195 protein-coding genes, 2 tRNA genes, 2 other RNA genes and 3 pseudogenes (2 of these 202 only partly in view) are annotated in these 227,339 nt (G+C 66.1%); 88 read left to right on the plus strand and 114 right to left on the minus strand.

Annotated features, from left to right (window positions below):
• The 3 genes from ABQY74_RS07160 to ABQY74_RS07170 all read left to right on the plus strand — a co-directional run.
• A protein-coding gene (locus tag ABQY74_RS07160) for a hypothetical protein (protein ID WP_024937993.1) crosses the window boundary here: on the plus strand, window positions 1–581 show its 3' portion. It extends 28 nt beyond the left edge of the window; only the last 581 of its 609 coding nucleotides appear in the window; the start codon falls outside the window, past its left edge; it ends in the stop codon at window positions 579–581.
• A 62-nt stretch (window positions 582–643) separates the two neighbouring features.
• Window positions 644–826 (plus strand): oxidoreductase-like domain-containing protein, encoded by a 183-nt coding sequence (locus ABQY74_RS07165; protein ID WP_065049694.1) that lies wholly within the window; start codon window positions 644–646, stop codon window positions 824–826.
• A gap of 69 nt (window positions 827–895) precedes the next feature.
• Window positions 896–2,269 (plus strand): virulence factor, encoded by a 1,374-nt coding sequence (locus ABQY74_RS07170; RefSeq protein WP_026064579.1) that lies wholly within the window; start codon window positions 896–898, stop codon window positions 2,267–2,269.
• 1,019 nt (window positions 2,270–3,288) lie between these two features.
• On the opposite strand, the gene mprF is transcribed toward ABQY74_RS07170, so the two are convergent.
• Window positions 3,289–5,853, minus strand: coding sequence for a bifunctional lysylphosphatidylglycerol flippase/synthetase MprF (gene mprF / locus ABQY74_RS07175; RefSeq protein ID WP_102583649.1), 2,565 nt, complete (start codon window positions 5,851–5,853; stop codon window positions 3,289–3,291).
• A 261-nt stretch (window positions 5,854–6,114) separates the two neighbouring features.
• Between mprF and ABQY74_RS07180 the strand changes: the two are divergent.
• Together ABQY74_RS07180 and ABQY74_RS07185 are read left to right on the plus strand one after the other, a co-directional pair.
• A pseudogene (locus tag ABQY74_RS07180) lies at window positions 6,115–6,820 on the plus strand (DUF998 domain-containing protein).
• Window positions 6,821–6,831: 11 nt separating this feature from the next.
• Window positions 6,832–7,179, plus strand: a complete 348-nt coding sequence (locus ABQY74_RS07185; protein ID WP_102254524.1) for a RidA family protein — start codon at window positions 6,832–6,834, stop codon at window positions 7,177–7,179.
• 228 nt (window positions 7,180–7,407) lie between these two features.
• Here the strand turns inward: ABQY74_RS07185 and ABQY74_RS07190 are convergent, their stop codons facing one another.
• The 18 genes from ABQY74_RS07190 to ABQY74_RS07275 form a co-directional block, all read right to left on the minus strand.
• Entirely contained in the window at window positions 7,408–8,478 is a 1,071-nt protein-coding gene (locus ABQY74_RS07190; protein WP_104591251.1) for a cyclopropane-fatty-acyl-phospholipid synthase family protein, read from the minus strand.
• A 17-nt stretch (window positions 8,479–8,495) separates the two neighbouring features.
• Entirely contained in the window at window positions 8,496–9,278 is a 783-nt protein-coding gene (locus ABQY74_RS07195; protein ID WP_024940522.1) for a DUF1295 domain-containing protein, read from the minus strand.
• Window positions 9,275–9,820, minus strand: coding sequence for a DUF2878 domain-containing protein (locus tag ABQY74_RS07200; protein WP_102596380.1), 546 nt, complete (start codon window positions 9,818–9,820; stop codon window positions 9,275–9,277). Before ABQY74_RS07200 ends, ABQY74_RS07195 begins: the two co-directional genes overlap by 4 nt.
• On the minus strand, window positions 9,817–11,112 hold the full coding sequence (locus ABQY74_RS07205; RefSeq protein WP_349793868.1) for a cyclopropane-fatty-acyl-phospholipid synthase family protein: 1,296 nt from the start codon (window positions 11,110–11,112) through the stop codon (window positions 9,817–9,819). The genes ABQY74_RS07200 and ABQY74_RS07205 overlap by 4 nt, the downstream gene beginning before the upstream one ends.
• On the minus strand, window positions 11,109–12,014 hold the full coding sequence (locus ABQY74_RS07210) for a DUF1365 domain-containing protein (RefSeq protein WP_164741797.1): 906 nt from the start codon (window positions 12,012–12,014) through the stop codon (window positions 11,109–11,111). Before ABQY74_RS07210 ends, ABQY74_RS07205 begins: the two co-directional genes overlap by 4 nt.
• Entirely contained in the window at window positions 12,014–13,264 is a 1,251-nt protein-coding gene (locus tag ABQY74_RS07215) for an NAD(P)/FAD-dependent oxidoreductase (protein ID WP_102583655.1), read from the minus strand. Before ABQY74_RS07215 ends, ABQY74_RS07210 begins: the two co-directional genes overlap by 1 nt.
• Window positions 13,261–14,259 carry a fatty acid desaturase gene (locus ABQY74_RS07220; RefSeq protein WP_104594853.1) on the minus strand — a complete coding sequence of 333 codons (999 nt, stop codon included), beginning with the start codon at window positions 14,257–14,259 and terminating at the stop codon, window positions 13,261–13,263. Before ABQY74_RS07220 ends, ABQY74_RS07215 begins: the two co-directional genes overlap by 4 nt.
• A 226-nt stretch (window positions 14,260–14,485) precedes the next feature.
• Complete coding sequence (locus ABQY74_RS07225) at window positions 14,486–15,328, minus strand: anti-sigma factor domain-containing protein (protein ID WP_349793865.1); 843 nt, start codon at window positions 15,326–15,328, stop codon at window positions 14,486–14,488.
• Window positions 15,325–15,888, minus strand: coding sequence for a sigma-70 family RNA polymerase sigma factor (locus ABQY74_RS07230; protein WP_024940529.1), 564 nt, complete (start codon window positions 15,886–15,888; stop codon window positions 15,325–15,327). The genes ABQY74_RS07225 and ABQY74_RS07230 overlap by 4 nt, the downstream gene beginning before the upstream one ends.
• 58 nt (window positions 15,889–15,946) lie before the next feature.
• Window positions 15,947–16,315: a DUF4345 family protein gene (locus ABQY74_RS07235; RefSeq protein WP_024940530.1), complete on the minus strand. Its 369-nt coding sequence runs from the start codon at window positions 16,313–16,315 to the stop codon at window positions 15,947–15,949.
• 85 nt (window positions 16,316–16,400) lie between these two features.
• Entirely contained in the window at window positions 16,401–17,189 is a 789-nt protein-coding gene (locus tag ABQY74_RS07240; protein ID WP_126967698.1) for a hypothetical protein, read from the minus strand.
• 195 nt (window positions 17,190–17,384) lie between these two features.
• Window positions 17,385–17,816, minus strand: coding sequence for an Rnf electron transport complex subunit RnfB (gene rnfB / locus ABQY74_RS07245; RefSeq protein ID WP_104573818.1), 432 nt, complete (start codon window positions 17,814–17,816; stop codon window positions 17,385–17,387).
• A 1-nt stretch (window position 17,817) separates the two neighbouring features.
• Window positions 17,818–18,408, minus strand: coding sequence for an HAD family hydrolase (locus tag ABQY74_RS07250; protein ID WP_039528307.1), 591 nt, complete (start codon window positions 18,406–18,408; stop codon window positions 17,818–17,820).
• Window positions 18,409–18,593: 185 nt separating this feature from the next.
• Window positions 18,594–20,684: a methionine--tRNA ligase gene (gene metG, locus ABQY74_RS07255; RefSeq protein ID WP_349793861.1), complete on the minus strand. Its 2,091-nt coding sequence runs from the start codon at window positions 20,682–20,684 to the stop codon at window positions 18,594–18,596.
• Between the two features lie 240 nt (window positions 20,685–20,924).
• Entirely contained in the window at window positions 20,925–21,374 is a 450-nt protein-coding gene (locus ABQY74_RS07260; protein ID WP_016904108.1) for a DUF2147 domain-containing protein, read from the minus strand.
• 88 nt (window positions 21,375–21,462) lie between these two features.
• Entirely contained in the window at window positions 21,463–22,026 is a 564-nt protein-coding gene (locus ABQY74_RS07265; RefSeq protein WP_081400690.1) for a hypothetical protein, read from the minus strand.
• Window positions 22,016–22,561: a hypothetical protein gene (locus ABQY74_RS07270; RefSeq protein ID WP_349793859.1), complete on the minus strand. Its 546-nt coding sequence runs from the start codon at window positions 22,559–22,561 to the stop codon at window positions 22,016–22,018. Before ABQY74_RS07270 ends, ABQY74_RS07265 begins: the two co-directional genes overlap by 11 nt.
• A gap of 206 nt (window positions 22,562–22,767) precedes the next feature.
• A complete protein-coding gene (locus tag ABQY74_RS07275; RefSeq protein WP_039522658.1) occupies window positions 22,768–23,157 on the minus strand; it encodes a VOC family protein in 390 nt (129 codons plus the stop codon).
• A 629-nt stretch (window positions 23,158–23,786) separates the two neighbouring features.
• Here ABQY74_RS07275 and ABQY74_RS07280 point away from each other — a divergent pair.
• The 5 genes and pseudogenes from ABQY74_RS07280 to mmuM all read left to right on the plus strand — a co-directional run bounded on the left by ABQY74_RS07280 (window position 23,787) and on the right by mmuM (window position 27,856).
• Window positions 23,787–24,467, plus strand: coding sequence for a hypothetical protein (locus ABQY74_RS07280; RefSeq protein WP_039520254.1), 681 nt, complete (start codon window positions 23,787–23,789; stop codon window positions 24,465–24,467).
• Window positions 24,468–24,523: 56 nt separating this feature from the next.
• Window positions 24,524–24,949: a hypothetical protein gene (locus ABQY74_RS07285; RefSeq protein WP_039520257.1), complete on the plus strand. Its 426-nt coding sequence runs from the start codon at window positions 24,524–24,526 to the stop codon at window positions 24,947–24,949.
• Between the two features lie 17 nt (window positions 24,950–24,966).
• Window positions 24,967–25,212, plus strand: a pseudogene (uvrD, locus tag ABQY74_RS07290) (DNA helicase II); the annotation flags it as partial.
• Between the two features lie 287 nt (window positions 25,213–25,499).
• A complete protein-coding gene (gene mmuP, locus ABQY74_RS07295) occupies window positions 25,500–26,897 on the plus strand; it encodes an S-methylmethionine permease (protein WP_349793857.1) in 1,398 nt (465 codons plus the stop codon).
• Complete coding sequence (gene mmuM, locus ABQY74_RS07300; RefSeq protein WP_349793855.1) at window positions 26,894–27,856, plus strand: homocysteine S-methyltransferase; 963 nt, start codon at window positions 26,894–26,896, stop codon at window positions 27,854–27,856. The genes mmuP and mmuM overlap by 4 nt, the downstream gene beginning before the upstream one ends.
• A gap of 6 nt (window positions 27,857–27,862) precedes the next feature.
• Here the strand turns inward: mmuM and ABQY74_RS07305 are convergent, their stop codons facing one another.
• Window positions 27,863–29,803: a DUF885 family protein gene (locus ABQY74_RS07305; RefSeq protein ID WP_039528291.1), complete on the minus strand. Its 1,941-nt coding sequence runs from the start codon at window positions 29,801–29,803 to the stop codon at window positions 27,863–27,865.
• A gap of 226 nt (window positions 29,804–30,029) precedes the next feature.
• Here ABQY74_RS07305 and ABQY74_RS07310 point away from each other — a divergent pair, with 226 nt between their 5' ends.
• Window positions 30,030–30,827, plus strand: coding sequence for a helix-turn-helix domain-containing protein (locus ABQY74_RS07310; protein WP_372470057.1), 798 nt, complete (start codon window positions 30,030–30,032; stop codon window positions 30,825–30,827).
• On the opposite strand, the gene ABQY74_RS07315 is transcribed toward ABQY74_RS07310, so the two are convergent.
• From ABQY74_RS07315 to ABQY74_RS07325, 3 genes are all read right to left on the minus strand, one after another.
• Window positions 30,791–31,393, minus strand: coding sequence for a LysE family translocator (locus ABQY74_RS07315; protein ID WP_164496974.1), 603 nt, complete (start codon window positions 31,391–31,393; stop codon window positions 30,791–30,793). The two genes, ABQY74_RS07310 and ABQY74_RS07315, sit on opposite strands and share 37 nt — an antisense overlap.
• Window positions 31,394–31,614: 221 nt before the next feature.
• A complete protein-coding gene (locus tag ABQY74_RS07320) occupies window positions 31,615–32,391 on the minus strand; it encodes a queuosine precursor transporter (protein WP_047125687.1) in 777 nt (258 codons plus the stop codon).
• A 4-nt stretch (window positions 32,392–32,395) separates the two neighbouring features.
• On the minus strand, window positions 32,396–33,070 hold the full coding sequence (locus ABQY74_RS07325) for a DUF502 domain-containing protein (protein ID WP_024940643.1): 675 nt from the start codon (window positions 33,068–33,070) through the stop codon (window positions 32,396–32,398).
• A 154-nt stretch (window positions 33,071–33,224) separates the two neighbouring features.
• Between ABQY74_RS07325 and ABQY74_RS07330 the strand changes: the two are divergent.
• Window positions 33,225–34,582: pseudogene (locus ABQY74_RS07330) on the plus strand (hypothetical protein).
• A gap of 128 nt (window positions 34,583–34,710) precedes the next feature.
• Here the strand turns inward: ABQY74_RS07330 and ABQY74_RS07335 are convergent.
• On the minus strand, window positions 34,711–36,270 hold the full coding sequence (locus ABQY74_RS07335) for an alginate export family protein (RefSeq protein ID WP_104574056.1): 1,560 nt from the start codon (window positions 36,268–36,270) through the stop codon (window positions 34,711–34,713).
• Window positions 36,271–36,638: 368 nt separating this feature from the next.
• Here ABQY74_RS07335 and ABQY74_RS07340 point away from each other — a divergent pair, with 368 nt between their 5' ends.
• Window positions 36,639–37,001 (plus strand): PadR family transcriptional regulator, encoded by a 363-nt coding sequence (locus tag ABQY74_RS07340; RefSeq protein WP_016904272.1) that lies wholly within the window; start codon window positions 36,639–36,641, stop codon window positions 36,999–37,001.
• Window positions 36,998–37,909 (plus strand): sensor domain-containing protein, encoded by a 912-nt coding sequence (locus tag ABQY74_RS07345; protein ID WP_104624517.1) that lies wholly within the window; start codon window positions 36,998–37,000, stop codon window positions 37,907–37,909. Before ABQY74_RS07340 ends, ABQY74_RS07345 begins: the two co-directional genes overlap by 4 nt.
• A gap of 955 nt (window positions 37,910–38,864) precedes the next feature.
• Here ABQY74_RS07345 and ABQY74_RS07350 read toward each other — a convergent pair.
• Complete coding sequence (locus tag ABQY74_RS07350; RefSeq protein WP_016904270.1) at window positions 38,865–40,172, minus strand: polyhydroxyalkanoate depolymerase; 1,308 nt, start codon at window positions 40,170–40,172, stop codon at window positions 38,865–38,867.
• Between the two features lie 475 nt (window positions 40,173–40,647).
• Window positions 40,648–41,250 (minus strand): class I SAM-dependent methyltransferase, encoded by a 603-nt coding sequence (locus ABQY74_RS07355; protein WP_167704363.1) that lies wholly within the window; start codon window positions 41,248–41,250, stop codon window positions 40,648–40,650.
• A 74-nt stretch (window positions 41,251–41,324) separates the two neighbouring features.
• On the opposite strand from ABQY74_RS07355, the gene ABQY74_RS07360 reads away from it, so the two are divergent.
• Complete coding sequence (locus tag ABQY74_RS07360; RefSeq protein WP_016902407.1) at window positions 41,325–41,771, plus strand: CopD family protein; 447 nt, start codon at window positions 41,325–41,327, stop codon at window positions 41,769–41,771.
• Window positions 41,772–42,046: 275 nt separating this feature from the next.
• On the opposite strand, the gene ABQY74_RS07365 is transcribed toward ABQY74_RS07360, so the two are convergent.
• The 8 genes from ABQY74_RS07365 to lpxD all read right to left on the minus strand — a co-directional run bounded on the left by ABQY74_RS07365 (window position 42,047) and on the right by lpxD (window position 52,207).
• On the minus strand, window positions 42,047–42,802 hold the full coding sequence (locus tag ABQY74_RS07365; RefSeq protein ID WP_102584416.1) for a tetratricopeptide repeat protein: 756 nt from the start codon (window positions 42,800–42,802) through the stop codon (window positions 42,047–42,049).
• A gap of 88 nt (window positions 42,803–42,890) precedes the next feature.
• Complete coding sequence (locus tag ABQY74_RS07370) at window positions 42,891–43,850, minus strand: acetyl-CoA carboxylase carboxyltransferase subunit alpha (RefSeq protein ID WP_016902405.1); 960 nt, start codon at window positions 43,848–43,850, stop codon at window positions 42,891–42,893.
• Window positions 43,851–44,006: 156 nt separating this feature from the next.
• The gene (gene dnaE / locus ABQY74_RS07375) at window positions 44,007–47,594 is read right to left on the minus strand and encodes a DNA polymerase III subunit alpha (protein ID WP_349793827.1); all 3,588 of its coding nucleotides are present in this window, start codon (window positions 47,592–47,594) and stop codon (window positions 44,007–44,009) included.
• A gap of 288 nt (window positions 47,595–47,882) precedes the next feature.
• Window positions 47,883–48,608 carry a ribonuclease HII gene (locus ABQY74_RS07380; RefSeq protein WP_039528273.1) on the minus strand — a complete coding sequence of 242 codons (726 nt, stop codon included), beginning with the start codon at window positions 48,606–48,608 and terminating at the stop codon, window positions 47,883–47,885.
• Window positions 48,605–49,924, minus strand: a complete 1,320-nt coding sequence (gene lpxB, locus ABQY74_RS07385; RefSeq protein ID WP_349793825.1) for a lipid-A-disaccharide synthase — start codon at window positions 49,922–49,924, stop codon at window positions 48,605–48,607. Before lpxB ends, ABQY74_RS07380 begins: the two co-directional genes overlap by 4 nt.
• Window positions 49,921–50,712 (minus strand): acyl-ACP--UDP-N-acetylglucosamine O-acyltransferase, encoded by a 792-nt coding sequence (gene lpxA / locus ABQY74_RS07390; protein ID WP_024940381.1) that lies wholly within the window; start codon window positions 50,710–50,712, stop codon window positions 49,921–49,923. The genes lpxB and lpxA overlap by 4 nt, the downstream gene beginning before the upstream one ends.
• Window positions 50,713–50,735: 23 nt before the next feature.
• Entirely contained in the window at window positions 50,736–51,197 is a 462-nt protein-coding gene (gene fabZ, locus ABQY74_RS07395) for a 3-hydroxyacyl-ACP dehydratase FabZ (protein ID WP_016902400.1), read from the minus strand.
• Window positions 51,194–52,207 (minus strand): UDP-3-O-(3-hydroxymyristoyl)glucosamine N-acyltransferase, encoded by a 1,014-nt coding sequence (gene lpxD, locus ABQY74_RS07400; protein WP_349793823.1) that lies wholly within the window; start codon window positions 52,205–52,207, stop codon window positions 51,194–51,196. The genes fabZ and lpxD overlap by 4 nt, the downstream gene beginning before the upstream one ends.
• Before the next feature lie 128 nt (window positions 52,208–52,335).
• Here lpxD and ABQY74_RS07405 point away from each other — a divergent pair, with 128 nt between their 5' ends.
• Window positions 52,336–52,530 (plus strand): hypothetical protein, encoded by a 195-nt coding sequence (locus ABQY74_RS07405; protein ID WP_047125678.1) that lies wholly within the window; start codon window positions 52,336–52,338, stop codon window positions 52,528–52,530.
• 72 nt (window positions 52,531–52,602) lie between these two features.
• On the opposite strand, the gene bamA is transcribed toward ABQY74_RS07405, so the two are convergent.
• The 16 genes from bamA to ABQY74_RS07485 all read right to left on the minus strand — a co-directional run bounded on the left by bamA (window position 52,603) and on the right by ABQY74_RS07485 (window position 70,721).
• Window positions 52,603–54,969, minus strand: coding sequence for an outer membrane protein assembly factor BamA (bamA, locus tag ABQY74_RS07410; RefSeq protein WP_161961410.1), 2,367 nt, complete (start codon window positions 54,967–54,969; stop codon window positions 52,603–52,605).
• Between the two features lie 83 nt (window positions 54,970–55,052).
• Window positions 55,053–56,399, minus strand: a complete 1,347-nt coding sequence (rseP, locus tag ABQY74_RS07415; RefSeq protein ID WP_349793820.1) for an RIP metalloprotease RseP — start codon at window positions 56,397–56,399, stop codon at window positions 55,053–55,055.
• A 26-nt stretch (window positions 56,400–56,425) separates the two neighbouring features.
• Window positions 56,426–57,616, minus strand: coding sequence for a 1-deoxy-D-xylulose-5-phosphate reductoisomerase (locus ABQY74_RS07420; protein ID WP_349793818.1), 1,191 nt, complete (start codon window positions 57,614–57,616; stop codon window positions 56,426–56,428).
• Window positions 57,617–57,618: 2 nt separating this feature from the next.
• Window positions 57,619–58,446: a phosphatidate cytidylyltransferase gene (locus tag ABQY74_RS07425; protein ID WP_016902394.1), complete on the minus strand. Its 828-nt coding sequence runs from the start codon at window positions 58,444–58,446 to the stop codon at window positions 57,619–57,621.
• Window positions 58,443–59,204 carry a polyprenyl diphosphate synthase gene (uppS, locus tag ABQY74_RS07430; protein ID WP_039528262.1) on the minus strand — a complete coding sequence of 254 codons (762 nt, stop codon included), beginning with the start codon at window positions 59,202–59,204 and terminating at the stop codon, window positions 58,443–58,445. Before uppS ends, ABQY74_RS07425 begins: the two co-directional genes overlap by 4 nt.
• A 17-nt stretch (window positions 59,205–59,221) precedes the next feature.
• Window positions 59,222–59,779, minus strand: a complete 558-nt coding sequence (gene frr / locus ABQY74_RS07435) for a ribosome recycling factor (protein WP_016902392.1) — start codon at window positions 59,777–59,779, stop codon at window positions 59,222–59,224.
• A gap of 197 nt (window positions 59,780–59,976) precedes the next feature.
• Window positions 59,977–60,699, minus strand: coding sequence for a UMP kinase (gene pyrH, locus ABQY74_RS07440; RefSeq protein WP_039520304.1), 723 nt, complete (start codon window positions 60,697–60,699; stop codon window positions 59,977–59,979).
• Window positions 60,700–60,805: 106 nt separating this feature from the next.
• Window positions 60,806–62,329 (minus strand): GGDEF domain-containing protein, encoded by a 1,524-nt coding sequence (locus tag ABQY74_RS07445; protein WP_349793815.1) that lies wholly within the window; start codon window positions 62,327–62,329, stop codon window positions 60,806–60,808.
• A gap of 282 nt (window positions 62,330–62,611) precedes the next feature.
• Complete coding sequence (tsf, locus tag ABQY74_RS07450; protein WP_016902389.1) at window positions 62,612–63,490, minus strand: translation elongation factor Ts; 879 nt, start codon at window positions 63,488–63,490, stop codon at window positions 62,612–62,614.
• Between the two features lie 169 nt (window positions 63,491–63,659).
• A complete protein-coding gene (rpsB, locus tag ABQY74_RS07455) occupies window positions 63,660–64,481 on the minus strand; it encodes a 30S ribosomal protein S2 (protein WP_026064294.1) in 822 nt (273 codons plus the stop codon).
• Window positions 64,482–64,900: 419 nt separating this feature from the next.
• On the minus strand, window positions 64,901–65,608 hold the full coding sequence (locus ABQY74_RS07460) for a fimbria/pilus periplasmic chaperone (protein WP_349793813.1): 708 nt from the start codon (window positions 65,606–65,608) through the stop codon (window positions 64,901–64,903).
• Between the two features lie 2 nt (window positions 65,609–65,610).
• Complete coding sequence (locus ABQY74_RS07465) at window positions 65,611–65,943, minus strand: hypothetical protein (protein WP_349793811.1); 333 nt, start codon at window positions 65,941–65,943, stop codon at window positions 65,611–65,613.
• Between the two features lie 48 nt (window positions 65,944–65,991).
• Complete coding sequence (locus ABQY74_RS07470) at window positions 65,992–67,026, minus strand: spore coat U domain-containing protein (RefSeq protein WP_349793809.1); 1,035 nt, start codon at window positions 67,024–67,026, stop codon at window positions 65,992–65,994.
• Entirely contained in the window at window positions 67,023–69,374 is a 2,352-nt protein-coding gene (locus tag ABQY74_RS07475; RefSeq protein WP_349793807.1) for a fimbria/pilus outer membrane usher protein, read from the minus strand. Before ABQY74_RS07475 ends, ABQY74_RS07470 begins: the two co-directional genes overlap by 4 nt.
• A gap of 16 nt (window positions 69,375–69,390) precedes the next feature.
• Window positions 69,391–70,161, minus strand: a complete 771-nt coding sequence (locus ABQY74_RS07480) for a molecular chaperone (protein ID WP_349793805.1) — start codon at window positions 70,159–70,161, stop codon at window positions 69,391–69,393.
• An 8-nt stretch (window positions 70,162–70,169) separates the two neighbouring features.
• Window positions 70,170–70,721, minus strand: a complete 552-nt coding sequence (locus ABQY74_RS07485; protein ID WP_102254495.1) for a spore coat U domain-containing protein — start codon at window positions 70,719–70,721, stop codon at window positions 70,170–70,172.
• Between the two features lie 291 nt (window positions 70,722–71,012).
• On the opposite strand from ABQY74_RS07485, the gene map reads away from it, so the two are divergent.
• The 6 genes from map (at window position 71,013) to dapE (ending at window position 77,647) form a co-directional block, all read left to right on the plus strand.
• Entirely contained in the window at window positions 71,013–71,789 is a 777-nt protein-coding gene (map, locus tag ABQY74_RS07490; protein WP_349793803.1) for a type I methionyl aminopeptidase, read from the plus strand.
• The gene (locus ABQY74_RS07495; protein ID WP_065050105.1) at window positions 71,786–74,395 is read left to right on the plus strand and encodes a [protein-PII] uridylyltransferase; all 2,610 of its coding nucleotides are present in this window, start codon (window positions 71,786–71,788) and stop codon (window positions 74,393–74,395) included. Before map ends, ABQY74_RS07495 begins: the two co-directional genes overlap by 4 nt.
• Window positions 74,396–74,416: 21 nt before the next feature.
• Window positions 74,417–75,580 (plus strand): 2,3,4,5-tetrahydropyridine-2,6-dicarboxylate N-succinyltransferase, encoded by a 1,164-nt coding sequence (dapD, locus tag ABQY74_RS07500; RefSeq protein ID WP_349793801.1) that lies wholly within the window; start codon window positions 74,417–74,419, stop codon window positions 75,578–75,580.
• Window positions 75,577–76,050: a hypothetical protein gene (locus ABQY74_RS07505; RefSeq protein WP_104645071.1), complete on the plus strand. Its 474-nt coding sequence runs from the start codon at window positions 75,577–75,579 to the stop codon at window positions 76,048–76,050. Before dapD ends, ABQY74_RS07505 begins: the two co-directional genes overlap by 4 nt.
• Window positions 76,047–76,403 carry an arsenate reductase gene (locus tag ABQY74_RS07510; protein ID WP_024938895.1) on the plus strand — a complete coding sequence of 119 codons (357 nt, stop codon included), beginning with the start codon at window positions 76,047–76,049 and terminating at the stop codon, window positions 76,401–76,403. Before ABQY74_RS07505 ends, ABQY74_RS07510 begins: the two co-directional genes overlap by 4 nt.
• Before the next feature lie 113 nt (window positions 76,404–76,516).
• On the plus strand, window positions 76,517–77,647 hold the full coding sequence (gene dapE / locus ABQY74_RS07515) for a succinyl-diaminopimelate desuccinylase (protein ID WP_349793798.1): 1,131 nt from the start codon (window positions 76,517–76,519) through the stop codon (window positions 77,645–77,647).
• 213 nt (window positions 77,648–77,860) lie between these two features.
• On the opposite strand, the gene ABQY74_RS07520 is transcribed toward dapE, so the two are convergent.
• Complete coding sequence (locus ABQY74_RS07520) at window positions 77,861–78,733, minus strand: tetratricopeptide repeat protein (RefSeq protein ID WP_104588994.1); 873 nt, start codon at window positions 78,731–78,733, stop codon at window positions 77,861–77,863.
• Window positions 78,734–79,094: 361 nt separating this feature from the next.
• On the opposite strand from ABQY74_RS07520, the gene asnB (ABQY74_RS07525) reads away from it, so the two are divergent.
• Window positions 79,095–80,789, plus strand: coding sequence for an asparagine synthase B (asnB, locus tag ABQY74_RS07525; RefSeq protein ID WP_104570568.1), 1,695 nt, complete (start codon window positions 79,095–79,097; stop codon window positions 80,787–80,789).
• Between the two features lie 68 nt (window positions 80,790–80,857).
• Here asnB (ABQY74_RS07525) and hpaM read toward each other — a convergent pair whose 3' ends face one another.
• The 3 genes from hpaM to ABQY74_RS07540 all read right to left on the minus strand — a co-directional run bounded on the left by hpaM (window position 80,858) and on the right by ABQY74_RS07540 (window position 86,919).
• Window positions 80,858–81,907: a type III secretion-associated outer membrane-bound protein HpaM gene (gene hpaM, locus ABQY74_RS07530; RefSeq protein ID WP_104626352.1), complete on the minus strand. Its 1,050-nt coding sequence runs from the start codon at window positions 81,905–81,907 to the stop codon at window positions 80,858–80,860.
• Between the two features lie 241 nt (window positions 81,908–82,148).
• Entirely contained in the window at window positions 82,149–84,293 is a 2,145-nt protein-coding gene (locus ABQY74_RS07535) for a TonB-dependent receptor (RefSeq protein ID WP_349793795.1), read from the minus strand.
• A gap of 223 nt (window positions 84,294–84,516) precedes the next feature.
• Window positions 84,517–86,919, minus strand: a complete 2,403-nt coding sequence (locus tag ABQY74_RS07540; protein WP_349793793.1) for a penicillin acylase family protein — start codon at window positions 86,917–86,919, stop codon at window positions 84,517–84,519.
• A gap of 146 nt (window positions 86,920–87,065) precedes the next feature.
• Here ABQY74_RS07540 and bfr point away from each other — a divergent pair, with 146 nt between their 5' ends.
• Window positions 87,066–87,551, plus strand: a complete 486-nt coding sequence (gene bfr, locus ABQY74_RS07545) for a bacterioferritin (RefSeq protein WP_039511630.1) — start codon at window positions 87,066–87,068, stop codon at window positions 87,549–87,551.
• Window positions 87,552–87,826: 275 nt separating this feature from the next.
• On the opposite strand, the gene ABQY74_RS07550 is transcribed toward bfr, so the two are convergent.
• The 3 genes from ABQY74_RS07550 to ABQY74_RS07560 all read right to left on the minus strand — a co-directional run bounded on the left by ABQY74_RS07550 (window position 87,827) and on the right by ABQY74_RS07560 (window position 91,988).
• Complete coding sequence (locus ABQY74_RS07550; protein WP_349793792.1) at window positions 87,827–88,483, minus strand: thiopurine S-methyltransferase; 657 nt, start codon at window positions 88,481–88,483, stop codon at window positions 87,827–87,829.
• Between the two features lie 349 nt (window positions 88,484–88,832).
• A complete protein-coding gene (gene parC, locus ABQY74_RS07555; RefSeq protein ID WP_065050095.1) occupies window positions 88,833–91,076 on the minus strand; it encodes a DNA topoisomerase IV subunit A in 2,244 nt (747 codons plus the stop codon).
• Between the two features lie 60 nt (window positions 91,077–91,136).
• Window positions 91,137–91,988, minus strand: a complete 852-nt coding sequence (locus ABQY74_RS07560; protein ID WP_039520365.1) for a helix-turn-helix domain-containing protein — start codon at window positions 91,986–91,988, stop codon at window positions 91,137–91,139.
• A 123-nt stretch (window positions 91,989–92,111) separates the two neighbouring features.
• Between ABQY74_RS07560 and ABQY74_RS07565 the strand changes: the two genes are divergently transcribed.
• From ABQY74_RS07565 to ABQY74_RS07585, 5 genes are all read left to right on the plus strand, one after another.
• Window positions 92,112–92,552: a MarR family winged helix-turn-helix transcriptional regulator gene (locus ABQY74_RS07565; RefSeq protein WP_016904051.1), complete on the plus strand. Its 441-nt coding sequence runs from the start codon at window positions 92,112–92,114 to the stop codon at window positions 92,550–92,552.
• A 23-nt stretch (window positions 92,553–92,575) separates the two neighbouring features.
• On the plus strand, window positions 92,576–94,063 hold the full coding sequence (locus tag ABQY74_RS07570; protein WP_349793843.1) for an AdeC/AdeK/OprM family multidrug efflux complex outer membrane factor: 1,488 nt from the start codon (window positions 92,576–92,578) through the stop codon (window positions 94,061–94,063).
• Between the two features lie 10 nt (window positions 94,064–94,073).
• The gene (locus tag ABQY74_RS07575; protein WP_024938906.1) at window positions 94,074–95,267 is read left to right on the plus strand and encodes an efflux RND transporter periplasmic adaptor subunit; all 1,194 of its coding nucleotides are present in this window, start codon (window positions 94,074–94,076) and stop codon (window positions 95,265–95,267) included.
• 6 nt (window positions 95,268–95,273) lie between these two features.
• A complete protein-coding gene (locus ABQY74_RS07580) occupies window positions 95,274–96,854 on the plus strand; it encodes a DHA2 family efflux MFS transporter permease subunit (RefSeq protein ID WP_024938907.1) in 1,581 nt (526 codons plus the stop codon).
• Between the two features lie 308 nt (window positions 96,855–97,162).
• A complete protein-coding gene (locus ABQY74_RS07585) occupies window positions 97,163–97,312 on the plus strand; it encodes a hypothetical protein (RefSeq protein ID WP_349793791.1) in 150 nt (49 codons plus the stop codon).
• Between the two features lie 21 nt (window positions 97,313–97,333).
• On the opposite strand, the gene ABQY74_RS07590 is transcribed toward ABQY74_RS07585, so the two are convergent.
• From ABQY74_RS07590 to ABQY74_RS07605, 4 genes are all read right to left on the minus strand, one after another.
• The gene (locus ABQY74_RS07590; protein WP_372470059.1) at window positions 97,334–98,281 is read right to left on the minus strand and encodes a DUF2884 family protein; all 948 of its coding nucleotides are present in this window, start codon (window positions 98,279–98,281) and stop codon (window positions 97,334–97,336) included.
• 125 nt (window positions 98,282–98,406) lie between these two features.
• Window positions 98,407–98,493 (minus strand) — tRNA-Leu (locus ABQY74_RS07595).
• Window positions 98,494–98,635: 142 nt separating this feature from the next.
• Window positions 98,636–100,873 carry a glycoside hydrolase family 3 C-terminal domain-containing protein gene (locus ABQY74_RS07600; RefSeq protein WP_349793790.1) on the minus strand — a complete coding sequence of 746 codons (2,238 nt, stop codon included), beginning with the start codon at window positions 100,871–100,873 and terminating at the stop codon, window positions 98,636–98,638.
• Window positions 100,874–100,996: 123 nt separating this feature from the next.
• Entirely contained in the window at window positions 100,997–102,766 is a 1,770-nt protein-coding gene (locus ABQY74_RS07605) for a M14 family metallopeptidase (RefSeq protein ID WP_349793789.1), read from the minus strand.
• A 292-nt stretch (window positions 102,767–103,058) separates the two neighbouring features.
• On the opposite strand from ABQY74_RS07605, the gene ABQY74_RS07610 reads away from it, so the two are divergent.
• Both ABQY74_RS07610 and ABQY74_RS07615 read left to right on the plus strand, forming a co-directional pair.
• A complete protein-coding gene (locus tag ABQY74_RS07610; RefSeq protein ID WP_349793788.1) occupies window positions 103,059–104,624 on the plus strand; it encodes an oligopeptide:H+ symporter in 1,566 nt (521 codons plus the stop codon).
• A gap of 7 nt (window positions 104,625–104,631) precedes the next feature.
• Window positions 104,632–105,240 carry a rhomboid family intramembrane serine protease gene (locus ABQY74_RS07615; RefSeq protein ID WP_039520379.1) on the plus strand — a complete coding sequence of 203 codons (609 nt, stop codon included), beginning with the start codon at window positions 104,632–104,634 and terminating at the stop codon, window positions 105,238–105,240.
• Between the two features lie 141 nt (window positions 105,241–105,381).
• Here ABQY74_RS07615 and ABQY74_RS07620 read toward each other — a convergent pair whose 3' ends face one another.
• A complete protein-coding gene (locus ABQY74_RS07620) occupies window positions 105,382–105,582 on the minus strand; it encodes a hypothetical protein (RefSeq protein WP_102253992.1) in 201 nt (66 codons plus the stop codon).
• Window positions 105,583–105,798: 216 nt separating this feature from the next.
• Here ABQY74_RS07620 and ABQY74_RS07625 point away from each other — a divergent pair, with 216 nt between their 5' ends.
• The 3 genes from ABQY74_RS07625 to ABQY74_RS07635 all read left to right on the plus strand — a co-directional run bounded on the left by ABQY74_RS07625 (window position 105,799) and on the right by ABQY74_RS07635 (window position 107,544).
• A complete protein-coding gene (locus ABQY74_RS07625) occupies window positions 105,799–106,083 on the plus strand; it encodes a GNAT family N-acetyltransferase (protein ID WP_104574191.1) in 285 nt (94 codons plus the stop codon).
• 48 nt (window positions 106,084–106,131) lie between these two features.
• Window positions 106,132–106,977, plus strand: a complete 846-nt coding sequence (locus ABQY74_RS07630; RefSeq protein WP_104573246.1) for a DUF3298 and DUF4163 domain-containing protein — start codon at window positions 106,132–106,134, stop codon at window positions 106,975–106,977.
• Window positions 106,978–107,043: 66 nt separating this feature from the next.
• Window positions 107,044–107,544, plus strand: coding sequence for a MarR family winged helix-turn-helix transcriptional regulator (locus tag ABQY74_RS07635; protein ID WP_039520389.1), 501 nt, complete (start codon window positions 107,044–107,046; stop codon window positions 107,542–107,544).
• Window positions 107,545–107,641: 97 nt separating this feature from the next.
• Here the strand turns inward: ABQY74_RS07635 and ABQY74_RS07640 are convergent, their stop codons facing one another.
• Complete coding sequence (locus tag ABQY74_RS07640) at window positions 107,642–109,840, minus strand: M3 family metallopeptidase (RefSeq protein WP_172837930.1); 2,199 nt, start codon at window positions 109,838–109,840, stop codon at window positions 107,642–107,644.
• Window positions 109,841–110,280: 440 nt separating this feature from the next.
• Here ABQY74_RS07640 and ABQY74_RS07645 point away from each other — a divergent pair, with 440 nt between their 5' ends.
• The gene (locus ABQY74_RS07645; protein ID WP_102253988.1) at window positions 110,281–110,766 is read left to right on the plus strand and encodes a glutathione peroxidase; all 486 of its coding nucleotides are present in this window, start codon (window positions 110,281–110,283) and stop codon (window positions 110,764–110,766) included.
• Between the two features lie 160 nt (window positions 110,767–110,926).
• On the opposite strand, the gene ABQY74_RS07650 is transcribed toward ABQY74_RS07645, so the two are convergent.
• Window positions 110,927–111,706 carry a ferredoxin--NADP reductase gene (locus ABQY74_RS07650; RefSeq protein ID WP_024938919.1) on the minus strand — a complete coding sequence of 260 codons (780 nt, stop codon included), beginning with the start codon at window positions 111,704–111,706 and terminating at the stop codon, window positions 110,927–110,929.
• A 199-nt stretch (window positions 111,707–111,905) separates the two neighbouring features.
• Entirely contained in the window at window positions 111,906–113,786 is a 1,881-nt protein-coding gene (locus ABQY74_RS07655; protein WP_349793785.1) for an ABC transporter ATP-binding protein, read from the minus strand.
• Window positions 113,787–114,039: 253 nt separating this feature from the next.
• Here ABQY74_RS07655 and ABQY74_RS07660 point away from each other — a divergent pair, with 253 nt between their 5' ends.
• The 4 genes from ABQY74_RS07660 (at window position 114,040) to ABQY74_RS07675 (ending at window position 117,651) form a co-directional block, all read left to right on the plus strand.
• Window positions 114,040–115,557 (plus strand): fumarate hydratase, encoded by a 1,518-nt coding sequence (locus ABQY74_RS07660; protein WP_039528185.1) that lies wholly within the window; start codon window positions 114,040–114,042, stop codon window positions 115,555–115,557.
• 167 nt (window positions 115,558–115,724) lie between these two features.
• Window positions 115,725–116,177 (plus strand): hypothetical protein, encoded by a 453-nt coding sequence (locus ABQY74_RS07665; RefSeq protein WP_372470060.1) that lies wholly within the window; start codon window positions 115,725–115,727, stop codon window positions 116,175–116,177.
• A gap of 13 nt (window positions 116,178–116,190) precedes the next feature.
• Entirely contained in the window at window positions 116,191–116,826 is a 636-nt protein-coding gene (locus tag ABQY74_RS07670) for a glutathione S-transferase family protein (RefSeq protein WP_349793781.1), read from the plus strand.
• Window positions 116,827–117,012: 186 nt separating this feature from the next.
• On the plus strand, window positions 117,013–117,651 hold the full coding sequence (locus tag ABQY74_RS07675) for a carbonic anhydrase (protein ID WP_024938923.1): 639 nt from the start codon (window positions 117,013–117,015) through the stop codon (window positions 117,649–117,651).
• Between the two features lie 326 nt (window positions 117,652–117,977).
• Here ABQY74_RS07675 and ABQY74_RS07680 read toward each other — a convergent pair whose 3' ends face one another.
• Window positions 117,978–119,111 (minus strand): phospholipase A, encoded by a 1,134-nt coding sequence (locus tag ABQY74_RS07680; protein WP_016902704.1) that lies wholly within the window; start codon window positions 119,109–119,111, stop codon window positions 117,978–117,980.
• A 206-nt stretch (window positions 119,112–119,317) separates the two neighbouring features.
• The gene (locus ABQY74_RS07685; RefSeq protein ID WP_016902705.1) at window positions 119,318–119,803 is read right to left on the minus strand and encodes a DUF456 domain-containing protein; all 486 of its coding nucleotides are present in this window, start codon (window positions 119,801–119,803) and stop codon (window positions 119,318–119,320) included.
• A 227-nt stretch (window positions 119,804–120,030) separates the two neighbouring features.
• Between ABQY74_RS07685 and ABQY74_RS07690 the strand changes: the two genes are divergently transcribed.
• A complete protein-coding gene (locus tag ABQY74_RS07690; RefSeq protein WP_003483561.1) occupies window positions 120,031–120,246 on the plus strand; it encodes a cold-shock protein in 216 nt (71 codons plus the stop codon).
• Window positions 120,247–120,468: 222 nt separating this feature from the next.
• Here the strand turns inward: ABQY74_RS07690 and ABQY74_RS07695 are convergent, their stop codons facing one another.
• Window positions 120,469–120,951 (minus strand): glycine zipper 2TM domain-containing protein, encoded by a 483-nt coding sequence (locus ABQY74_RS07695; protein WP_016902706.1) that lies wholly within the window; start codon window positions 120,949–120,951, stop codon window positions 120,469–120,471.
• A 167-nt stretch (window positions 120,952–121,118) separates the two neighbouring features.
• Window positions 121,119–121,547: a hypothetical protein gene (locus ABQY74_RS07700; RefSeq protein WP_349793780.1), complete on the minus strand. Its 429-nt coding sequence runs from the start codon at window positions 121,545–121,547 to the stop codon at window positions 121,119–121,121.
• Between the two features lie 74 nt (window positions 121,548–121,621).
• Between ABQY74_RS07700 and ABQY74_RS07705 the strand changes: the two genes are divergently transcribed.
• A complete protein-coding gene (locus ABQY74_RS07705) occupies window positions 121,622–122,452 on the plus strand; it encodes a tRNA threonylcarbamoyladenosine dehydratase (RefSeq protein WP_349793778.1) in 831 nt (276 codons plus the stop codon).
• Window positions 122,453–122,491: 39 nt separating this feature from the next.
• Here ABQY74_RS07705 and ABQY74_RS07710 read toward each other — a convergent pair whose 3' ends face one another.
• Both ABQY74_RS07710 and ABQY74_RS07715 read right to left on the minus strand, forming a co-directional pair.
• Window positions 122,492–123,259: a TatD family hydrolase gene (locus tag ABQY74_RS07710; RefSeq protein ID WP_104600788.1), complete on the minus strand. Its 768-nt coding sequence runs from the start codon at window positions 123,257–123,259 to the stop codon at window positions 122,492–122,494.
• Window positions 123,259–123,474: a DUF6116 family protein gene (locus tag ABQY74_RS07715; protein WP_104600787.1), complete on the minus strand. Its 216-nt coding sequence runs from the start codon at window positions 123,472–123,474 to the stop codon at window positions 123,259–123,261. The genes ABQY74_RS07710 and ABQY74_RS07715 overlap by 1 nt, the downstream gene beginning before the upstream one ends.
• 145 nt (window positions 123,475–123,619) lie before the next feature.
• On the opposite strand from ABQY74_RS07715, the gene ABQY74_RS07720 reads away from it, so the two are divergent.
• Window positions 123,620–124,411 (plus strand): glycine zipper 2TM domain-containing protein, encoded by a 792-nt coding sequence (locus ABQY74_RS07720; protein ID WP_006451921.1) that lies wholly within the window; start codon window positions 123,620–123,622, stop codon window positions 124,409–124,411.
• On the opposite strand, the gene ABQY74_RS07725 is transcribed toward ABQY74_RS07720, so the two are convergent.
• The gene (locus ABQY74_RS07725; protein WP_372470111.1) at window positions 124,405–124,584 is read right to left on the minus strand and encodes a hypothetical protein; all 180 of its coding nucleotides are present in this window, start codon (window positions 124,582–124,584) and stop codon (window positions 124,405–124,407) included. The genes ABQY74_RS07720 and ABQY74_RS07725 overlap by 7 nt on opposite strands.
• Here ABQY74_RS07725 and ABQY74_RS07730 point away from each other — a divergent pair.
• The 8 genes from ABQY74_RS07730 to ABQY74_RS07765 all read left to right on the plus strand — a co-directional run bounded on the left by ABQY74_RS07730 (window position 124,571) and on the right by ABQY74_RS07765 (window position 135,939).
• On the plus strand, window positions 124,571–125,746 hold the full coding sequence (locus ABQY74_RS07730) for an acyl-CoA dehydrogenase family protein (protein ID WP_349793775.1): 1,176 nt from the start codon (window positions 124,571–124,573) through the stop codon (window positions 125,744–125,746). The genes ABQY74_RS07725 and ABQY74_RS07730 overlap by 14 nt on opposite strands.
• 67 nt (window positions 125,747–125,813) lie before the next feature.
• Window positions 125,814–128,375 carry a DUF3857 domain-containing protein gene (locus ABQY74_RS07735; protein WP_349793839.1) on the plus strand — a complete coding sequence of 854 codons (2,562 nt, stop codon included), beginning with the start codon at window positions 125,814–125,816 and terminating at the stop codon, window positions 128,373–128,375.
• A gap of 124 nt (window positions 128,376–128,499) precedes the next feature.
• Window positions 128,500–129,144, plus strand: coding sequence for a glutathione S-transferase family protein (locus ABQY74_RS07740; RefSeq protein WP_349793773.1), 645 nt, complete (start codon window positions 128,500–128,502; stop codon window positions 129,142–129,144).
• A 31-nt stretch (window positions 129,145–129,175) separates the two neighbouring features.
• Window positions 129,176–131,116 (plus strand): asparagine synthase (glutamine-hydrolyzing), encoded by a 1,941-nt coding sequence (gene asnB, locus ABQY74_RS07745; RefSeq protein ID WP_349793771.1) that lies wholly within the window; start codon window positions 129,176–129,178, stop codon window positions 131,114–131,116.
• A 76-nt stretch (window positions 131,117–131,192) separates the two neighbouring features.
• Complete coding sequence (locus ABQY74_RS07750) at window positions 131,193–131,747, plus strand: NADPH-dependent FMN reductase (protein ID WP_349793769.1); 555 nt, start codon at window positions 131,193–131,195, stop codon at window positions 131,745–131,747.
• Between the two features lie 222 nt (window positions 131,748–131,969).
• Window positions 131,970–133,400, plus strand: a complete 1,431-nt coding sequence (locus ABQY74_RS07755) for a replicative DNA helicase (protein WP_016902717.1) — start codon at window positions 131,970–131,972, stop codon at window positions 133,398–133,400.
• Between the two features lie 102 nt (window positions 133,401–133,502).
• A complete protein-coding gene (locus tag ABQY74_RS07760) occupies window positions 133,503–134,921 on the plus strand; it encodes a deoxyribodipyrimidine photo-lyase (RefSeq protein ID WP_349793767.1) in 1,419 nt (472 codons plus the stop codon).
• A 292-nt stretch (window positions 134,922–135,213) separates the two neighbouring features.
• Window positions 135,214–135,939: an OmpA family protein gene (locus ABQY74_RS07765; RefSeq protein WP_016902719.1), complete on the plus strand. Its 726-nt coding sequence runs from the start codon at window positions 135,214–135,216 to the stop codon at window positions 135,937–135,939.
• A gap of 885 nt (window positions 135,940–136,824) precedes the next feature.
• Here ABQY74_RS07765 and ABQY74_RS07770 read toward each other — a convergent pair.
• Window positions 136,825–137,859, minus strand: coding sequence for a LysR family transcriptional regulator (locus ABQY74_RS07770; protein ID WP_016850355.1), 1,035 nt, complete (start codon window positions 137,857–137,859; stop codon window positions 136,825–136,827).
• Between the two features lie 129 nt (window positions 137,860–137,988).
• Between ABQY74_RS07770 and ABQY74_RS07775 the strand changes: the two genes are divergently transcribed.
• From ABQY74_RS07775 to ABQY74_RS07800, 6 genes are all read left to right on the plus strand, one after another.
• Entirely contained in the window at window positions 137,989–138,216 is a 228-nt protein-coding gene (locus ABQY74_RS07775; protein WP_080639618.1) for a hypothetical protein, read from the plus strand.
• Complete coding sequence (locus ABQY74_RS07780; RefSeq protein WP_046342206.1) at window positions 138,213–138,986, plus strand: SDR family NAD(P)-dependent oxidoreductase; 774 nt, start codon at window positions 138,213–138,215, stop codon at window positions 138,984–138,986. Before ABQY74_RS07775 ends, ABQY74_RS07780 begins: the two co-directional genes overlap by 4 nt.
• On the plus strand, window positions 138,983–140,173 hold the full coding sequence (locus ABQY74_RS07785) for an efflux RND transporter periplasmic adaptor subunit (protein WP_024938934.1): 1,191 nt from the start codon (window positions 138,983–138,985) through the stop codon (window positions 140,171–140,173). The genes ABQY74_RS07780 and ABQY74_RS07785 overlap by 4 nt, the downstream gene beginning before the upstream one ends.
• A gap of 105 nt (window positions 140,174–140,278) precedes the next feature.
• Window positions 140,279–143,449, plus strand: a complete 3,171-nt coding sequence (locus tag ABQY74_RS07790; protein ID WP_039520435.1) for an efflux RND transporter permease subunit — start codon at window positions 140,279–140,281, stop codon at window positions 143,447–143,449.
• A 43-nt stretch (window positions 143,450–143,492) separates the two neighbouring features.
• Complete coding sequence (locus ABQY74_RS07795; protein ID WP_039520437.1) at window positions 143,493–144,224, plus strand: SDR family oxidoreductase; 732 nt, start codon at window positions 143,493–143,495, stop codon at window positions 144,222–144,224.
• Window positions 144,218–145,642, plus strand: coding sequence for an efflux transporter outer membrane subunit (locus ABQY74_RS07800; protein WP_349793765.1), 1,425 nt, complete (start codon window positions 144,218–144,220; stop codon window positions 145,640–145,642). Before ABQY74_RS07795 ends, ABQY74_RS07800 begins: the two co-directional genes overlap by 7 nt.
• A 136-nt stretch (window positions 145,643–145,778) precedes the next feature.
• Here ABQY74_RS07800 and ABQY74_RS07805 read toward each other — a convergent pair whose 3' ends face one another.
• Entirely contained in the window at window positions 145,779–146,753 is a 975-nt protein-coding gene (locus ABQY74_RS07805) for a diguanylate cyclase (RefSeq protein ID WP_039528142.1), read from the minus strand.
• A 94-nt stretch (window positions 146,754–146,847) separates the two neighbouring features.
• Here ABQY74_RS07805 and ABQY74_RS07810 point away from each other — a divergent pair, with 94 nt between their 5' ends.
• On the plus strand, window positions 146,848–147,153 hold the full coding sequence (locus tag ABQY74_RS07810) for a hypothetical protein (RefSeq protein ID WP_039528140.1): 306 nt from the start codon (window positions 146,848–146,850) through the stop codon (window positions 147,151–147,153).
• A gap of 95 nt (window positions 147,154–147,248) precedes the next feature.
• Here the strand turns inward: ABQY74_RS07810 and ABQY74_RS07815 are convergent, their stop codons facing one another.
• Window positions 147,249–148,946, minus strand: coding sequence for a GGDEF domain-containing protein (locus ABQY74_RS07815; protein ID WP_039528138.1), 1,698 nt, complete (start codon window positions 148,944–148,946; stop codon window positions 147,249–147,251).
• Between the two features lie 154 nt (window positions 148,947–149,100).
• Here ABQY74_RS07815 and ABQY74_RS07820 point away from each other — a divergent pair, with 154 nt between their 5' ends.
• Together ABQY74_RS07820 and ABQY74_RS07825 are read left to right on the plus strand one after the other, a co-directional pair.
• Window positions 149,101–149,349 carry a hypothetical protein gene (locus ABQY74_RS07820; RefSeq protein WP_024939309.1) on the plus strand — a complete coding sequence of 83 codons (249 nt, stop codon included), beginning with the start codon at window positions 149,101–149,103 and terminating at the stop codon, window positions 149,347–149,349.
• Between the two features lie 51 nt (window positions 149,350–149,400).
• Complete coding sequence (locus ABQY74_RS07825; protein WP_349793761.1) at window positions 149,401–149,637, plus strand: hypothetical protein; 237 nt, start codon at window positions 149,401–149,403, stop codon at window positions 149,635–149,637.
• Between the two features lie 188 nt (window positions 149,638–149,825).
• On the opposite strand, the gene ssrA is transcribed toward ABQY74_RS07825, so the two are convergent.
• Window positions 149,826–150,222: a transfer-messenger RNA gene (gene ssrA, locus ABQY74_RS07830) on the minus strand.
• Between the two features lie 133 nt (window positions 150,223–150,355).
• On the opposite strand from ssrA, the gene ABQY74_RS07835 reads away from it, so the two are divergent.
• Window positions 150,356–152,812, plus strand: coding sequence for a S8 family serine peptidase (locus ABQY74_RS07835; RefSeq protein WP_349793759.1), 2,457 nt, complete (start codon window positions 150,356–150,358; stop codon window positions 152,810–152,812).
• A 139-nt stretch (window positions 152,813–152,951) separates the two neighbouring features.
• Here ABQY74_RS07835 and smpB read toward each other — a convergent pair whose 3' ends face one another.
• Window positions 152,952–153,455, minus strand: a complete 504-nt coding sequence (gene smpB / locus ABQY74_RS07840; RefSeq protein ID WP_039520446.1) for an SsrA-binding protein SmpB — start codon at window positions 153,453–153,455, stop codon at window positions 152,952–152,954.
• Between the two features lie 60 nt (window positions 153,456–153,515).
• On the opposite strand from smpB, the gene ABQY74_RS07845 reads away from it, so the two are divergent.
• On the plus strand, window positions 153,516–153,947 hold the full coding sequence (locus ABQY74_RS07845; RefSeq protein WP_016901567.1) for a type II toxin-antitoxin system RatA family toxin: 432 nt from the start codon (window positions 153,516–153,518) through the stop codon (window positions 153,945–153,947).
• Window positions 153,948–153,949: 2 nt separating this feature from the next.
• On the plus strand, window positions 153,950–154,225 hold the full coding sequence (locus ABQY74_RS07850) for an RnfH family protein (RefSeq protein WP_016901566.1): 276 nt from the start codon (window positions 153,950–153,952) through the stop codon (window positions 154,223–154,225).
• A 275-nt stretch (window positions 154,226–154,500) separates the two neighbouring features.
• On the opposite strand, the gene ABQY74_RS07855 is transcribed toward ABQY74_RS07850, so the two are convergent.
• A complete protein-coding gene (locus ABQY74_RS07855) occupies window positions 154,501–154,896 on the minus strand; it encodes an outer membrane protein assembly factor BamE (protein ID WP_039528130.1) in 396 nt (131 codons plus the stop codon).
• A 104-nt stretch (window positions 154,897–155,000) separates the two neighbouring features.
• On the opposite strand from ABQY74_RS07855, the gene fur reads away from it, so the two are divergent.
• Window positions 155,001–155,411 (plus strand): ferric iron uptake transcriptional regulator, encoded by a 411-nt coding sequence (gene fur, locus ABQY74_RS07860; protein WP_016901564.1) that lies wholly within the window; start codon window positions 155,001–155,003, stop codon window positions 155,409–155,411.
• Between the two features lie 111 nt (window positions 155,412–155,522).
• Here the strand turns inward: fur and recN are convergent, their stop codons facing one another.
• Complete coding sequence (gene recN, locus ABQY74_RS07865; protein ID WP_127158379.1) at window positions 155,523–157,187, minus strand: DNA repair protein RecN; 1,665 nt, start codon at window positions 157,185–157,187, stop codon at window positions 155,523–155,525.
• A gap of 116 nt (window positions 157,188–157,303) precedes the next feature.
• On the opposite strand from recN, the gene hrcA reads away from it, so the two are divergent.
• The 6 genes from hrcA to ABQY74_RS07895 all read left to right on the plus strand — a co-directional run bounded on the left by hrcA (window position 157,304) and on the right by ABQY74_RS07895 (window position 164,685).
• On the plus strand, window positions 157,304–158,356 hold the full coding sequence (hrcA, locus tag ABQY74_RS07870; protein ID WP_016901562.1) for a heat-inducible transcriptional repressor HrcA: 1,053 nt from the start codon (window positions 157,304–157,306) through the stop codon (window positions 158,354–158,356).
• Window positions 158,357–158,455: 99 nt separating this feature from the next.
• A complete protein-coding gene (grpE, locus tag ABQY74_RS07875; protein WP_010366360.1) occupies window positions 158,456–158,974 on the plus strand; it encodes a nucleotide exchange factor GrpE in 519 nt (172 codons plus the stop codon).
• A 142-nt stretch (window positions 158,975–159,116) separates the two neighbouring features.
• Window positions 159,117–161,045: a molecular chaperone DnaK gene (gene dnaK, locus ABQY74_RS07880; RefSeq protein WP_039511674.1), complete on the plus strand. Its 1,929-nt coding sequence runs from the start codon at window positions 159,117–159,119 to the stop codon at window positions 161,043–161,045.
• Window positions 161,046–161,188: 143 nt separating this feature from the next.
• A complete protein-coding gene (dnaJ, locus tag ABQY74_RS07885; protein ID WP_039511676.1) occupies window positions 161,189–162,319 on the plus strand; it encodes a molecular chaperone DnaJ in 1,131 nt (376 codons plus the stop codon).
• 333 nt (window positions 162,320–162,652) lie between these two features.
• Window positions 162,653–163,561, plus strand: coding sequence for a pyridoxal kinase (gene pdxY, locus ABQY74_RS07890; RefSeq protein WP_102253970.1), 909 nt, complete (start codon window positions 162,653–162,655; stop codon window positions 163,559–163,561).
• Window positions 163,558–164,685 carry a prephenate dehydrogenase gene (locus tag ABQY74_RS07895; RefSeq protein ID WP_104600720.1) on the plus strand — a complete coding sequence of 376 codons (1,128 nt, stop codon included), beginning with the start codon at window positions 163,558–163,560 and terminating at the stop codon, window positions 164,683–164,685. The genes pdxY and ABQY74_RS07895 overlap by 4 nt, the downstream gene beginning before the upstream one ends.
• A gap of 271 nt (window positions 164,686–164,956) precedes the next feature.
• Here the strand turns inward: ABQY74_RS07895 and ABQY74_RS07900 are convergent, their stop codons facing one another.
• The 16 genes from ABQY74_RS07900 to ABQY74_RS07975 all read right to left on the minus strand — a co-directional run bounded on the left by ABQY74_RS07900 (window position 164,957) and on the right by ABQY74_RS07975 (window position 185,998).
• Window positions 164,957–165,169 (minus strand): hypothetical protein, encoded by a 213-nt coding sequence (locus tag ABQY74_RS07900; RefSeq protein WP_349793756.1) that lies wholly within the window; start codon window positions 165,167–165,169, stop codon window positions 164,957–164,959.
• Window positions 165,170–165,321: 152 nt separating this feature from the next.
• Window positions 165,322–166,725 (minus strand): TolC family protein, encoded by a 1,404-nt coding sequence (locus tag ABQY74_RS07905; RefSeq protein ID WP_126968371.1) that lies wholly within the window; start codon window positions 166,723–166,725, stop codon window positions 165,322–165,324.
• Window positions 166,722–167,807, minus strand: coding sequence for an HlyD family secretion protein (locus ABQY74_RS07910; protein WP_127158384.1), 1,086 nt, complete (start codon window positions 167,805–167,807; stop codon window positions 166,722–166,724). The genes ABQY74_RS07905 and ABQY74_RS07910 overlap by 4 nt, the downstream gene beginning before the upstream one ends.
• Window positions 167,791–169,479, minus strand: a complete 1,689-nt coding sequence (locus ABQY74_RS07915; RefSeq protein WP_349793753.1) for an ABC transporter ATP-binding protein — start codon at window positions 169,477–169,479, stop codon at window positions 167,791–167,793. The genes ABQY74_RS07910 and ABQY74_RS07915 overlap by 17 nt, the downstream gene beginning before the upstream one ends.
• A gap of 88 nt (window positions 169,480–169,567) precedes the next feature.
• Window positions 169,568–170,467: a hydrogen peroxide-inducible genes activator gene (locus ABQY74_RS07920; RefSeq protein ID WP_349793751.1), complete on the minus strand. Its 900-nt coding sequence runs from the start codon at window positions 170,465–170,467 to the stop codon at window positions 169,568–169,570.
• Between the two features lie 100 nt (window positions 170,468–170,567).
• Complete coding sequence (locus ABQY74_RS07925) at window positions 170,568–172,337, minus strand: ABC transporter transmembrane domain-containing protein (protein ID WP_039520466.1); 1,770 nt, start codon at window positions 172,335–172,337, stop codon at window positions 170,568–170,570.
• Window positions 172,334–172,936 (minus strand): YigZ family protein, encoded by a 603-nt coding sequence (locus tag ABQY74_RS07930; RefSeq protein WP_039528102.1) that lies wholly within the window; start codon window positions 172,934–172,936, stop codon window positions 172,334–172,336. The genes ABQY74_RS07925 and ABQY74_RS07930 overlap by 4 nt, the downstream gene beginning before the upstream one ends.
• 379 nt (window positions 172,937–173,315) lie before the next feature.
• The gene (locus ABQY74_RS07935; RefSeq protein ID WP_016901548.1) at window positions 173,316–173,909 is read right to left on the minus strand and encodes a TIGR00730 family Rossman fold protein; all 594 of its coding nucleotides are present in this window, start codon (window positions 173,907–173,909) and stop codon (window positions 173,316–173,318) included.
• A gap of 218 nt (window positions 173,910–174,127) precedes the next feature.
• Entirely contained in the window at window positions 174,128–175,564 is a 1,437-nt protein-coding gene (gene lpdA, locus ABQY74_RS07940) for a dihydrolipoyl dehydrogenase (RefSeq protein WP_039528099.1), read from the minus strand.
• 150 nt (window positions 175,565–175,714) lie between these two features.
• A complete protein-coding gene (gene sucB / locus ABQY74_RS07945) occupies window positions 175,715–176,929 on the minus strand; it encodes a dihydrolipoyllysine-residue succinyltransferase (RefSeq protein ID WP_039520473.1) in 1,215 nt (404 codons plus the stop codon).
• Window positions 176,930–176,971: 42 nt separating this feature from the next.
• Window positions 176,972–179,875, minus strand: a complete 2,904-nt coding sequence (locus ABQY74_RS07950; protein WP_349793748.1) for a 2-oxoglutarate dehydrogenase E1 component — start codon at window positions 179,873–179,875, stop codon at window positions 176,972–176,974.
• Window positions 179,876–179,980: 105 nt separating this feature from the next.
• A complete protein-coding gene (locus ABQY74_RS07955) occupies window positions 179,981–180,910 on the minus strand; it encodes a GNAT family N-acetyltransferase (RefSeq protein ID WP_349793746.1) in 930 nt (309 codons plus the stop codon).
• Window positions 180,907–182,397 (minus strand): cupin domain-containing protein, encoded by a 1,491-nt coding sequence (locus ABQY74_RS07960; protein ID WP_349793837.1) that lies wholly within the window; start codon window positions 182,395–182,397, stop codon window positions 180,907–180,909. The genes ABQY74_RS07955 and ABQY74_RS07960 overlap by 4 nt, the downstream gene beginning before the upstream one ends.
• A 192-nt stretch (window positions 182,398–182,589) precedes the next feature.
• Entirely contained in the window at window positions 182,590–183,213 is a 624-nt protein-coding gene (locus ABQY74_RS07965; RefSeq protein ID WP_104600711.1) for a DUF3060 domain-containing protein, read from the minus strand.
• A gap of 58 nt (window positions 183,214–183,271) precedes the next feature.
• The gene (purB, locus tag ABQY74_RS07970) at window positions 183,272–184,639 is read right to left on the minus strand and encodes an adenylosuccinate lyase (protein WP_104574106.1); all 1,368 of its coding nucleotides are present in this window, start codon (window positions 184,637–184,639) and stop codon (window positions 183,272–183,274) included.
• Between the two features lie 36 nt (window positions 184,640–184,675).
• Entirely contained in the window at window positions 184,676–185,998 is a 1,323-nt protein-coding gene (locus ABQY74_RS07975; protein ID WP_349793743.1) for a hemolysin family protein, read from the minus strand.
• 289 nt (window positions 185,999–186,287) lie between these two features.
• Here ABQY74_RS07975 and ABQY74_RS07980 point away from each other — a divergent pair, with 289 nt between their 5' ends.
• Entirely contained in the window at window positions 186,288–187,694 is a 1,407-nt protein-coding gene (locus tag ABQY74_RS07980) for an aspartate ammonia-lyase (RefSeq protein ID WP_054591693.1), read from the plus strand.
• A 120-nt stretch (window positions 187,695–187,814) separates the two neighbouring features.
• On the opposite strand, the gene ABQY74_RS07985 is transcribed toward ABQY74_RS07980, so the two are convergent.
• From ABQY74_RS07985 to ABQY74_RS08015, 7 genes are all read right to left on the minus strand, one after another.
• A complete protein-coding gene (locus ABQY74_RS07985) occupies window positions 187,815–188,237 on the minus strand; it encodes a hypothetical protein (RefSeq protein ID WP_039520491.1) in 423 nt (140 codons plus the stop codon).
• A gap of 206 nt (window positions 188,238–188,443) precedes the next feature.
• Window positions 188,444–188,974, minus strand: a complete 531-nt coding sequence (locus tag ABQY74_RS07990; RefSeq protein ID WP_102253959.1) for a DUF2884 family protein — start codon at window positions 188,972–188,974, stop codon at window positions 188,444–188,446.
• A 34-nt stretch (window positions 188,975–189,008) separates the two neighbouring features.
• Complete coding sequence (locus ABQY74_RS07995) at window positions 189,009–189,833, minus strand: GIN domain-containing protein (RefSeq protein WP_349793740.1); 825 nt, start codon at window positions 189,831–189,833, stop codon at window positions 189,009–189,011.
• A 10-nt stretch (window positions 189,834–189,843) separates the two neighbouring features.
• Window positions 189,844–190,830 carry an ABC transporter permease gene (locus ABQY74_RS08000; protein ID WP_039520498.1) on the minus strand — a complete coding sequence of 329 codons (987 nt, stop codon included), beginning with the start codon at window positions 190,828–190,830 and terminating at the stop codon, window positions 189,844–189,846.
• Window positions 190,827–191,702 (minus strand): ABC transporter ATP-binding protein, encoded by an 876-nt coding sequence (locus ABQY74_RS08005; RefSeq protein WP_046342254.1) that lies wholly within the window; start codon window positions 191,700–191,702, stop codon window positions 190,827–190,829. Before ABQY74_RS08005 ends, ABQY74_RS08000 begins: the two co-directional genes overlap by 4 nt.
• Window positions 191,699–192,061, minus strand: coding sequence for a GntR family transcriptional regulator (locus ABQY74_RS08010; protein ID WP_003483692.1), 363 nt, complete (start codon window positions 192,059–192,061; stop codon window positions 191,699–191,701). The genes ABQY74_RS08005 and ABQY74_RS08010 overlap by 4 nt, the downstream gene beginning before the upstream one ends.
• A gap of 2 nt (window positions 192,062–192,063) precedes the next feature.
• On the minus strand, window positions 192,064–192,312 hold the full coding sequence (locus ABQY74_RS08015) for a hypothetical protein (protein ID WP_166772365.1): 249 nt from the start codon (window positions 192,310–192,312) through the stop codon (window positions 192,064–192,066).
• 134 nt (window positions 192,313–192,446) lie between these two features.
• Between ABQY74_RS08015 and ABQY74_RS08020 the strand changes: the two genes are divergently transcribed.
• From ABQY74_RS08020 to ABQY74_RS08070, 11 genes are all read left to right on the plus strand, one after another.
• On the plus strand, window positions 192,447–193,004 hold the full coding sequence (locus ABQY74_RS08020) for a glutathione peroxidase (protein ID WP_349793738.1): 558 nt from the start codon (window positions 192,447–192,449) through the stop codon (window positions 193,002–193,004).
• Between the two features lie 90 nt (window positions 193,005–193,094).
• Window positions 193,095–194,066: an FKBP-type peptidyl-prolyl cis-trans isomerase gene (locus ABQY74_RS08025; RefSeq protein ID WP_349793736.1), complete on the plus strand. Its 972-nt coding sequence runs from the start codon at window positions 193,095–193,097 to the stop codon at window positions 194,064–194,066.
• 24 nt (window positions 194,067–194,090) lie between these two features.
• Window positions 194,091–195,440, plus strand: coding sequence for a UDP-glucose/GDP-mannose dehydrogenase family protein (locus tag ABQY74_RS08030; protein WP_024939343.1), 1,350 nt, complete (start codon window positions 194,091–194,093; stop codon window positions 195,438–195,440).
• Window positions 195,433–195,669 (plus strand): SlyX family protein, encoded by a 237-nt coding sequence (locus ABQY74_RS08035; protein WP_024939344.1) that lies wholly within the window; start codon window positions 195,433–195,435, stop codon window positions 195,667–195,669. Before ABQY74_RS08030 ends, ABQY74_RS08035 begins: the two co-directional genes overlap by 8 nt.
• Before the next feature lie 18 nt (window positions 195,670–195,687).
• Entirely contained in the window at window positions 195,688–196,425 is a 738-nt protein-coding gene (locus ABQY74_RS08040) for a DUF2058 family protein (RefSeq protein WP_349793734.1), read from the plus strand.
• A gap of 226 nt (window positions 196,426–196,651) precedes the next feature.
• The gene (locus ABQY74_RS08045; protein WP_349793732.1) at window positions 196,652–198,748 is read left to right on the plus strand and encodes an acyltransferase family protein; all 2,097 of its coding nucleotides are present in this window, start codon (window positions 196,652–196,654) and stop codon (window positions 198,746–198,748) included.
• Window positions 198,749–198,881: 133 nt separating this feature from the next.
• Complete coding sequence (locus tag ABQY74_RS08050) at window positions 198,882–199,727, plus strand: transporter (RefSeq protein WP_349793730.1); 846 nt, start codon at window positions 198,882–198,884, stop codon at window positions 199,725–199,727.
• 108 nt (window positions 199,728–199,835) lie between these two features.
• Entirely contained in the window at window positions 199,836–201,008 is a 1,173-nt protein-coding gene (locus ABQY74_RS08055) for a LacI family DNA-binding transcriptional regulator (RefSeq protein WP_349793834.1), read from the plus strand.
• Window positions 201,009–201,021: 13 nt separating this feature from the next.
• The gene (gene fucP, locus ABQY74_RS08060) at window positions 201,022–202,332 is read left to right on the plus strand and encodes an L-fucose:H+ symporter permease (RefSeq protein WP_039511711.1); all 1,311 of its coding nucleotides are present in this window, start codon (window positions 201,022–201,024) and stop codon (window positions 202,330–202,332) included.
• The gene (locus tag ABQY74_RS08065; protein ID WP_047125615.1) at window positions 202,329–203,315 is read left to right on the plus strand and encodes a carbohydrate kinase; all 987 of its coding nucleotides are present in this window, start codon (window positions 202,329–202,331) and stop codon (window positions 203,313–203,315) included. Before fucP ends, ABQY74_RS08065 begins: the two co-directional genes overlap by 4 nt.
• Window positions 203,312–204,517 (plus strand): AGE family epimerase/isomerase, encoded by a 1,206-nt coding sequence (locus ABQY74_RS08070; RefSeq protein ID WP_349793728.1) that lies wholly within the window; start codon window positions 203,312–203,314, stop codon window positions 204,515–204,517. The genes ABQY74_RS08065 and ABQY74_RS08070 overlap by 4 nt, the downstream gene beginning before the upstream one ends.
• Window positions 204,518–204,661: 144 nt before the next feature.
• On the opposite strand, the gene metH is transcribed toward ABQY74_RS08070, so the two are convergent.
• The 3 genes from metH to ABQY74_RS08085 all read right to left on the minus strand — a co-directional run bounded on the left by metH (window position 204,662) and on the right by ABQY74_RS08085 (window position 209,701).
• On the minus strand, window positions 204,662–207,415 hold the full coding sequence (metH, locus tag ABQY74_RS08075; protein WP_349793726.1) for a methionine synthase: 2,754 nt from the start codon (window positions 207,413–207,415) through the stop codon (window positions 204,662–204,664).
• Between the two features lie 154 nt (window positions 207,416–207,569).
• Window positions 207,570–208,709 carry a homocysteine S-methyltransferase family protein gene (locus tag ABQY74_RS08080; protein WP_349793724.1) on the minus strand — a complete coding sequence of 380 codons (1,140 nt, stop codon included), beginning with the start codon at window positions 208,707–208,709 and terminating at the stop codon, window positions 207,570–207,572.
• The gene (locus tag ABQY74_RS08085; protein WP_024940812.1) at window positions 208,706–209,701 is read right to left on the minus strand and encodes a metalloregulator ArsR/SmtB family transcription factor; all 996 of its coding nucleotides are present in this window, start codon (window positions 209,699–209,701) and stop codon (window positions 208,706–208,708) included. Before ABQY74_RS08085 ends, ABQY74_RS08080 begins: the two co-directional genes overlap by 4 nt.
• A gap of 152 nt (window positions 209,702–209,853) precedes the next feature.
• On the opposite strand from ABQY74_RS08085, the gene ABQY74_RS08090 reads away from it, so the two are divergent.
• A complete protein-coding gene (locus tag ABQY74_RS08090) occupies window positions 209,854–210,972 on the plus strand; it encodes an acyl-CoA dehydrogenase family protein (protein WP_225874194.1) in 1,119 nt (372 codons plus the stop codon).
• Between the two features lie 329 nt (window positions 210,973–211,301).
• Window positions 211,302–212,825, plus strand: a complete 1,524-nt coding sequence (locus tag ABQY74_RS08095; protein ID WP_349793721.1) for a platelet-activating factor acetylhydrolase IB subunit — start codon at window positions 211,302–211,304, stop codon at window positions 212,823–212,825.
• A 230-nt stretch (window positions 212,826–213,055) separates the two neighbouring features.
• On the opposite strand, the gene ABQY74_RS08100 is transcribed toward ABQY74_RS08095, so the two are convergent.
• Window positions 213,056–213,142, minus strand: a tRNA-Leu gene (locus ABQY74_RS08100).
• Between the two features lie 121 nt (window positions 213,143–213,263).
• On the opposite strand from ABQY74_RS08100, the gene rnr reads away from it, so the two are divergent.
• The 5 genes from rnr to ABQY74_RS08125 all read left to right on the plus strand — a co-directional run bounded on the left by rnr (window position 213,264) and on the right by ABQY74_RS08125 (window position 220,852).
• Window positions 213,264–215,810 carry a ribonuclease R gene (gene rnr, locus ABQY74_RS08105; RefSeq protein ID WP_349793719.1) on the plus strand — a complete coding sequence of 849 codons (2,547 nt, stop codon included), beginning with the start codon at window positions 213,264–213,266 and terminating at the stop codon, window positions 215,808–215,810.
• A 137-nt stretch (window positions 215,811–215,947) separates the two neighbouring features.
• On the plus strand, window positions 215,948–216,421 hold the full coding sequence (locus tag ABQY74_RS08110) for a GFA family protein (protein ID WP_349793717.1): 474 nt from the start codon (window positions 215,948–215,950) through the stop codon (window positions 216,419–216,421).
• Between the two features lie 249 nt (window positions 216,422–216,670).
• Window positions 216,671–217,423 (plus strand): 23S rRNA (guanosine(2251)-2'-O)-methyltransferase RlmB, encoded by a 753-nt coding sequence (rlmB, locus tag ABQY74_RS08115; RefSeq protein ID WP_047128510.1) that lies wholly within the window; start codon window positions 216,671–216,673, stop codon window positions 217,421–217,423.
• Between the two features lie 61 nt (window positions 217,424–217,484).
• A non-coding RNA gene (locus ABQY74_RS08120) (sX9 sRNA) lies at window positions 217,485–217,559 on the plus strand.
• Between the two features lie 260 nt (window positions 217,560–217,819).
• Window positions 217,820–220,852, plus strand: a complete 3,033-nt coding sequence (locus ABQY74_RS08125; RefSeq protein ID WP_349793714.1) for a diguanylate cyclase domain-containing protein — start codon at window positions 217,820–217,822, stop codon at window positions 220,850–220,852.
• A gap of 199 nt (window positions 220,853–221,051) precedes the next feature.
• Here ABQY74_RS08125 and rnt read toward each other — a convergent pair whose 3' ends face one another.
• The 8 genes from rnt to pstS (ABQY74_RS08165) all read right to left on the minus strand — a co-directional run.
• Window positions 221,052–221,699, minus strand: coding sequence for a ribonuclease T (rnt, locus tag ABQY74_RS08130; RefSeq protein ID WP_102252196.1), 648 nt, complete (start codon window positions 221,697–221,699; stop codon window positions 221,052–221,054).
• A 137-nt stretch (window positions 221,700–221,836) separates the two neighbouring features.
• Window positions 221,837–222,235, minus strand: coding sequence for an RcnB family protein (locus ABQY74_RS08135; protein WP_184231036.1), 399 nt, complete (start codon window positions 222,233–222,235; stop codon window positions 221,837–221,839).
• 123 nt (window positions 222,236–222,358) lie between these two features.
• On the minus strand, window positions 222,359–223,069 hold the full coding sequence (gene phoU / locus ABQY74_RS08140) for a phosphate signaling complex protein PhoU (RefSeq protein WP_005994733.1): 711 nt from the start codon (window positions 223,067–223,069) through the stop codon (window positions 222,359–222,361).
• A 128-nt stretch (window positions 223,070–223,197) separates the two neighbouring features.
• Entirely contained in the window at window positions 223,198–224,028 is an 831-nt protein-coding gene (pstB, locus tag ABQY74_RS08145) for a phosphate ABC transporter ATP-binding protein PstB (RefSeq protein ID WP_016902480.1), read from the minus strand.
• 22 nt (window positions 224,029–224,050) lie between these two features.
• Window positions 224,051–224,914, minus strand: coding sequence for a phosphate ABC transporter permease PstA (gene pstA / locus ABQY74_RS08150; RefSeq protein WP_039520545.1), 864 nt, complete (start codon window positions 224,912–224,914; stop codon window positions 224,051–224,053).
• On the minus strand, window positions 224,914–225,888 hold the full coding sequence (pstC, locus tag ABQY74_RS08155) for a phosphate ABC transporter permease subunit PstC (RefSeq protein WP_006450306.1): 975 nt from the start codon (window positions 225,886–225,888) through the stop codon (window positions 224,914–224,916). The genes pstA and pstC overlap by 1 nt, the downstream gene beginning before the upstream one ends.
• 112 nt (window positions 225,889–226,000) lie before the next feature.
• On the minus strand, window positions 226,001–227,092 hold the full coding sequence (pstS, locus tag ABQY74_RS08160; RefSeq protein ID WP_016902478.1) for a phosphate ABC transporter substrate-binding protein PstS: 1,092 nt from the start codon (window positions 227,090–227,092) through the stop codon (window positions 226,001–226,003).
• Window positions 227,093–227,279: 187 nt separating this feature from the next.
• A protein-coding gene (pstS, locus tag ABQY74_RS08165; protein WP_181109706.1) for a phosphate ABC transporter substrate-binding protein PstS crosses the window boundary here: on the minus strand, window positions 227,280–227,339 show its final stretch. Its footprint extends 960 nt past the window's final position; only the last 60 of its 1,020 coding nucleotides appear in the window; its start codon lies off the right edge, out of view; the stop codon is at window positions 227,280–227,282.

Genomic DNA, 227,339 nt, shown 5'->3' on the forward strand with positions numbered 1-227,339 from the left:
TGCAGCCCGAGCACCTGGCCGCGCTCGAACAGGCCTATGCCACGCCACCGCGTGCCTATCACCACTTCGGCCATGTGCGTGCGCTGCTGCAGCACTACGCCGAGGTCGCCGCAGGGCCGGGTTGGCAGCAGCCTGTCGAGGTCTGGCTGGCGGTGCTGTTTCACGATGCGGTGTATCAGCCCGGACGCAGCGACAACGAGGCGGAATCCGCCAACTGGGCGGTGGACTGCATCCCGCGCTGGTGGCCGCAGGCATCGGTGGATCTGCAGCGCGTGCAGCGCCTGATTCTGCTCACCGCACGCCACGGACAACTGCAGCCGGCGGACGTGGACGCCGAAGCGGCGTTGTTCCTGGACTGCGACATGGCGATTCTGGCCGCACCGGCAGCGGTGTTCGATGCGTATGACGAGGGCATTGCCGCCGAGTACCGTGGGCATGTTCCCAGCCTGTTGTTCCGGCTCAACCGCAGGCGCTTTCTGGCCGGCCTGCTCGAGCGTCCGCGCATCTTCCTGAGCGACTACTTCCATGCGCGCTGCGACGCTGCGGCGCGGGCCAATCTGCGCCGGCGACTGGGGCGCTGACCTGGCACGCTGCGCGCCGTGGTTCATCCAGGCGCAGCCATGGCGCACGCTACAATGCGCGCATGCACGACCGCGCAGCTTCCGATCACGATCCACGCCCGCAGCCGCCCGAGCCGCCTGCGCCCAACGAGTGCTGCGAAAGCGGTTGCCCGCTGTGCGTGCACGATCTGTACGCGGACGACCTGGCGCGCTACCGGCAGGCCTTGGCCGCCTGGGAAGCGCGTCAGCGAGCACATGCGCGATAAGCGAAGCGCTGCGCTTCGCGTGGCCGCCTGGAACGATTATCTTTGAACCACTTTTCCCGATGGTGCGACATGCGACGACTTGAGATGTGGAGCGCGCTCTGCGGCGCGGCGGTGTTGACGCTATCGGGCATGGCGGCTGCGCAGACCACGCAGCCAGTGAGCCACGGCCGCTTCGAGCAGGTGCCGGTGCTGATGCCCAAGGGCGAGCCGCAGCGCGTGGTGATCTGGCTGACCGGCACCGGCAACAACGTCAAGCGCCAGACCCAGGCGGAAAGCCTGCGCGCCGATGGCGCGATGGTGGCGATGGTCGATACCGCGCATCTGTATGCGGTGCTGCGCAAGGCCGGCGGTACCTGCGCGTTCTCGGTCGGCGATGTGGAAAATTTCTCGCGCTACGTGCAGGCCTTTTACCACATCCCCACCTACCGCCTGCCGCTGCTGGTCGGCGACGGCGAGGGGGCTGCGCTGGCCTATGCGATCGCGGCGCAAGCCAAGCCGCATGTGCTGGCCGGCGTGCTGACCGACGGGCTCTGCCCGGCGACGGTGTCCGACCAGGCGATCTGCCAGCCGGGCGTGCGCCCGGGCAGCAACACGCTGCTGCCGGTGCCATTGCAGATTCCCTGGGTGCTTGCCGGCAGCCAGGACAAGCGTTGCCCGGCCGCGGCCGAAGACGGCTTCCTCAAGCAGGTACCGCAGGCGCGCACGTTCACGCGTTCGGCGCAGGGCGACATCCTGCCGGGCCTGCGCGCGGCGGCGCGTTCGCTGGGCGAGCAGAAGGGCGTGGCGCTGCCGCCGCCACCGGGCGGGCTGGAAGATCTGCCGGTGGTGGAACTGCCGGCCAAGCCCGATGGCGACAGCGACGACGACACCTTCGTGATCTTCGTCTCCGGCGACGGCGGCTGGGCGGGTCTGGACGAAGAGGTGGCCGATGCGTTGGCCGCGCAAGGCATCCCGGTGGTCGGCTTGGATTCGCTGCGTTACTTCTGGACCGAGCGCACACCGCAGGGCTTTGCCACCGATCTGGATCGCATCGCGCGTTTCTATGCGCAGCGCTGGCAACGTCAGCGGGTGGTGCTGATCGGCTTCTCGCAGGGCGCGGACGTGTTGCCTGCCGCAATCAACAAGTTGCCGGCGCAGACCAAGCAGAACCTGCGCATGACCGCGCTGTTGTCGGTGGGCAAGCTGGCCGATTACGAATTCCATGTCAGCAACTGGCTGGGCTCGGACGACGAAGGCCTGCCGATCGCGCCGGAAGTGCAGCGGCTGCCCGCCGGCACCACCGTGTGCATCTACGGCCAGGACGACCAGGACGCGCTCTGCCCAAGCCTGTCGGCACAGGCCGCCAAGCGGGTCGCGCTGCCGGGTGATCACCACTTCAAGGGCGATTACGCGACCCTGGCCAAGGTGATCATGGAGCAGCTGCACGCGCTGTCGAAGCCGTAAGCGAGCGCGGCATGTCTGACCTGGTTCGGCCCAACTCCAGGCCGAACCAGGTCAAGAACCTGGTTGTCACCGTTCGGTTTGGCCCCCTGCAGTCCGGCAGGCCCTCTGCTTTTCTTTCAGCAACCGACAACAACCGGTGGTGCTTGCGCGGGTGCCGGCGTGGGACCTTGAGCGGCATGGATGCCGCGCCAGAGCCTACATGGACGTACTTGCGGCGTGTCCCACGCCGGTACGCGTGCAAGCGCCCTCGGCAGACCGAAGCATTCGCGCGTAAACGAAAGATGTTCTGCACAGATTGATCGGTGTGCGGAGTCGGTCGGCGGCGCGGCGCCGCATCCAGTGTCGGGACACGCCGTGAATCCATCCCTGGAGGCTCGGTGGCGACATCCATGTCGCCACACGGTCCCGCCCCCGGACGCGACGCCACGCTCCCAGCGTTGCCACTGCTGATCGGCAAGCAATGCTTCAAGCACGTGCTGATGCCTGCGGACTTCGTGGCCGATGTAATCGGTAAGCCATTTACCTGCTGTCATGTCGCCAAAAAAAGTGGTGACGTTCCGAAGGATCTGCAGCGCCAACAGGCCCTCCGCATTTCTTTCCGCAACCGAGACCAACCGGTGGTGCTTGCGCGGGTGCCGGCGTGGGACCTTGAGCGGCATGGATGCCGCGCCAGAGCCTACATGGACGTACTTGCGGCGTGTCCCACACCGGTACGCGTGCAAGCGCCCGCAGTAGACCGAAGCATTCGCGTGGAACCCCCAATGCCGTGCGCAAGAGTGATCGGTGTACGGGGTCGGTCGGCGGCGCGGCGCCGCATCCAGTGTCGGGACACGCCGTAAATCCATCCGTGGAGGCTCGGTGGCGACATCCATGTCACCACACGGTCCCGCCACCGGACGCGGCACCACGCTCCCGATATTGCTACCGCTGATCGGCAAGCAATGCATTCAAGCACGCGTGCGAGCGCACTCAGCAGCCTGAAGCACTCGCGCGCGTAAAACCGCAGGTATCGAGCGGCCTTACTCCTGCCGGCCCGGATCCGCCGAGATCAATCGGGTGACATCCAGTAGTGCCGCCGGCAGATGCATGCCACCGGGCGCGACCAGATAGCGCGGGCGCCAGGTCGGGGCGAACTTCGACTTGAAGCGGCGCAGGCCGCTGAAGCCATAGAAGCGCTCGCCATGACGTGCGACCAGGCTGGCGAAGCGATTCCAGCGGCCGGCCAGGCGATGCTCGGCCAGGCCCGACAACGGCGCCATGCCCAGCGAGAAGCGCGTATAGCCGTTGGCTTGCCCCCACAGGAACAGCTCGATGAACAGGAAATCCATCGTGCCCTTAGGTGCCTGCGCGCTGTGCCGCATCAGGTCCACCGACAGCTCGCCGCCGGCCGGCGCCCACCACACATTGGCGAAGGCCACGATTTCGCCCTCCGCCTCGGCCACTGCCACCGGGAAGCGGCGCAGGTAGTCCGCATCGAAGCTGCCCAGCGAGAAGCCTTTTTCTTCGCCGGACTTTTCTTCCAGCCATTGCTCGGACACTTCGGATAGACGCGGCAATACCGCGTCCACCTGTTCGGGCTGCAGCATGCGGAAGGTCAGGCCGCCGCGCTTGCCGCGGTTCCAGGCCTGGCGCAGATCGGCGCGGTCGCGGCCCTCGAGGGTGAAGCCTTCCAACGGCACGATCGCCTCTTCGCCCAGTTTGACCAGCGTCAGGCCCATGTCTAGGTAGGTCTGCCAGTATTTTTCGCCGACCTGGTAGAACACCGGGCGCAGGCCCATATGGTCGGCCTCCTCGCGGAAGCGCCAGATCAGTGCGCGCGCGACCTCCGGCGGGCCGACCGGGTCGCCCATCGAGATCAGCGAGCCGCCGTAACGCTGCATCATCACGAACCCGCGGCGCTGCTCGTCGAGCAGGAACGCCTTGTCGCCGGTCAGCGCCAGGCAGGCCTGGGTGTCGGTGCTGATGGCCAGGATCGGCGCCAGCGTCTGCAGGGTCTGCGCATCGGCGGACGGCATCGGGCGGCGGCCGCCACGCAGCAGGCGCGCCATGCCGAACACGATCACGCCCACGCACAGGATCAGCGCCGCGCGCAGCGCACGTGGCGCGTTGGCCGAGGTGGCGAACTCCCACCACAGGTCGTTGCTGTATTCGACGTGGCTGTAGACGAAGAACAGCAGCCAGAACGTGGCCACCAGCACCAGGCCGAGGTTGCTCAGCCAGCGCCACGACCAGGCTTCGTCCAGCAGCGCGCCCTGGCGGTAGAACTCGCGGCGTGCTGCCCACAGCGCCACTGCAGCCAGTGCCGCCGACAACGACACCGAGATATGGCTGCCGCGCAACAGCGACAGCGGCGGCAGCAGGATGCACACGCCCAGCGCCAGCACCCAGGCCGCATGGCTGCGGCGTTGCAGGCCCTGGCCGATCAGCAGCAGCACCATGCCGCCCAGGCTGACCAGCAGATGCGAGGTTTCGATCAGCGGCAGCGGCGCCACTTCCTGGCGCGCGCGCGGGGTGGGCAAGGTGCCGTCGATGACCAGCGCCGCACCCACCGCAAACACCGCCAACGCCAGGATCTGCGGCAACCACGGGCGCAAGGCCTTCCATACCGTGCGTGCAGTGCTGGCGCTGGCGCGCACCGGTGCGCCCAGGCCGGAGGCTGCCGCCATCGCCACCGAGATCAGCAGCGGCACGATGTAGTAGGTGACCCGGTAGGCCAGCGCGGCGGCCAGCACCGCGGCGGGGGTGACATGCGGCAGCAGCTTGAGCAGGCTCCACTCGAACACGCCCAGGCCGGCCGGCACCGTGGAGATCAGCCCGGCGACTACCGCCACCAGCCAGATGCCGATAAACCCGAAGTAGCCGGTGCCCGGGTCAGGCGGCAGCAGCACGTAGAACGCGGCGGCCGCCAGGCCCAGCTCGACCACGCTCAGCGCGGTCACGCCCAGTACCGTGGTGCGGTCGGGCAGCCAGAAGCGATGACTGCGGATCCCGAATTCGCGGCCCTGTCTGCCGACCAGCCCCAGCATCGCGACGTAGCCGACCAGCAAGGCGATGCCGGCGATGCGGATGCCCTCGGCGGTGATCGGCAATGCACGCGCAGCCGCTTCCGGTTCCAGCAGCAGCGCCAGGCCAAGCAACACCCAGGCGCCGAAGACGAAGCCCAGCGTGCTCATCAGCACCACCTGGCCGATCTCGGCCAGGGTCAGCCCGACGCTGCCATAGCCGCGCAGGCGGACCGCGCCGCCGGTGAGGGCGGCAAACCCCAGCGTCTGCCCCACCGCATGCGCCATGAAGGCGGTGATGCCCACGCGCGCCGGATGCAGCCGCTTGCCGGTGCGCTTGAGCCCGACCCAGTCAAAACCCACCAGGCAGGCGTAGCTGCTCAAGCCCAGCAACAGGGTGAGCGCGATCTGGCCGGCACCCAGTGCACGGAAGGCCTGGCGGATCTGCCGATAGCCATGGTCGGTGAATTGCCCCGACAGCGCGTGCAGCGCCATTGCCAGGATTGCCAGGCTGATGATCACCGGCAAGGCGCGGCGCCACCCGCTGGCTGGCGCTTGGGAAGACACGGAGGTATCCGTCATGAGGGAAACGGGATCTGCTGAAGGGGAGGAAGGGCACATGCACGGTGCGTGCCGTGCGTGCGGTTGCTCTGCATGGAACGGTCGGTGTCAAGGTACATGCAGGGTGATCGCGTGGATGCCGAATGAGGTGAACACAGGGTTCGGTCGCGCCGACAGGTATCGGCTCAGGACGGCCGCGCGCATCATAGGGCATCGCCGCGCCCGCGTGCCGCAGGAGACCGATATGGACACGATGACTGTTGCAACACAGACAGGCTGCTGATGGAAGATCAACACAACAGCGGCACTGCGATGCCACCCGGGTCGGCCCGCCCGCCACGCTGGGCCGGGCAGGCCGGCGCAGTCGCCGCCTGCACGGGCCTGGCCTTCATCGCCTTGATCCTGCTGCTGCAATGGTTGCGCGGTGATCTGGACTGGATCGACGCACAGCTGAGCGCGTATCTGCACGGCGCCTATGGCCTGCTGTTGCGCACGGCCTATTGCGTGCTGGCTGCCGCGATGGCGTGGATGGCGCTGGGCCTGCGTGCGGCACTTGCACCCCGCGCGCAGCCGCACCGTGGTGGGGCTGTTCTGGGTGGCGGCGGTGGGCCTGTGCATGGTGTCGATCGGCGATAGCTGGATGCCGGAGCTGGCGCCCGACGCGGCCATGCCGGTGCACCTGCTTTCGGCCGACATGACGTTTCTGTGCGTGATTGCGGCGGTGTTGCTGCAGTCCTGGTACTTCCGCCGCGATCGGGCGTGGCAACGCCACTTCGCCGCCGCGTTCGGCCTGGGGCTGTGCGCATTTGCGGTATTGCTGTTCCACGTCACGGTCACCAGCGCGCCGCTGGGCATCAGCCAGAAGAGCGCCATCGTGTTGATCGTGGCCTGGATGGTGCGGGTGGGGGCGTGGTTGGCGCAGCACGTGCACGCCGGGGCTGCACGTTTGCCGCATTCGCGGGACAATGCCCGGGTCAATCAACCGTAGGAAGTCTGAAAATGCTGCAGCGATTCGATGCGGGTCCGCGGATGTCGGAAATGACCGTCCATGGCGGCGTGTGCTACCTGGCCGGCCAGATTGCCGAAGACACCAGCGAAGACATCACCGGGCAGACCCGCCAGGTGCTGGGTGAAATCGACAAGTTGCTCGCGCAGGCGGCCAGCGACAAGACCAAGATCCTGCGTGCGGAAATCTTCCTGGCCGACATCGCCGATTTCGACGGCATGAACAAGGCCTGGGACGAATGGGTGCCGCACGGCTTCACCCCGGCGCGCGCCACGGTCGAAGCCAGACTGGCGCGGCCGGAATGGAAGGTGGAAATCGTGATCACCGCTGCGGCGAGCTGATCGCAGCGCGGCGCGCGGCTCGATCGCGCGCCGACGCCGTGTCATCTGCGCGCATGCGCTCGGACATGCAGCGCAGCGTTAGTGGACGACAGCGGCGAAGAACCGCTCACACATTTGCTTGGCAGGATCGTCAGCGCGTTTGCCGGCGCACCCCATGAGTGGAACGCCGACATGTCGCGATTCACTCACGTGGGCCGCCTCGTCGTTTCGATGCGCGCGCGTGCCTAATCAGCGTTTGACGAAGCGGTAATGCGCCACGCCCCATTCGCGGCCCTGGTCGTAACCGAACAGCTCGGCGCAGGCCAGCCAGAACATCCGCCAGCGCTGCCACCAGCGCTGCGCATCGTCGCCGTAGGTCTGCCGCAGTAGCGGCATGATCTGCTCGCGGTGGCGGTCCTGGTTGTCCAGCCAGGCGTTGGCGGTTTTTTCGTAATGCTCGCCCGACAGCACCCAGCGCTGTTCGATGATGACGTCCTGCTGGAAATGCAGCAGGGTGTCGGCCGCCGGCATCAGCCCGCCGGTGAAGAAATGCCGTCCCATCCAGTTGTCTTCGCCGGCCACTTCGAACGGGTAGGCCAGGTCGCGGTGGCAGAAGATATGCACGAACAGCTTGCCGCCTGGCGCCAGCCAGCTGCCGACGCGGGCCAGCAGCTCGCGGTAGTTGCGCATGTGCTCGAACATCTCCACCGACACAACGCGGTCGAAGTTGCCCGGCGGCAGCGCCAGCGCGTTGACGTCGGCGGTGATGACCTGCACGTTGCTCAACCCGCGCACCCGGCATTGCTCCAGGATGTGCGCGCGCTGCGGGCGCGAGTTGGACACCGCGGTGATGGTGGCACCGGGATAGCGCTCGGCCATCCACAAGGTCAGCGAGCCCCAACCGCAGCCCAGCTCCAGGATGCGTTGGCCATCGGCCAGTTCGGCGCGCTCGCCGTACAGCGCCAGCATGCGTTCTTCGGCCGCATCCAGATCCGGCGTGGTGGCGTCCCAGTAGCAACTGCTGTACTTGAGCCGGCGGCCCAGGCACAGGGTGAAGAACTGCGGCGGCAATTCGTAGTGCTGGCGATTGGCGGCATCGGTTTCGATCGCGATGGCGCTGGCACGCAGGCTGTCGATGAAGGCGCGTTGGCGTTCGCCGCTGGCGTCGGCACCGCCGGTGCGCTCATCGCGCAGACGTTGCGCACACAGCCGGCGGATGCCGTAACGCAGTGCGGCGTCGGGCAGCACGCCGGATTCGGCCAGCCGGGTGGCGAAGGATTCTTCGGGCAGCGAGGAGGGCGGGATGGTGACAGTGGACATACGACTCTCCAGGCGACTCAGGACGAAGGGGGAAGTGGGAAAAACGCGCTGGTGCTGCGCTGGTATTGCGCGTAGTCCTCACCACGCGAGCGCAGCGCCTGCTGCTCGGTGTAGGGAATGCCGGTGAAGCGATACAGGAATACGAACATCACCACCGGCCCCAGCGCAGCCAGGGCAAGCGGCCACGGCCCGGCACCGACGGCCAGTGCCAGATAGGCGAACCAGTGCACGAACTCGAAGAAGTAATTGGGATGGCGCGAATACCGCCACAAGCCGCTGCGGCAGGTGACGCCGCGATTGGCCGGGTTGGCCTTGTGCGCAGACAGCTGGCGGTCGGCCAGGGCTTCGCCACCGACCGCGATCAACCACACCGCAATCGCCAGCGTGCTCCATACGCTCCAGGCCGGAGTCGGGTTGCTGGCAGCGGCCAGAAACGGCACACAAAACAGCACCACGACCACCGCCTGCGCCAGGAAGAAGCCCAGGAATTTGCGTTGGTCGCCGTTCCAGTGCTCGCGCAGGGCGCGATAACGGCCATCTTCGTGCGGGTCGCCGAATACGCGCACGCCCAGATGCAACGCCAGGCGCGCGCCCCAGACACCGCCGAGCACGCCGACCAGCACGCGCGGCAGCAGCGCGCCATCGGACATCCACGCGCAATACGGCGCCGCCACCGCCAGGCACGCGGCCCACAGCACGTCGACCGGGCCGGCATTGCCGCTGCGGCGTTGCCACAGCCAGCCGATCACCATCACCACGCTCGCAAACACGCCCACATGCAGCAGCGGCCAGGCATTCATTGCAGTTCTCCCCTCAGGTGTTCAGGCGATGGTCGCGCGAGGCGGCGTGCATACAGCGACAACAGACCGCAGGCCACGCCCCAGCCGATGCCGACCGCGACCGCCGCATGCAGCTGCGGCGGCTGGAATTGCACTGCCTGCCAGCTGCGCTGCGCCAACCAGTACGAAAACGGCCCGAAGATCGCGCCCAGCAGCACCGCCAGCCACGGCCGCTGCATCACCGACGCCAGCGAATGATTGAGCGTGAGCGCAAAGCCCAGCCACAACGCCAGGATCCAGGCCGGCGCCAGCAGGGTGCCCGGCCAAGGTGCGGCATAACGCACCCAGCCTGCGGCGGCCAGCGTGGTGTCCAGCAGCAAGCCCAGCGACAGCGCGGCGACCAGCAATTGCAGATCGCCCGGCGCACGCCGCGACGGCCACAGCTGATACAGCGCGAACAGCGCCAGTACCAGCAGGGTGGGCCAGATGCGCGCCTGCGCGGCTGCGCTGACGGCCACCAGCCACAGCACCTGCAGGCCCAGATAGTTGCCGAGCTGCTTCATGCGTCAACGGGAAGGCCGGGCACGAACTGCGGCGGGCGTGCGCCCGGCTTGCTCAGCCATAGATGCACATCGCCGATCGAGCGCTCCAGGAAACCGGCTTCGCAATAGGCCAGATAGAACTCCCACATGCGGATGAAGCGCTCGTCATAGCCGAGCGCGCGCACCTGTGGCAGCTGCGCCATGAAGCGCTGCCGCCAGGCGCGCAGCGTCAACGCGTAGCTCGGCCCGATGTCTTCCAGGTTGAACAGGCGCAGGTCGCTGGCGCGTGCGATCGCGCCGGTCATCGCCGCCACCGACGGAATGAAGCTGCCGGGGAAGATGTGCCGCTTGATGAAGTCCACCGAGCGCAACGCCTGCGCATAGCGATGGTCTTCGATGGTGATGGCCTGGATCAGCGCCTCGCCATCGTCGGCCAGCAGGCTGCCGACCTTGGCGAAATAGGTGTCCAGATACTGATGGCCGATCGCCTCGATCATCTCGATCGACACCACCCGGTCGTAGCGCCCCTCCAGATCGCGATAGTCGCGCAACAATACGCTGACCCGGTCGCTCAGGCCGGCCGCGGCGATGCGCTGGGTCGCCAGTTCAAACTGCTCGCGCGAGATGGTGGTGGTGGTGACGCGGCAGCCATGCTCGCGTGCGGCGTGCAGCGCAAAGCCGCCCCAGCCGGTGCCGATTTCCACCACGTGGTGTTGCGGGCCGAGCCGCAGTTTCTGGCAGATGCGCTCGAGCTTGCGCGTGGCTGCGCGCTCCAGCGCGGCCTCGCCTTGGGCTTCTTCGCCCTCGACGAAGATCGCCGAGGAGTACATCAGGTTCTCGTCGAGGAACAGGCGGAACAACGGGTTGCCCAGATCGTAGTGCGCGGCGATGTTGCGCCGGCTGCCGCTGCGGGTATTGCGTGCGAATGCATGCAGGCTGCGCATTGCCCAGCCGCCCAGCCGCGCGGTACCGGTCTCCATCGCATCCAGGCGCTCGCGATTGCGCAGCAGCAGGCGCATCAACGCGACCAGATCGTCGCATTGCCATTGCCCGTCCATGTACGACTCGCCGGCACCGACGCTGCCGTTGAGCGCGGCCTGGCGATAGAAGCCGGGGTCGATGACGCGCAACTGCATCTGCAGCGCATCCGCACCACTGGCGTTGCCGAGGGTGGTGACGCCGTCGGCTTCGTGCAGCTGCAACTGTCCATCGCGCAGCTCGCCGAGCGTGGCCAGCAGGCGCTTGCGCAACAGGCGGTCCGTCCAGGAAGCCGCGCGCGGCGCAGCGGTGTCGGGCAGGGACGTGGCGTTCATCGGTGTTCTCGCACAGGCGGATGAGGGTGATCGTGGACGGGGTTGCCGCGCAACCACAGGCGCAGGGCCTGCCAGTGGATGGCCAGCACCACCTGCACGGTCATCAAGGGGTAGGCCAGCAGCGTGCGCGCCAGGGTGCGTGCGTTGAGCGGCTGGCGCTGCAGGACCAGGGTGGCATCGAAGCGGCGCGCGCCGCGCTCGCTGCCTGCGCCACCGGCGTCAGAATGAGCGGCCGGCGTATCGCCGCCGGGCGCATCCAGCACCTGCATATGCACGCGCAATTGCGCATCCGGCACGCTGAAACGCCAGTCGTACTGATGCTGCATGCCCATGAACGGCGAGACATGGAAGCGCTTGTCGAAGCGCCAGGCATGCACGTCGCGATGCGTGCGCGCCTGCGCGACCGGCAGCACGTAGGTATGGCGCTGCTGCCAGGGCGTATTGGTGATTTCCGCAACGATCCAGCGCAGGCCGCCGTGGCGATCGAAGCAGTAGTAGAAGCTGACCGGATTGAACACGTGGCCGAAGTAGCGCAGATGCGTGAGCAGGCGGATCGCGCCATCGGGGCGCTCGCCGGTCTGGGCCTGCACGCAATCGCGCACGGCCTGGTCCAGCGGAACGTTCGGATCGCCGAGATAATCGCTGCGCCGGAACTGCGCCAGATTGGCGCGCCCCACCGACCACAGCCAACGCCGCGCAAACACCGCATCGAGCTCGGACAGATCCAGGTACATCAGGAACAGCCGGTAGCGGAACGCCAGCGCTCTGGGCGCAAACCGACGGTGCCGCACCCAGCCGGTGTAGATCGCGCTGCGCAGTGTGCCCGCCACGTTGCCGGCACCGCTGTCCTCGCCCGGAGGCAGCGGTACCGCATCGGGGCTGGCTTCGCGCAGCAGCTGCATCACCAGTCCACTCCCAGGCCACGGGCCACTTCCACGCCGCTGCGCAGGCCGTCTTCGTGAAAGCCGAAGCCCCATGCCGCGCCGGCAAACCAGGTGTGCTGCAGGCCCTGGATCTCGGCCTTGCGCGTCTGCGCGGCGAGCGCCGCGGCGTTCTGTACCGGGTGGCGGTAGCGCATGCGCCGCAGCACCTTGTCCGGGGCGATGTCGTGGTCGCGATTGAGGCTGACGATGAACGGCTGCGGCGCATCGATCGACTGCAGGGCGTTCATCCAATAACTCACTGTGCACGGCGCCTGCGGGTCGGCCGGCACATGCGCATTCCACGCTGCCCAGGCGCGGCGGTCGCGCGGCAGCACGCTGGCGTCGGTGTGCAGGACGGTGTCGTTGTCCTGGTAGGTGATGCCGCCCAGGATTTGCTGTTCGGCCGCTGTGGCGTCGCTGAGCAAGGCCAGGGCATCGTCGGCATGGCAAGCCAGCACCACGTTGTCGAAGTGTTCTTCGCCACACGGGGAGCTGAGCACCACGCCGTTGGGCGCGCGCCGGATCGCATGCACCGGCGTGGACAGGCGCTCGAGCACCTGCCAGCGCCGACGCAGCGCACGCACGTAGCTGTTGGAGCCGCCGCGCACCACCTGCCATTGCGGACGCCCGCTGAGCTGCAGCATGTGGTGATTGGCCATGAAGCCGATCAGCTGGCCCATCGGGAATTCGAGGATGCGTTGCGAGGGCGATGACCACAACGCCGAAGCCATCGGCACCAGATGCTGGTCGCGAAACGCGTCCGAATACCCATGCCGCTGCAGATACGCGCCCAGCGTGCTGAAGCGCTCCTCGCTGTGCAGCACCGCCGGTGCCTGCCGGTAGAAGCGGCGCAGGTCGGCCAGCATGCCCCAGAAGCGCGGGCTGAGCAGGTTGCTGCGCTGGCAGAACAGTCCGCCCAGGCTGCCGGCGTTGTATTCGAGCCCGCTGCGCGCATCGTGCACCGAAAAGCTCATCGTGGTCGGCTGCGCGGCCACGTCCAGCTCGGCGAACATGCGCGTGAGCAGCGGATAGTGCTGCGGGTTGAACACGATGAAACCGCTGTCCACCGCATAGCGCTGGCCGTCCAGCTGGATGTCGTGCGTATGCGTATGCCCGCCCAGATAATCGGCGGCCTCGAACAAGGTGACCTCGTAGCGGCGCGATAGCAGCCACGCTGCGCCTAGGCCGGCGATCCCGCTGCCGACCACGGCAATCCTGCCCTCGCTCATCGGCTCACCCGCTCGGCACGTTGGGTGAGCGATTTCGGCATCGGCTTGAGGTCCCACACCAGGCCCACCCACGACATCGCGGTGAGCCCGTACCAGGTGACGTCGTACTCCCACCAGCGCAGGCCCTGGCGCGCGGAGCCGGGAAAGAAGTGGTGGTTGTTGTGCCAGCCCTCGCCGAAGGTGAGCAGTGCCAGCAGCCAGTTGTTGCGGCTGTCGTCGCGGGTGTCGAAGCGCCGGCTGCCGAAGCGGTGCGCCAGCGAATTGATGGTGAAGGTGGCATGGAACAAGGCCACGGTGGAGATCACAAAGCCCCACACCAGCAGCTGCGCACCGTTGGTCTTCAACGCGGGCGCGGCAACCGCCAGCCAGTCGCCGAGCAGGTACAGCCCGGTCGCCAGCAGCACCGGCATCACGATGTCGAAGCGGTCCAGGAAGCGCAGCTCGGCAAAGCGACGCAGGTCGGGGATGACCTCCCAATCGGTGCGGAAGTTGCGCGGGGTCAGGAACCAGCCGGTGTGGCTCCACCAGAAGCCGTGCTGCGCCGGCGAATGCGGATCGCGGCCGGTGTCGGTATGGCGGTGATGGTTGCGATGATGCGCGGCCCACCACAGCGGCCCGCGTTGCACGCAGGTGGCGCCGATGGCCGCAAACCCGAACTGCAGCACGCGCGAGGTCTTGAACGCACGGTGCGAGAAATAGCGGTGATAGAACCCGGTCAGCGCGAACATGCGCAGTGCGTACAAGGCCACCGCCATGCCGACTGCGAACCAGGACGCACCGACCCAGAACACCGCCAGGCAGGCCAGGTGCAGCGCGATGAAGGGCAGGGCGCGCAGCCAGTCGATGCGGTCTGCGCGTGCCTCGTCCAGCGGCTCGTCGGTTTGCGAATCCACCCAACGACGCAGGCTGCCGGTGCGTGCCGCGAGCCACCCGAGACGGCGGGTGTCGGCAGGCTGCGGCGGCGCGGCATGTGGGTCAAAGCCAGTACTCGGCACGCGTGGTTCTCCGTGTGTAGTCATGACCCTTTACGGACGCCGCCGGCAAACAGATGCACCAGCCCGTTTGATCGTCGCATGCGTGCGCACAGTTGGCGTGCCGGTGCGAACGAATCGCGCAATTGCGCACACATTCAACGGCGCAAGCCAGGGTATAGGCGGATGAGGCTGTTGCTTGGAAGCCGCCGCCTGCGACGTGGTCGCAGGCGGCGTCAGGCGCGCCGGATCAGGGCGCCATTGCCAGTGTGCTGATGCCGCCCTTGGCCACCACGGTCCCGGTGGCAATGCCGCCCGGTGCGCCGCCTGGCGGCTCCAACGTGACGGCCAGGATGGCCTCGTTGCTGAGCATGGGCATCAGCTGATCGGGAATCTGCGCGCGGCGTGCCCGCTGGTCGTCGAAGGTACCCATCGAATGCGCCTTGCCGTCCGGGGTGATCAGCCACAGCTCGGGCACCTTGTCGGCGGTGGCGGTGCGGTCCAGCGGCGTCACCGTGATGGTGTGCTTGTCGGCATCCATCAAGGCGACATAGCCGGGGCGGCCGTCTTCGGTGGCCAGCGTGGAAGTCATCGCGATGCCGGTCGCCGGCGCGGTGGTGGTTGCAGGCGGTGTCACCGGTGTCTGTACCACCGGGCCGGTGCCCGGCGGCGGCTGCACCGCTGCCGGCGGCGTGCGCAGGTTCAACAGCGCCAGCACGCACACCGCGGCAGTGGCCAGGCCAGCGGCGCTTGCCCAGCGCCAGAACCGCACACTGTTCCACACCGCTGGCTTTGGCGTGCCTGTCGGCGGCGTTGCCGATGGCGCGGAGGCCACCGCATGCAACGGCGTATCGAAGCCCAGCGTCTGGCGGATGCGTGCCCAGACCTGGCCGGGCGGCGTCACCGCGGCGATCTCGTCCAGCAACGGCGCCAGATGTTCCTGCCACTGCGTCACCGCCTGGGCGAACTGGCCGTCGGTGGCGACGCGTTGTTCGGCAGCCAGGCGCTGGTCGGCGCTGAGCAGGCCCAGCACATATTCGCCGGCCAGCACGTCGCGCGGCGGTTCCTGGTCGATGGGAAAGGGCGTACTCATCGTTCCAGACATGCCTTGAGTTTAGCCAGGCCGCGGCGGATCCAGCTCTTGACCGTGCCGATCGGTGTGTCGGTGCGCGCGGCAAGTTCTTCGTAGGTAATGCCGTCGAAGAACGCGGTGCGGATCAATTCGCTGCGCGGCGGCTCCAGCTCGGCCAGGCAATGGTCGATGCGGCGACGCGTGCTGGCGCGCTCGGTGCGCTCCAGCGGCGAGGCATCGCCGGCGCGCAGTTCGCCGGCATCGTCCAGCGCCACGTTGCGGCGTTGCGGTGCATTGGCGCGCAGATGGTCGATGGCCTTGTTGCGCGCGATCATCGCCAGCCAAGTGAGCCCGCGTGCACGGGCGGGATCGAACTGCCCGGCCTTGTGCCAGATGAGCGTGAACACGTCCTGCAGCACCTCTTCGGCTTCGGCACGTTGCGGGATCATGCGCAGGCAGACCCCGAACAGTTTCGGCGAGGTCTGCCGGTACAGCGCTTCGAAGGCATGCCGGTCGCCGCCCGCGGTTGCGGTCAGCAGTCGTCCGGTTTCATCGTCGTCGTGGCCAGGGATGGCACTCATGCGGTCGGGCGTTTTTTGAGGTGGGGGCGATGCTACCGGACTGTGCTGACGCTGTCCTTCACTTGCGCTGAAACCACAGCAGCACTGCCGCGAGCAGCAGCAGGATCTCGACGCCCGCCAATGCCACCGTGGGTGCGGAGACCGGCCACAGGCGCGCCAGCGAGACGCTGCGGAACAGCACGATCGGCACGTAGAACGCGAGTGCGACCAGCAGGCCGGTGCGCGGTTGATCGATCCAGGCGAAATAGCCGAACAGGAACGCCATGCCCAGCTGCAGGCCGCCATAGATGACCAGGTATTCCGATTGGCCGGCCGGCGAGAGCTGGGTGTAACCCACGGCATTGGCGGTCTTGGCCGGTGAGAGCGTGCACCAGATCGCCAGGACGACGTAGAGCACTGCGTTGATCCAGAGGTAGGCCTTGGCCATGGCGATGGTCCTGTATGGGGAAGAAGTGACCGGGCCGTTGTACGCAACCGCGTGTGGTCGAACGTGAAGATGGCAGGTGTCTGGTTCACGGGGCGCTGCAGCTCTTGGCCAGCGGCTGCTCGCGTGCCTGACGCAGTTCGTCGGCGCCGACAGCACGCGCAGCGGTGTCCGGAAAAACGATGCGTACGTGCGGATAGCGGCCACGCTCATCGCGCAGGTTGCCCACGCCACGGAACTGCAGCAGGCGCTTGTCGGCGATGGCATAACGCACTTCGAGCGAGGGCACCGCCGCGCCGTACCAGGCATCCAGGCTCAAGCGAAACCGCCGCTCGCCGCCGGTATCGCCGATACGCTCGACACGGAACGCCAGCTGGCGTTGCAGGCTGGGCAGCACGAAGTCCACGCGTTGCGGCGCGCTGGCGAGCGCGTCCCAGTTGTTGCGCAGGTAGGCATCGAAGCCGGCATCGATCACGCGCGGGCCGTCGTCGGCTGGCAGTGGCGTGCGCTGCTCGGCCTTGCCGGGCTCCTGCTGGAACATCTCGCGCACGCCGTTGCGTTGCCGCACGCCCTGGCGATAGCCATCGCGGCCGTCGATCAGGCTGAAGTCGGGCGAACTGCCGCCGCCATCGACCTGCTTGCGCGCGAACGGGCGCCCATCCGGGCAGCGATACAGCACCACGCGCCCGCCATCGTCGAGCAGCCAGTGCGACTCGCGATAGCGCAGCGCGCCGCTGTCGCCATCGAAGGCATCGCCATCCACGCGGGTGACCGCAGCCGCACTCAGCGGCAGGCCGCCCAGCACCAGCAGCAACAACGGCGGAATCGGCCGGCAGACGGTGGCGAGCGCGGCAAGGGCGGCGGCGAGTGGGCGCATCGGCGGATTCCTCGATGGGAGTGCCTACCAATACGAGCGCATCCGCAGCACGGATGCGCCGGATGCGTCAGGACGTTCCCGACAAACAGGGCGTCGTTGGCGGCCGGTGCCGTTGGTCAGGGATGGCGTCGCGGTGCGATACGCGCAACGCAGGCAGGCGTTGCGTTTGACGCGGCATGCCGCCTCGCTAGCCGCTCAGCTGCCTGGGCGCAGCGCGATGCAGTCCACCGGGCAGGCCGGCAGGCACAGCTCGCAGCCGGTGCACAGCGCGGCGATCACCGTATGCATGTGCTTGGCGCCGCCGACGATGGCGTCCACCGGGCAGGCCTGGATGCATTTGGTGCAGCCGATGCAGTCGGCCTCCACGATCCAGGCCACCTGCGGCGGCGTGTGGCTGCCACGGCTGCGGTCGTACGGGCGTGCAGGACGCTGCAGCACGTGCGCCAATGCGCGCGCCCCGGCGTCGCCGCCGGGCGGGCAGTGATCGACATCGGCCTGGCCGTTGGCCATGGCTTGCGCATACGGGCGGCAGCCGTCATAGCCGCACTGGCCGCATTGGGTCTGCGGCAACAGGCGGTCGAGGCGTTCGACCAGATCGGGCGATGAGGCGGGCGTTGCGATATGCATGTCAGTGCAGCAGATTGCCGCGATACCAGCGCTGCTGTGCCAGCGCCAGCATCGGCTTGTCCTCGCGGCTGTCGCCGTAGGCGTGGACGCATTCGTAGTGCGACAGGTCGTAGCGCAGGCGGATCTGTGCGGCCTTGTGCGGGCCGCAATCGCCGTCTGCATAGCGCCCGCTCAGCACGCCTGCGTGATGTTCCAGCTTGTTGCAGATCAACGACAGGTCATGCTGGGCGCACCACGGCTGCAGATACAGGTCCAGCGATGCCGACACCAGCACGACCTCATGCCCCTGTGCTTGATGCCAGTCGATGCGTCGCATCATCTCGGCGCGCAACATTCCGGGCAATGCGTTGCGTGCATGGTCAGCCCCATGGGCGGCCATCTCATCCAGCGAGCGACCACTGAAGACCAGGCGCGTGACGCGCGCACGCAAGGCGTGTGCGGAGACCAGCCCGACGCGATAGCCGAACACCCACGGACCGGCCTGCCACTTCGCCGTCGCCAGCTGCGCAGGCGTCGCTACCTTGCGCAGGAAGCGCGCATAGCTATCGCAGGTGGTGATGGTGTGGTCGAAGTCGAACAGGGCCAGGTGCATGGGGGCGGGGATTGGGGAGTCGGGAATGGGGATTGGTTGGAGGCGTAGTGTCTGTTCCTCCTCCCACCGGGAGAAGGTGCCCCGCAGGGGGTGGATGAGGGGTCGGGCCAGGCACGCGTGTCAGGTCTCCCTCAACAATCAGCTCCGGCTTTTACAAATCCCGATTCCCGATTCCCGATTCCGCTTCACCGCACCGGCATCCCCGGCTGCGCACCACCATCGGCGTCCAGCAGTGCCAGCGCGCCGCCGTCGAAGCCGGCCGACAGGATCATGCCTTCGCTGATGCCGAAGCGCATCTTGCGCGGGGCCAGGTTGGCGATGAACACCACGCTGCGGCCGACCAGCGCTTCCGGTTCGCCATAGCTGGCGCGGATGCCCGAGAAGATCTGGCGCTTGCCCAGTTCGCCGGCATCCAGTTCGAAGCGCAGCAGCTTGTCCGAGCCTTCCACGAATTCGCACACCAGCACCTTGCCGATGCGCAGGTCGAGCTTGGCGAAATCGTCGATGCCAATAAGACCTGTATTCGAGACGGAGGCAGGGGGATTGGCCGGCGTAGCCGCTTTTGCATCGGTTTTGGCCACTTTTGCAGCGCTGACGGTGGCCGTAGCGGGTGCCGCAGGTGCGGCCATGGTGTCTTTTGAAGCGTCGGTCATGGCGTCGATCAGTTTGGGGTCGATACGGGTGAACAGGGCGGTGTAGGGCTGGATCACGTGGGCGGTCAGCGGGCGGGCGACGTCTTCCCAGCTGGTCATCGGTGCCGACAGGAAGGCTTCGGCCTCGGCACAGGTGCGCGGCAGGATCGGCTTGAGCGCGGCCACCAGGATCCGGAACAGGTTCAGGCCCTGCGTGCATACCGATTGCAGTTGCGCATCGGCGCCGTCCTGCTTGGCGATCACCCACGGCTTGGTGTCGTCGATGTACTTGTTGGCCTCGTCGGCCAGCGCCATGGTCTGGCGGATCGCGCTGGCCGCATCGTTGCGCTCGTAGGCCTCGCGGATCGGCGCCAGCGCGGCGACGAAGCGGTCGTATTGCGCCGGGTCGGGCAGGGCGTCGGACAGCTTGCCGTCGAAGCGCTTGCCGATGAAGCCGGCGCAGCGGCTGGCCAGGTTGACGAACTTGCCGACCAGATCCGCATTCACCCGCGCGATGAAATCGCCCAGGTTGAGGTCCAGGTCGTCCACGCCGCCGGAGGATTTGGCCGCGAAGTAGTAGCGCAGCGCCTCCGGTTCCAGGCCCACGTCCAGGAAGGTCCGCGCCATCACGAAGGTGCCGCGTGACTTGGACATCTTGGCGCCGTCCACGGTGAGATAGCCGTTGACGTGCAGCCGGGTCGGCGCGCGATGGCCGGTGCCGTGCAGCACCGCCGGCCAGAACAGGCCGTGGAAATTGACGATGTCCTTGCCGATGAAGTGATGCAGCTCGGTCTGCGTGCCGGCCACCAGATGCGCATCGAAGTCTTCGCCCATCTGCGCGCACAGCGTCTTGAAGCTGCACAGGTAGCCGATCGGCGCGTCCAGCCACACGTAGAAATACTTGCCCGGCTGGCCGGGAATCTGGAAGCCGAAATACGGCGCATCGCGCGAGATGTCCCAGGCGCGCAGGCCGCCTTCGGTGTCCAGCCATTCCTTGAGCTTGGCCTTGACCCCGGGCAGCGCCACATCGCCGGCCAGCCACTCGCGCAAAAATCCGTCGAAATGGCCCACTTCGAAGAAGAAATGCTCCGAGTCGCGCAGTTCGGGCGTGGCGCCGGAGATCACCGATTTGGGCTCCTTCAGCTCGGTCGGCGCGTAGGTAGCGCCGCAGACCTCGCAGTTGTCGCCGTACTGGTCGGCGCTGCCGCAGTTGGGGCAGATGCCCTTGATGTAGCGATCCGGCAGGAACATGCCCTTGGCCGGGTCGTAGAACTGCGCCACCGAGCGCCGGCTGATGTGACCGGCGGCCTCCAGCCTGGTGTAGAACGCCTCGGTGAGCTCGCGATTGACCGGCGAATTGGTCGAATCGTAATGATCGAAGGTCACCCCGAACGCGGCGAAATCGCGCTCATGGCTGGCCTGAATGTTGGCGATGAAGGCTTCCGGGGTGACCCCGGCCTTTTCGGCGGCGAGCATGATCGGCGTGCCGTGGGTGTCGTCGGCGCAGACGAACCAGGTCTTGTCGCCGCGCAGCCGGCGCGCGCGCACCCAGATGTCGGCCTGGATGTAGCCGACCAGATGGCCAAGATGCAGCGGCCCGTTGGCGTAGGGCAGGGCGGTGGTGACGAGTGCGGTGCGGGTCATGGCAGGCGTAATGCGGGGGACAGCCGATTATCGCATTAGTCGAGAGCAGGGATTGGGGCTGGGAATCGGGAATCGGGATTGGGAATCGGTCAAAGCAGGGTCATGCGGCCATGTTGTCGAGGCGCGCAGGTGTTTGGCCGCGCATGTAGCGTCAGGATGGAAGCGCACAAAAAAGGCGCCCTCACGGGCGCCTGCTCTTACCGATTCCCCAATCCCGATTCCCGATTCCCGATTCCCGGCCTATTCGCGAATCCAGGTCTGGGTCCGGCCCAACGCCTCGATGCCCACATAGCCGCGCATCTGCAGCTTCTTGCCGCCATCGGTCAGGGTGACCTTGGCCTTGTAGGTCTTGCCCTTGGCCGGGTCGAGCACCGAGCCGCCGCTCCACACCGCGGTGCCGTCCGGCTTGAGGCCCCACAGGATGGTCATGCCCTTGATCGGCTTGCCCTTGAGCGCGCCATCGCACTTGTCGCAGGTCGGGTTGGGCCCGTGGTTGGACTGCAGGATGTCGACCACCTTGCCGCTCAGCGTGCCGTTGCCGAGCTGTTCGATCTGCACCACCGACTTGGGCTTGCCGGTCTCGTCGTCGATGGTCTTCCAGCGGCCCACCGGCGAATCGGCGGCCTGGGCCAGCAGCGAGGCGGCGGCCAGCGGCAGGGCCAGCATCAGGGTCTTGAAGGTCTTGCGCATGTGTCCCCTCCCAGGGATTGCTATGGCCGCCGTCGACGGCCTGACCAGAATGTATACCGTGGAGTATGGTGGGGGAAGGACAGGGCGTTCAGTTTGAGGAAGGACAACGGGATGCTGCTGCCGTCTGCTCCGCCATGAGGCGCGTTCGCCCTTGCTGGGTGACGATGCGAGAAATTTCCACCTCACATTCCGGCCCACGCGACAGAATGGTCGCCACATAGTCCTGACCCGTTTCCGGGACAAAGCTGCGACTCACGGTGCATAGCGGCGTGTTCAACACGCAGCGGTTGTCCGTGCAGCCCCCTGCCGACAGCGACAGGGTGATCGGTTCGCCTGACCTGACATGTGTTTCAGTGACGTATCGTCCTCCGCTGACGGCAACGGGGGGAATGCCGATTTTTTGCCCCGCGCCCGTGCCGAACGGACCTGGCCGCGAGCTTGGTGCAATGCCGGCATCCCGGTTCGTTCCGCCGACGCAGGTGCGGTTTGGATAAAGCATGGGTGCGGGTCGCTCGGTGACCAGGCGAATACGTGCACGCAGCCCATCGCTTGGCTCATCGAACGTCGACAAGGAAAGCGCTGCGCTGCGTGTTGCCCCACAGCCGGCCAGGAGCACCATCATTGCTGCCAAAAGGACACGTTCAGTTCTCATGGCACTCTCCTGACATCGGAACAAATTCCAGATCCGCCGGGGCAGCGCCGGTCTTCGCATCGGTGACGATCAGCCGACAGCGGTCGTTCTCGTAGAGCTGGCTGGCGATGTAGTGCTCCCCAGTCATCGGCGTGAATGACACAAGATTGGTACAGTTGTCGGTGGTCAGGCTTCGACGGCGTGAGTCGAGCGTTTGCACCATTCGTGCGCGCAAAAAGAGCTGCTTGTCGGGGACAACCGAATACTCCTCCCGAGGCTGATTGTTACTCAATTTGCCAAGGACGCCCTTGACCGGAGCAGTCAGCGCGCCCAGAAATCCGCCACGTCCGCCCTTTGCACAACTGGCATCTTCGAAGACATCGAAGTACTGGACTGGCTCGATAGGGATCAGGCTGGGCTTGGTGGGCTTGGCAAGCGTCAAGGTGGCGAGGGGCTCACCAGGTTTCGGCGCGACATACCGCTTTGGGAAAAGAAAGCCGCAGCCGGCAAGAATGATCGCTACAGCGACAACGATGCGCAGGATGAAGTGATACATGCGTGCAATTTCCGGCATGGCGTTTGTTGGCCCGTGCCGCATCCATGCCTGCGACGACGCTGCGGCGACATGACGCCGCTCTGTCGATAGCGGCTGGGCTACTCAGCGCTTGAGTCGCACGATCGACACCGCGCGAGGCGAAGGTTTGCCCTCTCTTGACGGGCAAGACTCTCTACCGCAGCGGCGGTGACAGCCAGGCATACGCGCTAGGCAATCTCGTACAACTCCAGTGGCAGCTCATCCGGGTCGGCGAAGAAGGTGAAGCGGCGGCCGGTGTACTCGTCGATGCGGATGTCTTCGGTGGCCACGCCGTGCGCAGTGAGATGCGCCACGGCCGCGTCCAGATCCTCGACGCGGAAGGCAAGATGGCGCAGGCCGCGTGCTTCCGGGCGGCTGGGGCGCAGCGGTGCGGCGGGAAACGAGAACAGCTCGATCTGGCCGCCATCGGGCAGTGCCAGGTCCAGCTTCCAGGAATCGCGCGCCTGCCGGTAATGCTCATCGAGCACCCGCAGGCCCAGGATGTCGCAGTAGAAGCGTTTGGACACCGCGTAGTCGCCAGCGATGATCGCCACATGGTGGATGCCGGCGAGCTTCATGCCGCGCTCCAACGCATTGACGTCGACCAGCCGGGCAGTGCCGGCACGCTCGGCGGCGCCTCGCATGCAGATGGCGCGCGCGTGCCCGCGATGCCGGACGCAGCAGCGTCATCGCACACAGGGTGCTGTGGCATTGGCAGATTTGTGGGCACGCCCCCAGCAAGCAGGCAGTGCGCGGATGTTTGCGCAGATGAAAGGTAATGGTGCGGCATGTCAGAGGACCAGCAGAAACCAATCGGCAGCATAACCGCCCGATAGTTAGCCGCGGGCCCTGGCATACGGCTGTGCTCGTCTGCGCACGCGTTGCAGGATGGCTGATCGACATCGTGCGGCAGCGATGTAATGCGCGTGACGCAGCGCTCCGCGCGTGCACATCGAGGACCACAGCACGGCTGATCCGCCGACGCCCCTGCACGGACATGTAGCGCCGCATGCGCGATTCCTGGCCGGGAATGCGGAAGCGCATCGTGGTGCTCTCCGCCGACATCCTCCGCGTGGCAGGCCGATCTCAGGGGTTTGCCGATGGGCTGCACTGTCGACGCAACCGATGCTGGACACCGATGTCGTACCGGTGCGCGTTTGCATGACGCCGCCGGGGCATCGTCCTTCCATGCCAACCGAGTCTGCCCATGTCCATTCTTGCGTTCCAGCCGCAGCATCTCAAATCCATCCCCCAGGGCGTGCATGTGATCCGGCACACGGCCGGCACGCTGCCTGATCGCGACGCGATCGTCGCAGCTTTGCCGCGCACCGAGCAGGGCACGCCGCAGTTGCATTACGACACGCTGTGGATCGGCGGCGGCCACGGCAATGTCGACAACCAAGGCGCACCGATCCAGTTAAACGACTGCACAGGTGTCGAAGAGGTCACGAGTTTCATCGAGGATCTGGTCACCATCGGCATCCGCACGCCGGCGCTGATCGTCGATAGCTGCTTTTCGCTGGCCTGGCTGCCGCAATTTGCTCCCCTGCTCACCGAGGACGGCATGTTTGCCGGCTGGTCGTGCATCTGCGGCGTCAATCGCCTCGAACTGCTGACATCGCACCGGTTGCCGGCGCTGGTGGAGCAGATCGAGATCAATATGCACACGGCGACGTCCAGCCAGGTGGTCTACATCGCACGTGACCGGTTGCTGATCCGCTATGCGCAGTTGACCGAGAGCGTGGGGGTTAAGGCCGGCGATCTCACCGATGCCCAGGCAACCCTCGTCCGCGTCGGCAAGGCGACCTGGCAGGACAGGCCGCTGATCGCCACCGACCAGCGCATCGAGGACCGCGCCGGGTTCATCGAACGCCTGCACCAGCTCTGACCGGCCCGGCGCCGTCGTCCATCCGCGCATCCACCCAACAAAAGAGGACTGTCTCCATGACCACCTACACCAACAACGGCACCGGCACGTTCAGCAGTGCCACCACCAAGATCCGCAAGCATGTGCTCGACGACTACCTGGCGGCGAAGATCGCCAACCATGTCGGCATCCGCCGCAGCGAGGTCAACGACGCTACCGTGATCCAAGTCCCCGCCAACTACGCCAACAGCGAAGGCGTGATTGCGGACATGGAAGAGGTCAAAGGCCTGCGCGTGGACCTGCAGCGCGCCCAGACCCACGACGGTAACACCTACGCGACCTGGCAGGTGCAGTGGGGCACCGGCAGCGGCGGCAGAACCGGCGGTGCCTATGCCGGCGTGTTGATGCGGGTGGCGACCGACTTTACGTTCGCCGAGTTTCGCAACGCGATGAGCGAGAGCTTCGGCTATACACCGGGCGCCTATTGCCGGCTCGATCCCTGACCGGCACGGCGAACGTCCTGCCCTCGCGCTTCCTGCGCGAGATCTCGCGCGAACTGCTGCACGACGTGCGGCCGAAGGTGCAGGTCTCGCGCAGCGCCTCGCTGGGCGCGCCGCGCAGCCTGCGGCACGGCATGATCGAGGCGCCGGCGATCACGCTCGGCGCCAACGTGCAGCATCCCAAGTTCGGCGGCGTGGTCATCGACGATGAAGACAGCGGCGCGCATGCCCGCGTGCAGGTGCAGTTCGACCCGGCACGGTCAAAGGCGCGTCGCACAGAGAAGGCAGGCGTGTGCCCGCGATGCAGAGCGCAGCAAGGTCATCGCATGCACCGTGATGTGGCATTGGCAGGTTTGTGGGCAAACCGGCCGCGCGCAGATGTTTGCGCAGCTGGATGGCGATGATGCGGCATGCCGAGGGCCTGCGGAAACCAATCGGAAGCATCGCCGCCCGTCAGTCAACGAAAGCTCATGGCTCACGGCTCGCCCGCACACGGCTGTGCCCGTCTGCCTGCGCGTGGCAGGATGCAGCTTCCCCCCGATCAGATGCACCCATGCCCGAATCGTCGCCGACCGCCGCACCGCAATTCCAGCGCAGCATGCAGGTGCGCCACCTGGTGATGTTGTCGCTGGGTGGCGTGATCGGCACCGGCCTGTTCTTCAATACTGGCTACATCATCGCCAGCACCGGCGCGCTCGGCACGGTGATCGCCTATCTGATCGGCGCGCTGGTGGTGTATCTGGTGATGCAGTGCCTGGGCGAGCTGGCGGTGGCGATGCCGCAGACCGGCGCCTTCCATGTGTACGCCGCGCGTTATCTCGGCCCGGCCACCGGGTACGTGGTGGCGTGGTTGTACTGGCTGACCTGGACGGTGGCGCTGGGCTCGAGCCTGACTGCGGCGGCGTTCTGCATGCAGTACTGGTTCCCGCACACGCCGGCATGGCCGTGGTGCCTGCTGTTCTGCGCGCTGATTTTCGGCCTGAACACGGTGTCGGCGCGCTGGTTTGCCGAAGGCGAGTTCTGGTTCTCGCTGATCAAGGTGATCACGATCGTGCTGTTCATCGTGCTTGGCGGCGCGGCGGTGATCGGCGTGCTGCCGTTGGCCGATGGGTCGCCGGCACCCGGATTGCGCCACCTGCGCGCCGACGGCTGGTTTGCGCAAGGCACGCTGCCGATCCTGATGACGATGGTGGCAGTGAACTTCGCCTTTTCCGGCACCGAGTTGATCGGCGTGGCCGCTGGCGAAACCGCACAGCCGGCGCGTGCGATTCCGCTGGCGATCCGTACCACGCTGGTGCGGCTGGTGGTGTTGTTCGTCGGCACCGTGCTGGTGCTGGCCGCGTTGCTGCCGGCCGGGCAGGCAGCGGTGGACACCAGCCCGTTCGTGCGCGCGTTCGAGTTGCTGGGCATCCCGTATGCGGCCGATGTGTTGAATGCGGTGATCCTGACCGCGATCCTGTCGGCGGCCAATTCCGGCCTGTATGCGGCCGCGCGTATGCTGTGGTCGCTGGCCAACGAAGGCACGCTGCCGGCGCGGCTGGCAGGCCTGACCCGTCGCGGCATCCCGTTGCCGGCCTTGATACTGAGCATGCTGGGCGGCCTGTTGGCGCTGCTCACCGGCGTCTATGCGGCCGATACCGTGTTCGTGGCGATTTCGGCGGTGTCCGGCTTTGCGGTGGTGGTGGTGTGGTTGAGCATCTGCGCCTCGCACTACCGTTTCCGTCGCCAATTGCTGCGCGATGGCATCGCACCGGAGAGCCTGGCCTATCGCGCGCCGTGGTATCCGTGGACGCCGCTGCTGGGCTTTGCACTCTGTCTGCTGGCCTGCATCGGCCTGGCATTCGATCCGCAGCAGCGCATTGCGCTGTGGTGCGGCATCCCGTTTGTGGCGCTGTGCTACGGCGCCTACGCACTCACCCAATGGCTTGCGAGCAGGAGGCAACCCGCATGACGATTCTTCCACGCCAGCCGCGCGCCGATGCGCCTTTCAGCCAGGCGCTGCAGCAGGACGGCTACGTGCTGCTCGACGGCGCGCTCGCCACTGAACTGGAGCAGCGCGGCTGCGATCTCAACGATGCGCTGTGGTCGGCGCGCGTGCTGATGGAGCAGCCGGAGCTGATCTATCAGGTGCATCGCGACTATTTCGCTGCCGGCGCGCAGTGCGCCATCACCGCCAGCTACCAGGCCACGCCGCTGGGCTTTGCCGCGCGCGGTCTGGATCTGGCGCAATCGCAGGCGTTGATCGCACGCAGCGTGGCCCTGGCCGCGCAGGCGCGTGTCGATCATCTGCAGGCGCAACCGCAGGACGCGCCGTTATGGGTGGCCGGGTCGGTCGGGCCGTATGGCGCCTACCTGGCAGATGGCTCGGAGTACCGCGGCGACTACGACCTGCCGCTGGCGCAACTGATGGACTTCCATCGCCCGCGCATCGCCGCGTTGGCCGAGGCGGGGGTGGATGTGCTGGCCTGCGAGACGCTGCCGTCGGCCAACGAGATCGTCGCGCTGCGCCTGCTGCTGGAGGAGTTCCCGCAGCTGCATGCGTGGTTCTCGTTCACCTTGCGCGATGCGGCACATTTGAGCGATGGCACCGCGCTGGCGCAGGTCATCCCCGCGCTGGATGCGTGCGCGCAGGTGATCGCGGTGGGCATCAACTGCATTGCGCTGGAGCAGGTCACCGCCGCGTTGCAGACATTGTCCGCGCTGACGGCGCTGCCGCTGGTGGTGTACCCCAATTCCGGCGAGCACTACGATGCCGGCGCAAAACAGTGGCATGCCGGCAGCACGACCGCATGCACCCTGGCCGACCAGCATGCGCAGTGGCTGGCGGCCGGTGCGCGGCTGATCGGCGGGTGCTGCCGCACCACACCGCGCGACATCGCCGCGCTGGCGCGTGCGCGGGTGGCGGGCTGAGCTGCCTCAGCCCTTCTGCGTGGCGATCCAGCGCTGGATCTTGTCCTGCAGGATATCCAGCGGCACCGAGCCGTCCTTGAGCACTTCGGTGTGGAAGGCGCGCACATCGAAGCGCGGGCCCAGTTCGCGTTGCGCCTGCTCACGCAACTGCGCGATCTTCATCTCGCCGACCTTGTAGGCCAACGCCTGGCCGGGGATGGCCATGTAGCGGTCCACCTCGGCCTCGGCATCGGTCCGGGTCATGGCCGAGTTGTTGAGCATGTAGTCGATCGCCTGGGTACGGGTCCAGCCCTTGCTGTGCAGGCCGGTGTCGGTGACCAGGCGAATTGCGCGCCACAACGCATTCTGCAGATAGCCGTAGTAGTTGTACGGGTCCTGATACAGGCCCAGTTCGCGGCCCAGCGATTCGGCATACAGCCCCCAGCCCTCGATATAGGCGGTCTCGCCGCCCAGGCGGCGGAACTTGGGCAGGTCGGTCAGCTGCTGCTGCAGCCCGAGCTGGAAATGGTGGCCGGGGATGGCCTCGTGCAGATACAGGCTCTCGGTCTCCCAGGTCCGGCGCGTGTCCAGGTCGGAGGTGTTGACGTAGAACACGCCCGGTGTGCTGCCGTCGCCGCTGGGACGCATGTACGAGCCGCTGGCGGCCGACTGCGCACGCTGCGGTTCCACCACGCGCACTTCCAGCGCCGGCATGCCCTGCACATTGAACAGGCGCGGCACCGCGGCCTGCACGCGTCCCTGCAGGCCGCGGTAATAGCCCAGCAGTTCGGTCTCGCTGCGGAACGCAAAGCGCCTGTCGGTCTGCATGAACTTGTAGAACTTGGGCAGGTTGCCGCGGAACCTGACCTGCTTGGCCAGCGTGGCGATCTCTGCCTGCAGGCGCGCGACCTCGTCCAGCCCGACCTGATGGATCTGCTCCGGGGTCAGCTCGGAGGTGGTGCTCTGGCGCACGTCGTAGGCGTACCAGGCCGCGCCATTGGGTAGCGCGGTCAGGCCGTCGGTGTCGCGGCAGGCCGGCAGGTACTCGGTGGCGATGAAGCCGCGCAGTGCCCGGTACGCCGGCATTATCCGCACTTCGATCAGCCGCTTGTACTCGGCGGTGATGCGCTGCTTGTCGGCCTCGGGCATGTCTGCCGGCAGGTTGCGCACCGGGCCCCAGAACAGGCTGTCTTCGGCATTGCGCGCGATGATCGCATCCAGCTGCGGCAACACCTTCTGCATCAATACCTTCGGCTGCACCACGCCGGCCTGCATGCCGGCGCGCATGTTGGTGATGGCCTGGTCGAACAGGTCCGGGATGCCCACCGCGCGCCGCGACCAGTTGTCGTAGTCCTTGACCGTCTTGAACGGCTGCGCGCCGGTGCCCGAGCCCAGCACCACCGCGATGCTGGCGATGTTGTAGAACTGGTTGATCGGCAGCATCCAGCTGGGGAACTGCTCGGCCGCCAGTGCGCTGCGCGCATCGCGCACGAAGATCTGGTAGCTCAGCAGGTCCTGCCCGCTCAGCCCGTCCGGCCCCAGCGCCTCGGCCTTGCCCAGCCACAGCACGGTGAAGTCGTGCGACTGCTGCCGGAACGCCGGCGACAGGAAGTTGGGCAACTGGTCGTTGTAGCGGGTCTCGCCCTGGAAGGTGGCCTGCAGCGGGTTGAGCTTGAGCGAGGCATCCCAGTACTGGTCGTAGAGCAAATTGAGCTGCTGCGCCTTGGTCAGCACCACCGGTGCGGCCACGGCACGCGGCCTGGGCTTGGCGGCTTTGCCACCCTTGGCGGCCTTGGTGGTCTTGGCCGCCGGCTTGGCGGTCTTCTTGCCCTTGCTCGCCTTGGCGCGGGTTTGCGTGGTCTGTGCCTTGCCGGTTTTCTTCTTGGCCGCGTCGGCGGGCGCTGCCACTGACAGGCTCAGCACGGCGGCCAGGGCCAGGGACAGCAGGCGGGAAAAGCTGAGGGGCATTACCGGCTCCGGGAACAAGCGAGCGGGGAGCTTGCCCGATCCGCGCCGTTCCGGCCACCCATGCGGCACACGGGGCGCGCCTGGAATTCATGAAGCCCGCTGCGCGCGCCTGCAGCACGCAGGCATGTTGCAGTGCGATAGGCTTGCGCATATGCCAAGGGATGAATCGACATGCGGGACGCAGCTGCCCGTGCAGGGTGGGCAGGGCTTCTGGCGCGATCCGGCATTGCCCTTCGTCGAACTGCGCCAGGTGATCAACAGCCGCAGCCTGTGTTACGCCGCGCACACGCATGAGCAATGGTCGGTGGGTGCGATCGATCGCGGGCTGGCGCGCTATCGCAATGGACGCATGCAAGCGCAGGTGGGCGCGCGGTCGCTGACCCTGATCAACCCTGGCGATGTGCATGCCTGCAATCCGGATCAGCAGCAGGACTGGTCGTTCCGCATGCTGTATCTGGACGTGGCGTGGCTGCGCGAACAACAACGCGCACTCGGCCTGGCCGCCAATGCGGATGTGCACATGCTGGCAGCGCCGCTGTGCCAGACCCCGGCAGCCTATACCGCCTTCGAGCGCATGCATGCCGTGTTGGCCGATGGCAGCGCCGATGCGCTGGCACGCGAAAGTGCGTTGATCGCGTTCGTGGCGCGGCTGCATCTGCATGTGGAGCCGATCAGTCGTGCGCTCGCGGTCGATACCGGGCCGATGCAGCGGGTGGCCGAGTATCTGCAGACCCATCATGCACGTGCGGTCTCGCTGCGCGAGCTGTGCACGCTGGCCGGGATGCCGGCGCCGCGCTTGATTCGCGGCTTCCGTCAGGCGCACGGGCTGACCCCGCATGCGTATCTGCTGGATTGCCGTTTCCAGCGTGCGCGCGAGGCCTTGCGGCGCGGCGGTGACATTGCCGAGGTCGCCTATGCGCATGGCTACGCCGACCAGGCGCATCTGCAGCGCAGCTTCAAACGTGCCTGGGCGGTGACGCCAGGGCGTTACCGCAATGCCGTGCCCCATTCGGTCAGCAGATAGACCGCACTCAGCACCAGCAGCGCGGCCAGCACCCGGTTCAACCGCCGCAGCTGCCTTGGCACCTGCACGTGCCGCCGCAGCACGGCGCCGGCCAGCAACCAGCACCCCAGCGAGGGATAGCAGATCAGCGCATACAACGCCGCAAAGCCCGCCAGCTGCGTGGTGCCTGCGGTCGCATACAGGGCAACGCCGGAGGTCGCCGCCAGCCAGGCCTTGGGGTTGAGCCACTGCATCGCCGCACCGGTCCAGAACGAGGCCGCCGGGCGCGCCCCGGTGGTCTGGATGACGCCATCGTCGCGCAGCAGGCGCCAGGCCATGTAGAGCAGAAACGCCACCCCGGCCAGATGCAATGCACGGCCGAGCAGCGGCCAGCGCAGCAGCACTTGCTGCAGTCCCATGCCCACCAGCAACAGCAGCGCGACGAAGCCGACGGTGGCGCCGATCACATGGCCGTGCCCGGCACGCGCGCCGGCGCTGGCGCCGGTGCTCAGCGCGACCAGGTTGACCGGCCCGGGCGAAATCGAGCACACCAGCGCGAAGCTGGCCATTGCGACAAGATGGTCCATGGCGCGGAATCCATAGCGGGGCGCAACAGCATGGCCAGCGAGCGCGGCGACGGATTGAACAAAATTTCGATGGGCGGTCGCTGCGGGCGTTGCGTGATCGGCAAACGCAGCCAGCGGTCGTCAGGCAGGCGACACGCATGACCGACGAGGCCGAGTGGAAGCCACCGCCACGGGCGCCGGCCCTCGCCTGGCAGCGCTGCGGCCGGCAGGTTTTTGCGTTGTCAGCCGGCGGCGGCTTCTTCGCGCAGTTGCTCGGCGCGTTCGGCGCCCAGGTATGCGCCGATGGCGCGGCGCGCCAGATACAGCAGCGGGATCAGTGCGATCGCAAAGCCCATCTTGTAGACGTAGTTGAGCGTGCTCACCGCCAGGAACTGGTCGATGGACCAATGCTGCGGGCCGAGCACGAAGGCGATGTAGATCACCACGAAGCTGTCCACCAACTGCGACACCGCCGTGGAGCCGGTGGCGCGCAGCCACACGTGCTTTTCTCCGGTGGCGCGGCGGATGCGATGGAACACCGACACATCGATCAACTGGCCGAACAGGAAGGCCACCAGCGACCCGCCGATCGTCCACAGCCCCTGGCCGAACACCGCTGCAAAGGCGGCCTGGTAGTCGGGCACGCCCTGGCTCTGCGCCGCCGTGACCCACCAACCCGCCGGCGCCAGTGCGATGGCGGCGAACGCGAACACGAAGCCGTAGCCAATCAGCGCCACCGCCACCCACGAGATGAAACGCACCCCGCGACTGCCGAAGAACTCGTTGATGGTGTCGGTCATGATGAACACCACCGGCCACAACAAGGTGCCGGCGGTGAAGCTGAGCGAGCCGGTCTGGCCGAACAGGTTCCAGTTCAACGGCGCGATGCCGAGGGTGTCTTCCAGCGCGAAGATCTTGACCCCGATGAACTCGGCCAATGCCGCGTTGACGCAGAAGAACGCGGCCAGGGCAATGAACAGGCGGACCGCACGATCGTCGAGGGTACGCACCTGTGTCATGGCTTTAGCGATCCGCCGTACGGGTAAAGGGAACCGATTCGGGCGCCACTGCGCCACCGGAGATGATGAAGCTCATCGCCTGGTCCACGCTCCAGTCGGTGGGCGTGAGCAGCTCCACCGGCACGATCTCCAGATAGCCGGAGGTCGGGTTGGGCGTGGTTGGCACGTACACCGCCGCCAGCTCGCGGCCGGTGCCCTGTTCCTTGATCACCCGCGTGACCAGGCCCACCGACTTCATGTCCCGGTGCGGGAAGTCGATCAGCACCACGCGCTGGGTGCTGCCGGGCTGGGTCTGCAGGATGTCGAGCAACTTGCGCGCGCTGTCGTACACCACGCTGGCCAGCGGGATGCGCCGCATGATCGCCTCGAACCAGCGCAGCAGGCGCTGGCCGATCACCCGCCGGCTGAGGATGCCGACAAACAGGATCGCGCCCACGGTGGCGATCAGCGCGATGGTGTTCTGCACCCACAGTGCCTTGATCCAGCCCAGATAGTCGGGGAACGAGGCAGCGATGCGTTCGGACAACGGCACCACCCACGGGCTGCTGATGCCCGACAACAGCGAGAACACGAACTTCACCACCACCCAGGTCAACCAGACCGGCAGCAGGGTGAGCAAACCGGTCAGAAAGACGCGTTGCAGGGAAGGGCGGGTGGGCGGAGTGGGGGATTCGGACATACGCGCATTGTAGGCATTCGGCCGCGTCCGGTGCAGGCGCGCAGCGCGCCTTGTTCGCCGGGGAGACGGCGAGTGCGCATCGGCGTATGCCACTCGCGGCTCTGTCCGGGCCGCTCTAAGATGGCGCAGCTCATCCACGGACGGTTGCCCCCGCATGCTCGCCAAATTCCTCAAGTCGGCCCTGCTGGGGCTATGCATCCTGATCGCCCTGCTGGTGGCCCTGTACGCGATCTCCGCGCGCTGGCCGATTCCTGACGCGCAGCGCCAGGCGTTGGCGCAGATCGATCAACCACCAGCCGCACCGCCGGCAGGCTCGAATCTATTTGCTGCACTCTGGTTGCTGCCGTATGTCGTCCCGGCTACCGAACAGGACGTCGTGATGGAACGCGATCTGCAGCAGTTTGCGAACGCCAGGACTGCGGCCGTTTTGTCAGCGACGCAGCGCGCTATCCGCGCACGCCGCCGTGGCCAGCCGCTGCACCGCCCAAGTGCAACTGGTCCACCCCAGACTGCCTGGACAAGGTGCGCGCTCAGCCCCAAGCCTATGCCGAGGCGCTGATGTCCCAGGCACCGCTGCTGCAGCGCGCCGCCACACTGTCATCGCGTGACTACTACCGCAATCTGTTTCCGACCCGTGCCGACACACCGCTGCCGGAGTTGCAGGGGTTGAGTGTGCCGATGACCCAGCACGCGCTGGACTTCGTCCAGGGCCGCCAGCAGGCTGCGTTGTCTGGTGTGTGTGCGGACGCACAGGTGGCGCGCGTGCTGTTGCGCGGTCAGGACACACTGATCGCGACGATGATCGGGGCAGCCATGTTGCGCGGTAACGCCGAGCTGTTCACCGGCATGCTGAGCGAACTGCCGTCCACCCAGCCATTACCTGCGCATTGCCAAGCGGCATTTGCGCCGTTGACGATGGATGAGACCAACCTGTGTGGGGGGCTACGTGGCGAAGCACGCTTGGTCAGCGCCAATTACCGCGCGGTCGTCGAAGCCGGCGGCGAGCAGCGGCGCTGGTACGACAGGTTGGTGCCGCCGCTGCTGGACGTTGAACGAACCCGTGCACTGACCGCGCCGTATTACACCTGGGCCTGCCACACCGACGTGCGCACGCAGCTGGAGCAGGACCGCAAGGTGCCGACCAGTGCCATGCCTGCCGCGCCAACAGTGACCTTCGCCTGTATTGCTAACGCAATCGGCTGCCTGTTCGCCGACGTGGAGCATATGGATAGCGCGCAGTATCAATGGCAGTTGCAGGATCTGGCCGCGACAACGCGGCTGACCTCGGCAGTGCTGTGGCTACGTGCGCATCCTGCCGAGCAACAGACGCTGGCGCAGCGCCTGGATCAACTGCCCGCCACGCTGATCCGACCAGGGCGCGACATCAACGCAGGCGAAGATGGAAAGACGCTAGAACTGACGCGTTACGCGCGCAGCGATCACGCCAACCTGCAGATGCCATTGGCGGCAAGCAAGGTGGCACAGGCAGCAGCGATGCAGGGCAAGCCGTGACACTTGCGGCTGCAGAAGGCGACACCAGTGCAGGCAAGCACGCATCGCTGATTGCATAACGGACAACGCCACCCAGGAACGGATCCCGGACGGCGTTGTCAGTCGCTACATCAGTGTGATGCCCCTGCTTAGAACCGGAAATTCAACCAGCCCATCACGAAGGTCGAATCGCCGTAACCGGCCTTTTCGAGCGCAGGCCCGGCCATCAGGTGTTCGGCGCGGAAGGTCACCGACCAGTTCGGGTCGATGTTCCAGGTGGCGTTGATGCGCGGCATGGTGCCGATACGGCGCTCGCCGGTGCTCTGCGTGCGGGCGTAGGCGCGTGCCTGGTTGTTGTAGATCGCATCGCTGGTGGTCTGCCGCCACAGCGTTTCCCATTCCAGGTTCACGGTGATCTTGGAGGTGGGCGAGAAGGTGAACGTGGGCGCAGCGGTGACCAGGTTGACCGGGCCGAAGAACGTGGCCCAGCTGAAGTAGATCGTATTGCCATAGAGGAAGTTGTTGTTGCGCAGCGTGCCGGTGCCGGAGGTGCCACCGCCGCCGGAAGCGATTTCGCTATGGAAGCCCAGCCGCGGTTTCCAGCCCGATTCGCTCAGCGTCCAGGCATTGGAGGTGCTGGCCATGTAGGCACGCAGATCGCGCCCGCCGTAGCTGCCGCGCTGCACGGTCACGAACGAGTCGGTGCGCAGCTTGCCCACATTGCCCCACAGGCGCAGGCCGTAATAATTGCGGTTTTCTTCGGCGGTCTGCCGGCCCCAGACCTGATTGTCGTTGCGGAACTGGTAGAAGAACGGCTCCAGGTACATCGGCTTGGCGGTCGGCATGCGATAGCCGCCGACCACGCCGCGGAAATGCCGCGAGCGGTCGATGCGATCGTCGCCCAGGCCCTCGGTGCCATCGAGGTTGAAGTTGAAATCGAACAGGTCCACACGGGTCTTTTCGCCGATCGCCCAGGCGCGCACACCGTTGAAGGTCACGAAGATATCGGTGTTGTCGCGCAATGCCATCAGCGTGGTGGGACCATCGACAAACACCTGACGACCGACTCGCAGGCCGAGGTCGGCATCTTTGACGCGTCCTTTCACATCGAAGAACACCTGCTGCAGGATCGCGTTGTTTTCCTGCGTGCCGGTCTTGGTACCTTCGTTGCGTCCATCCAGGCTGCCGTGCGCCAGTTCCGTATACAGACGGAAATGCTCGCCGACATGGAAGTCGGCGCCGAAGAACGCGCGGAACAGATACTGCTGCTGCGAATGGCTGCCGGGAATCAGACCGGGATTGGTGATGGTGTTGCTGCGCACACGTAATTCATTGCTGAGCGAGACATACACATCGCCCGATTCATTGAACGGGATGTACTTGAGCGGATCGAACGGACTCTTGCGCTTGGACGGATCCTTCAGATACGACCAGTCTTCGGCCCAACGCACCTGCCACATGTTGCCGCCCTGCTTGGCGCCCCAACCCTGCGCTTCCAGCGGATAACCCTTCGCGGCAGCGGGCGCTGCCGGAGCGGCGGGCGCAGCCTTTGCAGGCTCCGGCTGGGTCTGCTCGGCGTTGACCGGCGCGGTCTGCGCCTGCGCAAACCCCAGTCCCGGCAGTGACAACCCGATCGCCAAGCACAGGCGCCGGGTGGCACCAAAGGAAGTTTCAGCCATGGCCGGCTGTGCCAAGCGTGCTAGTCGCATCGTGTCGCCCTATCGAAAAAGTGAGTCGTCTGAGCGAGTGGTATCGGCTCAGTGGGCACTGACTGTAGTGGAGCGCTGCCGCAAAGGGAGTAACCCAATGGTTCTAAGCACATGAGCGCGTTGATGAAGCCGGGAATGGGGAATCGGGAATGGGGAGTCGGTAGAGCACGCTTCGTCGGCAGCGCACGACTCTCAAAAAAGTGATTCGGTACACCGGCAATAAAGCCACCGGAGAACACATAAGCGTCTCCGCGACGGGACGTGTTTTTCCCATTCCCCACTCCCGATTCTCAATTCTCATGACTACCGGCACATCCACTATACCCAACTTCGCAATAGCATTGCCTTCGACCTAGCGGAGATGGCCGATGAGCGAACCCGATGCCTACCTGCGGAAATTTCAGAAAGAGCTGAGTGCGGGCACGGTATCGCTTGCGTTATTAGCGGTGCTGGCGCAGGCCGAGGAGCCGCTGTACGGCTATCTGATCGCCAAGCGCATGGAGCGGCTGGACGGCGTGCTGAGCGGCAAGCAGAGCGCGTTGTATCCGGTGCTGCGCAATCTGGAGGGGGCCGGGTTGCTGCAGAGCCATGTCGAGCCGTCCGCGTCCGGTCCGCCGCGGCGCTATTACCGCATCACCCAAACCGGGCGTGATTGCCTGCGCGACTGGACCGCCGCCTGGCGCGCCACCCGCGATTCCGTTGACTCAGTGCTGGAGGGGACCCACTCATGACGACCATTACGCAGGCACGCCCGTTGCCGACCACCATTCCCGATTACCTGGCGCAACTGCGCCAGGCCCTGGCCGGCGCGGACCCGGCGATGATCCAGGACGCGCTCTACGACGCCGAAGAGTATCTGCGCGCCGAACTGGCCGAGCAGGCCGGCAAAAGCGAAGCGGAAGTAATCGCCGGCGTGGCAGGCAGCTACGGTGCACCGGATGAAGTGGCCGAGATCTATCGCGAAACCGAAGTGACGGTGACACGTGCACTGCGCCCGCCGCTGCCGCGCAGACGCAGTACGTGGTTCGGCAGATTCTTCGGCGTGGCTGCCGATCCACGCAGCTACGGCGCGCTGTTCTACATGCTGCTGTCGTTGGTCACCGGCGTGTTCTATTTCACCTGGGTGATTACCGGTGCGAGCCTGTCGGCCGGGTTGATGATCCTGATCATCGGTGTGCCATTGCTGGTGCTGTTCTTCGGATCGGTGCGGGTGCTGTCGTTGGTGGAAGGCCGCGTGGTGGAGACGCTGCTGGGCGTGCGCATGCCGCGTCGTCCCGCCCATCCGGGGCCGCAAGGTGGCTGGCTGCAACGCATCGGCGCGATGTTCACCGATGCGCGCACCTGGAGCACGATGCTGTACTTCCTGCTGATGCTGCCGCTGGGCATCGTCTACTTCAGCGTGTTCACCACCTTGTTGTCGTTGGCGCTGGGCCTGGCCGCTTCACCGCTGGTCCTGCTGTTCGACAACACGGCGGTGCTGACCTGGGATGGCGTGGATGTCACCAGCCCGTGGCTGACGCTGCCGTTGTTCGTCGTAGGCGTGCTGCTGCTGTTCGTCACGCTGCACCTGGCACGCGCCTTCGGCAAGCTGCACGGCATGTTCGCCAAGCACTTGCTGGTCAAGAGCGGTGAAGGCTGAGTGCAGCGTGTGGTTGCGGGTTGTATGGCACGCGGCTGCGATCGTCTTGCTGCCGCGTGGTCTGCAGTGCAAGCCCTGACAGACGCGACGATATGAAGTTCGTTTGTCGCGTGGGTGATTGGGCAGTGCGGATGGAGCAGTTGCAGGGCGGCCGCTCTGTGGCTTGGCTGCAGGGCCCTTGCCCGCCCACCATCGCAGGACACGCCGCAAGTACGTCCATGTAGGCTCTTACGCGGCATCCATGCCGCGTAAGATCCCGCGACGGTGAGCGGGCAAGGACCAGTCGAGATGGTCGGTGTGCATGGTTTTAAACAAAGCAACCAACCAACTCTCTGGTGCGGCGAGGGCACCGCGCGCTCGACGACCCGAGCGTTTGACTGCACTCAACCGACGTTGCTGCGCGAAGGCCAGGTGTTAGCTGCGTAGCGTTTGATCTGCGGCTTGGCAGCAGGGCCCTTGCCCGCCCACCATCGCAGGACACGCCGCAAGTACGTCCATGTAGGCTCTTACGCGGCATCCATGCCGCGTAAGGTCCCGCGACGGTGGACGGGCAAGGACCAATCGAGATGGTCGGTGTGCATGGTTACAAGCAGGGCATGACGCGGCGTCTGGATTACGGCGCATCCGATCAGTTGCCAACGTCAGGTTTGGCTGAAGGGCCCTTGCCCGCCCACCATCGCAGGACACGCCGCAAGTACGTCCGTGTAGGCTCTTACGCGGCATCCATGCCGCGTAAGGTCCCGCGACGGTGGGCGGGCAAGGACCATCGAAGATGGTCGGTGTGCGTGGTTGCAAGCAGTTTCAACAAAGCGACCGGCAAGCTGTCTGGTGCGGGTGCCGCACACGTTGCCACGCAGTGCGCTGTGTCTACTGGAACCAAAAATCTACGCATAAAAAAACGCCCCTTGATCGGTCTCGATCAAGGGGCGTTTTTGTCGGCCGATTTGTCGGCCGATCAGGCGCGTTTGCCGCGCTTGCGGATCGGGGTGACGGTGGCGGGGTCGCGGCTGCCGACCGGGTCGGCATCGTAGCGAGCGATGAATTCGCGCACCTGCGGGTACACCACTTCGCGCCAGCGACGGCCGCTGAAGATGCCGTAGTGACCGGCACCTTCCACTACCAGATGACGACGATGCGCCGCATCGATCCCGGTGCACAGATCGTGCACCGCTTCGGTCTGGCCAAGACCGGCGATATCGTCCAGTTCGCCTTCGATGCTGAGCAGTGCGGTATTGCGGATCGCCGACGGTTTGACCAGCTGACCATCCACTTTCCACTTGCCCTGCGGCAGCAGGAAGTCCTGGAACACCACGCGAATGGTGTCCAGGTAATACTCGGCCGGCATGTCGAGCACGGCGTTGTATTCGTCGTAGAACTGCCGGTGCGCCTGCGCGTCCTGCAGGTCGCCCTTGACCAGATCGGTGTAGAAATCCCAATGCGACATCACGTGCCGGTTGGGGTTCATCGACAGGAAGCCGGCATGCTGCAGGAAGCCCGGATACACCTGCCTGCCGTGGCCCGGATACGGGAACGGCACGGTGTGGATCAGGTTGTTCTGGAACCACTCGATGCCATTTTCGGTGGCCAGGTTGTTGACCTGGGTCGGGCTGCGGCGCGCATCGATCGGCCCGCCCATCATCACCAGCGAGCGCGGCGTGGGCTCATCGTTGGTGGCCATCAACGACACCGCCGCAAGCACCGGCACGGTGGGCTGACACACGCTCACCACATGCAGGCGCTCGGCGCCGATGTGACGGATGAACTCCTGGATGTAGCTGATGTAGTCCTCGAGCCGGAAAGCGCCGGCTTCCAGCGGCACCATGCGCGCGTCGACCCAATCGGTGACATAGACCTTGTGGTTGCGCAGCAGGGTGCGCACGGTATCGCGCAGCAGGGTGGCGTGGTGGCCGGACAAGGGCGCCACCACCAACACCGCCGGCTGCTGCTTCATCGTGCCGATCAGCTCGACATGGTCGCTGAAACGCTTGAAGCGCAGCAGACGGCAGAACGGCTTGCTCAGCACTTCGCGTTCAATGATGGGCAACGAATGGCCGTCGACCTCGACATCGTCGAGCGCCCAGGCCGGCTTTTCGTATTCCTTGCCCAGGCGATGGAACAGCTCATTGCCGGCCGCCATGCGTTCGGCGCCCGGGAGCGAGGCCCACAGACTGTCGGGGTCGGAGAACATCTTGGCGTTCGCCTGGGCCTGGTGCACCCAAGGGGCTAGCAGATTGCGGGTCAGCTCGTGCAGTTGATAAAGCATTCCACCCATCCGTGCGGCTCTTTGCTGCCGCGCAGCATACCCCCTTTGGCGCATTTGCACCTTAATGGGGCTGCGGACGGTAGAGGCTGTCACACGACTTATGGCAGGCGTTAGCGCGTTGATTGGCCGCGATTTGGTTGCCGCGATTGGTAATTCTTCGGATGGCTGCGCGAACCGAAAGCGCTCGTTCGTTGCAGAACCCTACGGCTGCTGGACGAGTCCTCTTTCCTGCAGGGCAGGGATGAGTGAGGTGCGGGGCAAAGCCCAGTGCACTCAGCCTCCACTAGTACTCAATCTCCACCAGGCTTCGCACCTACCCTCATCCGCCCCTGCGGGGCACCTTCTCCCGGCGGGAGAAGGGAGTGACGGTCCTCTGCCTGCGGGGAGATGAGTGGAATAAAGCCCCTCTCCTGCGGGGGGTGAGAGGACGCGGCGAAGCCACTCGCCATGCGTGCCTCAACCGGCAACGTCCTGCTCAGCCGCGCTCCAGCGCAGCCGCCTCATCGGCCAACTGCGGCGACAACCAGCAGTGCGAGCCGAGTGCAGCAAACCCCACGCTGGCGAAGCGGCGCCGATACCAGCGCGCCGGCCGCGCCTGAAAACCATCGTGGTCGCCTTCGAAGGCGTCCTCTTCGGCGAAGGTCTCCAGAAACGCCACGCCCGCGCACATCTCGGCCAACCCCGGCAGGCCCTGGTTGAACTCGCGCGTGGGTACGTAATGCAGCACGTCCGAGCAGATCAGCAGATCCACCGGCGCGCACGGGCGCAGCCAGGCGAAATCGCCGAAGCGGGCAGGGTGGATCTGCCGGCTGCGTCCGTAACGCTGCACCGCATAGGCGCTGCTGTCGAAGCCCAGGTAACTCAGCTTGGGGCGCAACGCCAGCAATGGCGCGCGCCAGGCCGCCTCGCCGCAGCCGATATCCAGCACGCTGCGGATCGGGCGCTCCAGGTAGTACTCGGCCTGGCTCACCGCCAGTGCGACCTTGCGTCGCAGGCGCGCAGGGTCGGCCAGCCCGGCATCCCGGTACCAGCGGCGGAAATAGTGGGCGTCGTACTGCTTGTCGTCGGGTTCGGACATGGACGTCAGGTGCTTTCGCGTCAGCGGATAGGTGAAAATGCGGGCCATCCTACGCCAGCCAGCGAAGCCAGCACATGACCCTGTACCTGTGGATCAAGACCTTCCATCTGTTGTTCGTCACTGCGTGGATGGCGGCGGTGTTCTACCTGCCACGCATCCTGGTCAATATCGCCGAAGCCGGTGCCGAGCCTGCGGTACGTACGCGCCTGGTGCTGATGGGGCGCCGTCTCTACAAATTCGGCCACAGCATGCTGGGGCTGGCGCTGCTGCTGGGCGCGGTGCTGTGGCAGGGCTATCGGGTGATTCCGGATTTTCCGACGATGGTGGCCGGTGGCTGGCTGCACGCAAAACTGTTTGCGGTGGCCTTGATCCTGGCGCATTACATCGTGGCCGGACGCTGGTTGAAGGGCGTGGATCAGGGCCGCAGCCTGCCCAGCGGCCGCGCATTGCGGTTGTTCAATGAAGTGCCGGTGGTGTTGCTGGTCGGGGTGATCTGGCTGGTGCTGGCCAAGCCGTTCTGACACAACGCCCGGGCTCGCCGGATGCATCGGTCGTCGCTGGCGTGTTCGCGCAGCACGGCGGTGATGTGGCGCGGATGGTCGAGGGATTCCGCCAAGGCGCCATTGCGGAACGGCTGCATCGACGATTGCAGCAGGTGATCGATCCGGGCCTTGAGGCTTGCCGCTATCCCAGGCTTTCTGGGCATCGCGGCACTCTTCGTTGCGTACCAGTCTTCTGAGAACACGGTGCTCTCACCATCCGTGTTTCGCAGCTCGAGTATCGCGTCAGGCGGCGATCACGCCTGGGCGCCGAGCTCGCTCAGTCCCTTGCGCGCCAGGTCGATCCAGGCGCGTTGCTCGCGCTGGTAATGCTTGGGCGAGGCGGCTGCGTGGCGCAGCACTTGCTCGAAGACGGCCCTGGCGTCTTGCGGGCGCGCGGCGCGCAACAACAGCTGCGCATAACGCACGCGCGCTTCTTCGCCCGGATAGCCTTGCGCAAGCGTTTCGTACTCGTGCAGCGCCTCGTCGATGCTGCCGCTGTCTTCGACTGCGCGCGCATACAGCAGGTGCCCGTCGTGCGAGCGGAAGTTCGGATTGGCCGCGATCAACGCGTCCAGCGTCTTGCGTGTGTCTGCGGCCTGGCCCAGCCCGTACTGGGCCTTGGCCAGGCCCAGCATCAGGTCCGGATCGTCCCGGTAGATGCCGCGCAGCGCGCCCTGATACAGCTCGGCGGCACGCGCGTAGTCGCCCTGTTCCAGCAGTGTCTGCGCGAGGCGGCGGCGATTCTCGGGGGTGTCGGCCACATCCAGCTGGCGCGATGCATCGCGTTGTTCGCGTTGCGGATCGATGCGCTGACGCACCTTGCGCAGGCCACGGCGCGCCGTCGGGTCGTTGCGCAGGTCCGGGATCACCGCCACGCATACGTAGACCAGGACCGCCAGCAACGAAAACGCCAGCAGGATGAAGATCCAGTACAGCGGGCGGCCGCTGCGCACCACGTGTACGCAGCAGGCGGCCTGCAATACCAGCGACAGCAGAAGTAGCGGGCTCATATCCGAACAGGTCCTTCCATGGTGGCCAATCGTCTTGCCGGCTGGCGATGCTGCGCGCAGCACCATCGCCCCGGCTTGTTGCCGCCGATCAGTTGCCTTCGTAGGCGCCGTAGCTGCGCAGGCGCTCGTAACGACGCTGCAGCAGGCCCTCGACCGGCAGCTTTTCCAGCGCTTCCAGCTCGTTGAGCAGCACCGCCTTGAGGCGCTTGCCCATCTGCTCGGGATTGCGATGCGCGCCGCCGGTGGGTTCGCGGATCACCTTGTCGACCAGGCCCAGGCCTTTCAGGCGCTTGGCGGTCAAGCCGAGCTGCTCGGCTGCGTCCTTGGCCTTGGCCGCGTCCTTCCACAGGATCGAGGCGCAGCCTTCGGGCGAAATCACCGAATAGGTGCCGTATTCCAGCATCAAGGTGCGGTCGCCCACGCCGATCGCCAGCGCGCCGCCGGAGCCGCCTTCGCCGATCACGGTGCAGATCACCGGGATCTTCAGCTCGGCCATCTCCAGCAGGTTGCGCGCGATCGCTTCGGACTGGCCGCGCTCTTCGGCGCCGATGCCCGGGTAGGCGCCCGGGGTGTCGATAAAGGTCAGCAGCGGCAGGCGGAAGCGCTCGGCCAGCTTCATCAGCCGCAGCGCCTTGCGGTAGCCCTCCGGGCGCGGCATGCCGAAATTGCGGGCAACCTTGCTCTTGGTGTCACGGCCCTTCTGGTGGCCGATGATCACCACCGCGCGGCCATCGATGCGGCCCAGGCCACCGACGATCGCCTTGTCGTCGGCATAGGCGCGGTCGCCGGCCAGTTCCTGGAATTCGTCGCAGATGGTGTTGATGTAGTCCAGCGTGTACGGGCGCTGCGGGTGGCGCGCCAGCTGCGAGACCTGCCAAGCCGACAGGTCGCGGAAGATTTGTGCGGTACGCACGCGCAGCTTGTCGCGCAGCGCTCGCACCTCGGTGTCCACGTTGACTGCAGGACCGGTGCTGGCCTTGCGCAGTTCCTGGATCTTTGCTTCCAGATCGGCGATGGGTTGCTCGAAGTCGAGGTAGTTAGGATTCATGCAGTGGTGTCGTCAACGTAAGGCGGGGAGTGTAGCCGAATGCGTCCGATGAACCCGTACGGTGGGGTTAGGAGAATCGGGAATCGGGAATGGGGAATCAAAGCAGGGCGGATGGCGGCCTCGCTTTTGCGATTCCCCATTCCCGATTCCCCATTCTCAAGCCCACGGAGGGCTGTACTTGATCTTCAAGGTCCGCACCGCGGGGTCGGCGCGCAGGCTGTCCATCAGCTGCTGGTCGATCCGCACCGAGTGGCTGCCGTTGAGGTCGAGCATGCCGGCCACGCCGCCGGTCGGGGCGCGTAGCAGCAGGTCCAGGCGCAGGGGGGTCTTGCCGGGGCGGTGCTTGGCCAGCAGCGCGTCGATGCGCTTCCAGGCCTGTTTCTCGCGCAGGTCCAGGCGCAGCGACAGGCGCTGTGCGTGGTCGGCGCAGATCTGCTCGTAGTCCCAGCATTGGCGGATGCGCAGGCTGTAGCCGCCGTTGAATTCGTCCTCGCGCAGGCCGCCCTTGACGATCAGGATGCGGTCGCGGGTGAGCAGATGCCCGAACTCGGCCATCGCATCGGAGAACGCGCTGCATTCGACCCGGCCACGGCCGTCTTCGAGCTGCACGAACACCTGGCTGTCGCCTTTGCGCCGCACTCCGATCACCTGGCCGGCCAGGATCGCGCTGACTTCCGGGCGCCAGGCGCGTTTTTCGCCATCGCCGCCACCGCCGCCGCCACGTTGTTGCGAGGCGAGGATCTTCTCCAGCGCGCCCAGGTCGCAGCCGACCAGCTCGCGCACTTCCTCGCGGTGCGGGTCGAACGGGTGACCGCTGAGATAGAAGCCCAGCGTTTCGCGCTCGCCGGTGAGCAACTGGCCCAGCGGCCATTCCTTGCTTTCCGGCAGGTCCAGACGCAGCGCCGGCGCGCTCGGGTCCGGCCCGCCGAACAGCGAGTTCTGGCCCGAGGCGCGCTCGCGCGCCAGCTGCTCGGTGGCCTTGACCACTTCCGGCAGCTGCAGCATCAGCGAGGCGCGGTTCTTGCCCAGCCCGTCCATCGCGCCGGCGTTGATCATCGCTTCCAGCGTGCGGCGGTTGAGCTTGGCGGTGCCCACGCGCGTGCAGAAATCCAGCAAGGTGGTGTAGGGGCCGCCGCGCTGGCGTTCTTCGACGATCGCCTCGCAGGCGCCCTGGCCGACGCCCTTGATCGCGCCCAGGCCGTACTGGATGGTGTCCGGGCTGGCGGCCTCGAACATGTAGGCCGACTCGTTGACGCGCGGCGGCTTGACGGTCAGGCCAAGATTACGCACCTCGTCGAGAAAGCCCACCACCTTGTCGGTGTTGTCCATGTCCGAGGACAGCGTCGCGGCCATGAATTCGGCCGGGTAATGCCGTTTCAGCCAGGCGGTCTGGTAGCTGACCAGCGCGTAGGCGGCAGCGTGCGACTTGTTGAAGCCGTAGCCGGCGAACTTCTCCATCAGGTCGAAGATTTCGTCGGCCTTGGCCGCGCTCACTCCGCCCTTGGCCGCGCCTTCGCGGAAGATCTCGCGGTGCTTGGCCATTTCGGCCGGCACCTTCTTGCCCATCGCACGACGCAACAGGTCGGCGCCGCCCAGCGAATAATCGCCGACGATCTGCGCCATCTGCATCACCTGCTCCTGGTACACCATGATGCCGTAGGTGTCCTTGAGGATGACTTCGGTACGCGGATCCGGATAGATGATCTCCTGCTGGCCGTGCTTACGCGCGTTGAAGTCCGGGATCAGGTCCATCGGGCCGGGGCGGTACAGCGACACCAGCGCGATCAGGTCTTCGAAACGGTCCGGGCGCGCGTCCTTGAGCAGGCGGCGCATGCCAGAGGATTCGAACTGGAACACCGCGCCGGTATTGCCCGAGGCGAACACGCCCTTGTAGGTGGGGGCATCGTCGAGCGGAATGGCACTGATGTCGACCGGGTCGATGCCGGCGCGTGCGTGGCGCACGTTGATCGCCTTGACCGCCCAGTCGATGATGGTCAGCGTGCGCAGGCCGAGGAAGTCGAACTTGACCAGGCCGACCGCTTCGACGTCGTCCTTGTCGAACTGGGTGACCTGGTTCTTGCCGCGTCCATCCTGGTCGTGTTCGGCGAACAGCGGGCAGAATTCGGAGAGCGGCTCGGGTGCGATCACCACGCCGCCGGCGTGCTTGCCGGCGTTGCGGGTGAGGTCCTCGAGCTGACGGGCCAGATCCATCAGGTCGCGCACGTCGTCCTCGACCTGATAGCGCTGGATCAGGTCCGGCGAGGCCATCTCCGAGTCCTTGCCTTCGCCCATCGCATCCTTGAGCGTGATGCCCAGGATGTTGGGGATCAGCTTGGCGACGCTGTCGACCAGGCCGTAGCTGAAGCCGAGCACGCGCCCGGCGTCGCGCACCACCGCCTTGGCCGCCATGGTGCCGTAGGTGATGATCTGGCTGACCCGTTCGCGGCCGTACTTGCGCGCCACGTAGTCGATCACCTCGTCGCGGCGGTCCATGCAGAAGTCGATGTCGAAGTCGGGCATCGACACGCGTTCCGGGTTGAGGAAGCGCTCGAACAGCAGGTTGTACGGCAGCGGATCCAGATCGGTGATCTGCAGCGCCCACGCCACCAGCGAGCCGGCACCGGAACCGCGGCCCGGGCCGATCGGAATGCCCTGGTTCTTGCCCCACTGGATGAAGTCGGCCACGATCAGGAAGTAGCCGGGGAAGCCCATCTTGATGATGGTGTCCAGCTCGAATTCCAGCCGGTCGACATAGTCCTGGCGGGTCTTGCCGGGCGCGATCGGGTTCTTTTCCAGGCGCGCGGCCAGGCCATCGCGCGACTGGCTGCGGATCCAGCTGTCCAGCGTCTCGTCTTCCGGCACCGGGTAGGCGGGCAGGAAGTAGGTACCCAGGCGCATCTCGATGTTGCAGCGCTGCGCCAGCGCCAGCGTGTTGTCGATCGCGTCGGGCACATCGGCGAACAGCGCGGCCATTTCGTCGCCGGACTTCAGGTACTGCTGGTCGCTGTACTCGCGCGGACGTTTGGGATCGTCGAGCACGCGGCCGGAGGAAATGCACACCCGCGCCTCGTGCGCATTGAAGTCGCTGGCGTACAGGAAGCGCACATCGTTGCTGGCCACCACCGGCAGGCCGCGCACGCCGGCCGCATGCAGCGCGAACTGGTTGAAGCGTTCTTCGCCCTCGCGCCCGGTGCGGGTCAGTTCCAGATGCAGACCATCGCCGAACACGCGCTGCCAGTCGGCCAGCTGCTGCTCGGCCAGGTCGGCGCGGCCTTCGCCGAACAGGCGCCCGGCCAGGCTGTCGCGCCCGGCCAGGGCGAACAGGTTGGCGTGGCCGCTCTGCAGCCACTCCGGGTGGATCGCCACGCCGCCTTCGGGGCGGTGGCCTTCCATCCAGGCGCGGGTCAGCAGGCGCGACAGGCTCAGGTAGCCTTCGCGGTCACGGCACAGCAGGGTCATGCGCCAGGGCGTCATGTCCGGGGTGGCGATCATCACGTCGGCGCCGGCGATCGGCTTGATGCCCACGCCTTCGGCGGCCTTGTAGAACTTGACCAGCGCGAACAGGTTGTTGAGGTCGGTGACTGCCAGCGCGGGCATGTCGAGTTCGACCGCGCGGCTCAGCAGGTTGGCCTGCTTGGCCTTTTTCGGGTCAGCCTGATCCGGTTTCTCGGGCACACGGATGGTGGAATCCGCCAGCGAGAACTCGGTGTGGACGTGCAGATGGACGAAGCGGGAAGTGGACATGCGAGACCGGAATAATGCGTGGTCAGGGTAGCGAGCGTGGTCGGGTCGAACAAGGCTTGACAGCGCCGGCGCAGGGCCGCGGCCAGCTGCCACGGGGGCTGGGCGGTGCGGCCGATTCAGGCTTCGGCTAGCTGCGCGCAGCGCGACGGTGGCGATTGCGCGGATCGGCAGGCGTGCGGGGCTGTGGGTGCGGGACGCGATGCTCCAGGCCATGGCCGCAGCGGCGGCATGCGCGCCAAGCGAAGGAGGACGCCATTACCGTTTCAGGTTCGCCTGGAGGGCGGTCGGTCAGTCGGCCAGCAGCAGGTCGTCGGCCGGGGCCGCGCAGGGCACGTCCCACGGCGACTGCGTCGCCTCGATGCCCAACGCACGCCGCACCGGGGCGAAGCTGCGGCGGTGCTGCGGGCACGGTCCGTGGCTGCGCAGCGCGGCCAGATGCACCGGCGTGGCGTAGCCCTTGTGCTGGTCGAAGCGGTATTCCGGGTGCTGGGCGTGCAGCTCGTGCATCAGGCGGTCGCGGGTGACCTTGGCCACGATCGAGGCGGCCATGATGGCGCGATCGAGCGCATCGCCGCCGATCAAGGCCTCGGCCGGGCAGGGCAGGCCCTTGGGCACCCGGTTGCCGTCGATGCGCGCAAACCCGGCCACATGCGCCACGCCCTCCACCGCACGCCGCATGCCCAGCATGGTCGCCTGGTAGATGTTGATGCGGTCGATCTCCTCGCTGTCGATCAGCACCACCGACCACGCCAGCGCCCGCTCGACGATGCGCGCATACAACTGCTCGCGCCGCTGCGCGCTCAGCTGCTTGGAATCGTCCAGCCCGTTGATGCGCGGCTTGCTCGGGTCGAACACCACCGCCGCCACCGCCACCGGCCCGGCAAGCGGGCCGCGGCCCGCTTCGTCGACACCGGCAATCAAACGCGAATCGGGAATCGGGACTGGGGAATCGTGAAAAAGCGCGTCCTGCGCCGTCGGAACGAGAACGGCACCGTGGGAAGTTAAGCGCTTCACGACCCGGCTCCTGCCGATTCCCGATTCCCGATTCCCGATTCCGGCTGCATCAGCAGCCCAGCCACCGCATCGGCCGCGCGTGCCGATGCGTCGCGGCGCAGTTCGGCGTGCAGGGCGAGATAGCGCGGTTGCAGGGCGGCGACCTTTTCCGGGTGCTTGAACCAGTCCAGCAGGGCCACGCACAGCCGTTCCGGGGTGCAGTCGTCCTGCATCAGCTCGGGGGCGAGGTCGTCGTTGGCCAGGATGTTGGGCAGCGCGTAGCGGTTGACCTTGAGCAGGCCCAGCGTCCTGACGATGCGGTAGGTGAGCGGGGCGACCTTGTAGCCGACCACCATCGGGCGCTTGACCAGCATCGCCTCCAGCGTGGCGGTGCCCGACGCCAGCAGCACCACGTCGGCGGCCAGCATCGCGGTGCGCGCCTGGCCATCGAGCAGGTGCGAGCGCAGCACCGGCAGCGACGACCGCGACAATTGTTCGGCCAGCAGCTGCTTGCAGCCGGGGTTGGCCGCGGGAACCAGCACGTGCAGGTTGGGCAGGTGCTCGGACACCAGCCAGGCCGCCTGGAAGAAGGTATCGCCGAGCTTGCTGATTTCGCCATGGCGGCTGCCGGGCAACACCGCCAGCACGGTGCTGGACGCGGACAGGCCCAACTTGGCGCGCGCGGCTGCGCGATCGGCCTGGTAGGCGATGTCGTCGGCCATCGGGTGGCCGACAAAGCGCGCATCGATGCCGTGCCTGGCATAGATCGGCGGCTCCATCGGAAACAGGCACAGCACCAAGTCGGCGCTGGCGCCGATCTTTTCCGCACGCTTCTCGCGCCAGGCCCAGACCGACGGGCTGACGTAATGCACGGTACGCACGCCGCGCTGCTTGAGCCAGCGCTCGACCGACAGATTGAAATCCGGTGCGTCGATGCCGATGAACACGTCCGGCTTCCACGCCAGCACCCGTTCGCGGAAGGCGCGGCGTAGCTTCAACAGCCGCGGCAGATGCTGCAGCACTTCGGTCAGCCCCATCACCGCCAGCTCGCTGGCATCGAACCAAGTCTGGCAGCCGGCACCGCGCATCGCATCGCCACCGATGCCGACGAATTCGGCGCCCGGATAGCGGCGACGCAGCTGGTCGATCAGACCCGCACCCAGGATGTCGCCGGAAGCTTCGCCGGCGATCAGCGCGATGCGTGGGGCGCGCGTTTGCGCGCTGGGAATCGGGAGTGGGGAATGGGGAATCGGAAGTGCTGGCGATGGGCCGGCGGCAGGCGTGTCAGCGTGCGCGCCTGCATCGATTCCCGATTCCCGATTCCCGATTCCCGTCATCGCAACAACGGCCTTTCCGCCGCCTCGATGAACTCGAGCAGCCCGCGCACGTCTTCGCTGCTCTTGGCCTGTTCGGCCAGCTGCAGTTTGGCTTCGGCCAGCGGCAGGCCGGCGACGTACAGCGTGCGGTAGGCGCGCTTGATCGCGGTGATGCGCTCTGCATCGAAGCCGCGCCGCTTGAGCCCTTCGCTGTTGATGCCGCGCGGGCGGCCCAGCGATTCGCTGCCGACCATGGTGAACGGCGGCACGTCGCCGTTGGTCAGCGCGCCCATGCCCAGGAAGGCGTGCGCGCCGATCCGGCAGAACTGATGCGCGCCGGCAAAGCCGCTGATGATCACGTAGTCGCCCACGGTGACATGGCCGGCCAGCGTGGTGTTGTTGGAGAACACGCAGTGGTTGCCGACATGGCAGTCGTGCGCCACGTGGGTGTAGGCCAGCATCCAGTTGTCGTCGCCGACCACGGTGATGCCGCCACCGCCGCCGGTGCCGCGATTGATGGTGACGAATTCGCGGATCACGTTGCCGTCGCCGATCACCAGTTCGGTGCGCTCGCCGGCGTACTTCTTGTCCTGCGGTTCGCCGCCGATCGCGGCGTGGCCGATGAAACGGTTGTTGCGGCCGATCCGGGTCGGGCCGTGGATCGAGCAATGCGGCCCCACCTCGGTGCCCGCATCGATCTGCACATCGGCGCCGATCAGCGAAAACGCGCCCACGCGCACATCGCTGGCCAGTTGCGCCGACGGATCGATGACGGCGGTGGGATGAATCAAGGGTGCTTGATCACGCATCGTGTCTCACCTCCAAAAACGGGTTATTCCTTGGCGCCGGCGCACATGACTTCGGCACTGGCCACGACTTCGCCGTTGACCTTGGCCTCGCCGTAATAGCATCCCATGTTGCGGATCAGGCGTTTCATCTGCACTTCCAGCATCAGCACGTCGCCCGGCACCACCTGCTTGTTGAAGCGGGCATTGTCGACCTTGACCATGTAGAACAGCTTGGACAGCGCGTCGCGCCCCAGGCCGAGCTGGGTCATCACGCCACCGGCCTGCGCCAGTGCCTCGATGATCAGCACGCCGGGCATCACCGGGCGGGTGGGGAAATGGCCCTGAAAAAATGGCTCGTTGATGCTGACGTTCTTCTGCCCGACGATGCGCTTGGCATCCAGGTCCAGCTCGATGACCCTGTCGATCAGCAGGAACGGATAGCGGTGCGGGATCAGCGTCTGGATCTGGTTGACGTCGATCGGCAGCTCGTAAGTGGGGTGACTCATTCTTTCTCCTTGCCCACAGCCAGGATGCGCCTTGCCAGCACATCGAGTTGTTTGAAGCGCGCGGCATTCTTGCGCCACGTGCGATTGTCGGTGAGAGGGGTGCCGGACGAATACTCGCCCGGCTCATGGATGGAATTGCGCACCACCGACTTGCCGGTGATCACCACCTTGTCGCAGATCTCCAGATGCCCGACCACGCCGACATGCCCGCCGAGCAGGCAGTAACGGCCGATCTTGGCGCTGCCGGCGATCCCGGTGCAGCCGGCGATGGCGCTATGTGCGCCGATGTGGCAGTTGTGCGCGATCTGCACCAGGTTATCCACGCGCACGTCCTCTTCCAGCACGGTGTCTTCCAGTGCGCCGCGGTCGATGCAGGTGTTGGCGCCGATCTCGCAGTCGTCGCCGATCACCACGCCGCCCAGTTGCGGGACCTTGATCCAGTGGCCGGCATCCATCGCCAGGCCGAAGCCGTCGGCACCGATTACCGCACCGGGATGGATGCGCACGCGCTTGCCCAGGCGTACCCGGGTGACCAGGGTGACGCGGGCGAGCAGCTCGCTGCCCTCATCGACCACGCAGTCCTCGCCGATGATGCTGCCGGTGCCGATCACGCAGCCATCGCCCACGCGGCTGCGCGCACCGAGACTGACGAACGGGCCGACGTGGGCGTTCGGCGAAACCTGTGCGCTGGGGTCGATCACCGCGGAAGGGTGGATCCCCGGTTCGCGCACCGGCGCCACATCGAACAAGGCCGCGATCTTGGCGAACGCTGTATAGGGATCCTTGGCCACCAGCGCGGTGCCGCGTGCATCCGCCGCATCGTCGGCGCGCAGGACCACCACGGCCGCCTGGCTCTGGCCCAGCTGTGGCCGGTAGCGCGGATTGGACAGGAAGCTCAATTGCCCGGCGCCAGCATGCGCCAGGGTGGCGACGCCACTGACTTCGACGGCGCCATCGCCGACGACGGTCAACCCAAATTGTTCGGCAATCGCACTGGCGGTCAATCGCATCAGGGTGAACCTCTTGTAAATGTGGGAGCGCCGCTTTAACGGGGAAAAAACACCATTAAACAGTTCCCAACAAAGCCTGCGTATCTAGGGTCCTGTCGCAATCAAGCGGCGAATCCAGGAGCAAGCATATGAAAACCGTTCTTTCCATCCTTGGTGGTCTGGTCATGATGGGCGCGGTCGCGAGTGCATCGGCCCAGACCTTCGATATCGAGCAGGGCAAGGCCACTGGTCAGCAGCAACTGCAGTGTCTCAGCCTGCCTGCCGGCGAAATCGCCAGCTGCCTGTCCAACACCGTTTCCACCTGGTTCGACAGCTGGTTCTGACCGGCCGACATCCCACCGGCGACACACGGGCGGCCCGCACACGCGGGCCGCCTTTTTTGTTGGCTTTGGCTGTTAGAACTGGCCGCCGAAGGTGAACTGCAGACGTTCGATCTCGTCGTTGTCTTCCTTCTTCAGCGGGAACGCGTAGCTGATCGAGATGGGGCCGACCGGTGCGCGCCACAACAGTGCCACGCCGGTGGACGCACGCAGCTCGTTGGCCTTGAAGTTGTCCACGCCGTCGTAGACGTTACCGAAGTCGAAGAACGCCGATACGCGTGCCGACGGGCTGTCGAACAGCTTGGGGAAATACATTTCCACCGAACCGACGGTCTTGAACGAACCACCCAGCGGCTGGCCGCGCGAATAGTTCACCGTCCGTTCCGAACGCGGACCCAGCGTGTTGTCTTCGAAGCCGCGCACCGAGTTGGTACCGCCAGCGTAGAAGTTCTCGTAGAACGGCAGGCCGGTGGCGGTGACCGTGCGCGTCGACCCGTCCGGGTTGGTCAGCACGCGCGAGCTGTCGTTGCCGTAGCTGTCGCCATAACCCAGCTCGAAGCGCGTGTTCAACACGATTGCCGGGATGATCGGCCAGTAGTTGGAGATCTGGTAGTTGAGCTTGTAGTACTCGACCGTGGAGCCGGGCAGGGTGGTCTCCAGGCCGACGCGCTGGTACATGCCGCGGGTCGGCATGAAGAAGTCGTTGCGGGTGTCGCGTGCCCAGCCCAGCTCGGTGCGCCAGGCATGGAAGGTGCGTGTACCGACCGCATCGATGTAGTCGATGATCGCCTGTGGGGTCTGGCCCTGGAACGTATTGATCTGGTTGCTGTCGATGCCGACCATCGCCGAGACGGTGTCGTTCTCGGTGATCGGCACGCCGAACACCACCTGTGCCGAGCCATTCTTGCTGTTGTACTGCGCGGTGTTGAAGTCCGAGTAGTCCAGCGAGCGCCACGACAGGTTGTAGCCCAGCGACACGCCGTCGTCGGTAAAGAACGGGTTGGTGTAGGAGAACGCGTAGCGCTGCTGGTAGCTGCTGCGCGAGGCTTCCACCGCCACCCGGTTGCCGCCGCCCAGGAAGTTGTTCTGCGACAACTGCACCGAGGTGGTCACACCGAAGCTCTGCGAGTAGCCGAGGCCGAACACGAAGCTGCCGGAGGTGGTTTCCTTGACGTTGTAGACCACGTCGACCTGGTCGTTGCTGCCCGGCACGGCCGGCGTTTCCACGTCCACGCTCTCGAAGTAGCCCAGGCGCTGCAGACGGATCTTGGAACGGTCGATCGCCGCCTGCGAGTACCAGGTGTTTTCGAACTGGCGCATTTCGCGGCGCAACACCTCATCGGAGGTGCGGCTATTGCCCTTGTACAGGATGCGACGCACGGTCACGCGCGGGCCCGGCACCACCTGCAGGTTCACCGCAACGGTGCGGTCCTCGCGGTTCGGGGTCGGCAGCGGATTGACCTTGGCGAACGCGTAACCGACGTTGCTCAGCGTGTTGGTGATCGCATCGGAGGTGTACTCCAGCAGCGCACGCGAGAAGATGTCGCCGGCCTTGGGGATGACCAGGCGCTCGATGTCGGCCTGCGGCAGCACGGTGTCGCCGGTGACCTTGATCTCGGAAATCTTGTACTGCTCGCCCTCGGTGACGCCGGCGCTGACGAACATGTCGCGCTTGTCGGGGCTGATCGACACCTGGGTGGAGTCGATGCTGAAGTCCACGTAGCCGCGGTCCAGGTACCAGGAGTTGAGCTTCTCCAGGTCGCCGGACATCTTTTCCTTGGAGTACTGGTCGTCGCGGCGGTACCACGAGGCCCAGTTGTGCTCCTTGGATTCCCAGTTCTCCAGGATGTCCTCGTTGGCGAACTTCTCGGTGCCGATCAGGTTGACGTGGCGGATCTTGGCCGCCTTGCCTTCCTTGATCGCGATCGCCACATCCACGCGGTTACGGTCCAGCGGGCTCACCGTCGGGGTGATCTCGACGTTGTACTTGCCGCGGTTGTTGTACTGGCGGGTCAGTTCCTGGGTCACGCGGTCCAGGCTCAGGCGATCGAAGGTGCCGCCTTCGGTCAGGCCGATGTCGCCCAGGCCCTTGAGCAGTTCCTCGGACTTGATGTCCTTGTTGCCGGTCACGGTGAGCTTGTTGATCGCCGGACGTTCCTTCACGGTGATCACCAGGATGTTGCCCTGGCGATCCAGCTGCACGTCCTCGAAGAAGCCGGTGCGGTACAGCGCACGGATCGAGTCGGCGACCTTGGCATCGTCCACGGTGTCGCCGCGGTTCACCGGCAGATAGGTGAACACGGTGCCGGAGGCGATGCGCTGCAGGCCGTCGACGCGGATGTCGCTGGCAACGAACGGCTCTGCGGCCAGGGCAACGACTGGCAGGCTGAGGCCGGCGGCAAGAGCGAGGGCAAGCAGGCGGCGAGTGGGAAGACGCGTCATGTCACATCCGGTTGGAGTCGATTTCGGGTGTTGCTGGATGCCGACGTATGACGACGACAACAGGCGGAAAGAGTGGAGCAGCTTCATCGTGGAACCAGGCCGAGGATGTCGTTGTAGAACGCCAGTCCCATCAGCCCGGCCAGGACCGCCAGGCCGACGTATTGCCCGGCAATCATGGCCCGTTCGCTGATCGGGCTGCCCTTGACCAACTCGATAAGGTAATACAGCAGATGCCCACCGTCCAAGATCGGGATCGGCATCAGGTTGATGATCGCCAGGCTGAGCGACAGCAATCCGAGGAAATACAGGAACCAGTCGAGCCCGCGTTCGGCCGAGGCGTTGGCCGCGCGCGCGATCGTGACCGGCCCGGAGATGTTCTTGACCGAGGCCTGGCCGGTCAGCATGCGCTTCATCATGCCCAGCGAATCGGCGGTCATCCGGCCGGTTTCACGGATCGCCGCCGGCACCGCGGCGAACACGCCGTACTGCTGGCGGCTGTCGTAGGCCGGCGCCTGCGCTGCCGCAAACCCCACGCCCAGCAGCCACTGTCCCTGCGGCGACCGGCGCGGGGCGATTTCCAGCGCCAGCCGGTCTTCGCCGCGCGCGACCTCGATCATGCCGGTACCGCCCTGCGCGCCCAGTGCCTGCAGCTGGGCGGGAATCTCGTCGGCCGAGCGGATCGGTTGGCCGTCGATGGCCACGATGCGGTCGCCCGGCTGCAGCAGCCCCTGCGCCGCGGAGCCGGCGACCACCTGGCCCACCACTGGCGGCTGCAGCATGAACTGCCAGCCGATGCCGGCCAGCGAGGCCACGCGGCGCTCGTCAAAGCCGGCCGGCAGCTGCGACAGCCGCAGCGTGTGCTCGCGGTTGCCGGCGCCGTCGGTGGCGGTCAGCACGCGGATATCGCGCTTGTCCATGGCTGCGGTGGTGAGCTGCATGCTGGCATCGCTCCAGCTGCTGACATCGCGCCCATCGATGCGCACGATGCGCTCGCCCGGGCTCAGGCCGGCTTCGGCGGCCAGGCCATCGGCACGGCCGACGGTGGCCGAGTAATCCTGTTTGCCGACCACGAACATCGCCCACAGCATCGCCATGCACAGCAGCAGGTTGGCGATCGGGCCGGCAGCCACGATGGCGATGCGCTGCCACACCGTCTTGCGGTTGAAGGCCTGGTCCTGCTCGGCCGGATGCACGTCGCCTTCGCGCTCGTCGAGCATCCTGACGTAGCCACCGAGCGGGATGGCCGCCACCGCGAACTCGGTGCCGTGACGGTCGCGGCGCATCCACAACGGTTTGCCGAAGCCCACCGAAAACCGCAGCACCTTGACGCCGCAGCGGCGCGCGACCCAGAAGTGGCCGAATTCGTGGAAGGTCACCAACACGCCCAGGCTGACGATCATCCACCAGACCGAACCGATGAAATCACCCATGGATGCAACTCGTCTGCGTAAATCGATCAGGCATGAAGGCTGTGATGGGCGAGGGCGCGTTCGGTGATCTGCCGCGCTTGCGCATCGGCAGAAAGCAGGGTGTCGAGGGAGTCGGCATTGTGCCGTGGGAGCGTTGTCAGTGTGTGTTCGACCAACGCGGGAATAGCTAGGAAACCCACCTGGCCCTGAAGAAACGCTGAAACAGCCACTTCATTGGCCGCGTTCAGGATCGCCGGCGCGGTTCCGCCGGCCTCCAGCGCCTCCCAGGCCAGGCGCAGGCACGGGAATGCGGCGGTGTCCGGCGCCTCGAAATCCAGCCGCCCCTGGGTCAGCAGGTCCAGCCCGGCAACCCCCGACTCGACCCGTTCCGGCCATGCCAGGCCGACCGCCAGCGTGGTGCGCATGTCCGGCAGGCCAAGCTGGGCCAGGGTGGAACCGTCGACGAATTCCACCAGCGAGTGCACCAGGCTCTGCGGATGCACCAGCACATCGATCTGCGCACCGGGCAGGCCGAACAGGTGATGGGCTTCGATCACTTCCAGGCCCTTGTTCATCAGCGTCGCCGAATCCACCGAGATCTTCGGCCCCATCGACCATTTGGGATGGGCGACCGCCTGCGCGGGCGTGACGGCGCCCAGCGCGGCGCGGTCCCAGCCGCGGAACGGCCCGCCGGACGCGGTCAGGATCACCCGGCGCACACCGCGACTGGCGTCGCAGGAACGCAGGCACTGGAAGATGGCGCTGTGTTCGCTGTCGATCGGGATGATCTCGGCGCCGGCCGCCGCTGCGGTGCGGGTCAGCAGCTCGCCGGCCAGCACCAGCGATTCCTTGTTGGCCAGCAGCAGGCGCTTGCCGGCGCGGGCCGCGGCCAGCGTGGAGGGCAGGCCGGCCGCTCCCACGATCGCCGCGACCACGGTGTCGCAGGCATCGCTGGCGGCCAGCGCGTCCAGGGCGTCGGAACCGGCATGCGCCTGGGTGGCCAATCCGGCCGCGCGCAAACCGTCGCGCAGCGCCGGATACAGGGATGGGTCGGCGATCACCGCATGCGCAGGGCGATGGGTGACGCAGAGCGCCAGCAGCTCGTCGACCTTGTTGCCGGCCGACAGCACGCTGGCGCGCAGCCGCTGCGGATGACGGGCGATCACATCCAGTGCCGACGCACCGATCGAGCCGGTGGCGCCGAACACGGCGACCTGACGGAGAGGGGAGCCAGCCATGCCTAGAATCCGAGAATTTCCTTGCCGAGTGCGAACACCGGCAGGGCGGCGAGCACGCCGTCGATACGATCCAGCACGCCGCCATGGCCCGGAATCACTGCGCCCGAGTCCTTGGCGCCGGCATGGCGCTTGAGCAGGCTCTCGAACAGATCGCCCAGCACCGAGGCCAGCACTGCCACCGCCGAGACCAGCACCAACTGCGGCACATGCGCCAGGGTCAGCCCGGCCAGCCAGCCGAATGCGCAGGCGACCACGATGCCGGCGACCATGCCGCCGAGCAGGCCTTCGATGGTCTTGTTGGGGCTGACCCGCGGCGCTAGCTTGTGCTTGCCGAATGCGCGGCCGGCGAAATAGGCGCCCGAATCGGCCGCCCACACCATGGTCAGCGCGGTCAGCAGCCACAGGTTGCCCTTGTCCGGGTTGGCATGCAGCAGCACCAGCGCGGCCCAGGCCGGCAGGACCGCCAACGTGCCGGCGGCGAGCTTGAGCGCCCGCGCCTGGCCGTTGCCGTGATCGGCACCGAAGGTGAAAAAACGCAGCCAAAGCAATGCCAGTAGCCACCAGACCACACCCACCAGGGCGGCGATCTGGAACAGCACCATGGAGCCGGCCGAGGCCCACACCATTAGCACCATCAGCAGCAGATTGAGCATCAGCAGCACGGTGCGCGGCAGGCTGTCGTCGATGCCGGAGAGCTTGAGCCACTCCCACAGGCCGGTCAGGAACAGGATCGCCGCCAGCGCCGCCAGCCATTGCGTGGGCAGCAGCACGATCGCGCAGATGGCGAGCGGCGCCATGATCAGCGCGGCAATCACGCGGGTCTTGGTCATGCGGAGGAACTCTCCGTCGCCTTGTCGGCGATCTGGGCGCTGGTCAGGCCGAAGCGACGTTCGCGCCCGGCATAGTCATCCAGTGCCTGCTGCAGCACGCCGGCATCGAACTCCGGCCACAGGGTTTCGGTGAACCACAGTTCGGTATAAGCCAGCTGCCACAGCAGAAAATTGCTGATGCGGGTGTCGCCACCAGTGCGGATGAACAGGTCCGGCGCCGGCAGATCGGCCAGCGCGACGCGGCTGGCCAGCAGCGCTTCGTCGATCTGCTGCGGTTGCAGGCGGCCGGCGGCCACTTCTTCGGCCAATGCCCGCGCGGCCAGCGCAATGTCCTGGCGGCCGCCATAGCTGGCGGCGATGCTCAGCACCAGTCGCGCATTGGCGGCGGTCGTGCGTTCGGCGGCGGCCATGCGCTCGCGCAGCGGCGCCGCGAAACGGCTGCGATCGCCGATGAAGCGCACCTGCACGCCGCGCCGCTGCAGTTCGTCGACCTCGCGATCGAGCGCATGCAGGAACAGCTTCATCAGCGCATCGACTTCCTCCTGCGGGCGGCCCCAGTTTTCACTGGAAAACGCGAACAGGGTGAGCGCCGAAACGCCTTTTTCCAGGCAGAAATCGATGGTGCGATTGACCGCGCGCGCGCCGGCGCGATGACCGATCATGCGCGGACGCCGCCGACGCTGCGCCCAACGCCCGTTGCCATCCATGATGATGGCAATGTGGCGCGGCACGGCGGCAGCGGAAGGTGCTGGATGCATGGCAGGCGATGCCACGATCAGACCGTCATCAGTTCCTGTTCCTTGGCCTTGACGACCTCATCCACATCCTTGATGGCCTTGTCGGTGAGCTTCTGGATGTCGTCTTCGGCGCTACGCGCCTCGTCTTCGGTGACCGCCTTGTCCTTGAGCAGATCCTTGACCTGCTGGTTGGCATCGCGACGGATGTTGCGGATGGCCACCTTGCTGTCTTCGCCCTCGCCATGCACGGCCTTGCTGAGCTCCTTGCGGCGCTCCTCGGTCAACGGCGGCAGGTTCAGACGGATCACGGTGCCGACCACGGTCGGGGTCAGGCCCAGATCCGATGCGTAGATCGCCTTTTCCACGTCCTTGATCATGCCCTTGTCGAACAGGCTGATGACCAGCGAGCGGCCTTCGGAGACGCTGATGCTGGCGACCTGGTTGAGGGGGGTGTCGGTGCCGTAGGCCTTGACCTTGATGCCGTCCAGCAGCGCCGGAGAGGCGCGGCCGGTGCGCACGGTGGTCAGGGAATGGCGCAGAGCATCGATGCTCTTGGTCATGCGCGTCTGCGCGTCTTGTTTGATCTGGTTGAGCATCGCCGGAATCCGTGTGGAGCTGAATCCGGAGATTATAGCCGGGACTGGGGTTTCACGACTCGCGGGTCGTCAGGACCCGCGCAGCCGGTTCACTTGCCGGCGCCGCTTCCGCTGGAGCCGCTCCACCGGCAAGCATCAACGCAGGCGTCAGCACTGCGCTTTCACGAATCCCCAATCCCGATTCCCGATTCCCGGCCTCAGCTCCGACCCTGCACCAACGTGCCGATCTGCTCGCCATGCAGGATGCGCAGCAGCACGCCGGGCTCGCTCATGCCGAAGATACGCAGCGGCAGGTCGCTGTCGCGCGCCAGCGCGAAGGCGGCGGTGTCCATCACTTCCAGGCCCTGCAGGATGACCTGGTCGTAGGTCAGGCTGTCGTAACGCACTGCATCGGGGTGCTTCTTCGGGTCCTTGTCGTACACGCCGTCGACCTTGGTTGCCTTGAGCAGCAGGTCGGCACCGATCTCGATCGCGCGCAGCGCCGCGCCCGAGTCGGTGGTGAAGAACGGGTTGCCGGTGCCGGCGGCGAAGATCGCGATGCGGCCCTTTTCCAGATGGCGGATCGCGCGGCGGCGTATGAAGTCTTCGCAGACATCGTTGATCTTGATGGCGCTCATCACGCGCACCTTGGCGCCGAGCTTTTCCAGCGCGTCCTGCATCGCCAGCGCGTTGATCACGGTGGCCAGCATGCCCATGTGGTCGCCGGTGACGCGGTCCATGCCGCTGGCGGCCAGGCCGGCGCCGCGGAAGATGTTGCCGCCGCCGATCACCAGCGCGACCTGCGCACCGGCCTGCTGGGCTTCGATCACTTCATGGGCGAGGCGGTTGATGACCTTGGGATCGATGCCGTAATCCCCGTCTCCCATCAGCGCCTCCCCGGAAAGTTTGAGAAGAATGCGGCGATAGGGAAGTTCAGACATGGGGGAGACCTCGGTGTGGGGGATCGGCAAACGCCGGCAAGTCTAGCGGAAGCCTGTCACCGGGCGTGGTAAAAATTCGGTAGTTGGCGATGCCGTGACGCGTTGCTCAGTGCGCGCGCGGGGGCTGCGGCGTCGGCATGTCGGTCGCATCGTAGGCGGTGACGCGGTTGCGGCCGCGATGTTTGGAGCGATACAGCGTGCTGTCGGCGGCCTGCAGCAGATGCTCGATGCTCTCGAATTGCCGGTCGCCACCGCCGTGGGTGGCCAGTCCCGCCGAGAAGGTGATGTGCAACGGGCCGCCCTGCAGTTGCGCCATCGGCGTGCGTGCGGTCTCGGCCAGGATGCGCTCGACCACCATCAACGCCGCGTCGGCCGCGGTATTGGGCAATAGCACCAGGAATTCCTCGCCGCCATAGCGGGCCACCAGGTCGCTGGTGCGCACCATGCGCTGCAGCGTCTGCGCGAAGTTGCGCAGCACCTCGTCGCCGATCAGATGGCCATGCGCATCGTTGACGCGCTTGAAGTCGTCCAGGTCGATGAAGGCGATCGACAGCGGCCAGTTCTGGCGCGATGCCAGCTCGAACTCGTGCGCGAGCGCGGTGCCGAGCTGGTGGCGATTGAATACGCCGGTCAATGCATCGCGACTGGCCTGTTCGGCCAGATGGCGCATGCGGCTTTCCGATTCGTCGGCATGCCGGCGCGCTTCAGCGACATCCTGCAATTCGCGCAGGCTGCGCAGCATTGCCAGCTCGCGCGCCTGCTCGAAGATCATCTGGATGTGCTCGGGTTGCGGCACGCGGATGTCGAACAGGGCCTCCAGTTCCGGCAGCGATTCGGCGATGCGTTCGATCACCTTTTCGAAGCGTTCGGCATCCAGTTCCAGCACGTCCTGCGCCTGGCGCTGCGCGTGTTCGGTGGCGGCCGCGGCACTGGCCGACAGCCAGATGTCTGCCAGGCGTCCGGACAGCGCGACGCAGGCCATGAACGGCTCCAGGCTGGCGGGCTCTTCCTCGCTCTGCGCGATGGCGTTCTGCAGGTACGGCGGCAACTGCCATTGATGCGCGAGCCAGGCGCCGACTTCGGCATGGTTAGCGCCCAGGTGCTCGCGTTCGGCATCGAGCAGGGCGGCGTTGTCGGGCGCCTGCTCCAGCAGCGGCGCATATAGCTCGGGCGCGCCCTGCAGCAGGGCGAGCTTGCCGATGTCCTGCAACAGGCCGGCCAGCATGAGTTCTTCGGGTTTGCGGATGCCGTAGGCCTGGCCGAGGATGCGGCTGGCCAGCGCACACAGGCCGGCGCGGCGCCAGATGCGCTCATGCAGCGGATGCGCGGTGAAGGTGCTGCGCACGCCGTGCACCATCGAAAACCCCAGCGCCAGGCTCAGGGTGGCGTTGAGGCCGAGCATGGTCAGCGCCTGGCCGAGGTTGTCGATGCGGCGGCGGCTGGCGTACAGCGGCGAATTGGCAACCCGCAGCATGCGCGCGCTCAGGGCCATGTCCATGCCGATGAGGTTGGCCGTGGTGGTCATGTCCACATCGGGGTCCTGCGCCAGCTCGATGACGCGCAGCGCAACACCCGGAGGCGAGGGCAGGTTGCGGCAGTAGTGCAGGGCGGCCTGTAGATCTGGTTGCATGGGTCATCGCCGACGGTGGGCGCAAGCATACCGCTGCGCTCGTTAATGGGGCACGCCAAGCTCTGCCGTCGCCGCGCTGCAGCGCGTGCGTGATGGACGCGGAAAGCCTGGTCGGCATCCAGTTGTAGCGGCAACCACAACGACATCTGTAGAGTTGAGGCCGGTTGCGTGCCCGGCGGATGCGTTCGCTTCAGCTTCGCGCGTCGATGGACCTGCGCGACAGCGGCGGGCCCAAAAAAAAAGCCGCGGCAGGCCGCGGCTTTCTCTACACAGTGGCGAGGATCAGGCCAGACCGGCCTGCTTCATCACTTCGGCGGCGTAGTCTTCCACCACCTTCTCGATGCCCTCGCCAACGGCCAGGCGCTGGAAGCCGACCACCTCGGCACCGGCAGCCTTGACGGCCTGCTCGACGGTCTGGTCGGTGTTCAGCACGTACGGCTGGCCGTACAGCGTGACTTCGTTGACGATCTTGCTGATCTTGCCGCTGATGATCTTTTCCAGGATCTCGGCCGGCTTGGCCTTGTCCTTCTCGGACATCTTGGCCAGTTCGATTTCCTTTTCCTTGGCGACGAACTCGGCCGGAACATCGGAGGCCTTGACGTGCGGCGGGTTCATCGCGGCGATGTGCATGGCGATGCCGCGTGCCAGCTCGATGTCGCCACCCTTCAGCTCGACCAGCACGCCGATGCGGCCGCCGTGCACGTAGGCTGCAACGTTGTTGGCGCTGTCGATGCGGACCAGGCGACGCACCTGCAGGTTCTCGCCGACCTTGGCGATGACCGCGGCGCGACGCTCCTCGATGGTCTCGCCGCTGTCGAGCTTGACGCTCTTGAGCGCTTCGGCATCGGCTGCATCCGAGTTCAGCGCGGCGGTGGCCACGGTCTCGGTGAAGGCCAGGAAGTTCTCGTCCTTGGCGACGAAGTCGGTCTCGGAGTTGACTTCGACCAGCACGGCCTTGCCGCCGGCCTGCGCGGTGGCGATGCGGCCTTCGGCAGCAACGCGGTCAGCCTTCTTGTCGGCCTTGGCCAGACCCGACTTGCGCAGCCATTCGGCAGCGGCGTCGATGTCGCCTGCGTTTTCGACGAGTGCCTTCTTGCACTCCATCATGCCGGCGCCGGTGCGCTCGCGCAGTTCCTTGACCAGGGAAGCAGTGATTTCCATGGAATTACCTCATATGGACGAATGCGTGCGGCGGAGTGTTCCGCCAGTAGGAGACGGCGCAGCCAGGCCGGCCGCCCCCGTAGAAATGTTCAGTGGCCTCGGCGACGGGCCGCGCTGGACCCGTCGGGGCTGCGGCCGCACAGCATGGTGCGGCCGCATTGCAGGCCGATTACTCGGCAGCCGGAGCGGCAGCGTCGGCCGGTGCGTCAGCCTTCTTGTCGCCCTTCTTGGCCGGAGCGCGACGGCCCTTGCCTTCGTCGGCGGATTCGGCCGAGAACTCTTCTTCGCGGACCGAAGCGGAGTTCGGCGCAGCAGCCTTGCCTTCCAGCACGGCGTCGGCAGCGGCGCGTGCATACAGCTGCACGGCACGGATGGCGTCGTCGTTGCCCGGGATGGCGTAATCCACCAGGGCCGGGTCGTAGTTGGTGTCGACCACCGCGATCACCGGAATGCCGAGCTTCTTGGCTTCCTTGATGGCGATGTCTTCATGGCCGATGTCGATCACGAAGATCGCGTCGGGCAGACGGTTCATTTCCTTGATACCGCCCAGCGAGGCGTCCAGCTTCTCGCGCTCGCGACGCAGGCCCAGCACTTCGTGCTTGACCAGCTTGTCGAAGGTGCCGTCGGTCTCGGCCGACTCCAGTTCCTTCAGGCGGGCAACCGACTGCTTGACGGTACGGAAGTTGGTCAGCGTGCCGCCCAGCCAGCGCTGGGTCATGAACGGCATGCCGCAACGCTCGGCTTCTTCCTTGATGGACTCGCGCGCGCTGCGCTTGGTGCCCAGGAATAGCACGGTGCCGCGCTTCTGCGCGATCGAGGAGAGGAAGTTCATCGCGTCATTGAAGAGCGGAACGGTCTTCTCGAGGTTGATGATGTGGATCTTGCCGCGCGCGCCGAAGATGTACGGCGCCATCTTGGGGTTCCAGTAGCGGGTCTGGTGACCGAAATGGACGCCGGCTTCCAGCATCTGACGCATGGTGACTTGGGGCATTGAAGTAACTCCTGGTAGCGGAATCTACGTGCGCGGACTGGACTTTGAAGAGTCCGCACATGGATGTGCGGGCCCTTGCGAAAGGATGCGCACAAACGATTCCGGGGTTGGGCTTCCCTGTCGCCTCCGTGACGAACCCCTTGCGGGGCACCCCGGCACGGATGGTGGCAGCAGGTGTGAATTCGTCGATGACGTCCGACGTGAACGACGCAATGCGCAAGAGACGCAAAACAGCCGGCGGAGTATAGCCGGCTGAGCGGGGGCGCGCAATTGGCGAATCGGGAATCGGGAATCGGGAATCGGGAATCGGGAATCGGGAATCGGGAATCGGGCAAGCTTAGCTCCGTGAGCGTCCACAAGCCCACGAAGGATCAGCTACCGCGATGCGCTGTACCGAATCCCCATTCCCGATTCCCTACTCACGGCTCCAACGCTAACGTCGTCTCGATATCGCTATTGATACGTGCCACGAAGCGGCCACTGCCGGCGGGCAGGTTGGCCGGCAGTGTCCATTGCCTGGTCTGGCCGGGCAGCACATAGCCGGCCAGATCATCGCGGATGCTGCGGCGGGTGCCGCCGGCATCGATGTAGGCCAGGTCGGCCAGCCTGGCATGACTGAGCCCGGCGTTGTGGACCTTCAGTGCGCGGCCGCTGCCCTGGCCGGACAGGCTGGCCTGCAGCGCTGGGTGCGGGTCGCCGGGCTGGCTGGGCAGGGCGAACACCGGCGTGGAATAGCGCAGCAATTCGGTGTCGTTACCGGCGGCATGCTGGGTCACCACCAACCGGTAGCTGTCTTCGGTCTGCACCGGGCTGGGGCCCAGGCGGATCACCCGCAGCAGTTGCCGGCCTTGCGGAGCAATTTCGAAATGCGCCGGGCTGACGGTGGCGGCGGTGGCCGGTTCGAGCAGCTCGCGGTCGCCGTCCTGGCGCCAGCGGTAGAGCTTGGCTTCGGCGCGCCACGGCAGTGCCGCCTGGTTGTAGAGCCAGACGGTGGCCTGGTCGCTGTCGGCGGGAATGCGTGCAGTGGTTGGGGCGATGGCGATCTCGGCGGCAACGGCGCTGCCGCCGATGACCAGGCCGGCCAGCGCCAACGCCAGCAGGCCGCAACAGGAGCGAGACGCGGCCATGGTCAGAACGCGATCGTGGTGATGGGCGCGCTGCCGGCAGGCGCTGGCCCGGCAAGTGCGCTGGCGTCCTGCCCGGTGCTGGTGACGGCGGGGGTATCGGCGCCGCTGGCTGGCGGCGCGATCGCCATCGGCGTGCCTCGGGAACAGCTGGCACGTGGCGGCGCAGTGCGCAGCTCGCAGCCGCTGAGCAGGCGCAGGCCGATGTGCAAAGTGAAGTTTTCCGGGCCGCGAGCGGTGGCCGCATTCGCCGCGGTAGAGCTCGCGGTGCAGACGAGGGCGACCAGCGTCAGGCGCTTCAACAGAGTGACCAGCGTCATGAAGGCAATCGTTTGCATTGGAGACGTAACAAATAGCGACGCCCCCGATGTGAACTTTATTAACTGTCAGTAAGTGATGGAGACGGTCACCGTGTCGTTATAGGCGCCCGCAATGGGCTGTTGCGGTGCCGGCGCGCGGCCATACACGGTCACCGTCTGCGCGACTCCGTTGCCGGTACCGCTGAGTGTATCGACACCGATGCTGGTGCCCCAGCGGTTGCCGCGGCCGGCGTCCCGGTACAGCTCATAGGCGATGTAGTTGGTACTGCTGGCATGGCGCATGCGCCGGACGCTGCCGGTGGCATTGATGCCATCGCCCAGCCCGATGTTCCAGGCGGTGCGGTTGGTGCACGACAGGCTGATGGTGGAGGTGCGGTCGATGGCGGTATCGATGGTGCCGGCGATGCTGCCGAAATCCAGGTCGGTGGTGACGTAGGTATTGCAGCGTGCCGGCACGTTGGCCGAGGCAGTGAACGGGAATGCGTTGCTGGCGGTCTTGGCGCCGCTGCCGCCGGCCGTGCAACTGCTCGGCGCTGGTGGCACACCGATGACACTCTCGTTGTAGGAGTAGCGCAGCACGGTGTCGGCACCGCCGAAATTGCTGGTGTGGTTGCCGACCGACAGGATCTGGTTGGCCGGAATCCGCCCGTACACGGTGACGGTGGTCGTCTGCGAGCCGCCGGTGACCACCGGAACGCCGTAGGACAACGTCAGCAGGCGCGGCGAGGGCGTTGTCGACCCGGTGGCGCCCCAGACCTGGGTCCGCGTGGCCTCGCTGTAGATCTGGAAGTCCAGGCTGTCGCTGGTGGGGTTGAGCATGCGGCGCGGCGCGTACAGCCCGTTGCTGGCGCTGCCCGGCCCGAGGTCCAGGCACAGGCTCACCTGGGCATAGCCGAGCACGCTGAGCGCGGCGGTCGCGCAGGAGACGTTGAGCGTTGCCACCGCATCGGTGGTGCCGTTGGCCGCCACGTTGCCGAACGCCAGCGGGGTGCCGAGGGTGACGCTGCAGGTGGTGTCCGCACGCGCGTCCTGGCCGGGTGCAAGCCACAACGTGGCGATCGCCAACGCAACGACCAGGCGCCACAGTGCGGGCAGGCTCATGGGGTTTTCTGCTCCAGGACGCAGGGCAGCGGGCCGACCCGCGGAATGCCGCCGGGGTTGGCCGGGTAGGTGAAGCGCGCGCTGCAGCGGCCATCAGGCAGCTCGACCAGGATGCGGTTGTCGATCTGCAGGTTGTCCAGATAGGTCTCGCCGTCGTAGCCGACCACCACGCGTTCGGCGTTGCCTTCGCGTTGCACCACGCTGCCGACCGGCAACGGCACGCCCTGGGCGTCATGCAGCACGATCATGGCCGCGCGCACCCGGGTGATGCCGAAGCGCACCGCCACCCCGGACTGCTGGCGCGGTGTCACCGCGGTATCGACGCGGTCCACGCGCAGGTCCGCCGGCAGGTTCAATGTGTCGATGGACAGCTGGTTGCGCTGCCACGACTGCAGCGGGGTGACCAGCAGCATCCCGCGCGCATCGGTGACGCCGATCAGGCGATTCTCCAGCCGTACCGGAATGCCGGGCTGGCCGTCGGTGGAGACCACCGCGAAGGCATCCTGGATATCGCGCGCGGCGAAGCCGCGGCCGTTCATCCACACCAGGCTGCCGCTGGCGCTGGCATAGCCGAAGTTGGCGCCATCCTGGTTGGCGACGCCGAGGTTGTAGCGGCCGACGCGGTTCAACCACCCCAGCTCGGCCAGGCCGCCGTTGGCATCGTCGCCGGCACGCCCCTGCAGGCGCCAACCGATCCCGCCCAGGTCGCCGTCGCCGGGCAGCGGCTGGCTGACATCGGCCACGAATCCGGTGCGGTTGCCGTTGCGCTGCATCGAGGCGCTGGCCTGGCGCAACTCGCCGAATGTGGTCGACAGCGACAGGTACAGGCTGCGGTCGCTGCGCACGTCCAGGTTCTGGTTGCCGGACAGATTGGCCGCCCAGTTGCGCCCGAAACTGCGCGACCAGAACAGGCTCGCATACCGCGAGGTGTCGCCTTGCGGGTAGCTCAGCCGCACATAGCTGGTGCCCAGCGAGCCGATCGGATTGACGTTGACGCCGAACACCGCGCGGTCGCTGATGCGCGCCGGCAACGCGCCCTGCAGCGCGCCCAGGTCGCGATAGTCGCCGTGGGTGCGCTGGGTGCCGACAGTGAAGTTGAAGCGGCGGTTGTTCCAGGCATACCCCAGCACGTACTGCCCGCCGCGCAGCGCATCCATCCGGCTATGTGCATAGGCGGCGTTGACCACGCCGCCTGCGCCGAGCAGCCATACGCCGCCGGCACCGGCATTGACCACGCCGCCGCCGGCCTCGGTATGCGCTTCGATGGTGAAGTCATCGCGCAGGCCCTTGCGCAGGGTGGCGCTGGCGACCGTGCGCGACTCGTAGGAAAACGAGCGCACGCCGTAGTCCTGGCGCAGATGGCCGATGCCGGCCGACCACTCGGAAATGCCGCGCGCCAGCAGTTGCGGCGTGCCATAGAAGGCGAAGTCCAGCCGGCGCACCTGGCCGAACGCATCGGTCACGACGATCTGCGCCTGCCCGGTGCCGCTGATGCCGGGTTGCGCGGCCAGCTGGAACGGGCCGGCCGGCACCTGGCCGCTGTACTGGCGCAGCCCGTCGACGTAGAGCTCCACCGTCGACGGCACCACCGCCTCGCCCAGGAAGCTTGGCGTGGGAGTGAGCACGCGGTACGGCTGCAAGGCGTAATTGCGGCCGATCTGTATCCCGCCCAGGCGGATCGAGCGGCTCCAGTCGACAAAGCCGCTGTAGAAGTCGCCGACCGTCAGGCTGGTGGCGCTGTCGGGGAAATCCATCTGCCAGGCGCTGTCCAGGCGCACCGCTTCGCTGCGCCAGCGCTGGTCCTGCGGGCGGTCGTAGGCCAGGAACACCGCGGTGGTGTCGACCATGCCGCGGCCGATGCCGAAACCGCGCACTTCGGTCGCCAGCGACACGCTGCTGGCCCCGGCATTGCGGGTGGCATAGAGATCGTAATTGAGCAGCATGCCCGGCGAGGCGGTGGCGCTGGGCGGTGCGACCTGTTCGGCCTTGAGTACCGTGGTGGAGAGCGACAGCTGCGCCAGCGGTACTTGCAACGCAAGCCGTTGCAGTGCGGCGTCGTAGCGCACCTCCACGTCGGGCAGGCGATCCAGGTCGACCAGCTCGCTGGCGGCGCGGTCGGCCAGGAGGAAGCCCAGCTTGCGCAGCGTGTCGACCGAGCCGCGCAGATGGCCGTCCACCAGTTCGAACGGTGCCAGGCCGCGGTCGGCCTGGTTGAGGCTGACATCCAGGTACAGCGTCTGCGGCAGGGCCGCCACGTTCTGCGGCGCCTGATCGGGCAACGGCGCCATGTCGGCCAGATCGCCGGAGGCGGCATGTGCCAGGCAGGTGGCGGTCGCAAGCAGCGTCATCGCCAGCCGGCCCGCATCACGGCGCTGCTGGCGCGGCCAACAAGGTGCGTTCGTCCGCCTCACCATTGATCCTTGCGATGATGGTGCCGCGGCCGAACTGGGCCAGCGGTGCACCCAGCGACCAGCGCATGGTCTGGCCGGGCAGGACATAACCCACCAGCCCGTTCAATGCCGTCCTGGTCGTGCCATCGACCCGATGCTGCAGGTCGGCGACCTGGGCGTGCCCATTGCCGGTGTTGCTGATCTGGATCTGCGCATTGCCGTCGCTGCCGGCAATCACCTGCGTGCTCAAGGTCGGCGTGGATTCGGTCTTGCCCGGCGGCAGCAGGAAGATCGGCACCGAGTAGCGCAACACGAACTGCATGCCCTTGCGATCCGCATCGGCGTTGGGCAGTTCGTCGACGATGATGCGATAGCAGACTTCCTCGCTGGTCGGCGCGGGCCCGGCGCGAATCACCCGAATCAGCTGGCGCTCGCCGGCGGCCAGCGTGCGCATCGGCGGGCTGATCAGCAGTTCCTGGGTCGGGTCGAGCTGATCCTTGCCGTCACGCTGGGTCCAGCGATAGGCGCGGGTCTGCACCTGCACCGGCGCGCTGCCGCTGTTGCTCAGCCAGAGCCCGTCGGCGGACTGCTGTGCGCTCAGCGTCAGCGAGGTCGGCGCCAGCTGCAGGCTGGCCGCATGGGCCGGCTTTAGCGGCACTGCGCTGCCAAGCGCCAGCGTCAGGCTCAATCCGGCCGTGACCAGCCAGGCCGGCATCCGGTATGACAGGCGATGGTGCAATGGCATGCGCGCGCTCAGTAGACGATCGTGGCGGTGATGGTGTCTTGGTAGGTACCGGTCGCGGGATTGTTGGCCGACGGGTTGGTCACGCGGCCGTAGACCGGGTAGACCTGGTTGATGCCGGTGGCGGTGCGGCTCAGCGTATTGGTGCCGGTGGTGCTGCCCCATACCGTGCTGCGGCCCAGATCCTGGTACAGCTGGTAGGCGATGAAGTTGTTGGTGGTGACCAGCGCATCGGTGTTCTTCATGCGGCGGGTGGTGACGTCGTTGGCGGTGCCGGCATTGCTGCCCGCGCTCAAGGCGATGTTGTACGGGGTCAGCGCGGTGCACTGCGCGGTCACGCTGCCGTTGGCGTCGGCATTGGCGGTGGAGGTGGACAACACCGAGCCGAAGTCGACGTCCGTCGCGGAGGCGGCGGTGATGGTGCAAGCCTTGGTGACGGCGATCTTGACGTTGAATGTGGTGGTATCTGCTGCAGTGGCAACGCCAATGGTCGAGAGCAGGCCGAGGGACAGCAGGACAGGGCGGACAGTACGCATGGACATTTCCTTGACCGGTCTGGTCATTGGTGACGCGACGACTCGTCGCCCTGCCTCCAATGCATCAGCTGTGCCAAAGATTACCCTGAATGATTTGGCTATCTCGCTGTTTATCCTCAGAGTTTTCGCGAAATTGCGATGTCTTTCGGATGACCCCGTTCATGGACTTTTTGACACGCGCGGTAGTGCGTCACACATGAATACGCGGTGCCGCCAGTTTCCTGCTGCCCCGTCCGTTTTGACGGCGGATGGCCTCCAGCAGAAAAAACGCCCGCGCAGGCCGTTCAGATTCAGCCCGAATCGGCGATAATCGCTGTCATGAGCGTCAATCTGAAAACCAAAGAAGAAATCGAACTGATGCGCGTCGCCGGCCGTCTGGCCGCCGAGGTGCTCGATGTCGTGGCGCCGTATGTGCAGGCGGGCGTGACCACGGCCGAGCTGGACCGCATCTGCCACGACCACATCGTCAACGTGCAGGGCACCATTCCTGCCAACGTCGGCTACCGCGGCTTTCCCAAGAGCGTGTGCACCTCGGTCAATAACGTGATCTGTCACGGCATCCCGAGCGCGGCCAAAGTCCTGAAGGAAGGCGACATCGTCAATATCGATGTCACCGTCATCAAGGACGGCTGGCATGGCGATACCAGCCGCATGTATTACGTCGGCACGCCGTCGGTGATGGCCAAGCGGCTGGTGGAAACCACCTACGAGGCGATGTGGCGCGGCATCCGCGCGGTCAAGCCGGGCGCAACGCTGGGCGATGTCGGCCACGCGATCCAGAAGTTTGCCGAAGCCGAGCGCTTCAGCGTGGTGCGCGACTACTGCGGCCACGGCATCGGCAAGGTCTATCACGACGAGCCGCAGGTGATGCATTACGGCCGTCCCGGCGAAGGCCTGGTGCTCAAGCCCGGCATGACCTTCACCATCGAGCCGATGATCAACGAAGGCACCTACCACCATAAGACGCTGCCCGATGGCTGGACCGTGGTGACCAAGGACCGCAAGTTGTCCGCGCAGTGGGAACACATGGTCGCGGTGACCGAAGACGGCGTGGATGTGCTGACGCTGTCGCCAAACGCGCCCGCCCCGGTATGACGGCCACGCCGGCGGATCGACCCGACCCGGGTGTCGCCGGCGATGCCGAGTGGGCCGCGCAGGCCCGTCCGCTGCTGGTGCATGCGGACATGCGGCTGTGCAAGCGCTTCGACCAGGGCGAGCCGATCGAACGCCTGGTGGCCTTGCGCGCCCGCGCGGTCGATCAATTGATGCGCAATGCGTGGACGCGCTGCATCCCGGCCGATGCCGGGCTGTCGTTGCATGCCGTCGGCGGTTATGGGCGCGGTGAACTGTTCCCGCGCTCGGATGTGGATGTGCTAGTGCTGGGCGAGACCGGCGTGCAGCAACAGCACGAACAGGCCCTGGCACGGCTGTTCGCCCTGCTGTGGGATGTGGGCCTGCCGATCAGCCACGCGGTGCGCTCGCCGGCGCAGTGCACCGCTGCGGCCGCCGATCAGACGGTGCTGACCGCCTTGATCGAGTCGCGCCCGCTGGTGGCCGGCAGCCAGGCGCGTGCCGCGCTGGCGGCAGCGATTTCGCCGCAACAGGTGTGGCCGGCGCGCGAATTCTTTCAGGCCAAGCGCGAAGAGCTGCTGGCGCGACACCAGCGCTTCGGCGATACCGCCGACAATCTGGAGCCGGACATCAAGGACGGCCCTGGTGGTCTGCGTGATCTGCAGACGCTTGGCTGGATGGCGCTACGCGCATTCGGTGTCAAGGATCTGGAGGCGCTGGTCGGGCTCGGCCATGTCGGCTTCGACGAGGCCGTAGCGCTGCGGCGCGAACGCGAGGAACTGGCGCGCTTGCGCTTCGGCCTGCATCTGGTCGCCAAACGGCCGGAAGAGCGGCTGGGGTTCGATTACCAGAAGACGCTTGCCGAGCGGCTGGGCTTTGCCGACGACCCGGAAAGCCTGGGCGTGGAAAAGATGATGCAGCGCTTCTACCGCAGCGCTGCGTTGATTCGCCGTATCAGCGACCGCTTGTTGCAGCGCTTCGAAGAACAGTTCGACGGCGAGGCGGTGCCGGAGCCGCTCGGCGAGGGTTTCAGTCTGCGCCGCGGCTATCTGGCCGCAGATGCAGAGGACTGGCCGGCCGGCGATGTGCTGCAGGTCTTTGCGCTGTTTGCGCAGTGGGCGGCGCATCGCGAGGTACGCGGGCTGCATTCGCTGACGGCGCGCGCGCTGGCCGAGGTGCTGCGCGAGTTGCCGGCCTACGACGTGGCCGATGCGACCGCGCGCGACCGCTTCATGGCGCTGCTGCGCGGCCCGCGGGCGGTGGAGTCGCTCAACCGCATGGCGCGTCTGGGCGTGCTGGGCCAGTGGATTCCGGCATTCGCCAGCGTGTCCGGGCGCATGCAGTTCGATCTGTTTCATGTCTACACGGTGGACCAGCACACCTTGATGGTGCTGCGGAACATCTCGCTGTTTGCCGCCGGTCGCGCCGACGAGCGTTTTTCGATCACCCATGAAGTCTGGCCGCGCCTGCGCAAGCCGGAATTGCTGTTGCTGGCCGGCCTGTTTCACGACATCGCCAAGGGCCGCGGCGGCGATCATTCCGAGCTGGGCGCGGTGGATGCGCGCGCGTTCTGCCAGGCGCACCGGCTCAGCGAAGGCGATACCGCGCTGGTGGCCTGGCTGGTCGAACAGCATCTGCGCATGTCGGTCACCGCGCAGAAGCAGGACATCTCCGACCCGGAGGTGATCCACCGTTTCGCCACCCTGGTCGGCACGCGCGAGCGCCTGGATTACCTGTATCTGCTGACCTGCGCCGACATTGCCGGCACCAGTCCCAAGCTGTGGAACGCCTGGAAGGACCGGCTGCTGGCCGACCTGTATTTTGCCGCGCGGCGCGCACTGCGCGAGGGCCTGGAGCATCCGCCGCCGCGCGAAGAGCGCCTGCGCGAAGCGCGCGAGTCCGCTCGCGCGCTGATGCAGGCGCAAGGCCACGACGATGCCACCATCGACCGCCAGTTCGCCGGCATGCCGGATGAAAACTTCCTGCGCTTCCGTCCCGAGCAACTGGCCTGGCAGGCGGTGTCGCTGATCGAGGTGCAGATTGGCCAGACCATGGTCAAGGCGCGGCGCGCGGTGCCGGACAACGATGCGCTGGAAGTGTTCGTGTATTCGCCCGATCGCGATGGTTTGTTCTCCGCGATCGTCGCCACGCTGGATCGCAAGGGGTATGGCATCCATCGTGCCCGCGTGCTGGATGCGCCGCACGATGCGATCTTCGACGTGTTCGAGGTGCTGCCGCAGGACAGTTCCGCCGATGGCGACCCGCAGCGCCTGGCCGCGGCCTTGCGCCAGGTGCTGGCCGGCGACCTGCACAAGGTGCGGCCCTCGCGGCGTGCGGTGCCGCGCCAGCTGCGCCACTTCCGCTTTGCGCCGCGCGTGGAATTCAGCGAGAGCGCCGGTGGCCGCCGCACCCGCATCAGTCTGGTTGCGCCCGATCGCCCCGGCTTGCTGGCCGATGTGGCCAATGTGCTGCGCCTGCAACACCTGCGTGTGCACGATGCGCGCATCGCCACCTTCGGCGAGCGCGCCGAAGACCAGTTCCAGATCACCGACGAGCACGACCGCCCGTTGCCCGAATCCGCCCGGCAGGCGCTGCGCGACGCGCTGTGCGCCTGCCTCGATCCCACCTAGTAGTCCGTTCGGAGACCCCCCATGGCCACCAGCAAGAAGACCGCGCGCAAGCAGGGCGCGACCCCCACCGACGCAGCGCCCAAGCGCGCGCCGAGCAAGAGCGGCAAGGCGCCCCAGGCGCCGGCCGTCGACAAGCGCAAGGCCACGGCTGCTGCCAAGCCGGTGGCCGCCAGTAAGAGCGTTACCAAGCAGGTGACCAGGAAAAGCGCGACCAAGTCGGCGACCAGTGCGGCCCCGCGCGTGGCCAAGCAGCCGACCAGCGTGGTGTCCGCGCCGGCCGCCAAGAAGGCTGCAGCCGCGAAGAAACTGCCGCTCGCCGAAAAGGCCGTCGGCGGCGCTGCAACGCCGGTGGGTACTGACGAACTCAAGTTCGGCATCGAAAGCGCATTCGAGCGCCGCGCCAGCCTGACCGTCGACGAGATCGACGGCTCCACCCGCGCCATCGTCACCCGCGTCATCGACGGCCTGGAAAGCGGCGAGTTCCGCGTCGCCGAGCCGGACGGGCAGGGCGGCTGGACCGTCAACGAGTGGTTGAAGAAGGCCGTGCTGCTGTATTTCCGCGTCAACGAGATGGCCGTGATCGACGCGCAGCCGGCACCGTTCTGGGACAAGGTGGAGTCGCGTTTTGCCGGCTTCGGCGAAGCCGAGTTCCGCAAGGCCGGCGTGCGTGTGGTGCCGGGTGCGGTCGCGCGGCGCGGCAGCTACTTCGGCAAGGACGTGGTGCTGATGCCGAGCTTCACCAATATCGGCGCGTATGTGGGCGAAGGCACCATGGTCGATACCTGGGCCACGGTGGGGTCGTGTGCGCAGATCGGCGCGCATTGCCATCTGTCCGGCGGCGCCGGCATCGGCGGCGTGCTCGAACCGCTGCAGGCCAGCCCGACCATCATCGAGGATCATTGCTTCATCGGTGCGCGTTCGGAAGTGGTCGAAGGCGTGGTCATCGGGCACCACAGCGTGATCGGCATGGGCGTGTTCATCAGCCAGAGCACACGCATCTACAACCGCGCCACTGGCGAGATTTCCTACGGTTACGTGCCGCCTTATAGCGTGGTGGTGTCCGGCCAGCTGCCGTCGAAAGATGGCTCGCACTCGCTGTATTGCGCGGTGATCGTCAAGCAGGTGGATGCCAAGACGCGCAGCAAGACCAGCGTCAACGAATTGCTGCGCGGCCTGGCCGATTGAATACCGCGCAGCCTGCGCGCGGCACCATGCTGTCGCGGCCGCTCAGTGGCTGGGTCCGTTGGGGCATCCCGGCCATGTGGTTGGGATGGGTAGCGCTCTACGTGGGCGGCTCGCTGCTGCGCGACGGCCTGCCGCAGCAGCTGGAGGTCCTGCGTTGGCTGGCGCCTGCACTGGTGGTGCTGATGACCCTGCGTCTGGCATGGTCATCCGCCCGCTGGGCACAGGTCCGCGATGCGGGCGATGCACTGGAGATCGTGCAACAAGGACGGTCGCAGCGTGTGGACCTGGCCGAGTTGCGCTCGGTCGATGCGGCATGGCTGATTCCGCCGCGGCGGATGGCGCTGAAATTCCACGGCACACGCGCCGATGTGGTGTTCCTGCCCGCACACGGGCAGGAACACGATCAACTGGTAACCACCTTGTTGGCGCGTGCAAGCGCGCGCCGCAGAGTCGAAAAGGCGACGACATGACCACGCTCTATGGATTGAAGAACTGCGACACTTGCAAGAAGGCGACCAAGTGGCTGGACCGCTTCGGCGTGGCCTACAGCTTCGTCGACTACCGCGAGCACACGCCCGCGCCGGAGACGTTGCTGGATTGGGCCGGCCAGGCCGGCGGATTCGAGGCCTTGATCAACAAGTCCTCGACTACCTGGCGCCAGCTGCCCGACAACAAGAAGACGCCGGGTTCGGACGCGGAATGGAAGCTGCTGCTGCGCGAATACCCGCAATTGATCCGCCGCCCGGTGGTGGTGAGCGACGATGGCGCGCTCAGCCAGGGCTTCTCCGACAACGGGTTCAAGGCACGCTTCAACATCGCCTGATGGTGCCACCGCGCACCATCGGTTCGCACAGGCCTGTGCGTGGCGGGTGCGGGGAAGGCAGGCGATCTGCCGATGCCGGCAGCCCAGGTGCATCTTTTATCGGAAGGACGAGCATGACCAGCGACGTACTGCAACTGACCTGCGAGCTGATCGCACGCGCCTCGGTGACACCGGACGATGCCGGCTGCCAGGCGCTGCTTGCGCAGCGCCTGGAGGCTGCCGGATTCGCTTGCGAGCATCTGCGCCTGGGCCAGGTCGACAATTTGTGGGCCACGCATGGCAGCGGTGCGCCGGTGCTGGTGCTGCTTGGCCACACCGATGTGGTGCCACCGGGGCCGCGCGAGGCCTGGACCAGCGATCCGTTCGATCCACAGATCCGCGATGGTGTGCTGTACGGACGCGGCACGGCCGACATGAAGGGCAGCGTGGCCGCCTTCGCGATCGCTGCCGAACAGTTCGTCGCCGCCCATCCGCAGCATGCCGGCACGCTGGCGCTGTTGCTGACCTCCGATGAAGAAGGCGATGCCATCGACGGCGTGCGGCGCGTGGCCGAGCTGTTCCGCGCGCGCGGGCAGGCGATCGACTGGTGCATCACCGGCGAGCCGTCGTCCACCGAACGGCTGGGCGACCTGCTGCGCGTGGGCCGTCGCGGCAGTCTATCCGGCACGCTGACGGTGAAAGGCGTGCAGGGGCATGTGGCGTATCCGCACAAGGCGCGCAATCCGATCCATCTGGCCGCGCCTGCACTGGCCGAGCTGGTGGCGCGGCAGTGGGACGAGGGTTTCGAGAGTTTTCCACCGACCAGCCTGCAGGTGTCGAACATCCATGCCGGCACCGGCGCCAATAACGTGATTCCGGGCGAGCTGCAGGTGGCCTTCAATCTGCGCTACACCCCGCTGTGGGATGCGCCGCGGCTGGAAGCGGAAATCAGCGCATTGCTGGATCGCCACGCACTGGAGTATTCGCTGCGCTGGCATCGCAGCGGCGAGCCGTTCTACACCCCGGAAGGCCGCCTGCGCAGCGTCGCACGCGAGGTGCTGGGCCAGTTCGCCGGCGCACCGCCGGAAGAAAGTACTGGCGGCGGCACCTCCGATGCGCGCTTCATCGCGCCGCTGGGCGCGCAATGCATTGAGGTCGGCCCGGTCAACGCCAGCATCCACCAGGTCGACGAGCATGTGCGCGTGGCCGATCTGGAAGCGCTGCCGGCGTTGTACCGCACGCTGATCGAACGCCTGCTGGTCTGAGTTGCCAGGATATGCCCATGCCACGCGCTGGTTTGCACACTACGCAGCCAGCGCACGGCATGGGTTCACCTGCGGCACGCCGATGCTGCTGCGCGACGCGGGCATCGCCAAGCTGCACTAGATCTTCTGGATTGCAGCAGCATCTCGCTTGCATTGCATTGCATTGCATTGCATTGCGCTGCCAGGTGGCATGGACGCACAAGGCTCGGGGGGCTAGTCGAACGTCCAGAACGGCGGTTTGATCGCCTCGCGCCAATGCGATTCGTCCGCGATATAGAACGTCTGTGCGGACGCCTTGGCAAACCAGGTTGCCGCCGTCTCCACGTCGCGCGTCACGCCGCTGCTGCCGCGTCCGAGCAGCAGACCGGAGAAATACTGACCATACACATTGCCCTGGTCCGCCGCGCGCCGGTACCAGCGCAGCGCCTCCGTACCGTCTCTGTCCACGCCACCCATTCCTTTTTCATGGAGCGCGCCAAGATCGACCTGCGCCTCGGCATCGCCGTTGCGGGCGCGGCGCTGGATGTCGCGTACCAGCGGGTGCAATGCACCTCCGCTTGGCGCGATGGCGGCGGGAAGCCCCGACGATCCTGATGCGGAGCGCTCATAGATCGTCGCACGCAGATCCCAGCGCAACGCCGCAGCCGCCTCCCCACGGTCGCGGTGAAACTTGGCGAGCTCGGCGATGGCATACGGGTTTCCATGCATGGCCGCTGCCAGGTACCAGTGCTCGCCCTTGCGCGGCGACGCACGTAATGCGACGCGCTGGTCGATGTACGGGCTGTCGGGATGGAAGAGCGTCCCGCTTGCCCAGATCCGTCCCAGCGCCAGTTCGGCGCGGGTGTTGCGGAACGTCCACGGGGCGATCGCAGCGGCACGTTCGTACCAGTGGATGGCGCGTGGGTCGTTGCGTGCCTCCAGGCGTTCGGCCGCATTCCACGCGCTATCGAAACTGCCATCGGCCGCGTGTTGTTCCAGCTGTTGCAGATAGACTGGATCGGTGCGCGGAGGGGCGCTGCTGCAGGCCTGCAGCAACACTGCAAGCAACAGGGCCAGGGGCGGCATGCGTCCGATGCGTGGGGTCATTCCATTACTGCCGATTGTTGGGGGCGGTCATTATCCTCGCAATACGCCGGTGCGACCGCGGCGTGGTCTGCGATGCTGGGCTTGGTTGCCATCGCAACAGTTGCGCCGCCGTCGAAAGCGGGATACGGTCGAGGCATGTCATCGCTCCTGCCCAACCTCGTCAATAACGCCAACCGCAACAATCTGCGCGCGAACAATCGTGCGCGGCCGATGCGGGTCTGCGACTAGGCGAAGTAAAACCAAACGCCCAGGAATCAGAAAACCCGCATCGGCCGATGCGGGTTTTTTTATGGGTGTCATTCTCGTGCAGCACGCTCTTTCATCGGCCGCCAACCCTCGCAGTTTCATCAGGAGTGTTTCCATGTGTTCCATCTTCGGTATTTTCGGCCTGCAACCCGGTGACGATCTGCAGGCATTGCGCCGGCAGGCGCTGGAATGTTCGCAGCGGCAACGTCACCGTGGCCCGGACTGGAGCGGCGTGTATGTCGACGCCGGTGCGATCCTGGTGCACGAGCGGCTGGCCATCGTCGACCCGGCCGGCGGCTCGCAGCCCTTGTTGTCAGAAGATGGCGCGCTTGCGCTCGCGGTGAATGGCGAGATCTACAACCATCGCGAGCTCAAGCAGGAGCTGGTGCAGCCATACGCCTTCCAGACCGGCTCCGATTGCGAGGTGATCAACGCGCTGTACCGCGAGGATGCGCCGGCCTCCTACCTCAACCGCCTCAACGGCATCTTCGCGTTCGCGCTATGGGACAAGGCGGCCGGGCGGGTGCTCATCGCGCGCGACCCGATCGGCGTGGTGCCGCTATACTGGGGCCATGATCGCGAAGGCCGGCTGCGCGTGGCGTCGGAACTGAAGTCGCTGGTGGACGATTGCGCCGATGCGGCGCAGTTCCCGCCCGGCCACTGGTACGACAGCGCCACCGGCGCACTGAGTCGCTATTACGAGCGCTCCTGGCGCGAATACGCCGAGGTGGAAGGCGTGCAGGTGCAGTTGCAGGAATTGCGTGAGGCCTTCGAGCGTGCGGTGCACCGTCAGTTGATGACCGATGTGCCGTACGGCGTGCTGCTGTCCGGCGGACTGGATTCGTCGCTGGTCGCCGCGGTGGCCGCACGCTATGCACGTCATCGCATCGAGGAGAACGACACCACCGAAGCCTGGTGGCCACGCCTGCATTCGTTCGCGATCGGCTTGAAAGGCTCGCCGGACCTGGCCGCGGCCGAAGTCGCCGCCGCCGCGCTGGGCACCGTGCATCACGGCTTCGAGTACAGCTTCGAGGAGGGCCTGGATGCGCTGCCCGAGGTCATCCGCCACATCGAGACCTATGACGTCACCACCATCCGCGCCTCCACGCCGATGTTCCTGCTGGCACGACGCATCAAGGCGATGGGCGTGAAGATGGTGCTGTCGGGCGAAGGCAGCGACGAAATCTTCGGTGGCTACCTGTATTTCCACAAGGCACCCAACGCACGCGAATTCCACGAGGAACTGGTACGCAAACTGGATGCACTCAACAACTACGATTGCCTGCGCGCCAACAAGTCGATGATGGCCTGGGGCGTGGAGCCACGCGTGCCGTTCCTGGATCGCGAGTTCCTGGATGTGGCCATGCGCATGGACGCCAGTTTCAAGATGATCGACAAGACCAGCAGCGGCGCCACGCGGATGGAAAAGGGCGTGTTGCGCGAAGCGTTTGCCGGCTATCTGCCCGAGTCGATCCTGTGGCGGCAGAAAGAGCAGTTCAGCGATGGCGTGGGCTATGGCTGGATCGATGGGCTCAAGGCGCACGCCGCCGCGCATGTCAGCGACCGCGAACTGGCCGCCGCCTCCAAGCGCTTTCCGGTCAATCCGCCGCAGACCAAGGAAGCCTATTTCTATCGCACGCTGTTCGAGCAGTTCTTCCCCAGCCAGGCGGCTGCGGAGACGGTGCCGGGCGGCAAGTCGATCGCGTGTTCGTCGCCGACCGCGATCGCCTGGGATGCCAGTTTCGCCGCGATGGCCGACCCATCCGGCCGTGCGATTGCCGGCGTGCACGAACAGGCCTTGGCGTCGTAACGCTGCTGCATCGGAGTTGAAACTCCAGCGGCCGGCATGCGCTCACGCGCTGCCGGCCGCTGCTGCGATCACTCGTGGCGCACGCAGTATCCGTAGCGTTGCGGCTCGATATCCACGCCGGCCACGTCGGCCTGGTTGTTGCGCCACAGGTTCGGCTTGAAGTCGGCCGCCGTGCAGTTGGCGGCGCGGTCCACACCGATGGTGTAGGTGAACGGTGTATTGGAGAAGCGGTTGTTCTCGAACACGTTGTCCTGGCTCATGCTGTTGTCCCAGCACAGGATTTCCGGCGTGCGATAGCGGATGGCGCAGGCCAGGAACACGCCGGCGACCTTGTTGCCGTCGAACTGATTGTTGCTGAAGCGGTTGCGGCGCGCGTCGGACAGATAGATGCCCTGGCTGCCGTTGCGCTCGAAGCGGTTGTTGCGGATCTCGCTGTCTTCCAGATGCTCGGTGGTCAGGCCTGCAGCCACGTTGTCATGGATGTAGTTGTTGACCATAGTGACCTTGGCGGTGCGGTTGAACGACACGCCATCCCAGATCGCGCCGGACACATCGTTGTTTTCGATGGTGATCTCGCGGGTGTCGTACTCGCTCAGCAGGCAGGCGCTGCGGCACTTGTTGACCTGCAGGCCGGCCAGCCGGATGCCCTGACCGGAACGCACCACCACCGCGCTATTACTCAGGTACGGACGCTCGGGCATGAACTCCTTGTCGCCGGTGCTGGCGACGATCTGCATGTCTTCGATGCTGACATTGCGGATCACGCCGGTCGGCTGCTGGTTTTCGTAGTCGCCGACCACCAGCGCCGGTTGCTGTACGCCATCGGCCATGCGCAGCACCGTGGTCGGGCCCTTGCCGCGCAAGACGAGATTGCCGCGGTGGATCGAGACAAGGCCGTTGAGCGGAAATTCGCCTTTTTCCAAGCACAACACCGCGGGCGTATCACTTTGCGGAAGCTTGTCGATGGCTTTCTGCAGATCCTGCCCGGGGCGCACCTTGGCAGTACAGGCGGCGACCGGCGCATCTGGTGGGCCGGATTTGGCGGGCGGCGCTGCCGAGCAGGCAGTGGCAACGAGCAGGGGCAACAGGGCGGAAACGGAGCGGGCAAGCTGAGGCATGCGGATTCCGGTCAGTGGGGGGAGGAGGGCGATCGTGCGCAAACACGTTGCAGATCGCGACGGCCTCTAGTGTGTCCCACCGGACGTTAAAGTCTGGCTGATTCCGGCCTGCCTGATTCGGCGCAGGTTCATTGCACGGCCGTAGTCGAGACCGCAACTGTGCGTGCGGCGACCGCTATGGTCGACGAACGTCACAGTTGCAGCATCGCTCAAGGCCTGGGCAGGCGCCCGTTCGCCACGCTTAGAAACTGTAGGCCAGCTGCGCGTAGACACGGCGCGGTTCGCCAGGAAAGTGACCGGTGCGTTCGGTGAATCCGCTGGCGGCATAGACCTTGTCGAACAGGTTCTTGACGTTGACCTGCAGTTTCCAGGCATCCCACTGCGTCTGCCAGCTGATGTCGAAGATGGCGTATGGCTTGACGCGCTGGCCTTCCAGGCTGACCCGCTCGCCCACGTAGTCGGCACCGAAGGCAATTGCCGAGTTCCAGGCCGGCAGGTCGTAGCGCGTCCACAGACCGAAGGTGTTGCGCGGTGCATTGGCGAAGCGGTCGCCGGACGCATTGGTGATGCCGTTGGTGCCCGCATCGAGCACGCGTGCATCGTTGTAGGCGTACGTCAGATTGAGCACCCAGCGTTCGGTGAGGTCGGCCAGCAGATCCACTTCCAGGCCTTCGCTGCGCACCAGGCCGAGCGCGGAGAGCTGATTGACGCCATCGACGATACTGCCGTTGGCCTGCACGATATTGCTGCGTTCGATGCGATACAGCGCGGTGTTGAGCGTCAGCCCGCCATCGTTGAGCGCGGTCTTCAGGCCCACTTCCCACTGCGTGCTGCGCTCGGGATCGAACGGCCCGCCGACGCTGCTGTCCTGATTGGCCGCATCCTGCGGCAGGAAGCCGCTGGCATAACTTGCGTACGCGTTGATGCCATCGCGCAGCACGAAGGTGCTGCCCACACGCCAGCTGAGATCGTTGCCGGTGACGCGCGAGCCGTCCAGACGGTTGTCGTCCTTAAAGCCGTCCCAACGCAGTCCGGCCATCGCAAACCAGCGCGGCGTCAGCGTAAGTTCGTCCTGCAGATACGCCCCATAGCGCTGGCTGCGGGTGCTGGTGGCGCGCCAGGGCAGGCTGTCCAGGCCGTAGTCGTAGAAGCCGCTACGGCCATACACCGGGTTGAACAGGTCGATGCCCGGCACCGGCCCACGCACGCGGCCGCTGTCTGCGGTGTTGGCGGTCTGCGCGCGGAAATCCGCATCCAGCCGATAGTAGTCCGCGCCCATCAGCAGCTTGTGCTCGATCGCGCCGATGCGGGTGCGAAACACCGCATTGACGTTGCTGGAGATCGCATCGTTGTCGCGGAACTGGTTGCGCAGCTGCCGCGTCATCCATTCGGCGGTGCCGTCGCCATCGCGGTCGATCAGACCCATCGGCTCGTGATAGATCTGATGCTCGTCGTTCTTGAACCAGCGCATCGCCATGTCCACATCCCATGCATCGGACGGCGCAAAACGGTACTGCGCGAACGCCACCTTGGCGCGCATGTCGAGGAAATCGGTGGGCTCGTTGTGGTTCCAGCGACGGTCGGTGAGGAAGTTGCCGTCGTCATCCACCGGCACGCCGCGCAGGCGATTGCCGCCCAGGTTCTGGGTGATGTCGGTGTACTGCAGCGTGAGCTCGCCGGTCTGGCCGATATCGAACGCCACCGACGCATCGCCGATCTGGCTCTGGCTATCGGTGTTGCGGCGAAAGCCATCCTCGCCATCGGCATAGGCGCCGATGCGGTAGCGAATGCGCCCGTCCGCGCGTGCCGGCCCCGTGGCCTCGAACGAGGCCGCCCCGAAGGATTGATTACCCACCTGCAGCTCCACCCGACGCGCGGCCTGATGGCCGGGCTTGCGGGTGACGTAATTGATGACGCCACCGGGTTCGCCGCCGCCGTACAACGCACCGGCCGGGCCCTTGAGCACTTCCACGCGTTCGATATTGAACAGCTGCGGCACCGAGAAGCCGGCATACGGATCGCCACGCAATCCGTCGTAGAGCACGTTCTCCTGGCGGAAGCCGCGCAGGGTGACGCCGGCGTAGCTGAAGAAACTGATGCCGCTGATGCTGCGATACAGATCGGTGATCTGGCGCGCGGCCTGGTCGTCGATCAGTTCGCGTGGCAGCACCTGCACCGACTGCGGCACCAGCGACAACGGCGTATCGGTGCGTGTGGCCACCGCGGCATCGTCGGATTTGTACAGCGTCTGCGCACGGCCGACGACGTCGACGCCATCGAGGTCGGTGACGGCTGCCGAGGTGCTGGTGTGTTGTTGGGCGAAGGCGCGGGGCGAGGGTAACGCCAAGACAGTGGCGAGCGCGGTGACAAGGAGCGTGGGGCGCATTGGTCACTAATGGGAATGGTTATCAAATGCATCTTAGCATGTTGTGCTCGCTTGATTGGGCAGGTCGGTGGGTGGGCGTGGCTGCGGATACTTGGGTATCCAGATGTGCCAGGTGCAAGGTGCGGGGTGCGATCGGCAGAACGCAGACACCGATTTTGCGTTCGTCCAGACCCGTATCGACTGTCGAAACCTGTGTCGACAGACGAGACAGTAATGACCACGCCTACTTCGGCTGCAGTTGCAACGTATAGCGGGTCGCGGTCGGCAGGAACGGGGTCGGCCGGCCGTGCACCCAGTCGTCGTGGCCTGCGCCCCAGAACGGCGACAACGGGTGTCCGCTCTGGCCGCCTGGCATGTGCACGATGCCGTCCTGTTCGTGGCCGGGCGACACCACCATGCGTTCGGAGGCGCCGAAGGCCGGGCCTTGCACGCGCGGCATGTCGCGATCGCCTGGCAGTTGGTCGGGTGGCATGCACAGCCAGCGCTTGGCGAGCGCAGGTAATGCCCGCGCGATCGGGTGGCAGATGGTGGCGGTGTTGCGTTCGCCCCAGGTGCGTTCGCTCAAGGCGCCGTCCTGCGCAGCGAGATCCGTCTGCGCATTGCGTGCAGCCTCGGCAAGCAGCTGATCCCAGCTCGCATAGGCGGGCGGCAGCAGATGCGCCGGGCGCTGCTGCAGCAACGGCCAGACGATGCCTTCCAGCTGCGCGCGACGCGGCGGCAGGAAGTCCTTGCCAAGCGCGGCTTTTGCCGGCGCCAGCAGGCCGGCTTCCACTGCGTCGATGGTCATGCCGCGAAAGCCGCGCACGATGCGGTAGCTGGTCGAGCGGGTGGATGCGTGCCCGTCCCACTGCCGGGTGGCGGCTTCGATCTGCTGCAAGGCCGGGTCCTTGCTGTGCTCGACCACGCTGCGCAACAACTGCCACCACCGCGTGAGCAGCACGGCGCGATCGTCGAGCTGGATGGCGAGCAGGTCCAGCTCGTTGAAACGTTGCCTGGCGAACAAGTCGTCGCGGATCTGCTGCGCACGCGCACCCAGGTCGTAGCCGGCATTGCCGAGCGTGGCCAACTGCTGCGCATCGACGACGCGGCTGTTGGCGGTCCAGAGCCGGTGCGACGGAGGATCGATCAGGGCGGGGGCAGCGTCGCTGCGCACCGGCCAGGGCAGGCAGCCGCCCGGCGCAGGCGCCGCCGTTGCCGTTGCCGCAGGCGAAGCCGCGTCCGCACCCTGCGCCGAGCTTGCCAGTTCGGCGATGCCGCTCGGGCCACAGCCGGCATTGCGTACCGGGCGCGCACCGATCAACCGCCAGGCGATGCGCCCGCTGCGATCGGCCAGCAACAGGTTCTGTGCCGGAATGCCCGAGCGATCCGCCACCGCGAAGGCGGTTTGCACATCGGCCGCCGTACTCATCTGCGCAAAGTCCAGCCGGATCGCGCCGGGCAGCTGCGCGGCCCAGCGTAGTGCGAGCAGGCTGCCATCGGCGTTGTCGTGCAGGACCGGTCCCCAGGCGCTCTCGCGCACCGCAAAGCGCACCGGCGCGGCGCCGGCCACGCGAATGGTTTCGACATGGGTGGTGAGCGCTTGTGGATGACCCGGCGTGGCCGGCGCAATCCGCGCAAAGTCGGCGGTGTCGATGTAGCTGTTGGTAAAGGCCCAGGCCACATGCCCGTTGCTGCCGACCACCACCGCCGGCAAGCCGGGCAGGGTGAAACCGGTGACGTCCACCTTGCCGTCGGGCGCACTGGTGTCCGGGTAACGCAGGCGTGCGCGGAACCAGATATTGGGCGCGCGCAGGCCCAGGTGCATGTCGTCGGCGACGATGGCGCGGCCGTCGCTGGTGAGGCTGCCGTCCACGGCGAAGTTGTTGCTGCCCGGCGTCGGCGGCTCGGCGCCTGCGGTGGCGGCTGGATGCGGCAGGCGGCGCAGATCCAGGGCGGCGGCGTCGGGCAGCACGGCATCGCCTTGCGCGGGGCCGAACAGCGGCGCATCCCAGCTGGAGCCTTGATGGTCGAGCAATGCCGCCAGCGCCGCCGGCACCACCGCACGGATGCGGGCGGCTGCCAGTTCGGTCTGGTTGTCGTTGTCCTGCAGGTCGGCATACATCGCCATGCCGGTGAGGATGGAGTCGTCCAGCGTCCACGCGCGCGGTGTCTGCCGCAGCAACAGGTACGGCCACGGGCGCACGCGCAGTGCGGCCAGCCCGGCATTGACGCCCTCGGTATAGGCCTGCAGCGCGGCGCGCTGGCTGCCGGCGGCGACATCCAGGCTGGCATGCACGCGGGCGCGCAGCCGGTGCACGCGATTGCGTTTGTCCAGGTCCAGCGCTGCGGCGCCGAACAGCTCGGACAACTCGCCGGCCGGTGCGCGGCGCATCAGGTCCATCTCGAAGTAGCGCTCCTGCGCGTGCACATAGCCGAGTGCGCGCATGGCATCGACCTGGCTGGCCGCATCGATGGTGACCACACCACGCTGGTCGCGTTGCACGCTGACCGGTGCCGCCAGGCCTTGCAGTGCGCTGTTGCCATCCAACTGCGGCAGGCTGCCACGCATCAGCAGATACGCGGCCAACAGGGCCGCCACGACCAACACCACGATTGCCAGCAGCAGCCGGCCCAGCCATTTACGCATTGTCGAGTCCTTGAGTTCGGTCACAGTGTGGCGGCCGGTCATGACCGTGGCGGGTCTGGCCGCAAGCGCAACTGAAAGTGATTCCGATTAGATCATTGCGCCGCGGCTTAGGGCACCATGCGCGCATTGCGTCGCTGGAGCACATCATGAAAGGCCATCCCGAAGTCGTCGACTACCTCAAACAGCTGCTGCGCGGCGAACTGGCCGCACGCGACCAGTATTTCCTGCACTCGCGCCGTTACGAGGACCAGGGCCTGATGGCGCTGTACGAGCGCATCAATCACGAAATGGAAGAGGAGACCGAGCACGCCGATGCGCTGCTGCGGCGCATCCTGTTCCTGGAAGGCGACCCGGACATGCGGCCGGCCGAGTTTGCGCCAGGCAAGACCGTGGTGGAGATGCTCGAGCGCGATCTGGTGGTGGAATACGAAGTGCGTGCCAATCTCGCCGCCGGCATGAAGCTGTGCGAAGAACACGGCGACTACGTCAGCCGCGACATCCTGCTCAAGCAGCTGCAGGACACCGAAGAAGACCACGCCTGGTGGCTGGAGCAGCAGTTGGGCCTGATCAAGCGGATCGGCCTGGAGCTGTACCAGACCTCGAAGATCGACAAGGGCCACGTCGCCGGCTGAGCCCGGTGACTGGGCGCTGCGCAGCCGCCGAACAGGCGCAGCGCAGTTTTGCAATTGGCAGATGCCGCGCGGGGCATCGCCTTGCTGCGTGGTCTGCGTCAACTGCCGGCGGTTTGCGGCGGTGTTGCTCGGCGCCTTGCGCTGTTGTGCGAACCAGCGCGTGGCGCAACGCCGCGCGGTGCTGATCGGCGCGCGCTGCGCTGCTTGCGCAACGCCTGCGTCGCCCGACTGGGGCGTCGGCAGCGATCGTCGATGACAAAGTTCGCCCGTGACCGTCAGTTGCGTTGCAGACGATAGACGCCGCTCGACAGGGCAGTGACGCCATCGGCACGGAAGCGCGGCTCCTGATCGAGGATGTCGCGGCGTTCCAGTTGCTGCACCTGCCATTGCGTGTCGAACAGTGCGTGGACCGCGTCAGCTCCCACCGAAAACGGTGGCCCGGCCTTTTCGGCCTGCGGATATTCCAGGGTGATCAACAGCCCGCGGCATCCCGCAGGCAGGCGCGCGTACGTGGTGTACAGATACTGCTGGCGCAAGCCGGCCGGCAGGGCGATCAATGCGGCGCGGTCGTAGACGGCGCTGCAATCGGCCAGCACGCTTGGCTCCAGTGCAAACGCGTCGCCGCAGATGATTTCGATCGGGCCGGCGATAAAGTGCTCGCCCGCGCGGCTGCTGTGGCGCTGCGGTTGCAGGCCGGCATCAGCGAAGAATTGCGTCACCGCCAGCGGCGATATCTCCACGCCCAGCACCCGATGGCCTTGTGCGGCCAACCAGTGCAGGTCCAGCGTCTTGCCGCATAACGGCACCAGCACGCGGGCAGCCTTCGGCAGCTGCAACGCCGGCCAGTGCTTTTGCAGCAACGGCATCACCTGGTCCTGATGGAAGCCGGTCTGACCGTTCTGCCAACGCTGCAGCCAGAAATCTGTGTCCATGATGTTGTCTTGTTGGTTTGCGTTGACGAGTGCCGTGATGCAGCCAATGGCACTCACACTGCAGATCGAAAGGAACCGCTCAGACCACACCGCACCGCCGCGCGATGCACTGCGCACAACCCGTACACCGAGCTCACAACCAACCACGCACACCGACCATCTCGACCGGTCCTTGCCCGCTCACCGTCGCGGGACCTTACGCGGCATGGATGCCGCGTAAGAGCCTACACGGACGTACTTGCGGCGTGTCCCGCGATGGTGGGCGGGCAAGGGCCCTGCAGCAAATCGGCAGAATCGAGGCAGCGACAGTCTCGAACGCGCCGCTGCGCGCCACGTCGGTGAACAGCCGTTATTGCACTTCCAGCCCGTCCACCTTTTGCCACCCTCGCGGCAACAATGCCCCGCGACTCGCACGCGCACCCACATAGGTATCCAGATCCTTGAACGATAGGCTCATGGTGCGTGCACCGCTGCGCACCAGCAGCGTGTTGCCCGGTGCCACCGCCACCACCGCGACCACGCGCTCGGTACCGAGCTTGGCCTTGGGGATGTCGATGATCTTGTTGCCTTTGCCCTTGTCCAGCTCGGGCACGTCGCTGGCGGTCACCGCCAGCAGATTGCCGGCACTGGTGACAGCGACGATGCGGTCGCTCTGCGGATTGGTCACCTGCGCAGGCGTCAGCACATGCGCGCCGGTGGTCAAGTTGAGCATCGCCTTGCCCGCCTTGTTGCGGCCGGTGAGGTTTTCGAAGCGGGTGACGAAGCCGTAGCCGTGCGAGGACGCCAGCACGAAGCGGGTGGCGTTGTCGGCGCTGGCCATGACCTGGAACGCCGCGCCCGAGGCCGGCGAGAAACGGCCGGTCAGCGGTTCGCCATTGCCACGTGCCGAGGGCAGGGTGTGCACCGCGGTCGAATAGGCGCGGCCTTCCGAATCCAGGAACGCCACCTGATGCGTGCTGCGGCTGCGCACCGCTGCCAGCAGGCTGTCGCCTTCGCGGTAGGACATGCCGGCCGGGTCGACCTCGTGGCCCTTGGCCGCGCGTACCCAGCCCTTTTCCGACAGCACCACGGTCATCGGTTCGCTGGTGACCATCTCGGTTTCGTCGATCGCCTGCGCGGCGCCACGCTGCACCAGCGGCGAGCGACGCGCGTCGCCGAACTTCTTGGCGTCGGCGGTCAGCTCGTCCTTAATCAGCTTCTTCAGCTTGGTCTTGCTTTCCAGGATCGCCATCAACTGCGCGCGTTCCTTGGCCAGCGCTTCCTGCTCGCCGCGGATCTTCATTTCTTCCAGGCGTGCCAGCTGGCGCAGCTTGGTTTCCAGGATGTATTCGGCCTGTTCTTCGCTGAGCGCGAAGCGCGCGATCAGCACCGGCTTGGGTTCGTCCTCGCTGCGGACGATGCGGATCACTTCGTCCAGGTTGAGGAAGGCGATCAACAACCCTTCCAACAGGTGCAGGCGGCGCTCGACCTTCTGCAGGCGATGGTTGAGGCGGCGGGTGACGGTGTCGCTGCGGAAGCTCAGCCACTCGCTCAGCAAATGCCTGAGGTTCTTGACCTGCGGGCGGCCATCCAGGCCGATCACGTTGAGATTGACGCGGTAGCTGCGCTCAAGGTCGGTGGTGACGAACAGGTGGCCCATCAGCTGCTCGGCATCGACACGGTTGGAGCGCGGCACCAGCACCACCCGCACCGGGCTGGTGTGGTCGGACTCGTCACGGATGTCTTCCAGCCATGGCAGCTTCTTGGCGCGCATCTGCTGGGCGATCTGCTCGATCACCTTGGACGGCGAGACCTGGTACGGCAACGCATCGATGACGATGTTGGCGTGTTCTTTCTTGTAGGTGGCGCGCGCACGCACGCTGCCGTGGCCGGTCTCGTAGATTGCGCGCAGATCGGCCGCCGGGGTAATGATCTCGGCGGTGGTCGGATAGTCCGGGCCAAGCACGTGTTCGCACAGCTCGGCGACCGTGGCATCGGGGTTGTCGAGCAGGCGCAGCAGCGCGCTGACGATCTCGTTGAGGTTGTGCGGCGGCACGTCGGTGGCCATGCCCACTGCGATGCCGGTGGTGCCGTTGAGCAGCAGGTGCGGCAGGCGCGCCGGCAGCCAGGTCGGCTCTTCCAGAGTGCCGTCGAAGTTGGGCGCCCAATCAGTGGTGCCCTGGCCGATTTCGCCCAGCAGCACCTCGGCGATTGGGGTCAGCTTGGATTCGGTGTAACGCATCGCCGCGAACGACTTGGGGTCGTCGGTGGAGCCGAAGTTGCCCTGGCCTTCGATAAGCGGGTAGCGATACGAGAACGGCTGCGCCATCAGCACCAGTGCTTCGTAGCAGGCGCTGTCGCCGTGCGGGTGGTACTTACCGATCACGTCGCCCACGGTGCGCGCGGATTTCTTCGGCTTGGCAGCGGCATTCAGGCCCAGCTCGCTCATCGCGAAGATGATGCGCCGCTGCACCGGCTTCAGGCCGTCACCCAGGAACGGCAGGGCGCGGTCGAGCACCACGTACATCGAATAGTCGAGATAGGCGCGTTCGGCGTACTCGCGCAGCGGCAGCTGCTCGAAGCCATGGAAGGTGGGGCGGGTCAGATCGGTCATGTAAAGCCAGGTCCTACGAAAGAGGAGCCCGCGCCGTGGCGCGAGCTCGAAGAGCGCCGATTATCCGGATGCGGCGGGGGATGCCAAGCCGCGCGCATGCGTGCCGGCCAGATAACGCGTGGGGGGAGCGCCGAAATGGCGGTGGAACACACTGACGAAGGCGCTGGGGCTGCTGTATCCGAGCTGGTCGGCGACCTGGGCGACCGGGCTGCCCTGGCTGAGCCGCCGCAGTGCCTCTGCCAGCCGGGCCTGTTGCCGCCACTGCGCGAAACTCAGCCCGGTCTCGCTGCGGAAATGCCGGCTCAGGCTGCGCGCCGACAGCCCGCCCCAGTCGGCCCAGGCGTCCAGCGGGCGCGGGTCGGCTGGGGTATCGAGCAACTGCCGGGCGATGCGCAGCAACCGCCGGTCGGCTGGCATCGGCAGGTGCAGGTGGTCGATCTGCACCTGGTGCAGTTCGTCCAGCAGCACCGCGGCCAGGCGTTGCCGGGCAGGGTCGAGCGGCTGGCCCAGCGGCCAGTCGGCCGCGCGCATGATCACCTCGCGGGCGAGCCCGGTCAGGCGGATCACCCCGCCTTGCGCGGGCAACGCGGCGCAGGCGTCCGGCCGGACCACCACGCCCCAGCCGCGCAGCGGGCCCGCGAGTTCCACGGTGTGCTGCTGGCCGGGCGGCATCCAGCCGGCGCAGCCCGGCGGTAGCGACAGGGTTCCCTGCTCGGTGTGCACCGTCAGCACGCCGTGCTCGACATACATCAGCTGCCCGCGGACATGCGCATGCCGAACCGTCTCCGGCGCCCATACCGCGCGCAGATCGGCCAGGAACGCGATCACCTCCGGTCCGTCGGCCCACTCGAAGCTGGCGCGCACGCCGGGTGGCAGGGCATCGCGCGTGGTTGGCGGATTTTCGACAGTCATTGGCGCAATTGTATTACCAGGCCAGCGGTGCAGGCGCGTAAGGTGGCGATCCTTGCTGGCGGTTTAATCCCGTTAGAAATATTTGCGTTGACAAATATATTTTTCGGAAGAAAATAGCCCGCCATGAATGACCTCTCCACCGCCTCGCCGTCGTTCGGCCTGCTGTTGCGCCAGGTGCGCGATGCGCTGATGCGTCAGCTCGATGCAGAAATGAAAGGCGAGCTGCCGGACTTCGGCTTCAGCCACTACGTCGGCCTGAAGATCCTGGCGGTGCGCTCGCCCTGCACGGCCAACGAGCTGGCGCTGGCGCTGGACCAGACCCCGAGCGCGGTCACCCGCCTGCTCGACAAGCTCGAAGCGCTCGGTGCGGTGCGACGCGAGCCACATGCGCAGGACCGGCGCGCGCTGCAGATCGTCATGACCGAACAGGGCGTGGCGCTGTGGGAGCGCCTGAAGCTGCGCGGCGAGCGCGCCATCGAGCATGGCTTGCGCGATCTGGCCCCGCCCGAGCGCGAGCAACTCACCTCTCTTCTCATCCGTGTCCGCGATGCACTCAACTCATGAACGCTGCTAGTTCCCCGATCCAGATACTGCGCCTGCGGTCCACGCAGCTTGCGCGGCCGCTCGTCCTCACTGCGCTGACGCTGGCGCTGGCCGCCTGCGCCAGCAGCCGCGGGCTTGCCCCGCAGGGCACCATGCTGGAACCGGGCGCACTGCATGCCGAGCGCACCCTCGCGCAGGCCAACCTGAGCCCGGCCGCCTGGCCGGCCAGCGATTGGTGGCGCGCCCTGGGCGATGCGCAATTGAACGCGCTGATCGCCGAAGGCCTGCAGCACAGTCCCAGCCTGGCGGCGGCCGATGCGCGCCTGCGTCAGGCGCAGGCACGCATCGGTAGCGCGCAGGCCGATCGCGGCCCCAGCCTGTCGGCGTCCGGTGGCTATGCGGGCGTGCAGTTGCCCGAATCGATGGTGGGCGATGAGCGCGGCGGCAAGTTCGGCGGCAACGGCCAACTGGTGCTGGACTTCCGCTATGGCGTGGACCTGTGGGGCGGCAAGCGCGCCACCTGGGAAGCGGCGGTGGACCAGGCGCATGCGGCCGAGGTGGACGCACAGGCGGCACGCCTGAACCTGTCGGCGGCGATCGCCGAAGCCTATGCGCAGCTCGACTACGCATGGCGCCTGCACGACGTGGCCAACGATGAGTTGACCCGCGTGCAGAAGACCCTGGAGCTCACCCGGCAGCGCCGCGGCGCCGGCATCGACAGCGATCTGCAGGTGCGCCAGGCACAGGCTCGCGTACCGTCGGCGCAGCAGCAGCTGCAGTCCGCGCAGCAGCAGATCGACGAGGCGCGCAACGCCCTGGCCGCGCTGTCCGGGCAGGGCCCGGCTCGCGGGCTGGAGATCGCGCGCCCGACGCTGGGGGCGGCCATCGCCACGCAGCTGCCGAGCAACCTGCCCGCCGACCTGCTGGGCCGCCGCCCCGATGTGGTCGCCGCGCGCTGGCGCGTGGAGGCCGCCGATCAGGATATCGCCGCCGCCAAGACCCGTTTCTACCCCAGTTTCAACATCACTGCGCTGGGCGGTGTGGTGAATCGCGATGTCGGCCAGTTGCTGGAAAGCGCCTCGGTGTTCGGGGTGGTTGCGCCGGCGCTGAGCCTGCCGATTTTCGATGGCGGCAAGCTGCGCGCCAATCTGGCCGGCAGCGATGCGCAATACGATCTGGCGGTGGCCGATTACAACCAGAAGGTGATCGACGCCCTGCGCGAGGTGGCCGACCAGGTCAACGCCGTGCGTTCGCTGGAGCAGCGTGCGCGCGCGCAGGACGACGCCGTGCAGACCGTGACCGCCGCCTTCGCGCTTGCGCAGCAACGCTACCGCGCCGGCATCGGCAGCTACCTGGAAGTGCTCAGCGTGCAGGAGCAGCTGCTGCTCGCACGCCAGCGCATGGCCAGCCTGCAATCGCAACAACTGTTGGCCTCGGTGAGGTTGCAGCGTGCCCTGGGCGGCGGATTCACGCCGGAACCTGCGCGCGACACCGCACACGCCGCGACCACTTCCGCACAACCGAATTCCTGAGACAGCGACGATGAGCCAGACGACTCCAACTTCTTCCCAACCTGCGCCGGCCGCGCCCAGCAAGCGCCGTGCGGCGCTGCGCATCGTGGCCATTGTGGTGATCCTGGCGATCATCGGTCTTGTGGTGTGGTACTTCCTGGTCGGCCGCTGGCACGAGGACACCGACGACGCCTACGTGCAGGGCAACCAGGTGCAGATCACCCCGATGGTCGGCGGCACCGTGGTCAGCATCGGCGCCGAAGACGGCATGCGCGTGGAGCGCGGCCAGTTGCTGGTGCAGCTGGACCCGGCCGACACCGCAGTCGCATTGCAGCAGGCCGAGGCCAATCTGGCCAAGACCGTGCGCCAGGTGCGTGGTTTGTACCGCAGCGTGGAAGGCGCACAGGCCGAACTGTCCTCGCGCGAGGTGAGCCTGCGCAGCGCACGTGCCGACTTCGCACGCCGCAAGGATCTGGCCGCCAGCGGCGCGATCTCCAACGAAGAACTGGCGCATGCCCGCGAGGAACTGGCCGCTGCCGAAGCGGCGGTGAGCGGTTCGCGCGAGAGCTTTGAACGCAACCGCGCGCTGGTGGACGACAGTGCGGTGGCCAACCAGCCGGACGTGCAGACTGCCGCCGCGCAGCTGCGTCAGGCCTATCTCAACCATGCGCGCACCGGTGTCATCGCGCCGGTGTCCGGCTACGTGGCGCGTCGCTCGGCGCAGCTGGGCCAGCGTGTGCAGCCCGGCAGCGTGCTGATGGCGGTGGTGCCGCTGGAGCAGGTGTGGGTGGAAGCCAACTTCAAGGAAACCCAGCTCAAGCACATGCGCCTGGGCCAGGAAGTGGAGCTGCATTCGGATCTGTACGGCGGCGGCGTGGACTACACCGGCCGCATCGAAAGCCTGGGCCTGGGCACCGGCAGCGCGTTCTCGCTGTTGCCGGCGCAAAACGCCAGCGGTAACTGGATCAAGATCGTGCAGCGCGTGCCGGTGCGCATTGCGGTGGATGCCAAACAACTGGCCGGCAATCCGCTGCGCATCGGTTTGTCGATGAAGGTCGACGTCAACCTGCATGACCAGCAGGGCAGCGTGCTGCCGACCAAGTTCGCCAATGGCGCGGTGTTCTCCACCGACGTGTATGCGCAGCAGTTGCAGGCCGCCGACGCGGACATCCAACGCATCATCCAGGACAACCTGCCTGCGCAGGCTGCGTCCAAGGCGGGCTAAGCCAGCATGTCTTCGCAAGCTCCCACCGCGCCAGGCGGTCCCTCGGCACCTGCGCCCGCTGCCGGCTTTCGCCCGGCGAGCGTGGCGCTGTGCACCGTGGGCCTGGCGATGGCCTCGTTCATGCAGGTGCTGGACACCACCATCGCCAACGTTTCGTTGCCGACCATCGCCGGCAATCTCGGCGCCAGTTCGCAGCAGGCCACCTGGGTCATCACCTCGTTCGCGGTCAGCACCGCGATCGCCCTGCCGCTGACCGGCTGGCTGAGCCGCCGCTTCGGCGAGACCAAGTTGTTCGTGTGGTCGACGCTGGCCTTTACCGTGGCCTCGTTGCTGTGCGGCCTGGCCCAGAGCATGGGCATGCTGGTGGTGTCGCGCGCGCTGCAGGGGTTTGTTGCCGGGCCGATGTACCCGATCACCCAGAGCCTGCTGGTGTCGATCTACCCGCGCGAAAAACGCGGGCAGGCGCTCGCCTTGCTGGCGATGATCACCGTGGTGGCGCCGATTGCCGGGCCGATCCTGGGCGGCTGGATCACCGACAACTACAGCTGGGAATGGATCTTCCTGATCAACGTACCGCTGGGCATCATCGCCAGCAGCATTGTCGGCTCGCAGTTGCGCCATCGCCCCGAGCAGCTGGAAAAGCCGCGCATGGACTACATCGGCCTGATCCTGCTGGTGGTCGGCGTCGGTGCGCTGCAGCTGGTGCTGGACCTGGGCAACGACGAGGACTGGTTCTCTTCCGACAAGATCGTGGTGCTGGCCTGCGTCGCTGCCGTGGCGCTGGTGGTGTTTGTGATCTGGGAACTCACCGACAAGGATCCCATCGTCGATCTCAAGCTGTTCCGGCATCGCAACTTCCGCGCCGGCACGCTGGCGATGGTGGTGGCCTATGCGGCGTTTTTCAGCGTGAGTCTGCTGATCCCGCAATGGCTGCAACGCGACATGGGCTACACCGCGATCTGGGCCGGCCTTGCCACCGCGCCGATCGGCATCCTGCCGGTGCTGATGACGCCATTCGTGGGCAAGTACGCACTGCGTTTCGACCTGCGCATGCTCGCCACCGTCGCCTTCATCTTCCTGTCGTTCACCAGCTTCCTGCGCTCCAACTTCAACCTGCAGGTGGACTTCAGCCATGTGGCCACCGTGCAATTGGTGATGGGCGTGGGTGTGGCCTTGTTCTTCATGCCGGTGCTGCAGATTCTGCTCTCGGACCTGGACGGTCGCGAGATCGCCGCAGGTTCCGGCCTGGCCACCTTCCTGCGCACCCTGGGCGGCAGCTTCGCCGCATCGCTGACCACCTATCTGTGGGCACGCCGCACCCAGGTGCACCACGCGCACATCACCGAACACATCTCGGTCTACACCCCGGGCATGCAGGAGCAGGTCACCGCGATGGGGCAGGGCGACCTGCAACGCGGCGCGGCCTCGCTCAACAACATGATCAATCACCAGGCCTCGCAGATGGGCTTCAACGACATCTTCTACCTGCTCGGCTGGACGTTTCTGGCGATCATCTTCTTCCTGTGGCTGGCCAAACCGCCGTTCGGTGCGGGTGCCGGCGGTGCAGCGGCGGCGGGTGGGCATTAGGCGCGGGTGACAAGGTGCTTGGCCGCTCTAACATCGGCTAAGACCACGACCTCGCGTTGGTCCAGTGCAGAGCGCGTGATCTGCGACTTGGCTGCAGGGCCCTTGCCCGCCCACCCTCGCAGGACACGCCGCAACTACGTCCGTGTAGGCGCTTATGCGGCATCCATGCCGCGTAAGGTCCCGCGGCGGTGGGCGGGCAAGGACCAGTCGGGATGGTCGGTGTGCGTAGTGCTTTTTGAAGCAACCAACGAACCGTTTGGAGCGGTGAGGGCGCTGCGGCTTCGACCGGCGCAGATGCGGCGATTCGTGTGTTCGCGCTCAATGTGTTGCTGTTTCCGGCGTCCCGCAATGCGCTGGACAGCCTTGCCGAGGCGTATGAAGCAAGCGGAGATCTCGCCCGTTCGAGCACCATCCGGCAGAGCATCAAGGACATGCCCGCCCCGCCCGGGAAACAATGATTCGACCGAGGGCGTGAGGCCTCAGCTGTTTGTTGCTGGTTGCAGCCCGACTGCGCGGTTCGGTGGTGCGTCGCCGTTGTCGGGCTTCGGTTCGGCCTGTTCGGTGTCTTGGCGCGGCGTGTCGTCCTGCAGGGGTGCGAGCAGTTGCAGCCGCTTGCCCTGGTAGCGGAACTCGAGGGCGCCCTCTAACTGACGCAGTGCCTGCACCTGGGTACACAGCGCGTTGGCGCTGGCCTCGATGGTGGACGCCTGGGCATCCAGCCTTGCATCCAGTTGGCCCTCCATCTGTTGGGCGCGTTTGTCGATTCCGTCCGAACGCCCGGTGACGATCTGCCAGAGCATGTGGCGCGCGATGCTGCCCTTGAATTGCTCGGCTTCGTGTTCGACGTAATTTGCGAAGTTGCCGTCGAAGGCCTTCTGCTCCCAACGCCCCTTGCCCAGGGTGCCGTCGACATACGCGCGTGCGCGTTTACGCAGCCGTTTGATCTTGCGGGCGTTGAGCGCACTGCCTGTCATGACCTCGATGACACCACCGAGCGCGTCGTAACTCAGGTCGATCACCTGATAGGCAATGCCGGCAACCTGCGGCATCAATGCGCGGGTGCGCTGTTCCATCTCCCAGAGGCGTCGTGCATCGGCCGTGCTGGTCTGCTGCAGCTTGTGGTCGATGCTCAGTTCGCCGCCGTGGAAGAAAATTTCGCGTGGCCAATCGCTGTCGCGGTAAAGCCAGATGCCGCCGCTGTCGGCGAGCACGTTGAACGGTGTGCCCAGACCGCATTGCTGCGAAGACACCTGCGCGCGATGGCGCGGAGCATCGTGTTTGTCGGTGTGTTGTGCCCGTGCATGCGGACTGACAACGGCCGGCAGCAGGGCAAGCCAGAGGAGGATGCGCATGGAGCGTGCTGCCGTCGTGGAGGCGTTGCGCATGGTCGCTACAGCGGCAACAGCTGGTCGCGTGTCGAAAGTCATTGGCGCCGCACCCTTGCGACGCTGCCGATCTGCAGACATCACCGATGCCGACCATCGTGCAATCGCATGGCCCAGACGCAAAAAACCCCGCCTGAGCGGGGTTTTTTACGATCTACCGTGAGTCGTGGTGCCCAGGAGAGGACTCGAACCTCCACGAAGTTGCCCCCGCTAGCACCTGAAGCTAGTGCGTCTACCAATTCCGCCACCTGGGCGACTCAGGACGCGAATTGTGCAAGTTGCGCGCGACGCTGTCAACGCATCCGGCACAAATTTTTCGTGGTGGCCGGTGTCTGCTGGCGAAAGGAGAAGACGGCGTGGCGGACATGCGCACTGCATGCCCGCCACCACACCGGATTACGGCAGCTGCGCCGCCTGCAAGCTGACCTCTGCACTCTGCACCGGTTCGCCTGCCGAGCGTGCCAGCTGCACGCGATAGGTGCCGGCGGCAATCGTCCAGTGACGCGCCTTGGCATCGAAGTCGGCCAGCGTCTTGGGTTCGGCGATCACCTGCACGGCGCGCTTTTCGCCCGGCTTGAGCGTGAGCTTCTGCCAGCCGATCAGGCGCAGCGGGGTGGCGTGGCCGTCGGGCAGGGTGACGTAGAGCTGCGGCACGGCGGCGCCTTCGCGCTGGCCGATGTTTTCCACCTCGAAGTTCGCCGTGAGCTGGCTGCCATTGGCTTCCACGCGCAGCCCGCCCATGCGGAACTGCGTGTACGACAGGCCATGGCCGAATGGATAACGCGGGGTCAGCTTGCGCGCGGCGAACCACTTGTAGCCGACGTTGGCGCCTTCGATGGCGTAGTCGATGCTGTCTTCGCCCGGCTTGGCCGGCTTGAAGCCCAGGCCCGGGATCGAGGGACGCGGCAGCTGCGATTCGTCCACCGGCCAGGTCACCGGCAGATGGCCGGAAGGGTTCACCGCACCGGTCAGCAGGTTGGCGATCGCCTCACCGCCGCCGATGCCCGGATACCACGCCTGCAGCACCGCCGGCACGCGCTCGGCCCAGGGCATGCGCACCGGGCCGTTGGTTTCCAGCACCACGGTGGTCTTGGGGTTGGCCTTGGCCACCGCTTCGATCAAGGCGTCCTGGTTATCGGGCAATTGCATGTCCGGCAGGTCCACCGATTCGGCCGACCATTGGGTGGCGAACACGATCGCCACATCGGCGGCCTTGGCCGCGCGTGCCGCGGCAGCGCGGTCCTTGCCGTCGACATAATCGATCTGCACGTTCGGCAACGCGGCGCGCAATGCCTGCAGCGGCGAGGACGGATGGATGATCACCGGGCCGGGCCAGGTGGTCGGATTGAGGCCGGGTACGGCGTTGCCACCGTTGATGGTGTAGTCCACACGCGAGGAACCGCCGCCGGACATCACGCCCTTGTCGGCATACCCACCGATCACCGCGATGCGGCGCACATCCTTGGATAGCGGCAAGGTGGCCTGCTCGTTACGCAGCAGCACGCTGCCTTCTTCGGCAACATGCTGCGCGGACAGCTGCCCGGCCTTGCCGTCGATCGGCTGGCGCTTAGTGGGATGGTCGAACGCGCCATGCGCGAACAGGCTGCGCAGCACGCGCTTGACCATGTCGTCAAAGCGCGCGCGCGGCACCACGCCGGCCGACACCGCCATGCGCAACGGTGCGTCGAAGAACACCGCCGCATCGAACACTTCGCCGGCCGATTGCTGATCGAGTCCGGCCAGGGCCGCCTTGGAGCCGCTGTGCACGCCGCCCCAGTCGGACATCACGTAGCCGGGGTATTTCCATTCCTGCTTGAGTACCTGGTTGAGCAGGTAATCGTGCTCGCAGCCATAGATGCCGTTGATCTTGTTGTAGGAGCACATCACCGAGGCCGGGTCGCCGATCTTCAAGGCGATCTCGAACGCCAGCAGGTCCGATTCATGCATCGCCTGCTCGCCGATCTCGGCGCTGTGGAAATTGCGTCGCGTCTCCATGTCGTTGAGCGCGTAGTGCTTCATCGTCGACAGCACATGCTCGCTCTGCACGCCGCGGATCGACTCGCCGACCATGGTGCCGGCCAGCAGCGGGTCTTCGCCGGCATATTCGAAATTGCGTCCGTTGCGCGGGTCGCGCTGCAGGTTGACGCTGCCGGCCAGCAGCACATTGAAGCCCTGCTGCCAGGATTCGCGGCCCATGGTCTTGCCGCCGGCATAGGCCAGCTGCGGATTCCAGCTCGACGCGGCCGACGGGCCGGACGGCATCGCGGTGGCGAAGTCGCCCTTGCGGATGCCGCCGGGATTGGTCACGCCCACGCCGGCATCGGCCAGTTGCTGCGCCGGGATGCCCAGCCGTGGGACGCCGGGGACATAGCCGGCCGAGCCCAGCGCGCCCTCGGGCTTGGGAATCTTGTCGGTGCCCAGGCCGAAGTAGCTGCGCAGCATCTGGAATTTTTCATCCTCGCTCATCTGCGCGAGCAGACGGTCGGCGCGCTGGTCCGCGGTCAGCGCGGTGTCCATCCACGGCTGCGCTGCAGCGGCGGTCTGTGCGCCGAGCGGGGCGGCAAACGCGGTGCTGACGCCAAGGGCGATGGCCAGCGCGAGACGGCGTGGCCTGGAGTGTGTAAACGGTTTCATATCGAGATGTGGCACGGGTGGTCCTTGTGGTGCGGTTGCAATCAGGGGAGGGCACCGCGGTGCCCAGGTTCGAAAGGCGCGCGTACGCGCCGAATCAGATGCTTGCCGGAAGCGGGCGCCGGCTCAGAACTGCGTCTGTGCCGTGCGCAACACCGGATACAGGCGGTAGCGCTCGTCCCAGGAGGAGTGCAGGCGCGCGAAGAATTCCAGGCGTGCCTTCGGGTCGGCCGCGAAGGCCGCATCGTTGGCCAGGCGCTGTTCGAATTGCGCCTTCACTGCCGGGTCGCGCTCGAGCAGGTCGCGGGCCACCTCTTCGGCGACGTAGTCCTCCATGTATTCCTTGCGCTCGAATGCGGTGTTGAACAGGCCCCATTGCAGCAGTGAATCCGGCGCCTGCGGTTCCAGCATCGCCATCACCAGGCGCGACCTGGCCTGGGCGATCGGCACGAACAAGGAGCCGGCCGGCACGGTGCGGGTTTCATCGCGCCATTGCCCGGTGATCTCCAGGTTCTGGTGTCCTTCGTTGGAGCGCGCGGCAAAGGTTGCCTTGTCGGCACGGAAGCCCTGCACCGGATGCGCGGCAGTGGTGGCGATGGTGTCGAAGGCGATGCCGTGCAGGCGCAGTTTCTCCGCCACCAGCGCCGCTTGCGCGGCAGGCACCAGGTAGCCGCCGCGTGGCGCATCGACCACCACGTCCGGCTTGATCTGATCGCGTAACGGCACCTTCCAGAGTTGCGGCCTGGTCTCGTCGTAGCGCGTCATCAACGCGCCGGAAATCGGTGAGGGCGTACGCGTGTAGGCGTAACCACGGAAGGCCACGGTGCGTGCGGCCGGGCCGGCAGCGAAGCTCAACGGCTCCATCTCGCCGGCCAGTCTGGTGGCGCGCTGATCGGCCGCCAGCGCATCGGCGCGCCAGCTGGCGCCGTTGCGCGCGGTCTGCTGCAGCACCGACACGATGGCGTTGCGGGTGACGCGTACGCGCACCGGGTAGGTCTTCCACGAATGCGTTTCCACCAGCATGCCGAAGCGGTTGCGCAGCAGGAAATAGCCATGCGAAAACCGCGGCGGCGACACGTCGTCGGCAAAGCCCGAGGTCGGGTCGTCCTCGTGCACGAACGAGGGGTAATACGGCAGCGGCAGCGAGCCCTGTCTGGACAGGTCGGCAATCACCGCATCGCGCCAGCGCGTGCCGTCGCGTTGCAGCGTGGCATCGCCGGCGTGCACGGGTTCCACCTGCACCGACACGTCGTGCTCGAACTTGGCGCCATCGGTGACGTGCAGGTCCACATACATCAGCGGATCCCACTGCTGCACCAGCCGCAGCATCGCCTGCATTTCCGGCGCGTCGGCCTTGAGGTAGTCGCGATTGAGATTGAGGTTCTGCGCGGTGGTGCGCCAGCCCATTTGCTCGGGGCCGCGCTGATTGGGTCGGTTCCAGGCGCCGAAGCGCTCATGGCCGTCGACGTTGAACACCGGCACGAACACCCAGACCAGTTTGTCGAGCACGCCTTTGCCGGTTTTGCCGTCCAACAATTCGCGCAGGGCTAGAAAGCCCGCGTCCTTGCCGTCGATCTCGCCGGCATGGATGCCGCCTTGCACCAGCACCACCGGCAACTTGCGCTGCGCAGCGCTGTCGGCATCCAGTGCGCCGCTGGTGGAGATGATCAGCGCCTTCATCGGCCGGCCTTCCGGGGTGGTGCCGAACTCGATGCAGCGCACCGCCTGCGGGTAGCGCTGCGCAAAGGCATCGCAGAGCGCGATGACTTCATCGTAGCGTCCGGTTTGCGCAAACCCGCTGCGCTCGGCCTGGGTGGTCAGCGGTTCGGCGGCCAGTGCGGCAAGGGTGGTGGTCAGCAGCAACAGGCTCAGGGCCAGGCGGGTGAAGCGGGGCATCCAGCGGTCCAGTGTTCCAGGAAAACGTTTGCAATGTAGCCGAGCCGGCGCAGCAGGCCAATCTGCACTGCGTCATGACTTGCGTGTGATCGGCGTGGTTGCGGCGTACCGGCAGCATTTTTCGGCACGCCTGGGCCGGACGTTGTGTCAGCTGCACCGCTACGGCGGCAACGAGCGCAGCGGCGTCAATGCATGCAGCGGCGCATCCAAGGCCTTATCCCATAGTCGCGATGGCGGCCAACCGGCGGCCGCCGGTACGATAGCGCGTGTTTTCTGCTCGACCGGACTGCCCTTGACCACTTCCACCTTGCCGGGCCCCACTGCCGATGCGCGGCTGCCGCGCCAGATACCCTTCATCATCGGCAACGAAGCCTGCGAGCGTTTCAGCTTCTACGGGATGCGCAACATCCTGGTGCAGTTCCTGATCACCTCGCTGCTGTTGCAGGAGGTCAGCGGACCCGGCCGCGAGGCCGAGGCCAAGCACATCCTGCACAGCTTCATGATCGGGGTGTTTTTCTTCCCGCTGCTCGGCGGTTGGCTGGCCGATCGCTTCTTCGGCAAATACAACACCATCCTGTGGTTCAGCCTGGTGTATTGCGCCGGGCATGCCTGCCTGGCCCTGTTCGAAGGCAGCCGCAGCGGCTTCTTCCTCGGGCTGGGTCTGATCGCGCTGGGTGCGGGCGGCATCAAGCCGCTGGTGGCCTCGTTCATGGGCGACCAGTTCGACCAGTCCAACAAGCACCTGGCCAAGGTGGTGTTCGACGGCTTCTACTGGATCATCAACTTCGGCTCGTTGTTCGCCTCGTTGTTGATCCCGCTGGCGCTGAAGAACCTGGGCCCGGCGTGGGCGTTTGGCATTCCCGGCATCCTGATGTTCGTGGCCACGCTGGTGTTCTGGCTGGGCCGCAGGCGCTATGTGCGGGTGCCGTTGCCGCCGAAGGACCCGCACGGCTTCGGTGCGGTGGTGCGCACCGCATTGCTGACACAGGCGCCGGGGCAGGGCCGTCCTGGACTGATGCTGGCAGTGGTGTCGGTGCTGCTGGCGCTGGCCTGCTTCGCGTTGGTCGACCAGCTCGGCATCGTCATCTGCCTGTGCATGGCGCTGGTGCTGTTGCTGGCCGGCATCGGCGGCGGCACCTGGTGGCAGCTGGAGCGTGCGCGCGGCATCCATCCCGATACCGCGGTCGAAGGCGTGCGCGCGCTGCTGCGGGTGCTGGTGATCTTTGCGCTGGTGACGCCGTTCTTTTCGCTGTTCGACCAGAAGGCCTCGACCTGGGTCCTGCAGGGGCGCGAGATGACGATGCCGGCCTGGTTCACCGCCTCGCAGATGCAGGCGCTCAATCCGCTGCTGGTGATGCTGCTGATCCCGTTCAACAATCTGGTGCTGTATCCGCTGCTGCGACGTGGCGGCTGGGAGCCGACAGCGCTGCGCCGCATGACCTGCGGCATCGCCTTCGGCGGCCTTGCCTGGATTGCGGTCGGTGCCATCCAGATCAGCATGGACGGCGGCGAGCCGATGCATATCGCCTGGCAGATCCTGCCCTATGCGCTGCTGACCTTCGGCGAGGTGCTGGTGTCGGCCACCGGGATCGAGTTCGCCTACAGCCAGGCACCGCCGTCGATGAAGGGCGTGGTGATGAGCTTCTGGTATCTGACCACCACGGTGGGCAATCTATGGGTGCTGCTGTCGAACGTGGCGGTGCGCAACGCCACGGTGACCTCCCACATCGCCGATACTGGGCTCAGCGAAGCGGCATTTCTGATGTTCTTCTTCGCGGCCTTCGCGTTCCTGGCGGCACTGGCCTTCGGCCTGTACGCGCGCGGGTATCGCATGGTCGACAATTACCGTTCTGCCTGAGGTCCGCATGATTACCCTGATCCTGATCGCCATCACCGGCATCGTCTCGTGGATGGCGTTCAACAACCGCAAGCTGGCTGACCGCCTGATCCTGTGGCCGCCGGCGCTGGACAAGCACAAGCAGTACGACCGCCTGGTCACCTACGGTTTCATCCATGCCGATCTGGGCCACCTGGTCTTCAACATGATCACGCTGTTCTTCTTCGGCCGGGTGATCGAAAACGTGATGACCCAGCTGACCGGCAGCGTGCTGACCTATCCGCTGTTCTATCTGGCGGCGCTGGTGGTCTCGATCCTGCCCAGCTATCTGAAGAACCAGAAGAACCCGAACTATCTCAGCCTGGGCGCCTCCGGCGCGGTGTCGGCGGTGTTGTTCGCCTTCATCCTGCTGCAGCCGTGGACCATCATCCTGGTGCTGTTCATTCCGGCGCCGGCGATCATCTACGCGGTGTTCTATGTCGGCTACAGCCTGTGGATGGACCGCCGCGGCGGCGATCGCATCAACCACAGCGCGCACCTGGCCGGTGCCGCGTTCGGCGTGATGTTCATGCTGATCATGGAGCCGCGCGTGCTGCAGGTATTCCTGGAGCAGCTATCCAATCCGCGTTTCGGCTGATCGGTTGGCAAACCGACCGCTGGCCGCCGGTGGGCACGCGCGGTTAGGTCGAAGTTGTCGGGATGAGCGGGTCGCCTTGGGCGACCGGACCAGGACCCTCGCGAGTGCGCGAGTGGTCCTGGGCAGTGATGCGACGCCGGCTCAGGCCGCGTCGCGTTTCTGGTCGCCAGCGACGCTGCCGGCGGGCACCGACCCGTAGGCCTGCTGCAGGCGCTGGTACACCGTGTCGTTGAGCTGCGCGAAGTCGGGGTTGTGGGTGTCGCCCTTGATGGCGAACTGGAACAGGCCTTCCAGCAGCGAGCTATCGCTGTCTGCGCTGTGTCCTGCCGAATCGTTGTGCATGCGGTGACTCCTCGTAGGTAAGGCGAAGGCGTCGGCGGGTCGCACCGGCCCGGGTGCAACGGGCGCCTTCGGCTGAGCTATCGGCGCGGCGCGAGCGAACTTAAGTGCCGGTTCGGCAGGCTGCGCGGGCGGTCACAGCATCGATTCATTTTCACGCAGGCGCGGCGCCGCGCTGGTCACACTGCTCGCCATCGTCACTGCCTCGTGCAGACCACCATGGAGGCAGCGACAGTGCAGGCAGACCACGATTCCACGCAGCAGCTCTTCAGCGTAGACACCGATGGACAACATGCCGAGCTGGCATACCGTCTGGAAGGCGAGCGCATGACCATCACGCATACGCATGTGCCCGACGCGATCGGTGGACGCGGCATTGCCGCAGTGCTGGTCGAGGCTGCCTTGGCGCATGCGCGCCAGCAGGGCTACAAGGTCGTGCCTGCCTGCAGCTATGCCGAGGCGTATGTCCGGCGGCACCAACAGTTTCAGGATCTGCTGGCCTGATCGCCGGCAGCGTGTCTTTGCAGATGTATCGATGGGGAGCAGGTGGGAATGGGGCGGTTGTCAGGAGTGAACGCAGTCCGGGGCTTGCTGATGCTGGCCGTGTTGGCAGGATGTACGCAGCGCGAGCCGACAACGGCCGAATCGGCACAGCCGGCAGCTGACGCAACCGCTGCCGCGGCACCGCCGGCCGAGCCCGTGCTGGTGCAAAGCGGCCCGCTGGAGGATGTGATCGAGCAAGCACCCGCCTACATGGTGGGTATCAGCTATCCGCGTGGGCTGGACGCGTTTCCCGAGCTGAGCGCACTGATCCGCAGCTATGCGCAGGCAGCACGCGCCGAACTCATGGAGGCGGTGTCCGGGCTCGGCAACGACAAGCCGGCCGCACCTTACGAGTTGTCGCTGGCGTTCGAGACCGTATTGCAGACCCCGGACCTGATCGTCGTGTCCGCTGACGGCAGCCGCTATACCGGTGGTGCGCATGGCGAGCCGTTGGTGGCGCGCTTTGTCTGGCTGGTCAAGGAGCGCAGGCAATTGACCGCGCAGGCCTTGATTCCGGACCCGGCAGGCTGGGAAAAGATCGGGCGCGAGGTGGCCGTGCAATTGCACAACGCCGCCACCCAGCGCGTGGAAGCCGATCGCGTGCCGGTCGCAGAACAGGCCGAGCAGGTGGCCTCGGCCGATCGCATGATTGCCGAAGGCACTGCCGCGCAGGTCGACAACTTTGCTCAGTTCGTGCCGGTGCTCAATCCGGCCGGGCAGATCACCGCGCTTCGGTTCGTGTTTCCGCCGTATCAGGTGGGGCCGTATTCGGATGGCACGCAAACGGCCGAGGTCGCTGCCTCGACATTGTTGGCGTCGGTCGCGCCGGAATATGTACATCTCTTCGCACGCTGAGGTGTCACCCCGCAGATGATGTGATTGAATGGCTTGGCCATTCAGTAATGTAATCAAACGGGTGATATGAGTAGTTTCGATCCAACCGCAAGTCGCGTGGACCACACCTGTGTGCGCTATCCGGCGTTTCCGCGTGAACCAGCCGTCCTGGTGCGGCTGATCAAGCATCTCTACAAGCGACTGCATACGCAGGGTTGTGTGCGGCTGAAGCCATACGGCATCAGCCCGCCGGAATACGAGATTCTGATGATGCTCTACGGCACCCCGGAGCAGGCGATCACGCCTACCGAGGTGGCCGAGGCCGCCAGCGAAAAGCCGGCCAACATCACCCGGCTCACCGACCAATTGTGCGAGAAGGGTTTGATCGCGCGTGGCAGCAGCCCGGACGATCGGCGCAAGATCATGCTGACCTTGCAGCCGGCAGGCCTGGCGTTGATCAACAGCCTGCTTCCCGACGCCTGCACGCTGCTCAATGCAGAGACCTCCAGCATCAGCGATGCCGAGCAGGTGCGGCTGGAAAAGCTGTTGAGGAAATTGCTCGACGGCGTGGATTCGGTCGAGCTCTGAGCACGGCGGCTGCGGCTCGCGCAGCCCGCTTCATCGCGACCATCAAAAACGCCGCCCGGATCGCTCCGGGCGGCGTCTTGGTTTCAACGCAGTGCGATTACGGCTTGGACTGCGGCGCTTCCGGCGTGGCGCCATCGCCACCTTGCGCACTCAGGCCGCGCTTCTCGAGCAGGGGCTCGATCTGCGGCGCATGGCCGGCAAAGTTCTGGAACAGTTCCATCGCATCGACGCTGCCGCCGCGCGAGAGCAGGGTCTGACGGAAGCGATCGCCGTTGGCGCGGCTCAGCCCGCCGTGCTGCTTGAACCATTGCTGGGTGTTGGCGTCGAGCACTTCCGACCAGATGTAGGCGTAATAGCCGGCCGCGTAACCGCCCATGATGTGGCTGAAGTACGGGGTCTTGTAGCGCGGCGGCACCGGCGCGTAGGCGATGCCGTCCTGCTGCAGGGCCTTGGCTTCGAACGCCATCACGCCAGCGGCGTCGGGCACCTGGCTGGCGCTGATCTGGTGCCAGTTCTGATCGAGCATGGCCGCGCCCAGATACTCGGTGGTGGCAAAGCCCTGGTTGAACTTGGAGGCGGCAATCACCTTGTCCAGCAGCGCCTGCGGCATCGGCGTGCCGTTCTGGTAATGCTTGGCGTAGTTCTTCAGGATCGACGGCTCGTCGGCCCACATCTCGTTGACCTGCGAGGGGAACTCGACGAAGTCGCGCGGCACGCTGGTGCCGGAGAAATACGGGTATTTGACGTCCGAGAACATGCCGTGCAGCGCATGCCCGAACTCATGGAACATGGTGGTCACCTCGTCCCAGGTCAGCAGCGTCGGCTGGCCGGCCGGCGGCTTGGGGATGTTGAGGTGATTGGCGACCACCGGCTTGAAACCGGTCAGCGCCGACTGCGACACGTAGGAGTTCATCCAGGCGCCGCCGCGCTTGGATTCGCGTGCATACATGTCGGCGATGAAGATCGCCAGCTGCTTGCCGTCGGCGTCGAACACGTCATAGACGGTGATGTCGTCGCGGTAGGTCGGCAGATCGGTGCGCTGCTTGAAGGTCAGGCCGTATTCCTGATTGGCCGCATAGAACACGCCGTTTTCCAGCACGTTCTTCAGCTCGAAGTACGGCTTGAGCTGGGATTCGTCGAAGTTGTACTTGGCCTGGCGCACCTTCTCGCTGTAGTAGGCCCAATCCCATGCTTCGAGCTTGAAGGTCGGCTTGCGCGCGGCCTTCTGTTCCTTGTCGATCATCGCCTGCAGATCGGCCGCTTCGCGCTTGGCATTGGCCACTGCCGCTGGTGCCAGCTTGCCCAGCATCGCGTTGACCGCTTCCGGCGTCTTGGCGGTCTGGTTTTCCAGCGAATAGGCAGCGTAGGTCGGGAAGCCGAGCAGCTTGGCCTTGTCGGCGCGCAGCTTCATGATGCGCGCCACCAGTGCGGTGTTGTCGTACTGGCCGCCGTGGCTGCCACGCGACACCGAGGCGTCGTAGATCTTCTTGCGCAGTTCGCGATTCTTCAGCTGGGTCAGCGGCGGCTGGCCGGTGGTGTTGAGCAGCGCGATCACGTACTTGCCGTCGAGCTTGCGCGCCTTGGCGGCTTCGGCGGCAGCGGCAATCTGCTCTTCGGACAGGCCATCGAGCTGTTTGACGTCATCGACGACAACGGCGGCGGCATTCACTTCGGCCAGCACGTTCTGGCTGAAGGTGGTGCCCAGGTTGGCCAGCTCGGCATTCATCGCCTTGAGCGTGGTCTTGTCGGCATCGGAGAGCTTGGCGCCGTCGCGTACGAAATCGCTGTAGTACTTCTCGACCAGGCGCACGCCCTGGGCGTCCAGGCCCAGCTTGCTGCGCTGGTCGTACAGGGTCTGGATACGCGCGAACAGCTTGCCATTGAGCGAGATCGCATCGCGGTGCGCGGCGAACTTCGCCGAATAGTCGGCCTGCAGTTTCTTGCGCGCATCGTTGGTGTCGGCACCGACCAGGTTGAAGAACACCGTGGTGGCGCGATCCAGCGTGGCGCCGCTTTTTTCCAGCGCGATGAGGGTGTTGTCGAAGCTCGGCTTGGCCTTCTGGTTGGCGATCTTTTCCACTTCCTTCAACTGCTCGGTCATGCCGGCGTCGAAGGCGGGTGCGAAATCGCTGTCCTTGATCTTGTCGAACTGCGGGTAGTGCAGCGGCAGCGTGCTGTCGGCAAAGAAGGGGTTGGCTTGGGTGGCGGCCTGCGTGGTGGCGGGTGCGGCGATGCTGTAGGACGGCATGGCAAGTCCTAGGGAAGCGGCCAGGGCAAAGGCGAGACGGGTGGTCAAGAGGGTGGCTCCAAAGTGCGAACCGCCGAGGCTACCCCAGCCGGGCCGGACAGGCGTGTGACAAAAGGCATGGCTGCAAGGTCATTGCGATGCCATCAGGCGGGCACGAGCGGTGCTGGTCTTGTGGGCACATGACCGATGACACCACGGGCGCGCAGCCGCCGGACCGGCGCTGCCGGCATGCGGTGCGGCGTGTTCCACTCGGCTGCATTCCGGCTGCTCGGCGGGCAGCGAGGTCTCGATCGGTCCGCCTGACGGATGCTGGCCGGTAGCGCGCCGTGTCAGCGGCCGGCAACGGCGAGGACCAGCGGGAAGGGCCAGATGGCTGCGGCGACGCATGCGTTGAAAAACGCCTCTTCCGGCTGACACGCTCGGCGACAGCGATGCGACGCTGCCGGCTGCTGGGTTACGCTGCCCGTCTCGCACACTTCAGGGCAGCCATGAGCGACATCTCCACGTTCGAATTCACCGACCTGGAAGGCCGGCCCCGCTCGCTGCGCGATTACGCCGGCAAGGTGGTGCTGGTGGTCAATGTCGCTTCGAAATGCGGCTTTACTCCGCAGTACGCAGGCCTGCAGGCGCTGTGGCAGCGCTATCGCGAGCGCGGGCTGGTGGTGATCGGGTTTCCCTGCGATCAGTTCGGTCATCAGGAGCCGGGCGATGCCGCACAGATCCGCCAGTTCTGCTCGCTCGATTACGCGGTGGATTTTCCGCTGGCCGAGAAGGTCGAGGTCAATGGCAGCGGCGCGCATCCGCTGTGGCAATGGCTCAAACGCGAACAGCGCGGCGTGCTGGGATCGGAAGCGATCAAGTGGAACTTCACCAAGTTCCTGATCGGCCGCGATGGCACGGTGCTGGAGCGGTACGCTCCGACCACCAAGCCGGAAGCGCTGGCAGCAGATATCGAGCGCGCGCTGGGCGCGTGATCGCGCAAGGCGCGTCGCTCAAACCGTAGGAGCGCACCTGGGCGCGATGAGGCATTCCCGGGAACGCCTCATCGCGCCCGGGTGCGCTCCTACGACAGTGCATGCCGGCGTCGCGGTCTGCGTAAACGCTGCATCGCGCGGGCGTTTCACGCGCGCCGCATCACTTCTCGACGAAGGCGCGCTCGAACACGTAATGCCCCGGCGTGCCGATGCGTGGCGAGGTCTGGAAGCCACGTGCATCCAGTAGGCTGCGCAGGTCGGCCAGCATTTGCGGGCTGCCGCAGATCATGAAGCGGTCGTTGGCCGGGTCCAGCGGCGGCAACCCGAGCGTCTGCTGCATGCGGCCATCGGCCATCAGCTCGGTCAGGCGGCCCTGGTTGGCGAACGCCTCACGCGTCACCGCCGGGTAGTACAGCAACTTCTCGCGCAGGATGTCGCCGAGAAATTCGTGCTGCGGCAGCTCGCGCTCGAAGTAGTCGCGATAGGCCAGATCCTGCACGAAGCGCACGCCCTGGGTCAGGATCACCTTGTCGAAACGCTCGTAGGTTTCCGGGTCCTTGATCACCGACAACCACGGCGCCAGACCGGTACCGGTGCCCAGCAGGTACAGGTTGCGGCCCGGGTGCAGGTCGCTGATCAGCAGCGTCCCGGTGGGTTTCTTGCCGACCAGCACCTTGTCGCCCGGCTGGATGTGCTGCAGCCGCGAGGTCAGCGGGCCGTCCGGCACCTTGATGCTGAAGAACTCCAGATGTTCTTCCCAATTGGCGCTGGCGATCGAGTACGCACGCAGCAGCGGGCGCGTCTCGGTCTCCAGACCGATCATCACGAACTGCCCGTTCTCGAAGCGGAAACCGGCATCGCGGGTGGTGGTGAAGCTGAAGTAGGCATCGGTCCAGTGACGGACCTCAAGCACCGTTTCGGCGCCGAAAGCGGAAGACATACCGGTAAGTGTCGTGGGAAGAGTACCTGCCAATTCTACCTCAAGCCGGCCAAATGAGAGAGGCTCTCATTTGGGTGCCGGGATTGGGGAGTCGGGATTGGGGATTGGTAAGAGCTGCCGGCTCATCCGCGAGCCCGATGCGTCCAGGACCCAGGATCTGCTCTTGCGAATCCCCAATCCCGACTCCCGAATCCCGGCCTCACCGATACCCCGCCGCCTGCAACTCGAACAGCTCCGCATAGCGCCCGCCCTGGGCCATCAGTTCGGCATGGGTGCCGTTGGCCTCGATGCGGCCCGCGGCCAGCACCAGGATGCGGTCGGCCATGCGCACGCTGGAGAAGCGGTGCGAGATCAGCACCGCGGTGCGGTTGTCCGACAGCTCCTTGAAGCGCTGGAACACCTCGAACTCGCTGCGCGCATCCAGGGCGGCGGTGGGTTCGTCCAGGATCATCAGCTGCGCATCGCGCATGTAGGCGCGGGCGATGGCGATCTTCTGCCACTGCCCGCCGGACAGGTCCACGCTGTTCTTGAAGCGGCGTCCGACCAGCTGGTCGTAGCCATCGGGCAGGCCATCGATCAGCTCGCCGGCCATCGCACGCTGCGCAGCGGCGCGGATGCGCGGCGCATCGTCCATCGCATCGACCTGGCCGACACCGATGTTCTCGCCCACGCTCAGGTGATAGCGCACGAAGTCCTGAAAGATCACGCCCAGGTTGGCGCGCACATCGTCCAGGTCGTAGTCGCGCAGGTCGCGGCCATCGAGCAGGATGCGGCCTTCGTCCGGGTCGTACAGCCGCGCCAGCAGCTTGACCAGGGTGGTCTTGCCGGCGCCGTTTTCGCCGACCAGCGCCAGCACTTCACCGGCACGCAGTTCGAAATCCAGATGCCGCACCGTCCACTGTTCGGCATCCGGGTAGCGGAAGCCCACGTCCTCGAACACGAAGCCCTGGCGGATCGGTCGTGGCACCGGCAGCGCGTTCGGGCGCGAGCGGATCTCCGGCACGATGTTGAAGAACGAATACAGATCGTCCAGATATAAGGCCTGGCCGGCGACCTGCGAGAACCCGATCAGCAGGCCTTCCAGCAACTGGCGCAGGCGCAGGAAACTGCCGGCCAGGAAGGTCAGATCGCCGATGCTGAAATCGCCGCGCACGGTGCGCCAGGCGATGTAGCCATAGGCCATGTAGTAGCCCAAGGTGCCAAGCGCAGCCAGCAATGCGCCCCACAACGCACGCTTGCGCGCCAGCGCGCGGTTGGCATGGAAGAACTTGTCGGCCAGACGGCGATAGCGTGCGATCAGGAAGCGGTGCAGGTTGAGGATCTTGACTTCCTTGGCGGTCTCGACGCTCGCGCCGACCTGGCGCAGGTAGTCGAGCTGGCGCCGCTCCGGCGTCCACTGGAAGTTGAGCGAATAGCCCAGCGCATTGAAATGCGCCTCGCCGATGAAGGCCGGGATCAGCGCGATCGCCAGCAGCAGGATCAACCACGGCGCGTACACCATCAGGCCCACTGCCAGGCTGACCACGGTGATGGCGTCCTGCACCTGGCCGAACAGCTGGCTCATCAGGTTCATGCGGTTCATGGTCTGGCGCCGCGCGCGATCCAGCTTGTCCTGCCGGTCGGGGTCTTCGAAGTCCTCCAGATCCAGCTGCGCGGCATGCTCCATCAGGCGCACGCTGGCGGCGTTGTTGAACAGCTCCGACAACAAGGCATCGGCGTAGCCGACCAGCCGGCCGAGCAGGTCCGAGCCGATCGCCAGGGCCAGTTCCAGCGCCAGCAATTCCAGCAGCCGGTTCAGCCGGCCGCTGCCCAGCGCCTGCGCCAGCGAGTCGAAGGCCGGCGGTTGACCGACCAGGTGGATGGCCTCGTCGATGATCAGTTTGCCGATATACAACGAGGCCACCGGCATCAACGCGCGCAGTACGCGCAAGCCGATGCTGCTGGCGCTCAGCCAGCGGCTGGTCTGCCAGATCTGGCGCAGGAAGGGCGGCAGGTTGCGCAGCGCATCCAGGCGCTCGCGCAGGGTGGGGCCGGTACGGGGAGCGGCAGGCGCAGAGGCGCCGGAACGGGAGGCTGACATCGGCTTAGTGTGCAGCGCCACGCGTCGGCGCGGGGTGTTGGAGGTGCGCCGCGCCCACGGCGGCATTGGCGCGCCGCTGCCGACTGCACGCGTGCAAGGCAACGCGGTCGCTTGCCTGCAGCGTGCCCATACGCGGGTCAGCCCCGCGCACGATCGGTGGCCCGATCAATCGTCTCGATTGACGCAACGCCCGGACACGCCGGGAGTTTCGACTAAAATGGCTGGATTGCCCCCGCCAGCCGTAGAGCCAGCCGTGACCTCGATCAAGCAGGAAGACCTCATCCAGTCCGTCGCCGACGCGTTGCAGTACATCAGCTACTACCACCCGGTCGACTACATCAGGAACCTGTCCGCTGCCTACGAGCGCGAAGAGTCGCCGGCGGCCAAGGACGCCATCGCGCAGATCCTGATCAACTCGCGCATGTGCGCCGAAGGCCATCGCCCGATCTGCCAGGATACCGGCATCGTTACCGTGTTCCTCGAGATCGGCATGCAGGTGCGCTGGGACGACGCCACCATGGGCGTGGAAGACATGGTCAACGAAGGCGTGCGCCGCGCCTACAACCACCCCGACAACAAGCTGCGCGCCAGCGTGCTGGCCGACCCGGCCGGCAAGCGCACCAACACCCGCGACAACACCCCGGCGGTGGTCAACACCAAGATCGTGCCTGGCCACCATGTCGAAGTGATCGTCGCGGCCAAGGGCGGCGGTTCGGAAGCCAAGAGCAAGTTCGCCATGCTCAACCCGTCCGACTCCATCGTCGACTGGGTGCTCAAGACCGTGCCGACCATGGGCGCCGGCTGGTGCCCGCCGGGCATGCTCGGCATCGGCATCGGCGGCACTGCCGAAAAGGCCATGCTGCTGGCCAAGGAAGCGCTGATGGAGCCGATCGACATCGTCGACCTGCAGGCGCGCGGCGCGTCCAATCGCGCCGAAGAACTGCGCCTGGAACTCTACGAAAAGGTCAACGCGCTCGGCATCGGCGCGCAGGGCCTGGGCGGCCTGACCACGGTGCTGGACATCAAGGTCAAGGATTACCCGACCCATGCGGCCAACCTGCCGGTGGCGCTGATTCCCAACTGCGCGGCCACCCGCCATGCGCACTTCACCCTGGACGGCAGCGGCCCGGTGATGCTGGACCCGCCGTCGCTGGAAGACTGGCCTAAGCTCACCTACAACCCGACCAACGCGCGCCGGGTCAATCTGGACACCATCACCCGTGAGGAAGTGGCCAGCTTCAAGCCGGGCGAGGTGGTGCTGCTCAACGGCAAGCTGCTGACCGGCCGCGACGCGGCGCACAAGCGCATGATCGACATGCTCAACAAGGGCGAAACCTTGCCGGTCGACTTCACCAACCGCTTCATCTACTACGTCGGCCCGGTCGACCCGGTGCGCGATGAGGTGGTCGGCCCGGCCGGCCCGACCACCGCCACGCGCATGGACAAGTTCACCCGCCAGATGCTGGAGCAGACCGGCCTGCTGGGCATGGTCGGCAAGTCCGAGCGTGGCGATGCGGCGATCGAGGCGATCCGCGACAACAAGGCTGTGTATCTGATGGCGGTCGGCGGCTCGGCCTATCTGGTGTCCAAGGCGATCAAGGCCGCACGCGTGCTCGCATTCGAAGACCTGGGCATGGAAGCGATCTACGAATTCGAGGTCAAGGACATGCCGGTCACTGTGGCGGTGGATTCCACCGGTGAATCGGTGCACAAGACCGGCCCGCGGCAATGGCAATCACGCATCGGCAAGATTCCGGTCGTGGTGGAATAAGTAACCCTGGAACGGCGACGCACTTGCACTGCGTCGCCGTTTTCAGTTTTGGCGCTGCGCTGCCTGCTGTTCGCGCGCTGCCTATATGCTGGAAAAAACGCCTGCATGCGTGTCTCACGTAGGGTGGCGGGACGGCCCAACAGGAACGGGCTATGCTCGGGGCATACATGCCGGCACCCCTCAGGAGAACAGGAATGCTCCGTCTCGTCTGCCTCGCCTTCCTGGTGTGCGCCAGCCTGCCTCTGGTAGCGCAACAAAAGACCCAGCCCACCGTGCTGTTTCCGTCCGGCAACTATGCGCCGCAACCCACCGCGCCAGTACCGTTTGCCGAGAAAAAGCCGCTCAAGCCCAGCGACACCGCCACGCGCTTCAACGGCCCCTCGGCGATGGAGCGCTGCATCGCGCAATGCAACCGCCGCGCCGCGCAGTGCGCCGCCGACCGGCCCAGCGAAAGCAGCTGCCGCATGGCGGTTGCACCACGCGGAAAGAGCTGCGATGCAACCCAGAATCCGGCGCAGCGGGCCAATTGCATGGCCCAGGTGTTCGATTGCACGCAGCAGAGCGATGTCAATCGCTGTGAACCCCGCAAGCTCGCCTGCTTGCGTTCCTGTACCAACTGACGAAGGAGTTTGCATGACCACCACGCTGTACCACGCCCCCAGCACTGCCGCACTGGTCGTGCATTGGCTGTTGATCGAACTGGAGGTGCCGCACGTACTGCATCCGCTGGATTTCGAACGCGCCGAGCAGAAATCGCCGCAGTATCTGGCGCTCAATCCGGCCGGCGTGGTGCCGACGCTGGTGCTCGACGGACACGTGCTGACCGAGGCGGCCGCGATCGTGCTGCATCTGGCCGACCTGCATCCGCAGGCCGGGCTGGCACCACCGCTCGGCACCCCCGAGCGGGCGGCGTACTACCAGTGGATGTTCTTCTGCGCCAACACCTTGCAGCCGGCGTACCGGGCCTGGTTCTATCCGGACGAGCCGGCCGGTGCCGCGCACGCCGAAGCCGCGCAATCCCAGGCGCGCGCCAGACTGGAGGCGGCCTGGGCCCGGGTCGATACGCACCTGCAGGCCAACGGCCCGTATCTGCTCGGGCAGACCCTGTCGGCGGCCGATTTCATGCTGACCATGATGATGCGTTGGTCGCGCAACATGCCCCGTCCCAGCGATAGCTGGCCGGCCTTGCAGGCGCATGCGCAGCGAATGAAAGCCCGCCCGGCATTTCAGGAAACCTATCGCCGTGAGGGTCTGACGGACTGGACCTGAACCGAAGGGCGCGGGCCGCGAAATCGTGTCGACACAAGCTCCAGTCGCGCCGTGGTGCCGCGCCTGGCGCAGTGTACGATCGCCAGACAACCAGAGAGCAGGGGCTCGTCCATGTCGCATTCCGCATCCCGTCGAAAACTGCTGCAATGTGCCTGTTGTGCGCCGATCGCGGCCGCCGCCGCGTCACTGCCGTTCGCCGTCGGTGCGGCGCCGTCGAAGAAGACCGATCTCAATGCCGAGCAGGCATTGCAGGTGCTGCGTGACGGCAATGCCGCCTTCGTGGAAAACCGTCCCAAGAAGGTCATTTCCGACAGCAAGCGCCGTCTGGAACTGGCGCTGGGGCAGACCCCGTTCGTGATTCTGGTGTCGTGCTCGGATTCGCGCGTGCCGCCGGAACTGCTGTTTGGCCGTGGCCTAGGCGAGATGTTCATCGTCCGCAATGCCGGCAACACCGTCGACACCACGGCACTGGGCTCGATCGAATACGCGGTCAGCCAGCTTGGCGTGCCGCTGGTGGTGGTGATGGGCCACGAGAGCTGTGGCGCGGTCGCCGCGGCGGTGTCGGTGGTGGAGAAGAACGCATTCTTCCCGGGTGCGATCGGCGCGATGATCGAGCCGATCGTCCCGGCCGTGCTGACCGCCAAGAGCAAGGGCGGCGACGACCTGCTGGCGGCCTCGGTCAAGGCCAACGTCAAGCGCACCGTCGACCGCCTGCGTGGCGCGTCCGAGCCGGCGCTGCTCGAACCGCTGCGCGCAGGCAATGTTCGCGTGGTCGGTGCGTACTACACCTTGAAAGATGGCAAGGTTGATTTCTTCGACGTCTGATCGCTGCCAAAGCCGTTTCATGAAGACAGCGCAGGATGATCTCCTGCGCTGTCTTTTTTGTATGTGCGGAGGGTGTGGAGCAGCCTAGCTGTCAGCGCTGTGGAACTTGGAGGGGCTATCAAACTGCTGCGCTCATCGCCAGGCAGGCGTGGGCCGTGTCCGGAACCTGCATGCCACGCATGCACTACGATTCCTGCGCGCCCAGCTGACGACTGCTTGCTACGTTTTGCCGCTCCAAGTTGCAAGTCCACAAGTAAAAAGCCGGCATGCGCGCATGCCGGCTTTCAATATTTTTCGACCTTGCTCAACGCAGCAGTGCGATGTGCTTAGAACCACTCCAGCAACGACACGCCCAGGCCGATGTAGGTGGCCTTGTGGTTGTAGTCGATCAGGCTTTCGCCGTAGCCGTCGAACACCTGCACGTGACCACGCAGCAGGTTGGTGATCGGGAAGCCGTAATCCAGCTGCACCGAGCCATGCGAGCGGTCGCCGCCGCGCAGCGAATGCCGCGCAATCAACGCCACTTCATGCCCGTCCTTGTTGTAGACCAGGGTGGCGTCGCCACGGCCCATGTAATCCTCGATATCGGGATTGTTGTCGTCGGCGCGGTCTTCCTTGATGCGGAACCACGGGCGCAGCGTCAATGCCCAGTTCTCGCGGTCCAGCCCGATGTTGAGAATGACCCGGTTCCAGGAGCGCGACAGCGGATCTTCGCGGCCGTTGGACATGTGGTTGATGCTGATGCCGCTCATGCGGCCCTTCCAGCCGAACAGGCTGTAGTTGTTGCGGAACACCAGCATCGCTTCCGGCTCGTAATTGGTTTCGCGGAACGGGCGCGAGGCATCGGTGTTGTAGGCCTGCCAGCGCGAACTCTGGGTGTAGCCCATCCAGATGTCGCCGTTGTCGCCGAACAGATCCTCGACCACCTTGGTCTTGAAGCTGAGCTGGAACTTCAGTTCGGTGCTGTCCAGTTGCTGCGGGGTGGACACCGAGTTGGCCGGGTTCGGCGACTGCGGGGTGCGGTTGGAGTCGCTGGTCCAAAACGCCGGCAGCAGGTAGACCGGCTTGTAGCCGCGCAACTGGAAGGTGCCCAGCTTGGAGTCCTTGGCCAGCTCCCAGCGGCGGTCCAGCAACGAACCGCGGCCGGCGTTGGCGACCGCCTCGGCCTTGGGCTGATCCTGGCCATCGGCGCGGAAGAAGTCGCCGACGCGGCTGATGGCACGTTCGTCCTGCGGCTTGGACTCTTTCTGCTTGGCGATCTGCGCGGCGGCATCGGCCTCGGCGGTCAGCTGCGGGGTATAGCCCAGCGCCTGGTCGTAGCAGGCAAGCCGTGCCGCATCCGAGGTGACGGAAGTGCAGGCCTGCGGCGAGGCGGGGGTAGGGGCGATTTCCTGTGCGTGCGCCAGCGGCGCGGCGGCCAGGGCAATCAGCATCAAGGGACGGGTGCGGTGCTTGGACATGGTCAGTCTGGCCGAATGAAGGCGCCAGGCAGGCGCGTCAGATGCGAAGCTTAACGGTCGCGCCTGCATACGCGGTGTGTACACGGTGGCATAACATCCGGGCGACGCCTGCAATCGATAGCTGGCCGCGATCGCGTGGGTGCCTGCGTCGTCAGTGTCCGGGCGATCAGCCGACCCAATCAGCGTCTGTGAACGCTGGAAATCCGCTAGAAAAACCAGGCAATGGCGAACACGCCCAGCATGCACAGGCCCAGTGCCAGCTTGGTGGCGGTGCCGAACACGATGCCCAGCCAGGTGCCAAAGCCGACCTTGGTGGCCTGGTCGGATTTGCGGGTCTGCCAGTATTCGCCGAGCCACGCGCCGGCGAACGGGCCGACGAACAAGCCGATCGGCATGAAGAAGATGCCGACGACCGAGCCGATCACCGAGCCCCACAGTGCCGCCTTGCTGGCACCGACCCGCTGGGCGCCGTACACGGTGGCAAGGAAGTCGATCGCAAACGACAACGCCGTCATCAGGCCCAGGATCACCAGCGCTACCCAACCGACGTGGGCAAAGCCATCTGCCCAGGCGGCCACCAGCAGTCCCGCGAACACCAATGGCAGGCCTGGCAGCGCCGGCAGGACCACCCCGGCAAGGCCGATCAGGACCAGTACGCCAGCCAGGATGTAGTAGACGACGGTGGTATCCATGATGTTTAAAAATGTCCTATTTCAGGCTTGACAAAATTGCGCAAGGGTTGCTTGAAAATTCGTTTGGCGCGGGTTAAGTTGCCAGCGCTGCTGTTTGCAACGGTCACCGTGAATCGTGGCCTGATGCGGTAGATCGTTCGATCCGCTACATCCTTGTACCTCGCTTCCTCCTTGCAATCACAGCCACCACCGTCAGTCCATCACAGTGTCGTAGGGAGTCAGTCGAGATGTCCAATATCGAACGCGAAAATGGTGTCGTGAAGTGGTTCAACGATGCCAAGGGTTTTGGCTTCATCAGTCGCGAAAACGGCGAGGACGTCTTCGTCCATTTCCGTGCGATCCAGATCCAGGGCTTCAAGAGCCTCAAGGAAGGCCAGAAGGTCAGCTTCACCGTCGTGCAGGGACAGAAGGGCCTGCAGGCCGATGCAGTGCAGGTGGTCTGAGCGCGGCGCAACACGGCAGGCCATCGTGCAGACAGCAGAAAGGCCCGTCGCCGGGCCTTTCTGTCATTCGCCAACACTGGCGAATCGAACGTAGCGAGCAGTCGTCAGGCGGGCACGAAGAAATCGAAGTACACGTGGGATGCATGCCAATTCCGGGGACCAACTGCGCCGGCTTGACGGTGGGCGCAGTGACTTACTGGCCGCTACTGGTAAGCGCGCCGGTCAGCGCAGCACGACCTTGCCGTTGACCACCCGCACATAGGCATTTTCGCGCACGCCAGCCAGGTCGCGCTGGTTCACCACGATCACGCGGCCGTCGTCCATGCGCACCTGCACATCGAAGCTGTCGCTGGTGACGTTGTTCTGGATCGCATTGCCCGCCAGCGCGCCGGCGGCGGCACCGGCCACGGCCGAGACGTTCTTGTTGCCCTTGCTGCCACCGGTCTCCTTGGAGATCTGGCGACCGGCCACCGCGCCGACGATGCCGCCGAGCACCGCACCGGTGCCGGTGGGAGCGCTGCGGGTCGGGCCGACTTCATCGATGCGGGTCACGATGCCGCAATCCACGCAGCGTGCCTGCGGCTGCGAGTAGCCCTGATCGTAGCCGCGGTCGCCGCGGTAGCTGCCGTACTGGGGCTGGGAGGTGGCGCAGCCAACCAGCGTTGCGGTTGCAGCCAGGCCAATGACGAGCAGTCGGGTCTTCATGAGGTCTCTCCGGGGTGGTTCGAAAAAGCGGTCAGGGCCGCGGCGACGTCATCCTGTGTTGGTCAGGGTGAACGGTCTGCCAACTGGATCACTCCAGGCTTAACGAAACCCGAGCGTCCTGTTCACCGCCGCTGCCGTGCGCATTGATGCGGCAGTGCGATGCCGGTTCAGCGGAAGTCGCGATGACAGGCCTCGCAGGCGTCATTGATCTGTGGCCTGACTGCGGCAAGCGCGGCGCAATCGGCTGGATGTGTGCGCCGTGCCTGGTCCAGGACAGTGCGCAGGGCGCTGGCATGCTCGCCGAAGCGGCGGTCCTCGCCGATGTCCGGAAAGGCCGGCTCCAGTTCGCCGGCAAGCAGGCGCAGCGATTGCAGTCGCGCTCGCTGGCGTGTGGAGTTGCAGCCACCATCGGTATCGGCTTGCAGGGCGCGCACTTGGTAAGCCATCACCTGCATCAGGCTGTCCGGCACCGGGTTGCGTCTGGCCTGCAGCACGCGCGCCACCATCACCGTGCACACCAGCCCGATCAGGATGCCCAGCACCAGCAGGAAGGCATAGCGGGACGCACGCGATTGTTCGGTGGGTGGGGCGGGCATGGACGGAACTCCGGTGGGCGCGGACATCAGTATGTCGATGGGCGCGCGCTGATCAGCGCGCGTAAAATAGGCCGATGAAAGCACAATGGCGTGAACGCTTTGCCGGTATCGACCGGCTGTACGGAGTCGGCACGGTGGAGCGGCTGGCCGCCTGCCGCGTGGCAGTGGTGGGGATGGGCGGCGTGGGCTCGTGGGTGGTCGAGGCGCTGGCGCGTACCGGCGTCGGCCACATCCGCCTGATCGATGCCGACGACCTGTGCGTGTCCAACACCAACCGGCAGCTGCCGGCGCTGGCAGGGCAGTACGGACGCAACAAGGCGCGCGCGATGGCCGAGCGCTGCGTGGCGATCAACCCGGAAATCGAGGCCGATGCGGTGGAGTCGTTCCTCACCGCCGGCAATATCGAACAGCTGCTCGGCGATACGTTCGACCTGGTGATCGATGCCTGCGACAGCTTCCGGGTGAAGGTGGAAACCATCGCCTGGTGCCGTCGACGCAAGCTGCCCTTGCTGACGGTGGGCGCAGCTGGCGGGCGCACCGATCCCACCCTGGTGCGGGTACGCGATGTCTCGCGCACCGAACACGACGCGATGCTGGCGCTGATCCGCAAGAAGCTGCGCAGCGAATTCAACTTCCCCAAGAATCCGCAGCGCTATTTCGGCGTGCCGGCGGTGTACTCGCTGGAGAACGTCAAATACCCGCAGGCCGATGGCAGCGTCTGCGGCATCCGTCCGCAGCTGGATGCCGACGCCACACTCAAACTGGATTGCGGAGCCGGGCTGGGCGCAGCCACGCATATCACCGGCACCTTTGCGTTTGTCGCGGTGGGCAAGGCGCTGGAGATGTTGCTCAAGCCGAAGGTGGCTGCTGCCAAGCCTGTTGCCGAGGCTGCCTCGGCGGGGTGAGTGCCCTGTTGCCGCCTCATGCGGCAACGGGCAGTGCGATCAGCCCGGCAACCCGAACAACCGCCGTGCGTTGGCGGTGGTCTGCGCGGTGATGTGCTCGGCCGCCTCGCCGCGTAGCTGTGCGATGCAGTCCAGCACCGTGCGCAGGTAGGCCGGCTCGTTGCGTTGGCCGCGGATGCTGGCGTCGGGCTGATCCGGCGCATCGGTTTCCAGCAGCAGCCAGTCCAGCGGCATCGTTGCAGCCAGGCCGCGCAGGCGATTGGCACGCGGGTAGGTCACCGGGCCGCCCAGGCCGATCATGAAATCCAGCTTCCACAATTGCTGCGCCTGTTCGGGGCTGCCGGCAAAGCTGTGCACTACACCGCGTAGGCCGCCCACGGCCTTGATGCGGGCGATAACCTCTTCGGTGGCGCGCCGCGCATGCACGATCAGCGGCAGCTCGAAGCGCTTGGCCAGCTGCAGTTGCCCGTCGAAATAATCGCGCTGCATCTGCGCGTCCAGCCCGTCCAGATAGAAGTCCAGCCCGCACTCGCCAATGGCGCAGGGCCGCTCGCGCTCGATCCACTCGGCCAGCAGCTGCAGGTGTTCGGGGCGGTGCTGATCGAGAAAGATCGGGTGCAGCCCGTAGGCGGGGTGCAACCCGGGGGCCTGGGTGCAGACGGAGCGCAGCGCCGGCCAGCTGGCGGCGGTGATCGCCGGGATCACCTGCTGCACGACACCGGCCGCCTGCGCGCGCGCGATCACCGCGGCGCGGTCGTGGTCGAACTCGCCGGCATCCAGATGGCAGTGGCTATCGACCAGCTGCATCAATCGTGGCGCACCGGCGCGGGCAGCGGTGCCTTGCGGGTCTTCCAGTTGGCCAGCAGCAGCGTGGTCAGGCCGAACAGCAGCTCGTCCAGGAACGGGATCGGGTCCGGGAGCACCAAGTCGACCAGAAACAGCGCCGCCGCCAGCTTGAACAAGGTGGGGTAGCGCAGCTTGCTGGCCCACTCCAGGGCGCGCGAGGTGACGGGATTGCGCATGCGGATGCTCCGGCTGTTAGAAGTGCATGAAATAACCGCTAGCTGAACTTAACTGCGGCGTTCATGAGCGAGGGCGTTTTTGTTCAGGGTTCGCGTGCTGGAATCACGCCGTCAACAACGCGGCGTGTCCGCACGGAGCTGGATCATGAAGAGCAATACGACAACTATACTGGTCGCTGCTGGTGCGTTGCTGGTTGGAGGCGTGGCCACGGCCGCCTTCATGAACAATCGCCCGTCGTCCGGCGATTTCGTCGCCAACGGCGAGCCGGCACCGCGTGGTCTGGAATACGCCGACGTGGTCAAGGTTGCACCGATCACCGAGCGCGAGCCGCAGTATGCGCAGGTCGTCAACAGCGCGGCTATCCGCGAAACCACCACCAGCTCCTCGCCGCGCGAAGTCTGCCGCGATGTGGTGGTGCAGGAACGTCTGCCCGAGCGCGATGGCAATGTCGGCGGCACCGTCGCCGGTGCGGTGATCGGCGGTCTGCTCGGCAACCAGGTCGGCGGCGGCAACGGCCGCAAGCTGGCCACGGTGGCCGGTGCGGTCGGTGGCGGTATGGTCGGTAACCGTGTAGACCGCAATCATGTCGGCGGCCGCGTGGTGGATCGCACCGAGCGCCAGTGCCATACCGAAAATGCCAATTCGCAGTCCTCGCGCGTGGTCGGTTACGACGTGACCTACCGCAATGCCGACGGCACCACCGGCACCATGCGCATGGACAGCAAGCCGGGCGAGCGCATCTCGCTGGGCGATGCCGACAACGTGGTGGCCTACGACGTGACCTACCGCTACGACGGTTTCGAGAAGACCGTGCGCATGAACGACAAGCCGGCCAGCGATCGCCTGCCGGTGGTCGACGGTCAGCTGGTGACCCAGACCGCTTCGACCGCCGGTGACAGGGGCGTTCGTGTGGATGCGGGCAGCACGCGTCAGTAAACCGCTGGCAGCGATCCGCCCAGGATCGCTGGTTGGCAAGAAAGGAGCCGGCATTGCCGGCTCTTTTCGTTTTCAGGCGCTGGTGACAACGTCCGTGCGCTGAACAGGTCGCCGCCATGTTCGGCCGGCAACTGGCTGATAATCGCCACTTCTCCTGCCGTGGAAGCCGACATGCCGGTGCGCCCCGATGATCTATTCGATGTACGTGCGCTGCTGACCGACGAAGAGCGGGCAGTGCAGAATGCGGTGGCGCGCTTCACCGATACGCGGGTGCTGCCGGCGATTGGCGATGCCTTCGACGCAGCGCGCTTTCCGCGCGAATGGGTACCGGAACTGGCCGAGCTCGGCTTGCTGGGTGCCAGCCTGCCGGTCCGCGACGGCGGCGCGGGCCTCGGCGCGGTGGCGTACGGATTGATCTGCCAGGAACTGGAGCGCGGCGACAGCGGCCTGCGCAGCTTCGTCAGCGTGCAGTCCTCGCTGTGCATGTACCCGATCCATGCCTACGGCAGCGACGAGCAGCGCCAGCGCTGGTTACCGGAGATGGCCGCCGGCCGCCTGATCGGCTGTTTCGGGCTGAGCGAAGCGCAGGGCGGCTCGGATCCGGCCGCGATGACCACGCGTGCGGTGCGGCAGGGCGACGGCTGGCGCTTGAACGGGGCCAAGATGTGGATCACCAACGGCAGCATTGCCGGCCTGGCGATCATCTGGGCGCATACCGATGACGGCGTGTGCGGCTTTATGGTGGAGACCGGCAGCGCCGGCTTCAGTGCGCAGGACATCGCGCACAAGATGAGCCTGCGCGCGTCGGTGACCTCGGGCTTGTTCCTGGACAACGTCTACGTGCCGGAGCAGATGCGCCTGCCGAACGCGGCCGGTCTGAAGGCGCCGCTGGGGTGCCTCAATCAGGCGCGCTATGGCATCGCCTGGGGCGCGATCGGTGCGGCGGTGGCCTGTCTGCGCGAGGCGCTGGCCTACAGCGGGCAGCGCATCCTGTTCGGCCGGCCGCTGGCGGCCACGCAGAGCGCGCAGATCAAGCTGGCCGACATGGCGCGGCGGATTTCCACCGCGCAGCTGCTGGCGCTGCAGCTCGGGCGGCTGAAGCAGGCCGGCCAGCTGCGGCCGGAACAGATCTCGCTGGCAAAGTGGAATAATTGCCGCATGGCCCTGGATGTGGCGCGCGAGTGCCGCGATCTGCTGGGCGCGGCCGGCATCACCACCGAGCATGTGGCGATCCGGCATGCGCTGAACCTGGAATCGGTGATCACCTACGAGGGTACCGAGACCGTGCATCAGTTGGTGGTCGGGCGTGCGCTGACGGGACTCAATGCGTTTTGACGAGGAGTGGGTGTTGATCGACAGGGATGGGAGGCGACGCCTGCGTGGCGTGTTCTGGATGAGCTGCATGCTGGCGGTGGTTACGAGCGTGATCGCACCGGCACGGGCCAGCGAAGCGCCGCGCATGGCGCCGCCACCGGCCTGGGTCATCGCCGATGCGGTGCCCGACAAGGCGCCCGGTGCCAGCGGGTTGCGCTATGAACTGGTGTCCGATCAGGTCGATCTGACCGGCGCGGCGCCGGAGGCGTATCGCCGCCTCAGTTACACCGTGCAGCGTGCGAAAAGTCTGGACGAAGCCGGGCAGATCTCCATCGATTACCAGCCGCAGTACCAGCAGCTGGCGCTCAACAGCCTGGAGGTCTGGCGCGACGGCAGGCGCATCGACATGCGCAAGCAGGCGCACTACGCCCGGTTGCGCCGCGAAAGCGGACTGGAAGACGGTTTGATCGATGGCGCGCTGACGCTGTCGATCACCTTGCCGGACCTGCGCGTGGGCGACCGGGTCGATTACGGCGTGACCATCACCGGCAGCAATCCGGTGTTCGGCAAGGGCTATTACGACGTATTCGATGCGCGCTACGGCGTAGCGCTGGGCGAGCGCCGGGTGCGGGTGCGGCATCCGGCCGGCATGGGATTGCAGTGGCGGGTGACTGCGCCCGGTTTCAGCCGCAACGTCAGCCGCACCGGCGATGTGGCGACACTGGACATCGCCGCACGCGACCTGCCCGCCGTGCAGGAAGAAAAGGACACCCCGGAGGATGTCGATCCGTATGGCCGGATCGAAGTCTCCACTGCCGGCAACTGGGCGGCAGTGGCGGTATGGGCAGCGCAGTTGTATCCGCACGCGTTCAAGGACGCGCGCGTTGCCGACGGGATGGTGCAGAACCTGCAGCTGCGCCGCGACGACCCGCAGGGCGCACTGCTGCGTGCAGTGGCCTTCGTGCAGGGCGAGATCCGTTACGTCGGCCTGGACATGGGCGAGAACTCGCACGCGCCGCATACGCCGGAAGTGACGCTGCGCAATCGCTACGGCGACTGCAAGGACAAGGCGACGCTGTTGATCGCGCTGCTGCAGCTGGCCGGCATCCGCGCCGAGCCGGTGCTGGTCAGCAGCGACAAGGGCCACGGGCTGGATCTGCGCTTGCCCAGTCCGTATGCGTTCGACCACGTGGTGGTGCGCGCGCACCTGCCGCAGGGCGAGGTATGGGTGGATGCCACACGCGACCGCGAAGAGGGCCCGCTGGCGCAACGCCGGCCGTTGCCGTTCGTGCGCGGCCTGCCGGTCGTGGCCGGGCAGCGCGATCTGGTGGCGGTGCCATCGCCGATGCCGACGCTGCCGCAGGTCGAGGTGGACGAGGAGATCGTGATCTCGCTGCGCAAGCCGCAGCGCGTGGCGACCTTCACCGTGGACACGACGTATCGCCAGGGACGTGGCGAGCGCGTGGCGACCAGCTTCGACGACAACGGTGCGCAGGCAGTCGGCGAGCACTACCTTGAATTCATGCAGCAGTACTACACCGCGCTGACGCAGGTCGGCGTGCCGACCATCGACGCGACCGATGTGTTGAACGTGCGCACGCACGAGGCCTACCGCCTGGAGTGGCCGACCGACGAGGGCGACGAGCTGGGCTTCCCGCTGTTCCAGCTCGGCGAATGGATGGACGCCCTGCCCACTGCGGCGCGCAAGAGCCCGCTGGCGCTGGGCGGCCCGCGGCTGGCGCGGCAGACGGTGCGGGTGCGGGTAGACCCGGCGGTGCGGGTGGAAGCCGATACGCAGGTGGTCGCCAACCCGTGGTTCCGGTTCTCGCGCACGGTCTCCACGCACGAAGGGCGCATCGTCATTGTCGGTGAGTGGCAGCGGCTGTCCGACCGCATTCCCGCCAGCAGCGTGAAGCGGGCAGCCGCCGACATGGAGCGTGCCCGCGACCTGCTGTACTTCAATCACGACCTCAAGCCGCACCCGCGCAGACAGCCGCTGGAGATGCACGTCTTTGTCTATCCGCTGGCCGCGCTGCTGGCGCTGATCGTGCTGGTGCTGGCATGCCTGGCCTGGTGGCGCGGCGGTGGCTTGGGCGGGATGCTGTTCGATCCGCACACCGTTGCGCAGCGCCTGCACATGCAGGCCGGCGCGCACTGGAGCGCGTGGTGCGTGTTCGGCCTGATCCTGGTGCTCTCGAGCTGGATGTGGGTGTCTCCGCAGCCGTTGTGGGTGCACGCCATCGCCGTGGCGATCATGCTGGCCATCGCGCTGGTGGGCTGCGTGTTGCTGCAGTGGATGCTGCGCTGGATGGGCGGCACTGCGGAGTTTGCGGTGTTGCTGCCGGCGCTGCTGGGCAGTGCCTTGCCATGGCTGGTCTGCCTGCTGGCGACGCTGGTCGCGCTCGGTGGCGATATCGTCCTGTTCCGGACCGCTGTGCACGATCCGGCCCGGCTGGCGCAGGTGGCCATGGCGGTGCTGATGCTGCTGCTGGGCGGGCTGTGGTGGTCGATCGCTGCGGTCCAGGCGGTTGCCGGTGCGACCGGCTGCGCACGCGCGCGGGCCTTTGGTGCGCTGGCATTGACGTTGTCGGTGCTGGGCATGCTGGTCGCCGTGCTGGGTGTGCCGGTGGCGTTGGTGGTGATGCGCTGAGCCGCGCTGCCGGCAGCGCACGCAACCGCGGCCACGCCTTGCAGCAGAATCGGTGCAGGGCTTTGCAAAGGCCCCCGGGGCTGTGACACTGCCAGCCCCTCGTTGCTGCCGCGGAGCCAGCTTGATGTCGACCGTGCGTCCCCCGTTGACCGTCCATGGCATGTCCAGTTCCGGCAACTGCTACAAGGTGCGCCTGCTGCTGGAGCAATTGGGCAGCCGCTATCACTGGGTCGAGGTCGACAGCGCCGCCGGTGAAACCCGCACGCCCGCGTATCTGGCCAAGAATCCCAACGGCAAGGTGCCGATGGTGGAGCGCGACGACGGCCGCGTGCTGACCGAATCCAACGCGATCCTGTTCTGGCTGGCCGAAGGCACCCCGTATCTGCCCACCGACGCCTGGCAGCGCGCGCAGGCCCTGAGCTGGATGTTCTTCGAGCAATACAGCCATGAGCCGTATGTCGCGGTGGCGCGGTTCATCAGCCTGTGGACGCCGCGCGATGCCGCGCGCCGCGCCGAACTGCCGCAGCTGCGCGCCCGCGGCGAGCAGGCGCTGGCCGTGATGGAGCAGCATCTGCAGCAGCAGCGCTGGTTTACCGGCAGCGACTACGGCATCGCCGATATCGCGCTGTTTGCCTACACCCATTGCGCCGAGGACGGCGGCTTCGATCTGGAGCGCTGGCCGGCGATCGGTGCCTGGCTGCAGCGCGTGCAAGCAGTACCCGGTTTTATTGCAATGCCTGCGCCTGCGCCCGGCACGGTGACGGCATGAGCGGCATGTGCTGCCGGCGGGAGCACTGACGATGTGCGGATTGGCTGGACTGCTGCTGGCCTCGCCACGCATGCATGGCGAACAACTTGATGCGCTGGTGCTGCCGATGGGCGCGGCCTTGCGCCATCGCGGCCCCGACGATGCCGGCACCTGGTGCGATGCGCAGGCCGGCGTGGCGCTGGCGCATCAACGCTTGAGCATCCTGGATCTGTCGCCGCTGGGCCATCAGCCGATGCGCTCGGCCGATGGCCGTTATGTGCTGGCCTACAACGGCGAGATCTACAACTTCGCGCAGCTGCGCGCGGCGCTGTCCGCACTCGGGCACCGCTTCCGCGGTCATTCCGATACCGAAGTACTGCTGGCGGCGGTGGTGGAGTGGGGGCTGGACGACACCCTGACCCGCTGCAACGGCATGTTCGCGCTGGCGTTGTGGGACGAGCGCGACAACTGCCTGTATCTGGCCCGCGACCGCGTCGGCAAGAAGCCGCTGTACTACGGCTGGGCCGGCGACACCCTGGTGTTCGGCTCCGAACTCAAGGCGCTGTGGCAGCACCCGGACTTCGATAACGGGGTCGATCGCAATGCGCTGACCTTGCTGCTGCGGCTGGGCTACATCCCGGCGCCGGCCTGCATCCACGAGCGCACCTTCAAGTTGATGCCCGGGCGGGTGCTGCGACTGGATGCGCAGATGGTGGCGGCCGGCGCGGCGGCGCATCGGCCGGACCAGGCGCAGCAGCCGTTCTGGAACGCGCGCGAGGCGATGCAGCGCGCGCTGGCGGCGCCGTTCACCGGCAGCGATGCACAGGCCGAGGAGCAACTCGATGCAGTGCTGCGCGATGCGGTGGCGCTGCGCATGGTGGCCGACGTGCCGGTGGGCGTGTTCCTGTCCGGCGGCACCGATTCGTCGATCGTCACCGCGATGATGCAGGCGCAGAGCACCCAGCCGGTGCATACCTTCAGCATCGGCTTCGAAGGTTCGCATCACGACGAAGCGCCGCTGGCGCGCGAAGTGGCCACGCACCTGCACACCGACCACACCGAGCTGTATGTCAGCGGCGCCGACGCGCTGGCGGTGGTGCCGACCCTGCCGGACATGTTCGACGAGCCCTTCGCCGATGCCTCGCAGGTGCCGACCGCGCTGGTCGCACGGCTGGCGCGTGGCGGGGTGACGGTGGCGCTGTCCGGCGATGGCGGCGACGAGTTGTTCTTCGGCTACGGCCGGTACCAGCGTGCGCTGCGTAACTGGCGCATGCATGGGCTGGTGCCGGGGCCGCTGCGGCGGTTGATGGCGCTGGCGGCACGCCGCAACGGCGAGTCCTCGCGCACCGGCGGCCTGGCCGCGCTGGTGGCCGAGGCCGGCGCACGCGGCATCGGCGACATCTACCGCAACCGCATCTCGCGCTGGCGCGATCCGGCCGCGGTGGTGCTGGGCGCGACCGAGCCCGACAGTTTCTACAGCCTGGCCGACCCGCTGCACGGCTCCGGCACGCCGGCCGACGCGATGATGCTGGCCGACTTTGCCGCCTATCTGCCCGACGATCTGCTATGCAAGGTGGACCGCACCACCATGGCGGTGGGGCTGGAAGCGCGCGCGCCGCTGCTGGACTGGCGGGTGGCCGAGTTCGCCTGGTCGCTGCCGCTGTCGCTGAAGTACCGCGACGGGGTCAGCAAATACCTGCTCAAGCGCGTGCTGTGCCGCTATCTGCCCGACCCGATGGTCTACCGCGGCAAGCGCGGCTTCGGCGCGCCGGTCAGTGCCTGGCTGCGTGGCGACCTGCACGGCTGGGCCGACGATCTGCTGGCGCACGCCACGCTGGAGCGCGACGGCGTGTTCGCCGCCGACACCGTGGCCGGGCTGTGGCGGGACTTCAACGGCGGCGAGCGCAAATGGCATACGCACCTGTGGACGGTGCTGATGTTCCAGGCCTGGCAGGTGCATTGGCGCGCCCAACGCGCCGCGATCGGCCGCTGAGGCAGGCGCGCTTCACCGGGTATGAGCGCCAGGCTGACTAGAGTCGGGCGCTGATTCCCCCAATGGAGCGTTCCCCATGAGCAAGATCACCATCGCCGTGCTGGTCGGCAGCCTGCGTGCCGCGTCCTACAACCGCCAACTGGCGCGCGCGCTGGAGCATCTGGCCGGCGACAAGGCCGTGTTCGAGTATGTGGAGATCGGCGACATCCCGCTGTACAACCAGGACCACGATGGCGATTACCCGGCAGAGGGCAGGCGGCTGAAGCAACAGATCCGCTCGGCTGACGCGGTGCTGTTCGTCACCCCGGAGTACAACCGCTCGATTCCCGGCGTGCTCAAGAACGCCCTCGATACCGGCTCGCGCCCCTACGGCGACAGCGCGTTTGCGGGCAAGCCGGCCGCCGTGGTCGGCATCTCGGTCGGGGCGATCGGCACCGCCACCGCGCAGCAGCACCTGCGCAATGTGCTGTCGTATCTGGACATGCGGGTGCTCGGCCAACCGGAAGTCTTCCTGCAGTACAAGGACGGCCTGTTCGGTGCCGACGACCAGGTCGCCAATGCCGACAGCCGCAAGTTCCTGCAGGGCTTTGTCGACGCCTTCCTGGGCATGGTCGAACAGTCCAAGCGTTGAGTTGACCACAGCGGCGTTGGGCCTGGAGACAGTTGCCAACCGGCACCGCTAATGCGGTGCAAACCCAGGCGCAGCAAGCGTCTCGGCGGTTGCGACAGCCGGCGCGTAGAACGGTGATGCACCGGCTGTCCACCAGTTATCCACAGAGTTGTGCATGGTCGTCGGCGCCGCCGATGACTATGCTTCCTGCCCTCGTCTCCCTCGTGTCAGGTCTGTTTGTCCATGGCTGCTCGTCCTGGTTTCCGTTCCAAGCGCAATCGCGATCGCGACGATGACGATTACGATCGTCCCGAGCCGCGGCTTGACCAGTTGCGGGTACCGCCGCATTCGGTCGAGGCCGAGCAGGCCGTGCTCGGCGGGTTGATGCTGGCGCCAGATGCGTTCGATCGGGTCAACGACCAACTGACCGACAACGATTTCTACCGCCGCGATCACCGGCTGATCTACCGCGCGATTCGCGAACTGAACGAAAAGGACCGTCCCTTCGATGCGGTGACCCTGGGTGAGTGGTTCGAGTCGCAGGGCAAGCTGGAGCAGGTCGGCGATGGCGCGTACCTGATCGAGCTGGCCAGCACCACGCCCTCGGCGGCCAACATCGCCGCATACGCGGAGATCGTGCGCGACAAGGCGGTATTGCGACAGCTGATCGAGGTCGGCACCACCATCGTCAACGACGGCTTCCAGCCCGAGGGCCGCGAAAGCGTGGAGTTGCTGTCGTCGGCGGAAAAGGCGGTGTTCAAGATCGCCGAGGCCGGCGCGCGCGGGCGTACCGACTTCGTGGCGATGCCGGGCGCGTTGAAGGACGCCTTCGAGGAATTGCGCAGCCGTTTCGAAAACGGCGGCAACATCACCGGCCTGCCGACCGGCTACAACGATTTCGACGCGATGACCTCCGGCCTGCAGCCGACCGACCTGATCATCCTGGCCGCGCGTCCGGCGATGGGCAAGACCACATTTGCGCTGAATATCGCCGAATACGCCGCGATCAAATCCAAGAAGGGCGTGGCGGTATTCTCGATGGAAATGTCGGCATCGCAGCTGGCGATGCGCCTGATCTCGTCCAATGGTCGCATCAATGCGCAACGCCTGCGTACCGGCGCGCTGGAAGACGAGGACTGGGCGCGTGTGACCGGCGCGATCAAGATGCTGAAGGAAACCAAGATCTTCATCGACGACACGCCGGGCGTGTCGCCGGAAGTGCTGCGCTCCAAGTGCCGCCGACTCAAGCGCGAACACGACCTGGGCCTGATCGTCATTGACTACCTGCAGCTGATGTCGGTGCCGGGCAACAGCGAAAACCGCGCGACCGAAATCTCGGAAATCTCGCGTTCGCTCAAGGGCCTGGCCAAGGAGCTCAACGTGCCGGTGATCGCGTTGTCGCAGCTCAACCGCTCGCTGGAAACACGTACCGACAAGCGCCCGGTGATGGCCGACTTGCGCGAATCCGGCGCGATCGAGCAGGACGCGGACATGATCGTGTTCATTTATCGCGACGATTATTACAACAAGGAAAATTCGCCGGACAAGGGCCTGGCCGAGATCATCATCGGCAAGCACCGCGGTGGGCCGACCGGGTCGTGCAAGCTCAAGTTCTTCGGCGAATACACCCGGTTCGACAATCTGGCCCACGATTCGGTGGGCAGTTTCGAATAAACCTCCTGCGTGATGCCGGGCGGCAATCCGTCGCTACGGCATCGCGCCATCCTTGCATCTGCTGGCTTATGCTGCGCGCCTCATCGCCGCTGCCGAGCTTGTATGTCCTACGCCATCGTCTGGTTCCGTCGCGATCTGCGCCTGCAGGACAACCCGGCCTTGCAGGCTGCGCTGGATGCGGGGCACCAGCCGATTCCGCTGTATATCGATGCGCCGCACGAAGAGGGCGAGTGGACGCCGGGCGCCGCCTCGCGGAGCTGGCGGCATCGCTCGCTCGCGGCGCTGGATGCGGCCCTGCGCGCGCTCGGCAGTGGTCTGGTGCTGCGCGCCGGTGACAGTGCGCAGGTGCTGGATGAGCTGATCGCGCAGACCAAGGCGGTGGCGGTGTATTGGAACCGCAAGTACGAGCCGGCCACGCAGCCGCGCGATGCGCAGATCAAGCGCAGCCTGCGCGAGCGCGGGATCGAGGTGCAGAGCTGCAACTCTGCACTGATGTTCGAACCGTGGCAGTTGACGACGCAGCAGGGCGGCCCCTACAAGGTGTTCACCCCGTTCTGGCGCAACGCGCTCACGCAACTGCAATTGCCGGCTGCGGTGCCGGCACCGCGCAGCCTGCCACCGCTGCCTGCGCAATTGAAGAGCGCTGCGCTGGACACGCTGGGGCTGCTGCCGGCGCTGGACTGGGACGGAGGCTTCTGGGAGCACTGGCAGCCCGGCGAGGCCGGCGCGCACGAGATGCTGGAGATCTTCATCGACGGCGCGCTGTCCGGGTATCGCGAAAACCGCGACCGGCCCGACCGGGTCGGTACCTCGCAGTTATCACCGCATCTGCACTTCGGCGAGATTGCGCCGTGGCGGATCGCCAGTACGCTGGAAGCCAATCGCAACGCACGCAACGGTGCCGAGATCGACGGCTATATCCGCCAACTGGGCTGGCGCGATTTTGCGTATCACCTGCTGCACCATTTTCCCGACACCACCAACCAGAATCTCAACCCGCGTTTTGAAGGCTTTGACTGGGCCAAGGTAGACCCGGTCGCATTGCAGGCCTGGCAGCGGGGCCGCACCGGCATTCCGATCGTCGATGCCGGCATGCGCCAGCTCTGGCACACCGGCTGGATGCACAACCGCGTGCGCATGATCGTGGCGAGCATGTTGTGCAAGCATCTGCGCGTGCACTGGATTGAAGGCGCGCGCTGGTTCTGGGACACCCTGGTGGATGCGGACCTGGCCAACAACACCCTGGGCTGGCAGTGGGTGGCCGGTACCGGCGCCGATGCGGCGCCGTATTTCCGTGTGTTCAATCCGGTCACCCAGGCGGAGAAGTTCGATCCGCAGGCCGCCTACATCACGCGCTGGGTACCTGAGCTCGGCAAGCTTGCGGTGAAGGAGCGCTTCGCACCGTGGCTGCATCCGTTGTCGCTGGCGCGTCTGGCACCGGAGTATCCGCGCACGCCGATCATCGGCCTGGCCGAAGGCCGCGATGCGGCGCTGGCGGCGTATGCGAAGACGCGCGGCTAAGCGCGCGCGGCAAGGTGAGCGACATCCTGATTGCGTGGTCACCCGATGCTCGCGTCTGCGTGTTTTCTTCTGCAAGGCTGCAGCGTTGCATGCGTGCGCGGCGACGCTTGTTTCGCACATCAGCGAATGCGTTACGCGTAGGCATGCCGCTGCCCAAGCAGAAAACGTTTTCCTGAATGCAGCACTAGCCGCGTGCGATTGGAGGTCGGTTTCATCATGCGCCAGTCGCGGTGGCCTGTTTATCCTCGCCGACACGATTGAGTGCCGGATGGTCCGGCCACAGGAGAACACCATGTCCCCAGCAGCCACCAAGAGCCTTGCCGTTGCCCTGGCCAGCGCCATTGCGTTGTCCGCCTGCGCCACCGGCGGCTCGTATGTGCAGCGCGACCAGTACGGCGAGCAGACCCAACAGCAGAACCGCACTGGCCGCAATGCGCTGATCGGCACCGCGATTGGCGTGGCCGCTGGTCTGCTGACCGGCGACAGCGCCACCGAGCGCCGTCAGCATGCGATGGTCGGCGCCGGCATCGGCGCGCTCAGCGGCGCGGCGGTTGGCCAGTACCAGGATCGCCAGGAGCGCGCACTGCGTGAGCGCACCGCCAACACCGGCATCGAAGTGCAGCGCCAGGGCGACAACATCACCTTGAACCTACCCGACGGCATCACCTTCGACTTCGGCAAGTCTGCGTTGAAGCCGCAGTTCTACAGCGCGCTCAATGGCGTGGCGTCAACACTGCGCGAGTACAACCAGACCATGGTGGAAGTGGTCGGTCATACCGACAGCGTCGGCAGCGACGCGGTCAACCAGCGTCTGTCCGAAGAACGCGCCGGCGCGGTCGCGCAGTATCTGACCGCACAAGGCGTGCAGCGCGAGCGCATGGAAACCATGGGCGCCGGCAAGCGTTACCCGATCGCCGACAACAGCACCGATGCCGGCCGCGCACAGAACCGCCGCGTCGAAATCCGCCTGATCCCGCTGCGCTCGGAGGGGGCCGGGAACAACACGGGCATGCGTTGAGTCTGCCGCACTGAATCGTGGCGAGTCGACTGACAAGCCGCGATGAGTAACCAAGACGGGCCGCGAAAGCGGCCTGTTTTTTTTGCGCTGCGATTTCTGATCAAGCGCGCGTCGGGGTGCAAAGCTGCCGATCTGCGGGTTTTCTGCAGGGCCCTTGCCCGCCCACCCTCGCGGGACACGCCGCAAGTACGTCCCTGTAGGCTCTTACGCGGCATCCATGCCGCGTAAAGTCCCGCGACGGTGGGCGGGCAAGGACCATCGAAGATGGTCGGCGTGCATGTTTGCAAGCAGAGCATGCCGTACGTTGTTCGGAGCACTAAGTGTTCGATCAACCTCTCACCATTTTCCCGTTGCAAGCCGAGCAACAAACGGGCTTTCAACACGCAAGCTACAAACGTCGCATCTGCTATCGCAGGCCGAGTAACAATTTTTAAAAAAAGCAGCCGACCAACTTTCTGGTGCGGTGTCCTTGCCGGTTGCGGGACCCTCGGCGGCATGGATGCCGCCGAGGAGCCTCCACGGACGGATTCACGGCGTGTCCCGCAAGCGGTGAGGGCACCGCGCACTCGACCGACTGGTCTTTTGACTTGCAGCTATACGTTATCGCTAGGCATTGACCAACGCAGCTTCGGATCTCCAGCCCACGCTAAAGCTCGCGCGCTCGGTCGCTTCAAGATTGCATCGGTCGACAGCGGTCATGGTGATTCGCCGCGACAAGCAGTGCCGGCGCAGGGTGGCACAGACACTCCTGCAGCGATTCGGGATTCGGGATTTGTAGCAGCCGGGACGTTTTCGCTTGTACGTGCAACGTCTCCCCATCGCCCTTCGGGCACCTTGTCCCGAGGGGGACGAGGGTGCCCCGTTAGGCGACTATTCGAGTGCGGACTAGGCCGTGACGTTTTCCAGGATGCGCTTGCCTTCTGCACGCAGTTCCGCCTCTGCGCCGACCTCGATCTTTGCATCGTTGTCGGCCTTTTGCGCGGCCAGACGCGCAGGGCACTGCGCCATCATGTAGTCCGCATCGAAGTTCATCCGCGTCACCAGGAAGTCCACAAAAGCGCGCACTTTCGGCGAGACCAGGCGGCCGCCGGCGAACACCGCGTTGAAGTCCACCTCCGGCCCGGTCCAACCCGCGAGCACCCGGCGCACCAGACCCGATTGCACGAACGGCTTGGCCATCACATCGCCGGTCAACAGCAAGCCCTCGCCGCATAACACCGCGCCATTGAGCGCAGCCGGATCGTTGGCCACCATCAACGGATTGACCGGGAAATCGCGCACATCGCTGCCGTCGCTGAGCGACCAAAAAAAGCGGTTGTTGTGCACGTTGCGGTTCTTGCGCAGCGCCAGCGTGCGATGGAACTGCAGCTCGTCCGGATGCAGCGGCTCGCCATAGCGCTCGATGTAGGACGGGCTGGCGAAGACCTGCGTGCGCAGGCTGCCGAGCTTGCGCGCGACCAGATTGGAGTCGGGCAGCGCGCCGACACGCAATGCCAGATCAGCTTCGCCGCCGATCAAGTCCAGCTTCTCGTTGCCCAGATGCATGTCCAGCTGGATCTCCGGGTATTGCGCATGGAATTCGCCCAACAACGGTGCGATCCAGGTGATGCCCAGCGAGTAGGGCACGGTGAAGCGCAGCCAGCCGCGCGGACCGGACTGCAACTGCCCGACGGCGCTCTCGGCCTCTTCCAGTTCGCGTGCGATGCGCTGGCAATGTTCGTGATAGACCGAGCCGGCTTCGGTGAGGCCGATGCGGCGCGTGGTCCGGTGCAGCAGGCGGGCACCCAACCGGGTTTCCAGTTCCTGCACCTTGCGGCTGACGGTGGTCTTGGGCAGGCCGAGCGCGTTGGCGGCGGCGATGAAGCTGCCTTGTTCGACCACCTTGACGAAGATCAGGGTGTCGTTGAGATCGTGAGTCATGGGACTGCCTTCCAGGGGTCAGGAGGGATTAGACCGCTTACGGGACGATTATTCCCCTAAATCCGGACTAATCAAGTGCTGGTTTGGGGCCTAACTTATGCGGCATCCCCTCCATGCAGGAGCACGGCCATGTGGTTGTGCAATGTTTTCGGCTTGTCGTCGACCTCGCGTAGCGCCATCGAAGGTGCCTTCGATCCAGTGGTTTCCACGGCGAGAAGCCCGCGTGCCGGCGTTTCGCGCGCTTTTTCGACCTCGCCCCGGCGTCAGGCCGGCGGCGCGCCGACACAGCGGACTGGACTGTCGGCGCGTCTGGCGCAGCGCGGAATTGTCCCGATGTCGGGAGTGAAAGTCCCATGACCGGGATGGTCCAATCCGAGACGGCCGTCATCGGCGGCGCGGGCAATGTCGGCGCCGGTATCGTCGCCGCCTTGCTCGATGCCCGGATGCCGGTGCTGGTGATTGGACGCGACGCCGCCAAGCTCGACGCGCTGCGCGCGCAGCATGGCAATACACCGCTGCTGGAAACCTTGCAGGGCTCGGTCGCCGACGACGCTTCGGCGCAGGCGCTGGCCGGCGAACTGGCCCAGCGCCCGCGTCCGCTGGCGGCGGTGATCGCCAGCGTGGGCAGCCCGCTCAAAGCCGGCCGCCTGCTGGATCGCCCGGTCACTGCGCTGCGTCGCCGCATCGAGCGCGATGTGCTGCCGCACCTGGCAGCCGCGCGGCATCTGCTGCCGCTGCTGGCCGAGGCCGAGGGCGGCGGCCGCTACCTGTTGCTGGGCAGCCCCTGCGCGCTGCGTGCCTGGGCCGCGCACGGCGATACCTCGATTGCCGCTGCCGCCACCCGCATGCTCGCCCAGGTCCTGCACGAGGAAGCCAAGCCGCTGGGCGTCCGCGTGCACCTGCTGTCGGTCGAGCAGCCGGTGTGTACGCCGGGCCGTGCCAAGGACGCGTGTCCGGAATGGATCCGCGCCGTGGATGTCGGCCGTGCCGCAGTTTCACTGATCGCCGGGCCTGGCCAGCCCGGGCAAGCCATCGTGACCGTCAGCCGTCGCCTGCACGCCGCTCCTTCGGCCGACCGGCTCGCCGGTCTGCATTTTCCCATCCCCACCCGAGAGATTTCCCCATGACCCCGAACGCCACCCCGTTCCGTTTTCCCTTGCGTACTGTATTGACGGGCGCCGTACTCGCGGTTGTGCTGGCCGGTTGCGGCAGCAAGGCTGCCGAGACCGGCGCGCCGCCGCCGCCCAGCGTCAGCGTCGCCCCGGTGTTGCTGAAGGAGATCAGCCAGTGGGACGAATTCAGCGGCCGCATCGAGCCGGTGGAAAGCGTCGAGCTGCGCCCGCGCGTGTCCGGCTACATCGACAAGGTCAACTACGTCGAAGGCGCCGAAGTGAAGAAGGGCGATGTGCTCTTCAGCATTGACGACCGCAGCTACCGTGCTGAATTTGCGCGCGCTAACGCGGCGCTGGTGCGTGCACGCACGCAATCCACGCTGGCCCGCAGCGAAGCGGCACGTGCGCGCAAATTGTCCGACCAGCAGGCCATTTCGACCGAGACCTGGGAGCAGCGCCGCGCTGCCGCCGATCAGGCCGATGCCGATCTGCTGGCCGCACAGGCCGCGCTGGATACCGCCAAGCTCAACCTGGACTGGACCCGCGTGCGTGCGCCGATCGATGGCCGCGCCGGGCGTGCGATGGTCACCGCCGGCAATCTGGTCACCGCCAGCGACAGCGCCAGCGTGCTGACCACGCTGGTGTCGCTGGACAAGGTGTTCGTGTACTTCGATGCCGACGAAGGCACCTTCCTGCGCTATTCGCAGATGGCGCGCAACGGCGAGCGTCCGGATGCGCGCGGCGGCGAGTTGCCGGTGCGCATCGGCCTGGTCGGCGAGCAGGGCTTCCCGCATACCGGGCGCGTTGATTTCCTGGATAACCAGGTGACCCGCAGCACCGGCACCATCCGCGTGCGTGCGGTGCTGGACAACGCGCAGCGCCAGTTCACGCCGGGCCTGTATGCACACGTGCAGTTGCTGGGCAGCGGCCAGTTCAAGGCCATGCTGGTCGACGAAAAGGCCGTGCTGACCGATCAGGACCGCAAGTACGTGTACGTGGTCGACAAGGACGGCAAGGCGCAACGGCGCGACATCGAGCTGGGCCGCAATGCCGACGGCCTGCGCATCGTGCGCAAGGGACTGGCCGCCGGCGACCGCGTGGTGGTCGATGGCGTGCAAAAGATCTTCATGCCTGGCATGCCGGTCGATGCCAAGACCGTGGCCATGGCCACGGCACCGGACAAGCGCACCGCCTCGAACTGATTCATCGCTGCATCGCGCCCGTGACCACCGGCCTTGAAACAAGGCCGGTTCGGGGCCGCTGTGCCGCGCCGCCACCCGGCGGCAACCTCTTTCAGGACCACCCCAATGGACTTTTCCCGTTTTTTCATCGACCGGCCGATCTTTGCCGCGGTGCTGTCGATCATCATCTTCGCTGCCGGCCTGATCGCCATGCCGCTGCTGCCCATCAGCGAGTACCCGGAAGTGGTGCCGCCGAGCGTGCAGGTGCGTGCGGTGTATCCGGGCGCCAATCCCAAGGTCATCGCCGAGACCGTCGCCACGCCGCTTGAGGAAGCCATCAACGGCGTGGAAGACATGATGTACATGAAGTCGGTCGCCGGCTCCGACGGCGTGCTGGTGGTCACCGTGACCTTCAAGCCGGGCACCGATCCGGACCAGGCGCAGGTGCAGGTGCAGAACCGTGTCAGTCAGGCGCAGGCGCGTCTGCCCGAGGACGTGCGGCGCCAGGGCGTGACCACGCAGAAGCAGTCGCCGACGCTGACCATGGTCGTGCATCTGACCTCGCCCAAGGGCAAGTACGACTCGCTGTACCTGAGCAATTACGCCACCTTGAAGGTCAAGGACGAACTGTCGCGCCTGCCGGGCGTGGGCCAGATCCAGATCTTCGGTGCCGGCGATTACGCCATGCGCATCTGGCTGGATCCGGACAAGGTCGCCGCGCGCGGGCTGACCGCCAGCGACGTGGTCGCGGCCATTCGCGAGCAGAACGTGCAGGTCTCCGCCGGCCAGCTCGGTGCCGAGCCGATGCCCAACAAGAGCGACTTCCTGCTGTCGATCAATGCGCAGGGCCGCCTGACCACCGAAGAAGAATTCGGCAACATCGTGATCCGCAGCGGCAACAGCGGCGAGATCGTGCGGCTGTCGGATGTGGCGCGTCTGGAACTGGGCGCTGGCAACTACACCTTGCGCTCGCAGCTGGACAACAAGAACGCGGTGGGCATGGGCGTGTTCCAGTCGCCGGGTGCCAACGCGATCGAATTGTCCGATGCGGTGCGCGCCAAGATGGCCGAGCTGGAAAAGCAGTTCCCGCAGGACATGGCGTGGTCGGCTGCGTACGACCCGACCGTGTTCGTGCGCGACTCGATCAGCGCGGTGGTGCACACGCTGCTGGAAGCGGTGCTGCTGGTGGTGCTGGTGGTGATCCTGTTCCTGCAGACCTGGCGCGCCTCGATCATTCCGTTGCTGGCGGTGCCGGTGTCGGTGGTCGGTACGTTCGCCGCGCTCTACCTGCTGGGTTTTTCGATCAACACGCTGAGCCTGTTCGGCCTGGTACTGGCGATCGGCATCGTGGTCGACGATGCGATCGTGGTGGTGGAAAACGTCGAGCGCAACATCGAAGAAGGGCTGGCCCCGTTGGCTGCTGCGCATCAGGCGATGCGCGAAGTGTCCGGGCCGATCATCGCCATCGCGCTGGTGCTGTGCGCGGTGTTCGTGCCGATGGCGTTCCTGTCGGGCGTGACCGGCCAGTTCTACAAGCAGTTCGCGGTGACCATCGCCATTTCCACGGTGATTTCGGCGATCAATTCGCTGACCTTGTCGCCGGCACTGGCCGCCATGCTGCTCAAGCCGCATGACGCACCGAAGGATGGCCCGTCGCGGTTGATCGACCGCTTGTTCGGCTGGTTGTTCCGCCCGTTCAATCGCTTCTTCAACAGCAGTTCGCACAAGTACCAGGGCGCGGTCTCGCGCACCCTGGGCAAGCGTGGCGCGGTGTTCGCGGTGTATGTGCTGCTGCTGGTGGTCACCGGCTTCATGTTCAAGGTGGTGCCGGGCGGCTTCATTCCTACCCAGGACAAGCTGTACCTGATTGCCGGTACAAAGCTGCCGGAAGGCGCCTCGCTGGAACGCACCAATGAGGTGATCCGTCAGATCACCCAGATCGCGCTGCAGACCGAGGGCGTTGACCACGCGATTGCGTTCCCGGGCCTGAATCCGCTGCAGTTCACCAACACGCCCAATACCGGCACGGTGTTCCTGACGCTCAAGCCGTTCAGCCAGCGCAGCCGCACTGCGGCGCAGATCAATGCGGAGATCAACGCCCGCATCAGCCAGATCCAGCAGGGCTTTGCGTTTGCGTTCATGCCGCCGCCGATCCTGGGCCTGGGGCAGGGCTCGGGCTACTCGCTGTACATCCAGGACCGCGCCGGCCTGGGCTATGGCCAGTTGCAGAGTGCGGTCAATGCGATGTCCGGTGCGATCTCGCAGACGCCGGGCATGCAGTTCCCGATCGGCACGTATCAGGCCAATGTGCCGCAGCTCGATGCCAAGGTCGACCGCGACAAGGCCAAGGCACAGGGCGTGCCGCTGACCAACCTGTTTGACACCTTGCAGACCTATCTGGGTTCGTCCTACATCAACGACTTCAATCGCTTCGGTCGCACCTATCAGGTGATCGCCCAGGCCGATGGACAGTTCCGCGACAGCGTCGAAGACATCGCCAACCTGCGCACCCGCAACGATCGCGGGCAGATGGTGCCGATCGGCAGCATGGTCACGCTGGGCCAGACCTACGGCCCGGATCCGGTGATCCGCTACAACGGCTACCCGGCCGCCGACCTGATCGGCGAAGCGGACCCGCGCGTGCTCTCCTCCACCCAGGCGATGCAGACGCTGGCCGGCATGGCGCCGAAGGTGTTGCCCAACGGCATGAACATCGAGTGGACCGACCTGAGCTATCAGCAGTCTACGCAGGGCAACTCGGCGTTGATCGTGTTCCCGATGGCGGTGTTGCTGGCGTTCCTGGTGCTGGCCGCGTTGTACGAGAGCTGGACGCTGCCGCTGGCGGTGATCCTGATCGTGCCGATGACCTTGCTGTCGGCCTTGTTCGGTGTGTGGCTCACCGGCGGCGACAACAATGTGTTCGTGCAGGTGGGGTTGGTGGTGCTGATGGGCCTGGCGTGCAAGAACGCGATCCTGATCGTGGAGTTCGCCCGCGAACTCGAAATGCACGGCAAGGGCATCGTCGACGCCGCGCTGGAAGCCTGCCGCCTGCGTCTGCGCCCGATCGTGATGACCTCCATCGCCTTCATCGCCGGCACCGTGCCGCTGGTGTTCGGGCATGGCGCCGGCGCCGAAGTGCGCTCGGTCACCGGCATCACCGTGTTCGCCGGCATGCTCGGTGTGACCTTGTTCGGCCTGTTCCTGACCCCGGTGTTCTACGTGGCGCTGCGCAAGTGGGTGACGCGTCGCGAAGCCGCTGCACCGGCCACTGTTGCGCACGATCACGTCAAGGCGTGAGTGCGTCGTCCCCAATCCCCATTCGCAGTACAAGGACATTGAAATGAGCAACCACAAGATCGCATTGGTCACCGGCGCCACCCGCGGCATCGGCCTGGAAACCGTTCGGCAACTGGCCCAGGCCGGCGTGCATACGCTGCTGGCCGGGCGCAAGCGCGACGATGCCGTCGCCGCCGCACTCAAGCTGCAGGCCGAAGGCCTGCCGGTGGAGGCCATCCAGCTCGATGTCAACGACGACATCAGCATCGCCGCGGCGGTCGGCACGGTGGAGCAGCGCCATGGCCACCTGGACATCCTGATCAACAACGCCGGCATCATGATCGAGGACATGCAGCGCACGCCGTCGCAGCAGAGCCTGGAGGTGTGGAAGCGCACCTTCGACACCAACCTGTTTGCGGTCGTCAGCGTCACCAAGGCGTTCCTTCCGCTGCTGCGTCGCTCGCTGGCCGGGCGCATCGTCAATGTGTCCAGCATGCTCGGCTCGCTGACCCTGCACACCCAGCCGGGCTCGCCGATCTACGACTTCAAGATTCCCGCCTACGACGCCTCCAAGAGCGCGGTCAACAGCTGGACGGTGCACCTGGCCCATGAGTTGCGCGACACCGCCATCAAGGTCAACACCGTGCATCCGGGCTACGTCAAAACCGACATGAACGGTGGTGGCGGCGAGATCGAGGTGGAGCAGGGCGCGTACAGCAGCGTGCAGATGGCATTGCTCGACGCGCACGGCGCCACCGGCAGCTTTACGCATCTGGGAGAAGTGTTGCCATGGTAAGAAACTTCCTGAGCGTGGCACTGGCCGCGCTGGTGCTCAGCGGCTGCGCGGTGGGGCCGGATTACCGGCCCGACCCGCCGGCCGCGGTGACCTTGCAGGGCGCGCAGGATGCGGCTTTTAGCAGCGAATCGCCGGTCGGTAACTGGTGGTCGCAGTTCGACGACCCGGTGCTGGAACAACTGGTGCGCGATGCCTTGTTCGCCAACCACGATCTGCGCATCGCCGTGTCGCGCGTCAAGCAGGCACGCGCGGTGTTCGTCGAGCGTCGTCTCGACCAGGCCCCGCACATCACCGCGCAGGGCAGCTTCGATCGACGCGAACAACAGCAGGTGGTTGCCGGCAACCAGCGCTTCCTCACCGAGCAGACCACCCTGGGCCTGGATGCGGCCTGGGAGCTGGATCTGTTCGGCCGCCAGCGGCGCGCCTCGGAAGCGGCGCGTGCGGATCTGGAAGCCGAGCAGGCCGGCCTGCTCGACGTGCAGGTCACCGTCGCTGCCGAAGTGGCGCGCAATTACTTCGAGTTGCGCGGCACGCAAAAGCAGCTGGAGGTGTCCAAGCGCACGTTGACCAACCTGCACGACACCCAGCGGCTGACGCAGACGCGTTGGGACCTGGGCGCCGGCAGCGAACTGGATGTGCAGAGCAGCCTGGCACGCTTGAAGGCAATCGAGGCGGACATTCCGTTGCTGGAAACCGCCGAAGCGCAGTACCGCCATCGTCTGGCGGTGCTGCTCGGCCAGCCGCCCAATGACCTGGACGCCACCCTGGTAGCGCGCACCACGCCCGCGTTCGCACGTGCGTTGCCGCTGGGCGATACCGCCGGATTGCTGCGTCAGCGCCCGGACGTGCGCAGCGCCGAACGTCGACTGGCAGCGGCCACCGCGCAGGTCGGCGTGGCCACCGCGGATCTGTTCCCGCGCATCAGCGTCAGCGGCTTTGTCGGCTTCCTGTCCGGCGACGCGGCCAGGCTGACCGAGGGCAGCGGCAAGGCCTGGTCGATCACCCCGTCGATCAGCTGGGCGGCATTCGACTTCGGCACCGTGCGTGCACGCCTGCGTGCCAGCAAGGCGCAGGCCGACGGTGCCTTGGCGCAATACCAGCAGACCGTGTTGCTGGCGCTGGAAGACACCGAGAACGCCTTGATCGGCTACGGCCGCCAGCAGGCGCGCCTGGCGATCGTGGTGGAGCAGGCCAATGCGGCGCGGCGTGCCGAACAACTGGCGCAGATCCGCTACCGCGAGGGCTCGGAAGACTTCCTGACCCTGCTGGACGCGCAACGCACCCAACTGGCCGCCGACGATGCGCTGGCGCAGGCCGAAGCCGCGGTGAATGTCGGCGTGGTCGGTGTGTACAAGGCGCTGGGCGGCTGGAAGCAGGGCGAAGCGCCTGCGGCACCGGTGGCCGTGCTCAGTCGGTGAGGCAGGGCTGCAGGGCGGCCGTCAGGTCGTCCTGCAGATACCCGGCTGCGCCAACGCGTCGTCCGCCAATACGGCGCATGGATCTCGGGCACCGGACTGCGTGCCTGCTGACCGCTGATCACACGACGAGCTGCGCTCAGTCGGCAACCCGCACGCTGTCGCGGCCACCGTTCTTGGCCAGATACAGCGCCGCATCGGCACGCGAAAACCAGTCCTGCCAATGCGTTTCGCCATCGTGGCGCGCCGCGCCCAGCGACACGGTGATCCGCCCACCCGGGCCACGCAGCCCGTTGCGGATCACCTTGCGCAGGCGTTCGGTGGCCGCTTCCAGTTCCTGCAGGGAGCCAGCACGCAACAGCACCACAAATTCCTCGCCGCCGAAGCGGAACACCTGATGCGGCTCGCGTACTTCAAAGCGCAGGATGGTGGCCAGATCCGACAGCGCCGCATCGCCTGCGGCATGCCCGTACAGATCATTGACCTCCTTGAAATGGTCCAGATCCAGGATGATCAGGCTGTTGAGCCGTTCATGCGGCTGGCGCCGGTCGATCTGATGGGTGAGCGCACGTTCGAGCATGCGTCGGTTGGGCAGGCCGGTCAGCGCATCCAGCGAGGCCAGCTCTTCCAGATGCACGCGGTCATCCTGCATGCGCAGCGAAAACGCGTACCCCACCGCCAGCGTCACCAGCGTCACCACGACCGTCGACACACCCTGGCCGGGGCTGACGATCAGGCCCGGCAACAGCAACAGCGCCGCCAGCAACGGCAAGCTCAGCAGCACGGCGCGTCGCGGGCCGCACAGGAAGTAATTGGTGGCCAGCACCGGAAACAACCAGGGCAGGGCGCCATCGCCGCCGCTCCAGCAGGCGACCAGACAGCCGCCGACATTGATGGATGCCAGCCACACGCCGCCGGCGCCGGTGCGTTCGGCATCGCGCATCTTCCAGCCACGCCATATCGCAAGCACACCGAGCGATGCGGTGATCAGGCAGGCGATCGCCTGACCGGTGATGGCCAGGTACACCGCATAGAGGCAAAGCAACAGCGCGGTGATCGGCCCCAGCATCTTGACGATGCCGAGGCGGAAATCCCGCCGCAGGTGGAGGATCACAGGGAAGGTTCTATAGGAGTCGGCATCATTATCGGCGGAGCCTTACGAAAGTTGAGCGTGCACGCGCCGCGGCAACGGGTAGGAAAATGAAGCGTTGCCGCGCCGGGCTTCGCACATCCTTGACGGCCATGCCGCAACCGTAGCGTCTTTGCCGTTGGAGTCTGCCATGCCCACACGCGAAGAACTCGACACGCGCCTGGATGCGCTGCAGGACGAACTGCCGCAGCTATCGGCCGATGAAGATGCGGATTTCGACTATCTCGATTTTCAGGCGCGTGCCCAGGCTCTATTGAGCAGTGCCGCAGCCGAGGACGCGGCCTATGTGCGGACGCGCGTCGACGGCATGCTGGCAGGCGCTGGCCTGATTCCAACCGATGCGGATGGGCGCAGTTGCGCTTGAATCCTGGTCTGCGCGGGCACTAAAACGCTTGTATTGCAGGGCATGGCACGAAGGTATGCCTGCAGGCGCAGGTTCAATGCCGATAACGGCATGCCTTAGCCTGCAGCCGGGGTGCCCGCACTCACCACCTGATTGCGTCCGGCCTGCTTGGCGCGGTACAGCGCCTCGTCCGCGCGCCGCAGCAACTGCGCCATATTGCCTGCATGTTCGGGAAAGCTGGCCGCACCGAACGAGGCGCTGACCTTCGGCAACGAGACGCCATCGGCCATGACCTGCAGCGACTCGATGCCGGCACGCAGCTTCTCTGCCATCCTGCAGGCGGTCGCCAGATCGACTTCCGGCAGGATGATCGTCAGCTCCTCGCCGCCGTAGCGGCAGCAGATGTCTTCGCCGCGCGTCTGTGCCAGCAGGAAGTCGCCGATTGCCGCCAATACGCGGTCGCCGCCGCTGTGGCCGTGCAGATCGTTGAACTGCTTGAAGTGGTCCACGTCCAGCATCAGCACCGACAAGGGTTGTACCCGCCGCGTGCAGCGCGCCAGTTCGTGATTGAGCGCTTCTTCGAGATAGCGGCGGTTGTACAGACCGGTCAACGGATCGCGAATGGATTGCTGGCGCAGCGTTTCGCGCAGGCGCAGGTTGTGCAACGCCAGCGACAGTTGCTCGGCCGCAGCCTCGGCCACGGTCAGCGAGGCCAGATCGCGCGGATCCTCGCTGCGCAGCGCCAGCATCCCCAGCTGCGTGCCCTGTGCCGATAACGGGATGCAGGCGGTGCTGGCATGCGCCGGAAGATTGGCGCCGATGTGTTGGCAGAGCATGCCCTGGCTGGCGTCTTCCACCACATGCGTGCGATCGCGGCGCAGGGCCCAGCAGGTGTCCGGCGCAATGCTGGCGTTGTCGTCGTCGGCCATCGTGCCCCAGGCCACCACCTGCTCGGCACGATCGCGCGAGGCGCGCAACAGATAGACCGCGCCGGCTGCGCCGGGGATCAGCGGAGCGATCGTGCGTGCGGTGATTTCCAGTGCTTCCTCGGCATTGCGGCAGTTCTGCAGCAGCCCCGAATAGCGCGCCAGCGCCTCCAGCCCGGCCGACGTGCGTTCGAGCGTGGCGAACGATTCGATCAGGCGTTCGCTGGTCGTGCTGGCGGCGTCTTCGGCGAGCACGCGCCGTTCCAGTTCGCGCGACAGCAACCGGTAGGCCAGCAACATCACCAGCAAGCCGCTGAAGATCCCGACCACCGTCACCCACAGCACCCACTGCGCGCTGCGCGCATTGGTGTCGTTGCGCTTTACCAGTTGCTGGCGCTCCAGTTCCGTCATGGTCTGCACCTGGCGGCGCAGCGAAGACGAGGTCTGGAACACACCACGTGCGATCGACGCACGCGCGCCATCCAGGCCTTGCTTGCGATAGCTGTGCAACAGGTCGTTGATCTGTACCAGGCGCATGTCCACCAGGCGTCCAAGCGCCACGACGTTGCGCCGCTGCACCGGGTTGTCCTGCACCAGGGCATCCAGCCGCACGATGCGCTCGGGCAGCCGCCCGATCGCATCGGCGTACACCCCGAGAAACGCCTCGTTGTCGGTCAGGACATAGCCGCGCACCGACGACTCCGCCGACAGCATCCCGGCCTGGATCTCGTCGATGCTGGCGATCACTTCCTGCGTATGCGTCACCCAGCCGGCGTCGGACAGCGAACGCTGCGTAGTGAAATAACCGCCCACGCCGATCAGGACGAAGATCATCCCGCCGAGCAACAAGGCGCCGGCGGCGTGGCGTTTTGCTTTTTTGGTCAACACCGTGTTCCCCGACACCGATTGTCTGGTAGAGGCTGATGCAAGCCGCGTGCCTGTGCTCCACTTCGCTTGCCAGTCAGCTGCGGGAAGGGGTTGAGGTCGCTCCGGCGCCGGCACGGCGGTATCCTTCGCGTTCGTCACCGAGCCGGGCAACAGATTGGTCATTTTTCTAGGTAGCTATCAATTGACCTGCCGCGCTGCCCAGGGCGATGGCCCTAGCCGCGGCTGGGTTGCCGACTGGCAGATCGCCCAAATTGGTGCCGCAAGCGCCGGCGACCTGGCAGGCAGCGCCCTCTCCGCCACGTTTCCCGATCACCGCAGCGCCATGGCCGCCGCCCGCGTCGCCGGCATGGTGACGCTGGAAGCCATGCATGCCGAAGCGCAACGGCAGCTCGAATCCGCCTGAGGCGCATGCGCGTCTGGTCGCATCGACCAAGCCTGCGCTCCTCAGTGCCAGATGAGCTGGCATACCGTTTGCTTCCGTTCCGGAAGAACGCTGGGGAGCGTCTTCGACGGAGGCGACATGCAAGAGCCCAATAAAAGTGCCCTGGTCCTGCTGCAGCAGGAAGCCACCGAACTGCTCGCGCTCTTCGATCAACTGCGTGGCGATGCCGTGCCGGCGCATGACGCGGACAACGTCGTCGCAACCACACCCGCCGAACGCACCGAACAGACCGTCCACGTCACTAATTGACTCAGCAGGTAAGCCTGCAGTCGGCTGCGATGCACGGGCTGTTGGGCAACACGCGATGCGGCATTTTTGTCAGCGCCATGTCGCTGCCGATCATGCGTCACCGCGGCAGGGTATCGCCCATGAAAAAGGCCGGGATCCCTCTGCATCGAGGAGTCCCGGCCTTAGTCGGTCGTCTTAGGACCGTTGTTTGGTGGAGGTGGGCGGAATCGAACCGCCGTCCGGAAGCACTCCATCCCCAGCACTACATGCTTAGCCCTCCGTTAGATCTCATTCCCAGGCAGCACGGTTGGCAAAGCGCACCTGGAAACCAGCCTGCTTTATCTAACCGGTAGCTGACAGGCAGCCACTACCGATGGTTCCGTGATAATGACCCTACACCTACGAGCACGGGCACAAGTAGGTTCGGGGGTTCGCCTTAGGCGGCTGTAGAACTACAACTAAAGCCAATTAAGCGGCGATAGCGAAGTCCGAACCGTAGTTGTCATCGTTGGCAACTAAAAGTTTGCTGCTGGATTAACGAGGAAAGCTGCCCCCTCGGCATGCGCCAAGCGACTTCGCGACCCCCGTCGAAACCAGTGCACCCCCGGGGAAAGCATCAAAACGCTGACCTGATCAGTGTAGGGATCGGAGCGCCCTGTCACAAGTGGTGAGACGTGCAGCGCTTACAGTGGCTTCAGTCCTATCGGACGGAAAAGTCTGGTAATCAAGGAGCGAAGCGATGGCGACAGGTAAGCCCCCAGGTCCGCGGCAGGCACGCAGCACGCCCCGCAAACGCGCACCGAGCGTCGGCGCCTCCAAGCCTCGACGCGCAGCCAGGGCCGCGCAGCAGCAGGCGCAGGACACCGGGCTGACGCGCGTGCAGGGCAAGGCGCGTACCGTGATCTACATCCATGGCATCGGCAACAAGCCGCCGGCCGAGGTGTTGCGCTGCCAGTGGGACAAGGCCCTGTTCGGGCGGCCGATGGGTGAGCGCACGCGCCTGGCGTACTGGGTCAATCGCGAGCGCTATCCGGTTGCCGAACCCGGTAATTGCGACGCACGCGATGTCGGCCCGGCGCTCAATCAGAGCGTGCAGCGCGCCTTGAGCACGCTTGGGCTGGTGCCAGGCGAGCAGGATCTGCATCTGCTCGCCGATGCCTTGGCGCAGAGCGAGCAAGAGCGTGTCGATCTGCACCGTTTGCTGGACGAACTGGATGCCGCGCCCGCAATGCCGGCGGCGGGCCAGGTGCAGGCCAAAGGTCCGATCGATGCGATCAACCGCGTGCTGCTGCGGCTGATCTCCGCCGCGCTGCTGCAGGACGTGCACGATTTGTTCTTCGTGCACGAGCGTGCGGCGTTGATGCGCGAGAGCCTGACGCAGCGGTTGCGTTCGGGTGGCGGGCCGTTTGTGGTGGTGTCGCACAGCCAGGGCTCGATGATCGCCTTTGACGTGTTGCGTCAGCTCCAGGCGGCCGAGTGCGAGGTCAGCCTGTTCCTGACCCTGGGCTCGCCCTTGGGCCTGCCGCAGGTGCGCAGCATGTTCAAGCGCTGGACCGGCACACGCAAGCTGCCGTTTCCCGCGTGTGTACGGCGCTGGATCAACGTGGCCGATACGCGCGACCCGATCGCGCTGGATCCGGATCTCGGCGACGACATCGCCAACGCCAAGGGGCGTTTCGAAAACCTCGCGGGCGCGCGCCTGAATCAGGACTGGCAGCACAACGCGCATTCGGGCTCGGGTTATCTGTCGATTCCGCAGGTGCGCGCGGCGGTGCGCGAAGCGGTGGGCGTCGGCTTCGACCAACCGGTCTCCAATGCGGTGCTGATCAAGGATCTCAGCGAGCAGCTGGAAGCGCATGGCGCCGAGTACCGGCACGAAGTGCTGATCGAGCTGGATCGACGGTTGCTGGGCGACGACCCGGCCGCCACGCGTGCGCTGCTGTTGGCGCAATTGCGCCAGACCGCTGCAGCGACCACCGGCTTGAGCGGCGATGCGCTGGACGAGGCGATCGAGCTGGAAGATGGCTTGCAACGGTTTGTGTCGGCGCGGCTGACGCGGTTCGAGATCGAATCGCTGCAGGACCGCTACCGCACGCTGGGATTCCGTCGCGTGTGGCGCGATGCCGGCAAGCGCGCGTTGATCAACGTGTCCGGCAACGTCCTGCATGCCGATGCGGCGCGCACCGCATATCGCGCACGCGGGCAACAGATCGGCTGGGCGGTGCTGGACACCGGTATCGCAGCCAGTCACCCACATTTCTTCGCAAGGGGAGAGCGCGACACGGTGGTGGCGCAATGGGATTGCACGCGGCGGGGTGCAGCCAGGCGATTGACGCGCGCCGACGGCGATGCCTTCGCTCGGCTGGATCGGCACGGGCACGGCACGCATATCGCCGGGATCATCGCCGGCCATAGCCGCGCGGTGATTCCCGACGCGCAGGGCAACCCGGGCAAACCGCTGGAGTTCGCCGGCATGGCGCCGGACACCCAGCTGTACGGGTTCAAGGTGCTGGATGATGCTGGCAACGGCCGTGATTCGTGGATGATCAAGGCGGTGCAGCAGGTGGCAGCGATCAACGAGCGCGCCGGCGAGCTGGTCATCCACGGCGTCAATCTGAGCCTGGGCGGTTACTTCGATCCGGAGAGCTACGGCTGCGGTTTTACGCCGCTGTGCAACGAGTTGCGGCGGCTATGGCGGCAAGGCGTGCTGGTAGTGGTGGCCGCCGGCAACGAAGGTCTGGCCTGGTTGATGCGCAACGACGGCGATGCATATCCGGCCAACATGGATTTGTCGATCAGCGACCCGGGCAATCTGGAAGACGCCATCGTGGTCGGCTCGGTGCACAAGAGCAGCCCGCACAATTACGGCGTGTCGTATTTTTCGTCGCGCGGCCCGACCGCCGATGGGCGCGGCAAGCCGGATGTCGTGGCGCCGGGCGAAAAGATCCTCTCGGCCTATTACGATTTCGACCCAAAAGATCCGGCCAGCCTGATGGTGGAGATGAGCGGCACCAGCATGGCCGCACCGCACGTCTCCGGCGTGCTGGCCGGCTTCCTCTCTGCCCGCCGCGAGTTCATCGGCTTTCCGGATCGAGTCAAGCAGCTGATGCTGGACACCAGCACCGACCTGCAACGCGATCGCTATGTACAGGGCAGGGGAGTGCCGAATTTGATGCGGATGCTTGGGAAGACGTGATGAATCGGGAGTGGGGAATCGGGAATCGTAAAAGCAGGATGCTTCTTGCGGATCCCGAAATACCCTCGTCGTGAACTAACTTGAGGTCAACGCAGCGAGCCTACCCAGCTCTTGCGATTCCCCACTCCCGATTCCCGATTCACGCATCCCGGTTATGCCGCCGCATCACACGCTGCTTGTCGCGTTGCCAGTCACGGTCCTTGGCGGCGTCGCGCTTGTCGTGGTTCTGCTTGCCCTTGGCCAGCGCGATTTCCAGCTTGACCTTGTTGTTGCTCCAGTACAGCGCGGTGGGCACCAGGGTGTAGCCGTCGCGTTCGACGCTGCTCAGCACCTTGTCGATTTCCCGGCGGTGCAGCAGCAGCTTGCGATCGCGGCGTTCCACCGGCACCGTGTGGCTGGAGGCCTGGATCAGCGGGGTGATCTGCGCGCCGATCAGGAAGATCTCGCCGGAGCGCACATAGGCGTAGCCATCGATGATGTTGGCGCGGCCGGCGCGGATCGCCTTGACCTCCCAGCCCTGCAGGGCCAGGCCGGCTTCGTAGCGCTCTTCCAGGTGGTATTCGTAGCGCGCACGCTTGTTCAGCGCGATGGTTTTCGTGGCCGTCGCGCCGTTTGCTTTATCCTTGGCTGGTTTCTTGCTCATGCCGCCATTGTCGCCGATTCGGCGTCATCAAACGATCTTCTGTCTTTCACAAGTTAGCGAATGCCTACCATCCGTCGCAGCGCCCTGGTCGAACACAGCGCCACCCGCATGTTCGATCTGGTCAATGATGTTGCCGCCTATCCGCGCCGTTTCGGCTGGTGTGATGCTGCGCAGGTGCTTGAACAGGACCAGGCGCATATCGTGGCGCGGCTGGATCTGGGGTTGGGGTCGTTCCGCACCTGGTTCACCACCGAAAACGTGCTCGAACGCCCGCAGCGCATCGTCATGCATCTGCGCGACGGGCCGTTCAAGCGCCTGGAAGGCCTGTGGGAGTTTCAGTCGCTAGGCGAGAACGCCTGCAAGGTCAGCCTGACCCTGGAAGTGGAAACCAGCTCGCGGCTGTTGGGTCCGGCGCTGGCGCTGGGTTTTCAAGGCCTGGCCGACCGCATGGTCAACGATTTCGTGCGGGTCGCCGACCGCGGCGACGTCTGAGCATGCGGGTCGACGTCGTGCTGGCCTGGCCGGACCGCTGCAGTTCGGTGTCGCTGGAGCTGGCAGAGGGCGCTACCGTGGCCGAGGCGATTGCCGCCTCCGGTCTGGCACCGGATCGACCACCTGCCGCGCAGGCGATCCATGGGCTGATTGCACGCGCGGATCAGGTGCTGCGTGACGGCGACCGGGTCGAATTGCTCAGGCCGCTGCTGCTGGATCCGAAGGAGGCACGGCGTCGCCGTGCCGGACCGAGCAAAAAGGCTGGCCCCAACGGATAGCTGTTGGCCGGCACTACGATGCATGTGCGCCGTGCGCAACAGCGAGCTCTTCCGTTGAGTGATTTGGACAAGCGAACGCAGCCGGTTGCTTGAACAGGCGCATGTCGCCCCGAGACGGCTGACGGAAAGCCACAGCTGTCGATATCTAAATCAGCGCTGCAGTTCCTGACCGAACACGTCTCTGCGACCAGACAAATAAAAACGCATCCGTTCAAACGGATGCGTTTTCTGGTGCGGCGGCACTCAGGCGATCGCGCAGTGCGCGACCAAGCGCATCAACGGCCGCGCTGCTTTTTCTTGTCGCGGGCCAGATTGCGACCGAACTGCTTGGGTGCCGACTTGGCCAGCTGCTCGTCCTGCGACGGGAAATAATCGCCTTCCCAGCGAACGACCTGCTCGTTCTCGAAGAACACGGTGAAGTTCTTGATCTCGGTGCGCGCCAGACGGTCCACACGCTGGGTGGAGGTGTAGTCCCAGCGCTGCGAATGGAATGGATCGGGGATCGAGGGAGTACCCAGCAACGCGCTGACCTGCTGCTTGCTCTGGCCTACCTGCAGTTGCTCCACGGCATTCTGTTTGATCAGATTGCCCTGGTAGATCGGCTGCTTGTAGATGATGCCGCAGCCAGCGGTGGAGAGAGCAACGGCGGCGACCAGCAGGAGATTACGCATCGGGGATTAAGTGCTGAGGAAATCACGCCGATGATACACTCCCGCCGGTCGCCGCGACCCGTTTGATGGCAGCTGGCGCTAAATCGCCAATGAACGGAGAACATATGGAAACCCACGACCTGCGCAAAGTCGGGCTCAAGGTGACCCATCCGCGGATGCGGATCCTGGAGTTGCTCGAGCAGAAGAGCAACCAGCACCACCTCAGCGCAGAAGACATCTATCGGCAACTGCTCGATCATGGCGACGAAATCGGTCTGGCCACGGTGTACCGGGTGCTGACCCAGTTCGAGGCCGCCGGCCTGGTGCTGAAGCACAATTTCGAAGGCGGCCAGGCGGTCTATGAGCTGGATCGCGGCGGCCATCACGACCATATGGTGGACGTGGACACCGGCCACGTGATCGAGTTCGAAAGCGAAGAGATCGAGGCCTTGCAGCGCCAGATCGCCGCCCAGCATGGCTATGAGCTGGAAGAGCACTCGCTGGTGCTGTACGTGCGCAAGAAGCGTCCGCGCTGACGGCAAGCCGGTGGTAGTGCGGCAACGACAAGGCGGCTTCGGCCGCCTTGTGCGTTTGCCGCCATCGGCTGCCTGGTCACCCCCGATGGCGGCCGGCATGCGCCCGGCGGCTCAGGCGCTCTGCAACAACTTGCGTGCCGCCGCGCGGGCTTCCTTGCTGACTTCCACCCCGCCCAGCATGCGTGCCAGTTCTTCCTGGCGCGCCTGCGGGCCGAGCAGTTCGACCGCGCTCTGGGTCATGCCGTCCACCGGCGCCTTGCTGACCCGATAGTGCGCGTGGCCCTTGGCGGCCACCTGCGGCAAGTGGGTCACGCACAGCACCTGGCGCTCTTCGCCCAGGGCGCGCAGCTTCTGTCCGACGATGTCGGCCACCGCGCCGCCGATGCCGGAATCCACTTCGTCGAAGACCATGGTCGGCACGCTGTCCAGCCCGAGCGCGGCGACCTCGATCGCCAGCGAAATCCGCGACAGTTCGCCGCCGGAGGCGACCTTGCGCAATGCGCGCGGCGGCTGCCCGGCGTTGGCGGCGACCAGGAACTCCACCCGTTCGGCGCCGTTGGGGTCCGGGCGCAGGGTGTCCTGGGGCTGCAGCTGGATCAGGAACTGCCCGCCGCCCATGCCCAGCTCGCCGATCAGCGTGGTGGTGGCGGCCGACAAGGCCTCGGCAGCGGTGGTGCGGCTGGCGCTGAGGCTGCTGGCCGCACCGCGCCAGACGCCGATCGCCGTCTCGATATGCTTGTCCAGCTGCTGCAGGCGCTCGTCGGCGCCGCGCAGGCTCTCCACTTCCAGGCTCATGCGGTCGCGCTGGGCGGCCAGCTCGTCCGGGGTGACACGGTGCTTGCGGGCCAGATCGTGCAGGCGGCCGAGCCGGCGCTCCATCGCTTCGAACTGGGCCGGGTCTGCCTCCAGGTCGTCGCGCACGCGGTCGAGCAGGGCCAGCGCCTCCTCGATCTGGATGACGGCGCTGTCCAGCAGTGCATCGACCTCGCCCAGGCGTGGCTCGTGCTCGGCCACGCGCGCCAGGTCGTGGCGGCTGTCCTGCAGCAGGCCCAGCGCGGAGGCGCCGTCGTCGCCATTGAGCTGCAGGGCCACGCTGTCGCAGGCGCCGATCAATGCGGTGGCGTGCGCCTGGCGGCGGTGATTGACGTCCAGCGCGGCGATCGCGGCCGGGTCCAGGTCCTCGCGTTCCAGTTCGCTGAGCTGGTGTTCCAGAAAGCCGATGCGGTCGGAGACATCGCCCTGCGCGGACAGCGCATCGCGCTCGTCCAGCAGGGCCTGCCAGCGCTGGCTGGCCTGGCGCACCTGCTCGCGCTGCGCACCGTTGCGGGCGTAGGCATCGAGCAGGGCGAGCTGGCTGTGGCGGGCCATCAGGGCCTGGTGTTCGTGCTGGCCGTGAATCTCCACCAGCCGCGAGGCCAGCTCCGCCAGTTGCGAAGAGGTCACCGGGCGGCCGTTGATCCAGGCACGCGAGCCGCCATCGGCACGGATGATCCGGCGCAGCTGGCATTGCGCATCGTCGTCGAGTTCGTTGTCCGACAGCCAGGTCAGGCCCGGGTGCTGGGCCGGCAGCTGGAATTCGGCCGACAGTTCGGCGCGGTCGGCACCGTGGCGGACTACGCCGCTGTCGGCGCGCAGCCCGGACAGGAAGCCAAGCGCGTCCACCATCAGCGACTTGCCGGCGCCGGTTTCGCCGGAAACCACGGTCATGCCCGGCCCGAATTCCAGTTCGGTGGCGCGGACGACGGCGAAATCCTTGATGGAGAGGTGTCTGAGCATGGGGTCGAGTGTGAACGCTTTGGGGAAGCTTAGGGTGGGAGCGGCGGGCAGGGAATAAGACGCTTGCCAACCGCAGGGCCAGACATTATCTATGCCCAGTCTCACCGGATGATCCCATGCGCGCGTCACAGTCCCCAACGCTCGATCCCCGCGCACGCCAACTGCTGCGGACGCTGATTGCCCGCTATATCCGCGATGGCGAGCCGGTGGGCTCCAAGACGCTGGCCCAGCACGCCGGGCTGGACGTCAGCCCGGCCACCATCCGCAACATCCTGGCCGATCTGGAGGATGTGGGCCTGCTCAGCTCTCCGCATACCTCGGCCGGGCGGGTGCCCACCGCGCACGGTTACCGGGTGTTCGTCGACAGCCTGGTGCAGATGCAGCCGCCCGGCGAGGAAGAAGTGCGCCGCCTGCGCGCGGAGCTTGCCAGCGGTAACGGCACCCAGTCGCTGCTGGGCAGCGCCTCGCAGATGCTGTCGGCGATGAGCCATTTCGTCGGCGTGGTCAGCGCGCCGCGGCGCGAGCAGTTCGCGTTCCGGCATATCGACTTCGTGGCGCTGGACGCGCGCCGGGTGCTGGCGATCCTGGTGTTTGCCGACAACGAGGTGCAGAACCGGGTGATCGAGCCGCGCCGGGCCTATGAGCCGGCCGAGCTGGAGCGGGTGGCCAATTACCTCAATGCGCAATTTGCCGGGCGCGCGCTGTCAGACATCCGCGCCTCGCTGCTGCGCGAGCTGCGCATGGCCAAGAACGAGATGGAGCAGCTGCTGGCGCACAGCGTGGATCTGGCCAGCGAGGCGCTGGTGCCGGCCGACGCCGACGACATGGTGATGGCCGGGCAGACCCGCCTGATGGGCGTGCAGGACCTGTCCGACCTGGACCGGCTGCGCGAGCTGTTCGAGGCCTTCGCCAGCAAGCGCGAGATCCTGCAGCTGCTTGAACGCACCATCCAGGCGCCGGGCGTGCGCATCTTCATCGGCGAAGAGACCGGCATGGTGTCGCTGGACGATGTCTCGCTGGTCACCGCGCCGTATGCCGCCAATGGCCAGGTGCTGGGCGTGCTGGGCGTGATCGGGCCCAAACGCATGGCCTACGACCGGGTGATTCCGCTGGTGCAGACCGCCGCCCAGGTGCTGGGCGCGGCCATGGAACCGCCCGGCACGCGATAAGCGGCAGCGATCGATACGATCGTTTTGCTTGAAACGCGCGCGCGCGCCCACATACGGGGTGACGTTGGGGCGGGCGTTCCGCTTGCCCGGGAACTGCACATGAACCAAGACCACCCCGAATTCGACTCCGAAGACCTGTCCCAGAACCCACCCGAGACCGATCCGCTCAAGGCCGAGATCGAGTCGCTGCGCAGCGAGATCGCGCTGGTCAAGGCCGATGCCCTGCGCGAGCGGGCCGATCTGGAAAACCAGCGCAAGCGCATCGCCCGCGACGTCGAGAACGCACGCAAGTTCGCCAACGAGAAGCTGCTGGGCGAGCTGCTGCCGGTGTTCGACAGCCTGGATGCCGGCCTGACTGCGGCCGGCACCGAGCCCAGCCCGCTGCGCGATGGCCTGGACATGACCTACAAGCAGTTGCTCAAGGTGGCGGCCGACAACGGCCTGACCCTGCTCGACCCGGTCGGCCAGCCGTTCAACCCGGACCAGCACCAGGCGATCAGCCAGGGCGAGGCCGAGGGTATCGCCCCGGGCCACGTGGTGCAGGTGTTCCAGAAAGGCTATCTGCTCAACGAGCGTCTGCTGCGCCCGGCCCTGGTGGTCGTGGCCAAGCACGACTGAACCGCAGCGCCCGGCTGAACTGCCGGGCGCATGCGCGAAACGCAGATTCGTGCAGGTGGCTTGAACACCTGCGCACCACCCCCACATCTCAGCCAGACCCGGCGTCGCCGGACACAGCTACAGAATCATCAGGAGCGTATCCATGGGCAAGATCATTGGTATTGACCTCGGCACCACGAACTCGTGCGTGTCGATCATGGACGGCGGCAAGGCCCGCGTCATCGAAAATTCCGAGGGCGACCGCACCACGCCTTCGATCGTCGCCTACACCAAGGATGGCGAAGTGCTGGTCGGTGCCTCGGCCAAGCGCCAGGCGGTGACCAACCCGAAGAACACCTTCTACGCGGTGAAGCGCCTGATCGGCCGCAAGTTCACCGACGCCGAAGTGCAGAAGGACATCTCGCACGTGCCGTACGGCATTCTTGCCCACGACAACGGCGATGCCTGGGTGCAGACCAGCGATGGCAAGCGTATGGCACCGCAGGAAATCTCTGCGCGCGTGCTGGAAAAGATGAAGAAGACCGCCGAGGACTTCCTGGGCGAGAAGGTCACCGAGGCCGTGATCACGGTGCCGGCCTACTTCAACGACAGCCAGCGTCAGGCCACCAAGGACGCCGGCCGCATCGCCGGTCTGGACGTCAAGCGCATCATCAACGAGCCGACCGCGGCCGCCCTGGCCTATGGCCTGGACAAGAACGGCGGTGACCGCAAGATCGCCGTGTACGACCTGGGCGGCGGTACCTTCGACGTGTCGATCATCGAAATCGCCGAAGTCGATGGCGAGAAGCAGTTCGAAGTGCTGGCCACTAACGGCGATACCTTCCTGGGCGGCGAAGACTTCGACAACCGCGTCATCGAGTACCTGGTCGACGAATTCAACAAGGATCAGGGCATCGATCTGCGCAAGGATCCGTTGGCACTGCAGCGCCTGAAGGACGCCGCAGAGCGCGCCAAGATCGAGCTGTCGACCAGCCAGCAGACCGAAGTGAACCTGCCGTACGTCACCGCCGATGCCTCGGGGCCGAAGCACCTCAACATCAAGCTGACCCGTGCCAAGCTCGAAGCGCTGGTGGAAGACCTGGTCAAGAAGTCGATCGAGCCGTGCCGCACCGCGTTGAACGATGCCGGCCTGCGCGCCAGCGACATCAACGAAGTGATCCTGGTCGGCGGTCAGACCCGCATGCCGAAGGTGCAGCAGGCGGTTGCCGATTTCTTCGGCAAGGAACCGCGCAAGGACGTCAACCCGGACGAAGCCGTGGCCGTGGGCGCTGCGATCCAGGGCGGCGTGCTGGCCGGCGACGTCAAGGACGTGCTGCTGCTGGACGTGACCCCGCTGTCGCTGGGTATCGAAACCATGGGCGGCGTGTTCACCAAGATCATCGAAAAGAACACCACCATCCCGACCAAGGCCTCGCAGACCTTCTCCACTGCCGAGGACAACCAGTCGGCCGTGACCGTGCACGTGCTGCAGGGTGAGCGCGAGCAGGCCCGCTTCAACAAGTCGCTGGCCAAGTTCGACCTGTCCGGCATCGAGCCGGCGCCGCGCGGCATGCCGCAGGTGGAGGTGTCCTTCGACATCGACGCCAACGGCATCCTGCACGTGTCGGCCAAGGACAAGAAGACCAACAAGGAACAGAAGGTCGAGATCAAGGCCGGTTCGGGTCTGTCGGACGAAGAGATCCAGCGCATGGTCGCCGACGCGGAAGCCAACCGCGAGGAAGACAAGAAGTTCCAGGAACTGGTGCAGGCCCGCAACCAGGCCGATGGCCTGATCCACGCCACCCGTACCGCGATCACCGAGCATGGCAGCAAGGTCGGTGGCGATGTGATCGGCAAGGTGGAAGCGGCGCTGTCGGATCTGGAAACCGCCATGAAGAGCGACGACAAGGCGCAGATCGAGGCCCGCAGCAAGACCCTGGAAGAAGCCGGCCAGTCGCTGTACGCAGCCGCCGCCGCGGCAGAGCAGGGCGGCAACGCCGACGCGGCCAGCGGCAACGCGCAGGCCTCCAAGGCCGCCGACGACGTGGTGGACGCCGAGTTCACCGAGGTCAAGGACGACAAGAAGGCGTGAGTGGGGAATAGGGAATCGAGAATGGGAGGAGCGGTGCTGCGGCATCGCTCCTTCCCGTTGTCTAAACCCTTCCACTTCGATTGCGATTTACTGAGGATGTGCGCTTTGAACGATTCCCGTCTCCCGATTCCCGATTCCCTGCCATGAGCAAACGCGATTACTACGAAGTGCTGGGCGTTGCCCGTGGCGCCAGCGACGAGGAGCTGAAGAAGGCGTATCGGCGCTGTGCGATGAAGCACCACCCGGACCGCAATCCAGGCGACGCTGCTGCCGAGGCGATGTTCAAGGAGTGCAAGGAAGCCTATGAAGTGTTGTCGGACGGCAACAAGCGCCGCGCCTACGATGCGCATGGCCACGCTGCGTTCGAGCACGGCATGGGCGGTGGTGGCGGTGGGCCGGGTGGCCCGGACATGGGAGATATCTTTGGCGATATCTTCGGCAATATTTTCGGCGGTGGCGCCGCCGGTCCGCGCGCTGCGCGACGTGGCGCCGACGTCGGTTACGTGTTGGAACTGGATCTGGAAGAAGCCGTCGCCGGCATCGAGCGCCGCATCGAGATCCCGACCCTGATCGAGTGCGAGCCCTGCCACGGCAGCGGTTCGGAAGACGGCAAGGTGGAAGTGTGCGGGACCTGCCACGGACGCGGCCAAGTGCGCATCCAGCGCGGCATCTTTGCCATGCAGCAGAGCTGCCCGCATTGCGACGGACGCGGCACGCTGATCCAGAATCCGTGCAAGACCTGCCACGGCGCCGGTCGCGTGGAAGAAGACAAGGTGCTGTCGATCAAGGTGCCTGCCGGTGTGGATACCGGCGACCGCATCCGTCTGGCAGGCGAGGGCGAGGCCGGTCCGGCCGGCACGCCGCCGGGCGATCTGTATGTGGAAGTGCGCGTGCGCGAGCATGCGATCTTCCAGCGCGACGGCGACGACCTGCATTGCGAGGTGCCGATCCGCATCTCGCAGGCCGCGCTCGGCGATACCGTGCGCGTGGCGACCCTGGGCGGTGAGGCGGAGATCCGTATTCCGGCCGAAACCCAGACCGGCAAGCTGTTCCGGTTGCGCGGCAAAGGCGTGCGCTCGGTGCGTAGCCGCACCGAAGGCGATCTGTATTGCCGCGTGGTGGTCGAAACGCCGGTGAACCTGACCGCCGACCAGCGCGAGTTGCTGCAGCAGTTCGAAGCCACGTTCACCGGTGAGGATGCACGCAAGCATTCGCCCAAGTCGGCCACGTTCATCGATGGCGTCAAGGGCTTCTGGGATCGGATGACGTCCTGAGGCCGGGAGTCGGGAATCGGGATTGGGGAATCGTAAGGGCGGTGTGGCCCGGCCTGCCGGGGTAGTGCGCCAGTGTGGCGATTCGGGATTCGTGGGTTTGGATGCCCGCTCCGAATGTTTGCAGAGTTGCACGGCTGAGTGAGGTTCTCCCTATCAATGCCGGCCCCAGGGGCCGGCATTTACGTTTGTGCGGCGGGAGCCCACAGAGGTAAGGGCGATAGCGACTGCTGCCGGCGCATAGACCAGCCTGGCGGCGCAGTGTGCAGCGGCGAGCAGACGACGGTCGCATCGATCGACGCTGGGCGCGCGGTGGCGCTGGCGTAAAATGCGGCGATGAACAATGCCCCCGACAGTCACCTCGTCCACGGTCGCCGCCAGCGCCCGGATGGTCCTTCGCCGATCGATGTGATCTCGGTGCAATCGCAACTGGTCTATGGCCATGCCGGCAACAGCGCGGCGGTGCCGCCGTTGCGTGCGCTGGGCCTGCGGGTGGCGGAAGTGCCCACCACGCTGCTGAGCAACGCGCCGTTCTACGCCACCTTGCGCGGCCGCATCCTGCCGGCCGACTGGTTGGCCGACCTGTTGCTGGGTGCCACCGAGCGCGGCCTGCCGCAGCGTGCGCGCATGCTGGTCTCCGGCTACTTCGGCAGCTTGGCCAATGGCGAGGCATTCGCCGACTGGCTCGAGCAGACCCTGCCGCAGGCGCCACAGCTGCGGTATTGCCTGGACCCGGTGATCGGCGACACGCACACCGGCCCGTATGTCGAGCCTGGACTGGAGCGCGTCTTCGCCGAGCGGCTGTTGCCGCATGCCTGGCTGGTGACGCCGAATGCGTTCGAACTCGGGCGCCTGACCGGTTTGCCGAGTCTGCAGCAGGACGATGCCATCGTTGCCGCGCGCGCATTGCTGGCGCGCGGCCCGCAATGGGTGCTTGCGCACAGCGTGGCCGGTGCGACCGGCGAACTGGTGACGTTGGCGGTGAGCAACTCGGCAGTGTATCGCTGGGCCACGCCGCATCTGCCGGTGGATGTGGCCGGCACCGGCGATGTGCTGATGGCCTTGCTAATCGGTTTGCTGCTGCGCGAGGTGCCGTTCGAGCTGGCGGTGGGGCATGCGCTCAGCGGCGTGCACAGCGCGCTGGAAGCGACCCTGGCTGCAGGCTTCGAAGAGTTCGATGTGCTGGCCGCCGCACCGGCCGCACTCGCGACCGCACCGCGCTTTGCCGTCGAGCGATTAGCATGATGGCGCAGCCGGTGGTCGGCATCGTTGGCATCGCCGGCGCCTACGGACGCTGGCTGGCGCAGTTCCTGCGCACGCGCATGCGGCTGGAGGTGATCGGCTTCGATCCGGCCGGTGACGGCGACATCGACGAAGCCACATTGGCGCAGCGAGCGGATGTGTTGATTTTCTCTGCACCGATCCGCCACACCGCCGGCTTGATCGAGCGCTATGTGGATCTTGCCGGCCCGCGTGCCGCGTCGCAGTTGTGGATGGATGTCACCTCGATCAAGCAGGCACCGGTGGCCGCGATGCTGGCCTCGCCGGCCGAGGTCGTCGGCCTGCATCCAATGACCGCACCGCCCAAATCGCCCACCTTGAAAGGGCGGGTGATGGTGGTCTGCCAGGCACGTCTGCAGCACTGGTCCACGTGGGTACAGGCGCTGTGCACCGCGTTGCAGGCCGAGTGCGTGTACGCCACGCCCGAGCACCACGACCGCGTGATGGCGCTGGTGCAGGCAATGGTGCACGCCACCCATCTGGCGCAGGCCGGCACCTTGCGCGACTACGCGCCGCTGCTCGGCGAGCTGCGCGCGCTGATGCCGTATCGCTCGGCCTCGTTCGAGCTGGATACCGCGGTGATCGCACGCATCCTCTCGCTCAATCCGGCGATCTACGAAGACATCCAGTTCGGCAATCCCTATGTCGGCGAGATGCTCGATCGACTGTTGCTGCAATTGCAGGAATTGCGTGCCCTGGTCGCGCAAGGTGACGATGCGGCGCGCGCGCAGTTTCGCGCCCGGTTCCTAGACGACAACGCGCAGGCGCTGCAGGGCGAATCGCTCGCGGCCGGCAACTACACTTATGAGCGCGTGGGCTACCTGCTGGCCGACCTCACCGAACCGCTGACTCTGAGCGTGTATCTGCCGGAAGACCAGCCCGGGTCGTTGCGTGCCTTGCTGCATGTGTTTGAGCAGCACGGGGTGAACCTGTCGTCGATCCACTCCTCGCGCACGCCGGTGGGCGAGCTGCATTTCCGCATCGGGTTCGAGCCGGGTAGCGATCGCGCCGCGCTGGCGCAGGCGGCCAGCGAAATCGACCGCAGCGGCATCGGACGGGTGCTGGAGCGTTCCGACCGCAACGGGTAGCAGCAGTGCGGGGCGACCGTGGGCTTGCCCGCTGTCGATGGCCGCAGCAGGGTGCAGATATCAGGCACCGATCATGTGCTGGCCGCATGACACTGCATGCGATGGCCCCAAGCGCGAGGGTGATTGTCGCTCGGCGCAATGCCAAACAACGCGCACCGGTTTCATCCACACAGGGTGTGGATGAAACCTGCACAAGCATGTGGATAACTGTGTGCAGCCATTGCACTGCAACGGCTGCGGACGGGTTGGTCAAAAAATGACCAGTGCTATTTCAGGGCGTCGACAGGCGCAGCTCGCCACCATCGGTGATGAAGCGCTGGCCCTGCCGTTTCAGGCGGCGCCCATCGGGCAGTTCGTAGCGTGGCGCCGTATGCGCTTGCGTGCGGCCTTGCTGCTCGTTGCGGGATTCGAGCTCGTCGCGGAATTCGATGATGACGTAGGACTCGCCATCTGCACCGATTGCGGGAAATTGCCGGAAAGACATACGCACCTCCGAAAGATTTCAGGGTCGCAGTGCGAGCCGCCAGGGACCGCACGCCCGGCGCCGGGCCGGTGCAGGCGAGCATGCGCAGGCAGGTGTTACCCGGGCGTCATTGCGCACTGCGGCACCGTTTGGCGAGCCGGCCAGCAGCCTGCTCAACGGCTCAGCTGCAATGCGTCCCGGTCGGCCGTTGCCGCTGCCAGCTCGGCACGCGCCGAGGCAATCCGCGCCTGCGCATCGATCAGGCGCACGCGGGCGTCGTTGGCGGTCTCCTCGCGCTGATTGACCAGGAAGAAATCGCCCGACCCCAGTTCGAAGCGGCGGCGCTCGGCCACGGCCAGGCGGTCGGCCAGGCTGCGTTCTTCGTCGGCGATCTTGGCCAGCCGCTCGGCAGCGGTGAGCGAGATGACGATCGACTCGACCTCCACGGTGATCTGGTCGCGCAGGTAGCGGCTGCGCTGATCCAGCGCCTCGATCTCGGCGCGTGCTTCGGCGACCTTGCCCTTGGCGGTGCGGTTTTCCAGCGGCACGCTGAAGCGGAAGCCGATGATCGCATCGGTCGGCGAGCGGTTCGGGCCGCCCACACCGGGCGCCCCAAGGTCCTTGCTGACCTCGAAGCTGACATCCAGGCGTGGTTTGAGATCGTTCTGCGCCAGCATCAGCCGCGCGGTGGCCTGGTCGATCCGGGTCAGCACCGCACGGTAATCGGGGCGCTCCACCGGTGCGGTGATCCTGCTGGCACCGGCCAGACCTTCCAGCGCCGACGTATCGGCCGGCAGGCGTTCGGTGGAGACGATCAACGGCATGCCGGCATCGTCGCGCAGGTACAGCGACAAGGCATTGGCGGCGTTGGCGAAGTCCTGCTCCGAACGCACCACCAGGGCACGCCGGCGGACCAGGTTCTGGTCGTTCTCGGTCAGCAGGATGGTGGGCCGCGCGCCCAGCGTCACCTGCCGCGAAATTGCATTGCGGCGCTGCTCGGCCAGCTGCAGCAGCTCGTTGTACGCGCGCAGCTTCAGGCCGGCCGCAACCCAGCTCTGGTAGGCATCCACCGCGCGGCGTTGCACGCCGATGGCGACCATTTGCGCTTCGTACTGGGCGACATCGATATCGCCACCGGCAACGCTGCGGCGGGTGCGGCGCTCGTCGACCACCCGGTCGCGCAGCAGCGCATACAGCGCGCCGACTTTCACTTCGCCGCCGCGGTCGGTGTAGGACTTGTCTTCGTAGACCGGGAACGCACCGCGCGAGGAACGATAACCGCCGTAGTAATAGCCGCCGTTGTCGTCGAAGGGACGCTTGACGGTGCTTTCGATCGTGCTGCCGTCGTAGTAGCCGGCCTCGCGCGAACGGCCGTCGAGATCGAACACGGTATCGAACGCACCATCGGCCGAGATGCCCTTGCCCTCGGCCTGGCGGACCTTGGCCAGCGCTTCGACGATCTGCGGGGAAGAGCGGGCAGAGGAGCGCAGCACTTCATCCAGCGTCAGCGGGGTGGTCTGGGCGGCGACCACGCCCGGTGCGAGCGCGATCAGCAGGACGACAAGACGGCGGATCATTTCTTGCCGGTCTCGTCGTCTTCGGCCTTGGGCGTCGCCTTGGCCTTGCCCTCATCCTGCGTCGTCGTCGCTGCCGGACGGCGGCCGAACTCCAACGGGAAATTGTTGAGCTGGCGCCACAGTTCGTAGCCCACCTTTACCGTTTCGCCCTGCACCCAGCCGCGCACCTTGCCGCCCTGGCGGGCGAATTCCTGCGCCGGCCAGGCCGGCTTGCCCGGCTGCGGTTCGACCAGGATGCGGAACAGGCCATCGGGCGCGGCATTGGGGTCGATGGCGCGCACGCGGCCATCGAACATGCCGTGCGCCACCGACGGCCAGCCGCTGAACTGGATCGCCGGCCAGCCTTCGAACTCCAGCCGCACCGGGCGGCCGGGGCGGATCAGCGGCACGTCGCGGCCGTCGATAAACAGCTCGACCGCGCGCTCCACCCGCTCCGGTGCGATCACCGCCAGCACCGTGCCGGGCGAGACCATCGCGCTGCCGCTGGCGGCGTTGAGCTGCTGCACGCGGCCATCGCGCGGTGCGCGCACCAGCTGCGCCGACTGGCGGTTCAACTGGATGTCGATGCGGGTCAGCTTGGCGCGCGATTCGGCCAGCTTGGCATCGGCCTCGGCGACCTTGATCTGGGTTAGTTCGAAGTCGCGGCGGCCGGCCAGCCCCTCGGCGAGCAATTGCCTGCTGCGCGCCACATCGATGCTGGCAACCGCGCGCGATTGCTGGATCGCGGTGATTTCCGCCTGCACCTGCGCCCGTTCACTGGCCAGGCGGGCGAGCAGATCCGGGTCCAGGTCGCCGACACGCGCGATCGGATCGCCGCGCGAGACATGCTGGCCGTCGTGTACATACCAGCGCTCGACCCGGCCGGGCACGAAGGCGGTGACCTGCTGCTGACGGTCGCCCGGATCCAGCGCCACCACCTGGCCCTTGCCGCTGGCGGTCTGCACCCACGGCGCCAGCGCCAGGATCGCACTGGCAATGACAATGCCGATCAGCAGCATCCAGGCCAGCGCCTTGGCGATGCTCGGTGGGCGCATCGCCGCCAGGGTGGGGAAGTGCGCGTTGCGATCAGTAGCGTGCTGCATCGTTTGCCTTCTGCGTGGAGGCGATCAGTTCGGCGCGGGTGGCAAAGCGCTGCTGTCGCTCGGGCTGCAGGTGGAACCAGCCATCCAGGGTGATGTCTTCCGGCCGGCCGGTGCACAGCAGCACGGTTGTGCCGGCCGCCTTCAGGCGCCGCAGCACGCCGGCCAGGCGGTCGGCGGGAATCAGGTCGTACAGCTGCGACAGCATCAGCACGCGCGGGCGCACCAGCAGCGCATTGGCCAGCTTCAAGGCCATCACTTCACCGATCCACAGCGGGTAGCCGGAGGCGGCCAGCCGCGTGTCCAGGCCCTGCGGCAGCGCGGCGATGCGGGTGCGCAAGCCCACTGCATCGATCGCCTCCAGCATCGCCTCGGAGTTCACATCGGCCGACGCCAGCGCCAGATATTCGCGGATGGTGACTTCGACAATGGTCGGCCGGTCGAGCACCGTCACTTCCGAGCGCAGCAGATACATGTCGAAGGTGGCCATGTCCGCACCGCCCACCATCACCAGCCCGCGATCGGGGACCACGTGGCGCTTGAGGATCATCGCCAGCAGCCGCTCCGCGCCGCCATCGGCGATCGTCACCAGCTGCTCGCCGGCAGCCAGCGAAAAATCGAAACGCGCGCCGTCGATCACCACCCCGTCCAGGCGCACCGCGCTGTTGCCGGGCGTCTTGCCGGGTGCCACGACCGCGCGTTCCTGCGGGATGGCGAACAGCAGCGACAGTTCCTCGGAGCTGGCCACCAGGTCGTAGAACGCGTCCAGGTACGCACCGAGTTGCGAGATGCCGTAGAACACAGCACTGAGGATCAGCTCGGCCGCCACCAGCTGGCCGATCGACAACTCGCCCCGCAGGATCAGGTTGCCGCCCAGCGCCAGCAGCGCCGCGCTGGCGATCGCGTAGACCAGCAGGAACGCCACCGTCTGGGTGAAGCTGTAACGGAAGTGGCGCCGATGCCGGTCGACATAGGCGGCGGTGACGGACTCGGAGCGGTCCATCGCGAAGTTGAGGTGACGGCTGGATTTATAGAAGCCGTTGGAGCCGCCGACACTTTCCAGCCAGCGCGCGGCCTCGTGCTTGGCATGGCTCAGGTCGACCGCGGTGCGGATCGACCCGCGCGACCAGATCATCCAGATGCCGAAGATGACCAGCAGCAGCAAGGCGTTGAAGCCCAGGAAGAACGGGTGGTAGAAGCTGGTGAGTATCAGCCCGACCGCCGATTGCAGCACGATGGTGAAGGCGCCGATGGCCAGGCTCGGCACCGCCTTCTGCACCACCACCAGATCGAAGTAGCGGTTGAACATGTCGCCGCGGTTCTGATCGGCGAAGAACGGATTCTGCGCATGCACCGCACGCACGGTGATTTCCGACACCACGCGTGCGAACAGCCGGCGCTCGAACATCGCCATGACCCACACCCGCATCGCGCTCAGGCCGGCCACCAGCAGCAACAGGCCCAGCAGCAGGCTCGACAGGGTCCACAGCGGCGCCGGCAGTGCGGTATTGGCCACGCTGTTGATCAGCAACTGCACCGAGATCGGCGTGGCCAGCGACAGCAGGCTGATCGCGACTCCGTACACCATGGCCAGGCGCACATAGGGCATGTCCGGCCCGACGATTTCCGCCAGCCAGGCTCCCGCTTCCCGCCATCCGATCTGCTTGCCCGCCATTCGATTTCCGTTGATGAGTTCAATGAAGCATTGACGAGTTGCAGCTGGCGAACAAGGCCGCAGCACTTATTCGACGCATAGGATTTTCCTATGCGGCCACCGCACGCAGAAGATCGGCGATCAGGCCGAAGGCCGGCGCGCGTCCTGCGCCCTGCCGCCACAACAGCCCGATCTCCCTATAGTAGCGTCCGCCTTTGATCGGCCGGACCACGACATCGTCGCCCTCGCGGATTTCCTGGCGCACATACAGGTTTGGCAGCAGTGCAAGACCCATGCCCATCCCGGCCATCTGGCGGATCGCATCCAGGCTGGTGCCTTCGTAATCGCGCAGCACATTGGCACCGACGTCCATGGCGATCGCCGCCACCTGCTCGGCCAAGCGGTACTCGGGCATCAAGGTGAGCAGGTTGGCGCCGCGCAGATCGGCCGGCGTGATGCAGGTCTTGGCACGCAAGGGGTGATCGGCGGCCATGGTCACGTGCAGGGGTTCGCGGAACAGCCGCTCGCTGTGCAGGCCGCGCCCGGCCACCGGCAATTGCGCCAGGATCAGGTCGTGCACGCCGCTGGCCAGGCCGCTGGCGAGCGCGGTCGGCAGGCCTTCGCGCACGTGCACGCGCAGCGCCGGGTGTTCGCGGTGCAGGCGCGCGACCAAGCTCGGCATGAGATAGGCGCCCAGCGTGGGCGATACGCCCAGCCGGATGGTGCCGATCAAGGTATCGGCCGAGGTGGCGCGGACGTCTTCCAGATCGGCGACGTCCAGCAGGATGCTGCGCGCGCGTTCGAGCAGGTCGCGCCCCAACGGCGTCAGGATGGCCGGCACGCCGCGTTCGAACAGCGCGGCGCCGACGATGGTTTCCAGCGCACGGATCTGTTGCGACAGCGAGGGTTGCGACACGCCCATCTGCTCTGCGGCGCGGGTGAAGCTGCCGGTGTCGGCGAGCGCGACGAAATAACTGAGCTGGCGAATGGTGGTTCTGGGGCGGGGCATGCGTGACGTCGTCAGGTGGGGCGCGTGGGGGCGCAGGATCGGCCCGGGCCGCTGCCGCGGACACGCCGGTATGACAGCACACGCCGGTGTCACCCAGGCGTCATTGATCGATGAACTGCAGCCGCGCCAGCTCCGCGTACAGGCCGCCTTCGGCGATCAACTGCGCGTGCGTGCCCTGCGCGACGATGCGGCCGGCATCCATCACCACGATGCGGTCGGCCTTGAGCACGGTGGCCAGGCGATGGGCGATGACCAGCGTGGTGCGGCCTTCCATCAGCCGGTCCAGCGCCTGCTGCACGGCGCGTTCGCTCTGCGCATCCAGCGCGCTGGTGGCCTCGTCCAGCAGCAGGATCGGCGCGTCCTTGAGCAAGGCGCGCGCGATCGCCACCCGTTGCTGCTGGCCGCCGGACAGGCGCGTGCCGCGTTCGCCGAGTTCGCTGGCGTAGCCCTGCGGCAGGGCGCGGATGAAACTGTCGGCCTCGGCGGCCGCGGCGGCGGCTTGCACCTCCGCATCGCTGGCGTCCAGGCGCCCATAGCGGATGTTGTCGGCGGCGCTGGCGGCAAACAGCGTGGGCTGCTGCGGCACCAGGGCGATGCGTTCGCGCAGCAGTACCGGGTCGGTATCGCGCAGGTCCACCTCGTCGATACGCAGCCTGCCGCTGACCGGGTCGTGGAAGCGCAGCAACATCGCCAGCACCGTGCTCTTGCCGGCGCCGGAGGGTCCGACCAGCGCCACGGTTTCGCCCGGATGGACATGCAGGTCGAAGCCATCCAGCGCCGGCGCATCGGGGCGCTGCGGATAATGGAACACCACCTGATCGAAATGGATCGCGCCGCGCAGTGGCTGCGGCAAGGGCTGCGGCGTGGCCGGGGCGACGATTGCCGGCTGCTCGTCGAGCAATTCGCCGACCCGGCCCATGCCGCCGGCCGCGCGCTGCAACTCGTTCCAGACCTCGGCCAAGGCACCGACCGAGCCGCCGCCGATCAGCGCGTACAACACGAACTGTCCCAGCGTGCCGGGGGTCATGCGTCCGGCGATCACATCGTGCGCGCCCAGCCACAGCACACCGACGATGGCGCCGAAGATCAGCATGATCGCCACCGCCGTCACGGTGGCCTGGGTGCGGATACGCAGCCGTGCGGTATCGATCGCGGCGAACAGGGCCTGGCTGAACCGCTGGCTCTCGTAGCGCTCGCGCGCATGCGCCTGCACGGTGCGCACCGCGCCCAGCGTTTCGGCCGCCAGCGTGTTGGCATCGGCGACGCGGTCCTGGCTGGCGCGCGAGATCTTCTGCAGGCGGCGTGCACCCAGCACGATCGGCAGCACCGCCAGCGGAATGCCGATCAAGGTGAAGCCGGCCAGCCGCGGGCTGGTCACGAACAACATCACCATGCTGCCGATCACCGTCACCGAGCTGCGCAACGCCACCGACATGGTGGTGCCGATCACCCCGCGCAGCAGCTCGCTGTCGGCCGACAAGCGCGACACCAGCTCGCCACTGCGGCTGCGATCATGGAAGCCGGCGTCCAGCCCGATTAGATGCGCATACAGGCGGCCGCGCAGGTCGGCCACCACTTTTTCGCCCAGCAACGCGACGAAATAAAACCGCGCGGCCGTTGCCACCGCCAGCACCACCGCCACCGCGAACAGCAGCGCGAAGGCGTGGTTGATCTGCGAGCCGCCGGAGAAACCATGGTCGATCATCTGCTTGACCGCCGCCGGCAGGCTCAACGTGGCGGCCGAGGAAATGGCCAGTGCGATCAGCCAGGCGGCGAACAGGCCACGCTGGCGCTGCACGAACGGCCACAAGGTGCGCAGGCTGCCAAGCTTCCGCAACGGGTTGGGCCTGGCGGCGGCTGGCTGGTTCATGCGGCTTCCGGTGATGAGAGATGGACACGGTTGCGAGTGGCGTCGCACAAGCGCGTTTTCAAGCCGGCCAGCTGATCGGCAGGCAGTTGCACGCGCAGTGCCGCGCCCTGCGCGTCGAAGCGTTCGTCCAGCTTGTCGGCGTGGAAGGCGCTCAGGGCAGCATGCACCAGGCCCAGGTCGTCGAACCGGCATTGCAGGTCGAGCAGCGACAACGCAACCAATGGCTGTCGCGCTGCCAGTCGCAGGCATTCGGCCGCGGCGCCGCCGTAGGCACGCACCAGCCCACCGGCACCGAGCTTGATGCCGCCATACCAACGTGTGACTACCACCACCACGCGGTCGTAGCCTTGCCCATCGATGGCCGCAAGAATCGGCCGCCCGGCGGTGCCGCTGGGCTCGCCATCGTCGCTGGAACGGTAGTCCTGCCCGTATCGATAGGCCCAGCAATTGTGGGTGGCATCGGCAACGGACACGCGCTGCACGATCTCCAGCGCCTGCGCGGGAGAGTCCAGTGCCGCAGCATTGGCCAGAAAGCGACTGTGCTTGATGTCCAGGCTGTGGTGCGCGTCAGCGGCGAGGGTATCGAGCATCGTCGCCATTCTATGCGAGCCGGTCGTGCCGGACGCCGCAGCCATCGTGACTGCCGTTGCAAGCTTGCAGATCGGCAGGGGTTGGGCAGCGCGTTGCGTCTGGACGGATGTGCAATGAGCGCGCGAGCTCCCGGGCAGTTGCGTCAGGGCGCTGTCGTTGCTCTGTCGACCTAGCGAACAACGTGACGCACGATTCGGGCCGTGGCAGGCGCCGCTGGGTGCGGCATCGCGCAGGAGCGATGGCCGCATACGTGAGAGATTGCCACGGTGCGTCGCTGCACTTTCACGCAGCTGACGTATGACTACAGCGCCGCTGCGTGCCTACTGAGGCGCGTGCCTGGCGCCGGGCCGGGCCTGCGATGGGGCAGGGAGCGTGCGTCGCCCCGCATCACACCAGGGTGGAGCGGCGCTTCTCGTCGATCCACTTGGAAGCCTGTGCCGGCGTGTAATGCTGCATCCACTCAAGCATCTGTTCGATATCGGCGCCGTACCACAGGTCGCTGCGCTGGTCCGGATGCAGGAAGCGCTCTTCCACCATGCGATCGATCATGCCGATCAGCGGTGCGTAAAACCCTTCGATATCCAGGAACGCGCAAGGCTTGTTGCCGATGCCGAGCTGGCGCCAGGTCAGCATCTCAAAGATCTCTTCCATGGTGCCGAAGCCGCCGGGCAGGGCGACGAAGGCATCGGACAGCTCGAACATGCGCATCTTGCGCTCATGCATCGAACCGACGATTTCCAGCGTGGTCAGCCCACGGTGCGCCACTTCCCAATCGGCCAGCTGCTGCGGAATCACCCCGGTGACCTCGCCACCAGCCGCCAGCACCGCATTGGCCACGGTGCCCATCAGCCCGACGTTGCCGCCGCCATACACCAGCCGCAGGCCCTGCTCGGCGATGCGCTGGCCCAGCGCAGTGGCACGCTCGGCATAGGCGGGTTTGTTGCCGGCATTGGAACCGCAGTAGACGCAGATGCTTTTCATGGGATTCGGGAGTTGGGATTGGGGATTGGTAAAAGCGAGGCAGCACTGCGCTGATTGCAGGTGATGCCATCGGCAGGGGGCGCGCTGATCTGTTCGAGTTCTTGCCTGGCTTGAAAAACATAACGCCGGGTTTTCACCCGGCGCCATGTCATTGCCGGAGAGGGCCGGGACGGGGAGCCGCACTTGCGAATCCCCAATCCCGAATCCACCAATCCCGGTCAGTTAGCCTTATGAATCGCGCGTTTGCTCACCGCCATCGCGGCGTCGTGGATCGCTTCGGACAGCGTCGGGTGGGCGTGGCAGATGCGCGCCAGGTCGTCGGCCGAGCCGTTGAACTCCATCGTCAGCACACCTTCGTGCACCAGCTCGGACACGCCCACGCCAACCAGGTGCATGCCCAGCACGCGGTCGGTTTCGGCATCGGCGATGACCTTGACGAAGCCGGCCGGCTCGCCCATGGCCACGGCACGGCCGATCGCCGCGAACGGGAAGCTGCCGGCCTTGTAGGCGACGCCTTCGGCCTTCAACTGCTGCTCGGTCTTGCCGACCCAGGCAATCTCCGGCTCGGTGTAGATAACCCACGGAATGGTGTCGAAGTTGACGTGGCCAGGCAGGCCGGCGATCAGCTCGGCAACCGCGATGCCTTCCTCGAAGCCCTTGTGCGCCAGCATCGGGCCACGCACGCAGTCACCGATCGCCCACACGCCATCGACGCCGGTGTGACAATGGCCGTCCACCTCGATCTGGCCGCGCTCGTTGAGCTTGACGCCGGTGCCCTCGGCCAGCAGGTTCTTGGTCGCGGCCTTGCGGCCCACGGCCACCAACAACTTGTCCACGGTCAGGGTCTGCTCGCCGGCGGCGTCGGTGTAGCTGACCACCACCTGCTTGGCATCGCCGCTGCCGGTGATCTCGGTCTTGCTGACCTTGGCGCCGAGCTTGATGTCCAGGCCCTGCTTCTTGAATTCCTTCAGCGCGGTCTTGGCCACTTCGGCATCGGCCAGCGCCAGGAAATCCGGCAGCGCTTCGAGGATGGTGACCTCGGCGCCCAGGCGCTTCCACACGCTGCCCAGCTCCAGGCCGATCACGCCGGCGCCGATCACTGCCAGACGCTTGGGAACGGCAGTGAAATCCAGGCCGCCGACGTTGTCGACGATGGTGTCGCCTTCGAACTTGGCAAACGGCAGCTCGATCGACTCGGAACCCGGCGCCAGGATCACGTTGGTGCCCTTGAGCTCGATCTCGCCGCCTTCGTGCTGGGCGACCTTGACGATGTTGCCCGGCAGCAGCTGGCCGAAGCCGTAGTACGGGGTGATCTTGTTCGCCTTGAACAGCATCGCGATGCCGCCGGTGAACTGCTTCACGATCTTGTCCTTGCGGCCGATCATGGTGGGCACGTCCATCTTGGCGTCGTTGAAGCTGATGCCGTGGTCGCCGAACAGGTGGCCCATGTTCCAGAACTGGCGCGAGGAATCCAGCAGCGCCTTGGACGGAATGCAGCCCACGCGCAGGCAGGTACCGCCCAGCGCCGGCTTGCCATCCTTACCGATAGCCGCGTCGATGCAGGCGACCTTCATGCCCAGCTGGGCCGCGCGAATCGCAGCGTGATAACCGGCCGGACCGGCACCGATGACGACGACGTCGAATTGTTCGCTCATTTCATTTGCTCACGGGAATGGGGAATAGGGAATGGAGAATCGCAAGAGCGCATGCGTGCGGCTGTTGCGTCCCATCCAGGTCCAGGCGGGAATGGAGCGGTCGATGGGCGCTTGTCCCATTCCCGAATCTCCATTCCCGATTCCCGGCTCTTACAGACCGAACAACATCCGGCCCGGGTTTTCCAGCTGATTCTTGATGTCGACCAGGAACTGCACCGAGTCCTTGCCGTCGATGATGCGGTGGTCGTAGGACAGCGCCAGATACATCATCGGAGCGATCACGACCTGGCCGTTCTCGGCGATCGGGCGTTCCTTGATCGCGTGCATGCCCAGGATGGCGCTCTGCGGCGGGTTGATGATCGGGGTCGACAGCAGCGAGCCGAAGGTGCCGCCGTTGGTGATGGTGAAGGTGCCACCCTGCAGATCGTCCAGGCCCAGCTTGCCGGCGCGCGCCTTGGCGGCGTAGTCGGCAATCCCCTGTTCCACGTCGGCGAACGACTGGCGCTCGACGTTACGCAGCACCGGCGTGACCAGGCCCTTCTCGGTCGATACCGCGATCGAGATGTCGCTGTAGCCGTGATAGATGATGTCGTCGCCATCGATCGAGGCGTTGACCAGCGGGAAGCGCTGCAGCGCGTTGGCGGCGGCCTTGACGAAGAAGCTCATGAAACCGAGCTTGATGCCGTGCGCCTTCTGGAACTCGTCCTGCAGCTCCTTGCGTGCGGCCGAGACCTTGGCCAGGTTGACCTCGTTGAAGGTGGTCAGCATCGCGGTGGAGTTCTTGGACTCCATCAGGCGCTTGGCGATGGTCTTGCGCACGCGGGTCATCGGCACGCGCTCTTCCGGACGGGCACCAGACGCCTTGCCCACGCCGCCGGCTTTGGCGAAGTTGACGATGTCTTCCTTGGTCACCGCGCCACGACGGCCGGTACCTTCGACCTGCGCCGGATCCACGCCCTGGGTGATCGCGGAAAAACGCGCACCCGGCGGCAGCGCATCGGCAGCGGACTTGGATGCAGCGGCAGGCGCAGCGGCAGCAGCCGGGGCCGGCGCGGCGGCCGGGGCAGCAGCGGCCGGAGCCGGTGCCTCGGCCTTCTTCTCGTCGGCCGGTGCGGCGGCAGCCACGGCGCCTTCTTCGATGATCGCCAGGATCTGGTTGCTGGTGACGGTGCTGCCGGCTTCGAACTTGATTTCCTTCAGCACGCCGTCGACCGGCGAAGGAACTTCCAACACGACCTTGTCGGTTTCCAGGTCGACCAGATTCTCGTCGCGCTTGACCGCTTCACCGGCCTTCTTGTGCCAGCTGGCGATGGTGGCGTCGGAAACGGATTCGGGCAGTACCGGAACTTTGACTTCGGTGGCCATTCGGGGAGCGTCCTAGGGTTTTCGTTCTTTGGGGAAGAGGAGTTATTCAGCGACTTGGTCGTTGAACGGATTGAGTAGCGCATCGGCGACCAGCTTCTGCTGTTCGACGATGTGGTCGGCCATGTGGCCGGCGGCAGGCGAGGGCGAACGGGCACGGCCGGCGTAATGCAGGCTCTGGCCGCTGGCCAGGCAGAAGTTCAGATGGTGGCGGATCTGGTACCACGCACCCTGGTTCTGCGGTTCTTCCTGGCACCACACCACGTCGGTGGCGTTGGCATAGGCCTTGAGCTCGGCGGCCAGCTGCGCACGCGGGAACGGATACAGCTGCTCCACGCGCAGGATGGCGACGTCGTCCTGGCCACGCTTGGTCTGGTCTTCGAGCAGGTCGTAATAGACCTTGCCCGAGCACAGCACCACGCGCTTGACCTTGCCGGCATCGGCCTTGGCGTCGGGAATCAGATGCTGGAACTCGCCCTCGGCCAATTCCTCAAGGCTCGACACCGCCAGCTTGTGGCGCAGCAACGACTTGGGCGTCATCACCACCAGCGGCTTGCGGGTGGTCATGCGCATCTGGCGGCGGATCATGTGGAAGCACTGCGCCGGCGTGGTCGGCACGCAGACCAGCATGTTCTCCAGCGCGCACAGCTGCAGGAAGCGCTCCAAACGCGCGGAGCTGTGCTCCGGGCCCTGGCCTTCATAGCCGTGCGGCAGGAACAGCGACAGGCCCGCGATGCGGCCCCACTTGGCTTCGCCAGCGGCGATGAACTGGTCGATCACCACCTGCGCGCCGTTGGCGAAGTCGCCGAACTGCGCTTCCCAGATGCACAGCGCATTCGGGTCGGTGGTGGAGTAACCGTATTCGAAGCCCATCACCGCTTCTTCGCTGAGCAGCGAGTCGATGATGGTGGCGTCTTCGGGGTTCTGCACCAGCTGGCGCAGCGGCAGGTGGTAGCTGTCGGTCTTCTGGTCGTGCAGGATCGCGTGACGGTGGAAGAACGTGCCGCGACCGGCGTCCTGGCCGACCAGGCGCAGCTTGTGGCCTTCGGCCAGCAAGGTGGCATAGGCCAGATTTTCGGCAAAGCCCCAGTCACCGGCCTGCTCACCGGCCGCCATCTTGACGCGGTCGTCGTAGATCTTGCCGACGCGCGCATGCAGCTCGACGCCTTCCGGAATCGTGGTGATCAGCTTGGCCAGACGGTCCAACTGCTCGCGCTTGACGCGGGTGTTGACCGGATCGGCAGCGGTGCCGACCAGATACCTGGACCAGTCGATGGCGAATTCGTCCGGCTTGCGCGTCGCCAGTTCGGTGGTGTACTCGCCCGAATCAAGCTTGTTGCGGTAACCGTCGACCAGCGCCTTGGCCTCGTCGGCGCTCAGCACGCCGTCGCTTTCCAGCTTGGCGGCGTACAGCTCGCGGGTGGTCTTGTGCTTGCGGATGGTCTGGTACATCACCGGCTGGGTCGCTGCCGGTTCGTCGGCCTCGTTATGGCCCCAACGGCGGTAGCAGACCAGGTCGATGACCACGTCCTTCTTGAACTGCTGGCGGAATTCGTAGGCCAGCTTGGACACGAACATCACCGCGTCCGGGTCGTCGCCGTTCACGTGGAAGACCGGCGCGCCGATCATCTTGGCCACGTCGGTGCAGTACAGCGTGGAACGGGCGTCGTCGCGGGCGCTGGTGGTGAAGCCGATCTGGTTGTTGACCACGATGTGCACGGTGCCGCCGACGGCGAAACCGCGCGCCTGCGACATCTGGAACAGTTCCATCACCACGCCCTGGCCGGCGAATGCGGCATCGCCGTGGATCAGGATCGGCAGTACGGTCTTGCGCTCGGCATCGCCGAAGCGTTCCTGACGCGAACGCACGCTGCCGACCACGACCGGGTCGACGATTTCCAGGTGCGAGGGGTTGAAGGCCAGCGCCAGATGCACCTGCTTGTCGCCACCGACCGCGATGTCGGCCGAGAAGCCCATGTGGTACTTGACGTCGCCGGTGTGGGCGCGGTCGTCGTGGGCGTGCTCGAACTTGCCTTCGAACTCGTCGAACAGCTTGCGCGGGTTCTTGCCCAGCGTATTGACCAGCACGTTGAGGCGGCCGCGGTGGGCCATGCCGATCACGATGTCCTTGACCTGATCGTTGCCGGACTGGCGAATGATCTCGTCCATCATCGGAATCAGCGCGTCGCCGCCTTCCAGCGAGAAGCGCTTCTGGCCGACGTACTTGGTGTGCAGGTAGCGCTCCAGGCCTTCGGCGGCGGTGAGCCGCTCCAGCGTGCGCTTGCGGCTGGCAGCGTCGCCGGCGATCTTGCCACCGGCATCTTCCAGGCGCTTGTAGATCCACTGGCGCTGGTCGAATTCCTGGATGTGCATGAACTCTGCGCCGATGGTGCTGGCGTAGGTCGCCTTCAGGCGGGCCAGCAGATCCTTCAGCTTCATGCGCGGCTGGCCACCGACGCCGCCGGTGCTGAACTCGCTGTCCATATCCGCCTGCGACAGGCTGTGGAACGGCAGGTCCAGATCGGGCGGGTTGACCGGCGGGGTCAGGCCGAGCGGATCGAGCTGCGCGCCGAGGTGGCCACGCGCACGGTAGGCGGTGATCAGGCGACCAACGTTGCGCTCGCGCTCGTCACTGGCCGCTGCGCCAGTGCCGGCGTTGGCAGCCTGCTTGGAGGCGGTGAGGATGTGGGCAATGGCCGCCGAGTGCGGTACATCACCGGCATCGCGACCCTTGAAGCCATCGAAATAGCTCTTCCACTTCGGGTCAACACTGTCCGGGGCGACGAGGTACTGCTCGTACAGATCCTCGATATAGGCGGCGTTGCCGCCGGCGAGCTGCGATGACTGTGCGAACTGCTTTAGGAGATTATCCACGATGGTAAGTCGGGTCTGCTGTGGGGATGATTGTGCGGAAGCGGCGGGGCGAGATGCCCTGTCGGTCGGTCTCAAATCTCGAAAAATTATACCCCCTTGCGCTAGTGAGGGGGCGTCTGCCAGCTGACCGGACGGGTAGGTGCAACCGCCTGGCGCCTACGTGCGAAGGGCGCTGCGGTCTCAGATGCCGAGTGCGCGCGGTTCGTTCCAAAGCGCGCTGCGCTCCCATATCTGCGCGAATTCGCGCTCCAGCTGGCGGCTGCGCGCCGCGCCCGACAGCCAGGTTTCGCCATCGTCGAAGCGATGGCCTGTTGGACGAAAGTAGTAGGCGTCATCGCCCACCACATAGGCCGACGCGTAGCTGGCATCGACCGGATCGCTGACCGCACGGAAGCGGAACACGCTGGGCAGGCGCTGGGCCAGCCGCAGCATCGCGCTGCTGTTGGCGCCCGCGGCGGCGGTGTCCTGCACCAGCACCTGCACGCGCTTGTCGTGGCGGGCGGTGGCGAAGAGGCGCAGCGCATCGAGCACTGCGGGGTTGTCGAACAGCGGCGGATCCAGTGCCCGCGTATAGATCAGCACCTGGCGGCGTGCGGCGCACAGCAGGCCGGTGGTGGCGGCCAGGGCCGCGCGCAGGTCGTCCACCGCCATCGGGCCGTCGAGACGGCGGTGCAGCGGCCTGCCCGGACGATCGTCCGCCGTTGCGGCGCTAGCCGGGTGCAGGTCGGAAGAGGTGTCCGGCAGGAAGCCCAGGCGTGCGAACACGGCCTCGGCGTCTGTGTTCACACGGGTTTGTAGGCCGGGCCAGCCGCGTTGTTGCGCGGTGGCGACGGCGGCTGCGAGCAACCGGTCGGCCAGGCCGCGGCGGCGCCAGCCCGGCAGCACGCCGAGCCGGTCGATGCGCCGATCTGCCGTCAGCCGCACCGAGCCGATCAACTGGCCGTCCTCGCTGCGCAGCGCCAGGTGCAGACTGAGCGGGTCCAGGGCGTCCCAGTCGGCAGCGCTGTCGTCGGTGCTGCCAGTGCCGCAGGCCAGGCGCAGCGCACGCAGGGCTGCGGCGTCGGACGCCGCCTCCAGCGAAACGATCTGCGGCCCGGCCTGGGAACTCATGCGCGCTGGTCGGACCCGTCGTCGTCGCCAGCGTCCGATGCCGCGTTGTCGTCGGCCAGCCCGCTGTTGTCGTCCTGGTCGGCATCCTCGCCTTGTTCGGCCTCCTCAGCCTGGGCTGGGCTGTCCGCGGCGTCGGCGACCTGCTCGACGTCGGCTTCGGCGTCGATCTCATCGTCCGCGTCCGGCGTGTCGGCCTCGGCGTCGGCATCGTCGTGGTCGGCCGACAGGCTCAGGACGTGGGCCTGGTCGTCGTCGATGTCCTCGATATCGTCCTCCGCCTCCTCGTGGGCGCGCTGATAATGGCCCTGCGCCAGCAGCTCCAGCACCACCTCACGGCCACGGTTGGACAGCTGCGCATACAGTGCGCCGTCGATCTCTTCGGCCGCTGCCAGCCGTGCGGCGTCCTTGGCCGACAGCGCGAATTCCAGGCCGCTGCAGAACAGGGTGGCGCCACGCTTGGCGCGCCGCCAGGCGAGCCGCGACCAGGGGTGACGGTGCAGCAGCACGCCTTCTTCCAGCGCCTGCTCGACCGCCTCGCGGGGGATCGGTTCGGGTGCCGGCACCACGTCGCCGGAGGCGCGGTAGGTGGTCATGAAGCGGCCGAACCAGTCGCCCAGGCGATCCGGGTCGTTCATGCGCAGCGCGTTGAGCGCTTCGACCACGCGGTTCATCGCGGTGACGTCGATCTCGTACGGATCGGCCGGCACCTTGAGGTCTTCGTCGTGATAGCGCACGGCCTCGTCGGCATCGGCGATCAAGGTGTCCAGGTAGTCGCCGATCAGCTCGGCCGAGGACGGCGCGCGGGTGCCGATGGAGAAGGTCAGGCAGGCGTCTTCGGCCACGCCGTGGTGCGGCACCAGCGGCGGCAGGTACAGCATGTCGCCCGGGCCCAGCACCCAGTCGTGGGTGGGCTTGAAGTCGCGCAGCAGCTTGAGCTCGACATCGTCGCGGAACGCCAGCGGCGCGGCCTTGCGGCCCTGCTGCGCGCGTGCGTCGATCTGCCAGCGGCGGTGGCCCTGGCCCTGCAGCAGGAACACGTCGTAATGGTCGACATGCGCGCCGACCGAGCCGCCGGTGGCGGCGAAGCTGATCATGATGTCGTCGATGCGCCAGCGCGGCAGGAAGCGGAACTGCTCCAGTAGCGCGCGCACGTCGGCGTCCCACTTGTCCACGTCCTGCACCAGCAGGGTCCAGTCATGGTCGGGCAGGCCGGGGAAGTCGGTTTCCTGGAACGGGCCGGTGCGCACGTTCCAGTCGTCGGTGGCGCGGTCGTGGCTGATCAGGCGTGCCAGCACGCCGTCTTCGCAGGCCAGGCCGGCCAGGTCTTCGGGCTGCAGCGGGGACTGGAAGTCCGCAAACGCGTTGCGGATCAGCAGCGGGTGCTTGTGCCAGTAGTTGCGCAGGAAGCGCTCGACCGGCATGCCCAGCGGCTGGTCGCGGGTGGCGTGGATCTCGAAGGGCAGTGGCGCGCCTTTCCTGGCGGCGATCTTTTTTGCGGGGGTCTTTTTCATGGTGTCACGGGTCCGACTGGAGGGCCGGCGCGGTGCGGCCGGCGAGGTGGCTTATTGTCGCCCAGCCCGCCATGCGCTGCCTTGCATGCGGGTGTCGCGGTAAGGTTGCGGTGCGCGTCCGGGCCATGCACGGCCGGGGATGCACCTGGGTGTCTCGGTGTCAGCAGATCAGCGGGTGGAGATCTGGTTGTTGCTGCCGTAGTCGTTGACCATCGCAGTGCCGGATTGCTGAGTGATGCGGTTGCCGCGGCCGTGCAGCGTGGCGGAGGCGATCGCCTGCGCCTGTACCTGGTTGTCGTCGCCCGGCACCAGCAGCGTGCCGATGCGGCCGGCCTTGAGTGTGGAGGTGCGGCTGAACAGTTCGATGGTGCTGGCATCGCCGGCGAGGGTGACCTGGGCATCGTTGCCGACCATGCGCACTGCCTCGGCGCGCTCGATCTGCACGATCGCACGCTGGCCCAGCACTGCGATCGTGCCGCAGTCACCCTTGAGGACCAGATTGGCGTTCTGGCCGGTCAGATCGACGTTATGGCCGTCGCAGCTGACCGTGCCGCTGGTCGAGGTGACCATCAGTGTCTGCCGCTCGCCATTGCTGGCGACCTGGGTGGCGCCGTCCATGCTCGGAACCGATGGCACTGATGGCACCGGTGCGGCCGACTCGCCGGCCGGCGCGTGCGGCGCGGCAGCGGCGGAGTCGGGGTGCGAGTCGGGAGTGGCCTGCTTCCCGCAGGCCAGCAATCCGCAGGCCACCGACGCAAGCAGGGAGACAGACAGCAGCGCGCGTAATGCCATGGCAATACTCCTGACAGCTGGATACAAGGGCGTGATACCGGTGGATGGATACCGCTGCTTAGATCGCGCGCGCCAGCTGTTCGGCCAGCCCGGTGTACGCACCCGGCGTCAGCGCCCGCAGCCGCTGCTTGTCTTCGTCCGGCAACTGCAGGCTCTCGACAAAAGCCTGCATGGACGCGGCAGTGATGCCCTGGCCGCGGGTCAGTGCCTTCAATTGCTCGTAGGGGTTGGGCAGGCCGTGGCGACGCATCACCGTCTGCACGGCTTCGGCCAGTACTTCCCAGGCCGCATCCAGATCGGCATCCAGGCGCTGCGGATTGACGGTCAGCTTGCCCAGGCCCTTGGCCAGCGAATCCAGCGCGACCTGGGTATGGCCGAACGCGGTGCCGAGCGCGCGCAGCACGGTGGAGTCGGTGAGGTCGCGCTGCCAGCGGCTGATCGGCAGCTTGGCGGAAAAGTGCTCGAATAGCGCATTGGCGATGCCGAAGTTGCCTTCGGCATTTTCGAAGTCGATCGGGTTGACCTTGTGCGGCATGGTCGAGGAGCCGACTTCGCCCTCCTTGAGCTTCTGCTTGAAGTAGCCCAGCGAGATGTAGCCCCAGATGTCGCGCGACAGGTCGATCAGGATGGTGTTCACGCGGCGGCTGGCGTCGCCGATTTCGGCCACGTTGTCGTGCGGCTCGATCTGGGTGGTATAGGGGTTGAACACCAGGCCCAGGCTTTCGACGAAGCGCTGCGCGAACCCGGCCCAGTCCAGCTCCGGGTACGACACCAGGTGCGCGTTGTAGTTGCCGACCGCGCCGTTGATCTTGCCGGTCAGTTCGACCGCGGCGATCTGCTTGCGCTGCCGCTCCAGGCGTGCAACCACGTTGGCAATTTCCTTGCCCAGCGTGGTGGGCGAGGCGGTCTGGCCATGCGTGCGCGACAGCATCGGCTGGCCGGCCTGGGCATGGGCCAGGGTGCGCAGGCTGGCGGTGATGCCGTCCAGCGTGGGCAGCAGCACCTCGCGGCGCGCCTGCTCCAGCATCAGGCCATAGCTGAGGTTGTTGATGTCCTCGCTGGTGCAGGCGAAATGCACGAATTCCAGCGCCGGGCCCAGCTCGGCATCGTCCTTGAGCTGTTCCTTGATGAAGTACTCCACCGCCTTGACGTCGTGGTTGGTGGTGCGCTCGATCTGCTTGACCCGCGCGGCATCGCCGACGCTGAAGTCGTCGGCCAGGCGGCGCAGGGTCTGCGTGGCGGCGGCCGAGAACGGCGCCAGCTCGGCGATGCCCGGCTCGGCGGCCAGTGCCAGCAGCCATTCGATCTCGACCTTGACCCGCGCCTTGATCAGGCCGTATTCGGAGAAGATCGGGCGCAGCGCATCCACTTTGGAAGCGTAGCGGCCGTCGAGCGGGGACAGGGCGAGCAGGGCGGAATCCGACATGGGCAGGGCACTGGGAGGCTGGCGGGGGTGCGTATTCTACGCCGCCCCGGCGCCGGCTTCGCCGATCGGCCGCACCGTGATGGCCTGGATCCGGTGCCCGGCCATGCGCCGCACCGTCAGTGCGTGGCCGTCCAGCTCCAGGGTTTCGCCTTCTTCGGGTAGCCGCTGCAACCGGTGCACGATCAGCCCGCCGACCGAATTGACGTGGTCCGGCGCGCTCAGGTCCTGGCCCAGCAGACGTTCCAGGCGGAAGATCGAGGTGCTGCCGGCCACCAGCAGCGAGCCGTCCTGGCTGCGGATCGGGGCATCGCGCACCACGTGGCGGTGCTCGTCCTCGATCTCGCCGACCACCACTTCCAGCAGGTCTTCCAGGGTGAAGAAGCCCAGGATGCGGCCCTCCTCCTCCACGCACAGCGCCAGATGGGTGGTGCCGGTGCGGAACTGCTCCAGCGCGCTGGGGATCGGCGTTTCCAGGGGCAGCAGGGTGGGCGGGCGCAGCAACGGGCGCAGATCGTCCAGGTCCTGGCTGCGTGCCATCGCCACCAGCAGATCCTTGGTATGCAGGATGCCCAGCACCTGCTCGCCATCGGCGTCGAACCACGGGTAGCGGCTGTAGCGCGACTCGCTGAACTCGGCCAGCACCGATTCCAGCGTCATGCCTTCGCGCAGGCTGCGCAGGTGCTCGCGCGGACGCATCAGGTCGCCGGCGACCAGGTCGGGCAGTTCCAGTGCATGGCTCATCAGGGCCAGCCCGTGATCGGGCGTGGCGGCGTTGGGATCCTGGCGGCCGACGATCAGCATCAGCTCCTCGCGCGAATAGCGATGCGACTGGTGCTCCACATCGCCCCAGCCCAGCACCCGCAGCAGGCGGTTGGCGCTGGTGTTGAGCACCCAGATCGCCGGGTACATCAGCCAATAGAACACGTAGAGCGGCGCGGCGGTCCACAGCGACATCCGCTCCGGGCGGCGGATCGCCATGGTCTTGGGCGCCAGTTCGCCCAGCACGATGTGCAGGAACGAAATCAGGCTGAAGGCGATCGCCAGTGCGGTGAACTGCGCCGCTTCCGGCGACAGGCCGGCGGTGTCGAACAGTGGCTGCAGCAGATGCGCGAAGGCCGGCTCGCCGACCCAGCCCAGGCCGAGCGAGGCCAGGGTGATGCCGAGCTGGCACGCCGACAGGTAGGCATCCAGATGCGCATGTACCCCCAGCAACAACCGCCCACGCCAACCGTTGTTCTGCGCTAGGCCCACCGCCTGCGTGTGGCGCAGCTTGACCAGCGCGAACTCGGCGGCAACGAAGAAGCCGTTCAACAGCACCAGCAGCAGCGCGACGAACAACAGCAGCACGTTACCCAACATGGCGTCCGCCTCCATGGTGCGTAGCGGCGGTGACGCGGTATGTCAGCGGCTGCGCGTCAGTGCCGGGGCAGTGTGCAGGTGAGAAAGACGCGAACGATGCGTTTCTACAGTCAGGGTCGTCGCCCATGGCGGCGTGGTACCTCGTATGGATCGTTGGGCAGTCTAGCCCACGGCTTGCGACGACACGGTCGCAACGCTGCGAGCGAGTATCGTAGGCAGCCTCGCCAGCGTGGGTGCGCCCGCTGCCAGCCATCCATCACCACAAACCAACCATGTGCGGAGAGTGCAGATGAGCGAACGTTTCAGGACCGAACACGACAGCATGGGCGAATTGCAGGTGCCCGCCGATGCCTTGTGGGGCGCGCAGACCCAGCGTGCCGTGCAGAATTTTCCGGTGTCCGGCCAGCCGATGCCGCGCGGCTTCATCCGCGCGCTGGGGCTGATCAAGGCCGCTGCGGCCGGCGTCAATGCCGAGCTCGGGCTGCTGCCCAAGTCGATCGGCAAGGCAGTGCAGGACGCGGCGCTGCAGGTCGCCGACGGCACGTATGACGCGCAGTTCCCGATCGACGTCTACCAGACCGGATCGGGCACCTCGTCCAACATGAATGCCAACGAGGTGATCGCCACGCTGGCCACGCGCGCCGGCAAGGACGCGGTGCATCCCAACGATCACGTCAATCTCGGTCAGAGTTCCAACGACGTAGTGCCCACCGCGATCCGGGTGTCGGCGTTGCTGGCGGTCCAGGAACACCTGCAGCCGGCGCTCAAGCATCTGCGCAAGACCATCGACAAGCGCGGCAAGGGGCTGGACAAGGTCGTCAAGACCGGGCGCACGCATCTGATGGATGCGATGCCGCTGACCTTCGGCCAGGAATTCGGTGCATGGTCGGCGCAGCTGAGTTCGGCGCAGGAGCGCATCGACGATGCCCTCAAGCGCCTGCGCCGGCTGCCGCTGGGCGGCACCGCGATCGGCACCGGCATCAATGCCGATCCGCGTTTTGGCGGCAAGGTGGCCAAGGCCTTGTCGGGCTTGAGCAAGTTCAAGTTCGAGAGTGCCGACAACAAGTTCGAAGGCCTGGCCGCGCAGGACGATGCGGTGGAATTGTCCGGTCAGCTCAATGCGCTGGCGGTGGCATTGATCAAGATCGCCAACGACCTGCGCTGGATGAATGCAGGCCCCCTGGCCGGGCTGGGCGAGATCGAGTTGCCTGCGCTGCAGCCGGGCAGTTCGATCATGCCGGGCAAGGTCAACCCGGTGATTCCCGAAGCCACCGTGATGGCCTGCGCGCAGGTGATCGGCCACCACACCGCGATCACCGTGGCCGGGCAGACCGGCAACTTCCAATTGAACGTGACGCTGCCGTTGATCGCCTACAACCTGCTGGATTCGATCAACTTGCTGGGCAATGTGGCGCGGCTGCTGGCCGATAGCGCGATTGCCGGGTTGAAGGTGCGCCAGGAGCGCGTGCGCGAGGCGCTGGACCGCAATCCGATCCTGGTCACCGCGCTCAACCCGATCATCGGCTACGAGAAGGCCGCGGCGATCGCCAAGCGTGCCTACAAGGAACAGCGCCCGGTGCTGGACGTGGCGCTGGAAGACAGCGGGCTCAGCGAGGCTGATCTGCGCCGTTTGCTGGATCCGGCTGCGCTGACCCGCGGTGGCATCCAGGCCGGCAGCACGGGCGGCGGTGGCTGACCACCGCGGCGTGCGCATGTAGGAGCGCACCTGGGCGCGATGGGGCTTTATCGACAACGCCCCGTCGCGCCCAGGTGCGCTCCTACATGGCTTTGCGCGAATCCGCGGCTTCGCCAGGACTCAGTGCCGCTCGGCCTGCACGTTGCCGAAGCTCTCGCGATACGGCTGCAGCGACGGGATTTCATCCAGCAATTCGCCGCTGAGCTTCTGGATCTCCGGCGTGGCGGTCAGCTTGATCGACTTGTATTCCGGGTCCGCGCCAGCCTCGTTGACGGCCTGCTGGCGCAGCATCTGCAGGTGCCCGAACAGCAGCTGCAACTTGGCGCGCGTCGGCTCTTTCTGCGGCAGCGCGATATCGTCGATCTTCAGCGTGCCGTCCGGGGTAATTTCCGCATTGGCCGCGGGTGGGCGGCGGATCATCACCGACTGGGTGGTGATGGCAACGCGCGGCTTGCCGCGTTCAGCGCGCCGCGACGACTGGTCGCCACAGGCGGTCAGGGCGCATAGCAGAAGCGCCATGCAGAGCATCACGAACTTGTTCATGGGGTCGCCGGATTCAGGGGAGCGCACTAGTGTAATCCCGCTCCGGCCAGCCGATCGGCGCCTGCGGCACATGGCGCGGCTGACAAGATGTCGCAGGCCGATGTTGGGTGCCTGGCGTGCGCGCAGCAATCGGCGTGACGATCCATAAGGTTCCGGTCAGCCGCTGCGCCCGTCGATGCGGGCGCAGCGGCGATCAAAGGCCGCGCTTACTTGCGGCAGTCGTCGATATCGTGCTGGGTGAGGGTCGAGTACGGCGCGAATGCCGGCACCAGTTGCGCGGCGGCGTCTTGCGCGTTGCGCAGCTTGGCCAGCTGATCGCAGATCTGCATCGCAGTGTGTTTGAAGGTTTCCGCCTGCGCTTCGATCTTGTCGCCGATCTGGTCGGTGTTGCCGCTGAGCACACCCTTGAGCGCTTCGCCGGCGGCATGCGCACCGAAGGCCGCGCCCTGCGTGCCGATGTCGATGCCTTTATCGGCGACGCCCTGGATCTGCACGTAGAAAGCGCGCATCGCCTGCCGCTGCGCATCGTTCAGGCTCACCGGCTTGCCGGCGATGCTGAGCGCGCCATCCACGCCGATGGTGGCCGCGGGCAGGCCGTCGCGGTGGAGCGTCAGGCTCTTGCCGTTGAAGATCACCCCGTTCGCGTTGGTCTTGCCCGATACCACGACCGTGGGTTCGGACTTGCCGCAACCGACCAGCAGCGCACCCACCAATACCGCAGAAATCAACAGTTTCATCAGCCGTCCCCCTCTTGAATGGTCAATGCAGTGGTCAGTTGTCGGTCGGCACGCGGGTGGTGCCGGCCACATCGCTGACGTCGATATCGCCGCTGCCCTTGCGCGCGACGCTGACGTCGCCGCGCACCTTGTGCACGCTCAGGGCGCCGGAGTTGACCGCTTCCACGCCGACATCGCCTTGCACATCGTCGATGTCGACATCGCCGGAGCCGATCGTGCCGAACTTGACGTTGCCTGCCACGCCGCGCAGCTTGACGTCGCCCGAACCGACCTTGCCGACCTCTGCCGCGCCATGCACCTGCCTGGCCTTGAGATCGCCCGAGCCGACCGCCAGCACGCGCAGCGATCCCATCTCTTCCAGTTCGATATCGCCGGAACCGACCTTGGCGGTGACCCGGCCCCTGGTGCGGCGGATGGCCATGTCGCCGGAACCGACATCGGCACTCACGGCCGCAGCGCCGCTGATCTCGGCGTCACCGGAGCCCACGTCGAACTGCACCAGCAGCGTGTCCGGCACGCTGCCGCGCAGGTCCAGGTACGAGTAGCTGTCGCCGATGGAGATGCGCAGCGGGCGGTCGTCGGCCAGCGTCACCACCAGCTTGTCGCCGACCCGCTTCTGGGTGACGGTCAGGCCCTTGAGCAGCTCGGCCCTGGCGGCGCAGGCGCGGCCGCCCAAACGCCCGCCGTTGCCCGCCGCGGCGTCCAGATGCAGGTCGTTCGAGCCGACCTCGAACAGCACCGACTTCACTCCGCTCAGCTTCAACTCCAGGCTGCGCGGTTCGGAGAACTTGCATTGCTCTTCGGCAAACGCAGCGCCGGGCACGGCGAACAGGATGGCCAGACTCAGCAGACGACGCATGGGATGTCCTTCAGGCTTCGGAGCGCCGACGGCGCAGGTAGATGGAGGCGGCGATCAGCACAACGCCGATTGCAGCGCCGATCCAGATGTCCGGATTGCCGTAGACCCGTGCGCTGTCGGTGTGCTGCAGCGCCCACTGCACCAGGTCGCTGGGGTTCTGCATCGCGCTGCTGTCGAGGTTGCCGCTGACCGCGCGCGGCGACCAGGTGCCGGGCAGGGCGCTGAGCAGGCCGCGGTAGCCGACGATGTACCAGATCCAGCCGATCGGCAGCGAGATACCCGGCATCGCCGAGAGGATGCTCAGCATCACGCAGGCAAGCAGCGGGAACAGCACCGCCCACAGGAACGGCTTGCTGGTGGCCCAGGCCGAGCAGAACATCAGCCAGCCCACCGTCGGCAACGCCCACAGCAGACTCATCGGCACGGTCTTCAGCAACAGCCACAGCAACGAGAACGGGTGCGAATGGGTCGCCAGTGCCCAGGGGCTGGGGACGCCGGCGATCGAGGCGCCCACGATGGCGATCAGCCACAGTGCCAGGCCGACCAGCACGCCAATCACGATGGCGATCAGCGGCGCCAGCAACAGCGCCCAGGCTGCCTTGGACAGCACCGTCTGCACATCGGACACCGGCAGCGATTTCCAGAACAGCACGCTGCGGTCGCGGCGGTCGTCGTACAGGCTGCCCAGCGAATAGAAGAACACCACGAACGCCAGGACCACCGAGGCGATGCCGATGCCGCCGAGCAGCAGGCCGTCGCCGACCTGGCCCAGGGTGCGCGTGTATTCGGCCAGATCGTCCATCGTGATGCTGTCGCCGATCATGTTGCGACGCGCGCTGATCGCGCCGATCACCGCGCCCAGCAGCGCGAAGAACACCGCGATGCCGCCGGTGATGATCTGTGCCCAGACGAAACCGCCACGGTGTTCCCAGTACTCGCGTTTGAGCAGCCAGCCGAACGTGCGTGCGGGAGAAGCTTGGTGGGTGAGTGCATTCATGCGTAGGTCCCCTTCATGACCGCAACGAACAGGTCGGCAAGGCCGGGATTGCGGGTTTCGCCAAAACGGGCGAGCTGCGCTTTCGGCACGCCATCGAACAGCATCACGGTCTTGCCGAACGGCAGGCTGCGCTCGTCGATCGGCTGCAGGCCTCTGGCGGCGTCGAGATGCTCGGCACCCACCAGCACTTCGGTGTACCGCTCGGCCACGTTTTCCATGTCGGCGGTCAGCACGATGCGGCCGTCGCGGATGAACATCACATCGGTGAGGATGTGTTCGATCTCTTCAACTTGGTGGGTGGTAACGATGATGGTCTTCTGCTCGTCGAAGTAGTCCTCCAGCAGGCGCTGGTAGAACTGTTTGCGATACAGGATGTCCAGGCCCAGGGTGGGCTCGTCCAGCACCAGGATGCGGGCATCGATGGCCATCACCAGCGCCAGGTGCAACTGCACGATCATGCCCTTGGACAGTTCGCGCACCCGCGACTTGCGGTTGAGCTGCGTATTGGCCAGGAAGCGCTCGCACTTGGCGCGATCGAAGCGCGGGTGCACGCCGGCGACGAAGTCGATCGCCTCGCCAACCCGCAGCCAGCGCGGCAGTACCGCCACGTCGGCGATGAAGCAGACCTCGTTCATCAGTGCGTTGCGCTGGGTACGCGGATCCATGCCGAGCACGCTCAGGTCGCCATCGAAATCGGTCAGCCCCAGCACCGCCTTGAGCGCAGTGGTCTTGCCGGCACCGTTGGGGCCGATCAGGCCGACGATGCGCCCGGCGGCGATGGTGAAGCTGGTGTTGTCCAGCGCGAGCCGATGCTTGTAAGCCTTGCGCAGGCCACGTGCGTCGACCACATGGTCGGAGGAGACGGCGGTCATGGTGTTTTTCCCTGTGGCAACAGATCGTCGATGGACAGTCCCAGGCGCTGGATGCGTTCCAGCACTGCGGGCCATTCTTCATTCAGGAAACGCTCGCGCTCGCTGCCGCGCAATTTCTGTGCGGCCTCCGGGGTCATGAACATGCCCAGACCGCGGCGTTTCTCCACCAGGTTCTCGTCGGCCAGTTCCTGGTAGGCGCGCGAGACAGTGATGGGATTGAGTTGGTAGTCGGCCGCCACCTGCCGTACCGAGGGCAGGGCGTCGCCAGGCTTGAGGATTCCATCGAGCATCATGGCAATCACCCGTTCCTTGAGTTGGCGGTAGATGGGAGCGCCGTCGCTCCATTGGATGTCGTTCATGGTCAGCTCCGTGGACGCAGAACCTGCGCGAAGGAGAAATAGGGCATCGACAGCGAAGCGCGCAGGTGCCGGCTGGGCCGGGTGCGCGCATCGGGGGGAGTTGTCGCGTTTTCCGTAACCGCCTCCGACACGCCATAATCGGCGCCGGATTCCGTGACCTGACTGGAAGCGGCTCCCAGGCAACCAATGGCGAACAGGGCGCTGCCGAACAGCAGCAATGGAGCTGGTCGCGTGAAGCGTGTGCTGTTCATGCTTTCCCCTGCGTTGGATGACTGGTGTTGTATTAAACTATAACACCGACACGCAGGCAGTCAACTGCCTGTCATACCCAACTGATGGCACCCCGCGTCGGCGGGTGGCCCGGACCTATCGAAAGGGATCGCTCATGTTGCTCAAGCGTCTGCTGGTCGTTGTATTCGCTGGCTTTTTCTCCGCCTCGGCGCTGGCCGCCGGCGCGCCGGTGCTGGATCTGGACTACCGGCCGCTGGCCGGCAAGGCGCCAATCAACCTGAACCGTACCTACGGCGGCAAGGTCCTGATGGTGGTCAATACCGCCAGCAAGTGCGGCTACACCCCGCAGTACGAAGGGCTGGAGGCGCTCAACCAGCGCTTCGGCAGCCGCGGTTTTTCGGTGCTGGGCTTTCCGTCCAACGATTTCCAGGGGCAGGAACCCGGATCTGAGAAGCAGATCCAGGAATTCTGCACGCTGACCTATGGCGTCAAGTTCCCGATGTTTGAGAAGGTGCATGTGCTGGGTGCACAGGCCACGCCGCTGTATCAACGGCTGACCCAGGCCACCGGTGTGGCGCCGGGCTGGAACTTCCACAAGTATCTGATCGGGCGCAATGGACGGGTGGTGGTGCAGTTCCCCAGCAAGATCAAACCGGACGATCCGAGCGTGCTGGCGGCAATCGAACGCGAGCTCAACGCGCCGTCGCGCTGAGCACGGCGCTCGCAAGGCCACGCGCACATGCGACAATGCGCATTCAGCGCCGGCGTCGGCGTGTCTTTTCACTTTCGGGAAGTGCATCGAATGAAGATGGGAAAGCGCGGCGCGGCGGCGTCGCTACTGATGGTGGCACTGTCGGCATCGATGCCGGCGATGTCGCAGCAACCGGCCGCAGCGGCCACCAAGGAGAAGCCAGTTTTGAATGCATCGTCTGAGAAGAGCACGCGCGACAACGTCAGCTACGCCATCGGTATGGACGTGGCACGTTCGTTCGAGCCGATTGCCCAGGACATCGATGTGAGCGCACTGCAACGCGCCATCGAGAATGCATTCAAGGGCGGCAAGCCGCTGTTGTCCGACGAGCAGACCCAGGCCACCGACACCGCACTGCGCACGGCGCTGGCGGCGCGTAACGGCCAGCAGGTCCCGGGCATGGCGCCGGGTAGCGCGCCGGCCGCGCCGTCCAAGGAAAATGTCGGCCTGATGCTGGGCGATCGCGCGGTCGGTCCGTCGCTGGCCGGCATCAAGGACGAGATCGATCTGTCGATCCTGATGGAAGCGGTGCGCACCGTGTTCGCCAAGGGCACCACGCGTCTGACCCAGCAGGAAGCCGCTGCCACCATGCAGGCGTTCGCCTCTGCCAAGCAGGGCGCTGCCGGTGCCAAGAATCGGGAGGAAGGCAATGCCTTCCTGGCCAAGAACAAGACCGAGAAGGGCGTGATCACCACCGCGTCGGGCCTGCAGTACATGGTGCTGCGCCAGGGCAGCGGCGAGCGTCCGATGCCCACCAACACGGTGCGCGTGAACTACGAAGGCAAGCTGCTCAACGGGCAGGTGTTCGACAGCTCCTACCAGCGCGGCCAGCCGGCGGAGTTCGGTCTGAATCAAGTCATTGCAGGTTGGACCGAGGGTGTCGCGTTGATGCCGGTCGGTTCGAAATACCGTTTCTGGATTCCATCCAACTTGGCCTATGGCTCGAACGGCACGCAGGGGGGGCCGATCGGACCAGACGCAACGTTGACGTTCGATGTCGAACTGATGGGTATCCTTCCCTGATCCCCCACAGGAGTACCCCCACCCATGCGAGTTGCGATCTTTGGTACCGGCTATGTTGGTCTTGTCACCGGTACCTGTCTGGCGGAAGTAGGTCATCACGTTATCTGCGTGGATATCGACCAGGCGAAAGTTGATGGTCTCAATCGTGGGGTGATTCCCATCTATGAACCCGGCCTGGAGCCGATGGTGAAAGCCAACCACGCCTCTGGCCGGTTGCGCTTCACCACCGATGCGGCCGAGGCGATTGCGCACGGCGAAATCACCTTCATCGCCGTGGGCACGCCGCCGGACGAGGATGGCAGTGCCGACCTGCAGTACGTGCTGGCGGTTGCGCGTACCGTCGGTCGCCATATCGATGGCCCCTCGGTGGTCGTCAACAAGTCCACCGTGCCGGTCGGCACCGCCGACAAGGTGCGCGTGGCGATCCAGGAAGAGCTGGACGCACGCGGCGTGGACCATGAGTTCGATGTGGTCTCCAACCCCGAGTTCCTCAAGGAAGGCGACGCCGTGGCCGACTGCATGCGTCCGGATCGCATCGTGATCGGCGCCAAGAAGCCGGCGGCCATCGCCCGCATGCGTCGTCTGTATGCGCCGTTCAACCGCAACCGCGACCGCATCGTGGAGATGGACGTGCGTTCGGCCGAGCTGACCAAGTACGCGGCCAACGCAATGCTGGCGACCAAGATCAGTTTCATGAACGAGATCGCCAATATTGCCGAGCGTGTCGGTGCGGACGTCGAGCACGTGCGTAACGGGATCGGTTCGGATCCGCGTATCGGCTGGCACTTCATCTACCCCGGCGCCGGTTATGGCGGCTCGTGCTTCCCGAAGGATGTGCAGGCACTGGCCAAGACCGCCGAACAGTACGGCATGGAGCCGACCCTGCTCAACGCGGTGGAAAGCGTCAACAACGCGCAGAAGGGGCATCTGTTCGAACTGGTGCAGCGGCATTACGGCGCCGAAGGCACGGGCAGCATTGCCGGCAAGACCTTCGCGGTGTGGGGCCTGGCGTTCAAGCCCAATACCGACGACATGCGTGCCGCGTCCAGCCGCCGTTTGATGGAGCAGTTGTGGGAAGCCGGTGCCACCGTGCGTGCCTACGACCCGGAAGCGACCCATGAAGCCAAGCGCATCTTCGGCGAGCGCGACGACCTGACCTTCTGCGACGAGGCATTTGCCGCACTGGAAGGCGCCGACGCCCTGGTCGTGGTCACCGAGTGGAAGCAGTTCCGCAGCCCGGATTTCGGCAAGATCAAGCAGGCCTTGAAGGACGACGTCGTATTCGACGGCCGCAACCTCTACGACCCGCAGGAAATCGAAGCCGCAGGTCTGGCCTACTACGCCATCGGACGAGGCCGTTCGTTGCATGCATGAGCAACTCTCGCCGCGCGACCAGGAACTGGACGCGCGGTTGGTTGAACTGGAAACGCGCCTGTCCTTTCAGGAGCAGGCGCTCAATGAACTGAGTGAAGCACTTGCGGACGCCCGTTTGACGGGCGCCCGCAATGCCGAACTGATCCGCCACCTGCTCGAGGATCTGGGCAAGGTGCGCTCCACGTTGTTTGCCGACGCAGCGGATGAACCGCCGCCTCCGCATTATTGATTGCAGATTGCCACCGCCATGAGCGATACCTTACGTGACCAGTTGCTTGGGTTGGGCTTCAAGTCCGCACCCAAGCCCGAACGCAAACCCGACGCACGGCCTGCCGCGCGTCAGCATGGCAACGGTGGCAGGCCTGCGCCCGGCGGCAACAGGCCGGGTGGCCAGGGCAGGGGACCGCAGCGGCCGCATGCCGCTGCGGCGACCGACGGCAGGGGCGAGCGCAAGAATGACGGCAGGCCGGAGCGTCGCAACGATGGCAAACCGGCAGGACCGCAACGTCCGCCGCAATCCACGGCCGACCGCCGCGGACCCAGGCCGGCACGCACGCGTGAGGACATCGACCTGGCCAAGGCCTATGCGATCCGCGCACAACGCGAGAAGGACGAGCGTATCGAAGCCGAGCGACTGAAGCAGGAAGAAGCACGCCTGCGTCGCGAGGCCAAGGCCAAGCTCGAAGAGCTGCTCAAGGACAAGGGGCTCAATCATGCCGATGCGGATATCGCCCGGCATTTCCCGTATGGCGGCAAGATCAAGCGTATCTACGTGACTGCCGATCAGCTCAAGTCGCTCAACGCCGGCGAGCTCGGGGTGCTGCAGCTCAACGGCCGTTATCTATTGGTGACTGCCGAGGTACTGGCCGACGCCGAAGCGGTATTCGCGCCATCGGTGGCATTGAAGGTGGACCCGAATGCGCCGGCTGGCGAAGACCCGTATGCCGATCCCCAGTACCAGGTGCCCGACGACCTGGTCTGGTAAGGCTGCGTAGATAGTTTTTGTTGGCACATGGGCACCTGATGGGTGCCCATCTGTTGAGTGGCGGTCAACCCGATTGCGTGGCCGCCGAGTGGATGCAGTCGATGCGTCAAGGCAGGGGATATAGTTCTCCTGCATTGCGGCCCGTATGCGTTTTAGAGTGCGCGGGTCGGCCGCTCGCGATGGGGTCGGCCGCTTGTGTGCAAGTGACGAAATTTCAAGGATCAGGATGACGCGCTCGGCGACAGGGAATGCTTACTTCGCGCATATCGACGGATTGCGTGCATTGGCGGTGCTGTCGGTCATCGCCTATCACCTGGACGCCAGCTGGTTGCCCGGTGGTTTCACCGGCGTCGATATATTTTTCGTTATCTCGGGGTTTGTGGTCAGTGCGTCTGTCGATCGATTGCCGCGCATTGCGGTGGCCGCCGAGTTGGCGCGGTTTTATGCGCGCCGCTTGCGGCGTATCGCACCGGCCTTGCTGGTCTGCGTGCTGGTCACCGCGCTGTTTTCGACCTTGTTCATTCCCGAGTCGTGGCTGAGCGAAGCCAGCACCAAGACCGGACGCATGGCCTTGTTCGGGCTGAGCAACTGGGTGTTGGCCAGCGTCGGCCAGGATTATTTCTCGCCGCGTGCCGAGTTCAATCCGTATACGCAGACCTGGTCGCTGGGCGTGGAGGAGCAGTTCTATCTGCTGTTTCCGTGGATGTTCCTGGCCTGGATGCGTGGCGGTGCCGGACGCGCCTGGTCGCTGGGCCTGTTTGTGCTCGCCAGTGCGGCCTCGCTGGGCTATGCCTGGCAGCGCACGCAGGTGCCGGGACACGAGGTCACTTCGTTCTATCTGACCACCGCACGCTTTTGGCAACTGGGTGCCGGCGTGGTGTTGTTCCAGCTGATGGCACTGCTGCGCCGCCGCGACGGGCAGCGTGCGTTCGCAGCAGGCATCGGCCTGCCTGCACCGCTGCGCGCAGTGCTGTTGCTGTTGGCCTTGGCAGGCATCGGCAACGGACTGTGGAATGCGCGGCCTGGGCATTCGCCCTGGAGCGATGGCCTGGGGCCGGTGGTTGGCACGCTGGTGATGCTGGCGTTGCTGCATCGGCACAGCGAGGGCTGGATCGGGCGCGTGTTGTCCGCCAGGCCGGTGGTAACGATCGGGCGCATCTCGTATTCGTTGTATCTGTGGCACTGGCCGGTGCTGGTGCTGCTGCGCTGGACGATCGGGCTGGATGCGGTGGCGGCCAAGCTGCTGGCGCTGGTGCTGACGGTCGTTTGCGCGGCGGCGTCGTATCGCTGGGTGGAACTGCCTTGGCGCAATCGGCGTATGGGTGGCTGGTCGACCGTGCGCGTGGTGATGGCCGGCCTCGCTGCGTTGGTGCTGGCCTTCGGCGTGCAATCGGCAGTGATCAAGTCGACGCCGTATACCTCGTTGAGTGTGGTCAGCCGCCACCCGCTGGATTGGTATGCGTATGCGCGCGGCTTGCGCAAGGAGCTGCCGGACTGCCGTCTGATCGCCAGCAACGCATCGGTGGGCGGTCAGCCGGTGCGCATCTTCGCGCGCGGGCAGTGTTCGCGTCCTGCGGCCAGCCAGCGCCAGGTCTTTGTGATCGGCGATTCGCATGCGCTGGCCTACAACGAAATGCTGCGGCGTTTTCCGTTGCTGGAAGGCGGCAGCGTGCGCATGTATGGCGTGGCCGGGTGTGCGGTTGCATCGATGCAGCCGGGTGGTCAGGGCGCAGGTTGCGACGCGTTCCTGCGGCCGGCGCTGGAGGACGTGGCGGGCAGGGCGCGTGCGGGCGATGTGCTGTTCCTGCCTGGTTTGCGGGTGCCGCGGCTGGCCGAGCAGGACGTGTTGTTCGACCTGCACGGCAATATCGCCACGCTGCAGAGCGAGCCGGCACAGCGCGAGCGCGATGCGACGGTGGCGGCGACGATCGCATTGCTGGCACCGGTGCAGGCGCGGGGCGTTCTGGTTGTGTTCGAAGCGCCCAAACCGGTGCTCAGGGCACCGCCTTACCGATGTTCGGACTGGTTCAATCGTGGCAATGCGATCTGCGCCAACGGCATGCAGATCGAGCGCAAGGAGATGGAAGACTATCGCGCGCCGGCGCTTGATGGATTGCGTCGCATCGCATCCGGGCTAGGGGGCGCCAGCATCTGGGACCCGCTGCCGTCGCTGTGCGATGCGCAGGTGTGCGCGCCGACACAGCAGGGCCGGCCGCTGTTCTTCGATGCCGACCACTTGAGCGGGTATGGCAACCGTGTGCTGCTGCCGGGTTTCGCGGCGCATCTGCGTGGCTTGCCGGCGCCGGCACCGGTGGCTCAATAAAGGACCGGCTGCTCAGGAAAGGTTGACGTGCTGTCGATACACGGGCCGGTCACGGCGCGCGCGGCACCATCGCCGCGTTATTGGTCGACGCAGCCGGGTATGGTGCCCACTGCGTCGCTGCTCACCCCTGCCGATGGTGCCGCGTATGTCCATGTTGTCGAAAGAGTTGAAGTCCCGTGCCGCTGCGTCGGTTGCGTCCACCGCGCGTGGCGCTTCGGGTTTGCAGGCGACGCGCGCCACGGTGTTGGCCGCTGCCATGCTTGCGTTATGCGGGATGAGTGGGCAGGCCGCTGCACAGACGGAGGATGCTCCCGCGTTTGACCGTCCCGGCATTCCGTTTGCCGCCGAAGTGCTGCAGCCGGGCGTGTTCGCCTGGGAGCAGGGTTTGCCGGATGCGAGTACCGATCGCAGCGACGGGCAGCGAATCACCCAGTACACCGCCGATACGGTGCTGCGCCTGGGCTTGTTCCAGAACATGGAACTGCAGATCGGAAGCGACAGCTACAACTGGCAGCACCGTGGCGGTGCGCATGTGCGTGGCGGAGGCGATAGCCATATCGGCCTGAAGGTGGCATTGCCGTCGCAGTCGGACAGCTTTCATTGGGCCGCGCTCGGCAGCTACAGCGTGCCGACCGGCAGCGCTGCCTTCAGTGATGGCTACGCGCGCGAACTGGGCGTGACCGCGTCCTGGGATCTGGCCCAGCAGCGCGCACTGGCGCTGTACGTCAACTATGCGCGCGACAGCGATGGGCATACCTGGACCTTCTCGCCCAACTACACGTTCTTTTCCGGCGAGCATTTCAGCAGTTATGTCGAGGCAGGCTTCGATACCGGCAGCGAGCATTCGCGTGTGGCCGGCGCCGGCGGTGCCTGGCAGCTGCCGCACGCGATGCAACTGGATGTCTCGGTGCTGCGCGGGCTGACCTCGGAGAGCCCGGACTGGCAGGGTGGAATTGGCCTGTCGATTGCCTTTCAGTGATGGGATGATGCAAGGCGGCGGCGACGTCGCGGCCGCTGCCTATGTTGCACTGCCGCATGCATTGAGTGCGCGGAAAAGGCCTAATTGGATCGATCCAATCGACGCCAGATGCATGCGCACTTCTCTCATTGCAAGGTCGGCAACGTGACGCGTGCCAAACCGGCACCCTCCACTTCGGAGGACGGCGACGCGCGCCGCAACGGACGCGGGGCGGTGACCCTGCGCGATATCGCCAGTGCCATCGGCGTGTCGCGCGCGACGGTGTCGTTGGTGCTGCGCGGCAGCCCGCTGGTGCATGCGACCACGCGCGCGCGCGTGGAGGCCGAACTGGATCGGCAGCACTACGTCTACAACCGTGCTGCGGCCAATCTGCGCTGCCGCACCTCATCCAGCATCGCGCTGGTCATCAACGATCTGTCCAATCCGTTCTTTGCCGAATTCGCCGCAGGCGTGGACGAAGCGCTGGGCGCGGCCGGTTATGTGACCCTGCTCGGCAGCACCGGCGAATCGACGCAGCGCCAGCAGGCGGTGCTGACCTCGTTGATGGAGCACACCCCTGCCGGCATCATCCTGTCGCCGGCCGAAGGCAGCCAGGCACAGGCGCTGACCCAGGTGCTGGGGCGACAACACAACGTGGTGTTGTTCAACCGCGAAGTGGAGGGCGCTGGCTGGGATCTGCTGGCACTGGACAACGAGCAGGGCGCGTTGCTTGCCTGCGCGCATCTGATCGCGCAAGGCCATCGGCGCATCGTGTTCTTCGGTGGCCATGCCGAATCCAGTTCCTGTCGGCAACGCCGCGCCGGTTACGCGCGCGCAATGGCCGACGCCGGTCTGGCCGTGCATTACGTCGAATCCGCACCGAACAGACAGGATGCTGCGATGTGTGCCGGTCGCATGTTGGATAGCACCGGGCACGATCGCGCAACTGCGGCGGTCTGCTACAACGACAGCGTCGCGTTGGGCCTGATGGCGGCGCTGGCGATGCATGGCATCGTGCCGGGGCGCGATTTCGCGGTGACCGGTTTCGACGATATCGCCGAGGCTGCGTTGTTTACGCCCGCACTGACCACGCTGGCCGCAGATCCGCGCGCGCGTGGCCGCCAGGCTGCGCAATTGGTGTTGCAGCGTATCGGGAGTCCCACCCTTGCATCGCAGCGCCTGACCGCCGCAGTCGAATTGAAGATCCGCGCCAGCAGCGCCAGCGCGTCAATCTCCGTGGTTCCGCTTCACTCCCCCAGCGATTCCCCCGCCCACTCCCCCACCAAGGCCTCAGGCCGCTGACCAGGCAATTCCTATGGTTTCCCTTTCCACGCAGTCCACAGCGCCAAGCGGCAACAAGGCGCCCGTCAACAACGGCGTTGCGTTGTCGGTCGTCACCACGATCTTCTTCATGTGGGGCTTTCTCACCTGCCTCAACGACATCCTGATCCCGCATCTGAAGGCGGTATTCGAACTCAACTTCGCGCAGGCGATGCTGGTGCAGTTCACCTTCTTCGGCGCGTACTTCCTGATGTCGCTGCCGGCCGGTTGGCTGGTGGCCAGGCTTGGCTACAAGCAAGGCATCGTGGCCGGGCTGGCGGTTGCCGCGGTCGGTGCGCTGGGCTTCTGGCCCGCAGCCGAACTGCGCGTCTATGGCGCATTTCTCGGCGCGCTGTTCGTGCTGGCCACCGGCATCACCATCCTGCAGGTGGCGGCCAACCCGTATGTCGCGCTGCTGGGTCCGGAGCGCAGTGCGTCCAGCCGCTTGACCCTGGCGCAGGCGCTCAATTCGCTGGGTACTGCGATCGCGCCGCTGTTCGGTGGCTGGCTGATCCTGTCCAACACGGTGATGAGCGGCGACCAGCTCAAGGTGCTGCCGGAAGCCGAGCAACTGGCCTATCGCGTGCAGGAAGCGCAGGCCGTGCAGGGGCCGTACATCGGTCTGGGCATTGTGCTGTTTCTGCTGGCGATCTTCGTATTCCTGTTCCGTCTGCCGGCACTGACCGATGCGGGCGCGCAGAAGGATGAAAGCAGGCATTCGCTGCTGGATGCCCTGGCGCACCCGCATGTGCGCTTCGGTGTATTGGCGATCTTCTTCTATGTCGGTGCGGAAGTGGCGATCGGCAGCCTGATGGTCAACTATTTCTCGTTGCCGCAGATCGGCGGTTTCACCGAGCGCGAGGCGACCCACTACGTGTCGGCGTACTGGACGCTGGCGATGATCGGCCGCTTCATCGGTTCGGCCTTGCTGGCCAAGTTGTCGCCGCGCGTGCTGTTGTCGGTGTTCGCCGGGATCAACGCACTGCTGCTGGGCCTGACCATGGCCAGCGGCGGCATGCTGGCGGTGTATGCGCTGGTGGCGATCGGCCTGTTCAATTCGATCATGTTCCCGACCATCTTTACGCTCGGCATCGAGCGGCTTGGCCCGCTGACCGGCCGCGCCTCGAGCCTGTTGATCATGGCCATTGTCGGCGGCGCCATCGTGCCGTATCTGCAGGGCCTGCTGGCCGACAGCATCGGCCTGCACGAGTCGTTCGTGTTGCCGCTGGTGTGCTACCTGTACATCGTGTTCTACGGCATCTGGGGCTCGCGTCTGCGCGGTGCACTGGCGGAGGCACGCGCATGAGTGCCTTGAAGAACCGGGTGGTGTGTTTTGGCGAGGCCTTGATCGATATGCTGGCACTGCCGCAGGCCGGTCCGGATGAGGCACGCACGTTTGCGCAATACGCCGGCGGTGCGCCGGCCAATGTCGCGGTCGCGGTGGCGCGCCTGGGCGGTGCGGCGCATTTCGTCGGCATGCTGGGGCGCGACATGTTCGGCGATTTTCTGCTGCAGAGCCTGCAGCAGGCCGGCGTCGCCACCGATGGCATCGTGCGCACCGATCAGGCCAAGACCGCGCTGGCGTTCGTGGCGCTGGATGAAGCCGGCGAACGCAGTTTCAGTTTCTACCGTCCGCCTGCGGCGGATCTGCTGTTCCGGCCGGAGCATTTCGCCGCGGACGGCTTCACGCAGGCCGCCGTGCTGCATGTGTGTTCCAACAGCATGACCGAGCCTGCGATCGCGCAATGCACGCTGGACGGCATGCGCCGCGCACGCGCCGATGGCGCCATCGTCAGCCTGGATCTCAACCTGCGCCCGATGCTGTGGCCGCAGGATGTGGACCCGGCTGCACTGCTGTGGGAGGCGTTGGCGCTGGCCGATGTGGTCAAGCTCTCGCGCGAAGAACTCGATTACCTGGCCGGCACGCTCGATGGCGACGCCAGCGCGGTCACCCGCAAGCTCTGGCAGGGCCAGGCCAGCTGGTTGCTGGTCACCGACGGTGGTGGCCCGGTGCACTGGCAGACACGCACCGATTCGGGTCAGGTGCCGGCCTTCCGCGTGCAGGTGCGCGACAGCACGGCAGCGGGCGATGCGTTCGTCGGTGGCTTGCTGTTTCAGCTGGCGACGCGTGCATCCACGCTGGAGCAGCTGTCCGGCGATGCCGCTGCGATCACCGAGGTGATCCGTTTTGCCGCGGCGGTCGGCGCGCTCGCGGTAACGCGCAAGGGCGCGTTTGCGGCCATGCCGAGCGTCGATGAAGTCCATTCCCTGATCCAGGAACAATCATGAGCCGTTTGCCTGCGAGCCCCGCACCCGATTTCCGTTCGGCCGATGTACTGCGTCAGCATATCGCCGACACCATGGCGTTCTACCACCCGCGCGCGATCGACCCGGCGGGCGGATTTTTCCAGTATTTCCGCGACGATGGTTCGATCTACGATGCCGGGCATCGGCATCTGGTCAGCAGCACGCGCTTCGTCTTCAACTACGCGATGGCGTATCGCGAATTCGGCGATGCGCAGTACCTGCAGGCGGTGCGTCACGGCCTGGACTATCTGCGCAACGTGCATCGCAATCCGGCCACCGGCGGCTACGCATGGACCTTGCGTGATGGCGTGGTCGAAGACGACATGAATCACTGCTACGGCGTGGCCTTCGTGCTGCTGGCGTATTCGTGCGGCCTGAAGGCGGGCATCGAGGAGGCGCGCGCATGGATGGACGAGACCTGGCAGCTACTGGAAAAGCACTTCTGGGAGCCGGAATTCGGCCTGTACCGCGACGAAGCCGATGCGCAGTTCAACTTCACCAGCTACCGCGGCCAGAACGCCAACATGCACATGTGCGAGGCGATGATCGCCGCGTACGAAGCCAGTGGTGAACAGCGTTACCTGGACCGTGCGCTGTCGCTGGCCGACACCATGACCCGGCGTCAGGCGGCCAAGGCCGACGGCCTGGTGTGGGAACACTACGATCTGCAGTGGAACATCGACTGGGACTACAACCGCGACAACCCCAAGCACCTGTTCCGCCCCTGGGGTTTCCAGCCGGGCCATCAGACCGAATGGGCCAAGCTGCTGATGCTGCTGGATCGCTACGCACCGACCGACTGGTTGTTGCCGACCGCGCAACATCTGTTCGATGTGGCGGTGGAGCGCTCCTGGGATGCGCAGCGTGGCGGGCTGTATTACGGCTTCGATCCGGACGGCAAGGTCTGCGACGACGACAAGTATTTCTGGGTGCAGGCCGAATCGCTGGCGGCGGCGGCGCTGCTGGCGCAGCGCAGCGGCGAGCCGCGCTATTGGCAGTGGTACGACAAGCTCTGGGCGTATTCCTGGGAGTACATGATCGACCACCGCTATGGTGCGTGGTACCGCATTCTGGATGCGGACAACCGCAAGTACAGCGATGAAAAGAGCCCCGCCGGCAAGACCGATTACCACACCATGGGCGCCTGCTACGAGGTCTTGAACGTGTTGCGGCCGGCTGCTTGATGCTGGCGTGATCAAGGGCGCCGCCGTGCAATGCGTCGGCGCCGCGTAGGAGCGCACCCGGGCGCGATGCGGCTTTACCGGTAAAGCCGCATCGCGCCCGGGTGCGCTCCTACGATGTCTGCAGTCTGCAGTCTGCGGCTGTGCTTATTCCGGGTCGTAATCCAGATTCGATGCCAGCCAACGTTCGGCCAATGCCACGGTGATGCCCTTACGTTTGGCGTAGTCGGCTACCTGTTCCTTGCCCAGGCGCCCAACCACGAAGTACTGGCTCTTGGGATGGCTGAAGTAATAGCCGGAGACCGCTGCGGTGGGCAGCATCGCGAAACTTTCGGTCAGCGTCATCGTGGTATGACGCTCGGCATCGAGCAGGTCGAACAGAGTGCGCTTTTCGCTGTGCTCCGGGCAGGCGGGATACCCCGGTGCCGGGCGAATGCCGCGATAGCGCTCGGCGATCAGCGCCTCGTTGTCCAGCGTCTCATCCTCCACATAGCCCCAGAATTCGGTGCGCACGCGTTGATGCAGGCGCTCGGCCAGCGCCTCGGCCAGACGGTCGGCCAGGGCCTTGAGCAGAATCGCGTTGTAGTCGTCGTGTGCGGTTTCGAACCGCGCCACATGCGGCTCGATGCCGATGCCGGCGGTGACTGCAAACGCGCCGATCCAGTCCTGCTTGCCGCTGCTCTTGGGCGCGATGAAATCGGCCAGGCAGAAGTCGGGGCGGTCGACGGGTTTGTCGACTTGTTGGCGCAGGAAGTGCAGGGAATGGGGAATGGAGAATCGGGAATGGTCCGGCGCTGATGCATCGCCTTGCGATTCCCGATTCCCGATTCCCGATTCTGCAGGCTCGGTCAGCACGACAACATCATCGCCTACTGCATTGGCCGGCCATAGCCCGAACACCGCTTTCGCGGTCAGCCACTTTTCGGCGACGATGGTGCGCAGCATCTTGCGTGCATCGCGGTACAACTCGCTGGCCTGGCTGCCGACCACCTCGTCGCTGAGGATCGCCGGGAACTTGCCGGCCAGCTCCCAGGCCTGGAAGAACGGGGTCCAGTCGATCAGCTCGATCAACTCCTGCAGCGGATAGTCGTCGAACACGTGCAGACCCGGCTGGCGCGGGGCGGGCGGTGTGTAGGTGGCCCAGTCACCGTCGAAACGCTGTGCGCGTGCCTTTTCCAGCGACACCAGGCGTTTGGCGTCGCCGCGATTGCGATGGCGCGCGCGGATCTCTGCGTAGTCGGCATCGTTGGCGGCGACGAAGGCCTGGCGCAGGTCGCGCGAGATCAGCGATTGCGCAACGCCCACCGCGCGCGAGGCGTCCTTCACCCACACGGTGGGGGCGGTGTAGTGCGGGTCGATCTTCAAGGCGGTGTGCGCGCGCGAGGTGGTGGCGCCACCGATCAACAGCGGAATCTCGAAGCCTTGCCGCTGCATCTCGCGTGCGACATGCGACATCTCTTCCAGCGACGGCGTGATCAGGCCGGACAAGCCGATCAGGTCGGCATTCTCTGCGCGCGCACGGTCCAGTATCACCTGCGCCGACACCATCACGCCCAGGTCCACCACGTCGAAGTTGTTGCATGCCAATACCACGCCGACGATGTTCTTGCCGATGTCGTGCACATCGCCCTTGACGGTGGCCATGATGATCTTGCCGTTGGACTTGCCGACATCACCGGTCCGCAGCTTTTCCGCTTCGATGAAGGGCAGCAGGTACGCCACCGCCTTCTTCATCACACGCGCGGACTTGACCACCTGCGGCAGGAACATCTTGCCGGCGCCGAACAGGTCGCCGACCACGTTCATGCCGTCCATCAGCGGGCCTTCGATCACGTCCAGCGGGCGGGTGGATTGCTGGCGCGCTTCCTCGGTATCGGTTTCCACGAATGCGTCGATGCCGTGCACCAGCGCATGCGCCAGCCGCGCACGCACCGGCTTCTCGCGCCAGGCCAGGTCTTCGACTTTCGCCGCGCCCTTGCTGCCTTTATAGCGCTCTGCAATTTCCAGCAAGCGTTCGGTGCCGTCCTTGCGGCGATTGAGGATCACATCCTCCACGCGTTCGCGCAGCTCCGGGTCCAGCTCGTCGTAGATCGGCATGCCGCCGGCGTTGACGATGCCCATGTCCATGCCGGCCTTGATCGCATGGAACAGGAACACCGAGTGGATCGCCTGGCGCACCATCTCGTTGCCGCGGAACGAGAACGACACGTTGGAAACGCCGCCGGAAACATGGCAATGCGGTAGCGTGCGTTTGATCTGCCGGGTGGCTTCGATGAAGTCCACCGCGTAGTTGTCGTGCTCCTCGATGCCGGTGGCCACGGCAAAGATGTTCGGGTCGAAGATGATGTCTTCCGGCGGAAAGCCCACCTGTTCGGTCAGCACCTTGTAGGCGCGCGTGCAGATCTCGACCTTGCGCGCGCAGGTATCGGCCTGGCCCACTTCATCGAAGGCCATCACCACCGCGGCAGCGCCATAGCGCAGCACCTTGCGCGCCTGTTCGATGAACAGCGTTTCGCCTTCCTTGAGCGAGATCGAGTTGACCACGCTCTTGCCTTGCAGGCACTTCAGGCCGGCTTCGATCACGCTCCACTTGGAGGAATCCACCATCACCGGAATGCGCGCGATATCCGGCTCGGACATGATCAGGTTGAGAAAACGCGTCATCGCCTTTTCCGAATCGATCAGGCCCTCGTCCATGTTGACGTCGAGGATCTGCGCACCGTTGGCGACCTGCTGGCGCGCCACCTCCACCGCCTCTTCGTAGCGCTCTTCCTTGATCAGCTTGCGGAACTGCGCGCTGCCGGTAACGTTGGTGCGCTCGCCCACGTTGACGAACAACAGGTCCGGGGTGATGACCAGCGGTTCCAGGCCGGACAGGCGGGTGTGGCGGGGAGTGCTCATGCGATGCTCTGAAGAAGGGCGGCCGCGTTGCTAGCCCGGATCGGAAAAGGAAGTGGCGGGACGCAGTCGTCCGCACTCATCCGGCGCTGCACGCCTGCTTCCCCCGCGTGTGGATGAAGGTGCCCGAAGGAGGGATGAGCGTCAGCGCTCTGCATCACGCTGCCAGCTCCTGCGCACCAGGCAATTGCCGCGGCGGCAGGTCGGCGACCGCTTGGGCGATCGCACGGATGTGATCCGGCGAGGTGCCGCAGCAGCCGCCGACCAGATTGAGCAAACCGGCCTGCGCAAATTCGCGCAGGGTTTCGGCCATTTCTTCCGGGGTTTCGTCGTACTCGCCGAAGGCATTCGGCAGGCCGGCATTGGGATGCGCGCTGACGTAGGCGTCGGCAATCTGCGCCAGCGTTTCCACATGCGGGCGCAAGTCCTTGGCACCGAGCGCGCAGTTCAGCCCCACCGACAGCGGCCGCCCGTGCGCGACCGAGGCGTAGAACGCCTCGGCCGTCTGGCCGGACAAGGTGCGTCCGGAGGCATCGGTGATGGTGCCGGAGATCATCACCGGCAGGCGTCCGCCGCGTGCTTCGAACACTTCCTCGATGGCATACAGCGCGGCCTTGGCGTTGAGCGTGTCGAAGATGGTTTCCACCATCAGCGTGTCGGCGCCGCCGTCGATCAGGCCGTCGATGGCCTCGCGATAGGTGTCGCGCAAGGCGTCGAAGCTGGTGTTGCGGTAGCCGGGGTCGTTGACGTCCGGGCTGATCGAGGCGGTGCGGCTGGTGGGGCCGAGCACGCCGATCACGAAGCGCGGCTTGTGCGGGGTCAGCGCCTCGACTTCGTCGCAACAGGCGCGCGCGACCTGTGCGCCGGCCTTGTTCAATTCGTAGACCAGATGTTCCAGGTGATAGTCGGCCTGGCTCACCGAGGTGGCGTTGAAGGTATTGGTTTCCAGGAGGTCGGCACCGGCGTCCAGATAGGCGCGATGGATGCCGGCGATGATCTCCGGGCGCGACAGCAACAGCAGATCGTTGTTGCCTTTCAGGTCGTGGCCTTCCGGTGCGTGTGCGTGATCGCAGCCCGGGCCATGCACGTGCACCTGCGCACTGTCGTAACCGTCGGCAAAGCGGGTGCCGCGATAGTCGCGCTCCTGCAGATCGTGGCGCTGGATCATCGTGCCCATCGCGCCGTCGATGATGAGGATGCGTTCGGCGAGCGCGGCAGTGAGTCTGGCGGCGCGCTCGGGATGCAGCCAGGGCAGTGCAAACCAGATTGGAGATTGGGGATTGGATACCTGCGTCATGATTCAGCTCTCCGCGAAGCAGCGCCTTTGCTTTCAACGATTCCCGATTCCCGATTCCCAATTCCCGGCTTCACCGCAATCAATGAAATCACCTCGAAATGCGGCGGGCGCTTCTCGCGCGTCACCGTCTCCAGGCTGGACACGTCCAGCCCGGCTTTCTCGGCAAACCTGCGCAGTTCCTTGGCAGCAAAGCCAAGATTGACGTGGCCATAGGCGTGCACCGCGGCGCGGTGTTCGTGCTTGGCCAGGCTGCACAGCAGCAGCCGACCGCCGGGGCGCAGCACGCGCGCAGATTCGGCCACTGCCTGCGCCGGCTTGGCTGCATAGGTGAGCGCATGCATCAGCACTACCAGGTCGAAGCTGGCATCGGGAAACGGCAGCGCATGCATGTCACCCTCGCGCACTTCCACATTGCGCAGCTTGCGCAGGCGCTCGCTGGCGGCGGCGACCACGCGTGCGCTGGTGTCGATGCAGATGTAGCGGGTGGCATGTGGCGCCACCAGCTCGGCCAGCACGCCGTCGCCGGAAGCGATGTCGAGCACGTCGCCGGTTTCCAGCAGGGGCAGGGCGGTGCGCGCCAGCGCCTCCCAGGTGCGCCCCGGGGAATAATGCCGCTCCATGTCGCCGGCCACCGAGTCGGCCCAGTTCTGGTCGGCGGCGCGGTTGGCCAGCACTGCGGCCACGCGCTCGGCGTCCTGACGCAGCAGCGGATCGTCGCTGCCGGTGCTCAATGCCAGCCACAGGGCGCGCTGCGCCGGGTCCAGCGACACCTCGTCGAAACGGTAGTAAGCCGACACGCCGGCGCGGCGGTCGCGCACCAGCCCGGCTTCCTTGAGCTTGGCCAGGTGCGTGGACACGCGCGGTTGGGCCAGGCGGGTGATCGCCGACAGCTCGGCCACGGTGAGTTCTTCCTGCTCCAGCAAGGTCAGCAGGCGGACGCGGGTGGCGTCGGCAAATACCTTCAGGCGCGCCGACCAGTCTTCCAGATCCATGAATATCTCTATATCGCGATATGGAGATATTTTCGGCCGGGCAGGGTGTGGGGTCAACTACATACGCATGCGAATGGTTGGGGCTACAATGGGCGCTCAGCCTAGGCCTGGAGGGGTGCGACGTGGATTTCAGCTTTACCGAAGAACAATTGATGATCCAGGATGTGGCCCGCCGCATCGCCCAGGAAAAGATCGCCCCCAGCGCGGAGCAGTTCGATCGCAGCGGCGAGTTCCCGCTGGAGAACATCCGCCTGCTCGGCGAAAACGGCCTGATGGGCATCGAGGTGCCGGCCGAGTACGGTGGCGCCGGCATGGACCCGATCAGCTATGCGCTGGCGATGATCGAGATCGCTGCCGCCGACGGCGCGCATTCCACCATCGTGTCGGTCAACAACTCGCTGTTTTGCACCGGCATCCTGAAGAACGGCAGCGAGGCGCAGAAACAGCTGTACGTGCGCGCGATCGCCGAAGGTGCGCAGATCGGCGCATTCGCTCTGACCGAGCCGCAGTCCGGTTCGGATGCCTCGGCGATGCGCTGCCGCGCGGTCAAGCAGGCCGATGGCAGCTTCGTGATCAACGGCAAGAAGAGCTGGATCACCTCCGGCCCGGTCGCCAAGTACATCGTGTTGTTTGCGGTGACCGAGCCGGACAAGGGCTCGCGCGGCATCACCGCTTTCATGGTCGACGCCGATCGCGCCGGCTTCCATCGCGGCAAGACCGAGCCCAAGCTCGGCATCCGTGCCTCGGCCACCTGCGAGATCGAGTTTGCCGATTACATCGCCCAGCCCGACGAAGTGCTGGGCGTGGAAGGCGAGGGCTTCAAAACCGCGATGAGCGTGCTCGACGCCGGGCGCATCGGCATCGCGTCGCAGGCAGTCGGCATCGCACGTGCCGCCTATGAAGCGACCCTGGCCTACGTCAAGGAGCGCAAGGCCTTCGGTGCGGCCATCGGCACCTTCCAGATGACCCAGGCCAAGATCGCCGACATGAAGTGCAAGCTGGATGCAGCGCTGCTGCTGACGCTGCGCGCGGCCTGGTTGAAGGGGCAGGGCCAGAAGTTCGGCACCGAAGCGGCCGTGGCCAAGCTCACCGCCTCGGAAGCGGCGATGTGGATCACCCATCAGGCGGTGCAGATCCACGGCGGCATGGGCTATTCCAAGGAAATGCCGCTGGAGCGTTACTTCCGCGACGCCAAGATCACCGAGATCTACGAGGGCACCTCGGAAATCCAGCGCCTAGTGATCGCGCGCGGCGAGACCGGCTTGCGCTGAAGCGCCTGATCCGGCAGTACGTCGCGGTCGACACCATCGGCCCGAGCTGCGCAGCAGTCGATCCGGGATCTTGGTGCTGGCGATTGCCTCGCACTGTGTAGGAGCGCGCTTGCGCGCGATGAGGCTTTATCGATAACGCCCCATCGCGCGCAAGCGCGCTCCTACGCAAACGTTGGCGATCAGATGTCGCAGAGGCGCCGTGTCAGCGGCCTGGCGCCGGCACACCGCAAGCAACGTCACAGCCCTACATCGCACATGGTTGCGCCCGACCTTGTCGCGCGCGGCGCGCGCAGATCACAATCGCAGCTTCTCTGGCCTCTGGTGCGCGCATGCCCCGGTCCTTGCACGCTGTGTTTTCCCGCCTTTCGTTGTCCGCCCGTGTTCCGGTGCTGGTGTGTTGGGGGCTGTTGCTGGTCTGCGCTGCGGCAAGTGCGCAAACGCCGCCGCCCTCGATCGTGCCCACCGACCGCCTGCAGGAAGCCTGGTGGGCGCAGCGGCATGCGCAGGTGCTGGAGCAGGTGAAGCAGCACGCCGACACGCCGCTGTTGTTGATCGGCGATTCGATCACCCAGAACTACGAAAAAGCCAAGGCACCGGACGAGGATTTTCAGCCGATCTGGCAGACCTTCTACGGCCGCCGTGGCGCGCTCAATCTGGGCTTCAGCGGCGATGGCACCGAACACGTGTTGTGGCGGCTGGCCAATGGCGAGGTCGATGGCCTGCAGCCCAAGGTCGCGCTGGTATTGATCGGTACCAACAACACCGGCCATCTCGGCCAGACCGCGGAGCAGGCCCAGCTCGGTATCGATGCGGTGGTGGCGGCGATCGAACAGAAGTTGCCGCGCACCCAGATCTTGCTGGTGGGTGTGCTGCCCAGCGACATCTCCAGCGAGAAGTCGCGCCGCGATGCGCAGATCAACCAGGGCCTGGCGGTGCGCTATGGCGACAATCCACGCGTGACCTATCTGGATGTGGGGTCGATCTTCCAGCGCGACGGCAAGCTGCGCACCGAGCTGTTTTACGACACCCGCTTCCGCCCGCCGGCCGCTGCCCTGCATCCGGACACGCAAGGCCAGCGCATGCTGGCCGAGGCGATCGAGCCGACCCTGGCGCGCCTGCTGGGCGAGCCGCCGGTCAAGCCGGTTGCCGCGCTGGGCCGCGATTTTGCGACCTCGCTGATTCCGGTCGACCGGCTGGAGCAGGATTCCTACGACTGGTATGCGCGTCACCATGCGGCGCTGGCCGCAGCGCGCACGCTCAAGCCCGAGGTGGTGATGATCGGCGATTCGATCACGCACTTCTGGGCCGGCCCACCGCAGGCCACGCGCGTCAGCGGCCCCGAGTCCTGGAGCTGGTTGTACGGCAGGGCCCCGGTGCTGAATCTGGGCTTCGGCTGGGACCGCACCCAAAACGTGCTGTGGCGCATCCGCCAGGGCGAGCTCGACGGCCTGGATCCGCGCTGGGTGGTGCTGCATATCGGCACCAACAACCTCACCGGCACCGCGCAAGCGCGCGCCTCCACGCCGGCCGAGACCGCGCAGGGTGTGGAGGCGGTGGTAAGCGAGGTGCGTCGCCGTTTGCCCAGGAGTCAGCTGATCCTGATGGCGATCATGCCGCGCGGCCGCCATGCCGGGGATGCGCAGCGCGCGCCCATTGCCGAGACCAATCGGCTGCTGGCCGCGCGGTATGGCAAGGATCCGTCCGTGCGCTTGGTCGACATCGGCCCTCGGATGCTGCAGCCGGACGGGACCTTGCCCGAGGCGCTGATGCCCGACGGCACCCATCCCAGTGAGACCGGGTATGCGATCTGGGCCACGGCGCTGCGCGAGGCGGGCATCACGGCAACGCCATAAGCCGTCCTGCGCTGCAGAGTCAGGGCTGCGGCGTCGAAGAGGGCGCTGCCGCCGCGCAGCAGGCTATCCGGTTGCCCAGTTGCCGCGTCATGGCGTGAGCGGAATGACGCGCCGGCCGCCGATCAATGGCGGGCTGCCATCGGCCGGCAACGCAGGCGCGCGGCCACCAGCAGAACTTTCCGGACCCCAGAAACCAGAAGACCCCCGATCGCTCGGAGGTCTTTTTAAACTGGTGCCCAGAAGAGGACTCGAACCTCCACGAAGTTGCCCCCGCTAGCACCTGAAGCTAGTGCGTCTACCAATTCCGCCACCTGGGCAGGTGAGCCGCGAATTTTGCAGACTCCCGGCGGGCTTGTCAATGCCTGGCGAGCGGCAATGATGGCCGGCCGGGCGAGGCTTGCTGCCCATGGCGCGGCCGCAAGGGGTACCATGTAAGCAATGACAAAGAAAAACACCCCAGATTCCGATCGGCCCAGTCGCCGCAAGTCCACCAGCCCGGGCGAGTCCACCACCGCCGAAAAACAGAAGTTGCCGGGCTGGATGCCGGACTTCCTGGTCCGCGCCGCCGCCGGTGCGTCGACCAAGTCCGCCAACAAACGCGCTGCCGACAAGGCCGCCAACGCCTCGCCCGAGCTGCCGGTAGCGCCCGCGCTGCCCACGCCGCCGGCACCACGCGCACCGCATCCGCGCAAGAGCGGTCCGCCGGCGCCGCCGCCGGAACGCTTCCAGCAGGCGCCGACCGAAGCGCCCGCGCCGGCGGCGGAGTTCAAGGACCCGCATGCCGATCGCGAAGCACTGCGCTACGCCGAGCCGATCGCCAGCCGCGAGGCCATCCTGCAGTTGCTCGACGCCTGCGATGGCCCGCAGACCGCCGAGGAAATCGCCGAACAACTCAATCTCAGCGACCGCATCGACGCGCTGGGCAAGCGCCTGGCGGCGATGGTGCGCGAAGCGCAGCTGGTGCAGAACCGTCGCGGCGGCTACGCGCCGGTGCAGCAGACCAGCCTGATCGCCGGCGTGGTGATCGCCAATCCGGAAGGCTTCGGTTTCCTCAAGCCGGACGAAGGTGGCGACGACCTGTTCCTGCCGCCTTATGAAATGCGCAAGGTCATGCACGGCGATCGTGCGCTGGCCAACGTTACCGGCATCGACCGCCGCGGCCGTCGCGAAGGTGCGATCGCCCGCGTGCTCGAACGCCGCATGTCGCGCATGCTCGGACGCTTCTTCTACGAGCATGGCGTGGCCTATGTCGACCCGGACGACAAGCGCGTGCAACGCAACGTGCAGATCGCACCGGACGGCATCGGCGAGGCGCGCGAAGGGCAGTTGGTGGTGTGCGAACTGATCGCGCCGCCGGATGCGCGGCGCCCGGCGATCGGCAAGATCATCGCGGTGCTCGGTGACAAGCTCACCCCGTCGCTGGTGGTGGAGATGGCCATCCACGGCCATGAGCTGCCGCACGAATTCCCGCAGGAAGTGCTGGACGAAGCCGCGGCAGTGCCGTTGGTAGTCGAGCCGCAGATGATCGGCGGGCGCGTGGATCTGCGGCAGATGCCGCTGGTCACCATCGACGGCGAAGACGCCAAGGATTTCGACGACGCGGTGTATTGCGAGCCCAATGCTGACGGTTTCCGTCTGGTGGTGGCGATCGCCGACGTCTCCAACTATGTGCGTCCCGGCACCCCGCTGGACGACGAAGCGCAAAAGCGCGCCACCTCGGTGTATTTCCCGGGGTTCGTGGTGCCGATGCTGCCGGAGACGCTGTCCAACGGCATCTGCTCGCTGATGCCCAAGGTCGACCGCATGTGCTTCGTCTGCGACATGCAGGTGGGGCGCGACGGCGAAGTCACCGGTTCGCGTTTCTACGAAGCGGTGATGAACTCGCATGCGCGCCTGACCTATAACCAGGTCTGGAAGGCGGTGGGCGAAGACGACGCCGACACCAAGGCCTTCATCGGTCCGTTGCTGCCGCAGGTGCAGCGCCTGCACCAGCTGTACAACGTGCTGTCCAAGGCGCGCACGCAGCGTGGCGCGATCGAGTTCGAGACCTCCGAAGTGCGCTTCGTGCTCGACAACACCGGCGAAGTCACCCAGGCCGGCATGCTTGTGCGCAACGATGCGCACAAGCTGATCGAAGAATGCATGATCGCCGCCAACGTCGAGGCCGCGCGTTACCTGCTGAGCATGCATGTGCCGGCACCGTACCGCGTGCACGAGCGGCCGCCGGAGAGCAAATACGAAGACCTGCTGGAGTTCCTCAAGGAATTCCAGCTGAGCCTGCCGGCATGGAGCAAGGTGCGCCCCGGCGACTACACCAAGTTGCTGAAGAAGGTGCGCGCGCGCCCCGATGCGGCGTTGCTGGAATCGGTGCTGCTGCGTAGCCAGAGCCTGGCGGTGTATTCGCCGGACAACAATGGTCACTTCGGTCTGGCGCTTGAGGCGTATGCGCACTTCACCTCGCCGATCCGGCGTTACCCGGACTTGCTGGTGCACCGCGCGATCAAGCACGCCTTGACCGGCGCCAGCCCGGAAAAATACATCTATACCCCGCGTCAGATGGCGGCCTTGTCGCTGCAGTGTTCCGAGCGTGGTCGGCGTGCCGACGAAGCCGAACGCGAAGTCGACGAGCGGTATCGCGCCGCGTGGATGGAAAAGCATGTCGGCGGCCAGTTCGATGGCGTGATCAGCGGCGTGACCGGGTTCGGCCTGTTCGTGGAGTTGACCCAGTCCAAGGTCAACGGCCTGGTGCATGTCACCCAGCTGCCGCAGGACTATTACCAGTTCGATCCGATCCGCAAGACGCTCAGTGGCGAGCGCCGTGGCCGCACGTTCCGTCTGGGCGATCCGGTGCAGGTGCTGGTGCTGAAGGCCAGCATGGAGGAGCGCAAGATCGACTTCCGCCTGGCCGAGGATCGCGGCGATTCGCCCGAACCGCCGCCGCCGCCGAGCGCTCAGCCGGCCAAGCGCAAGAAGAAGCAGTACTAAGCGCGTCTGCAGGACCGCGAGCCGCCGTCCGACGGCGGCTCGCGATGCCACGGATCGCCCGATATTGAACTGCAGGTCGTTGCGGGCAGACGCTCGTAACGCGCGCTGGGTGCCCACTTTCAAGGCTTGAGGCGACGATGGACGCAGCAATCGAGTACAGCGGTGGCTGCCAATGCGGTGCCGTGCGTTTCCACGTGCGCGGCAGGCTGACGGACGCCTCGATCTGCCATTGCCGCATGTGTCAAAAAGCCTTCGGTGCCTACTACGCGCCGTTGGTTTCGGTGCGCGGTGTCGAGTTCAGCTGGACACGCGGCGAGCCGAAGCGCTTCGCCTCTTCATCGTTGGTGTTGCGTGGCTTCTGCGCCGAATGTGGAACGCCGCTGACCTATGAAGCGCCCGACGGCCTGGCGATTGCTGCCGGTGCGTTCGATACGCCCGAGCGGCTGCCGCCGGTGATCCAGTACGGGGTGGAGCGCAAGCTGCCGTTTGTCGATGCATTGGCCGGTCTGCCGGCGCGCACCACCGAGGACGATGTCGCCGCATTGGCGTTTCTGGCCGATGTGGTGTCAAGGCAGCATCCGGATCACGATACTGCGCAGTGGCCAGTGTGAGTCCGCGCCCGCAGGCGTGAGTGCCTACCGCAGGGGCGCGCGACAGCGGGGTGCGTGCAGGTGCCGGCACCATCACAACGGGGCGAGCGCCATCTTCGATCCCCGCAATCGGCCGTACAGCGTGCTGAAGCTCTGGCCTTGGCCCAGTAGCACCGCGATCTCCTTGCCGCCATCGCCGTCTGCGCTCCGGCCGTGACGTGGCAGGCCGCAGGCCCTACCATTCCCCTTTATCTCTTCGTATCCGGCGCAATGAGCAGCAAGCAGAATCAGTGGATCGTCGGCGTCAACGCCGTCGCCTCGTCCGTCGAGAACGACGCCGACAACGTGCGCGAGGTCTTGATCGAGGCCGGCAGCAAGAATCCGCGCCTGATCGAAATCGAAGAGCAGGCCCGCCGCAAGGGCATCGACGTGCGCCGGGTCAACACCCAGGCACTCGATGGCGTCGGTGGGCAGGTGCGCCACCAGGGCGTGGTCGCCCGCTATGCCGCAGCGCGGCTGTGGGCCGAAAACGAGCTCGAAGCGCTGGTGACCGCCGCCGAGGGACGTGCCTTGCTGCTGATCCTCGATGGCGTGCAGGACCCGCACAATCTCGGTGCATGCCTGCGCAGCGCGGCCGCGGCCGGCGTCACTGCAGTGGTCATTCCCAAGGACAAGTCGGCCACGGTCAACGCGACCGTGCGCAAGACCTCGGCCGGTGCGGCCGACCGTATTCCGGTGGTCGCGGTGACCAATCTGGCGCGTTGCCTGCGCGATCTGCAGAAGAAGGGCGTGTGGCTGTATGGCCTGGCCGGTGAAGCCGAGGCGTCGCTGTACAGCGTGGACCTGCGCGGCAACGTCGGGCTGGTGCTCGGCGGCGAAGCCGACGGCCTGCGTCGTCTCACCCGCGAGCATTGCGACGGCCTGGTCAAGATCCCGATGCCGGGCGATATCGAAAGCCTCAACGTGTCGGTGGCCGCCGGTGTGACCTTGTTCGAAGCGGTACGCCAGCGCCTGGGCGCCTGAAGCGGCGACCGAAACGACTGCGCTCACCGCCAGGTGGGCGCGGCCGATGCCCCGACTCGGCACGCACCACCGTGCACTGCGCATGCTGCGCCTCGTCCGCATCCAGCTGGCGACTGCTCGCTCTGTGTTGCCAACCACTCTGCATCGCACGCATGTGCCAATGGCGAGCCGCGCACGTCGATCGGCATGGCGAGATCGCGCGTGCTGCGCGGTGCGATCCGCGCACCCACGCAGTGGCCGATCTGCGCAAACCATGGCGCCGGTGCGCTTGCCGCTGCAGTGTCTGGCGGGCAGGTAGCGCGCTGCATATGACTTTCGCCCAGGCATGTGGAGATCCACCGGCGCGCGTGCCCGTTTTTGCCTACCATATCGCCAGCGAACGGCGTGTTATGTCTGATGAGAGATGGGGCGGGGGCCTGGTCGACGGGCGAGAACGGATGCGATGCCAAGGCGTCGGCACGGGGGGACAAGCGGCCGCAGCGCTGGCTCGGTGCCGTTGTCTGCATGCTGCTGGCGCTGTGCTCGCTCGCGGCACTGGCTGCACCGGCCGGCACGGCGCCACTGCGCGACTACGCGATCGACAGCTGGAGCTCGCGTAACGGCCTGCCGCACAACTCCTTGCGCGATATCGCCCAGACCCGCGATGGCTACCTGTGGTTCGCCACCTGGGAAGGCCTGGTGCGTTACAACGGCCTGGAATTCGGCATCATCGACCGCAGCACGCGTCCCGGCCTGCCCGACAACGGCGTCGGCGCCTTGTACGTCGACCACGACGGTGCGCTGTGGCTCAGCGATGCGCGCGGCAATCTGGTGCGGCACGGCAGCGACGGGCAGTGGCGGCACTGGCAGCGGCAGGGACAGTGGCCGCAGGCGCTGATCCATGCAATGACCATGGATGCGCGCGGTCGCATGTGGTTGCTGTTCGAGGGCCACGGGCTGGGCTGCCTGTGGCCGGATGGGCGCTTCGAGTATTTTCCGCCGCGCGATGGCGTGCCGCTGCAGAGCAGCTTTCCGCGCATGGCGTTCGACGACCAGGGCCGGCTGCTGATCGGCACGCTGGACGGCCTGATCTACCGCGAACCGGACGGGCGCATGCATCGCGCCCCGGCCGCGTTCGGCCTGCCGCCGGGGCTGGCGTGGCCATACCGCGCGCCGGACGGCACGCTGTGGGTCGTCGCCGGCGAGCAGCTGTATCGGCTGCGGGGCGAGACTGCCGAGCTGGTACGGCAGGTGCCCGGGCAGGGCCATTTCACCGCGATGCTGCAGGACCGCCACGGCGACCTGTGGCTGGGCAGCGAAAATCAGGGGCTGCTGCGCATCGGCAGTCATGGAGTGGAGCATCTGCCGGCTGGTCGCAGCCTGCCGACCGGGCGCATCGTCAGCCTGCGCGAGGATGCCGAAGGCAGCATCTGGGTCGGCGCCAACGGCGGGCTGTTTCGGCTGCGCGAGACGTTGTTCAGCAGTTACAGCCAACGCGATGGGCTGAGCGGCGACTACGCCCGCGCGGTGCTGGAAGACCGCGACGGCAGCCTGTGGATCGCAAGCACCGCCGGCCTGGATCGGATGCTGCCGGACGGGCGCATCGTGCCGGTGGCGGTGGCCACGCCATCCGGGCGCAAGCTCTCGGTGCTCAGCCTGGCGCTGGATCGGCACGGCGATCTGTGGGTGGGCACGTATGCCGATGGCGTCTTCGTGCTGCGCGACGGACGCCTGCTGCGGCATTACGGTGACGCCGAGGGCATTCCCAGCGGGCATATCCGCGCCATCGTGATCGAAGACTCCGGCGTGGTGTGGCTGGCCACGCAGCGCGGCGTGGTGAAGCTGGTGAACGGCAAGCGGGCGCCCCTGGCCGTCGACGGCCTGCCCGATGGCGTAGTGACCGCGCTGGCCAGCATCGATGGCGCGCTGTGGATCGGCTCGGTCGACGGCGCGGCGGTACTGCGCGACGGAAAACTGCAGCAATTGAATCTGGAAGCGCTGGGCGGCGCGCGGAGCGTGTTCGGTTTTCAGCGTATCGATGACGCTGTCTGGATCTCGACCGATCGCGGCCTGTACCGGGTGCGCAACGGCAGGCTCGCACGCGTGGGCCTGGAGCAGGGCATGCCGGTAGATACGGTGTTCCAGCTGGTCGGCGACCGGTTCGGCAATGCCTGGATCAGCAGCAATCGCGGCGTGTTGCGCACGCAACTCACGCAGCTCAACGCGGTTGCCGATGGACGCGCCCGGCTGGTCATCGAACGCTATGGCGAGATCGACGGCATGGGCAACGCGCAGGCCAACGGCAGCTCCGGGCCGAGCATGATCGCGCGTGCCGATGGCTCGATCTGGGTGGTTACCGCCGGCGGCGTGAGTACGGTCGACCCGGCACGCCTGCAGCGCTTTCGCGAGCGGCGCGCGCCGCCTGCGGTGATCGAAAGCGTGCAGCAGGACGCACGTCCGCTGACATGGCGACAGCAGGCACGCCTGCCGGGCGGGCACCGCCTGAACGTGTCCTACGTCGGCATGAGTTTTCTGCTGCCGGAGCGGATCGAGTACCGCACGCGCCTGGAAGGCCTGGACAACGACTGGACCGAGCGTGGCCGGCAACGCAGCGTGGAATTCATCGGCCTGCCGCCGGGGCGCTACCGTCTGCATGTGGCGGCCCGTCACCCGGGCGGTGCCTGGAGTCCGCACGAGGCGATGTGGGCGTTCGAGGTGCTGCCGCTGTGGTGGCAGCGCCAGGAGGTGCGCCTGGCCGCGGTGCTGGGTGCGATTTTATTGCTGGCGCTGGTGTACCGATTCCTGTTGCGCCGCTACAAGAGCCATAACGCACGCCTGGCCGAACTGGTGCGCAAACGCACCGAAGATCTGCAACTGCAGGCACAGCGCTTGCTGCAGGCCAACCAGGAAAAGAGCGAGCTGCTGACACGGCTGCGCATCAAGTCGGATGTGTTCGAGCGCCAGGCGCACGAGGACGCCCTGACCGGGCTGCCCAACCGCCGGCATTTCGACGAGGCGCTGGCGCGCGACATCAGCCGCGCCCGCCGCAGCGCGCGCCCGCTGGTGCTGGCGATTCTGGATATCGATCATTTCAAGCGCATCAACGACCACTATTCGCATGCCAGTGGCGATGCGGTGCTGCACGAAGTCGGCGTGCTGCTGACCGCCGCCGCGCGCGCGTCGGACCTGCCGGCGCGCCTGGGCGGCGAAGAGTTCGCCCTGCTGCTGGCCGACACGACGCTGGAGGATGCGCAGGCGCTGTGCCAGCGCATCCGCGAGCTGTTTCACGCGCGCCACGGCTGGGGCGGCGTGGAAGGCCTGCAGGTGACCTTCAGTGCCGGCGTGGCCAAGTTGCGCGACGACGACACCGGCTCATCATTGATGCAACGCGCCGACCAGGCGCTGTACCAGGCCAAGAGCGCGGGGCGCGATCGCATCTGTGTGGGTTAGGTGCGGGGATTGGGGAATCAGGAATCGGGAATCGCAGAGCCAAGGTGCCTGGCGCTTTCCTTCTCCTGCGGGAGTAGGTGCCCGAAGGGCGGAGGAGGGTAAGGGCACACGCAGTGGCGCCGCCAACTGCTGATGTCTCAAGCAGGGAGCCCCGCTGCTTTAACGATTCCCCAATCCCGATTCCCGATTCCCGGCTCGCTCAGCCCGCGCCAGGCCCCGGCCAGGCATTGGCGATCGTGCAGAACAGCCGCGCGGTCTGCTCGGTGTCGTAGACCGCGCTATGCGCATCGGCGGCATTCCATTCCAGCCCTGCGGCTTGTGCCGCGCGCGCCAGCACGGTCTGCCCGTAGGCCACGCCGGCCAGGGTGACGGTATCGAATACGCTGAACGGATGGAACGGATTGCGCTTGTGGCCAACACGCGCAACCGCGGCGTTGAGGAAGTTCAGGTCGAAATGCGCGTTATGCCCCACCAGGATCGCGCGCTGGCAGCCGTATTTCTTCACTGCCGCACGCACCGGCGCGAACACATGGTCCAACGCGTCCTTTTCCTGCTTGGCGAAGCGGAACGGGTGGTCGAGCACGATGCCGGTGATCTCCAGCGACTTCGGGTCGATCTCCAGTCCTGGCGCCGGCACCAGATGGGCACTGGCGGTGTCGCCGGGGAAAAACCGCCCGTCGGCATCCATTTCGATCGGCACGCAGGCAATTTCCAGCAGGGCGTGCTTGTTCCAGTCGAAACCTCCTGTTTCCACATCCACCACCACGGGCAGGTAGCCGCGGAAGCGCCGCGACATGGGCAGGAAGGAGGGGGCAGGCTGCAGGTCGACCGGTTCGTTCATCGGCATAGCCTAGCAGGTCGCACGGCCGGCCCGATCGTGGCAGCTGGCGGCCTGCCCGCGTGTACTGAGCGGCGATCCGGCAAACAAAAGCCCGACCCGTGTTGCCACGGATCGGGCCTGGAAACTGTGCTACACCGCTGGCGTCAGCGGGCGGCGACCACGCTTGCGATCAGCCCGGTGGCCACCGCAATCAGCACGTAGTTGTTGTCCACGCGGCGCCACTCGTGCCCGCGCTGCGGCGTGTTCAAGTGATGCTTGCGGTAGTCGGTCACACGTATGCCGCGGTGGTCCGGTGCCAGGCGCTCGCCACGCCGATACGGCGGGCCGCGACGATCGTTGCGGTGGTCGTCGTTGTGCGCGCTGGGGCGGTGGTCACGCTTGTCATCGTGTCTGTCGTCGCGATGATCGTCGCGGCGGTCCGGACCACGCGCGTCGTGATGCTGCGCGCCGCCGTCGCGGTCGTCATGCTGTTGCGGCGTGGCGAACGCTGCGCCGGAAGTGAGCAGCGATACAACCATGAGGGATCCGATGATGCGTTTCATCTGCCTACTCCTGCGTCACAGGAACAGCCTGTGCGAGCTCACCGTAGGCATTTGGAGCTGAATACGTAATGAAATAAGGCGTTGCGGCCTGTGCCGGCAAATGTCGCCGGCACACATTGACGATCAGATGACGCCGGTGGTGCTGGTGTCGTCGCGCTTCAGGCGCGGCGGCAGCGGCTGTTCGCCATGGACCAGAAACCACACGTTCTCGGCGATGTTGGTGGCGTGGTCGCCGATGCGCTCCAGGTTCTTGGCCATGAACAGCAGGTGCGTGCACGGGGTGATGTTGCGCGGGTCTTCCATCATGTAGGTCAGCAGCTCGCGGAACAGCGCGGTGTATTGCGCATCCAGGCGTGCATCTTCATCGCGCACGCGGATGGCCGCATCGGCATCCTTGTTGCGGTATGCCTGCACCGCTTCGCGCACGGCATCGGCGGCCATCTGGCCGAGCGCACGCAGGCCCACCGTCTGCGGCAGCGGCGGTGCGGAATTGAGCGCGATCGAGCGCTTGGCGACATTGGCCGCGTAATCGCCGATGCGTTCGATATCGGCCGGAATGCGCAGGCCGGCCAGGATCTCGCGCAGGTCGCGCGCCATCGGCCCACGCAATGCCAGCCGCATCACGTCGTGGCTGATCGCATGCTCCAGCGCATCGATCGCCTCGTCGTTGACCACGATGCGATGCGCGGCGTTGTCGTCGCGACGCTCCACCACATCCAGTGCGGCTTCCAGCTGCGCCACCGCCGTGTCGCCCATGCGCACGATCTCGGCGACAAGACGGTGCTGCTCCTCGTCGTAGCTTTTGACGATATGGTCGTTGAGGTGCTGGTTCATCGTGATCTCGATTCGTGGCGGTGGTGGATGTCCGCCGTAACCCTGGCGACATCGCAGGTGATGCAAATGTCGTGCCGGGCAGTGCGGCGGAGCTGCGTCAATGCGGCGTTGCGATGGCCCGCCTTACATCAACCGAAACGGCCGGTGATGTAGTCCTCGGTCTGCTGCTTGGACGGCTGGGAGAAAATCGTTTCGGTGCGGTCATGCTCGATCAGGTCGCCCAGATACATAAAGGCGGTGTAGTCGGAGACACGCGCCGCCTGCTGCATGTTGTGGGTCACGATCACGATGGTGTACTCGCGCTTGAGTTCTTCCACCAGTTGCTCGATACGGCTGGTGGAAATCGGATCCAGCGCCGAGGTCGGTTCGTCCAGCAGCAACACGTCCGGGCGCAGCGCCACCGCGCGTGCGATGCATAGCCGCTGCTGCTGGCCGCCGGACAGGCCCAGTGCGCTTTGCCCCAGCTTGTCCTTGACCTCGTCCCACAACGCGCCCTGGCGTAGCGCCTGCTCGACCCGGTTCTGCATGTCGGCCTTGGATAGTTTTTCGTGGTGGCGGATGCCGTAGGCGACGTTTTCGAAGATCGTCATCGGGAACGGCACCGGCTTCTGGAACACCATGCCGACCTTGCTGCGCAGCCGGTTCATCGGGTACTTCGGCGACAGGATGTTTTCGTTGTCCAGCAGCACTTCGCCGCGCGCTTCCATCTTCGGATACAGCGCATAGATGCGGTTGAAGATGCGCAGCAGGGTCGACTTGCCGCAACCCGACGGCCCGATCAGCGCGGTGACGCGCTTTTCCGGAATCTCGATGTTGATGCCCTTGAGCGCGTGGTACTTGTCGTAATAGAAGTCCAGATTGCGTGCGGCCACTTTCACCGGCGCCTGCGCGGCCGGTGCTCCCTTGGCGGCCGGAACGGCGATGCGATGCATCGGCATGGCGTTTTGGAGGTCGTTCATGTCGGGTGTCCGGAGGGAGAGGTCAGTCATTGGAAATCTTGTTGCGCAATAGCAGGGCGCGCGCGCCCAGGCTCACCAGCAGCACGAACACGGTCAGCACCAGCGCGCCGGACCAGGCCAGGGTCTGCCAGGTCTCGTAGGGGCTGCCGGCGAACTGATTCATGATCACCGGCACGCTGGCCATCGGCTGGAACACGTTGCTGTTCCAGTACTGATTGCCGAAGGCGGTGAACAGCAACGGCGCGGTCTCGCCGCTGATGCGGGCCAGGGCCAGCAGGATGCCGGTGAGGATGCCGGCCGATGCGGCGCGATACAGCACCTGCACGGTGACCTTCCATTGCGGGATACCCAGCGACAACGCCGCTTCGCGCATCTGCGCCGGCACCAGGCGCAGCATTTCATCGGTGGTGCGCACCACCACCGGCAGCACGATGAAGGCCAGCGACAGCGCGCCGGCAAACGCGGAGAAGCGCCCACCGGTCTGCATCACGTACAGCGTGTAGACGAACAACCCCAGCACGATCGACGGTGCCGACAACAAGATGTCGTTGACGAAGCGCACCACCAACCCGGCCTTGCGTGCATTGCCGTATTCGGCCAGCCAGGTGCCGGCGGCAATGCCCAGTGGCGTGCCGATCGCCAGCGCCAGGCCGCACATCACCGCACTGCCGAAGAAGGCATTGAGCAGGCCGCCTTCCTGCATCGGCGGCGGTGTCATCTTGGTAAACAGGTTGACGTCGATGCCTGGCACGCCCTTGGACAACAAGGTCCACAGGATCCAGCCCAGGAAGAACAGGCCGAACACCGCGGTGACGCAGGACAGCAACAGTGCGATCGCGTTGGTCACGCGGCGGCGGTTGTACAACGATTGCGAGACCGAGGACATCAGTTGCCCTCCCGACGCGACAGCTGCATCAGCATGAAGCGCGCAATCGCCAGCACGATAAAGGTCACGATGAACAAGACAAAGCCCAGTAGCAGCAATGCCGAGCGATAGGTTTCGGTGGCCTCGCCGAAGTCATTGGCGATCAGCGCGGCGATGGTGGTGCCGGGCTCCAGCAGCGACGGCGACAGCCGCACCGTGTTGCCGACCACGAACGCCACTGCCATGGTTTCGCCCAGCGCACGGCCCAGGCCCAGGAACACGCCGCCGATCACCGCAGAGCGGGTGTAGGGCAGCACGATGTCCCAGCTGACTTCCCACTTGGTCGACCCCAGCGCGTACGCCGATTCCTTCAGGCGCGTCGGCACGGTCAGGAACACCTCGCGCATCACCGAGGAGATGAACGGAATCACCATGATCGCCAGCACGAAGCCTGCGGTCAGCAACCCGATTCCCAACGGCGGGCCCTGGAACAACGGGCCGATCAACGGCAGCGTGCCCAGGTGATCGTTGAGCCAGGGCGTCACGTGCTCGGTCATCACCGGCACCAGCACGAACAAGCCCCACATGCCATAGATGATCGACGGGATGCCGGCCAGCAGTTCGATGGCGGTGCCGACCGGGCCGCGCAGCCAGCGCGGCGCCACCTCGGTGAGGAAGAACGCGATACCGAAACTCACCGGCACCGCAATCACCATCGCAATCAAGGCGGTGACCAGGGTGCCGTAGATCGGCGCCAGCGCGCCGTATTTGTTTTCCACCGGATTCCAGTCGGCGGAATAGAAAAAGCTCAGGCCCTGCATCTGCAAGGCATGGCGCCCGCCCCACAGCATCGACAGCGCGGCGCTGCCGAGCGCCAACAGGACGAAGACGACCGTGGCGGCCAGCGCAAGCTTGAACAGGCGATCGGCACGTGCATCGCGCAGGTCGCGGCCGCGCGGGGCGGTCATCGCTTCGGGAATGGCGGTGGCATTCATTCGATTGGACTCGTCACCCGCGCACTGGCGGGAGCGTGAGACAGCAGGAACGGCGAGGCACCCGCAGGCACCTCACCGCAGCGCAACCCGCCATCACAGCGGGTGCAGGGCATCACTTGAACTCGCTGGCCCAGTAGGCCTGGATCTGCTTGACCAGTTCCGGCGGCAGCGGCACGTAATGCAGTTCGCTGGCCTGGGCCTGGCCGTTGTCCAGCGCCCACTTGAAGAAGTCCAGCGTCGCCTTGCTGCGCGCCGCATCCTTGGGCTGCTTGTGCATCAGCATGAAGTTGGTCGCGGTGATCGGCCAGGCCTTCTCGCCCGGTGCGTTGGTGATCACCAGGTTGAAATCCTTGGCGTTGGCCCAGTCGGCGCTGGCGGCAGCGGCGGCGAAGCTTTCCGCATTCGGCTCCACCCACTGGCCTGCTGCATTCTGCAGCGAGGCGTAGGGCATCTTGTTCTGCAGGGCGTAGGCCAGTTCGACATACCCGATCGAACCCTTGATCTGCTGCACGTACGAGGCCACGCCTTCGTTGCCCTTGCCGCCGACGCCACCCGGCCACTGCACCGAGGTGCCTTCGCCGACCTTGCTCTTCCACTCCGGGCTGACCTTGGACAGGTAGTTGGAGAAGTTGAAGGTGGTGCCCGAACCGTCGGAGCGATGCACCAGGTTGATCTTGGTCGCCGGCAGGGTTACGCCCGGATTGGCCGCGACGATCGCCGCGTCGTTCCACATCGTGACCTTGCCCAGGAAGATGTCGCCCAGCAGCGCGCCGGTCAGGCGCAGCTTGCCCGGTGCGATGCCTTCCAGGTTCACCACCGGCACCACGCCGCCGATCGCCGACGGGAACTGGCCCAGGCCGGCCTGCTGCAGTTCGGCGCTGTCCAGCGGCTTGTCGGTCGAACCGAAGTCCACCGTGCCGGCCTTGATCTGCGCGATACCGCCGCCGGAGCCGATCGACTGGTAGTTCACCTTGTTGCCGGTGGCGGCGTTGTAGTCGGCCGACCACTTGGAGACCAGCGGATAGATGAAGGAGGCACCGGCGCCGGAGATCTCGGCACTCTTGCTGTCGCCAGCGGTGGCACCTGCGGCGGTGGCACCCTTGGCGGTGTCGCCGGACTGCGCATCCTTGCCGGGCGAGCAAGCGGCCAGGGCGAGGGCGATGGTGAGGGACAGGGCGGTCAGGCTGGCCGACTGCAGTTTCATGGAAGCTCCGAGGCTGGGTTGGCCGGGGGACCCGGCAGACCACGCTATGAAATGATGTTTTTGTTACACGTGCATGACAGTGCCTTTTGGAGAAGGCATCACAAAAAAGACGCGACCCCGTGGGGGCCGCGTCCCGGTGCCGACGCCGGGGAGAGAGACGGCGTCGTTCCTGTCGCTGTGGCTGGCGTTACTTGGGCAGGTTCTTGGCCCAGTAGCCTTCGATCTGGGTCACCAGGCTGTCCGGCAG

The sequence above is a fragment of the Xanthomonas sp. WHRI 7064 genome, from assembly GCF_040202355.2.
GTDB lineage: Bacteria > Pseudomonadota > Gammaproteobacteria > Xanthomonadales > Xanthomonadaceae > Xanthomonas > Xanthomonas arboricola.

What these genes read in the sequence shown, in the direction of transcription:
- ABQY74_RS07165 (WP_065049694.1), top strand. Translation starts at nt 644, where the DNA reads ATGCACGACCGCGCAGCTTCCGATCACGATCCACGCCCGCAGCCGCCC.
- ABQY74_RS07170 (WP_026064579.1), top strand. Translation starts at nt 896, where the DNA reads ATGCGACGACTTGAGATGTGGAGCGCGCTCTGCGGCGCGGCGGTGTTG.
- mprF (WP_102583649.1), bottom strand. Translation starts at nt 5,853, where the DNA reads ATGACGGATACCTCCGTGTCTTCCCAAGCGCCAGCCAGCGGGTGGCGC.
- ABQY74_RS07185 (WP_102254524.1), top strand. Translation starts at nt 6,832, where the DNA reads ATGCTGCAGCGATTCGATGCGGGTCCGCGGATGTCGGAAATGACCGTC.
- ABQY74_RS07190 (WP_104591251.1), bottom strand. Translation starts at nt 8,478, where the DNA reads ATGTCCACTGTCACCATCCCGCCCTCCTCGCTGCCCGAAGAATCCTTC.
- ABQY74_RS07195 (WP_024940522.1), bottom strand. Translation starts at nt 9,278, where the DNA reads ATGAATGCCTGGCCGCTGCTGCATGTGGGCGTGTTTGCGAGCGTGGTG.
- ABQY74_RS07200 (WP_102596380.1), bottom strand. Translation starts at nt 9,820, where the DNA reads ATGAAGCAGCTCGGCAACTATCTGGGCCTGCAGGTGCTGTGGCTGGTG.
- ABQY74_RS07205 (WP_349793868.1), bottom strand. Translation starts at nt 11,112, where the DNA reads ATGAACGCCACGTCCCTGCCCGACACCGCTGCGCCGCGCGCGGCTTCC.
- ABQY74_RS07210 (WP_164741797.1), bottom strand. Translation starts at nt 12,014, where the DNA reads ATGCAGCTGCTGCGCGAAGCCAGCCCCGATGCGGTACCGCTGCCTCCG.
- ABQY74_RS07215 (WP_102583655.1), bottom strand. Translation starts at nt 13,264, where the DNA reads ATGAGCGAGGGCAGGATTGCCGTGGTCGGCAGCGGGATCGCCGGCCTA.
- ABQY74_RS07225 (WP_349793865.1), bottom strand. Translation starts at nt 15,328, where the DNA reads ATGAGTACGCCCTTTCCCATCGACCAGGAACCGCCGCGCGACGTGCTG.
- ABQY74_RS07230 (WP_024940529.1), bottom strand. Translation starts at nt 15,888, where the DNA reads ATGAGTGCCATCCCTGGCCACGACGACGATGAAACCGGACGACTGCTG.
- ABQY74_RS07235 (WP_024940530.1), bottom strand. Translation starts at nt 16,315, where the DNA reads ATGGCCAAGGCCTACCTCTGGATCAACGCAGTGCTCTACGTCGTCCTG.
- ABQY74_RS07240 (WP_126967698.1), bottom strand. Translation starts at nt 17,189, where the DNA reads ATGCGCCCACTCGCCGCCGCCCTTGCCGCGCTCGCCACCGTCTGCCGG.
- rnfB (WP_104573818.1), bottom strand. Translation starts at nt 17,816, where the DNA reads ATGCATATCGCAACGCCCGCCTCATCGCCCGATCTGGTCGAACGCCTC.
- ABQY74_RS07250 (WP_039528307.1), bottom strand. Translation starts at nt 18,408, where the DNA reads ATGCACCTGGCCCTGTTCGACTTCGACCACACCATCACCACCTGCGAT.
- metG (WP_349793861.1), bottom strand. Translation starts at nt 20,684, where the DNA reads ATGACCCGCACCGCACTCGTCACCACCGCCCTGCCCTACGCCAACGGG.
- ABQY74_RS07260 (WP_016904108.1), bottom strand. Translation starts at nt 21,374, where the DNA reads ATGCGCAAGACCTTCAAGACCCTGATGCTGGCCCTGCCGCTGGCCGCC.
- ABQY74_RS07265 (WP_081400690.1), bottom strand. Translation starts at nt 22,026, where the DNA reads ATGAGAACTGAACGTGTCCTTTTGGCAGCAATGATGGTGCTCCTGGCC.
- ABQY74_RS07270 (WP_349793859.1), bottom strand. Translation starts at nt 22,561, where the DNA reads ATGTATCACTTCATCCTGCGCATCGTTGTCGCTGTAGCGATCATTCTT.
- ABQY74_RS07275 (WP_039522658.1), bottom strand. Translation starts at nt 23,157, where the DNA reads ATGAAGCTCGCCGGCATCCACCATGTGGCGATCATCGCTGGCGACTAC.
- ABQY74_RS07280 (WP_039520254.1), top strand. Translation starts at nt 23,787, where the DNA reads ATGTCCATTCTTGCGTTCCAGCCGCAGCATCTCAAATCCATCCCCCAG.
- ABQY74_RS07285 (WP_039520257.1), top strand. Translation starts at nt 24,524, where the DNA reads ATGACCACCTACACCAACAACGGCACCGGCACGTTCAGCAGTGCCACC.
- mmuP (WP_349793857.1), top strand. Translation starts at nt 25,500, where the DNA reads ATGCCCGAATCGTCGCCGACCGCCGCACCGCAATTCCAGCGCAGCATG.
- mmuM (WP_349793855.1), top strand. Translation starts at nt 26,894, where the DNA reads ATGACGATTCTTCCACGCCAGCCGCGCGCCGATGCGCCTTTCAGCCAG.
- ABQY74_RS07305 (WP_039528291.1), bottom strand. Translation starts at nt 29,803, where the DNA reads ATGCCCCTCAGCTTTTCCCGCCTGCTGTCCCTGGCCCTGGCCGCCGTG.
- ABQY74_RS07315 (WP_164496974.1), bottom strand. Translation starts at nt 31,393, where the DNA reads ATGGACCATCTTGTCGCAATGGCCAGCTTCGCGCTGGTGTGCTCGATT.
- ABQY74_RS07320 (WP_047125687.1), bottom strand. Translation starts at nt 32,391, where the DNA reads ATGACACAGGTGCGTACCCTCGACGATCGTGCGGTCCGCCTGTTCATT.
- ABQY74_RS07325 (WP_024940643.1), bottom strand. Translation starts at nt 33,070, where the DNA reads ATGTCCGAATCCCCCACTCCGCCCACCCGCCCTTCCCTGCAACGCGTC.
- ABQY74_RS07335 (WP_104574056.1), bottom strand. Translation starts at nt 36,270, where the DNA reads ATGCGACTAGCACGCTTGGCACAGCCGGCCATGGCTGAAACTTCCTTT.
- ABQY74_RS07340 (WP_016904272.1), top strand. Translation starts at nt 36,639, where the DNA reads ATGAGCGAACCCGATGCCTACCTGCGGAAATTTCAGAAAGAGCTGAGT.
- ABQY74_RS07345 (WP_104624517.1), top strand. Translation starts at nt 36,998, where the DNA reads ATGACGACCATTACGCAGGCACGCCCGTTGCCGACCACCATTCCCGAT.
- ABQY74_RS07350 (WP_016904270.1), bottom strand. Translation starts at nt 40,172, where the DNA reads ATGCTTTATCAACTGCACGAGCTGACCCGCAATCTGCTAGCCCCTTGG.
- ABQY74_RS07355 (WP_167704363.1), bottom strand. Translation starts at nt 41,250, where the DNA reads ATGTCCGAACCCGACGACAAGCAGTACGACGCCCACTATTTCCGCCGC.
- ABQY74_RS07360 (WP_016902407.1), top strand. Translation starts at nt 41,325, where the DNA reads ATGACCCTGTACCTGTGGATCAAGACCTTCCATCTGTTGTTCGTCACT.
- ABQY74_RS07365 (WP_102584416.1), bottom strand. Translation starts at nt 42,802, where the DNA reads ATGAGCCCGCTACTTCTGCTGTCGCTGGTATTGCAGGCCGCCTGCTGC.
- ABQY74_RS07370 (WP_016902405.1), bottom strand. Translation starts at nt 43,850, where the DNA reads ATGAATCCTAACTACCTCGACTTCGAGCAACCCATCGCCGATCTGGAA.
- dnaE (WP_349793827.1), bottom strand. Translation starts at nt 47,594, where the DNA reads ATGTCCACTTCCCGCTTCGTCCATCTGCACGTCCACACCGAGTTCTCG.
- lpxB (WP_349793825.1), bottom strand. Translation starts at nt 49,924, where the DNA reads ATGACGGGAATCGGGAATCGGGAATCGGGAATCGATGCAGGCGCGCAC.
- lpxA (WP_024940381.1), bottom strand. Translation starts at nt 50,712, where the DNA reads ATGCGTGATCAAGCACCCTTGATTCATCCCACCGCCGTCATCGATCCG.
- fabZ (WP_016902400.1), bottom strand. Translation starts at nt 51,197, where the DNA reads ATGAGTCACCCCACTTACGAGCTGCCGATCGACGTCAACCAGATCCAG.
- lpxD (WP_349793823.1), bottom strand. Translation starts at nt 52,207, where the DNA reads ATGCGATTGACCGCCAGTGCGATTGCCGAACAATTTGGGTTGACCGTC.
- ABQY74_RS07405 (WP_047125678.1), top strand. Translation starts at nt 52,336, where the DNA reads ATGAAAACCGTTCTTTCCATCCTTGGTGGTCTGGTCATGATGGGCGCG.
- bamA (WP_161961410.1), bottom strand. Translation starts at nt 54,969, where the DNA reads ATGACGCGTCTTCCCACTCGCCGCCTGCTTGCCCTCGCTCTTGCCGCC.
- rseP (WP_349793820.1), bottom strand. Translation starts at nt 56,399, where the DNA reads ATGGGTGATTTCATCGGTTCGGTCTGGTGGATGATCGTCAGCCTGGGC.
- ABQY74_RS07420 (WP_349793818.1), bottom strand. Translation starts at nt 57,616, where the DNA reads ATGGCTGGCTCCCCTCTCCGTCAGGTCGCCGTGTTCGGCGCCACCGGC.
- ABQY74_RS07425 (WP_016902394.1), bottom strand. Translation starts at nt 58,446, where the DNA reads ATGACCAAGACCCGCGTGATTGCCGCGCTGATCATGGCGCCGCTCGCC.
- uppS (WP_039528262.1), bottom strand. Translation starts at nt 59,204, where the DNA reads ATGCATCCAGCACCTTCCGCTGCCGCCGTGCCGCGCCACATTGCCATC.
- frr (WP_016902392.1), bottom strand. Translation starts at nt 59,779, where the DNA reads ATGCTCAACCAGATCAAACAAGACGCGCAGACGCGCATGACCAAGAGC.
- pyrH (WP_039520304.1), bottom strand. Translation starts at nt 60,699, where the DNA reads ATGTCTGAACTTCCCTATCGCCGCATTCTTCTCAAACTTTCCGGGGAG.
- ABQY74_RS07445 (WP_349793815.1), bottom strand. Translation starts at nt 62,329, where the DNA reads ATGCAACCAGATCTACAGGCCGCCCTGCACTACTGCCGCAACCTGCCC.
- tsf (WP_016902389.1), bottom strand. Translation starts at nt 63,490, where the DNA reads ATGGAAATCACTGCTTCCCTGGTCAAGGAACTGCGCGAGCGCACCGGC.
- rpsB (WP_026064294.1), bottom strand. Translation starts at nt 64,481, where the DNA reads ATGCCCCAAGTCACCATGCGTCAGATGCTGGAAGCCGGCGTCCATTTC.
- ABQY74_RS07460 (WP_349793813.1), bottom strand. Translation starts at nt 65,608, where the DNA reads ATGGCCGCGTCTCGCTCCTGTTGCGGCCTGCTGGCGTTGGCGCTGGCC.
- ABQY74_RS07465 (WP_349793811.1), bottom strand. Translation starts at nt 65,943, where the DNA reads ATGCAAACGATTGCCTTCATGACGCTGGTCACTCTGTTGAAGCGCCTG.
- ABQY74_RS07470 (WP_349793809.1), bottom strand. Translation starts at nt 67,026, where the DNA reads ATGAGCCTGCCCGCACTGTGGCGCCTGGTCGTTGCGTTGGCGATCGCC.
- ABQY74_RS07475 (WP_349793807.1), bottom strand. Translation starts at nt 69,374, where the DNA reads ATGACGCTGCTTGCGACCGCCACCTGCCTGGCACATGCCGCCTCCGGC.
- ABQY74_RS07480 (WP_349793805.1), bottom strand. Translation starts at nt 70,161, where the DNA reads ATGCCATTGCACCATCGCCTGTCATACCGGATGCCGGCCTGGCTGGTC.
- ABQY74_RS07485 (WP_102254495.1), bottom strand. Translation starts at nt 70,721, where the DNA reads ATGACCAGACCGGTCAAGGAAATGTCCATGCGTACTGTCCGCCCTGTC.
- map (WP_349793803.1), top strand. Translation starts at nt 71,013, where the DNA reads ATGAGCGTCAATCTGAAAACCAAAGAAGAAATCGAACTGATGCGCGTC.
- ABQY74_RS07495 (WP_065050105.1), top strand. Translation starts at nt 71,786, where the DNA reads ATGACGGCCACGCCGGCGGATCGACCCGACCCGGGTGTCGCCGGCGAT.
- dapD (WP_349793801.1), top strand. Translation starts at nt 74,417, where the DNA reads ATGGCCACCAGCAAGAAGACCGCGCGCAAGCAGGGCGCGACCCCCACC.
- ABQY74_RS07510 (WP_024938895.1), top strand. Translation starts at nt 76,047, where the DNA reads ATGACCACGCTCTATGGATTGAAGAACTGCGACACTTGCAAGAAGGCG.
- dapE (WP_349793798.1), top strand. Translation starts at nt 76,517, where the DNA reads ATGACCAGCGACGTACTGCAACTGACCTGCGAGCTGATCGCACGCGCC.
- ABQY74_RS07520 (WP_104588994.1), bottom strand. Translation starts at nt 78,733, where the DNA reads ATGACCCCACGCATCGGACGCATGCCGCCCCTGGCCCTGTTGCTTGCA.
- asnB (WP_104570568.1), top strand. Translation starts at nt 79,095, where the DNA reads ATGTGTTCCATCTTCGGTATTTTCGGCCTGCAACCCGGTGACGATCTG.
- hpaM (WP_104626352.1), bottom strand. Translation starts at nt 81,907, where the DNA reads ATGCCTCAGCTTGCCCGCTCCGTTTCCGCCCTGTTGCCCCTGCTCGTT.
- ABQY74_RS07535 (WP_349793795.1), bottom strand. Translation starts at nt 84,293, where the DNA reads ATGCGCCCCACGCTCCTTGTCACCGCGCTCGCCACTGTCTTGGCGTTA.
- ABQY74_RS07540 (WP_349793793.1), bottom strand. Translation starts at nt 86,919, where the DNA reads ATGCGTAAATGGCTGGGCCGGCTGCTGCTGGCAATCGTGGTGTTGGTC.
- bfr (WP_039511630.1), top strand. Translation starts at nt 87,066, where the DNA reads ATGAAAGGCCATCCCGAAGTCGTCGACTACCTCAAACAGCTGCTGCGC.
- ABQY74_RS07550 (WP_349793792.1), bottom strand. Translation starts at nt 88,483, where the DNA reads ATGGACACAGATTTCTGGCTGCAGCGTTGGCAGAACGGTCAGACCGGC.
- parC (WP_065050095.1), bottom strand. Translation starts at nt 91,076, where the DNA reads ATGACCGATCTGACCCGCCCCACCTTCCATGGCTTCGAGCAGCTGCCG.
- ABQY74_RS07560 (WP_039520365.1), bottom strand. Translation starts at nt 91,988, where the DNA reads ATGACTGTCGAAAATCCGCCAACCACGCGCGATGCCCTGCCACCCGGC.
- ABQY74_RS07565 (WP_016904051.1), top strand. Translation starts at nt 92,112, where the DNA reads ATGAATGACCTCTCCACCGCCTCGCCGTCGTTCGGCCTGCTGTTGCGC.
- ABQY74_RS07575 (WP_024938906.1), top strand. Translation starts at nt 94,074, where the DNA reads ATGAGCCAGACGACTCCAACTTCTTCCCAACCTGCGCCGGCCGCGCCC.
- ABQY74_RS07580 (WP_024938907.1), top strand. Translation starts at nt 95,274, where the DNA reads ATGTCTTCGCAAGCTCCCACCGCGCCAGGCGGTCCCTCGGCACCTGCG.
- ABQY74_RS07590 (WP_372470059.1), bottom strand. Translation starts at nt 98,281, where the DNA reads ATGACTTTCGACACGCGACCAGCTGTTGCCGCTGTAGCGACCATGCGC.
- ABQY74_RS07600 (WP_349793790.1), bottom strand. Translation starts at nt 100,873, where the DNA reads ATGAAACCGTTTACACACTCCAGGCCACGCCGTCTCGCGCTGGCCATC.
- ABQY74_RS07605 (WP_349793789.1), bottom strand. Translation starts at nt 102,766, where the DNA reads ATGCCCCGCTTCACCCGCCTGGCCCTGAGCCTGTTGCTGCTGACCACC.
- ABQY74_RS07615 (WP_039520379.1), top strand. Translation starts at nt 104,632, where the DNA reads ATGATTACCCTGATCCTGATCGCCATCACCGGCATCGTCTCGTGGATG.
- ABQY74_RS07620 (WP_102253992.1), bottom strand. Translation starts at nt 105,582, where the DNA reads ATGCACAACGATTCGGCAGGACACAGCGCAGACAGCGATAGCTCGCTG.
- ABQY74_RS07625 (WP_104574191.1), top strand. Translation starts at nt 105,799, where the DNA reads ATGGAGGCAGCGACAGTGCAGGCAGACCACGATTCCACGCAGCAGCTC.
- ABQY74_RS07630 (WP_104573246.1), top strand. Translation starts at nt 106,132, where the DNA reads ATGGGGCGGTTGTCAGGAGTGAACGCAGTCCGGGGCTTGCTGATGCTG.
- ABQY74_RS07635 (WP_039520389.1), top strand. Translation starts at nt 107,044, where the DNA reads ATGAGTAGTTTCGATCCAACCGCAAGTCGCGTGGACCACACCTGTGTG.
- ABQY74_RS07645 (WP_102253988.1), top strand. Translation starts at nt 110,281, where the DNA reads ATGAGCGACATCTCCACGTTCGAATTCACCGACCTGGAAGGCCGGCCC.
- ABQY74_RS07650 (WP_024938919.1), bottom strand. Translation starts at nt 111,706, where the DNA reads ATGTCTTCCGCTTTCGGCGCCGAAACGGTGCTTGAGGTCCGTCACTGG.
- ABQY74_RS07655 (WP_349793785.1), bottom strand. Translation starts at nt 113,786, where the DNA reads ATGTCAGCCTCCCGTTCCGGCGCCTCTGCGCCTGCCGCTCCCCGTACC.
- ABQY74_RS07665 (WP_372470060.1), top strand. Translation starts at nt 115,725, where the DNA reads ATGCCGGCACCCCTCAGGAGAACAGGAATGCTCCGTCTCGTCTGCCTC.
- ABQY74_RS07670 (WP_349793781.1), top strand. Translation starts at nt 116,191, where the DNA reads ATGACCACCACGCTGTACCACGCCCCCAGCACTGCCGCACTGGTCGTG.
- ABQY74_RS07680 (WP_016902704.1), bottom strand. Translation starts at nt 119,111, where the DNA reads ATGTCCAAGCACCGCACCCGTCCCTTGATGCTGATTGCCCTGGCCGCC.
- ABQY74_RS07685 (WP_016902705.1), bottom strand. Translation starts at nt 119,803, where the DNA reads ATGGATACCACCGTCGTCTACTACATCCTGGCTGGCGTACTGGTCCTG.
- ABQY74_RS07690 (WP_003483561.1), top strand. Translation starts at nt 120,031, where the DNA reads ATGTCCAATATCGAACGCGAAAATGGTGTCGTGAAGTGGTTCAACGAT.
- ABQY74_RS07695 (WP_016902706.1), bottom strand. Translation starts at nt 120,951, where the DNA reads ATGAAGACCCGACTGCTCGTCATTGGCCTGGCTGCAACCGCAACGCTG.
- ABQY74_RS07700 (WP_349793780.1), bottom strand. Translation starts at nt 121,547, where the DNA reads ATGCCCGCCCCACCCACCGAACAATCGCGTGCGTCCCGCTATGCCTTC.
- ABQY74_RS07705 (WP_349793778.1), top strand. Translation starts at nt 121,622, where the DNA reads ATGAAAGCACAATGGCGTGAACGCTTTGCCGGTATCGACCGGCTGTAC.
- ABQY74_RS07710 (WP_104600788.1), bottom strand. Translation starts at nt 123,259, where the DNA reads ATGCAGCTGGTCGATAGCCACTGCCATCTGGATGCCGGCGAGTTCGAC.
- ABQY74_RS07715 (WP_104600787.1), bottom strand. Translation starts at nt 123,474, where the DNA reads ATGCGCAATCCCGTCACCTCGCGCGCCCTGGAGTGGGCCAGCAAGCTG.
- ABQY74_RS07720 (WP_006451921.1), top strand. Translation starts at nt 123,620, where the DNA reads ATGAAGAGCAATACGACAACTATACTGGTCGCTGCTGGTGCGTTGCTG.
- ABQY74_RS07725 (WP_372470111.1), bottom strand. Translation starts at nt 124,584, where the DNA reads ATGTCGGCTTCCACGGCAGGAGAAGTGGCGATTATCAGCCAGTTGCCG.
- ABQY74_RS07735 (WP_349793839.1), top strand. Translation starts at nt 125,814, where the DNA reads ATGCTGGCGGTGGTTACGAGCGTGATCGCACCGGCACGGGCCAGCGAA.
- ABQY74_RS07740 (WP_349793773.1), top strand. Translation starts at nt 128,500, where the DNA reads ATGTCGACCGTGCGTCCCCCGTTGACCGTCCATGGCATGTCCAGTTCC.
- asnB (WP_349793771.1), top strand. Translation starts at nt 129,176, where the DNA reads ATGTGCGGATTGGCTGGACTGCTGCTGGCCTCGCCACGCATGCATGGC.
- ABQY74_RS07750 (WP_349793769.1), top strand. Translation starts at nt 131,193, where the DNA reads ATGAGCAAGATCACCATCGCCGTGCTGGTCGGCAGCCTGCGTGCCGCG.
- ABQY74_RS07755 (WP_016902717.1), top strand. Translation starts at nt 131,970, where the DNA reads ATGGCTGCTCGTCCTGGTTTCCGTTCCAAGCGCAATCGCGATCGCGAC.
- ABQY74_RS07760 (WP_349793767.1), top strand. Translation starts at nt 133,503, where the DNA reads ATGTCCTACGCCATCGTCTGGTTCCGTCGCGATCTGCGCCTGCAGGAC.
- ABQY74_RS07765 (WP_016902719.1), top strand. Translation starts at nt 135,214, where the DNA reads ATGTCCCCAGCAGCCACCAAGAGCCTTGCCGTTGCCCTGGCCAGCGCC.
- ABQY74_RS07770 (WP_016850355.1), bottom strand. Translation starts at nt 137,859, where the DNA reads ATGACTCACGATCTCAACGACACCCTGATCTTCGTCAAGGTGGTCGAA.
- ABQY74_RS07775 (WP_080639618.1), top strand. Translation starts at nt 137,989, where the DNA reads ATGTGGTTGTGCAATGTTTTCGGCTTGTCGTCGACCTCGCGTAGCGCC.
- ABQY74_RS07780 (WP_046342206.1), top strand. Translation starts at nt 138,213, where the DNA reads ATGACCGGGATGGTCCAATCCGAGACGGCCGTCATCGGCGGCGCGGGC.
- ABQY74_RS07785 (WP_024938934.1), top strand. Translation starts at nt 138,983, where the DNA reads ATGACCCCGAACGCCACCCCGTTCCGTTTTCCCTTGCGTACTGTATTG.
- ABQY74_RS07790 (WP_039520435.1), top strand. Translation starts at nt 140,279, where the DNA reads ATGGACTTTTCCCGTTTTTTCATCGACCGGCCGATCTTTGCCGCGGTG.
- ABQY74_RS07795 (WP_039520437.1), top strand. Translation starts at nt 143,493, where the DNA reads ATGAGCAACCACAAGATCGCATTGGTCACCGGCGCCACCCGCGGCATC.
- ABQY74_RS07800 (WP_349793765.1), top strand. Translation starts at nt 144,218, where the DNA reads ATGGTAAGAAACTTCCTGAGCGTGGCACTGGCCGCGCTGGTGCTCAGC.
- ABQY74_RS07825 (WP_349793761.1), top strand. Translation starts at nt 149,401, where the DNA reads ATGAGCTGGCATACCGTTTGCTTCCGTTCCGGAAGAACGCTGGGGAGC.
- ABQY74_RS07835 (WP_349793759.1), top strand. Translation starts at nt 150,356, where the DNA reads ATGGCGACAGGTAAGCCCCCAGGTCCGCGGCAGGCACGCAGCACGCCC.
- smpB (WP_039520446.1), bottom strand. Translation starts at nt 153,455, where the DNA reads ATGAGCAAGAAACCAGCCAAGGATAAAGCAAACGGCGCGACGGCCACG.
- ABQY74_RS07845 (WP_016901567.1), top strand. Translation starts at nt 153,516, where the DNA reads ATGCCTACCATCCGTCGCAGCGCCCTGGTCGAACACAGCGCCACCCGC.
- ABQY74_RS07850 (WP_016901566.1), top strand. Translation starts at nt 153,950, where the DNA reads ATGCGGGTCGACGTCGTGCTGGCCTGGCCGGACCGCTGCAGTTCGGTG.
- ABQY74_RS07855 (WP_039528130.1), bottom strand. Translation starts at nt 154,896, where the DNA reads ATGCGTAATCTCCTGCTGGTCGCCGCCGTTGCTCTCTCCACCGCTGGC.
- fur (WP_016901564.1), top strand. Translation starts at nt 155,001, where the DNA reads ATGGAAACCCACGACCTGCGCAAAGTCGGGCTCAAGGTGACCCATCCG.
- recN (WP_127158379.1), bottom strand. Translation starts at nt 157,187, where the DNA reads ATGCTCAGACACCTCTCCATCAAGGATTTCGCCGTCGTCCGCGCCACC.
- hrcA (WP_016901562.1), top strand. Translation starts at nt 157,304, where the DNA reads ATGCGCGCGTCACAGTCCCCAACGCTCGATCCCCGCGCACGCCAACTG.
- grpE (WP_010366360.1), top strand. Translation starts at nt 158,456, where the DNA reads ATGAACCAAGACCACCCCGAATTCGACTCCGAAGACCTGTCCCAGAAC.
- dnaK (WP_039511674.1), top strand. Translation starts at nt 159,117, where the DNA reads ATGGGCAAGATCATTGGTATTGACCTCGGCACCACGAACTCGTGCGTG.
- dnaJ (WP_039511676.1), top strand. Translation starts at nt 161,189, where the DNA reads ATGAGCAAACGCGATTACTACGAAGTGCTGGGCGTTGCCCGTGGCGCC.
- pdxY (WP_102253970.1), top strand. Translation starts at nt 162,653, where the DNA reads ATGAACAATGCCCCCGACAGTCACCTCGTCCACGGTCGCCGCCAGCGC.
- ABQY74_RS07895 (WP_104600720.1), top strand. Translation starts at nt 163,558, where the DNA reads ATGATGGCGCAGCCGGTGGTCGGCATCGTTGGCATCGCCGGCGCCTAC.
- ABQY74_RS07900 (WP_349793756.1), bottom strand. Translation starts at nt 165,169, where the DNA reads ATGTCTTTCCGGCAATTTCCCGCAATCGGTGCAGATGGCGAGTCCTAC.
- ABQY74_RS07905 (WP_126968371.1), bottom strand. Translation starts at nt 166,725, where the DNA reads ATGATCCGCCGTCTTGTCGTCCTGCTGATCGCGCTCGCACCGGGCGTG.
- ABQY74_RS07910 (WP_127158384.1), bottom strand. Translation starts at nt 167,807, where the DNA reads ATGCAGCACGCTACTGATCGCAACGCGCACTTCCCCACCCTGGCGGCG.
- ABQY74_RS07915 (WP_349793753.1), bottom strand. Translation starts at nt 169,479, where the DNA reads ATGGCGGGCAAGCAGATCGGATGGCGGGAAGCGGGAGCCTGGCTGGCG.
- ABQY74_RS07920 (WP_349793751.1), bottom strand. Translation starts at nt 170,467, where the DNA reads ATGCCCCGCCCCAGAACCACCATTCGCCAGCTCAGTTATTTCGTCGCG.
- ABQY74_RS07925 (WP_039520466.1), bottom strand. Translation starts at nt 172,337, where the DNA reads ATGAACCAGCCAGCCGCCGCCAGGCCCAACCCGTTGCGGAAGCTTGGC.
- ABQY74_RS07930 (WP_039528102.1), bottom strand. Translation starts at nt 172,936, where the DNA reads ATGGCGACGATGCTCGATACCCTCGCCGCTGACGCGCACCACAGCCTG.
- ABQY74_RS07935 (WP_016901548.1), bottom strand. Translation starts at nt 173,909, where the DNA reads ATGAAAAGCATCTGCGTCTACTGCGGTTCCAATGCCGGCAACAAACCC.
- lpdA (WP_039528099.1), bottom strand. Translation starts at nt 175,564, where the DNA reads ATGAGCGAACAATTCGACGTCGTCGTCATCGGTGCCGGTCCGGCCGGT.
- sucB (WP_039520473.1), bottom strand. Translation starts at nt 176,929, where the DNA reads ATGGCCACCGAAGTCAAAGTTCCGGTACTGCCCGAATCCGTTTCCGAC.
- ABQY74_RS07955 (WP_349793746.1), bottom strand. Translation starts at nt 180,910, where the DNA reads ATGAGTTCCCAGGCCGGGCCGCAGATCGTTTCGCTGGAGGCGGCGTCC.
- ABQY74_RS07965 (WP_104600711.1), bottom strand. Translation starts at nt 183,213, where the DNA reads ATGGCATTACGCGCGCTGCTGTCTGTCTCCCTGCTTGCGTCGGTGGCC.
- purB (WP_104574106.1), bottom strand. Translation starts at nt 184,639, where the DNA reads ATGTCGGATTCCGCCCTGCTCGCCCTGTCCCCGCTCGACGGCCGCTAC.
- ABQY74_RS07975 (WP_349793743.1), bottom strand. Translation starts at nt 185,998, where the DNA reads ATGTTGGGTAACGTGCTGCTGTTGTTCGTCGCGCTGCTGCTGGTGCTG.
- ABQY74_RS07980 (WP_054591693.1), top strand. Translation starts at nt 186,288, where the DNA reads ATGAGCGAACGTTTCAGGACCGAACACGACAGCATGGGCGAATTGCAG.
- ABQY74_RS07985 (WP_039520491.1), bottom strand. Translation starts at nt 188,237, where the DNA reads ATGAACAAGTTCGTGATGCTCTGCATGGCGCTTCTGCTATGCGCCCTG.
- ABQY74_RS07990 (WP_102253959.1), bottom strand. Translation starts at nt 188,974, where the DNA reads ATGAAACTGTTGATTTCTGCGGTATTGGTGGGTGCGCTGCTGGTCGGT.
- ABQY74_RS07995 (WP_349793740.1), bottom strand. Translation starts at nt 189,833, where the DNA reads ATGCGTCGTCTGCTGAGTCTGGCCATCCTGTTCGCCGTGCCCGGCGCT.
- ABQY74_RS08000 (WP_039520498.1), bottom strand. Translation starts at nt 190,830, where the DNA reads ATGAATGCACTCACCCACCAAGCTTCTCCCGCACGCACGTTCGGCTGG.
- ABQY74_RS08005 (WP_046342254.1), bottom strand. Translation starts at nt 191,702, where the DNA reads ATGACCGCCGTCTCCTCCGACCATGTGGTCGACGCACGTGGCCTGCGC.
- ABQY74_RS08010 (WP_003483692.1), bottom strand. Translation starts at nt 192,061, where the DNA reads ATGAACGACATCCAATGGAGCGACGGCGCTCCCATCTACCGCCAACTC.
- ABQY74_RS08015 (WP_166772365.1), bottom strand. Translation starts at nt 192,312, where the DNA reads ATGAACAGCACACGCTTCACGCGACCAGCTCCATTGCTGCTGTTCGGC.
- ABQY74_RS08020 (WP_349793738.1), top strand. Translation starts at nt 192,447, where the DNA reads ATGTTGCTCAAGCGTCTGCTGGTCGTTGTATTCGCTGGCTTTTTCTCC.
- ABQY74_RS08025 (WP_349793736.1), top strand. Translation starts at nt 193,095, where the DNA reads ATGAAGATGGGAAAGCGCGGCGCGGCGGCGTCGCTACTGATGGTGGCA.
- ABQY74_RS08030 (WP_024939343.1), top strand. Translation starts at nt 194,091, where the DNA reads ATGCGAGTTGCGATCTTTGGTACCGGCTATGTTGGTCTTGTCACCGGT.
- ABQY74_RS08035 (WP_024939344.1), top strand. Translation starts at nt 195,433, where the DNA reads ATGCATGAGCAACTCTCGCCGCGCGACCAGGAACTGGACGCGCGGTTG.
- ABQY74_RS08040 (WP_349793734.1), top strand. Translation starts at nt 195,688, where the DNA reads ATGAGCGATACCTTACGTGACCAGTTGCTTGGGTTGGGCTTCAAGTCC.
- ABQY74_RS08045 (WP_349793732.1), top strand. Translation starts at nt 196,652, where the DNA reads ATGACGCGCTCGGCGACAGGGAATGCTTACTTCGCGCATATCGACGGA.
- ABQY74_RS08050 (WP_349793730.1), top strand. Translation starts at nt 198,882, where the DNA reads ATGGTGCCGCGTATGTCCATGTTGTCGAAAGAGTTGAAGTCCCGTGCC.
- ABQY74_RS08055 (WP_349793834.1), top strand. Translation starts at nt 199,836, where the DNA reads ATGCATGCGCACTTCTCTCATTGCAAGGTCGGCAACGTGACGCGTGCC.
- fucP (WP_039511711.1), top strand. Translation starts at nt 201,022, where the DNA reads ATGGTTTCCCTTTCCACGCAGTCCACAGCGCCAAGCGGCAACAAGGCG.
- ABQY74_RS08065 (WP_047125615.1), top strand. Translation starts at nt 202,329, where the DNA reads ATGAGTGCCTTGAAGAACCGGGTGGTGTGTTTTGGCGAGGCCTTGATC.
- ABQY74_RS08070 (WP_349793728.1), top strand. Translation starts at nt 203,312, where the DNA reads ATGAGCCGTTTGCCTGCGAGCCCCGCACCCGATTTCCGTTCGGCCGAT.
- metH (WP_349793726.1), bottom strand. Translation starts at nt 207,415, where the DNA reads ATGAGCACTCCCCGCCACACCCGCCTGTCCGGCCTGGAACCGCTGGTC.
- ABQY74_RS08080 (WP_349793724.1), bottom strand. Translation starts at nt 208,709, where the DNA reads ATGACGCAGGTATCCAATCCCCAATCTCCAATCTGGTTTGCACTGCCC.
- ABQY74_RS08085 (WP_024940812.1), bottom strand. Translation starts at nt 209,701, where the DNA reads ATGGATCTGGAAGACTGGTCGGCGCGCCTGAAGGTATTTGCCGACGCC.
- ABQY74_RS08090 (WP_225874194.1), top strand. Translation starts at nt 209,854, where the DNA reads ATGATCCAGGATGTGGCCCGCCGCATCGCCCAGGAAAAGATCGCCCCC.
- ABQY74_RS08095 (WP_349793721.1), top strand. Translation starts at nt 211,302, where the DNA reads ATGCCCCGGTCCTTGCACGCTGTGTTTTCCCGCCTTTCGTTGTCCGCC.
- rnr (WP_349793719.1), top strand. Translation starts at nt 213,264, where the DNA reads ATGACAAAGAAAAACACCCCAGATTCCGATCGGCCCAGTCGCCGCAAG.
- ABQY74_RS08110 (WP_349793717.1), top strand. Translation starts at nt 215,948, where the DNA reads ATGGACGCAGCAATCGAGTACAGCGGTGGCTGCCAATGCGGTGCCGTG.
- rlmB (WP_047128510.1), top strand. Translation starts at nt 216,671, where the DNA reads ATGAGCAGCAAGCAGAATCAGTGGATCGTCGGCGTCAACGCCGTCGCC.
- ABQY74_RS08125 (WP_349793714.1), top strand. Translation starts at nt 217,820, where the DNA reads ATGAGAGATGGGGCGGGGGCCTGGTCGACGGGCGAGAACGGATGCGAT.
- rnt (WP_102252196.1), bottom strand. Translation starts at nt 221,699, where the DNA reads ATGCCGATGAACGAACCGGTCGACCTGCAGCCTGCCCCCTCCTTCCTG.
- ABQY74_RS08135 (WP_184231036.1), bottom strand. Translation starts at nt 222,235, where the DNA reads ATGAAACGCATCATCGGATCCCTCATGGTTGTATCGCTGCTCACTTCC.
- phoU (WP_005994733.1), bottom strand. Translation starts at nt 223,069, where the DNA reads ATGAACCAGCACCTCAACGACCATATCGTCAAAAGCTACGACGAGGAG.
- pstB (WP_016902480.1), bottom strand. Translation starts at nt 224,028, where the DNA reads ATGAACGACCTCCAAAACGCCATGCCGATGCATCGCATCGCCGTTCCG.
- pstA (WP_039520545.1), bottom strand. Translation starts at nt 224,914, where the DNA reads ATGTCCTCGGTCTCGCAATCGTTGTACAACCGCCGCCGCGTGACCAAC.
- pstC (WP_006450306.1), bottom strand. Translation starts at nt 225,888, where the DNA reads ATGAATGCCACCGCCATTCCCGAAGCGATGACCGCCCCGCGCGGCCGC.
- pstS (WP_016902478.1), bottom strand. Translation starts at nt 227,092, where the DNA reads ATGAAACTGCAGTCGGCCAGCCTGACCGCCCTGTCCCTCACCATCGCC.